This window comes from Tsukamurella tyrosinosolvens (assembly GCF_900104775.1).
GTDB lineage: Bacteria > Actinomycetota > Actinomycetes > Mycobacteriales > Mycobacteriaceae > Tsukamurella > Tsukamurella tyrosinosolvens.
This window is the reverse complement of the sequence record NZ_FNSA01000001.1, coordinates 53,481-280,208: the sequence shown is the minus strand read 5'-3', so window position 1 is coordinate 280,208 and position 226,728 is coordinate 53,481. Positions and strand designations below refer to the sequence as shown.

The window sequence follows — 226,728 nt, the reverse complement described above, 5'->3', positions numbered from 1 at the left end:
CTGTGATCGAGGAGCAGCGGCCGAGCGCCGGGAGCAGGCTGCGGGCGATGCCTCGGCGGGCATTGATCTCTCTGGTGCAGGTGTACCGGACGTGGATCTCCCCCGTGCGGCCGCCCACCTGCCGATTCACCCCCACCTGCAGCGAGTATGCGGTCGAAGCACTTTCGGCGCACGGCGCGGTGAAGGGTGTGTACCTCAGTACCATTCGGCTGCTCAAGTGCGGTCCGTGGCACCGCGGCGGCTGGGACCCCGTTCCCGAATAGCCGCAGCCGCCAGCGGCTTCCACCACCCGATGCGCGAATGACCGCGCCCACGAACCTGTTCGAAATAGATCGGCAAGGAGCACCGCCCCGTGTCAAGTTTCAATCCGATGTCCTTGGACTACGTGTACTACCCGGTGTCGGGCATCATGTGGGTCTGGCACAAGGTCTTCTCCTTCGTGCCCGGCCTCGGCCCCGACAGTGGGATCACGTGGGCCCTCTCCGTGATCTTCCTGGTGCTCACCCTGCGCGCCATCCTGTACAAGCCGTTTGTCCGCCAGATCAGGACGACCAGGCAGATGCAGGAGTTCCAGCCGCAGATGCAGGCGCTGCGGAAGAAGTACGGCAAGGACCGGCAGAAGCTGGCCCTGGAGATGCAGAAGCTGCAGAAGGAGCACGGCTTCAACCCGCTCCTCGGCTGCCTCCCCGCGCTGCTGCAGGTGCCGGTGTTCATCGGCCTGTTCCACGTGCTGCGCTCGTTCAACCGGATGAGCGGCGGGACCGCGCAGATGTTCGGCTCGCCGGACATGAACGCCTACGAGACCCGGCACACCGCGAACTACTTCTTCTCCGCCACCGACGTGCAGAGCTTCCTCGACGCGCGCCTCTTCGGCGTGCCGCTCTCGTCGTACGTCCAGGAGCCCGTCGCGCAGTTCCAGGCCTTCATGCCGGTGAGCCCGCCGGACGCGAACGGCGTGATCGCCTACATCGAGCCGAACTTCGAGAAGTGGTGGATCATCGCCCTCTCGGTGCCGCTGATGATCGTCGCGGCGCTGGCCACGCACTTCAACTCGCGCGCCTCCATCGCCCGCCAGCCCGTCGCCTCGCTGGACAACCCGCAGACGGCCATCATGAACCGCCTCATGCTGTGGGTCTTCCCCATCGGCGTGCTGGTCGGTGGCTTCTTCCTGCCGGTCGCCATCCTGATCTACTGGGTCACCCAGAACATCTGGACGTACTGCCAGCAGCACATCGTCTTCGGCAAGCTCGACAAGGAGGACGAGGAGAAGAAGCGGCTGGCGCAGGAGAAGCGCGCCGAGAACGCTCCCAAGCCCGGCGCGAAGCCCAAGAAGGGCGGCGCGGCGACGTCCCTGACGAAGGCCGCGGAGACGGTGGCTGACGACGCCGAGGGTACGGCTGCTGAGGCTGCGGATGCGGCACCGTCGAAGCCGACTCCCGGTGCCAAGCCGAAGCCTCAGCACCCCTCCGCGAACGCCCGGCAGCAGCAGCGCAATCAGCAGCAGCGCAACCGGAACAAGAAGCGCAAGCGCTGAGCGCCGCGCCCACGAACCCCTGATGATCGAATTCCCAAGGAGTACCCATGCCTGACGACGTGACCGTCGAGGAGGAGCAGACCGTGACCGAGGCTCCCGCCGAGGCCCCGGCCGAGAGCCCCGCGGACGAGGACGACGAGCTGGTCGAGGAGGGCGAGATCGCCGCCGACTACCTCGAGCAGCTGCTCGACATCCTCGACTTCGACGGCGACATCGACCTCGACGTGGAGGGCGGCCGCGCCATCGTCGCGATCGACGGCGGCGAGGATCTCGCGAAGCTGGTCGGCCAGCGGGGCGAGGTCCTGGATGCGCTGCAGGAGCTGACCCGCCTCGCGGTGCAGCAGTCCACCGGAGATCGCAGCCGCCTCATGCTCGACGTCGCCGGCTGGCGCGCGAGCCGGCGCACCCGCCTCTCGGGCCTCGGTGCCGAGGTCGCGCAGCGGGTCGCGGAGTCCGGTGAGAAGGAGTCGCTCAAGCCGATGACGCCGTTCGAGCGGAAGATCGTCCACGACGCCGTCGCCAAGGTCGACGGTGTGCGCTCGGAGAGCGAGGGCGCGGAGCCGAACCGTCGCGTCGTGGTGCTCCCCAACGCCTAGACTGGACGTAGGTGAACGATGGGTCCCGGGCCGTGCGCCTGGGGCCCATCGTCGTTTTCGGGCAGGGTCTGCCCGCGAGTGATGTGTGTGATTGTGACAGGAGAGGTTTCACGTGGAACGGCGCGACGAGGTGGCGGAGAACCCCGCCGACGGCGAGGCGGCTGCGGACGCGCTGCCCCCCACTCCCCCGATCGCGCGGGAGGTCTTCGGCGAGCGGATCGGGCTCGCGGAGGAGTACGCCCGGGTGCTGGCGACCGATGGTGTCGTCCGCGGGCTGATCGGCCCGCGCGAGGTGCCGCGGCTCTGGGAGCGGCACGTGCTCAACTGCGCCGTGCTCGGAGAACTCCTCGAATCCGGTGAGACCCTCGTCGACATCGGCAGCGGCGCCGGTCTCCCCGGCGTGCCGGTCGCGATCGCTCGGCCCGACGTCGACGTGATCCTCGTCGAGCCCCTGCTGCGCCGCGCCGTCTTCCTCGAGGAGTTCTGCGGTCCGCGCCTGCCCAACGTCCGCGTCGTCCGCGGGCGCGCCGAGGAGCGCGCGGTCGTGGACGCGGTCGGCGGCGCCGACGCCGTCACGTCGCGCGCGGTCTCCGGATTCCCGAAGCTCGCGCCGTGGTCCGCTCCCCTGCTGCGCGACGGCGGTCGGTTGCTCGCGTTGAAGGGTTCGCGCGCCGCGGAGGAGATCGAGGAGCACGGCGCCATCCTCACCAAGGCCGGCCTGCGCGACCCGGAGGTCGTTCTCTGCGGCGTCGGGATCGTCGATCCGGCGACCACAGTCGTGCGCGCGGTCCGTCGGGCGCCGGCGAAGAGGAAACGCGCGAAGGCCCGCCGCTAGTCCAGAATCGGACATTTACGGCTCGGATTCGGTGCACCTGACTACCCACGGATCGTTTCGACACGTGACACTATTGCAGTCGCGGCGTCGCTGGAACTGCGTGGAGATGGCGATATTTGGTACGCCCGTCTGATAAATCGGGACGTCGGACGGTCCCGATGACACCGCCTGGCGCGCCCCCCGCCCCGGCGGCGGACGCCCCCGCTGCCGATATCGGAGCGAGGCGCGCTCGGCAGACGTGCGCGCCGCCCCCGGCCTCTGCGCTCGCGGGTGTCGGCGGATCCGGTATTCGCGGATCGAGGCGTCGGGGCGCTGCAACTCTGCGCGGAGGTGCGGCAGGTCGGTCTCGTCGGCGGGGCGAGGTGACGCCTCCGACTGCCCGGTCCGGGCTCTGCTCGGGTCCGCCGCCGTGCCGGACGATGAACCTGTCGAGCATCCGACGGCGGCACGTGGTCGGTGGCGTTCGGTGGCGTCCCGGGATCCGGCTCGCCCACGGGCGCGGCGGGCGGAGCAGACTCACGCCGTCGTGGGCCCGGTGCACCCGGGTCTCGGCCGGCTCCCCGAGAGCGACGGCCGCGCAGGGGCGCGGCCCGGTGGGCGCCGCGGTGGGCCGCAGACTGGGGCCTCTGAGGGGTGCGCGCCGGCAGGATCGTCGCGCTCGGTGGTTGTGCCGCCGACTCCGCCCCTCGCGACGGGCCCGCCGGGAGCGCCGGGCTTCGCGGCCTGAGGCGACCCGATCCACGTTCCGGGGACACCGAGGAGAGCGACGCGGAGGTCCGACGGCGGCCGCGCCCGGCGTCGCGAGGCGATCGCCGGGGATCGACTTCGGCGCGTGAGAGACGGGCGCCGACGCCATCAGCCGGTGGCTCCCCATGCGGGCGGGCGGCCGTGGCCGCGTGGGTGGAGCGCGCACGACGGCGGGGTGATGAGCGGTGTCGGCCCGTCGCTGGAGCGGGCCGACGAGCGGAAGCGGCGATGCGCGACGCGGGCGCCGGGCACGGAGCCGCGCAGTCGGCGAGGCGGAGGGCACCGCGAGTCTCCCCTATCGGAAGGTCGGGCCGCGGGGTATCGACGCCCGGAGTCGGGGCACCCGTGGCCGCGCGCAGCGGCGACGGAGACGGCGTTTCACGTGGAACCTCCGGGTACTTCGCTCCGTGCTCCCCCCCGCCGTCGTGCCTCACGCCGTCACGGTGTCCCCGGCCCGGAACGAATCCGTGGTGCCAGCGGCGGTGACTCCGTCGTCGGCAGGCGAAGGGACTCCGGACGCAGGTGCCGCCGCGACGCACGTGACAGCGCGCGGCGATCGACGGCACCGCGCGACTCCAGTGGATGCGAGCGGACCAACGGCTCGATGACACCCGCGTGGCGGTGTCAGTGCATGGTGCCGGGCGTCGCGCGGCTGCGCGACGGGGCGAGGTCACCCGTCACCTGACCTGTGGGGCGGTCATGGCGTCGAGCGGAAACACGGCGTGCGTGGGGACGTGCCGATCGCGACGCGGGGCGGGGATCGAGTGGGGTCGGTGCCCGGGCACCGGACGGCGCTCGTGGCAGAGGTGAGCTGCGCCCGCCGCCGCCCCTCCCCCGCGGTCGATGCGCATGGCGGGCGGCGGGTGCCCTGCGATCGTGGGCGACACGGGAGGGGACGACGGCGACGCGGTGTCGTCGCCGTGCCGCGGTCCCGGGGTAAGTGCCCGGACGGGTGCATGGCAACTGCGGTGAGGTGCGCGCGACGAAGGGCGTCGGGCCCGCGATGGCGACGACGTCGGGGGCGGCGGATGCACTGGGCCGGGGCGCGTCGTTTCACGTGGAACCCGGCGCGGATGCGGCGGCGACAGAGATGCGCTGCCGGGTTTGCGTGACGTCCGACGGCCGCGCGGGGCAATCGTCGGGAAGCGATCCGTTCGTCGCGCAGACAGGTGCGCCGTGCCGAGGAACGCTGATCCGGCTGTCGTCGTCGAGGTGCCGACGAGAAGGTGGAAGTCGTGAATGCGACGGATCCATCGCACGCCGCGGGCCCGGCCGGCGTCGCGCGCCGAACGGCACCGCGATGCCAGGCCCATGAGGATGCCGCTGCGGGCGGTGACAGGTCGGGCGGTGACAGGTCGGTCGGCCGACGCGGGCCAGTGGTGGCGGAGCGGCTCGCGTCCGAGCGGACTCGGTCGGACCGGTGACGCCGGAGGAGAACGGTGCGCGCCGCGAGGGGTAGGAGCGCGGCGAACGGCGCCGTTTCACGTGGAACACCGCCGGCGAGGATCGCGCGCAAGGGGCCGGCGGCGACTCAGCTGTGGCGGACTCGTCGGACTCACCCGCGCGGGGGCGAGGCGCGGGACCGCGTCCGCGGAAGGAGACGAGCGCCGTCCCAGCCCGACCGCTCCCCCGCGACCGCTGTCGCCGCTGTCGCTGTCGCCGTCAGTGTCGTTCTCGGTGTCGGAGGCTCGCTGGAGCGACGGACCCGGGCGCCGACACCCGGACGGCGACCTCGCACGGGACAGGGAAAGCCGTGGCGTACCGCCGGACGTCACTCCACCCGAATCGTGACGGGCCCGCGCAGCACTGCGGGACGTCGCCCCGCTCCCGAGCGACAGGACGCCGACTCCCCACGACGCGACAGGACACCGGCTCCCCACGACGCGACAGGACGCCGCCCCCCCAACGACGCGACGGGATGCCTGCCCGCGATGACGCGACGGGATGCCGGCCCGCGACGGCACAACGGATCGCCGGCCCGGGACTGCCGCCGGGAAGTTCCTCGCGGGGACGCGGAGCGACCCGGCTCGACGGTGTGCTTCGGTGCGCCGCCGGAACCCGCGGTCGCTGCACGCTGTGCACGCGACGCGCCCGGTCCTGATGGGACGCGGACCCGACGACAGGACAGTGACGGTCCGGGCCCAGCGGGCGACGACCGCGGACACGACGGTCTGGCCCGCCGGGGCATGCGGCCGCCGCTCCGCCGTGGGCGACGCGTGAGCGTGCGCCACCCGCGGCGTCGCGGCGACGCAGGGGAGGCGCCGCCACGGCACCGGTGGGATTACGGGTGCAGGATGCCGGGCGACGTCACGGCGGCCGGTCCGAGCTCCGCGCGTGACGGCATGGCGTCGCCCGACGCGCCCGGCCGCCGAACGAGCGTCGGTGCCCGCTCCCCGCCCTCCGGAGGCACCCGGGCCGGAGCGGTCGGGCACCGGCGGCCGACGGACGTGCACGGACGAACCGCGATGTTTCACGGGAAACCCCGCGCGACGACGGGGGCATCGGGAACGGGTCCGGGTGTCGCGGAGGCCGGGCTGACGCACCCCGACGGAGAAACTAGGATGGGGGCAACAGCTGAGGAGAGCGCGTGACTGATCACGAATCCGGCTTCGACGTTTCACGTGGAACCACTGAAGACGACACCCCCATCGCCGCGGCCGCCCGCCGCGCCAGCCAGGTCCTGACCCCCGGAGCGGCGGGCACTCTGCCCAAGCCCCTGGAGCGTCGCGTCCTGACGATCGCCAACCAGAAGGGCGGCGTCGGCAAGACCACCACCGCCGTGAACCTCGCCGCCGCGCTCGCTCTGCAGGGCCTGCGGGTGCTCGTCGTCGACCTCGACCCGCAGGGCAACGCCAGCACGGCGCTCGGCGTCGACCACCGCTCGGGCGTCCCGTCGACCTACGAGCTCCTCCTGGGCGAGACGACGCTGGAGGAGGCGATGGCCCAGAGCCCGCACTCCCCCAACCTCTACTGCGTGCCCGCGACGATCGACCTCGCCGGCGCCGAGATCGAACTCGTCAGCATGGTGGCCCGCGAGACTCGGCTAAAGAACGCGCTCAGCGCCGCGGCCGCGAACGACATCGACTACATCTTCATCGACTGCCCGCCGTCGCTCGGCCTGCTCACGGTGAACGCGCTCGTCGCCGCGAAAGAGGTCCTCATCCCCATCCAGTGCGAGTACTACGCGCTCGAGGGCGTGGGCCAGCTGCTCCGCAACATCGAGCTCGTGCAGTCGCACCTCAACAAGGATCTCCACGTCTCCACCGTGCTCCTCACGATGTACGACGCGCGGACCAAGCTCGCCGACCAGGTGGCCGCCGAGGTGCGCAACCACTTCGGCGATCGCGTCCTCGGTGCGACGATCCCCCGCAGCGTCAAGGTCTCCGAGGCGCCGGGCTACGGCACCACGGTCCTCGATTACGACCCGGGGTCCCGCGGCGCGATGAGTTATCTCGACGCGGGTCGCGAGCTCGCCTTCCGCGGCGCCGGGCAGGCGGTGTAGCCATGGCCGGGCAGAAGAAGGGCGGCCTCGGCCGCGGTCTCGCCGCACTCATCCCGACCGGACCCGAGGAGGGCCCGCGCCTCGGCAACGCCGCCGCCGACGTCATCATCGGCGCCCGGCCCGCCGCCCCGGCGGCCCCGGCCGTCGACCGCCCGCGGGAGCGCCCGGCTCGGCCCGCCCCGTCGGCCCAGGAACCCGAGGAGGCGGCACCGTCGGACCTCGCGGAGTCCGGCGCGGTGTACCGGGAGATCGCCCCGGCGGCGATCCAGCCGAACCCCCAGCAGCCGCGCAGCGTCTTCGACGAGGAGGGGCTCGCCGAGCTCGTCCACTCGATCCGCGAGTTCGGGCTCATGCAGCCGATCGTCGTGCGCCCGCTCCCCCGGCCCCAGGGCGAGGTGCGCTACCAGCTCGTCATGGGCGAGCGGCGCTGGCGTGCCAGCCAGGAGGCCGGCCTCACCGCCATCCCGGCGATCGTGCGCGAGACCGCCGACGGCGACATGCTCCGGGACGCGCTCCTCGAGAACATCCACCGCGTGCAGCTCAACCCGCTCGAAGAGGCCGCGGCCTACGCGCAGCTGCTCGAGGAGTTCGGCGTCACCCACGACGAACTCGCCGCGCGCCTCGGCCGCTCCCGTCCCGTGGTCACCAACACCATCCGCCTGCTGCGGCTCCCCGTCGCCGTGCAGCGCCGCGTCGCGGCCGGGGTCCTCTCCGCCGGGCACGCCCGCGCGCTCCTCGCGCTGGAGGCCGGCGCCGAGGCGCAGGACGCGCTCGCGGCCAGGATCGTCGCGGAGGGACTGTCGGTGCGCGCCACCGAGGAGGCCGTGACTCTCGCGAACCGGGGCGACGGGACCGTCGTGCCCACTGCGCCCAAGCGCCGGCAGCCCGCCGACCCGGGCCTGCGTGAGGTGGCGGACCGGATCGCGGACCGCCTCGACACCAAGGTCACCGTCTCGATGGGCAAGCGCAAGGGCAAGATCGTCGTGGAGGTCGGCTCGGCCGACGACCTCGAGCGCATCGTCGCCCTGCTCGCCGAGAAGTGACCCGCCATGGCCCTGACGATCGTCCCGCTCACCCTGGGCGGCTTCGACGACCTCCCGCGGCACATCCGCCGGTGCGTGTACTGGGAGGTCGCGCCCGACGGTGAGACCCTCACCGACACCGAGTTCGACAAAGAGGCGTGGCTCTCGATGCTCATGCTGGAGTGGGGCTCCTGCGGGCAGGTCGCGATCGACCACGCCGTCGATGGCACCGAACGCGTTGTGGGCGTGGCGTTCTACGCGCCGCCCCGGAGCGTGCCCCGGGTCGGCGACTTCCCCACCGCCCCCGTCAGCCCCGACGCGGTGCTGCTGACGTGGGTCGGCTCCGAGCCGGGCCTGGATGTGCGGGTCAAGGAGGAGCTGGTGACGGCCGTGTGCACCGATCTGGTGCGCCGCGGCGTCCGCGCCGTGGAGGCCTTCGCGCTGCTCACCCCCGTCGGCATGCTGACGGAAGATGTTGTGGCACAGATTGATTGCGGTCCCTGCGGGTGCAAGACCCCGCCCCTGACCGATGCCGACTTCCTCGAGCAGATGGGCTTCGAGACCGTCGCGCCGCACCACCGTTTCCCGCGGCTGCGTCTCGAGCTCTCGGAGGGGCTGGGCTGGAAGGCGGGCGTCGAGCACGCCCTGGAGCAGCTGCTCGCGGCCGGCGCCGCCGAAGCGGCCCTCAGGACCGCGCTGGAGGGCACGGGGGACGCCGCCGCACCCGTCGGGAGGGCCGGGCAGGACTGACGCCGCACGGGGCCGCTCAGGCCCCGGCGGTGCGCTCCCCCGCACCGGGCGCAGGGGTGCCGCGGACCGTCAGGCCCGGTTGTCGGCGCTCTCCTCGAGCTCCAGGAGCTCGGCGAAGGTGTAGGTGCCGGTCGGGCGGTCGTTCTCGCCCAGGAGGTACAGCCGCTTCACCGCAACCAGGATGGCCTCGGCGATGGTGTCGCGCATCTGCGGCGACGCGAGCACCGCCGCGTCGTGCGGGTTGGTCGTGTAGCCGATGTCGATCTGCACGGTGGGCATCCGCGTCAGGCGCACGATGTCCCAGGTGCGGCCGTGGTAGTGGCAGTCCGTGAGCGGCGTCCGCGCGACGATCTCGCGCTGGATGAAGCCGGCCAGGTTGCGGCCGATGTTCGAGCTGGCGCCGTGCGTGTTCCCGAAGTGGAACGAGGCCACGCCGTGGGCGCGGTCGTTGCGGTAGTGCGCGGTGCGCAGCGCGATCATCATGTCGGCGTCGAACGTGTTCGCCGTGTACGCGCGGGTGCTGTCGTCGGCGTCCATACCGCGCGGGCGCGACAGGTACGTCTCCATGCCCGCGGCGGCCATCCGGCCCTCGAGCCGGGAGCCCAGGTCCCAGAGGATCTCCTCCTCGGTGATGGGCCGGCCGTCGGGTCCGCGCACGGCGACGCCGCGGTCGGGGCCGCCCAGGCCCGGGTCGATGACGATGCGCTTACCGGACAGGCGCGGGCCGGAGCTGCGGACGTGCTCCTCCTCGCGGATGGCGTGCGGCGAACCGCCCGTCACGCGGGAGCCGAGGAACGTGAGTGAGCGCAGCGTCGCCGGGCCGCAGATGCCGTCGGCGACGAGGCCGAACTCGCGCTGGTAGGCCGAGAGCCCCAGGTGGGTCTGCGGGCCGAAGAGACCGTCGATCATGCCGGCGTAGAAGCCGAGGTTCTGCAGCCGTGCCTGCAGGGCCGCGACGTCGTCGCCCGACGGGGGCGCCGAGGCGATGTAGCTCAGCGTGCGCGCGCCCAGCTGATAGGTGGACTCGCGGAGCGCGCGGTACGTGGCGGGCCCGACGACACCGTCGACCAGGAGGCCGCGCTGCTGCTGGAACGCGCGGGTCGCGCGGTCCAGGCGGCGGTCGAAGACGGCCTCGGGGACGGTCCAGCCGCCGACCACCAGCTCGGTGGGGGCCACGTAGTCCCGGAGGAAACCCTGGTCGGCGAGGATGCCGCGGATCTCCGCCACGGCGCCACCGTGATCACCGAGGCTGATGCGTGGCATGGAGGACCCTTCGGTAGCTTCCTGCGAGCCGGCGGGCCCGTAGGACGGGAAATCGAGTACACGATACGGCCTCGGGGCCCTCCGTCCCAACGCGACGGCGCGTCACACCAGGCCGTCGAGCTCCTTGAGGATGGCCGACTTGCTCTTCGCGCCCACCAGCTTGGTGGTCGGCTTCCCGTTCTGGAACAGCATGAGGGTGGGGATGCTGAGCACCTGGTAGTCGCGCGGCGCGGTGGGGTTCTGGTCGACCTCGATCTTGGCGAAGGTGACCTTGTCGCCGTGCTCGGCGGCCAGCTGCTCGAGCACCGGCGCGACCACCTTGCACGGGCCGCACCAGGTGGCCCAGAAGTCCACGAGCACGGGCTTGTCGGACTGCAGGACCTGCTCGACGAAGGTGTCGTCGGTGAGGGTGACGATCTCGGCCATGGCGGTACTCCTCGGTGCGGTTTCTAGCGGGGGTGGGGACTACTGGGCGACGGCGGCTTCGCGGTGGTGCGCGAGCCAGCGCTCCGCGTCGATCGCGGCGGAACAGCCGCTGCCGGCCGCCGTGATCGCCTGCCGGTAGGTGTGGTCGACGAGGTCGCCCGCGGCGAAGACGCCGGGCACGCCGGTGGCCGTGCTGCGGCCCTCGACCTGCACGTAGCCGTCCTCGTCGACGGTGACCTGGCCTGCGACCAGGCCCGACCGGGGGTCGTGGCCGATCGCCACGAACAGGCCGGTGACCTCGAGCGTGGAGACGGCTCCGGTCACGGTGTTCTCGACGAGGAGCGACTCGACCGACTTCTCGCCCTGCACCGCGGTGACCTTCGCGTCGGTGAGGAAGCGGATCTTCTCGTTGTCGCGGGCGCGGTCGAGCATGATCTTCGAGGCGCGGAAGTTCTCGCTGCGGTGGATCAGCGTCACGGACTTGGCGAACTTCGTGAGGAAGATCGCCTCCTCCATCGCCGAATCGCCGCCGCCGACCACGGCGATGTCCTGGTCGCGGAAGAAGAAGCCGTCGCACGTGGCGCAGGCGCTGACGCCGCGGCCGAGCAGGGCCTCCTCGCCGGGGATGCCGAGGTAGCGGGCGGCGGCGCCCATCGCGAGGATCACGGCGCGGGCGCGGTAGCTGCCCTCGGCCGTCACGACCTCCTTGATCTCGCCGTCGAGCTGCACGGACTCGACGTCCTCCATGCGCAGGTCGGCTCCGAAGCGGATGGCCTGCTCACGCATCTCGTCCATGAGCTGCGGGCCCATGATGCCCTCGCGGAAGCCGGGGTAGTTCTCGACCTCGGTGGTGGTCATCAGGGCACCGCCGAAGCTGGTCCCCTCGAACAGGATGGTGCTCAGCTCGGCACGGCCGGCGTAGACGCCCGCTGTGTACCCGGCAGGACCCGATCCGATGATGATCACGTCCGCGATATCGGTGCCCGCTGCAGTCATTACCCACCCAACCTGTTGAAGAACCGCCCGGTGCTCCCGGGCCGACATGTGTGCCAACGGCGCCGGGCCCGACAATGTTCCCGCGCCGCCGCCTTCCAGGTTACGGCGTGGCCGCGCGGGCGCCCGCGCCGCCGGTGAGGACGCGGTCGACCAGCACCGACGAGCTCTCCCCCTGGGCGCACGACGGGGTCACCGCGAGCAGCCGCACGTCGCCGAGGCGGCCCCCGGGCAGCAGCAGCACCGTCGCGTGATCGCCCCGCAACCGCAGCGGTCCGGCGCCGAGCAGCGTGCGCTGCCGGGCGGGGATCGACGCCGCGTCCAGGCAGCGGGAGAGCGCCGTGCCATCGGCGAACGGCCCCCGGTCGCCGCCCGGTGTCGCGGCCGCGAGCAGCACCCCGGCATCGGGCACCGCGGGAGGCGCCTCCCGGACGGTGCTCAGCGCGACGGTGACCGCGAGGACGCCGACCGCGGCCGCTGCGGCCGCGAGGGAGTACCGCAGCCGGCGGCGCGGCAGCACGGGCGGCGGCGCGGCGCGGATCGCGGCCGCGATGCGGCGGTCGCCGAGCGGGGAGTGCGCGGTGAACCCGTCCGGCGCGGACCAGTGCGCGAACGTGTGGTCTCGGTATTCGGCCAGCGCAGCGTCGAGCCGCGCCTCCTGGCCGCGGTTCAGCGGCCGCTCCTCGTCCGCGCCGCCCGCCGGCGGCACTGCCTTCCCCATCGGAAACCTCCTCTCTTCAATTGGACGCACCAGCACGCCGATCGGTTCCCACTGTTCTCAATATTCGTTGTGCGGCTCGCGAACGACCCGTCGGCCGGCCGGGGCCGGATCAGCGCAGGAGGCGTTCGAGCCGGACCCGGGCCCGCGCCCGCCGGCTCTTGACGGTGCCCGGCGCGATGCCGAGCTGCTCCGCCGCCTGCGTCACCGACAGGCCGTACATGTCGACGGCGATCACCGCCGCCCGCTGGTCCTCCGGCAGCATCCGGAGCGCCGCCTCCACCGAGAGCCGGCGGTCCAGCTCCTCCGCGCCGCGGCCCTCGTCGGAGGCGAGGCCGCTCAGGTCGTCGGGCATGGGCAGCGACGTGCGGACCTGGTTGCGGCGCGCCCGGTCCAGGCAGGCGTTGACCACGATGCGGTGCAGCCAGCTCCCCACCTTGCAGTCCCCGCGGAAGGTCGGCGAGAGCTGGTAGGCGCGCAGCATCGCGTCCTGGAGACAGTCCTCGGCGTCCGTGTAGTCGCGGATGGTGCGTAGTGCCGTCGCGCGCAGCTGCCGGGCGTGCCGCTCGAAGAGTTCGGCGAACGCGTCGCCGTCGCCCCGCGCGGCATCGGCGAGGAGCCGTTCGTCCGAGACCGGGGCGCGCCCGCGGCTCGGCGGGGGCGCGGAGACGGTGTCGTCCTGCGCATCGGTCACCGGATCCCCCGACCCGGCCGACCGCGAGATGGTGTTCCCCCACTCGGTCATGCACGGGATCGTAGAGGTGCCCGATACCGTTTCGAGACCAATTCTTTGCTATTCAATCTCCGACACGGAATCGCCCGCTGAATTTGCGATAGCGCACGGGCTCGCGGATTCCCTGTGAGCGGTATTACACTCGGATCCAGGCCAGGTGGCGCACCCGTCGCTGTGGAATCTCCAATTCACCGCGCGAGCTACTCAGGAGGCCTTTCATGGTCGATTCGTCACGTCCGTCCGCTCCCCTGCCGTCCTCCGGCCCCCGTCCCGGTCCCGACGGTGCCGGTCCCCTCGGCCCCCTGCCCGACGGTGCCACTGCCGTCGCGCCCGACGACGCCCGCGTCGCCGATGCGGCGGTCGCCCGCGCGCAGCGCTGGCTGCGCACGAGCCGCGGACCCCGTCCGGCCGAGGTCGGCCGCCGCGAGGCGGCCGCCACCTCCAGTCTTGCGGCGCTGCTGCACGATCCGAGCGGCGTCGCCTTCACCATGGGCTTCGTCGACGAGGTCGCCCGCCCCGAGGACGACCGCGTCGCGGCGAAGGCGCTGCGCCGCCTCGTCTCCCCCGCCGGCGGGGGCGCCCCCGGGCGGGCCTTCATGAGCCCCGTCGACGCGGCGCTGCTCCGCGCGGGCACCGTCGCCGCGGGGATCGCACCGTCGATCGCCATGCCCGTCGCACGACTGCGGCTGCGGCAGCTGGTGGGCCACTTGGTCTTCGACGCCGACGGAGACCACCTGCAGCGCCGCCTGAAGCGCGCCCGCGAGGTGGGCGTGCGGCTCAACCTCAACCTGCTCGGCGAGGCAGTTCTCGGGCAGGGCGAGGCCGACAACCGCCTCGCCCGCACCCACGAGCTGCTCGCGAACCCGTCCGTGGACTACGTCTCCATCAAGGTCTCCTCCGTGGTGGCCCAGCTCGTCCCGTGGGACCTCGAGGGCAACCGCGACCGCATCGTCGAGCGGCTCCGCCCGCTGTACCGGACCGCGCGCGACGGCGGGAAGTTCGTCAACCTCGACATGGAGGAGTACAAGGACCTCGATCTCACGCTCGACGTCTTCACGGCCCTGCTCGACGAGCCCGAGTTCCGTTCCCTCACCGCGGGAATCGTGCTGCAGGCGTACCTGCCCGACTCGATGGGCGCGTTGGCCCGGCTCACCGACTTCGCCCGGCGGCGCGTCGCCGCCGGCGGCGCCCCGATCAAGGTGCGGCTGGTCAAGGGTGCGAATCTCGCGATGGAGCGGGTCGACGCCGAGGTGCACGACTGGCCGCTCGCCACCTACGGCAGCAAGGCCGACGTCGACGCGAACCACCTGCGCATGGTGGACACCGCGCTGCGGCCGGAGAACGCCGACGCCCTCCGGATCGGTGTCGCCTCCCAGAATCTCTTCTCCGTCGCCTACGCCGTGGAGCTCGCGGAGCAGCGGGACGTGCAGCGCCAGTTGGACATCGAGATGCTGCAGGGCATGGCGCCGATGGAGGCCGCCGCGGTCCGCGCCGACGTCGGCTCGCTCATCCTCTACACCCCCGTCGTGCACTCCGGCGACTTCGACGTGGCCGTCAGCTACCTCGTGCGCCGGCTCGAGGAGAACGCCTCCAGCGACAACTTCCTGTACTCCATGTTCAGCCCCGATCCCGACGCGATCGCGGTGGAGGAGAACCGGTTCCGTACCGCCTTCGCCCGGCGCGCCGTCGTGCAGGACGGCCCGAACCGCGTGCAGGACCGCGCCGCCGCCCCCGCGCCCGCTCACACCGGTGCCTTCACCGGCGAGGCCGACACCGACCCCTCCACGCCCGCGAACCGCGCCTGGGCGCGTGCGGTACTCGCCGCCCCCGACACCGTCGAACCGCCTGCGCGGGTGACGGACCCGGCGTCCGTCGACGAGGCCGTCGCCGCCGCGCTGACCGCGCAGCGGGCGTGGGCGGCGCTCCCCGCGGACGAGCGCGCGGAGCTGCTGCGCCGCGTCGCGGACGAGCTGGCCCGCCGCCGCGGTGAGCTGCTCACCGTCATGTCCTACGAGGCCGGGAAGACCGTCGCCGAGGCGGATCCCGAGATCTCCGAGGCCATCGACTTCGCCCGCTACTACGCGCAGAGCGCCCTCGACCTGCACGACGACGAGGCGACGTTCGCCCCGCACCGCCTCGTCGTGGTGACCCCGCCGTGGAACTTCCCCGTCGCGATCCCCCTCGGTGGCGTGCTCGCCGCCCTCGCGGCCGGCGCCGCGGTGATCATCAAGCCGGCGCCGCAGGTGATCCGGTGCGGTACCGCGGCGATCGACGCCCTGCACGCCGCCGGAGTCCCCGCCGGCCTGGTGCAGCTGATCAACGCCGACGAGGCCGATGCCGGGCGCCGCCTGGTGACGCATCCCGACGCCGACGCGGTGGTCCTCACCGGCGCCAGCGAGACCGCGGCGCTGTTCCGCGGCTGGCGTCCCGACCTCGACCTGCTCGCGGAGACCTCCGGCAAGAACGCCATGGTCGTGACGCCCGCCGCCGACCCGGATCTCGCGGTGAACGACCTGGTGCGCAGCGCGTTCGGCCACGCCGGCCAGAAGTGCTCCGCCGCGTCGCTGGCGATCCTCGTCGGCAGCGTCGGATCGTCGCAGCGGTTCCTGGGCCAGCTGCAGGACGCCGTCCGCACCCTCGTCGTGGGCGAGGGGCACGATCTGGGGACCACCGTGGGCCCGCTCATCGAGCCCGCCGCCGGCAAGCTGCTGCGCGGCCTCACCGAGCCCGCCGCGGGCGAGCGGTGGCTCGTGGAACCGCGGCGCCTCGACGAGGCCGGGCGGTTCTGGTCGCCCGGCGTGCTCGACGGCGTCGTCGAGGGCAGCTGGTTCCACACCACCGAGCTGTTCGGGCCGGTGCTCGGCATCATGCGCGCCGCCACGCTCGACGAGGCGCTGCGCCTGCAGAACTCGACCGGCTACGGCCTCACCGCCGGCCTGCACAGCCTCGACCCCGACGAGATCGACCACTGGCGCGAGAAGGTGGAGGCCGGCAACCTCTACATCAACCGGCACATGACCGGCGCCATCGTGCAGCGGCAGTCCTTCGGCGGCTGGAAGCGCTCCTCGATCGGCCCCGGCGCCAAGGCCGGCGGACCGAACTACGTCGCCCAGTTCGGCCGCTGGGCCGACACCGACGTGCCCACCGCGCCGGAGGTCGCGCCCACCGTCTTCAGCGAGCGGATCATCACCGCCGCCGGGGATCTCGGCGCCGAGGACACGCGGTGGCTGCATGCCGCCGCCGCGTCCGACGAGCGCGCGTGGAACACGGAGTTCGGCGTCGAGCACGACCCCACGGGCCTGGCCAGCGAGACCAACGTCTTCCGGTACCGGCCGCTCCCCCGCCTGGAGGTGCGCGTCGGCGCCGGCGCCCGGCCGCGCGACCTGGTGCGATTGCAGCTCGCCGCCGCCCGCACCGGCACCCGGCTCGACGTCACCGTGAGCCCCGACGCGCCGTCGATGCCCTTCCACGCGCCGGTGCACACCGCCCAGGACTACGCCGCCGGCCTCGCCGGTCGCGCCGAGCCCGCGCGGATCCGCGTGCTCGGCGCCCCGGAGCCGGAGGTCGCGGCCGCCGCGGCCCGGGCGGGCCACAGCATCCTTCGCGGGCCGGTGCTGCTCTCCGGCCGCCGGGAGCTGCTCAGCGTGGTGCGCGAGCAGGCGGTCAGCACCACGCGGCACCGGTACGGTCACCTCGCCGGCGGGGCCGGCCACTAGGGCCCGGCCCGCGGGTCGGGGGTCACTCCGCCCACACCCCCGAGCTGCCCCGGCGGTGGCTGTCCACGAGGTGATCGTCGACGATGCCGACGGCCTGCATCAGGGCGTACATGGTGGTGGGCCCCACGAACCGGAAGCCCCGGCGGCGCAGCTCCTTCGAGAGCGCCACCGATTCCGGTGACGTGGCGGCCACCTCCGCCATCGTGCGCGGCGCGGGGGTGCGCTCCGGCCGGAAGGACCACACCAGGTCGACGAGACCGCCGTCCGCCCGCAGGTCCTGGACGGCGCGGGCGTTGCCGATCGTGGCCTCGATCTTCTGCCGGTTGCGGATGATGCCCGCGTCGGCCATGAGGCGCTCGACGTCCCCCTCGTCGAACGCCGCCACGGCATCGGGATCGAAGTCCGCGAAGCCGGCGCGGAACGCCGGGCGCTTGCGCAGCACCGTCGCCCAGGACAGGCCCGCCTGGAAGCCCTCGAGCGCGATCCGCTCGAACAGGCCCCGCTCGTCGCGGATCGGCATGCCCCACTCGGTGTCGTAGTACTCGCGCAGCAATCCGTCGGCCGCCCAGGCCGGGCGGGCCAGGCCGTCCTCGCCGATCACCACGCCGTCGTTCGGCTCCGTCATCTCGTTCCCCCTCGATCGAGAGCGCCCGGCGGGCGCCGTCTCCGCACCGTAGAGCACGGCACCGACAAGTCCGCCACAAGCGCGCGTTCAGCGCCGCGCGGGAGGATCCGGGCATGTCCGACCGTGCCGCGCCGCTCCGGCTCATCCGCGCCCGCTGGTGCCTGCTGGCCGCGGCGCAGCCCGTGCTCGCCGCCGCCGGCGCCCCGCTGCCCTTCCGGGTCACGGTGGACGGTGGCGAGCGGGGCGTGGCCCGGTACGACGCGTCGTCGACGGCGGGCGCCACCCTGGTCTGGTTCGGTCCCGAGCGGGCCGTCCTCTCGTGCGGCGACCTCGGCTGGCGCGTGCCCGGCGCGGCGGGTCCGGCCGACTGGGTCGACGGCGGACCGTCGTGGCTGGAGCACGTCGCGATGCTCGATCATCGCGTCAGTGCGGGGCGGTACGCGTGGACCGGGATCTGGGACGACGGTGCCTTCGCCGCGCCCGCGGACCCGCTGCCGGGCGCGCCGCTCCCGCCCGTCGGGGACTCCGGGGAGGTCGCGGCCGCCCTCGCGGGGCGGCTCAAGGACGGGACGGGCGTGCATCACCTGGTGCGGATGTGCGAGTACGAATGGCTCGACGCGCCGACCTGGTGGGCCGCTTTCGGTGGGCTCGCGCCCGAGCGCATCATGGACGAATCCTGGTTGCAGCTCAAGGAATCCGGGTTGACGCAGTGGACGGGCGAGGGCCCGAGGTACGACGGGGTCCCCGGCCGCACCCCCGAGGAGGCGCGGGCCGCCGCTGCGGACCACGCGCGCGCTCGGGGGCTGCAGATCCCGGAGGACGTGCGGGTGGAAGCGGCGCTGCGCACGGGAACCGGGTGGCTCGTGCGGTTCCTCGACTATCGCGACGTGGGAACGGCCCGGCCCCTGGTGATCTCGGTACCGGACCAAGGACCGGCGAGGGTCGATGCCGCGACGGCCGATGCGGCGTACGTCAGGAGCCCTGGAACGACACCTGGTTGATGGTGGTGTACCAGTCGTTGCCCGACTGCTTCGTCAGCCCGGTGATCCACACCAGGACGTAGCGGGCGCGGGGCGCGACGGTGCTCACGTGGAAGTCGTTGGTGCCGGGGCGCAGCGAGCCGGACCACACCAGCGAGGTGTCGTCCAGCGTCTTGACGGAGTCCTTCGTGGACGTGCGCACCTCGATGGTGCTGCCGGCGCTCGGCGAGGTGATGGTGCCGCGGGTCAGCGAGACGGCCTTCTCCAGCGTCACCAGGAAGCCGACGCCCTTCTTAAGATTGCCGAAGGCGGGGCCCGCCTTGTACGTGTCGGTCTTCCACGCCGGGTTCTTGCCCGTGAGGACGTTCGAGAGGTTCGTCGCCGAGTCCTTGGAGGAGGAGAAATCCACCAGCGCCACGTCGGTCGACTTCACCGGCACGCCGACGCCGGGGGCCGGCGCGGGCGCCGCGCTCTGGTCCGCCGTCGAGCTGGAGGTGTACAGCGAGCCGACGCCCGACTGGGTGTCCTTGCCGCCGGTGAGGCTACTGATCAGGAGCGTGAGCCCGATGATCACCAGTAGGGCCACGGCGCAGGCCGCGATCACCAGCAGCGGCACGTTCTTCTTGCCGCCCGAGATGCGCTGCAGCAGGGTCTGCTTCGACTGGATGCGCTTGGCCGGCGTGGGCTGCTGGTCCAGCGGCACCGCCGGCTGGGCGGGACGCGCGGCGGCTGCGGCGGGGCCCTGGCGCGGCGCTTCGCGCGGCGCCTCCTCGCGGACGGGCGCGAGCAGGTCCGTCTTCACGTCCACCACCGACGCCTGGTCCAGCAACTGCTGCACGGTGGCCGCGGTGCGGATGCCCTGGCCGCCCTCCAGCGTGCGGGTCGCGACCGCGGAGATCTCGAACGGGATGTCGCGCTTGGCGTCCCGCGGCTCCACGGGGTTGCCGTTCGCATCGGCGTCCGCCTGCCGGATCCCGGCGACGGTGCCCGTGCCGGTGGTCACGATGCGGCCCGTCGCGTCGTCGAGCGGCCACCGCTCGAGGAGGAGCGCGTAGAGCACGGCGCCGAGGCCCCGTACGTCCGACTCCTTCGTGGCGTCCGCGAGGGTGCCGGGGAAGGCGAGGAAGGCGTGACCGTCCTGCGAGATCCGCACCCGGTCCGGGTGATCGATCGACAGGGCCGCGCCCGCGCGGTGCGCGCCCTCGGCGGCGCCGGCCAGCGCGCGCACGGCCTTCGCCGCGCCGATCGCCGACGGGTGCGTGCCGGCCACGTCGGCGAGCGAGCTGCTGGGGATCCACTCGGCCACCACGATGCCGCCCGAGCTGCCGCGCACGACATCGAGCACCCGGGCCAGGCCGTTCGAGTGCACGCGGCCCAGGCGCAGGGTGCGGGAGAGGATGGACTGCGGGCCCTCACCGCGCAGGCTGATCTGCGCGCCGCGCTCGGGGACGGGCGCTGTCTGCTCCGAGTCGACGAAGGTCAGGGCCACGTCGCGGTCGAGGTTGATGTCGCGGGCCTGCCAGAACTGGAGGCCGCGGATGCCGCCGTAGTGCTCGATGAGCCGGTAGCGGCCGCCCGCGACGACGGCACCCGGGATGAGCTCGGGACCGCGCGGGGCGTCGTCGTCCCATGCCGCTGCGTCGCCCGAATCGGGTGCCGCGGGGAGGCCGGCCTGCTGTGCCGGCGGCGGGGACGGCAGTCGCATCTGGCCGGTGCTGGGTGCCTCGTTGCCGGACATGCGTGCGGAGTCGTCCTCGGTCACTGCGAATGCTCCTCTTCTGCGGTATCGAAGGCCCGTGGTCGGTTGTTCTGCGCTCGCCCGCGGACGCCGGGGAACATGGCTTTGACCAGCATACGGGAGGCCGATGTCGTCGGCGATCCGCGGCAGCTGGGCGGTGATCTCCTCGCGGCGGAGGCTCGCGTACGCCTCCAGCTCGTCGAGCCGCAGCTCCCGGGTGTCCGGGGCGCCGGAGGCCGCGCGCTCCGGTTCCGACGGTGCGCTCGGCCGCAGGGCCGGGACGAACCGGGCCGCGATGCGCCGGAGGGGTGCCAGGATCGCCAGCACGTCCGGTACCCGCCACAGGGCGAGCAGCGCGTAGATCAACGTCATGGACAGTACGCCTGCGATTGCAAGGAAGACCAGGGCGCCCAAGGAGCCGCTCTTGTCCATCCGCTGCAGGCCGTCGATCTGCATGATCAGGTAGACGGTCACCGTCACCAGGACGGAGACGGTCGTCGTCTGGACCAACGTGCGGGCGACGTTCGTCAGGTGCAGCGGTCCGAGGGTGCGGCGCAGGAGGAACCAGCCCATGATCGCGCCTGCGGTGTACGCGAGTCCGCGGGCCGTGCCGACGAACTCGACGATCCGGTGATCGTCGTCCACGAAGACCGGCACGAGGTACGACAGCGCGATCTGGACGGCGACGATCGCGATGACGATCCCGGTCGGGATCCAGGCCCGCTCCTGGGCGTAGAAGACGCGGAGGTGGATGAGCACCATCGCGTACGGGACCAGGACGAACGCGGAGAACGAGATCGCGGTGCCCAGGAAGTTCGCGTCGTCCTGGGAGAACTGCCCGAAGTTGAACAGGGCCCGCCCGATGGACGGACCGAAGACGGTCATGAAGGCCACGATCGGGATGAGGGCGACCATCGTCAGGCGGGTGGCGACGGAGAGGTCGTCGAGCACCGCGTTCCGATTGCCCTCGGCGGCGTTGCGGGACAGTCGCGGCATGACTGCGGTGAGGAGCGCTACGCCGATGACGCCGTAGGGCAGCTGGAGCACCATCCACGCGTACTGGTAGATCGCGGGGCCGCCGTCGGAGGCGTGCGAGAGGATCGGCGTGACGGCGTACCAACCGGCCTGCGAGATGAAGACGTAGGTGACGATCGCGACGCCCATGGTGCCGAAGTGCTTGAGCCGACTGTCGACGCCCCAGCGCAGGCGCAGCTTGATCCCGGAGCGGCGCATGGCGGGGATCTGGATGAGCGCCTGCAGCACCACGCCGAGGGTGCTGCCGATGCCCAGGACCAGGAGCTTCGGCTGCCCCATCGCGGTCGGGTTCAGGGTCAGCTCACCGGGCATGAGGTAGAAGGTCACCAGGGTGGCGATCTGCACCGTGTTGCAGGCGACGGGCGCCCACGCGCCGGGTTTGAACTCGTCGCGCGTGTTGAGCATCGCCGTGAACAGCGCGGAGAGCCCGTAGAACATCAACTGCGGCAGGAACATGATGACGAGCGCCTGCGTCAGGCCCTCGTCGACCTTGGAGCCGCCGACGAGCAGCCCCACCAGCACCGGGGACAGTGCCAGTGAGACGACCAGGGCGACACCCAGGATGGTCAGCGACAGGGTGAAGAGGCGCTCGAAGAACGCCTGTCCGCGGTCCTTGTCCTCCATCTCGGCCCGGACCAGCACGGGGATCACCAGTGCGGTGAGGACCTGACCGAGGACGAGCTCGGAGACCTGCTGCGGCATCTGATTGGCGATGCTGAACGCGGAGGCGACGGCCGGGCCGAGGATCGCCGCGAGTAGGACGGTGCGCAGGAAGCCGGTGACGCGCGAGGTGAGCGTGGCGACCGCGACGGAGCCGGTGGAGCGCAGGAGGCTGGCGGTGCCGCCGCCGTCCTTCCCGCCGGCGGCGGGACTGCTGCTCGGCGGGATGTGCCGGGGCTCGGCGCGGCTCATGTGTCCTTCGGTTCCGGATTCTCGTGCGGTGCGGTCGGTCGATGTGCAGCGTAACTGTTCGCGATCCGCTTCTCGTGCTCGTCCGCGGGCGGACGGTCCGCATCCGCGGGGTCGGGGCGGCCGCGGAACCGGCGCCACAGGCGCCGCCCCGCGAGCAGGACCAGCAGGATCCCGACGCCGCAGGTGATCCAGAACAGCGATTTGCCGTACGCATTGGAGTGCACGGAGACGGAGATCGGATCGCCCAGGGGCATGTTGCTGCTCGACCGCAGCGTGAGCTGCACCGAGATCTGTCGCGAGTAATCGACGGTGGTCGGCAGCTCGATCTGCCGCGTGCCGCGGGCGGGCAGCTCCTGCACCTCGGAGGCGTCGATCGTCACGCCCTGTGGGGCGGACCAGTCGATCACGGTGCGGATCGGCAGCGGCAGGTCGTTGCGCGCGACGATGAGGAGCGGCGATTTGTCCGAAGCCAGGGTGTACGCGCCGCCGGGGCTGACGAAGCGCACAGAGTCGAGCTGCGCCGTCATCGACGTCCGCGCCGCGGTGAGCCGGATGGAGGCGTCACCGTCGACCGCCTGCCGCGACGGCGACCAGCGCAGCGCGCGCACCGCGTCCTCCCGCAGCGGCGAGGTGTACATGCGGGGCGTGAGCGGCGTCTTCGGCAACGGAAGCAGGGAGGCGCCGAGCTGGTCGACCTGCCGCACGTGCGCCACCGCGGCCGTGACGATCCGGTCCGGCACCCGCGAGCCCGTCGTCTCCGCCGGCTGCCGCAGCGTCCACGGCGCCGCGTTGCGGGCGGGGTCGCGCCCCGTCGACTGGGCCGAGGCCACGACGTCGCGGAACGTGCGCGGGCCGGCGATACCGGCCCCGAACTGGGCCGTTATTGCGTCGAGGACGGCGCGGGCGTCCTGCGGGCCCGCGGCCCACACCTGCGGCGGCACGATCAGCGTGGAGCGCCCCGTGACCTGCGCGACGGGGTCGACGGCGGTGCTCGCCGCCCATCCGTCGGCCGGCGCGTACCGCTGGGTCGGGTCGAGCGCGGAGGCGGTGACCGCGCCGACGGCCGCCTGCCGGCGCATGGCGGCGGACTCCTCGGACATCGTGAAGGTCGACGAGGCGGGAACGCTGCCGGTCGGGCCCGGAGCGACGCCGCGCTCGGCACCGTCCGCGACGCCGCCCATCGCGGCGAGCGCCGCGGACACGCTCGGGTCGAAGACGGCCGCGCCGATGCCCTGGCCCACCGGGACGATGCCCGACGGGCTGCCGGTACCGCGTTCGGGCGCCCGTACCGCGGTGGCGGCCACGACCGTGGCGGAGACGTCGGAGGCCCGGAGCTGGCGGGCACCGTCGGACAGGAGCACCCCGGAGGCCGGGATCGCGACGCCTCGCACCGACTGCACGCCGAGGATCGAGTCGATGACGTCGGACGGCGTGTCGAGCGCGGCGCGCTGCAGCGAGGGCTCCGCAGAGCGGCCGAGGGCCTCGAGGTCGACCTGGCCGAAGGGCAGCGCCACGACGCAGGAGTCGGCGGCCACGCGCTTGAGCTTGTCGAGCCACGCGCTCGCCTCGTCGCTGCCGGTGCCGGCGGTGCTGGGGCCGCGCGGGTCGGCGGGGTTGCGGGCGACCCGGTACGGCGCGGTCATCGCCTGCACCGTGACCAGCAGGTCGGGGTCGATCGCGAGACAGGCGGCCGTCCGCAGCGCGGCGCGCCGCGGGTCGGCGCCGCGGGTCGCGTCCTCGTAGGCCGACAGCAGGCCGTCGAGCCGGCCGCCCTCGCCGAGGGACCCGGCGAGCGCGTCGTCGACCAGCCGGACCGGGGTGTCGCCGCCGCCGGGGACGCCGCCCGCGAGCTTCGGATTGTCGGCCAGCGGCCACAGCAGCGTCACCTGCGCGGGCGAGGTGGTGACCGCCTTGTCGACGGCGCCGGGCGTGTCGGCGCTCCCGTCGGGCAGGCCGAGCACGGGGAGGAGCGTGCGGGAATCGTCGAGCCGCGCCGCGCCGCCGTACGCGGGCTTGCCGTTGAGGTTGAGCAGAAGGGGGTAGACGCCGGGGCGGTCGATGCCGAGGGTGGCGCCGCGCGTCGCGGGCGAGGGCCGCACCGGGATGGAGACGTCGAAGGACGTCCGCTCGCCCGGCTTGAGGACCTTGGACACGGGCTCGAAGCGGCCCAGCGTGTCGTAGACGTTGTTGTCGGCGACCAGGTCGGAGCGCACCTGCGCGGACGTCGACACCGCCGGCGCGCGCTGGATCCGCAGGTCGAGGTCGCTCACGTCGCGGTCGCCGAAGTTCTCGACGGTGCCGCGCACCACCACCTCGTTCGGGGAGGTGTCGGTGATCCGCGAGGTGACCTCGTCGACGTTGATCCGTACGAACTGCGCGTCCGGAAGACCGGCCCCGCTGGGCGCGGGCAGGCCGGTGATCGCGATCAGGAGCGTCAGCACGCACAGCAGGCGGGCCGACCGGGTCACGTCTGACCGCTCCCGCCACCGCCGCCGCCCCCGCGGCGACCGCGCGAGCGCCGACCGCCCCGCCGACGGCGCGGCTTGGGCGGATCGTTGCGCACGGCGTTGCGCTCGGCCGCGGCGCGCTCGTACGCCGAGGGCTCGCTGCGCGGTGCCGCGGCCTCGCGGGCGGCCAGTTCGGCCGGGTCGGCGGTGAGGTCGTCGATGACGGTGCGCGCCGTCGCGACGAGTTTGCGCTCGTCGGAGTAGGTGAGGCGGGTCGGGAGCTCGGCCAGCGGCACCCACGCCACCTCGGAGACCTCGTAGTCCTCCGTCGAGAGGTCGCCGCTCTGCCAGGACAGCAGGAAGTGGTGCACCGTCTTGTGCACGCGGCGGCCCTCGACGGCGAACCAGTAGTCGATCTTGCCGATCGGCGCGAGCACGGTGCCCGTGAGGCCCGTCTCCTCCGCGACCTCGCGGATCGCGGTGAGCTCCGCGGTCTCGCCCGCCTCGATGTGCCCCTTCGGCAGGGACCAGAGGGTACGGCCGCGGCGGTCGACGCGCCCGATGAGCGCTGCCCGCAGCTCGTCGGCACCGTCGAGCCCCGCGACGACGAGGCCGCCGGCGGAGGTCTCGCGCACCGTCCGGATGCGTGGATCGGGGCGGGCCCGGCCGGGCACGGGGCGCTTCGCCTTCGACGTGGGGGTGCCCTGCTTGCGTGCGGGCTTCGCCGCCGGGGCGGGTTCCGACGGTGCGCCGTCGGTCTCCGGTTTCGCCTGCTGTTCGGTGACGGCCGAGAGCTGGCCGCGCCCGCGTCCGCGGCCCCCGCGCCGGCGGCGTCGACGCGGTCGGGAGGGCGTTCCGCCCGCGGAGTCGCCGACGGGACCCGGGCGCTGCGGGCTGCCCGAGGAGTCGGCGGATTCGGCGGAGGTCACCCCCCGATGCTACTGGCCGGTTGCGCTCCCATACGCCACCGTCGCGTTTTCCCCCCGGCAGTAGACTGGTCGGTCGTGACCGAAAGCTCTCCCGCCGGCCCGGCGGACGCGCGCGCCGAACGCCGGACCCGCCTCCTGGCGGCGGCGCACATCTCGCTGCGCGGATTGTCCGACGTCCTGGCCCCACTGGGCGCTCGGTTCGCCGACGCGGGTCACGAGCTGTACCTCGTGGGCGGCTCCGTCCGCGACGCCCTGCTCGGCCGGCTGACGAGCGATCTGGACTTCACCACGGACGCCCACCCCGAGCAGGTGCAGGCGCTGCTGCGCGGCTGGGCCGACGCGATGTGGGACACCGGCATCGAGTTCGGCACCGTGAGCGCCGCGTTCGCCGACCAGCTGATCGAGATCACCACCTTCCGCGCCGAGGCCTACGACCGCGTCACCCGGAACCCCGTGGTGAAGTTCGGCGAGAATCTGCGCGACGACCTGGTGCGCCGCGACTTCACCATCAACGCGATGGCCGTGCGCATCGGCCGCGAGGGCGCCGAGGACTTCCAGGACCCGCTGAACGGGCTCGACGCGCTGCTCGCCGGCGAGATCGACACGCCCGCGACGCCGGAGGAGTCCTTCTCCGACGATCCACTGCGCATGCTCCGCGCCGCCCGGTTCGTCTCCCAGCTGGGCTTCGCCGTCGCGCCGCGCGTGTCCGCCGCGATGACCGACATGGCGCCCGAGATCGACCGGATCACCGCCGAGCGGGTCCGGGCCGAGCTGGACAAGCTCATCCTGGGCGCGCACCCCGTCGACGGGATCGTGCTGCTCGTCGACACCGGGCTGGCCGAGCGGGTGATCCCGGAGATCCCCGGCATGAAGCTGGCGATCGACGAGCACCACCAGCACAAGGACGTCTTCTGGCACTCGATGACCGTGCTGCAGCAGGCCATCGACCTCGAGGAGTCCGACCCCGACCTGATCCTGCGCTGGGCGGCGCTGCTGCACGACATCGGCAAGCCCGACACCCGCCGGCACGAGCCGAACGGCGGCGTCTCCTTCCACCACCACGAGGTGGTGGGCGCGAAGATGGTGCGGAAGCGGATGCGGGAGCTCGCCTACCCGAAGGCCGTGACCGAGGACGTCGCGCAGCTGGTGTTCCTGCACCTGCGCTTCCACGGCTACGGCGACGGTCAGTGGACCGACTCCGCGGTCCGCCGCTACGTCACCGACGCCGGGCCGCTGCTCCCCCGGCTGCACAAGCTGGTCCGCGCGGACTGCACCACCCGGAACAAGCGCCGCGCCGCGCGGCTGCAGGCCACCTACGACGGGCTCGAGCGCCGCATCGACGCCATCGCCGCCAAGGAGGACCTCGCGCGGGTCCGCCCGGACCTCGACGGCAACGCGATCATGGAGCTGCTCGGGCTGGAGCCCGGCCCCGAGGTCGGCGCGGCGTGGAAGTTCCTCAAGGAGCTGCGCCTGGACCGCGGGCCCCTCGATCGCGACGAGGCCGAGGCCGAGCTGACGAAGTGGTGGGCCGAGCGCCAGGGCTCCTAGCGGGGCGCGGAGTTCTCAGCGGGGTGCGGTGTACGGGGTGCGCGGGCCGGGAATCGCGGCGATCCGCTTGTCGAGCTCGCTCGGGAGCTTCGACAGGGCTGACCACCCGCGCGGCTCCGGATTGTCGACGGTGGCCTTGAGCAGCGCGCCGTCCGTGGTGCGCACGGTGGCGGAGACGATCCAGCCGTCGAAGATCTGCGCCTTCCGGTCGTAGTTCGGCGGGTTGCGGAGAACGCGTTCCGTCATCGCACGGAGGTCCGCGACGTCGGTGGGCTTGCCGCGGAGCTCGACGAGCCGCGACCCGGGAGCGACGGCCTTCGTGACGATGCGCCCGTCGGCGTAGACCGTGGTCCGCGGCGGCGCCTCGCTGGTGAGGAAGACGTGGGTGCGCACGTCGACCACCACGGTGTTCGCGGGCTTCGGCGCGGGCGCTGCGTTCGCGGCCCCCGCCGCGGCCGTCAGCGACGTGGCGAGGAGGGTGGCCGCCGCGGCGGCTCGGATCGTCTTCCGCATGCCGGTCAGCGTATCCGCAGGGCTCAGGAAGCGAAAGACATGATTCCTACTGCTGCAGATCGGTCGCGCCGTCGGCGGTCCCGTCGCCGTCGGTGTCGAAGACCAGGACGTCGGGCGCACCGTCGGCGTCCGTGTCCGCGACGGCCTGCCGGGCCGGTTGGCCGGGTTCCGCGGGCACCGGCGTGACCTGCACCGGCCTCGCCGGCTCGGGGTCGCGTGCGCCGGTGACCCCGGGGATCGGGCAGGCCGACGGTGCCGCCCGCGCCGGTGTGCCCGTGGTGCCGGGCGTCCCGTCGGCCCCGCCCGGACCCGTCGACGCCGATCCGGGGCCCGCGCCGGGCGCCGCCGTGGGCTCCGCCCAGCGGCCGGAACCGTCGTCGCGGAAGGCGGCCTCGCGAGCCCCGTCGTCGTCGAGATCGAGCGCGGCCGCGTCCGCGCGGCCGTCGCCGTCCAGGTCGACCATCGCGTCGTCGATCCGCCCGTCCCCGTCGAAGTCGAGTAGGACCGCGCCCTGCGTCCCGGGCGAGGTCCAGCGGGTGACCCGACTCGCGCCGTCGCCGAACCAGTACTCGATCAGTTCGTCCCCCATATCAATTGGACGCGCCAGCGGCCTCCGGGGTTCCCGTGCGGCGGTACAGGAGAACGACGACCCCGACCGCGACCGCGTAGAGCAGCGCGCCGAAGCCGGCGAGGGGGCGGCAGACACCGTCGAACGGGACGACCGCGGCGGCGAACGCGACCGCGCCCACGAAGGTCACGTTGAACAGGGCGTCCTGGAACGCGAAGACCTGGCCGCGACGCTCATCGGGCACGTCGAGCTGCATGGCGGCGTCGCCCGAGAGCTTGACCACCTGGCCGGCGAGGCCGAGGATCGCGGCGGCCGCGACCAGGACGGCGAAGTTCAGGGTGAGCACGCTCAGCTGCGTCAGGCACGCCGCGGCGAGCGCGCCGACCACGGTGTTCCGTCGGCCCCATCGGGCCACCGCGAAGGGCGTGAACACGGCGGCGACGAACATGCCCAGCGCCGTCGCGCCGGCGACGGAGCCGAAGCCGGCGAGCCCCAGCGTGCCGTCGGTGAAGTGGTGCCGGGTGAGCAGGAGCAGCATCAGCGTGTTGAAGCCGAAGCCGGTGCGGTGCGCGCCCATGCCGGTCAGAGCTGCGGTGACCGACGGTGCGCGCCAGGCCGCGAGGGCGCCGTGCGCGAGGCCCGCCGCGACGTCGCTGAGCGCGGTCGCGGGCTTCTCGTGCTTACCGGAGACGTCGTGGTCGGGGCCGAGCACGCCCGCGGGAAACCGCGTGGAGAGCACCGCGCCGAGGATCGCGATGAGCACGGCGACGGCGAGCACGCCGGCGCCGCCCGCGTCGTCGGAGCCGAAGATCGCCCGCAGCCCGACGGCCGTGCTGGCGCCGACTGCGGTCGCGCCGGCACCCAGAGTCGTGGTGAGCGAATTGATCGCGACGAGCTGCGGCCGGTCGACGACGTGCGGCAGTGCGGCGGAGAGGCCGGAGGCCACGAAGCGGCCGGCGCCGCCCACCGCCAGCGCCACGATGAAGATCGCGCTCTCCCCCGCACCCGACGCGAGCACCCCCGCGCAGGCGGCGATGAGCAGCGCGCGAACGAGATTGGCGACGATGAACACGCGGCGCCGGTCCCAGCGGTCCAGCAGCGCGCCGGCGAAGGGCCCGATCACCGAGTAGGGCAACAGCAGCACGGCCAGGCCGGTGGCGATCGCGGCCGGCGTCGCGTTGCGCTCGGGATTGAAGACGATGGCGGTGCCGAGCCCGGCCTGGAACAGGCCCTCCGCGTACTGGCTCAGCAGCCGGACGCCGAGCAGACGCAGCAGGTCGGGCAGGTCGCGGAAGGTCCGCCACGCGGGTTTCGCAGCGGCGGCGGGAGCGTCCGTTCCGCTGGTCGTCACGTGCTACAGCGTATCGGCGGGAGGGCTTCCGCGTCGGCGGACCCCGATGGTGGTCCACGTGCCATGATGGGGGTGTGGGTCCCGATCGTTCGAATGAGCCGACGCAGGGCGGCGCGTCCTCAGGCGAGCCCGCCGATGCGGGCTTCGAGGTGTCCTCGGGCACGCTGCTGGTCGCCTCCCCGGAGCTGATCGAGCCGACCTTCTCGCGCACCGTCGTGTACCTGATCGAGCACAACGAGTCGGGCAGCCTGGGCGTGGTCCTCAACCGTCCGAGCGAGTCCGCGGTGCACGGCGTGCTCCCCCGCTGGCACGACCTCGCCGCCAAGCCGAAGGCCGTGTTCGTCGGCGGCCCGGTGAACCAGTCCGCGGCGCTGTGCCTGGGCGTGGTGAAGGCCGGCGTGGATGCGAGCGGCATCCGCGGGCTGCAGCCCGTCGCCGGCCGGGTGGTGCTGGTGGACCTCGACTCCGACGTGGAGATGATGGACGAGCTGCTCGACGGCGTGCGCGTCTTCGCCGGGTACAGCGGCTGGGGCATGGGCCAGCTGGACGACGAGCTCGAGCGCGACGACTGGATCCCGTGCGGCTCCCTGCACACGGACGTCCTCGTGCCCGCGCGGGTGGACCTGTGGGGCAAGGTGCTGCGCCGTCAGGGCCTGCCGACCGCGCTGCTGGCGACCCATCCGGTGGACGTCTCCGTCAACTGACCTCCCGGTCGCGCGGTGCTCGCTGCGACTCGATGATCCGCCACAGCGCCGAGCGGCACACCTCGACATCGGCGCCCAGCAGGCGTCCCCACTCCTCGTCCAGTGCGATGGACCGGCCGAGCATCGCCTCGGTGAGCTCCTCCCCCGCGGGCGTCAGGGTGAGGATGCGCGCCCGCCGGTCGTTCTCGTCGACCGCGCGGGCGACGAAACCCCAGGAGACGAGCTCGTCGACGGTGGGCGCCACCGTCTGCTTGGTCGTTCCGAGCTGGGCCGCGACATCGACGATCCGCACGGGTGACGATTCGATGAGCGCGAGCACCCGCATGTGTCCGGTGCGCAGCCGGGGGTCGTACTGGTGGACCTCGTCGAGGAGCAGGTCCGCGACGAGCACGCCCACCCGGCGCGCGAGGAGGTGGATACGCGCGTCGGGCCCCGGATCGACGATCGCGAGCGAATCGGTCGCGGTGGACTGTCCCCTGGCCATGATGGTCAGGGTAACCGGACGATTGTTGAACTCGTCACTCCGACGTGTGTGACAACAGGTGTTGTCGTACATTAGTCAGGCAACACTGACTAAAAGGAGCGACGAGATGACCGTCGTCACGCGCGTGCTCAGCGGACACCCCCGGAGCCGGTTCCTCCTCGGCGCCCTCCTGGCGGTGACGGCGTTCGTGCACCTGGCCAGGATCGCGACCGCGCCCTGCGCCGCGGACGGCGCGGCGTGTGCCGGCCTCGGCATCGTCTACGCCGTTCTGGTCCTCATGGTGCTGCTCGGCGAGCGCTGGGGATACCTCGCGGCGGCCGTCTTCCCGCTGATCGGGCAGTTGCTCGGCGACTACCAGTCGTTCCGCTACTACAGCAACCCGATCGAGGCCATGGATCCGCTGATCGACCTCCTCGTCGTCCCGGTCGCCGTGTACGTGATCCGGGCGACCGCTCGGAGGGGATCTACGCCGACTGGAATCGACCGCATGAGGGCCCGATCCGCTCGCCGAGCCGGACAGCACCCGTTGTCGTAACATTCCGATCCGGGGGCGGCAGAAGGGATGCGATGGATGGCGATCGTCGCTCGACCAGGTCTTTTCCGCAGCGCACGGACCACTCTCGGCGCGCTGCTCGTGGTGGTGGCGCTCGCGCATCTGGCCCAGGCCGCGCTGTCCTCCTCGACGGACGTCGTCGCGGGCTCCGTGGGTGCCGCGTTCGCCTACGGCGTGGTCTCCGCGAACGTCTTCCTGGATCAGCAGTGGGCGTACACGGCTGCGGTCGGCCTCCCCTTCCTCGCCTTCTTCTACAGCGATCACCGCATCACGGGTGTGCCGACGCACCCGGTCGAGATCCTGTACCTGTGCCTGTACTCCGTGGTGATCGTCCTGGGGGTGTACCTCAGGTTCGGCGCACCCGTCGCGAACCACACGAATTAGGCTAGTCTTACCTTCCTATCGATCAGGAGGGTTCATGAGGCGGTTCACCACGGCGTTCGTCGCCGCTCTGTCGGCGGTCGGACTGGTCACGTCGGCATGCGGCGGCGCAGGATCCGACGGTGCCGCCCCCGCGGCGAGCACCGTGACGATCACGCAGGTCAACGGTGTCACCGAGTTCCCCGTCGGCCCGACCCGCATCGTCGCCACCGGCTACTCGATCGACAACCTGCTGGCGCTGGGCATCAAGCCCGTCGCCGTCGTCGAGGGCGGGCTTCCGCTGCCCGCGCCGTGGCACGGCAAACAGCTCGACGGCATCCCGATCATCACCTCCCCGGACAAGAAGTCGATGCCGGTCGAGGAGATCGCGAAGTACCGCCCCGAGCTCTTCGCCGGCGACAACTACGTGGTCGATCGGCCCACCTTCGAGCGGCTGTCCGCGGTCACCAAGGTCCTGGGCGGTATCGAGGAGAACGGCTCCAGCGCGGCGTGGGACGTGCAGCTCAAGGCCCTCGGCCGGATCCTGGACAAGGAGGACGCGGTGAGCCGGGTCCTGGCGGAGGACGAGGCGCGGTTCGCGGCGGTCCGCGAGCGACACCCGGGGCTGCGGGGCAAGTCGGCCGTCCTGGCGCAGTACCTCGCCGCGGCGAGCTCGTTCAACTTCGTGTCCTCCGCCGCCGACCCGACCAACACGATGTTCGCCGAGCTGGGGATGACCCTCCCCATGGCGATCAAGGACAACCCGCGGTTCGCCACCGGGTCCGGCCAACAGGGCGGACGGACGCCTGTGTCCCTGGAGCTGCTCCCCCAGATCGCCTCGAACCTCATGGTCATCTACCCGAACGGCGCCACCGCGGCGGACCTGCAGCGCCTGCCCGGCTACGCGGGCCTGCCGCAGGTGACGTCGGGTGCCACGAAGGTGGTCGACTTGCAGACCGTCATCGCGCTGAACCAGCCCACCCCGCTGAGCCGGGAGTGGATCCTGCCCCAGCTCGAGCCGCTCTTCGTGAACGCCGCGCAGCAGCAGGCGGTGGCGTGATGCGCCGCCTCGCGGCGGCCGTCGCGGCCCTCGCTCTGCTCGCGGGCTGCGGATCGGGCACGACGGACCCGGCGGCACCGTCGGCCTCGACCGTGTCGATCGCACAGGCCAACGGCACCATCGACTACCCCGTGGGCGCGAAGCGGATCGTGGCACAGGGGTACGCGATCGACAACGTGCTCGCACTGGGGATCAAGCCCGTCGCGATCGTGCAGCTGACGCAGCCGCTGCCCGCCGCGTGGCAGCGCGAGCTCCTCAAGGACGTGCCCGTGATCAAGGCCCCCGGTGCCACGAGCCTGCCGGCCGAGGAGATCGCCACGTACCAGCCGGACCTGTTCGTCGGCGACCACCGGGTGGTCAAGGGAGAGAACTTCGCCGCGGTGAGCGGCGTGACCAAGGTGCTCGGCGGGATCGCCGCCACGGGACCCGATTCCGGCTGGAACGCGCAGCTCCTGGCCCTCGGGAGGATCCTCGGCAAGGAGGCCGAGGCGAAGCGGGTGATCGCGGCCGATCACGACCGGGTGACGGGCTTCGCGCAGCGGTACCCGGGGCTGAAGGGCAAGACGGGGTTCGTGGCGCAGTACGCGGCCGCGGCGTCCAGCTTCAACGTGATCGCGAGCCCGCAGGATCCGACGAACCTGTTCCTCGCGGAGCTGGGGCTGACGGTGCCGAAGGCGATCCGCGACGAGCCGCGATTCGTCAGCCCCGCGACCCGCGGCATGGTCTCGCTGGAGCTCCTCCCCCGCGTGGGCGCGAACTTCATGGCGATCTACCCCAACGGCGCGACGGGCGAGGACCTGCTGCAGCTGCCCGGCTACTCCGCGCTGCCGCAGGTGCAACGGGGCACCGCAGTGGTCGCGGACCTGGACCTCACCTACTCGGTGTACCAACCCACCTCGCTGAGCCGCGCCTGGTTCCTGCAGACGATGGAGCCGACCCTGGCGAAGGTCGCGGAGCAGCCGCTCGTGGAGTGACGCGCCTCAGGCCGGGGCGGGCTCGGGCTCCAGCTCGCGCCCGTACTTCGCGGCCAGCCACGCGCACATCATGAGCTGGATCTGGTGGAAGATCATCAGCGGCAGCACCAGCAGGCCGACGGGTTGCCCGGCGAACAGGACGGCCGCCATCGGCAGGCCGGTGGCCATGGACTTCTTGGTGCCGCAGAACTGGACGGCGATCATGTCGGCCCGGTCGAAGCCGAGCTTCTCCGCGGTGGTCCGCGTGAGCCACAGCATCACCACCACGAGCACGACGGACAGCACGATGAGCTGCACCACGCCCACCCAGGAGACCTGGCTCCAGATGTGCTCGCGCATCCCGGCGGAGAAGGCGGCGTAGACCACGAGCACGATCGAGCCGCGGTCCACGTACTTCAGTGCCGCCGCGTGCTTCGCCACGAACTCCCCCACCCAGGGCCGCAACAGCTGGCCGAGGAGGAAGGGCAGCAGGAGCTGCAGGCACAGATCGATGATCGAGCTGCTGTGGAACTGCACCTCGCCGGTGGTCGCCATGAGCGCGAGGACCAGCAGCGGCGTGATGAAGACCCCGAGCAGGTTGGAGACCGAGGCGCTGACGATCGCGCCCGGCACGTTGCCGCCCGCGATCGAGGTGAAGGCGATCGACGACTGCACGGTGGACGGCAGCAGCGTCAGGAACAGGACGCCCGCGTACAGCTCGGGCCGCAGCAGCACCTCGGGCGCGAACCGCAGCAGGACGCCGATGATCGGGAAGACGACGAAGGTGAAGCCCAGGATCACCACGTGCAGGCGCCAGTGCTTGAGGCCGGCCAGGGCCTCCATGGGGTGGATCCGCGCCCCGTACAGGAAGAAGAGGATCGCGATGGCGACGGTGACGGCACCGTCGACCACGGGCACCGCGCGGCCCTCCGCCGGGAACAGGGCGGCGACGCCGACGGCGGCGAAGATCGCGAGGATGAACCCGTCGATCGAGAGCTTGCTGAGGAGGGTCCGCATCGGCTAGGCGGGGCGCGCTTCGTGGTCGCACATGCCCTTGAGGGCACACGCGCCACAGCCGCCGGTCACGCCGCAGTCCGCCGCCGGGTCGTCCGACGGTGCCTCGTCGGCGCTGCAGCACGTCGCCTCGGGCATCTGCAGGCGCGCCTGGATCGACGCCGCGCGAGCGCCCTGCAGCGCGCCGAAACCGGCGAGGAACAGGCCCGCGACCACGGCGACGACGACCGCGACGTAGGACCACGGCGCGTCCATCGCGAGGCCGATGAGGGCGCCGCCGCCGAAGATGACACCCGCGGCCACCAGGCCGGGACCCGCGACGCGGTTCGCGGTGCGCCAGAGCAGCGGATCGGAGAGGGTCTGTTCGGTGCGGACCCCCACGACACCGTTCTCGGGGAGGCGGCCGGCGAGCCCGGCGCCGCCCACGACGACGGCCGCCACGGCGGCCAGGGCGAGGATCACAACCAGCACGAACACGATCTCCAGTTTAGAGACCTGTGCAAATCGCTCTCATGCAGGTGTTTGCGGGGCCGACCAGGACCGTCACTAAGCTGGTGGGGTGACGCAGAACGTTGAACAGTCCACCTCGACCGGCCCCGCTCACCGGTACACGGCCGAGCTCGCGGGCACCATCGAGCAGCGGTGGCGCGATCACTGGCGCGACAGCGGCGTCTTCAACGCCCCGAACCCCGTCGGCCCGCTCCAGGGCGACGGTGCCCTCCCCGCGGAGAAGTTGTTCATCCTCGACATGTTCCCGTACCCCTCGGGCGCGGGCCTGCACGTCGGCCACCCGCTGGGCTTCATCGCGACGGACGTCTTCGGCCGCTACCACCGGATGAACGGCGCCAACGTCCTGCACACGATGGGCTTCGACGCCTTCGGCCTGCCCGCAGAGCAGTACGCGGTGCAGACCGGCACGCACCCGCGCGTGACCACCGAGAAGAACATCGAGCGGTACCTGGAGCAGATCGGCTCGCTGGGTCTGGCCCACGACGAGCGCCGCCGCGTCTCCACCACGGATCCCGAGTTCTACCACTGGACGCAGTGGATCTTCCTGCAGATCTACAACGCCTGGTACGACGCCGCCCAGGACCGCGCGCGGCCCATCGCGGAGCTGGAGGCCGAGTTCGCCTCCGGGTCCCGGGCTCTGGACGACGGCCGGGAATGGTCGGGCCTGACGGTGGCCGAGCGCGCCGCCGTGCTCGACGACCACCGCCTGGTCTACGAGAGCAATTCGCTGGTGAACTGGTGCCCGGGCCTGGGCACCGTGCTCGCCAACGAGGAGGTCACCGCCGACGGCCGCAGCGAGCGCGGCAACTTCCCCGTCTATCGCAAGCAGCTGCGGCAGTGGATGATGCGGATCACCGCCTACTCGGACCGCCTGATCGACGACCTGGACGTGCTGGACTGGCCCGAGAAGGTCAAGTCCATGCAGCGCAACTGGATCGGCCGCAGCCGCGGCGCGCGCGTGGCCTTCACCGCCGCCGGCGAGCGGATCGAGGTCTTCACCACCCGCCCGGACACCCTGTTCGGCGCCACCTACATGGTGCTCTCCCCCGAACACCCGCTGGTCGACCAGCTGACCGCCACCGTGTGGCCGGCGGGCGTCGACGAGCGGTGGACCGGCGGCGCCGGCTCCCCCGCCGAGGCCGTCGCCGCGTACCGCGCGTCGATCGCCGCCAAGTCCGACCTGGAGCGCCAGGAGGGCAAGGAGAAGACGGGTGTCTTCCTGGGCACCTTCGCGGTGAACCCGCTGAGCGGCACCGAGATCCCCGTCTTCATCGGCGACTACGTGCTCATGGGCTACGGCACCGGCGCCATCATGGCCGTCCCCGGCCACGATGTGCGCGACCACGAGTTCGCGACCAAGTTCGGCCTGCCGATCGTCGAGGTCGTGGGTAGTGAGGCCGGCGTCGCGGACGAGGCCTACATCGGCGAGGGCCCCGCGGTGAACTCGGCGAACGCCGACCTGGACATCAACGGCCTCGGCGTCGCGGAGGCGAAGGCCGCCGTCATCGCGTACCTGGAGAAGACCGGCGCCGGCCGGGGCACCGTGCAGTACAAGCTGCGCGACTGGCTGTTCGCGCGCCAGCGGTACTGGGGCGAGCCCTTCCCCATCGTCTTCGACGCCGACGGTGCGCCGCACGCCCTGCCGGAATCCGAACTGGCCGTGCTGCTCCCCGAGGTCGAGGACTACGCGCCCGTGGCCTTCGATCCGGAGGATTCGGACTCGCAGCCCTCTCCCCCGCTGGCGAAGGCCACCGACTGGCTGCACGTCGAGTTGGATCTCGGCGATGGCCTGCAGGACTACACCCGCGACGCGAACGTCATGCCGCAGTGGGCCGGTAGCTCCTGGTACCAGCTGCGGTACGTTGACCCCACGAACGCGGAGGCGTTCTGCGCCAAGGAGAACGAGGCCTACTGGATGGGTCCGCGCCCGGAGGCCAACGGTGCGAGTGATCCCGGCGGCGTCGACCTGTACGTCGGCGGTGTGGAGCACGCCGTGCTGCACCTGCTGTACGCGCGCTTCTGGCACAAGGTGCTCTTCGATCTGGGCTACGTGACCTCGCGCGAGCCCTACCGGAAGCTGTTCAACCAGGGCATGATCCAGGCCTTCGCCTATACCGATTCGCGCGGCGTCTACGTGCCGGCGGAGGGCGTGGTGGAGCGCGACGGGAAGTTCTTCCTGGGCGAGCAGGAGGTGAACCGCGAGTACGGCAAGATGGGCAAGTCCCTGAAGAACTCCGTCGCCCCGGACGACATCGCCCGCGACTACGGCGCCGACACCCTGCGCGTCTACGAGATGTCGATGGGTCCGCTGGATCAGGACCGTGCGTGGGCGACCAAGGACGTGGTCGGTGCGCAGCGCTTCCTGCAGCGCGCGTGGCGTGCGGTGATCGACGAGGAGACCGGCGCCGTCCGCGTCACCGACGAGACCCCGTCCGACGCGTCGATGCGCGTGCTGCACAAGACGATCGCCGGAGTCCGCGAGGACTACGCGGAGATGCGCGACAACACCGCCATCGCCAAGCTGATCGAGCTGACCAACCACCTCACCAAGGAGTACCCCGGCGGCGCGCCGCGGGCCCTCGCGGAGCCGTTGGCGCTGATGCTGGCGCCCGTCGCTCCGCACATCGCGGAGGAGCTGTGGAGCCGGCTGGGCCACGCCGAATCGCTCGCGCACGGGCCCTTCCCGGTCGCCGAGGGACAGTGGCTGGTGCAGGACACCGTCGAGATCCCCGTGCAGGTGAAGGGCAAGGTGCGTGCGCGGATCACCGTCGGCGCCGACGCCTCCGACGAGGCCCTCGAAGCCGCGGCGTTGGCGGACCCGAAGATCGCCGAGCTTCTCGACGGCACGCCTCGCAAGGTGATCGTGGTGTCCGGCAAGCTCGTCAACATCGTTCCGTAACAGGGGAGTTGCCGCTCCCGGAGGAGGTGCGACCGTGATCGGATCCGTGGCCGACCTGGCGACCGAGGAGCGGCGCAGCCTGCTGGAACTGGTGGAGGGCTTCACCGAGGAGCAGTGGCGCGCGCCGACCCTGTGCGCGGGGTGGAGCGTGCGCGACGTGGTGTTGCACCACATCGGGTACGACCTGCTGACGGGGCGGGAGTTGGTGCAACGCATGGCGACCGGTCGCGCCAACCCGGGCGGCGCCGCGAATGCCGCGCGGCTGGAGGAACTCTCGGACCTGTCGACGGACGCGATCGTGGACGCGCTCCGGGCCCACCTGCGGCCCACGGGCCTGACGTCCGGCTTCGGCTGCCGTATCTCGCTGTTGGACGGCATGATCCATCAGCAGGACATCCGTAGACCACTGAGCCTGCCGAGGGCGATCCCTGCTGATCGCCTCCGTCCGGCACTCAACTTCGCCGTGTGGGCGCCGCCGGTCCGCGGTGCCGTGCGGGGCAGGGGAGTGCGCCTCGTCGCCGACGACCTGGACTGGTCCTTCGGCCGCGGGCCCGATGTCCACGGCACGGCTGAGGCGCTGCTGCTCGCCATGGGCGGCCGCACCGTCGTGCTGGACGAGCTGTCCGGGCCGGGCCGGGATCGCCTCGCACGCAACCTCGGCGCGCTGATTCGATAGCCGGTCGTCGTCGGAACCCTTCGGGGCCGGGGCATTCCGACGAGAGACGGAGCACGGAGAGGTCGCCGCGTCACGCTATGGCGTGCAGCCGATCCAGCGTCTGGTGCGCGGGCCACGGCGGATCCTCGCGCCAATGGTTGTCGGCGTCGTGTTCGGAGAGCAGGTCCTCCAGCAGCGGCGGGCCGTGCGGCCCGTCCAGCATCGCGGCGATGTCGTCGTGGATGGTGCCCACGAAGTCCCGGTAGAGGGCGCGTTCGTCCTGCGCGCGCCACGCGTCGGCGTACTGCTGGTGCCGTTGCCGGTGGTGCTCCTGCGCCAGCCGGTAGAGCTCCTGCGCGTGGTGCGTGTGATTCGGGTGGTACTCACCGGCGGGATCTCCGGTGCGGCGCCACCCGGTACGGCCGGCGTACTCGTCGCCCTCGGGCAGGGTGATCGTCTCGAAGCCGCGGCGTACCTCGTCGCCGCTGGGCACGGCCTTGCCGTGGTGGGCGTCGCACGCGAGCGTGAGCACGCTGATGTCGGTCCGCCCGCCGTCCCGCCACTCGGTGACGTGATGGACCTGGCAGCGCGTGGCCGGTGCGTCGCAGCGCGGAGCACTGCAGCCCTTCTCCGATCCGTACAGCGCGATCCGCTGATCCGCGGACGCGAGGCGCTTCTCCCGGCCCAAGTACAGCGGACGGGACGCGAGGTCGAGCAGCAGAACATATTTGGGGTTGGCGCCCATCATCCGGAGCGCGTCCTCGACGGGCAGCCGGCCGCCGGTGGCGGTGGTGGCGATGCCGGTCTCGGACTCGAGCTGATCGATCCCCAGGGTGATGATCGGGACGCACGGCATCCCGCGGTGCTGCCCGAGCGCACCCGAACCGATCACGATCCGGAGTGCCGCGACGAACGCGTCGTGGTTGCGCTGGACGGCGCTCCGACGGTCCCGCTTCGCCGCTTCGGCGACGGCCTCGGTGTCGTCGATGTCGACAGGGTGCTCAGCGTCCTCCGGGTTGTTCACACCGGGCCGGGCGAGCTTCTCCAGCACCGTGTCCAGCAGCGCGCGGGCCTCCGGCGACAGCACTCCGCCGAGCGCGGACAGGAGGTCGTCACCCTGTTTGCCGACGGTCAACTCGCGCTTGCGGGCGATGTCCTCCGCGGAGGGCTCGGCACCGTCGGGATCGAGGAGCTCGTACGCGCGCCGGCCGAGGAGTACGACGTCCTCCGGGGTGCACCCGCCGACGGCAGCGGTGACCAGCATGTCCTCCAGATCGTGCAGGTCGGGATGGGACAGCTTGGGGGAGCAGGTGTCGAAGGCCTTCTCGATCGCCAGGGCGTGCCGGTCGGACAGCGTGCCCGCGCGCTGGGCGTCGGCGACGAGCGGCAGGCGCGGCTCGGGGGAGTACCCGCGTTCCTGCCGCGGCGCGCGCGACCGGGCACCGCGGATCCGGTCCCGGGCCTCGGCGCCCGCCAGGCACAACTGATCGACCAGGAGTTCCTTCGCGCCCGTGTAGCCGAGCTGGGCCGGCAGGTCCTGCTCGATGGCCACCTCGGTGAGCCAGTGCTGGCTGCTGGGGACCGTGCGAGCGGCGCGCTCGAGGCGCCGGAGGCTGCCGAGGACCTCCTGCGAGGACAGCATGACGGGGTTCATCGAGGTCAAGCGATCCGCGGCCTGTTCGAAGGAGGCGAGCGCGGCGAGATATTCAGCCGCAGTGCTGGAATCGATCACGAGACGCCCCCTTCGCTACTGCAAGTCTACCCTGATGTGCGAGAGAGAGCAAGAGGCTCGAACAGGGTTCCGACGGGGCGACGATGCCTTAGCCTGGAGTCCTCGGATGAGGGGAGCGCCGGATGCGCCTGATCGACGATGCGGAGCGCCGCGCGCGCATGGCCCGCCGCCACGCCCTCGCGCCGCAGCATCGCACCGAATCCGTGCTGGACGCGGTGCGCGCCGTCGGCGTCCTGCACGCCACGGAGCCGGCGACGCCGTACCTGTCGGTGCACGCGCGGATGCACGACTTCGCCCGTGACGAGTACGAGCGCGAACTCTGGGTGGAGCGCTCCCTCGTCAAGCAACTCGCCATGCGCCGCACCATGTTCGTCTTCCCGCGGGAGCTGTACGGCCCGGCGCTGAGCGGACCGTCGGATCGCGTGGCGGCCCAGGAGCACGCGAAGATCGCCAAGGACGCGGTCCGCGGCGGCATCGCCGACGACGGCGAGGCCTGGCTCGCGCAGGCGCGCGCCGCGGTCCTCGACGCCCTCCGCGGCTGCGAGCTCAGCGCCGTGCGGCTCCGCGAGCGGCTGCCCGAGCTCGACGGCAAGGTGATGATGTCCGAGGGCAAGAAGTACGGCGGCGAGATGCATCTGGCGCCCAGGGTTCTCACGTGGCTCGGCGCATCGGGCGAGCTGGTGCGCGCCCACAATGAGAGCCACTGGCGGGTGAACCGGAACCAGTGGTCCCGCGCCGACGAGTGGCTCGGCGAGCCGGCCGAGCGCGTCGATCCGGGGGAGGCCTACGCGATTCTGGTACGCGAGTACCTGCGTGCCTTCGGCCCGGCCACGGAGACCGACGTGGTGTGGTGGTTCGGCGCTACCAAGACCGCGATCCGCGCCGCACTCGCCGAGATCGGCGCGGTCCAGGTGCGATTGGAGCGCGACGGAACCGGCTGGGTGCTGCCCAACGACGTGGACCCGGAGGACCCCGTGGAGCCCTGGGCGGCACTCCTCCCCGCGCTCGATCCCACGCCGATGGGCTGGAAGGAGCGCACCTTCTATCTCGATCCCGGCTTCGCCACCGCGATCTACGACAGCGCCGGCAACGCCGGGACCACGGCGTGGTGGAACGGCCGCGTCATCGGGGCCTACGTCCAGGACGACGAGGGCGCCGTCGGCCTGGTTCTCGCCCCCGGCACGCCCCGCGAGGCGCGCAAGGCGCTCGACGCGGAGGCCGCGCGGCTACAGGAGTGGCTGGCGGGGGAGCGCGTGAACTCGCTCTACAAGTCCCCGATCACCCTGCCCTCGTACGGGGCCTGATCAGCGGACGACGGCGATGGCCAGGCCGTCCCAGCCCTTGATCCCGACGGTCTGCAGCGCCGTGGAGTCCAGCCGAGGGTCGGAGCCCAGGCGCTCGAGGGCGCCGCGGATGCCGTCGGCGTCGGGGCCCTCGTCGTGCAGGCGGCGCACCACGTTGTCGAGCACGATGACGGTGCCCGGAACGCTCAGCCGCAGAGCCCAATCCAGGTAGGCGCGGTTGTTCGCCTTGTCGGCGTCGATGAAGACGAGGTCGAACGGGCCCTCGAGGAAGGGCAGCGTGTCGAGCGCGGCCCCGACCTTGATGTCCACCCGGTCACCGATCCCCGCTGCGTCGAGGCTGGCCCGCGCGACCGCGGCGTGCTCGGGCGCGAACTCCAGGGTGACCACCGATCCCGACGGCCCGACGGCGCGCGCGAGCCACGCGGTGCTGTAGCCGCCGAGGGTGCCGATCTCGAGGACCCGGTCGGCGCGCGCGATGGACGCGAGCAGGTAGAGGAATTTGCCCTGGGTGGCGGAGACGGCGATGTCCGGCAGGCCGCCCTCGGCCTGCGCGGCGCGGATCGGCTCGAACGCCGCCGCGTCGACGGCCACCGTCCGCTCGAGGTAGTCGTCGACGCCGGCCCACAACTCGCTGCTCACACGTTCGACTCTATGCCGACCGTCCCGGCATGGACAACCCCGGATCGTTGCGCTTCCGGGGCCGCGGTTCTAACGTCAGCCGTGCGGACAGCGCGGTCGCACTGAAGCCACGGGTGGGGGACCGATCCGATCACGCACCCGAGGAGTTCTCATGCAGCACACCAGTATCCGCTCGATCGTGCGGGGCACGGCGGCGGTCGCCGTCGTCGCCGTGACTGTCGCGGCCGGCGCGGGTGTCGCCGGGGCGGCGCCCGGCCCGGGACCCGCGCCCGACAACCTCTGCCGGGTTCCCGGCCTCATCTCCACGATCACCGCCGACGGCCCGGGCCGGGTCGGCGTCACGGGGAGGGCGGACTTCGGGCCGCTCTGGGCGGGCATCACCTTCAAGGCGACGGGCACTCTGGACTGGCGCAACCTGCGCACGGGCGCGACGGGGCACGTCGCGGGCGAGGGCGTCAACGCCGCGTTCTTCCGGGCGGCCACGGGACCGGGGGACGTCGAGTTCCGCGTGCTGGTGCACGTCGCCGACGGCCCCGGGCCGGTGCCGTGGCACGACAACTGGACCCGTGTGTGCACGGGGCGGTACCTGGTCCGCTGATCAGCGGGGCCGGAGAACGATCTCCGTGGGGTGCGCGTCTCCGGGAGTGGTGACCGCCTGGACGACCGCGCGCGCGACCGTCTCCGGGCGGAGCAGGCCGTCGGTGGCGTACTCGCGGCCCTCGGCGGCGAAGATCCCCTGCTGCATCTCGGTGTCGATCCGGCCGGGGAAGACGCTCGTCACCCGCAGCGCGGGCTCCTCCGCCCGCAGAGCCTCGGCGAACGCGGTGAGCCCGAACTTGCTGGCGGCGTATGCCGACCACCCGGGGTTCGCGCGCTTGCCGGCGCCGGAATTGAGCAGCACCACGTGGCCGCCGGCGGTCCGCAGCGCGGGCAGGAGCGCACGGGTGAGCTCGACGACCGCGAGCAGGTTGACCTCGAACATCTCCCGCCAGTCCGCCGCGGGCGTGTCCTCGATGGAGCCGATCCGGCCGATGCCGGCGTTGTGCACGAGCACGTCGAGCCGGTCGATGGGTGCGGTGAGCTCCCGGACCGTGGCGTGATCGGTGAGATCCGCCGGAAAGGCGGCGGCACCGTCGAACTCGGCGACGAGCGCGTCGAGGGCGGGGGAGGGGCGACCGCCCAGCAGCAGGCGGTGCGAGGCGCCGAGCCCGCGCGCGATGTGCGTGCCGAGCCCGCGGGAGGCGCCGGTCACGAGGGCGAGAGGCGTGTCGGTCATGGCGCCACGGTACCGAACAGCTTCGCCCGAACGCGAGAACCCCGGCCGAATCCTGGGGATTCGCCGGGGTTTTCGTGGATGGTTCCGCTGCTCAGAACTCCGCGTCGCCGACGAGGGCGGCCTCGGCGGGCACCTCGCGGGAGTCGGCGCCCCGGCCGCGCACCTGGGTCAGGATGACGGCGGCGACGACGCAGGCGATCGCGCCGATGTAGAACGGGGCGGCGGGGCTGCCGAACCAGTTCGCGAAGTGCGCGACGAACGTAGCGGCGAGGGCGCCGCCCGCCCAGCGCAGGAAGTTGTAGCCGGCGCTCGCGACGGGGCGCGGCGCGTCCGCGATCGACATCGCGGTGCCGGTGAACAGTGTGTTCAGCACGCCCGACGGGATGCCCGAGAGTACGACGACGGTGACCACGACCGCGACGTTCTCGTGCCCGATGGCGGCGACCACCAGCAGGGCGCCGTAGACCAGCACGGCGGCGATGGAGCCGGCCCGCTCGCCGAGGGCGGCGGCGACCTTCGGCGCCAGCCACACGCCGCTCACGGCGACCAGCAGGCCCCAGCCGACGAAGACCGCACCCACGAAGTAGGCGCTGCGGTGCAGCACGAACGGCGACCACGCGAGGATGGTGAAGAAGGCCGCGGTGTAGAACGCGGAGCCGAGTCCGGTGAGGAACAGGCCGCGCTGGCGCAGGGCGCGCAGGGGAGCGAGAGGGGAGACGGTGCCCTCGCGCTGTCGCTTCTCCCTCGCCTCGGCCGCATCGGGCTTGAGCATGGTGGCGCAGAGGACGGCGCCGATGAGCATGAGGATCGCGGTCCCGGCGAACGGCCCGCGCCAGGAGACGCCGCCGAGCACGGCGCCCAGCAGCGGGCCCACGGCCAGGCCGAGGCCCAGGGCCGCCTCGTAGAGCAGGATCGCACCCTGCTGGCCGCCGGTGGCGGCGGAGACGATCACCGCGAGGGCGGTGGCGATGAACAGCGCGTTACCGAGGCCCCACACCGCGCGCCAGGCCACCAGCACGCCGATCGAGTTCGCGAGGGCGCAGGCCGCGGCGGCGATGACGATGAGCAGCAGGCCGGCGATGACGGTGCGCTTGGCGCCGAACATCGAGGTGAACCAGCCGATGAAGAGCATCGCCACGACCTGCACACCCAGGTAGGACGAGAACAGCAGCGTGGTCTGGCTGGGCGTCGCGTGTAGCGACTCCGCGATCGACACCAGGATGGGGTCGACGAGGCCGATCCCCATGAACGCGATGACCGCGGCGAAGGCCGTGACCCACACCGCCTTGGGCTGATGGGAGAGGGTCTCGCGCAGGCTGGGGTGCGCGTGCTCTGTCTGGTCGTGGTCGGCGGTGGTCGTCATCGCAGCTCCTTTCAATACTACGAAATCCTAACTAATTCGCCGTGCGAAAGGCAAGCGCGTGTGACTGATTCCTCAGAGGTCGTCCCGGTACCGGTCCATGAGCTTGTGCAGCGCGGGGATCGCGCGATCCAGGTTCGCGCGGTCCTCGTCGGACAGCTCGCCCAGGTGTCCGGCCAGCATCGCGTTGCGCGCCGCCACCAGCTCGGAGGTCAGCTGCTGCCCGTGCTCGGAGAGCTTGACGACCACGGCCCGGCCGTCGTCGGGGTCGGGGCTGCGCTCCGCGAGGCCGAGCCGCTCGAGGCCGTCCACGGCGCTCGTGGCAGAGGGCAGGCGGATCCGCAAGTAGCGTGCGAGCTCGCCCATCCGCACCGGACCCAGGAGCAGCAGGCTCTGCAGGGCGGCCTGCTGCGCGGGGGTGAGGTCGGGGCCGGGGGTGTTGCGCCGCACCAGGAAGTGCAGCTGCAGCAGCGGGGAGCGCAGGCGGGAGGCGAGGTCGTCGATCGCGGCATCGGCCGCCGGGGCCGACGGTGCGCCGGGTGCTTCGGACGCGGGGGTCATGACCTCGATACTAAGGGTTGGAACGATGGTGCCGGGCCCGCCCGCAGGCGAGCCCGGCACCGTCGGACCGGAGGAACGGGGGATTACGACCCGATGTTCCCCGACTTCTTCCATACCGCGACCACCGACGGGCGGGGCTGGCTGGAGCCGCCGTCGGGCCAGTGCGAGGTGGGCTTGTCGGCCGTCGCGTCGTCGGTCTCGCCCGGGTGCTGCACCGCGACGAGCACGCGGTTGTCGCGCACGACGGGGCCGCAGGTCTCGGCGCCGAAGGGCACCGTGAGGAACTGCTTGGTCAGGCCACGGTCCTTGCCCTCCAGGACGACGCCGAACAGGCCGTCGTTGCTGTCGAAGGTGGCGTTGGTGCCGTCGGTCGAGATCCACAGGTTGCCGTGCGAATCGAAGGTGACGTTGTCGGGGCAGCTGATCCGCGAGACCTTGGTCTTGTCGAAGCCGCCGTAGTACGTGTCGGCGGCGGCGGGGTCGCCGCACACCAGCAGCAGGTCCCAGGAGAAGTCGGTGCCGGTGTGGTTGTCGGTGATCTCGAGCAGCTGCCCGCTCTTGTTCTTCACGCGCGGGTTCGGCGTGTCGATGCCGGCCTTGCCCTCGGTGCCGCGGTCGCTGTTGTTGGTCAGCGCGCAGTAGATCTTGCCGGTCTTGGGGTTCGGCTCGATGTCCTCGGGGCGGTCCATCTTGGTCGCGCCCACCTTGTCGCCCGCGACGCGGGTCCACAGCGCGACGTTCTCGGCCGGCATGCCCTCGACGTGCGACTCGGCGCTGCCGTCGGCCTTGGTGGTGAGCAGGGGGATCCACTTCCCGGTGCCCTTGTAGCCGCCCTCGGGGACCGTGCCGTTCTCGACCTTCTGGCCCTCGAACTTGGCGACGTACAGCGTGCCCTCGTCGAGGATCCGCATGTTCGACTCCATGGCCGCGGCGCCCTTGCCCGGCTGGATCTTCCGCGAGCTGACGAACTTGTAGATGTACTCGAACTTCGAGTCGTCGCCGCAGTAGGTCACGACCTCACCCGTGGGCGTGACGTAGATGTTGCCGCCCTCGCGCTTCATGCGGCCCAGGGCCGAGTGCTTGATCGGGGTGGACTTCGGGTCGTGCGGGTTGACCTCGACGAGGTAGCCGAACCGGTTGATCTCGTTGGGCTCCTTGGACAGATCGAACCGGTCCTCGAACTTCATCCAGTGGTGGGCGTCCTCGTCCTTGCCCACGCCGTACCGCTTCCAGCCCTCCTTGAGGCCGTCCAGCGGCGGCTTGTCGGTGCCCGAGAAGTAGTTGGTGTAATTCTCCTCGCCGGAGATCATGGTGCCCCACGGCGTGATGCCGCCCGAGCAGTTGGCGATGGTGCCCAGGACGCGGGTGCCGGTGGGGTCCGCGGTGGTCTTCGTGAAGAAGGTGCCGGCGGCGGGGCCGCGCAGCTCGAACTCCGTCGACGCGGTGATGCGCCGGTTGTACTCCCCCAGAACGGGAGTCAGCTTGCCCGAGCCGGGCTCGCCCTTGACCTCGACCACGGTGATGCCGTGGGCGGCCATCTCGACCCGCACCTGGTTCTCGGTGGGGTCGCCCTCCTTGTAGCCCTTGAACATCGCGGTGCCGGTCGTGTACTCCTGGTTGCACACCATGAGGAAGGTGTCCGGCTTGCCGTCCACGGGGATGAGATCCGTGAAGTCGTTGTTGAAGCCGAACTGCTGCGCCTGCGCCTCGGGGGTCTGCTTGTCGAAGTCGAACTGCGGTGCGCCCGGGACGACCGGGTCGCCCCAGCGGATCACGACGGCCTGCTCATAGCCCTCGGGCACGGTCACCGCGTCGGCCTTGTTCGGGGTGATGGCGTTGAAGTTCAGGCCGGGGGCGTTCACGTTCTCCGACGGTGCGCCGTTGCCCGCCGCCGCGCTCGAGGAGGCGCCCGCGCCGCTGGAACCGTTGTCGCCGCACGCCGCGAGGACGGTGACCGCACCCGCGCCCAGCGCCGCCACGCCGGCGCCGCGGAGCACGGTGCGTCGCGTGATGTCGCCGAAGTACTCGTTGTCCGACTGGTTGTCGTGCTCGCGGAAGCACTGGTTGCCGCACTTGTACTTGCAGGTCGTGTGCGAGCGGGCCGACTTACCGTCGTGATCGGTGAGCAGGCGCAGGTTGGGCAGGCGCATGGGGTCTCCCTGAGGCTGAGCTGGGCTGATCGTGCTGGCTGGCGTGAATCCACGCCAATGTAGGAGTGCAACGTGATCAGTAGGGAAAGCGCGGGTAAACGGCGATCCGACGTGTGAAGCCGCCCGCGCGCCCCGGCCTGGTGGACCGGAAGCCGGTGCGGTCTCAGCGCAGGTGGCGCTCCGCGAAGGCGTCGAGGGCGGCCTCGGTGCCCTCGTAGGGCTCGCCGGTGCGCGGCCAGTGCAGGATCACGTCGGTGAAGCCGAGCTCAGCGGCGCGGCCCACCGCGTCGTCGGCGGCGCCGGGGGAGCTCAGGGAGTAGGTGCCGCCCGAGTCGATCGACAGGTAGCGGTCGACGGTGCCGCGGTCGCGGCCGGCGGCGTCCAGGGCGTCGTCGAGCCGCTGGGCGAGCGCGGCGACGCGCGACCACCAGGCGTCGCCGCCGTCACCGTCGGGCCCGGTGGTGACCCAGCCCTGCCCCTGCTCCGCCACGAGCCGCAGCCCCTTCGGACCGTTGGCCGCCATCACGAAGGGCATGCGCGGCGCCTGCGCGGGCTCCCCGACCATGCGGGCGTCGACGGCGCGGTACAGCGGACCGTCGAACGAGATGGGGCCCTCCTGCTCGAACCGGAGCAGCACGTCGAGGTCCCGCGTGAACTCGACGTACCGGTCGTGCCGCTCCCGCGGGGTGAGCTCGGGCTGCCCGAGGACGAAGGCGTCGAACCCGGTGCCGCCGGAGCCGATCCCCAGGATCAGGCGGCCGCCGGAGATCTCGTCGACGCCGGCCAGGTCCTTCGCGAACGGGACGGGATGCCGGAAGTTCGGGGAGGTGACGAAGGTGCCCAGCCGGATCCGCTCCGTCGCGGTGGCCGCGGCGGTGAGCAGCGGGATCGTCGCGCCCCACGGCTGATCGGCGAGCGTGCGCCACGACAGATGGTCGTAGGTCCACACGTGGTCGAAGCCCAGGTCCTCCGCCTTGCGCCAGCGGCGACGCGCCTCGGGCCAGGGGTACTGGGGCAGGATCACCACTCCGAATCGCACCCGTCCAGCCTACGACTCGTGACCGTCACGCACGACGACTCGTGACCGTTACACATGACCTCGCGCGTTCGAGTCGTGTGATCGCGCACTTGGACCTAGTGTTTTCACGTTCGGCCTCACCGGCCACGTCCTTGAGAAGGGATACATCCATGTCCACACCGGCACCCGCCGCGCCGAAATCCGGCGTACGCGAGTTCACCACCCGCGCCGTCATCCTCGGCGGCATCATCACGCTCGTCTTCACCGCGGCCAACGCGTATCTCGGCCTGAAAGTCGGCCTGACCTTCGCGACCTCGATCCCGGCGGCCGTGATCTCGATGGCGCTGCTGCGCTACTTCGCGAACCACTCCATCATCGAGAACAACATCGTCCAGACGATCGCCTCGGCCGCGGGCACCCTCTCGGCCATCGTCTTCATCCTGCCCGGTCTCGTGATGGTCGGCTGGTGGGCGAACTTCCCCTATTGGACCACCACCCTGGTCTGCCTGGTGGGCGGCGTGCTCGGCGTCATGTACTCGATCCCCCTGCGGCGGGCCCTGGTCACGGGGTCCGACCTCCCCTTCCCCGAAGGCGTCGCCGCGGCCGAGGTGCTCAAGGTCGGCGACACCGCCGAGGGCGCGAGCGAGAACAAGCGCGGCCTGCGCCTGATCGTCCTCGGCTCGCTGGCCTCCGCGGGCTACGCGCTGCTGGCCAAGATGAAGATCGTGGCCGAGGGCCTGTCGACCACGCTGCGGATCGGCAACGGCGGCACCCTGTTCGTGCCGGGCCTGTCCTTCGCGCTCATCGGCGTCGGCCACCTCGTCGGCGTCACCGTCGGTTTCGCGATGATCGTGGGCCTCGTCATCTCCTACTTCGTGCTGCTGCCGATGTGGACCGCGGGCGACCTGCCGGAGACCGGCAGCATCACCAAGGTCATCTCGACCGCGTTCAGCACCGAGGTCCGCCTCATCGGTGCCGGCGCGATCGCCGTGGCCGCCGTGTGGACGCTCATCAAGATCCTCGGCCCGGTCCTGCGCGGCATCGCCGACTCGATCGCCTCCTCCCGCAAGCGCCGCGAGGGCGAGCTGGTGGACATCACCGAGCGCGACATGCCCTTCCCGTACGTCGCCGGCATCGTCGTCGCGTCGCTCGTGCCGATCGGCGTACTCCTGTGGACCTTCACCAACGGCACCGCGCTCGAGGGCCAGGCCGGCGGCATCATCACGCTGAGCATCGTCTACATCCTCGTGCTCGGCCTCGTCGTCGCCTCCGTCTGCGGCTACATGGCGGGCCTCATCGGCGCGTCCAACAGCCCCGTCTCCGGCGTCGGCATCCTCGTCGTGCTGTCCGCCGCGCTCCTGATCCGCGCGGTCTGGGGACCGTCGGAGGGCGATACCGCCACCGCGCTGGTGGCGTACACGCTCTTCACCGCGGCGATCATCTTCAGCATCGCCACCATATCCAACGACAACCTGCAGGACCTCAAGACGGGTCAGCTCGTCGGCGCGACGCCGTGGAAGCAGCAGGTGGCGCTCGTGATCGGTGTGGCCTTCGGCTCCGCCATCATCCCGCCGGTGCTCGACCTCCTGCAGGAGGGCTTCGGCTTCGTCGGGGCGCCCGGCGCGGGCGACAGCGCCCTCGCCGCGCCCCAGGCCTCGCTGCTCGCGAGCCTGTCGAAGGGCGTCTTCGGTGGTGACCTCGACTGGGGCCTCATCGGCCTCGGCGTGATCATCGGCGCCGTCGTCATCCTCATCGACGAGGTGCTCTCCCGCACCTCGAAGTTCCGGTTGCCGCCGCTGGCCGTGGGCATGGGCATGTACCTGCCGATGAGCGTGACCCTCATGATCCCCGTCGGCGCCGTGCTCGGCTTCTTCTACAACCGCTGGGCGGACGGCTCCGCCACCGGCGAGGTCGCCGAGGGACGCAAGCGCCTCGGCACACTGCTGGCGACCGGCCTCATCGTCGGTGAGTCGCTGTTCGGCGTGATCTACGCCGGCATCGTCGTCGCCACCGACAAGGACGAGCCGCTGGCGCTGCCGTTCATCGGCGAGGGCTGGCTGCACTGGGGCGAGGCGCTGGGCGTCGTCGTGTTCGCCGCGGTCTGTGCCGCGCTGTACCTGCGCACGAAGAAGGTCGCCGCGGAACCCGCGTAGTCCTGGCGGTTCCGGCGTGTGTGGGATCGTGACCGCTCAGCGGGCACGATCCCACACACGTTCTCAGCCGAGGAAGGGCGCGAGCTGCGGGATCGCGTCGCGCGGGGTCTTCGCGTTGATGCACTCGCCGATCGCCTGCAGCTTCCACTCCCCGCCCTGGCGGGCGATGGTGCACATGACGATCCCGGTGTAGGGCATGCCGCCGGCGAGCGCGAAGCGGGCCAGCTCGACGCCCGTTGTCGAGTCGACGAGCCGGCAGTAGGCGTTGTCGACCTGGTCGAAGCGCTGGCCCTGGTACGAGCTCACGATGAACACCAGCGAGGTGACCTGCGGCGTCACCGACGGCAGGTTCACGTTCACCACCTCGTCGTCGCCGTCCCCCGCGCCGGTGAGGTTGTCGCCCAGGTGCTGGATCGAGCCGTCCTTCGACTGGAGCTGGCCGAAGTAGACGACGTCCACCGGCTGCTGGCCGGCGAAGAGCACCACCGAGGCGTCGAGGTCGATGTCCTTGGCCTTGGAGCCGAAGAGGCCCTGCTTGCGCACCGGATCCCAGCCCAGACCCATGGCGATCCGGGTGAGCTGGACGCCGCCGTCCTTGCGCAGCACCACCTTCTGGCCCTTGGTCAGGTCCACCCGCTTGTTCTTGGTGAGGCTGATCTCGCCGGATCCCGCGGGCGGCTGCTGCCCCGCGAGCTGCGCCGTGGGCGTGAAGGGCTGCTGCGCCGGCGGCGTCTGCTGGGCGGGCGGCGCCTGCGGGGCCGGGTTCTGCTGCGGCGCCGGGGTGTTGAAGTAGTCGATCGGCGCGCTGCCGGCCGGGGCCGACGGTGCCGTCCCGCTCGCGAAGTAGTCGATCGGCTGCCCGGACGCCGCGGCCGGGGGGTTCTGCGCGGCCGTCGGCGGGACCGGGTTCGACGGTGCCGCGGGCGGGGCTTGCGGCGGTGCCGGCGGGGCGGCCGGGGCGTCGTCGACGCTGACGCCGTGGTCGCGGACCAGGTCGGCGAAACCGCCCGCGTAGCCCTGGCCCACGGCGCGCACCTTCCAGTCGGCACCGCGCCGGTAGATCTCCACCGCGATCACTACGGACTCGCTGCTCAGACCGTCGATCGGGTACTCGTACAGCGGGGAGCCGGCGCCGTCGGCGACGCGGGCGACGGGCGCGCCGAACCGCCCGAAGGACGCCGACGCGTCGTCGAGCGTGATCGCGACGCGCACCTGCGCGATGTCCGCGGGCAGGCCCGCGCCGTCGATCCGGAGGGCGCCGTTCGCCAGGCTCACGCCGGGACCGGTGGGCTGGTTGAAGAACACGAAATCGGCGTCGGAGCGCACCTTCCCGGACTCGGTCACGAGCAGGGCCGAGACGTCGGCAGGGGCCGGCAGCTCGACGGTGACGGTCACCGGCCCGGCGGGCAGCGGTCCGTTCTGGCCCTTGGACAGTGCGGTCATCGGATCTCCTTGATCGGATCGGGGACGGGGACAGCGGTGGCCGCGCGGTCGGCGAGCCACGCGACGATCTCGGCACCGGCGTCGATGCCGCGGCTGGCGGTGAGCGTGAGATGCGGGAGCGCGAAACCGAGCTCCTCCAGCTCGCCGTGCCGCGGCCGGATCGCGGCGTCGGCCGCCTCCAGCAGGTCGGCGTCGAGGGCGCCGTCGCCGGCGGCGAGCCAGGGAGCGCCGGGCGCGAGGGCGCCGGCCTCCTCGAACCGCCGCCGGACCTCCAGGGCGGCACGGGACTTCGTCACGGGCTCGGGAATGGTGTAGAGCTTGCGGCCCTGCTGCGAGATGCTCCAGCCCAGCGGGGCGCAGTGCGCGCGCCATTCGTCGACCACGTCGCCGGGGACTCGGACGTCGGAGACGACGTACGCGAACAGGCCCGGCACGAGGCGTAGCCGCGCGCCCCACTCCGGGGCGAGCCGGGACTCCAGCTGGGCGGCGATGGTGTCGAGGCCTGCGGGGAGCGCCGCGAGCAGGCCGCGGATGTGGGCCTGCCACTGCGGGTCCGGCGCACCGTCGACGAGGATCTCGCCGCCGTTGGAGCAGATCGCGTACGGGAAGGGTGCGCCCGGCAGCCGCACCCGCAGGTACTGCTCGGGGGTGCGGGTCGTCGTGGGCACCACGGGCGTCGCGGCGGCGAGCGCCGCGAGGCCGGCGTGCGAGGCCGCCGACATGTGGGACAGCGGGGCGTCGCGGTAGATCTCCACGCACACCGGATCGGCGGAGGCGAAGGCCGGGCCCGCGGCGGCCTGCGAGTAGATGAGCGTGCGGTCGAGATCGCTGGTGACGAAGGCGGTCACGAGTCCTCCTTGATGAGGCCGATGCACGCGTAGGCCAGGCCGGGCACGATCTCCACCGGCACGTCGCGCTCCGCCGCGAGGCGGCGGATGTGCAGGTGATCGGGATCGTCGGGGTCGCGCAGCAACACCCGCCAGGGCACGCGGCGCAGCAGCACCCGGGTGGTCTCGCCGATGCCCGGCTTCACCAGGTTCGCCGTCGAGACCCCGTACTCGGCGCACACCCGCTCCACCGTGGCCCAGCCGGACCAGTCCGGTTCGCGCGCGGCGGGATCGGCGGCGAGCCGTGCGGACTCGGCGCGCGCGGCCGGGGCGGCGCCGCCGAAGGCGCCGGTCACGGTGTCGAGCAGCACGCCCGAGACGTCGTGCGGCGCGAGCTCGGCGTAGAACTTGGCGCCGTGGAAGTCCGCCGGTCCGATCAGGTCGGCGTTGAGCACCGTCCGCGAGACCAGGCCGGAGACCGTGGAATTGAGGCACGCGGAGGCGATGAGGAAATCGTCGCGGGTACCGAAGGTGCGCACGCAGTGGCCGGGGTCGGCGAGGACCGCGAGGTCCGGGTTCAGCCGGACGCCGGTGGCGACGGCGTACTCGTCGAGCGCCTCCGCGAGCTCGCGGGTGATGGCGCCCTTGCCGGTCCAGCCGTCGACGAAGACGATCGACGCCGGATCATGATGCGCCACCAGATGATCGAGCGCGACGTGGTCGATGCCGCGGCCCCGCACGATGGAGACGGCGTAGTGCGGCAGGTTCAGCGCGTGGAAGCGCTGCGCCCAGCGCCGCATGAGGATGCCGATCGGCGTGCCCGCCCGAGCCAATGAGACCAGGACGAGGTCGCGGCCGCGCTCGGCGAGCAGCAGCTCCGTCACCGTGCCCACGGCCTCGGCCAGCCGCGGCGCCGAGGTGGCGAGCGCCGTGTCGAAGAGGGCGCGGTACTCGGCGCTCGGCTGGTACTCGACGGGCAGCGACTCGGCGTAGTGCGCCTCGCCCGACTGGATCCGCCGCTCCCGCTCGGCGATGTCGGCCTCCAGCGCGACGTGCGAGAGGTCCTTGAGCAGCCAGGTCACCTCGTCGGGCGCGTACGAGCCGAAGCCGGGCCCGCGCAGCGGCGGCGTCGCGGCGGTCATCGGGCGGCCGCCCAGGTGCGGGCCGCGGCGAGGGCGGCCTGGTCCGACGCCGGCACGATCACCGCGAGCACGTCGTGCCCCGCCCCGGTGAGCACGTCGAGCAGCCCGCCGGGGGCCCGCAGCCGGTCGGTGTCGGCGGGGGAATCGGCGACGAGCACGATCCGCGCATCCTCGCCCGGCCATGCTGCGTTGTAGAGGTGCCGGCGCGGCGCCTCCTCATCGGGCTCGGGGGAGAGGAACTCGAAGCCGCGCCGCAACGGGTAGCCCTCTTCGTCGCGGACCAGGGCGGGGGAACGCGTGGTGGTCTGGAAGCGCACCCGGAAGCCGCTGCGCCCCAGCGCCTCCGCCGCGCACAGCGGGAGGTACATCAGCTCCTCGTGGCCGACTACGATGACGGGGCGCTCGTCGAGGGCGGGCGCGATCGTCGCCGCCACCGCGGCGGCGGCCTCGGTCAGCCGTGGCTGATCGGCGGCGAGGACGCCGTGCCGGCCCCCGTCGGGCACGTCCGGCGGCCAGGACACGTGCAGCTCGCGCACCGTGCCGGGCCGCGGCGCGCGGGGGTTCGACGGTGTCGCCGGCAGGTCCGCCACCCGGGCGGGCAGGCCGTCGGGCAGGTCGACGGTGCCCTGCGCCAAGGCCACGAACGCGACGTCGAGCCCGGCCGCGGCGGCGGCGCGCGCGTTGTCCGCGACGTGCTCGGGCGAGCGCAGGTCGACGAGCGAGGCGACCACGTAGCGCCGATGGGGGGCGAGGCCGTGCAGTGCGCGGATGGAGTCGAGTGCGGTGGCGCCCGTGGAGATCTCGTCGTCGACGAGTACCAGCGTGTCGGCCGCGGACAGCAGGTCGGGCGAGGTGGGTTGCACCAGGTGCGAGGTGGCGTGCGAGTGGCCCTCGGTGAACTCGCCGTGGACGACCGTGCCGGGCCGACGCGTGGACTGCAGGTACACCGCGGCGTCGAGCCGTGCGGCGACGCAGTGCCCGAGCCCCGTGGCGGTCTCGGCGAAGCCGAAGACGACGCACGGGCCGGCGAGGCGCTCCGCCACCAGGTCCGCGAGGCGGTCGGCTGCGGCCCGCACCGCGGTCGGATCGGCGGGGATGTGCTTGCCGAGCACCGTCGAGACCAGGAGATGCGCGCGCCGCGGGTTGCGCCGCAATCCCGGCACGATGAGCTCCGCGAGCTCGGCGTCGCCGCGCACGTGCATGCCCAGCTCCGCGCAGAGGGTGCGCGCCATCATCGTCCTTCCACCAGCGCGGTGAGCAGGTCGACGAAGCCGACCTCGGCCCGGGTCACCCCGAACACGTCCGCGCGGATCAGCGTCTGCCGCGCCCAATTGCGGTGCGGCTTCATCTCGTTCATCTTGTTCCGGTAGCTGGAGGCTTCCACCCCGCCGGCGTCGCCGTCCATGATGGCGAGGGCGTCCTCGTACTCCTCGTGCGTCACGGCCGAGAGCGCGTGCACGGCCGCCACGTGGGACGGGTGGATCACGGTCTTGCCGTGCAGCCCGTTCGCCCGGTCCAGCGCCGTCTCCCGCAGCAGGCCGTCGAGGTCGCGCCCCACGAGCTGCTCGCGGAAGCGGGCGGCGTGGTTGCGCTCGAAGGGCGTGGCGCGCAGCAGCGGCCGGAACATGCGCTCGTGGTCGGCGAAGTACTCCCACACGGGCCCGGTGACGACGAAGCCGGTGCCGTCCGACCGGGCGAGACGGTTGACGATCGCCGAGATGGTCTCCGCGACGACGTGCACGTCGTAGATCGTGAGGTCGCGGTCGCGGCGGATGCCGAACAGCGCCGACATGTCCGTCGCGCCGATGCGCACCGCGAGGACCCGCTCCCGGTGCGCGCGGAGGACTTCGGAGATGCCCGCCAGCTGCTCGTCGCGCGACTCGCGGTAGACGATCTCGGGGGTCTCGAGCACGGGCATCGCGTACAGGCGGTGCGAGGACGCGAGCTCCGCGACGGCGGCGAGCGCGGCGGCCCCGTCGGCGGCGGCGAACTTCGGCAGGACGACCCCCGTGAGCGCGCGGGCACCGTCGCCGAGGTGGTCGAGGAGGGCGGCGGTGTCCGCTGTGGTGCGCGGCCGGATGAACAGCAGCGGCACCGGATCCGTGTCGTCCGCGAGCTCCGCCAGCGCCGCGGTGGCGGCGTCCACGGCGTGGCGGACGGCATCGTCGGCGACGGCGTCCTCGAGGTCGATGACCATCGAGAGCACCCCGTCGTCGCGGCGCCGGCGAACGGTCGCCGCGAGATCCGCCCGGGTCGCCGGGACGTACAGGGTGGCGCCGAGGGCGTACGCGAGGGTCGCGCGGGGTGTGTCCCGGTCGAAGGGCTGCGGCGGGCGATGGAACAGGCGGGCCCGCACGTCGTCCGGAAGCTGGCCGAAGTGGTGCAGGGCGCCGCTCACGCGCGGCCCCGCATCCGGTCCACGGCGTCGGCGATCATGCGGTCGACGTCGGCGAGGGTCTGCAGGTACTGCCAGTAGTCGGGGTGCACCCGGTCGAGGTCGGCGATGGCCCGCTCGATGCGGGCGTGCTGCGCGTCGAGCACGGTGCCCCAGCGATGCACCTGCTGCTTCTGCACGGCCAGGTGCTGGGCGTCGCGGAGCGCGAACCGGGTGCGCGCGGCGACGGCGGCCGGGTCCGCCTTCGCGGCGCGCAGCGTGCGGAGCCGCTCGCCGACGGCGTTCACCGCGGCGTCGGCGGTGTCGAGGTGGTCGCGGGCCACGCCGACCTGCTCGAGGGCCAGGTCCGGGGTGCTCTCGCGGAGGCGGAGAGCCGCGGTCGACAGCGCCTCTTCGGCGGCGGCCGACTCGCGGGCGGCCACCTTGTCGTTGTCGACGAGATCGGTCGAGCAGGCCGCGCTGAACTCGCGGAGCAGCGCGGACCGGGTGTCCGCGAGGTCGCTCGCGCGGTTGCGGACGGCCTGCAGGCGCGTTCCGGCCGCGGCGAGCGAGCGCTGGGCGTCGTCGCCGATCCGCGGGGCGGCCTCGACGGCGGCGGTCAGCTCCGCGGCCTTCTCCTGCACGGCTCGCGCGGCCGAGTCGCGCGCGACGAGGTCCGGCGCGGTGTCCAGGTGCCGCACCGCCTCGACGAGCGCATCGGTCGCCCGGACGACGGGGCGCAGCGTCAGGTACGGCGCCGTCGACGGGGCAGCGAGCAGGTCGGTGGCGCGCTCGGCGGCCACGCGGGCCGCCTGCTCCTGCGCCGCCGAGCTGGCCCGGGCGCCGCGGGCGTTGGTGAGCGCACGCTGGTGGTCGCTGTGGAACCTGTCCAGCACCGCGACCAGGTCGGCCAGTTCCCGCGCGGTGGCCTCCCGGTCCTGCGGCGTGGGCGGGCGGGTGCCGGACTGGCTGCCGCTGGCCCACAGGTACCGCTCCGTGGCGCCGCCGAAGCGGTCCCGGATGGTCGGCCACTGCTGCACCGCGGTCGCGTTCGGGTTCTGCGCCGACAGTGTCCGCACATCCTCGTCGAGCGAGCTGAAGCGGCGGTCCGCATCGAGGAAGGCGCTGGTCAGGCTGGTATCGGCGCCGCCCCCAGGCTGATGCGGCGGGGAACCGGCCGGTTCCCCGCCGAACAGCCTGCGGAACGGATTCGCTGCCACGGTCTCGAGACCGCTCAGGACTCGATCGTCTGCGAAGTGGACACCGTCGGGCCGTCGGCGATGAGCGGCCCGTCGCCCTCGCCGCCGCCCTCGCGGCGGTTGCGGACGATGCTCGAGAACAGCGCCGCGAGGATGAGCACCACGCCGACGAGGCCGGTGACCAGCTCGGGGACCGGGGTGTAGATCGAGAACAGCAGGATGCCGGCCAGGGCGCCGATCGCCCAGTGCGCGCCGTGCTCGAGGTACACGTACTCGGCGAGCGTGCCCTTCTCCACGAGGTACACGGTGAGCGAGCGGACGAACATCGCGCCGATGAAGCCGAGGCCCAGGGCGATGATGATCGGGTCGGCGGTGATGGCGAACGCGCCGATCACGCCGTCGAACGAGAACGACGCGTCGAGCACCTCGAGGTAGAGGAACAGGAAGAAGCCGGCCTTACCGGTGGCCTTCGCCAGCTCCGACGGGCCGGACCGGGCGATCTCCGCCTCCTCCTCGAGCTCCTCCACGTGGAAGAACTCGCCGAGACCGTTGACCACGATGTAGGTCACGAGGCCGAGCAGGCCCGCGATGAACACCGTCTTCGACTCGTCGACGGTGTGCGCCGCCCAGATGCCGGTGGCCAGCAGCGCGGCGAGGGCCACGATGATCGGGAACCGATCGAGCTGGCCGATGCGCTGCAGCGGCTTCTCGATCCAGCTGAGCCAGGTGATCTCGCGCTCCGGATCGAAGATGAAGTCGAGGAAGAGCATGAGCAGGAACATGCCGCCGAAGGCGGCGATCTGCGGGTGCGCGGCCTCGATCAGCGTCTGGTAGCTGGCGCTGCCGTCCGGGAAGTAGTGGGCGCCGTCGGCCGGCGGGTTGAGCGCCAGATCGAGGGCCTGCACCGGGTTCAGGCCGGCGGTGATCCACACGATCGCGAGCGGGAACACCAGGCGCATGCCGAAGACCGCGATCAGGATGCCCACCGTGAGGAACATGCGCACCCAGAACTGGCTCATGCGCTGCAGCACGGTCGCGTTGATGACGGCGTTGTCGAACGAGAGGCTGACCTCGAGGATGCCGAGGATCAGCGTGAGGACCAGGGCCTCGGGGCCGCCGTAGAAGAACGCGGCCACGAGGGCGGCGATCGTGACGAAGAAGGACAGTCCGAAGATGCGGAACACATCGGCCTTTCGAAGGAAGGGGGTGCGGAGCGCGAGGACCCGGCGTGCGGGGGTCCGCTCGCCGGGTCTACGCGCTCTGCTCGAGAGGTACGGGTACTAGACGTTGACGCCGTAGTCGCGAGCGATCCCCGCGAGGCCCGAGGCGTAGCCCTGGCCGACGGCCCGGAACTTCCACTCCGCGCCGTTGCGGTACAGCTCGCCGAACACCATGGCCGTCTCGGTCGAGGCGTCCTCCGACAGGTCGTAGCGGGCGATCTCCTGACCGTTGGCCTGGTTCACGACGCGGATGAACGCGTTGCGGACCTGGCCGAAGGACTGGCCGCGGTTGTCGGCGTCGTAGATCGAGACCGGGAAGACCACGCCCTCGACGTTCGGCGGGATCGCGGCGAGGTTCACCTTGATGACCTCGTCGTCCCCGTCGCCCTCACCCGTGAGGTTGTCGCCGAGGTGCTCGATCGAGCCGTCCGGCGTGCGCAGGTTGTTGAAGAAGACGAAGTGCTGCGGCGAGGCGACCTGCTTGTTCGCGTCGATGCCGATGGCGCTCGCGTCCAGATCGAAGTCCGTGCCGGTGGTGGTGCGGAGGTCCCAGCCGAGACCGACGGACACCGCGGTGAGGCCGGGGGCCTCCTTGGTGAGCGAGACGTTGCCGCCCTTGACGAGACTGACACCCATACCTGGTTCCTCCTGGTAGAACGACGACGCCGACCGCCCCCGCGTGTGATTCGAACTATACCGACGTTTCGGATACCGGATCCGGACGAAGTTCCCGAAAGGTCAGATGTTCACGCCGAAGTCGCGGGCGATTCCCGCGAGGCCCGAGGCGTAGCCCTGGCCGATGGCGCGGAACTTCCACTCGGTGCCGTGCCGGTACAGCTCGCCGAAGACCATGGCGGTCTCGGTGGAGGCGTCCTCGGACAGGTCGTAGCGGGCGATCTCCTGGCCGTTGGCCTGGTTCACGACGCGGATGTAGGCGTTGCGGACCTGGCCGAAGGACTGGCCGCGGTTGTCGGCCTCGTGGATCGAGACGGGGAAGACCACGGCGTCGATCTGCGGCGGCACGCCGGCGAGGTTGACGTTGATGACCTCGTCGTCGCCGTCGCCCTCACCCGTGAGGTTGTCGCCGGTGTGCTCGATCGAGCCGTCGGGCGAGCGGAGGTTGTTGTAGAAGACGAAGTGCTGATCGTCGAGCACTCGCTTGGCGGTGTCCACGGCGAGCGCGCTGGCGTCCAGGTCGAAGTCGACGCCGGTCGTGCTGCGGGCGTCCCAGCCGAGGCCGACGGCGACCGCCGTCAGGCCGGGGGCCTCCTTCGTGAGCGAGACGTTTCCACCCTTGCTGAGGCTGACTCCCATGTGATTCCTCCCGAGAAATGGGCGACGGCGCGCCGCCGCCCGCTGACGTGGTCGCGAAATTCACAGTACGCGATCTCGGGCGCGCGGCGCCGGGTTCGGCGGGCCCGCCCCGGTGGTGAACGACGTGTCACTCGGGTTTCGCGACCTTCCGCGCCGATTCGCCGGATTCTTGCAACAATCGACAGCGTGACGTCACTCGCGCGCGGTCAGAACGCGGCCCTGTCCCAGACCTCCCTCACGGTCTCCATCACCGGCGTGGCACCGGGATCGGTCGACCTGTTCGCCCTCCAGGTGACCGACGACGGCCGGGTCCGCAGCGACGCCGACCTGGTCTTCTTCAACAGCCCCACCTCGCCCGAGGGCGCCGTGCGGCTCACCGGACCCGACACCCTCGCCCTCGACCTCACCGCGGTGCCGGCGGCGATCAGCACCGTCCGGCTCGCCGTCGCGCTCGACGACAAGGTCCCCGGCTCCCTCGCCTCGATCCCCGGGCTCAGCGCCCGGATCGGCGCCGACGACTGCCCCGCCACCGGCCTGACCACCGAGCGGGCCGCGGTGCTCGCCGAGGTGTACCGGCGCAACGGGGCGTGGAAGGTGCGCAACGTCAGCGCCGGCTGGGACCGGGGGCTCGTCGCCCTGCTCACCGAGCACGGCGTCACCGTCGACGGTCCGCCGCCCGCCGCCGCCCCAGCGCCCCCGGCGGCCCCGGCCGCGCCCACGGCACCGTCCTACCCGCCGGCGCAGCCCGCCTACCAGCCGCCGCCTGCCCCGCCGAGCTACCAGCAGCCGCCCGCGCAGCAGCCCCCGGCGTATCAGCCGCCGCCGGCACCGTCGTACCCGCCGGCCCAGCCCGCCTACCAGCCGCCGCCCGCCCCGGCGCCGGCCGCGCCGCGGGTGAACCTCTCCAAGATCACGCTGACCAAGTCGGCGCCCACGGTCTCGCTGGCGAAGTCCTCGGAGCGGCCGACCGGCACCATGCGCGTGAACCTGAACTGGACGCAGGGGAAGAAGGGCCTGTTCGGCGGCGGCAACGCCGTCGACCTCGACCTGGCCTGCTTCTACGAGCTCCGCAACGGCGACCGGGGCGGCGTGCAGGCCCTGGGCAACGCCTTCGGCAGCATCGACCGGCCGCCGTTCATCCAGCTCGACGCCGACGACCGCTCCGGCCGCTCGCAGGGCGGCGAGAACCTGCACATCAACCTGGCCCACCTCGACGACTTCGTGCGGATCCTGATCTTCGCCTACATCTACGAGGGCACCCCGAACTGGGCGTCCGCGAACGGCGTCGTCACGCTGTTCCCGCCCGGCGGGCCCGAGGTGGAGGTCCACCTCGACAACCCCGACCGGCGCGCCATCTCCTGCGCCATCGCGCAGCTGCACGTGGTGAACGGCGAGCTCACCGTGACCCGCGAGGTGCAGTACATCCACGGCTCGCAGCGCGCCGTCGCCGAGGCCTACCACTGGGGACTGAACTTCACGCCGGGGAGGAAATGACGCCCTAGAGTGGCGTACGACGAGGGGGAGGGGAGCCCATGCAGCTCGTGTCGAAGACCAAACGTGTCGTCGAGGCGCACCTGAACAACAGCTCGATCCGCGCCGTGAGCGGCTCGATGATCGCCTACGAGGGACAGGTCAGCTTCAAATCCGCCGGGTTCGGCGGGGGCGACGGCGTCGTGGCCGGTCTCAAGCGCCGCGCCACCGGCGAGGGCCTGTCGCTCATGGAGTGCGCCGGCACGGGGGTGGTGTACCTGGCGCAGGACGCGGCCACCGTCACCGTCGTCGACCTCAACGGCGAGACGCTGCAGGTCGAGTCCGAGCAGCTGCTCGCGCTCACGCCGCAGCTGTCGACCAACGTGACCTTCGCCGGCGTGCGCGGCGGGGCGTCCGGGCAGGGCCTGTTCACCACGACGGTGACGGGGCACGGCCAGGTCGCGCTGCTCTCGCTCGGCGGGCCCCTGATCCACCTCGAGGTCTCGCCGCAGTACCCGCTGGTCGTGGACCCCGACGCCTTCGTGTGCGCGCGGGGGCAGCTGTCCCAGTCGTTCGTGACCGACGTGTCCTGGCGGTCCGTCATGGGCCAGGGCGGCGGCGAGGCCTTCTCCCTGCGCTGGGACGGCTCCGGCGTGGTCTCCATCCAGCCGGCGGAGAGGTAGGCGCGGTGTTCACCAAGGTCAACGGCAAGGTCGTGTCCATCGACCTCACGCGCTCCGGCCCCGTCATCGCCCGGCGCGGCGCGATGCTCTTCTACACCGGGAACGTCTTCTTCCAGCCGCACCAGATCCCGGGCATGGGCGGCGGCATGGGCGGCGCGCTCGGCGGACTCGCCGGGATGGCCGGCCGGATGATGCAGGGCGAGCACGAGGCGACGATGGTCGCGCAGGGGCACGGCACCGTGCACTACGGCTTCCGCGGCCTCGAGGTCGAAGTCGTCGAGATGCCGCAGGGCGGCGAGCTCCGCGTCGAGGCCTCCCGGCTCCTCGCGTACACGCAGGGCCTGCAGGCCTCGATCGTCTCCACCGCGGCGTCGGGCGGAGGCGGAGGGGGCGGCTTCATGGGCGCGCTGCGCTCCGCGGCGGGCGGCATGGCGACGGGGCAGGGCATGTTCACCACCCAGCTCAGCGGTGTGGGCGCCGCCGTCATCCTCGGGCACGGCGGCTTCATCACCCTGCAGGTCGCCCCGAACCGTCCGGTCACCGTCGACCCGCAGGCCTTCGCCGCGGCGCTCGGCCCGGTCCAGACCAACCTGCGCTCCACCGTGAGCCTGCGGAACATGGGCCGCACCGGCGGCGAGGCCTTCCAGCTCGACTGCACCGGCCAGGGTGTGGTCTACGTCCAAGCATCGGAGCACCGGCTGTGAGCGAACTCGACACGGTGTGGAACCCGCACACCCTCCCGGCCGGCGGCGACAACGTTCCCGGGAACCAGTACTCGTACTGCATCGACCTGATCAAGCCCTGGTTCCTGTCCAAGGGCGCGATGATCGCCCACTACGGGCAGATGACCTTCACCTCGCTGCAGCACGGACTGCAGGGGCAGCTGCTGCAGATGGTCGCGCAGCAGTTCTCCGCGCCGCTCTACCTCGGTGACTACGTCGTGGCCGAGGGGCACGGCAAGCTCATCATCGGCGACCGCGGCAACGACATCAACGCCTACGACCTCGAGGACAACGGCAACCTGACGATCCGCGCCGCGAACCTCCTGGCCTTCGAGCCGAACCTGTCGCTGCAGCAGTCCATCGTGCCGGGCTTCGTCACGCTGATCGGCACCGGCCGGTTCCTCGCCTCGTCGAACGGGCAGGTCATGTTCGTCGAGCCGCCCGTGCGGGTCGACCCGGAGGCGCTCGTCGGCTGGGCCGACTGCCCGTCGCCGAGCCACCACTACGACCAGGCGTGGGTGAGCAGCTTCGTCGCGGCCGCCGGGCGGGCGTTCGGGGTCAGTTCGGGCGAGGAGCGGCAGTTCGACTTCACCGGCTCCGGCACGGTGCTCGTGCAGTCCAGTGAGAAGGTCCTCGACGACCGGCACGTGGTCCGCAACATCACGGGGCAGCTGCCCGGCCTCTCCGCCGGGGGCCTGCGCGAGATCAACGCGTCCGTCCAGCAGCAGCTGGGCCAGCAGCAGTAGCGCGCGTCAGAAGCCGCCGAAGTCGCCGCCGCCGAAATCCCCGCCGCCGAAGTCGCCGAACCCGCCGCCGTCGAACCCGCCGCCGTCGAACCCGCCGTCGGAGCCGACGTCCCCGCCCGCGTCGGCGGCACCGTCGACCCCTGGATCGGCGAGGACGGCCGGGCCGACCCCGGCCATGCCCGCGAACATCGAGCTGAACAGCAGGTAGCTGCCCACGCCCCAGGCGCCGGCGACGAGCGCGGGCTTCCACCACGGCTCGCTGTACCAGCCCGCGGGCACCGGCCGGCCGGCCACCGTGCCGCCCGGGTAGTAGTTCGGGGTGCGGTCCGACGGCGACGGCGAGGCCGTGAGCGCGCGACCGTCGACGTCGACCGTCCGGTCCTCGGTGACGGCGCCGGCGGTGCGCTGGCCGTCGAGCTCGGGGATGGGCGGGCCGGGGTCGAGGTCCATCGCGACCCGGGCGGCGCGCGCGTAGTACAAACCCTCGAGCGCGGTCTGCTTGGCGAGCCGGGCCTGCGCGGGCGTGTTCGCACCGCCGACCTGGGCGCCGGCCGCCGTGTACCGCTCGCCGGCGTCGGCGAGGGCCTGCCGGGCGGCGTCGTTCGAGCCGACCAGGTTGTTCACCTGTCCGGCCAGGCGGTCGATCGCGGCGCGGGCGTCGGCCTGCGCGTCGGCGAGCGCGGTGGTGCGGTTCCGGTTCCCGCGGATCACGAGCACCACGATCAGCGCGATGACGGCGACGGCGATGAGGATCAGCACGGGGTCCATGACCCGACGGTACCGAGGTCGACCGCCGCGCGGCTGACGAGAAGCTGAGCGATTCGGACTTTTCGCCCAGGGCGAAGGAGCGGGGCCGCGGGCACGACGAGGGCCCGCCACCCCACGGGTGACGGGCCCTACGACGGTGGCCGGACGCGCCGGCCGGGGCGGGGACTAGTCCGCGCCGATGATGAACTCCTCGAGCTGCTTGCGCGCGACGTCGTCGGCGATCTGCTCGGGCGGGGACTTCATCAGGTACGCCGAGGCGGGGATCACGGGGCCGCCGATGCCGCGGTCCTTGGCGATCTTCGCGGCGCGCACGGCGTCGATGATGATGCCGGCCGAGTTGGGCGAGTCCCAGACCTCGAGCTTGTACTCCAGGTTCAGCGGCACGTCGCCGAAGGCGCGGCCCTCGAGGCGCACGTACGCCCACTTGCGGTCGTCGAGCCACTCGACGTAGTCCGACGGGCCGATGTGCACGTTCTTGTCGTGCACCTTGCCGGCGAGCGGGCCGTTGAGGTTCGACGTGACGGCCTGCGTCTTGGAGACCTTCTTCGACTCGAGGCGATCGCGCTCGAGCATGTTCTTGAAGTCCATGTTGCCGCCGACGTTGAGCTGGTACGTGCGGTCCAGCGTGACGCCGCGGTCCTCGAACAGCTTCGCCATCACGCGGTGGGTGATGGTGGCGCCGACCTGGCTCTTGATGTCGTCGCCGACGATCGGGACGCCCGCGTCGCGGAACTTCGCGGCCCACTCGGGGTCGGAGGCGATGAAGACGGGCAGCGCGTTGACGAAGGCGACGCCCGCGTCGATGGCGCACTGCGCGTAGAACTTGTCGGCCTCCTCGGAGCCCACGGGCAGGTAGGAGACGAGGACGTCGACCTCGTTGTCCTTGAGCGCCTGCACGACGTCGACACCCTCGCCCGGGGCCTCCTCAATGGTGAGGCGGTAGTATTTGCCCAGGCCGTCGAGGGTGTGGCCGCGCTGCACGGTGACGCCGGTGGGCGGCACGTCGGCGATCTTGATGGTGTTGTTCTCGGAGGCGTTGATCGCGTCGGAGAGGTCGAAGCCGACCTTCTTGCCGTCCACGTCGAACGCGGCGACGAACTCGACGTCGCGCACGTGGTACGGGCCGAACTTCACGTGCATGAGGCCCGGCACGGTGGCGTCGTCGGCCACGTCCTTGTAGTAGTGCACGCCCTGCACGAGCGACGAGGCGCAGTTGCCCACGCCGACGATCGCGACGCGCACCTTGGTGGAGTTGTCAGTCACCGTTGTTCCCTTCAGTCGGTGTCGGTCTTCGCGTCGGAGCGGGACTCGGCGGCGATCAGCTCGTTGAGCCACCGCACCTCGCGCTCCGTCGTTTCCAGTCCCAGCTCGTGCAACTGCCGCGTGTACGTCTCGCTGGTACCGCCGGCCGCGAGGGCCCGACGGAGCTCTTCGCGCCGCTCCTCGACCTGCCGGCGGCGACCCTCGAGGATGCGCAGCCGGGCCTGGGCGGGGGTGGCGGTGAAGAAGGCGAGATGCACGCCGAACCCGTCGTCCGTGTAGTTCTGCGGGCCGGTGTCGGCGACCAGGGCGGAGAACCGCTCCTTGCCGGCCGAGGTCAGACCGTAGACACGGCGCGCGCGGCGCTTCGACGGGCCCGGTCCGTCCTCCTCGGCGATGTACCCGGCGTCCTGCGCGCGGCGCAGGGCGGGGTACAGCGATCCGTAGGAGAACGCGCGGAACGGGCCCAGCAGTTCCGTCAGCCGCTTGCGGATCTCGTAGCCGTGCATGGGGGAGTCGTGCAGCAATCCCAGAACTGCGAGTTCGAGCACTGCCGCCTCCTTCCGGGGCACGGCGCCGAGCCGGGCGGCCGACGCGAGTGGATCTATCTCATCAATCGATCGGCAGTTGTATCGCGCCGATATATAGGACGATACCTCAGCGGTGAACCGGCGGTGAACGCCAGGCGGCGGCGAGAGGTGCCGGAGGCGCGCGACCGGGGAGGACCGTCCCGGGCGGTATGCCCTTGTCGCGGCGTTGCCGGGCCCGGCCACGTACATTGGATCCGTGCGGACGCAGAGGCAAACGGTGGACTACGCGCTGCAGCGGCGATCGCTGCTCGCGTCGGTCAACGCCGGGCGCACGGCCGTGAAGGCGGTGTGCGACGCCGACCCGTACCTGCTGCGGGCGGCCAAGTTCCACGGCCGGCCGTCCGAGGTGCTCTGCCCGATCTGCCGCAAGGAGCAGCTGACACTGGTGTCCTGGGTGTTCGGTGAGTCCCTCGGCGACGCCTCGGGTTCGGCCCGGACGGACGCCGAGCTCAGCGAGATGGAATCCACACGGGTGGAGTTCTCCGTGCATGTCGTGGAAGTGTGCAGGTCGTGCAACTGGAATCATCTGGTGCAGTCGTACGTGGCGGGCCTCCCGCCGCGACCACGGCGCAAGCGCCGCGCGGCCCCAGGCTGAACGAGCGGCGGCCGGACCGGCACGGAACGTACGAGACGACGAAGAGACGAGCGGAGAACCAGCGGTGACGAACCCGGGTGGCAAGGACGAGCGGAACGGGGCGGCCGGAGGGCCGCCGCGGCCCGGAGGCCCCACCCCGCCGGTTCCGCCGCGACCCGCGACGCCGCAGGCGGCGCCCACCACGCAGTTCCCGGTGGTCCCGCCGAGCGGCGCGAACCCCTCGGCGCCCACTCCGCCGCCTGCCCCCGGCGCCGGCCGCGCACCGTCGAGCCAGGCACCGTCGGCTCCGGCACCGTCGGACCCGGGTGCGCCGCGCACGGCCTACCAGCCCCTCTCGGGCCGCCCCGTCGACGGTGCCGAGCTCGAGGCCGAGGCGGATCGCGGCAGCGCTCCCCGCCCGGCAGCACCGGCAGAGCCGGCCGAGCAGCCCGTCGTGATCCGCAAGGCGGCCGCCGCCGCACCCGCCCCCGGCGGTGACGGTCCCGGTGGGGACGGACCGGGCGGCGACGGTCCCGGTGGCGACGGACCGGGCGGCGGCGACGGTGACGGCCCCGACGAGCCGGACGACGGCGACCATGATTCCGAGAAGAAGGGCCTGCGAGCGCTCGTGAGCGGTTCACTGTTCCGACGTGTCGTGACCGGCGGCGTGGCCGCGGTCGCGCTGATCATGGTGATCGCGCTGCTCGCCTTCCTCGTCGGCTACTGGCGCACCGACGTGCCGCAGCCGGGCGAGATCCAGACGAACCAGGTCGCGACCATCGTCATGAAGGACGGCAACACGCCCATCGCGCGCGTCGTGCCGCCCGAGGGCAACCGCGAGATCCTGCCCGCGCAGGACATCCCCGACGTCATGAAGAACGCCATCATGGCCGCCGAGGACCGGGAGTTCGCCACGAACCCGGGCTTCTCGCTCAAGGGCTTCGCGCGCGCCGTGTGGAAGCGCATCCCCGGCGTCGCCGGCGACGGCGAGGACGCCGGTGGCGGCTCGACGATCACGCAGCAGTACGTGAAGAACGCGCTGGTCGGCGACGAATCGTCGCTGACGCGCAAGTGGAAAGAGCTCATCATCTCCACCAAGATGTCCAACTCCTGGTCCAAGGACGACATCATGGCGGCGTACCTGAACACCATCTACTTCGGCCGCGGGGCGTACGGCCTCCAGGCCGCGTCGAAGGCGTACTTCAACGTCAACGCGAAGGACCTCAAGGTGGAGCAGGCCGCGCTCCTCGCCGGCCTGGTCCGCGGACCGTCGCTGTACGAGCCCACGACGCACCTCGCCGACGCCACGGGCCGGTGGAACTACGTGCTCGACGGCATGGTCGACATGAAGACGCTCGACCCCGCGCAGCGCGCCAAGCTGGTGTTCCCGAAGACCGTCGCGCCGGGCCGCGGCGCCAGCGACGACCTGTCGGCGGGCCCCAACGGCCTGATCAAGACGCAGGTGCTGCGCGAGCTCAAGGACGCCGGCATCGACGAGTCGACGCTGAGCACGCAGGGCCTGAAGATCACCACCACGATCGACCAGCAGGCGCAGTCCGCGGCCGTGAAGGCCGCCGCGAACATGGCCGAGAACCAGCCGAAGGACCTGCGCACGGCGATCGTCTCCGTCGATCCCAAGACCGGCGGTGTGCTCGCGTACTACGGCGGCAGCGACGGCAACGGCTACGACCGCGTCCAGGCCGGCCTGCAGACCGGCTCGTCGTTCAAGGTCTTCGCGCTGGTCGCCGGCCTCGAGCAGGGCATCGGCCTCTCCCGCGTCTACTCCTCCTCGCCGTTCAAGGCGCAGGGCGTCACGGTCAACAACTCCGACGGTGAGTCCTGCGGCAGCTGCAACCTGGCGACGGCGATGAAGATGTCGCTGAACACCGTCTACTACCGCCTCATGATGGACCTGAACAACCAGGCCCAGGATGTCGCCGACGCGGCGCACAAGGCGGGCGTCGCCGAGAGCTTCGGCGACATCAAGAAGACCCTGGCGCAGTCAGACGGCAGCGGCGTCGAAGGCGGCGTCGTCCTCGGCCAGTACCAGAGCCGGCCCATCGACATGGCCTCCGCGTACGCCACCCTGGCCGCCGAGGGCATCTACCGGGCGCCGCACCTGATCAGCAAGGTCACCACCGCCGACGGCCGCACGCTGCTCGACCGCCAGAACGACCCGGGCGAGCGCCGCTTCAGCAAGGACGTCGCCAACAACGTGACCGCCGCGCTGCAGCCCATCGCGTCGTACTCCAACGGCAACGGTCTCGCGGGCGGCCGCGCCTCGGCCGCCAAGACCGGCACCGCGCAGTACCAGGACACCGGCCAGAACAAGGACGCCTGGATGGTGGGCTACACCCCGTCGATCTCCACCGCGGTGTGGGTCGGCAACGACAAGGGCGGCCCGATCACCAACGGCTGGGGCGGTCCCATCTACGGCTCCGGCGTCCCGTCGACCGTCTGGAAGCAGACGATGGACGGCGCGCTCGCGGACACCGACTACGAGTCCTTCCCGACCCCCGGCATGATCGGCGGCCAGGCGGGCGTCCCGGTCGAGACGCGCACCCGGACCTCGTCGACGGGCACCGGCTCGGCGTCGGCCTCCGCGGGCGAGAGCGGCTCCGCGACCCGCACGGTGCCGGGCCTGCCCGGCGTGCCGATGCCGACGTTCCCGTGGGACCCGACCACGACGCAGCCGGGCGGCCAGACCTACCCGGGGCAGCCCACCACGCGGCCCCGGCCGGGCGGCAACGGGACGGTCCCCGGTAACGGCGGCCGCACGGTCGCGCCGCGGGTGACGAACCCGGTGCCGTGACGGAACCCCGCGCCGCGGCCCCGGAGGCGGAGGACGACGATCGCCTCCACGTCAGCCCCGGACGGTTCGACCCCGCGACGGTCATCGAGCCGGACCGGGACGTGCCGAGCCGGACGGATGCGGTGGCGCGGGACTTCTCGACGGCGCTCGGCGGTCCGGTGGGCGCGCACGCGCTCGTCGGCTTCCAGCGCTTCTTCACGCCGCTGCGCCTGATCCTGCTGGTCACGGTGCTGTTCCTGGCGCTGGGCTGGACGACGAAGGCCGGCTGCCTGCAGCAGAAGTCCGAGGGCGGGCAGCTGGTGCTGGACTGGTCGGGCAATCGGCCGTACGCCGCGATGTGCTACTCGGACACGGTGCCGCTGTACGGCGCGGAGCGCCTGAACGAGGGCCTCATGCCCTACGTGACCCAGTTCTTCGACACCGACCCGACGGGTGCGCGCCAGGAGCGCTACATGGAGTACCCGGTGCTCACCGGGATGTATCAGTACGCCGCCATGAAGGTCGCCAAGGTGTGGGTCGCCCTGCACGAGAAGTGGGGCGTGCCGGCGGCGATCGAGGTGGTGCTGTTCTTCACCGTCGCCGCGGTCGGGCTGGCGCTGTTCTGGCTCATCGCGGTGTGGGCGACGACGCGGTTGGCCGGCGGCGCGGCGTCCCCGTCGCGCCCGGCCGCGCGCCGACCGTGGGACGTCATGCTCATGGCCGCGTCGCCGCTGGTCATCGTGCACGCCTTCACCAATTTCGATGCGATCGCCGTCGCGGCGATGGCGGTGGGGATGTTGCTCTGGTCGCGGGAGCGGCACGTGTGGGCCGGCGTGCTCCTCGGGCTGGGCACCGCCGCGAAGCTGTACCCCGCGTTCCTGCTGATCGTGCTGTTCTTCCTGTGCCTGCGCGCGGGCCGCCTGCGGCCCTGGTTCACGGCGACGGCGGTCGCGCTGGCGACGTGGGTAGCGGTCAACCTGCCGATCCTCGTCGCGGCCCCGCGCGGCTGGTGGGAGTTCTTCCACCGGAACTCGATCCGCGCGGTCGACATGGACTCGATCTACGCCGTGATCAGCTCGTTCACCGGCGGCTGGGTGTTCGGCGGCGAGGGCCCGCGCGGCGGTGCCTCGTCGCTGGCGAACGGCATCACGCTGGTGCTCTTCCTCGCCGTGATCGCCGGCGTCGGCTACCTCGCGCTGAAGGCGCCCCGGCGGCCACGCGTCGCGCAGCTCGCCTTCCTCCTGGTGGCCGGGTTCCTGCTGGTGAACAAGGTGTGGAGCCCGCAGTACTCGCTGTGGCTCGTGCCGCTGGCGGTGCTCGCGATCCCGCACACGCGGCTCCTGCTCGCGTGGATGACGATCGACGCCCTGGTCTGGGTGCCGCGGATGATGTACTTCCTCGGCATGCAGAACAAGGGGCTGCCGGAGCAGGCCTTCACGGCCACGGTCCTCCTGCGCGACCTCGCGGTGATCGGCCTGTGCGTGCTGGTGGTCCGGCAGATCTACCGGCCCGACGAGGACCTGGTCCGGTCGACGTACCCGGGGCCGTACTCGCCTCCGCTGGACGATCCCGCAGGCGGCGTGCTCGACGGTGCGCCCGACTCCTCCTGGCTGCGCAGCCGCAGCGCGCAGCGCGGCAGGTACCAGACGAAGACCACGAGCAGCGCGGCGCGGCCCCAGACGCCGATCCACACGCCCCACTGAACCCACCAGGTGATCGGCAGGTTCGCCGCGTGCTCGGAGAAGTAGTTCCACACCGTGAGCTCGAGGCTCAGGTCGAACACGAGGTACGCCGCGATGAGCCGCCAGTCGACCTTGAGCAGGATGAAGAAGGGCAGCAGCCACAGCACGTACTGCGGTGAGTGCACCTTGTGGAAGAGCATGAACGCGGCCAGGATCGCGCCGCTCACGCCGAGCCACGGGTACACGCCGGTGCGCCGGTAGTGCATCCAGCCGTACACCAGCAGCGCCGCGATCGAGATCACGATGAGCAGCGGTGAGACGGACGAGACGAAGGCGTCGTAGTCCTTCGGGTCGTCGAACGCCTTGAGCACGCCCCAGTACCAGATCGAGTTGGTCGACAGGTCGGCCGTGCGCAGCTCCTGGAACTTCAGCGAGGCCCGCCAGCCCTCGAAGCCGAAGACCATGAAGGGCACGTTGATCGCGACGGCCACCACCACGGCCGTCGCCGCGGTCGCCGCCGCGCCCACCCAGTCGAGCAGGCGCCAGTCGACGCGGGCGCGCCGCCCGGGACCGTCGGGCAGCGCGACGGTGCCGGTCCTGCCGTGGGTGAGCACGTACAGCACCAGCGGCGCGACGAACAGGCCCGGATAGATCTTGAGGTCGAAGCCCACGGCGAGCACCGCTGCGGTGGCTATCGCGGGGATGCGGATCGACCCGCCGGTCCGGTCGGCCCACGCCATGATCCCGAAACCGACGGTCGCCGCGGCGACCACCGGTAGCTCCATGTTGTGGAAGGCGTACAGCGCCAGCGGCGGCGCCACCGCCCACAGCGCGGCGGTGCGGCCCGAGATCTTGGCCAGCACCCAGCCGGTGAGCATCCCGAACGGAGCGAGCAGCAGCGCCATGTGCAGCAGGAACTCGGCGTCGTTGTGCGCGCCGATCGCGCCCACCCAGAACAGCAGGCCGCTGAGCACGGGGTACTCGATCGCGCCGCCCTGCAGCTTGCCGTCGCCGTCGATCCAGCCGGTGAGGTAGGGGAAGACGTGGTTGTTGACCTCGCGACCCGTCCACAGGAACTGGATGTCGGAGTAGCAGATCCGGCCGGGCGTCGACGCGAAGCCCTCGGACCGGCCGAACTCGTCGAACGGGGCGCCCGTGCACTGCGCCTTGATCTGGTAGCCGATGACGAGCGCGAGAACGGTGAGACCGAGCACGGTCCACGCCACCCGATCGGGGCGGAAGCTGGGCCGGGACATGCGCACCACCCTATCGGCCCCGGTCGTGGGGGCAGGTCGACGGTGCCGTCACGCTCCGGCGAGGAACTGCAGCGGGTTCGCTTTCCACACGCCGTGGATCACCAGCAGCGGCCACATCACCCGGTACCGCAGCCACAGGAAGCCGAGGAACAGCCCGCTCACGCCCTGGTTCGCGAGCACGTTCATCGCGTCCGGCAGGGGTGCACCCGAGCCCTGGATCGCGACGTGCCAGGACGCCCAGACCACCGCCGAGAGCGCGACCGCCGCCCACGGCCCGAGCACGGCGTGCCAGCGGGTGAGCAGCCAGCGCCGGTAGAAGACCTCCTCGAGCAGCGCGTTCATCGCGAAGCCGACGAGCAGCAGGAGCACCGCGTCGAGGAGCTGCACCCCGGCGAGGAAGCTCTCGCTCCGGTCGCTGAGCGCCAGGTACACCACCAGATAGGCGAGGACGGCGGGCACGGGCCTCCACCCGGGGCGGGAGGTCGGGTCGGGCCACCGGCGGCCCCACCGGCGGTCGAGGGCGAACACCGCCGCGGGTACCGCGAGCAGCAGCGCGAGCTTGAGCACGGTGTACGTCGGCTCCTCCGGGCCGAGCACGATGAGGCCCGCGGCGAAGGCGACGCCGCAGGCCAGCAGGATCCAGGCCTGGGGCCGCGGGTCGGGCGGTGCCTCCGCCCGGTCCGCCCCGTCCGCCGCGTTCCGGGCGGGCACGGCGAGTGCGACGAGCAGCCCCGCGACCACCGGCGCCCACGGCTGCCACCACGGGATCGTGTCCATCGAGTCCGCGGTGTACCGCAGTCCCCGGCCCGAGAGCGCCGCCACGAGCGACGAGGCGCCGATCGCGCCGATCCCGAGCGCCGCGACCGTCCACCCCGCCCACGTCCTCACGCCCCCACCGTACGGCGGTGTCCGTTCCGAAACCGGCCTCCAGCGCCGCGACGCCGCGAATACTTCGCCGCGGCCTCGCTCGAGCGCTGTTTCGGAATGGAGATCAGCGGCCGTAGAGGTGCTTGAGCATCATCCGGACGGACTTCATGTCGCGCTCCTTGCGTGTGAACGAGAGCAGGTCCATCGGCAGCGCGAACTTCTGCGCGGCCACGGACTGGGGGCGGCTGAACTCGCGGAGCCCGTCGGCGCCGTGGATCCGGCCGAAGCCGGAATCGCCGAGGCCGCCGAACGGGAGCGCGGGCACCGAGGCGAACGACAGGAACGAGTTCACGGCCACGGCGCCCGTGCGCAGCCGGCGGGCCAGCTCGCGGCCGCGGTCGATGTTCTTCGTCATGATCGCGGCGGAGAGCCCGTAGGTGCTGTCGTTGGCCTTGTCGATGGCCTCGTCGACGTCCTCGACGCGGGTGACCACGACCGTCGGGCCGAAGGTCTCCTCGGTGACCGCGGTCGAATCGTCCGGAACGTCCACGAGGAGCACGGGCTGGACGGTGCGCTCGCCGACCGACTCCCGGCCGCCGACGAGGGCGCGGCCGCCCCGGCTCAGCGCGTCGTCGATGTGCGAGGCGATGATCTGCAGCTGCGCCGGCATGGTCGCGGGGCCGTAGTCGACGCCGTCGGTCTCGCCGCCGTGGATCTCCCGGGATGCGGCGGCCAGCTTGTCGACGAACTCGTCGTACCGGTCCGCGACGACGTACACGCGCTCGACCCCCGCGCAGGTCTGCCCTCCGTTGCCGTAGGCGCCGAACGCCGCGGCCTTCACGGCGGCGTCGACGTCCGCGTCGGCGTCCACGATCATCGCGTCCTTGCCGCCGCCCTCGATCGTGACGGGCGTGAGCGTCTCGGCGCACGCGGCCATGACGGTGCGCGCGGTGCGGGCCGAGCCGGTGAACGCCAGTTTGTCGACGCCCGACCGGCACAGCGCGGCGCCGGTGTCGCCCCGGCCATGCACCACCTGGAGCACGGGCTGCGCGGGGCATGCGGCGGCCCAGGTGTCGGCGAGGAACTGGCCGACGGCCGGCGTCAGCTCGCTGGGCTTGAAGACGATCGCGTTGCCCGCGGCGAGGGCGTACGAGATGGAGCCCATCGGGGTGTAGACGGGGTAGTTCCACGGCCCGATCACGCCGATCACGCCGAACGGCCGGTGCTCGACGGTGGCGGTCAGATTGGCGCCCATCATCCCGGTGCCGACCTTGCGGCGCCCGAGCACCTTCTCCGCGTTCTTCGCGGCCCAGTCCAGGTGGACGATCGCGAGCATGACCTCGAGCAGCGCGTCGTCGTGCGGCTTGCCGGTCTCGGCGGTGATCACGCCGGCCAGGTCCTCGGACCGGCGCGCCAGCTCGGAGCGGAAGCGCAGCAGCCAGCTCCGGCGGGCCTTGGGCTCGAGGTCGCCCCACCACTGGGCGGCCTCGCGGGCCCGGTCCACGGCGTCGACCACGGAGGCCGCGTCGGCGATGGGGAAGCGTGCGACCTCCGCGCCGGTGCGCGGGTCGGTCGAGATCAGGTCACCGGTCGTGGTCTTCGACGGTGCGGTCATGACGGTCCTCCAGGATCGGAACAGGTATCTGCTCGATATGTTAGAGACTGTTCTCTCATCTGTGCTAGCTTTCGCAGCATGTTCTCCACGCGATTCACCGAGCAGTTCGGCGTCCGGTACCCGATCGTCCAGGGCGGCATGATGTGGGTCGGCCGGGCCCGCCTCGCCGCCGCCGTCTCCGAGGCCGGCGGCCTCGGCATCCTCACGGCGCTGACCCAGCCGTCGCCGCAGGACCTGCGCGAGGAGATCGCGCGCACGCGCGAGCTCACGGCGAACCCGTTCGGCGTGAATCTCACCGTGCTGCCGACGATCGACCCGCCGCCCTACGACGAGTACCTGCGCGCCGCGGTCGAATCGGGCATCACGATCATCGAGACGGCCGGCTCGAACCCGGCGAAATTCCTGCCGTACCTCAAGGACAACGGCGTCAAGGTGATCCACAAGTGCACCAGCGTCCGGCACGCGCTCAAGGCGCAGGCCATCGGCGTCGACGCGGTCTCGATCGACGGCTTCGAGTGCGCGGGTCACCCCGGCGAGGACGACATCCCCGGCCTGGTCCTGATCCCCGCCGCCGCCGACGCCCTGGAGATCCCGATCCTCGCGTCCGGCGGCATCGCCGACGCCCGCGGCCTCGTCGCCGCGATCGCGCTGGGCGCCGACGGCATCAACATGGGCAGCCGCTTCCTGTGCACCGTCGAGTCGCCGATCGCGCCGGAGGTGAAGGCGCAGATCGTCGCGAACTCCGAGCTGGACACGAAGCTCATCTTCCGCACGCTGGGCAACACCGCTCGCGTCGCCAAGAACTCGGTGTCGGTCGAGGTGGTGGAGACCGAGGCGCAGGGCTGCGAGTTCGAGGACATCCGGCATCTCGTCGCGGGCGCGCGCGGCCGGAAGGTCTTCGAGGACGGCGACGTCGAGGCCGGCATCTGGAGCGTCGGCCTGTGTCAGGGGCTCATCCGCGACGTCCCCACGTGCGCGCAGCTCATCGAGCGGATGATCGCCGAGGGCGGCTCCATCATCGAGCGGCGCCTCGCGCCGCTCGCGAAGGTCGCGGAGGGCGTGGCGTGAGCGAGGACTTCCGGCGCACCGTCGAGGGCGGCGTCCTGACGGTGACGATCGACCGCCCGCAGCGCATGAACGCCTTCGGTATTCGCGCCGCATGGGAGCTGGCGCGCATCATTGAGGAGGCCGACGCCGATGCGGCGATCCGCGTCGTCGTGGTGACCGGCGAGGGCCGCGCGTTCAGTACCGGTGCCGACCTGGCCGGTGAGGCCGCGGAGCCGCAGGAGGCCCTCGAGGCCGTCAACGCCTACATCCGGGCGATCGTCGGCGCGTCGATCCCGGTGATCGCCAAGGTGAACGGGCCGTGCGCGGGCATGGCCGTGGGCCTCGCGCTCTCCGCCGACCTCACGTTCGTCGCCGACACCGCGTACTTCCTGCTGCCCTTCGTGGGCATCGGGCTGCTGCCCGACGCCGGTACCACCGCGCTCGTTCCCGCCGCCATCGGCCGCACCCGCGCGATGGGGATGGCGTTGCTGGGCAACCGGATCTACGGGCCGGAGGCGCTGGCCGCCGGGATGGTCACGGCCGTCCACCCGGCCGAGGAGCTCGACGGTGCCGTCGCCGCGGCCGCCGCGAAGCTCGCCGCCGGGCCTCGGGAGGCGATCGCCGCCACCAAGCGCGCCGTCAACGCCTCCACGCTCGCCGGCCTCGACGACGCGCTGCGCCGCGAGACCGAGTCGCAGGTCATTCTGCTCAAGACCGACGATCACCGCGAGGGCGTCGACGCCATGCTGGGCAAGCGCCCCGCCCGCTTCACCGATTGAGCACATTTGCTCAACCAAGGGTGATGTAAAGCATATTGCACGTTCGTCTTATGGCACTCTAAGTTTTTCCCCGACGGTCGAACATCGGCCGACTGACCAGGGGGAATTTGATGACGGACTATTATCAGCACCAGTACCAGGCACCGGTCGCCGGGACGCAGAGTCCCGACGATCTGACATTGCCGCTCTACGGCGCGACCTTCGGGCAGGCGCTTCGCCGATTCTTCGCGAGCTACCTCACGTCCGCGGGCCGTGCGTCGCGAAGTGAGTTCTGGTGGGTGGCGCTCGTGGCGGCGGCCGTGTCCGCCGTCGGGGTCGCGCTCATCGGCATCGGCAACGCACTCACGGGGGAAGAGGCGAGCGGTGCCGGCATGATCCCCACGATCATCGGCGTGGTTGTCCTCCTGGTGAGTGGCTTCATCTTCGGCATCGGCAGCATCTGCCTGACCATTCGGCGATTGCACGACATCAACGCCTCCGGCTGGTGGTACCTGCCGATCTTCCTGCTGGGACCGATTCCGCTCGTCGGCTTCCTCGTCTACATCGCGATCATCGTGATCGGAGTGCTGCCGAGCAACCCCTCCGGAATCCGCTTCGATGCCCGCTCGTAGCCGGCACCATCTTTCGAAGCGTTCTGCGACCGATCCAGCCCATTCGACCGCAGAACGCTTCGAAAGATGTTCGGCCACGGGCATACCAGTGAGGTTGCCGCTGTGACGAGACGAAAGGGCCCGGCACCGTCGAATAGACGGTGCCGGGCCCTTCGCGCTACGGCCTAGCGGTGAGTCCTACTCGTAGGTCTCGCCGGCCTCGGCCTTGGCGACCAGCGAGGCGGGCGGGGTGAACTGCTCGCCGTACTTGGTCAGCTCCTGCGCGCGGGCGACGAAGGCCTTGGGGCCGACGGTGCCGTCCGGCGCGGTGTAGCCGTTGATGAACTGCAGCACGCCGCCGGTCCACGCGGGGAAGCCGATGCCGAAGATCGAGCCGATGTTGGCGTCGGCGACGGAGTCCATGACGCCCTCGTCGAAGCAGCGCACCGTCTCCAGGGACTCGGCGAACAGCATCCGGTCGATCATGTCCTGCAGCGGGATGTCCTGGCCCGCGGGCAGGAGATCCTTCAGGCCCGGCCACAGGCCGGTGCGCTTGCCGTCGACGTAGTCGTAGAAGCCCGCGCCGTCCTTGCGGCCGGTGCGGCCCGCGTCCACCATCGCGTCGACCACGGCGTCGCTGCCGTGCGCGGGCAGCGGCTTGCCGGCGGCCTCGGCGGCGGCGCGGGTCTCCTTGCGGATCTTCTGCGGCAGCGTCAGCGTCAGTTCGTCCATGAGCTGCAGCGGTGCGGCCGGGTAGCCGGCCTGCTGACCGGCCTGCTCGATGAGCACCGGGTTCACGCCCTCGCCGACGGCGGCGATGGCCTCGTTGACGAAGGTGCCGATCACGCGGGAGGTGAAGAAGCCGCGCGAGTCGTTGACCACGATCGGCGTCTTCTTGATCTGCAGCGTGTAGTCGATGACCTTGGCCAGCACCGCGTCCGAGGTCTTGGCGCCGCGGATGATCTCCACCAGCGGCATCTTGTCCACGGGGGAGAAGAAGTGGATGCCGATGAAGTCCTCGGAGCGCTTGACGCCCTCGGCGAGGATGGTGATGGGCAGCGTGGAGGTGTTGGACCCGAGGATGGCGTCGGGCTCGACGACGTCCTCGATCTCCTGGAACACCTTGTGCTTCACCTCGACCGACTCGAACGCGGCCTCGATCACGAGATCCACGCCGGCGAAATCGGCGGCGTCGACGGTCGGCGTGATGCGGGCGAGCAGCTCGGCCGACTTCTCGGCGGTGGTGCGGCCCTTGGCGAGCGCCTTCTCCTCGAGCTTCTCGGAGTACGCCTTGCCCTTCTGCGCCGCCTCGAGCGAGACGTCCTTGAGGACGACCTCGATGCCGGCCTTGGCCGAGACGTACGCGATGGCCGCGCCCATCATGCCGGCGCCGATGACGCCGACCTTCTTCGCGGTGTACTTGTCGTAGCCCTCGGGGCGCGAGCCGCCGCCGCTGATGTGCTGCAGGTCGAAGAAGAACGCCTTGATCATGTTCTTCGAGATCTGGCCGGTGGCGAGCGAGACGAAGTACCGGCCCTCGATCACGCTGGCGGTGTCGAAATCGACCATCGCGCCCTCGACCGCGGCGGCCATGATGGCGCGCGGCGCGGGCATCGGGGCGCCCTTGAGCTGCTTGCGCAGGTTCGCGGGGAACGCGGGCAGGTTCGCGGCGATCGCGGGCGAGCTCGGCGAGCCGCCGGGGATCTTGTAGCCCTTGACGTCCCACGGCTGCACGCCGCCCTCGGGGTTGGCCTTGATCCACGCCTTCGCGGCCGGGATCAGCTCCTCGACGGTGCCGACGACCTCGTGGACCAGGCCCACCTCCTTGGCCTTCGCGGGCTTCATCCGCGGACCCTGCAGTAGGACGCCCATGAGCGCGCCCTGCAGGCCCAGCAGCCGCACGGTGCGGGTCACGCCGCCGCCGCCGGGGAGCAGGCCCAGGGTGACCTCGGGGAGGCCGATCTGCGAGCCGCGCGCGTCGGCGGCGATGCGGTGGTGCGTGGCCAGCGCGATCTCGAGGCCGCCGCCCAGGGCGGCGCCGTTGATCGCGGCGACGACGGGCTTGCCGAGGGTCTCGAGGCGGCGCAGCGCGGCCTTCATCGACTCGACGTTGTCGCGCAGCGTCGCGGCGTCCTCGGGACGCGCCTGGCGGATGAGGCCCAGGTTGCCGCCGGCGAAGAAGGTCTTCTTCGCCGAGGTGAGCACGACGCCCGTGATGGAGTCCTTCTCGGCCTCCAGGCGGTCGATGGTGGCGCCCATCGACTCGCGGTACAGGTCGTTCATGGTGTTCGCGGAGCTGGTGGGGTCGTCCATCGTCAGGGTGACGATGCCGTCGGCGTCCTGCTCCCAGCGGATCATGTTCTCAGCCATGTCTATTGTTGTCTCCGTAGTCTTTCCGGCCGGTCAGAGGCGCTCGATGATGGTGGCGATGCCCATGCCGCCGCCGACGCACAGGGTCATCAGGCCGTAGCGGCCGCCGGTGCGCTCGAGGTTGTCGAGCACCGTCGAGACCAGCATCGCGCCGGTCGCGCCGAGGGGGTGGCCGAGCGCGATGGCGCCGCCCAGCGGGTTCACCTGCTCGCGCTCGAGCTTCATGTCCTTCATCCACCGCAGCACGACGGACGCGAAGGCCTCGTTGAGCTCCCAGTGGTCGATCTGCTCCTTCGACAGGCCCGCCTTGGCGAGGACCTTCTCGGTGGCCGGCGTCGGGCCGGTGAGCATGATGGTCGGCTCCGAGCCCGTGACCGCGGTGGCGACGATGCGGCCGCGCGGGGTCAGGCCGGCCTTCTGCCCGCCGGCCTCGTTGCCGATCAGCAGCAGGGCGGCACCGTCGACGATGCCCGAGCTGTTGCCGCCCGTGTGGACGTGGTTGATCTTCGGCACGGTGTAGTACTTCTGCAGCGCGACGGCGTCGAAGCCGCCCATCTCGCCGATGCCGTCGAAGGCCGGGCGCAGCTTGCCGAGGCCCTCGAGGGTGGTGCCGGGGCGGCGGTGCTCGTCGTTGTCGAGCACCGTCAGGCCGTTGATGTCCTTGACGGGCACGACGGACTTGGCGAACCAGCCGTTCTCCCACGCGGCCGCGGCGTTGGCCTGCGACTGCACGGCGTACTGGTCGACGTCCTCGCGGGTGTAGCCGTCGATCGACGCGATCAGGTCGGCGCCGATGCCCTGCGGCACGAAGTAGGTGTCGTAGTTGGTGGTGACGTCCTGGTGCATGGCGCCGCCGTCGGAGCCGAGCGGCACGCGCGACATGGACTCCACGCCGCCGGCGAGCACGAGGTCGTCGCCCAGGCCCGCGGCGACCTTCTGGGCCGCCATGTTGGTGGCCTCGAGGCCCGAGGCGCAGAAGCGGTTGATCTGCACGCCGGCGACGGTCTCGGGCAGGCCCGCGACGGTCGCGGCGGTGCGGGCGATGTCGCCGCCCTGCTCGCCGACGGGCGAGACCACGCCGAGCACGATGTCGTCGATCGCGGACGGGTCCATGGTGGGGTAGCGGTTCTTGAGCTCGTCGATCAGGCCGACCACCAGGTCCAGGGGCTTGGTGGCGTGCAGGGCGCCGCCGCGCTGCTTGCCGCGCGGCGTGCGGATCGCCTCGTAGATGAATGCTTCGGGCACGGTGTTCCTTCCATGGGTGCTGTCTCGGGGAATGTCACAAGTGAATCACTATTCTTTAACTTTGCGCGATTCGGCTCCCGTCGAACATGTTCTAGAACACAATCCCATACATGACGTCTCTTGAGAACATCGCCTGGTTCCCGCGCACGGAGGAACCGCGCAGCTCGCAGCGCAACACCTGGAACAACAGCGTCCGCAACCACGCCGTCATGCGCGGCGATCAGGCGGCGCTGCGCTACCTCGACAAGGAGGTCACCTGGGCGGGCCTCGCCGAGCGGGTCGGGGCCTTCGCCGGCGCGCTGCGCGAGCGCGGCATCACCGCCGGCGATCGGGTGCTGATCCTGGGCCTGAACCGGATCGAGTACGTCGAGGCGGCCCTCGGCGTCACCGCGCTCGGCGCGATCGCCGTCCCGGTCAACTTCCGGATGGCGCCGCCCGAGGTGGCCTTCCTGGTCCAGGACACGATGTGCAGCGCCGTCGTCTACGAGGCGCCCTTCGACCCGCTGATCGCGGGCGTCGCGGGCGCGGGCGCCGACTTCGGCCTGCGCATCCGGTTCGACGGTGCCGACGAGGCCGCCGGCGCGCTGGGCTTCGAGGACCTCGTCGCCGAGGGGCGTCCCGACCCGCACGTCGACGTCCCGGAGGACTCACCGGCGCTGATCATGTACACCTCGGGCACGACCGGCCGCCCCAAGGGCGCGGTGCTCACCCACGTCAACATGACCGCACAGGGCTGGACGAACCTCGTCGCGCCGGGCGCCGTCGACCCGGACGCCGTGGGCGCGGTCGCCGTCCCCCTGTTCCACATCGCCGGCTTCGGCGTGCTCGCGACCGCCTTCCTGCAGGGCCTGACCTCGGTGATCTTCCCGCTCGGCGCCTTCGACCCGGGCCAGACGCTGGACGCGCTGGAGCGCGAGGGCATCACCAGCATGTTCATGGTGCCGATGCAATGGCAGCTCGCGGTGAACGAGCAGAAGCAGCGGCCGCGCGACCTCAAGCTCAAGTTCGTGTGGTGGGGCGCCGCGCCGGCCAGCGAGACGCTGCTCCGCGAGCTCGCCGCCACGTTCCCCGACGCCGAGATCTGCGCCGTCTTCGGCCAGACCGAGATGTCGCCCGTCACCTGCGCGCTCTCGGGCGCCGACGCGCTGCGCAAGTTCGGCTCCGTCGGCAAGGTCGTGCGCACCGTCGCGGCCCGGGTCATCGACTCCGAGGGCAACGACGTGCCCCGCGGCGAGGTGGGCGAGATCGTCTACCGCGGGCCCAACATGATGTCCGGCTACTGGAACAACCTCGAGGCCACGAAGGAGGCGTTCCACGGCGGCTGGTTCCACTCGGGCGACCTCGTCCGCATGGACGAGGAGGGCTTCGTCTACGTCGTCGACCGCGCCAAGGACATGGTCATCTCGGGCGGCGAGAACATCTACTCGGTCGAGGTGGAGAACGCCGTCGCGGCGCACCCCGACGTCACCGAGGTCGCCGTGATCGGCAAGCCCGACGAGCGCTTCGGCGAGGCCGTGGTGGCCGTCGTTCAGCTGCGCGACGGCGCCGAGCTCACCGTCGAATCGCTCTCGGAGTTCCTCAACGACCACATCGCCCGCTACAAGCACCCCCGCCACGTGGTCGTGATCGACGCTCTGCCGCGCAACCCCACGGGCAAGGTCACCAAGCCCGTCCTGCGCCAGCAGTTCGGCTGACGGTCCCCCTCCGCCCGACGGTGCCGCCCGGCCCCGTCGGGCGAGGGCCCGGACGCACGAGCCGGGGCCCTCCGAACGAGAACCCCGGCTCCGTCGTGCACCGCCGACTCAGACCAGCCGACGACCGAACTTCGCGCGGAGGCGGAGGTCGGCGAGGAGCAGGTGGTACGGCAGGCGCCGGAGCGCGAGCGGGGTGAAGCGGTTGCTGAACGCGACCAGCCGCCAGAACGCGTCGAACCGGCGCTGATCGCGGGCGGTCCACTCGATCTCCATGGCCTCCCGGAACTTCGGCGCGAGGAAGCCCGCGTTCTGGAACCGGTTGAAGGCCTTGATCGGCTCGGGGAGGTTGCCGACGAAGGTGAAGTCGACGAGCTGCCGCAGGTAGGTGCGGGCCGTTTCGTCGGGGTTGATCCGCGTGGCGCACAGCTCGACCCACTTCGCGTCGAACTCCTCCGGCGTCGCGGGCCACAGGTCGGCGGGCACCTGCAGCGTGGTGCCCAGCGGCGCGGCGTCGCGGTAGAACAGCGCGCGCTGCTCGCGGTTCATGCGGCCGCGGAGCAGCTGGTGCGTGTCCTCGTAGCCGATGTACAGGCACATCGCGACCCACAGCTGCAGCCCGCGGTCCATCGCGTTGTACTTGACCGGACTCGACGCGGTGCTGCGGACCTGCCGGTGCGCGGTGTTGACCGCCTCGCGGTAGCGGGCCTTGTCCTCGGGGGTGCCGAGCACCGCGACGGCGAGGTAACTGATCGTGGTGCGGGTGCGCTTGACCGGGTGCTTGTACAGGGAGCCGGAGTCGACGGGCGACTCCATCACGCCGTAGGCGACGGGCTTGTTGACCAGCTGCATGACCACGTTCGCGGCGCCGGCCGCGAGCGAAGTGACGTCCATCGCGTCGGTCAGGGTGGTGAGGACGTGGGCGGGCCGCGCGGGCGCCGTGATCGTGATGCGGTAGCCCTCCGCGACCGGGTCGACGGGGTGGGCCGGGGGCGCGGGCGGTGCGGTGTCCGTCGCCGCGGCGGGCGTGGCGTGGGGCTCGGCGCTCAGAGTCATGCGCGGTCCTTCGGGTTCTTCCACCGAATCGGTGTGTGAATGTTCACTTACTTATAGTGTTGACGGTACACCGCGGACGGGCTCCTGACAGTGAGTACTCTCGAAGCGGACGGTGAAGAGGAGTAGACGTGACCCAGGCGCGGCGGAAGCGGCCCAAGGACCGGCGCGAGCAGATCGCGCGGGTCGCCGCTGAGGATTTCTCCCGGCGCGGCTATCACGGCGTCGGGATCGAGGAGATCGCCGCGTCGCTCGACATCAGCGGGCCGGCGGTCTACCGGCACTTCCCCAACAAGTACGCGCTGCTCGAGCACGCGATCACCTCGGCCTCCGACGCGTTGTGCAACGCCGTCGACGAGGCGGCCGAGGCCACGGCGGGGCAGGAGCCGGCGGCGCGGGTCGACGCGATCATCGAGGCCGCGCTGCGGATCTCCTTCGAGCGCCGGAACACGGGCGGCCTGTTCCGCTGGGAGCAGCGCCTGCTCGAGGGCGAGGACAGGTCGCGGATCCGCGAGCAGCTGACCGCGATGATCGGCACGGTCGCCGACGCCGCGGCGCCGGCGCTCCCCGGCGTCGACCGGGCCGAGATCGAGCTGCGCAGCGTGGCGCTGATCAGCGTGACCGGTAGCGTCACCGCGCACCGGACCGTCCTCGCGCAGAAGCGCGCCGAGGCCGTGCTCGGCGCCGCGGCGCGGCAGGTGCTGGCGCTGCCCACCCCGCCGGTGCCGTTCACCGTCGGGCCGCCGCCGGAGCCCAATCCCGACGCGGGCCGGCAGGAGCAGGTGCTGGTCGAGGCGATCGAGCAGATCTTCCAGCACGGCTTCCACAACGTGAGCATGGGCCAGATCGGGCGCGCGGCCGGGATCGTCCCGTCCGGCATGTATCGCTACTTCCCCAGCAAGGCAGGCATTCTGGTCAGCGCTCTCGACCACGCCGGCAAGGGGGTGGGCGACGCGATCGCCGAGGTCACCACGACGGTGCCGGATCCCACGGCCCGACTCGCGGCCCTCGCGCAGGCCTACGTGCAGTTGTCGTTCCTGCGGTCGAAGCTGATGACCGTGTACTTCCGCGAGATCGGCAACGTGCCCGACGCGGACCGCAGCCGCCTCGCCGGGATCCAGCGCGCCAACATCGCCGCGTTCGCCGACGCCGTGGTCGCGGTCCGGCCCGAGCTCAGCGCCGCCGAGGCCACCTTCCTCGTCCATGCCGCGTTCGCCGTCGTCTTCGACGTGGGCCGCACCCGCCGCTTCGACACCGACCCGGCGTTCCAGGCCGAGGTCTACGCCCTGGTCTGCGCGGTGCTGTTCGGAGGCTGAGCGGGCACCGCGCCGGCGGGCGTCCGCGTTCAGATGAGAGGCCTGCCCGCGCCCATCCGCAGCCGCAGGTCCACCATGAGCGATCGCGTCGGCCCGAACCGCAGGAACCGCGGGATGAAGCGGTTGACGAAGCCCACGAACGCGAAGAGGTTCTCGAACCGGCGCTGATCCGCGGCCGTCCAGGCCACGTGCATCTGCTCCCGGAAGTACGGCGCGAGGAAGCCGGCGGTGAGGAACGTCAGCAGCCCGCCGAAGACGAGATGCAGCGGCCAGGTGATCATCCGCAGGTGCAGCAGGTCGTCGAGGTAGGCGGCGACGGGCTCGTCGAGCCGGATCTCTCCGCACGCGCGGACCCAGTAGTCGTCGAAGTCGGCGCGCGTGGCCGGCCACATGTCGCGCGGCACCTGCAGGGTGGTGCCGAGCGTCGCGCAGGACTGGTAGAAGCTCTCGGCCTGGTTCTCGGGCAGCCGCCCGTTGAGCATCTGGTACGTGTCCTCGAAGCCGACGAAGAGGCAGGCCGCCACCCAGAGCTGCAGGTCCCGGTCGAAGGCGTTGTACTTCACCGCCGCCCCGGGCTGCGATTTCACCTGCCGGTGCGCCCCGTTGACGGCCTCGCGGTAGGCCTCCTTCTCGGCGTCGCTGCCGAGGATCGCGACCGCGAGGTACTGGGTGGTGGTGCGCGCGCGCTTCCACGGGCGCTTCATCAGCGCGCCGCTCTCCACCGTCGACTCCACCACGCCGTGCCCGACGCCCGGGCTCATCATCTGCATCGCGACGTTCGCGGCCGCGCCGGCGAAGCCCCAGAAGTCGAGGGCGTCGGTCACCGCGAGCTCGCGGGTCGTGTACCGCCGGTGGGTGCCCGGGATCGAGATCCTGGTGCGCTCCAGGGTGAGTGGGGCATCGTCGGGCGCGCCGAGGTCCCCGGCAGGAGTGGACGAGCGTGACATGGAGGCTCCTATCGCGTCGGCGGGAGGGTGGCGAGGTAGTCGTCGAGGAGGACCAGCCCGGCGCCGACGAGCACGACACCCGCGACCGCCGCGGCGAGGAGCAGGAGCCAGGCCGCGATCCGCACCACTGCGGGCACCCGCTGCCGGCCGCCGAGGATCTTCACGTACTGGACCACCACGTCGATGATCCACACCAGGGCCATCACCGCATCGTCACGTTCGCGAAGAGCAGCACCGGCCAGCAGACGACGGCACCGAGGAAGGAGACGATCCGGTCGATCCCGCTGAGGTCGCCGAGGTGGTCCATGTGGGTCAGCGACCAGACGACGCCGATGATCCCGTACGGGATGCCCACGAGGACGAGGAGGCCGATGAACTCCGAGACCTTCATCTCGTAATCGAGGAAGCGCTGCACCATCGTCGGGTCCTCCGGGCGTCAGTTGGGGGTGCCCGACGGTGCGGGCAGGGCGGGCATGGTCGGGGTGGCGGGCTGCTGCGGGTTCGACGGCGCGGACGGGTTCGCCGACGGGGCCGTCCCCGTTCCGCCGCCGAGACCGCTGAGCACGGCGTTCGGGTTGGCCGGGTCGCCGGCCTCGGTGATGATCCAGTCCCGGTTGCGGTCGAGGCTCACCGAGTAGGTGCTGGTGCTGAGAGTGCCCTGCGGGGCCTGGATGTTCTGCGTCGAGACGTCGACGGCCACCTTCACCTGGTAGATGCCGTTCACCTCGGAGGTGGTCTTCGCGAACGATGCCTTGCCCGTGGCGGTGATCCGCAGCGGGGTCACGATCTCGCGCATGACGTCGAGGATGGAGTCGAACTTCTTCGCCAGTTCCGGTGTGGCTCCGGCCTTCAGCCCGTTGATCCACGGCGTGAGGTCGCGGTAGTCGATGGTCGCGGCCTTGACGGCGTAGTCGGAGGCGATCTGCTCGGCGCGGGCCCGGTCGGACGCCTCCTGCCGCTCCGCGTCGAGGGCGCGGGTCTGCAGGTAGAGCAGGACGGAGACGGCGACGAGCGCGACGACGACGACCGTCGCGAGGACGGTGCGCAGTGTGCCCGACGGTGCCCGCCGGGCGGGCTCCTCGTCGGGGGCCTTCCCGAGCGACTTCTTCCGCGCGGCGGCGGATCCGGAAGGGGGCGTGGCGGATCGGGCGGGCCCCGGCTTCCGCGGCTTCTCGGTCGAGACCGGCGGCGCGGCCTCGTCAGCGGCGTCTTCGGCCGCCTGATCGGCAGCGTCGTCCTCGGCGGAGTTCTCGTCGTCGGGGGCCGACGCGTCGGCGGCGACCTCGTCGGGGTCGTCGTGCTCCTGCGGCATGGATTCCTCTCTGGTGGTCAGGGGCGGGGGAGGGTCAGGGTGACGCGCGCGGCACCGTCGGTCCCGGCGACCTGCAGCGCGTTCGACAGCAGCGTGCTGAGATCGATCTGCGGCACCGTGCGGTTGACCGCCGAGAAGATGGAGATGAACGGGCCGCCGGTGGTGGCGACCGCGGGGAGCAGCTCGTCGAGGTAGGGCTTGAGCCGCTTGAGGAACGGGTCGATGGTGTTCACGAACGGGTCCGGCGCGTCGAGGGTCATCACCATGCGTTGCACGGCCTGCACGGCGCTGAGCACCACGTCGGCCGTGTTCTCGAACTCGGTGCCGAGTCGGCGCACGGCGTTCGCGGTCCACCCCAGGTCCGCGGAGTAGACCTGGGTGTTGGCGAACATGCTGCGGATCGCGGGCATCCGGCTGAGCACGGTGGAGCTGAGCAGCTGCCCGGCGCGGCTGAGGGTGGTCAGGTCGTCGTCGCGGCCGGAGGTCGCCTGCCACGCCGTCTTCACGATTCCCCCGAGCGCACCCGAGTCCGCGGTGCGGTTGAGCGCTGCGAGCGCCTCGAAGACGTCGCTGACGGAGCGGGACTGGGTGACGGCCGTCGCGGGGATCTCGGCGCCCGAGGCGAAGACGGCGCCGTCGGAGGAGCGGGGCGCGAACTCGACGTAGGGCTCGCTGAGCGCGCTGAGCTGCTCGACGGAGAGGGCCGAGTCCACCGGGATCCGGTACTCCGACGGGTAGCGCAGGGCGACCCGGACGCCCTCGGTCGAGGGCTCGACGGCGGTGACGTCGCCGATCCGCACGCCGCGCAGGAGGATCGGCGACCCGATCGACAGCTGACCGGTGTGGGCCAACTTGAGCGAGAGCGTCGTGTAGGTCACGCCGGGACGCAGCCCCATGTAGCCGACCAGGAGGATGAGCAGGCCGACCACGAGCACCACGGTGAACGTGATCGCGTTCGCCACCAGTTCCTTCTTCATCGCACCGCCCCGATCATGCGCATCGCGCGGAGCGCCTGCTCCGCCTTCTCCTCGGTGGGCACGGCGGGACCGTCGGAGACCTTGACCACGTTCACCTTCGGGCCGTGCTCGACCCACGGGATGATCGTGTCCCGGAACAGGTTCCGCAGGTTGATCAGATTGTCAGGGCGGACGGCGCCCACCGGTCGGTCGAGGAGGAGCAGGGGGCTGACCACCTGCGTGAACAGCGCCGCGAGGTCGCGGACACCCGGGGTCAGCGGCGCGGTGTTCTTGATCAGCGGTGCCAGCGAGGCGAACACCTCGGTCACCCGGGCGGTCTCGGAGATGACGCCCCAGCGGCGGAGCCCGTCGGGGGAGAGGTAGTCGCTGAGCATCCGGTGCTCGGCCGCGACGGTGCCGGTGACCCCGACGACGGAGCGCAGCGCCGCGTCGAGTGAGGCGGTGTCGTCGGCCCACGCCATGACGGTGGACGCCAGGTTGTCGGTGATCGTGCGGGTGCGCGTCGGATCATCGGGGAAGGCACCGTCGATCCGCTGGACCGTGTTGCCGAGTTGCGCGACGCCGCCGCTGCCGAGGAAGCCCGACAGGCTGGTCATGAGGTCCTCCACGTGATCCGGCGGGCGGCTCTGCGCGAGCGGGATCAGCCCGCCCGCGCGGAGCGGTTGCGCGGTCGAGGTGGGCGCCGAGACCAGCGCGATGTAGACGTCGCCGAGGAGCGTGTCCTGGCGCAGCTCGGCGGTGGTGTCGGCGGGGATGCTCGCGGGCTCCGAGATGGTCAGGGTCGCGACGGCCCGATCGCCGTCGAGCCGCACCGAATCCATGGTGCCGACGGAGCGGCCGTTGAACCGGACCTGCGCCTGGTCGGGCAGGTTCAGGGCGTTGGAGAATTCCACGCGCAGAGGCCATCCCGACGACCAGCCGGTGGGACTCGGCAGGGTCGACGGGCTCGCGCGGAGCACGCCGAGAACGCCGAGCGCGAGGACGACGAGGAGGAGCAGGCCGCGGGTGATCCGGCTGCGGACGGTGGGGCGGTTCATCGGGCGGCCCCCGTTCCGCGGAGCACGGCGGAGATCAGGTCGACGTCGATGTGGCCGGGGTCGACGACCTTGCACTGGCCCGGTGCGATGCGGTTGACGTTGGCGCAGGTCAACTCGGGGTTGCGGGCGACCATCTTCGTCGACGGCGGGGTGAAGACGATCTTCAGTCCGAGGGTCCGCTGGTCGAAGGAGACGTTGAAGGCGTCGATCAGGGGCGGGAGGAAGCCGAGGAGATCGCCCCAGTTCCGCACGCCGGCGCTGACCAGCCGCGATGCGGGGATCACGGTGTCGAGGATCGGCCACAGGTTGTGGCCGTAGTGGGAGATCAGGTCCCGCAGCAGTTTTCCGAGGGGGATCAGTGCCTCTGCGAGGGTCTCCGTGGTCCTCGCCGTCGGGACGATGATCTCGGCGAGGCCGTCGGGGGTGGTCGTCAGGAGCTGTTTGAGTGGGCTCCAGTTCGAGGTCATGCCGCCGGTGAGGGACGAGACCGCGTCGAGGCTGCGGCCCACGTCGCCGATGCCGGGGCCGGGGTCGTCGAGCAGTGCGGCGAGGCTGCCGATGACGCCGTTGACGTCGGGCCCGGTGCCGTCGACAGCGGCCGCGAGAGAGGTGAGTGAGTCCTGAACCTGCTTGGCCTGTTCCGGCCCGCCGCCCGTCGTGAGCTTCGCCGCGGCGTCGCCGATCGAGCTGAGGCTCCGGCTCAGGGACTGCGGGGTCTTGGTGTCGGTCAGGCACTTCCCGGCCTGCAGCGCGGGGCCCTGGGCGGCGCCGTCGACGAGGGCCAGCTGCCGGGAGGCGATGAGCGAGGCGGCGACGGTCACCGCACCGGTGCCGGCCCTGATCGCCTGGTCGGCGTCCACGTCGAACTCCACACGCGCCGCGGCGTTCTCGGGGCGGACGGCGGTGACCCTCCCGATCGGCACGCCGAGCCGGGTCACGGGGTTGCCGACGTACAGGCCGATCGCGTCGGGCATCATCGCGCAGTACCTGGCCTGAGCCTTCTCGGGCGTGCGGGCGACGTACAGGGCGGCGGCGATGATCGACCCGACCACCGTGATCGCGATCGCGGTGATCAGCCATTTCGAGCCCAGGATCTTGGAGACCATCAGCACGGTGCCCCTTCCAGCGGGATGCAGTACTGGGACGAGAGGGTGGGGACGGAACCGTCGAAGACGATGGTGCCGTCCGGCTTGACCGAGGACTGGATCCGCCGCAACAGGGCCATCGCGTCGTCGATCATCTTCTGGTACTTGGTGAGCAGCCCGCCGATCTGGCCGGACATGAGGTTCACCTGCGCCTCCATCGACGCGAGGTTCTCCTGGTAGAAGTTGGCCGGCGGGATGATCCGGGTGAGCACCATGTCCAAGGCGCTCATGAACCGCTTGTACCCGGCCACGTTGAGCCGCGCGGTGGAGAAGTAGATGTTCATGTCGCGCATCACCTGGGTGAGGACGTCTCCGTTGCGATCGATCGCGGCGGAGTACTCCGCCAGGGTCTGGACGAAGCCGCCGACCTCGTCCTTCTGCGTCGACAGGCTCTGCACCACGCCCTGGAGGGTGGACAGCACCTCCTTCAGCTGGCCGGAGTTGCCACTCGTCGCGCGCTGGATCTGCGCGAGCGATTCGCGCAGCGGCGTCGGGTCGATCGCGCGGACCTTCGGATCGGCCTGCTGGAAGGTCTCGACCAGGCTGTACGGGATCCGCACCCGCGCCGGCGGGATCGGCGTCGCCCCCAGGGATCCCGTGCCGATCGAGTCGATGTCGACGAAGTAGCCACCGACGCCGGTCAGCATTTTCACGGCGACGCGGGACTGGTCGCCGATGTGCACCTTCTTCTTGATCCGCAGCCCCACGTCGACGTGGCCGCCGTCGAGCGCGACCCGCTGCACGGAACCCACGGAGACGCCGGCCACCCGCACGTCGTCGCCCGTGCGGACCATCCCCGCCTCGGGGAAGTGCGCGGTGTAGGTGGTGGTTCCGAGGGGCCGGACGGCGAGCACCGAGCTGGCGATCATCACGATCAGCGCCAGCGCGACGCCGAGCACGCCGAAGAGCAGCTGCCGGTTCTTCGAGCTCGGTAGGGCCCAGGCCTCCTCGACGCCGGAGGCGAACTTCAGTGCCAGCCGGTAGCCGTCGCGCAGCAGGGTCGTGGGCAGGTTCAGCGCTTGCACAGCGTCACCTTCGATCCTCGGAGGAAGACCAGGACGCCGGCGGGCAGTTGGGCCTCGCCGCGGCTGCAGCCGGTGTCGCCGCCCGCGGAGGGGACCTGCTGCTGCGTGAGGTTCGCGAACAGCCCGGGCAGGAGGGCGGCGAGGTCGACGAGGCTCTGCAGCCGGGGCAGTTCGGGTCGGGCGAGTTCGAGCAGCGAGCTGCCGGCGGGCTGCAGGCCCGCGCCGCGGAGCAGGGCGTCGGCCGCGGTCATGAGCTCGGCGCCCTGGTCGGAGAGGACCTTCGTCGACGGCGCGGCGTTGCGCATGACCTCGCCGATGCCCTGGAGGTAGCCGATCACGGTCGGCAGGCTCCCCGACTTGCCGCCGAGGCTGTCGTTGATCGCCTTGAGGTTGCGGACCAGTGTCTGCAGCAGTGCCGAGCGGTCGTTGCTGAACCGGCTCAGCGTCTGGAGGGCGTCGAGCAGGGGACCGAGCCCGGAACCGTCGCCCTCGACGACGGCCGCGATGGACTGCGCGAGGTGGTTGATCTGATCGGGCTGCATCGAGGCGAGCACGGGCTGCAGGCCGTTGAAGATCGTCGTGACGTCGAAGGACGGCACCGTCCGGGTCGTGCCGATCGTGGAGTCCGGGGCGATCGCCTCGGCCCGGGCGTCGCTCGGGGAGAGCTCGAGATAGCGGAGGCCGGTGAGGTTCTGGAACCGGATGGACAGCGTGGTGGCGGTGGTGAGCCGCTGGTCGCGGTCGACGGTGAACGCGACCCGGGCGAGCGAGCCGCGCGCGGTGTCGTCCTGGTCGAGCGTGACGTCGCGGACCTTGCCCACCTGGACGCCGAGCAGCCGCACATCGTCGCCGGAGCGGAGCCCGGAGGCGTTGGTGAACTCGGCGGTGTACGACGCTTGCGCGGCCTCGGCGGGGCGGGTGAGCGCGCGCACGGTGAAGGCCGCGCCGACCGCGATCAGGACGACGAAGATCAGCAGCAGGGTTCCGGGATTGCGGGCTGTGCGCACGTCAGCGGCCCCTCGTCGTGGTCGGCGCGGCGGTGGAGGTCGACGGTGCGCCCGTGGGCTTCGGCGCGGACGGGGCGGTGGACGTCGCGGCCGCCCCCGGTCCGGGCTTGCCGGGTGCGGGCTTGCCGGGTGGAGTCACGGAGAACTGCGGCACCGGCGGCAGCAGGGAGGCGATCGCGGGGAACTGCTGGAACGTGACGTCGAGGTTGAGGACGGGGCCGGATCCGTTGTCCGGCATGGATCGCCGGATCCGCTCGATGAGTTCCTCGAGCTGACGGCCGTTGCGGGCGGCGTCGGGGAAGCTCGAGACCGCCCGGGTGGAGAGCTCGCGGACCGGCACCAGCACCTCGGTGAGCGCCGCGACGTTGGGCGCGCTCAGCAGGGCGGCGAGCGCGGGCGAGAAGTCGTAGGCGAACGCGTCGATGGTCCCCTTCTGCCGCTCGGGGTAGCCCGGAGTGTCGGGGCCGGTCCAGGACCACAGCGCGCGGAGCCCGGGGAGCATCCGCTTGACCGACGTGTCGAGGGCGCCGAGTGTGGTCGCGATCGTCGGCAGAGTCTCGCCGGTGGGGATCCGCTGGGTGTCGGCGTTGGCCTCCGCGATGGCGCCGACGGCGCCGAGGAAGGGCAGGAACTGGCGGGTGGTGGTGTCCATCTGGGCGATGAGCTGCGCCATGTGGGGCCGGAAGCTCTCCCGCTCCATGGTGCTGAGCGAGCGGAGCAGGGAGGCCATCGTCGCGTCGTCGGGCGTCGAGATCGGTTCCCAGGAGGAGCCCTCGGCGAGGGTCCGGCCGCCCCGGCCGGGGGTCAGCGAGACCACCGTGATGCCGAAGGTGTTGCCGGGCGCGAAGGCGACCCGCACGGCGTCGGTCACGAGGTCGTCGGCGGCGCCGTTGAGCCGCATCGCCACGCCGAGTCGGCCGGCGCCGCGGTCGACGATGTCGCTGACCTCGCCGATCCGCAGGCCGTCCATCTCGACGGCGGTGCCGGGCGCGACACCGGGCGCGACGCTGCGCACCACGAGGGTCAGGGTCTTCGGCGGGACGGTGACGATCGCGCGGACCGCCCAGAACGCGGCCGCGGCGAGGAGCACCACCAGGATCGTGGCGAGGCCGCGGCGCAGCAGTACCGGGCCGGGCGTCATCATGCCCGTCACGGGCGCGGGCCAGCGCGTCGTCATCGTCGCCTCACCCCCGGAAGACCAGTTCGCTGCTGGCGCCCCAGATGCCGATCGTCATCAGCATGTCGAGCACGACGATGGCGACCATCGACGCGCGAACGGCGCGGCCGGACGCGACGCCCACGCCCTCGGGCCCACCCGCGGCGAAGAAGCCCTGGTAGCAGTGGATGAGGATGACGGCGCAGATGAAGACGACCACCTTCGCGATGGACGCGATGAGGTCGGCCGGGGAGAGGAACTGCTGGAAGTAGTGCTCGTAGGTGCCGGCCGCGTCGCCCTGCGCCAGCGTGACGATGGTGCTGGAGGCGAAGAAGCTGACGATGATCGCGATGAGGAAGATCGGCACGATCGCGACGACGCCGGCGATCATCCGGGTGCTCACGACGAAGGAGATCGACCGCAGGCCCAGCGCTTCGAGGGCGTCGATCTCCTCGGTGATGCGCATGGCGCCGATCTCGGCGGTCATCCGGCATCCGGCCTGGACGGCGAAGCCGGCGGCGGCGAGGATCGGCGCGAACTCGCGGGTGTTCGCGAGCGCGGCGATGACGCCGGTCAGCGGGCCCATGCCGAGGAGGTCGAGGGAGGCGAAGGCCTGGATCGCGACGGTGCCGCCGACGGCGAGGCCGAGCACCACCATCATGAGGGACGTGCCGCCGCCGACGATCACGGCGCCGCGGCCCCACGTGAGGTCCGTGATGGTCCGCACCGTCTGCTTGGGGTAGTTCCGGAGCGCGTGCGGGATCAGCGCGACCGACGCGACGACGAACGACACCATCTGGCCGAGGCGCGCGAGGGTGCCGCGGAACGAGTCCGTCAGCCGTCCGACGGTGCGGAGCCCTCTGGGGCGGTAGGGGGCGATGGTCATGCGGTCAGCCCACCCTCATGGGGAAGTAGGTCGTGTAGATCTGGGTGAGCGCGAAGTTGAGCACGATGATGCCGACGGTGGAGACCACCACCGTCGTGTTCACCGCGTCAGCGACGCCGCGGGCGCCGCCCTTTGCCTCCAGGCCGTGCTGGCAGCCGAGGACGGCGATCATGACGCCGAAGATCGCAGCTTTGACCAGCGAGAATCCGAAGTCGCGGGTGGTGGCGTAGGCGCCGAAGCTGAGCCAGTAGCTGCCCGGGGTGACGTCCTGCCCGGCGACGGCGAGGTAGTACGCGGCGCCGATGCCGACGACCGTGATGAAGACGCACAGCAGCGGCGCGACGAAGGCGGCGGCGAGGATCCGCGGGACGACGAGCCGACGCACGGGGTCGATGCCCATGACCCGCATGGCGTCGACCTCCTCGCGAATGGTGCGGGAGCCGAGGTCGGCCGCGATCGCGGAGGCGCCGGCACCGCCGAGGAGCAGGCCCGCGGCCATGGGCGCGGCCTGCTGGATCACGGTGAGTCCGCTCGCGGCGCCCATCAGGGAGCCGGCCCCGATCTGGTTGACGATGCTGCCGATCTGGATGGTGACGATGACACCGAACGGGATGGCCATCAGGAAGGCGGGGACGGCGGTGACGCTGACCAGGAACCACGCCTGGACGACGATCTCGCGGACCGGGATGCGGGCCCGGAGGAGGTCCGCCACCATGGACACCAGCGAGTGGAGGACGAGTTCGACGGTCCGCCCGAGCGTGCGGACGGGGCCGAGCGCGTTGTCGTCGAGGTTGCGGCGCAGGACGTCGACCGCGCCGGGCCGGTCCGCGGGTGCTTCCTGAGACGATTGCGATGCCATAGCTCACCTCCTTCCTGGCACATGTTAGGGAATGTTCTCTATCTCGGCGGGGTTTTCCGGTGAATTTTCAGATCCGCTCGTCAGTCGACTGATTTCGCTGGTGGCGAGGGGTTGGGGTACCCTGGTCCGGTTGCCTTTCGGGCAACGCTCCTGCCGTGGAGAGTCCACGGCCGCATAGTCCATAGGAGGAGGCGAAAAGCCCATGCGTAATTACGAACTGATGGTGATCCTGGATCCGAGCCTGGATGAGCGCACCGTCGCGCCCTCGCTGGAGACCTTCCTGAACGTGGTCCGCAAGGACGGCGGATCGGTCGGGAACGTCGACATCTGGGGCAAGCGCCGTCTTGCTTACGAGATCTCCAAGAACGCCGAAGGCATCTACGCGGTGATCGATCTGACCGCCGAGCCGGCGACCGTCAACGAGCTGGATCGTCAGCTCAAGCTGAACGAGTCGGTGCTTCGCACTAAGGTGCTGCGGCAGAACTAGCCGTACCGACACAAGAGGGAGAACACCATGGCAGGCGACACGGTCATCACGGTCATCGGCAATCTGACGGCGGATCCGGAGCTGCGCTTCACCCCGTCGGGTGCGGCGGTGGCCAACTTCACCGTCGCCTCCACGCCCCGGACCTTCGACCGGAACACCAACGAGTGGAAGGACGGCGAGGCGCTGTTCCTGCGGTGCAACATCTGGCGTGAGGCGGCCGAGAACGTCGCCGAATCGCTCACCAAGGGCACGCGCGTCATCGTCTCCGGTCGGCTCAAGCAGCGGTCGTACGACGATCGCGAGGGCCAGCGGCGCACAGTGGTGGAACTCGAGGTCGACGAGATCGGCCCCTCCCTTCGGTACGCGACGGCGAAGCCGACGCGCACGCAGCGCGGCGGTGGCGGCGGCGGTTTCGGTGGCGGCGGCCAGGGCGGCGGTGGCGGTTACAGCCAGCAGCCGGCCCAGCAGGCTCCGCGCCAGAACCAGCCCGCAGACGATCCGTGGGGCAGCGCCCCCGCGGCCGGGAGCAGCTTCGGCGGCGGCAACGACGATCCGCCGTTCTGATCCCCGGGATCGAACACTGTGAAGGCGTCCCGGTTCGCCGGGCGCCGAAGTAGACCTCATCAAGGAGTACCAACACCATGGCCGGTAAGGGCAATGGCCGGAAGGTGCGCGTCGAGAAGGCCGTCAAGGCCAAGGCGTGCACGTTCTGCAAGGAGAAGAACACCAAGATCGACTACAAGGACACCACGCTGCTGCGTCGGTTCCTGTCGGAGCGGGGCAAGATCCGCAGCCGTCGCGTGACGGGCAACTGCGTCCAGCACCAGCGCGACATCGCGATCGCCGTCAAGAACGCGCGTGAGGTGGCTCTGCTGCCGTTCACGTCGACGACCCGCTAAGGAGGGGTGAAGAAGTGAAGCTCATCCTCACCGCCGACGTCGACAACCTGGGCGCCCCCGGCGACACCGTCGAGGTCAAGGACGGCTACGGCCGCAACTACCTGCTGCCCCGCGGCCTGGCCATCGTCGCCACCCGTGGCGCCGAGAAGCAGGTCGAGGGCATCCGCCGCAGCCAGGAGGCCAAGCGTGTGCGCGGCCTCGATCACGCCAACGAGCTGAAGCAGGCCATCGAGGGCCTGGAGTCCGTCTCGCTGACCGTGAAGACCGCCGAGTCGGGCAAGCTCTTCGGCTCGGTCACCGCGGCCGATGTCGCCGCCGCGCTCAAGACCGCCGGCGGCCCCGCCGTCGACAAGCGCAGCATCGAGCTGCCGCAGGGTCACATCAAGTCCACGGGCTCGTTCCCCGTGGTCGTGGTGCTGCACCCCGACGTGCGCGCGAAGTTCGCGCTCACCGTCGCCGCGCAGTAAGCAGGCACGAACGGAAGAACCCCCATCGCCCTCGGGCGGTGGGGGTTCTCTCGTGTCCGGGGTCGGTCAGACGGTGATCGTGCCGACGCACGGCGTGCTGGTCTGGGTACCGATCCACTCGCTGCCCGCGCCCGCCTTGATGACCAGGTTGAAGGTCACGGCGCCCTTGCCGGTGGTGATGGGCGTCTTGTTCAGGACGGGCAGGGGGCCGACGCCGTTGAGCTTGGCGCTGCCGAACTTGCCGGACGTGGTGTTGTTCCACGACAGCGTCGCCGACGAGGCGAACTGGCTCAGGACGAGGTCGCGGGCGCCCGCGTTGCCGGTCGCGGAGACCAGGATCTGGCCCTTGCCACCGACGGTGGCGGTCACCTTCCAGGTGAGCATCTGGCCGCCGACGACGAACATGGGGTTCGCGCTCGTGCAGGTGGCCGTGGCCGAGGCCGGCTTCGGCTTGGGGGCGGGGTTCGGGGCCGCCCCCGCGGAACCGATGGCGCACGTGGCGACGGCCGCGAGCGCGACCGCGACGCCGGCTGAGCGCGCCGTGATCGTGGAGGTGTTCATCGGGTGGTCCTTCCGCAGTCGATGATGCACCGATCAGAATACGCGGCGACGTGGGCGGGAAGAAGGTGCACCGTCGTCCAGTGACGCGTTCGCGCTGGTAGGGGGCTCAGCAGGTGACCGGCGGGTAACAACTGAGGGTGGTTTTCCTCGCGCGACGGTGGCCGATTCACTCACGACACGCCCGAATGTCAGGTCGGTGCGACACGCGGAGGAATCTCGATCCACAACGGTACCCACCCTCATTACCTGGTCCCAACTGGGATGATGGAGAACGCCCTCCGAAGTTTCCACAGGTTTTCCCCATCGGTCCACACAGTCGTCCCCACCCTGACCGCGCGCCCTCCACAGGCTTCCCACAGATCCATCCACAGCTCCGCTTTGCGGTCCCGAGCGGAGCGCCTAGCGTTCACGTGCGTCCATCGCGCGGCCGCAGGGATTTGCTATTCGAAAACCTGTCGGACCCGCGCGGTAGACAGATCGAGAACGGGTGAGTCCTCGCCGCCGCACGGCGGCCGGGACGCGAGAGAGGTGGGTGCGCGGTGTCTGTCACGGACGAGCAGGAGTTCACTCCGAGGCCCGCCGGACGTCCGGAACCCACTCCCGACGGTCCGCCCGCCGAGGACTTCGGACGGCAGCCCCCGCAGGACATCGCGGCCGAGCAGTCCGTGCTGGGCGCCATGATGCTCTCGAAGGACGCCATCGCGGACGTGCTCGAGGTGGTCAGCCCCGGCGACTTCTACCGGCCCGCGCACCAGTCGGTGTACGACGCGATCCTCGACCTCTACGGCGCCGGTGAGCCCGCGGACGCCGTCACCGTCTCGGCGACCCTGGACCGCAAGGGCGAGCTCAAGCGCGTCGGCGGCGCGCCGTACCTGCACACGCTGATCTCCACCGTGCCCACCGCCGCGAACGCCGGCTACTACGCGGAGATCGTCGCCGAGAAGGCGATCCTGCGCAGGCTCGTCGAGGCCGGGACCCGCATCGTCCAGTACGGCTACTCGGGGTCCGACGGTGCCGATGTCGCCGAGGTCGTGGATCGGGCCCAGGCCGCCGTCTACGACGTCACCGAGCGCAAGGCCTCCGAGGACTACGTGATCCTCGAGGAGCTGCTGCAGCCCACGATGGACGAGATCGACGCGATCGCCTCGCGCGGCGGCGTCAGCATGGGCGTCCCCACCGGCTTCACGGACTTCGACGCCCTCACCAACGGCCTACACGCCGGCCAGATGATCATCGTCGCCGGGCGTCCCGGTGCCGGTAAGTCGACGATGGCGCTCGACGTGCTGCGCTCCTGCGCCATCGAGCACCAGATGCCCGGCGTCCTGTTCAGCCTCGAGATGAGCAAGACCGAGGTGGTCATGCGCCTGCTCTCCGCGGAGGCGCGGATCAAGCTCGCCGACATGCGCTCGGGCAAGATGTCCGACGACGACTGGACCCGCCTCGCGCGCCGCATGTCGGAGATCTCCGAGGCGCCGCTGTTCGTCGACGATTCGCCCAACCTCACCATGATGGAGATCCGCGCGAAGGCCCGCCGGCTCAAGCAGCGGCACGACCTCAAGCTCATCGTCATCGACTACCTGCAGCTGATGACCTCGGGCAAGAAGGTCGAATCGCGTCAGCAGGAGGTCTCGGAGTTCTCCCGGCAGCTCAAGCTGCTCGCGAAGGAGCTCGAGGTCCCGCTCATCGCCGTCGCGCAGCTCAACCGTGGTCCCGAGCAGCGCACCGACAAGAAGCCCCAGGTCGCCGACCTCCGCGAGTCCGGCTCCCTCGAGCAGGACGCCGACATGGTCGTCCTGGTCCACCGCCCCGACGCCTACGAGCGTGACGACCCCCGCGCGGGCGAGGCCGACTTCATCCTCGGCAAGCACCGCGCCGGCCCCACCGCGACCGTCACCGTCGCGCACCAGCTGCACTACTCCCGCTTCGTGGACATGGCCAAGGGCTGACGCCCCCTCTGTTGTGTAGGGTCCCAGATTCCGTGGCGGAATCCCAAGCTACGTGGCGGACAGTTGGCGGATCCGCCAACTGTTTGGGACACGCCGGGGCACGTCCCCGCATCTGAGGGCGGAAGTGGCACCGTCAAGACCATGTCGCCCGGCAGCTCCGCGGGGACCGCGGTGGAAGTATCGTTCCGCCGCGGTGAGGACCTCTGTGAGCGGACCGTGGAGTGGAAGTCGGCCGCAATGGAGGACCTTCGCGAGGCAGCGCCGTGGCGCACATTTCGCTGGTATCGAGGGCAGAAACACTACTCGGGGTGGTACTGGTCGAGCACTACCCGCGATCTGGTGATCTATGAGTCCCGCCTGGAGCTCGCTAACCTGATGCTCGCAGACTTCGACGATCGGGTTCGGGGCATCGTGGCCCAGCCTTTCCTTCTCGCGACTGAGGTCGATGGTGTCCTGCGGAGGCACGTTCCGGACTTCCTACTCGATACTGATTCCGGCCCGGTCGTCGTTGACGTAAAGCCTGCTCGAAGGCTTGATAATGATGATGTTGCAAGGGTTTTGAACTTGACTCGGGATGTCGTCGAGGCCAAGGGGTGGCGATACGAGGTCGCCACCGAGCCGCCGCCGCGGAGGGCCGCGAATGTCAGATTCCTCGCTGGCTATCGGCGCGAGAGTGCAATCGTGCCTGACCATTGCGAGGCGGTTCAGGCGGTCGCTCAGGTGGGATTGACGATTGGTGCTCTCATCGATCGGATGCCAGATCGTCCTGACGCGAGCGTGCGAGCGGCGGTGCTGCACTTGATATGGCGGCGTCGGCTGCACGTCGACATTGACGCCGCAATCACTAGTCGCACTCAGATTTCGAGGGTCTTGTGAGTGGCGTTGAGCGGGTTGAGGTTGGCGGACGGTACATGTACGACGGCGAGGCGTTCGAGATCGTGGAGCTCGCCACGGCTAAGGGCGTCGTCGATGTGCTGGGGAAAAGCGCTGCAGGGCAGTACATGCGAGTTGGCCTCGCGGAGTTGCTGTCTTCGGTCCGGGGTCGGGTCCTCCCGACCGGCCCTGGCGTTTCGAGCACTGATGCAACCGAGCCTGCAGGCGTCATCTTCGGTGAGTTGTCCGCGGCAGAGCTTCAGAAGGTGACGGAACGCGCGGGGCACGTACGCGAGATTCTTACCGGGTACAGATCTGGCAGCGCGGAGACTGCGAGCAAGGGGGAGCCCAGGCCGGAGTTTTCCGGCGACCGCCCGCTCACTGACCGCTACGCAGCGAAGGCGCGCGAACTGGGCGTCGGCTTGCGATCTGTGGAGCGGTGGGTGTCCAAGTTCCGCACTGAAGGGCCCGCAGGCCTGGTAGACGCGCGACGTACGAGAGAGGCGGAGCCCTTCCCGTCTGTCGATCGGCGGTGGTTAGACACAGCTGTCGAAGTCATGGTTGAGCACGCCACCGAGTCGAAACCGTCCCGCACGATGGTGATGGCACGCGCGGAGGCACGGGTCTTGGCGCGATTCGGAGAAGGGGTCGTCGCCATCCCGTCTCGGACAAATGCTTTCCGCGTTCTCGAGTATCTGGAACAGCGCTATCCCACATTTCGACTGTCTGCCAAGCGAAATCGCGACATCGCTGAGCGGCCAGAAGGCGTGTACGGCAAGCTCCGTCCAACTCGGCCTGGCGAGTACATGCTGATGGACACAACCAGGCTCGATGTCTTCGGGCTCGATCCTCTGACGCTGCGATGGGTGCAGGTCGAACTGACCGTCGCGATGGACTGGTACACCCGCTGCATCACCGGGTTGCGATTGACCCCGGTTTCCACGAAATCGGTTGATGTAGCGACCGTGATGTACGAGGTTTTCAGCCCACGTCCGGCCGGCGCGGACTGGCCGGAATACGCGGTGTGGCCAGCTCACGGAGTACCGCGGTCGGTACTTGTAGATGTCACCGCGGAGCGGCCAGCGGATGCGGCCGCTGGACCAGCTATTGTCCCTGAGACACTGGTCGTGGACCATGGCAAGGTCTACCTCTCGAACCACGTGATGAGTGTGTGCCAGCGCTTCGGGATTTCGGTGCAGCCAGCTCGGCTCCGAACCGGCCGCGACAAAGGGCCAGTTGAGCGGTTCTTTCGTACTATTCGTGAAGATCTCCTCCAGGCCTTGCCGGGGTACAAGGGACCTGATGTCCACTCGCGCGGCGAGGATCCTGAGGGCGGAGCGTTCTTCTACATCGACGAGCTCGAAAGCATCATCCGCGAGTGGGTTGCGCAGGTCTACCACCACCGCCTGGCTATGTCAAGTTGATCTGGCCCCGGTAGGGCGGTTTCATTCGGCCCCACCTGAGTGGGGCCCTGAGCCGCTAGAGTCCGGGGTGTGGATGGGCGGCCGCGGGTGCGCAGTGTGGTTGCGCCGACTGGTTGGGATCGCGAGTCGGTGCGTGCGTATGCCGAGTTCGTGATCGCGCGTGATGATCAGCTCGGTGATCAGGTATCGGTCCGGGTGAAGATTAAAGACGGGGAGCCACTGCCGAACCTGACGACCCGGTGGACCGTGGTTTATGTCACTCACCAGAACCGGGCCTTGCGCCGGCATCTGTCGGTAGTCAAGGACGAACGCCGCGCTTAGCCCGCGGTAGCTGCTGCTTCGGTGTGAGCCAGGCGGTAGCTGTGAGTGCCGGTTTCGATGATGGTGCCGCGGTAGGTGAGCCGGTCGACGATCGCGGCGCAGAGTCGTGGGTCGGTGAAGGTGTCTGTCCAGCCGGAGAAGGACTGGTTGGAAGCGATCGCGACGCTGTTCTTCTCTTCGCGTTCGGTGAGGACTTGGAAGAGCAGTTCGGCGCCGCGGCGATCGAGTTCCATGTAGCCGAGCTCGTCGATGATGAGCAGGTCAACGCGGCCGTAGCGGTTGATGGTCTTCGCGAGCTGCTTCTCGTCAGCGGCCTCGACCAGCTCGTTCACTAGTTTGGTGGCGAGGGTGTAGCGGACTCTAAAGCCTTGCTCGGCGGCAGCGGTTCCCAATCCGATCAGCAGATGGGATTTGCCGGTTCCGGAGTCGCCGATGAGGCAGAGCGGCAGTCCGTGGCGGATCCAGTCGCCGGTGGCGAGCTGGTGGATGGTGGCGGGTTCGATGTCGGGGTTGGCGTCGAAGTCGAAGTCCGCCAGCCACTTCTCCCGCGGGAACCCCGCGGCTTTGACGCGGCGAACAGTGGAGCGGCGGTCCCGGTCGTCGACTTCGGCGAGCAGGAGTTCGGCGAGGAACCCCTGGTAGGACAATTGCTGCTTGGCGGCGGCGGTGAGGTGCTGGTCGATCATCGACCGCACTGTCGGCAGGCGTAGGCGCCGGCAGGCCTGGTCAACGGCGGCGAGGGCGGCTTCTTCGGTGAGGCCGCCCCGGCGGCGCAACGACGGGGCCAGCGCATTCGTCTGGTTCTTATTGGCGGTTGCGGTCATAGCCGGGTGGGCCTTTCAATCGGTGGTGGGTCCAGCGACTCAATCGGTGGTGGGTCCAGCGACGCAGGTAGCGCGTCGGAGGCAGTGCGTCGCCGGTGCTGCGGGAGCAGGCGGTCGTAGGCCGTAACGCTGGGCAGCGGTCGCCGGTCGGGTGGCAGGCCGGCGATCACCGCCGCGGGGTCTGCGAGCCGTCGTTGGGTGAGGCTGACAACTCGTTGCTCGCGTCGTTCGGCATGGCGATCGAGATGACGGCCAGCGTTGGCCCCACCTGTCTGGTCGGCAGCGACCGAGGCGTGCGCGAGCAGGCGGGCTTCGGCGCGGCGAGCCTCAACGGCGACGACCTCGGCGCTCACCGCCCCGACCCGCAATGCAGCATCGATGCCGGCGATCACCGCCGCGGCGGGCAGGCTGCGGTGCAGCAGCAGGACGTCGATCAGCTCGCTGGTGCCGTCGGTGTCGCCGTTGACTCGTCGGGCGGCGGCCCAGAACGCATCATGGCTGGCGGTGAACACCCCGGCAGCGCGGGCCTGCGCCAACGCCGTTGATCCCGGCAGGGCACCGGGTTTGAACTTGAGCACCTCGAGGTAGTGGTCGAGGTCGATCTTCGCGGTGCCGCGGCCGGCGACCCGTGGATGCCGCGCGACCAGGGTCCGGCCGTCGTAGACCAGCAGCTGGGAGGCTTGTAGTGAGACGCGGACTCGGCGGCCGATCAGGTGCGCCGGCACCGAATACTTCACCATCCGAACGGTGATCATCGCCGACCGATCGACCCGTGGTGTGAGGATCAGGCCCGGGTCGAAATCCTCCACCGGCAGCGGCGCGAGCGCTGCTCGGTCGTGCTCGTAGTCCTGGCCGATGGTGCGCAGTCGTCCGTCGATCCGGCGGCCCTCGTCGCGGTCCTCCCAGGCTTTGATCTGCTCGTTGAGCTCATCGAGGGACTCGACCTGCGGCATTGGGGTCAGCCGGTTGCGGCGGAACCATCCGACCTCGCCTTCAACGCCGCCCTTCTCGTGCGCCCCGGCGATGCCGGGCTGGCAGTAGAACGGATCGAATCCGTAGTGCGAGTGAAACAACGTCCACCGCGGGTTCTCCTGTCGCCGCCGGTCTCCGCCCTGCAGGACCGCGACCACCGCCGAGGTGAGATTGTCGTAGCGGATATGCCGGGTCGGGACCCCGCCGAGCTCGCGGAACGCCTCGACGTGCCCTTCGAGGAACGCTTCCTGCCCGCCGGTCGGATAGACCCGGTGAATGGCCTTGCCCGAGTGCGAGAGCCGGTAGACGAACATGTGGCACTTGGTCTTCACCCCGCCCAGGATCACCCAGACCTCGCCGAAGTCGACCTCCGCCTCCGCGCCCGGGGCGTGGTCCTGGGCGATGAACACCTCCGTCCGGCGGCCGGCCTCCACCTCGATCTGCGCCCGCCGGACCCGCACGTAGTCCCGCACCGTCGAATACGACAACTCGACCGCATCGTGCTCGATCGCCAGGCGTTCCCGGATCCGCGTCGCGGTGTGCCGCTGCTTACGCGGAGCATCCAGATCCGACCGCAACATCTCATCAATCGCCGCCTTGAACCGGTCCAACCGCGGCGACGACCGCTCCGGCGTCTTCCGCGGCGGCGGCTCCGCCGATGACAACGCCTGCCGCACCGTCCTCCGGTGCACGCCATGCTTGCGAGCCAACGCCCGGATACTCATGCCCTCGACCCGGGCGTCCCGCCGGATCTGCGCGAACAGCTCCACCTTCGATCCCATCATTGGCCACCACCTGCTTCGGCTCGGAAACGATGTTCACGAGCAACCATCAGGTGGGGCCAGATCAAACCGTCGCAACACCACCGGCGAGTCGCAAACGGGGCCAGGTCTAGCCGTCGAGCCGGGGCCTCTTCAAGCTGTCATAGCCAACCGCCAGCATTCGAGCCTGCTCGACCCGCGAGTTCCGGGCTTACGTATGTCGCCCGCCGCGATGTTCGAGCACGGTGTTTCTCGCGCCGGATACATTGAGGCGCCTCGCGATCCGGACCTGGCATTCGAGTTCCTCAAGCCGGTATGGCGGAAAATTCTTCACTACGGTGTCGAGATCGGAGGCCGCCGCTACAACGGAGACGGGCTCAACGGCTACCGTAACCTCGCGAGCCGGTTCACCGGCGAGGCCAAGGGACGATGGCCGATCCACTGCGATCCCGACGACATCACCAAGGTGTACTTCCGGCGCCCAGATGAGCGGACCTGGCACACATTGGTGTGGGAGCACGCACCGTCGATCGATATGCCGTTCAGCGAGGATGCACTGCTCTACGCAAGGAAGCTAGCAGCATCGAAGTACCGATTCCCCAACGACCGCCTTGCGGTAGCTGACTTGTTGGAGCGGTGGAACATCGGCCTGGGCTCGACCCGAGTGGAACGGCGCATTGCATTGAGAATGTCACGCGAGACCGAACTGTCGCAGCGACCGCAGGGCGAAGCGCGTGTGGATCGACTGCCGTCGGTCGCCCGCGTGCTCGCTCCCGACCAGGACGAAAGCGATGTGCAAGCAGAGGACACCGCGATTGATCGCGGTCTCGACTACGCCGGCGAGGAAGGTGACGACGATCGATTCGACCAGGAAAACATCGATGACTTCTACTCCGACGCGCTGGAGGACGTATGACCGAAACCGCCGCGACACTCGACAATCTGACCCTCGCCCGAAAGGAAGGGTGGCAGAAGTTCGTCAACACCCCCGCACGTGTTCCACCGGAGGCGTTGAACCGCGATGAACTCGACAGACTGACCGACAAGGAGCGCACCGACTACGACCGTGAGCGCCGCGAGTGGCACGCGAACCTCGGGCCCCTCAAGACCAGACAGCTGGTCGAGGTGCACGAAAACCTCTGGGATGTCATCGACTCCAACGCCCAGGACGGAGACAAACCGAAAGGCGCCGTTGCGATCGACGCAGTACCCGGACTAGGGAAGACCACCGCGGTATTGAGCTTCGCCCGCGCGTTCCACCGCCGCGAAGTAGCCGAGAACGGCACTACGACCGAGGAAGGTCATGAACGGTGGCCGGTGTGCCGGGTGGGACTGACCGGCAACACTGGCCTACGCGAGTTCAACCGGGCGATGCTCGCGTTCTACGCCCACCCAGGCGGCCGCCGCGGCAACGCCGCCGACTTCGCCCACCGAGCCCTGGACTGCGTGCTGGCATGCGAAACGAAGATCCTCATCGTCGATGATCTGCACTTCCTGCGGCTGCAGTCCACCTCCGGTGTCGAGGTCAGCAACCACTTCAAGTACATCGCCAACGAGTTCCCGTTGACGGTGATCTTCGCTGGCGTCGGTTTGGAGGCGCGGGGACTGTTCTCCGAGGGCAGTAGTGACCGAGATGCTCTTCTCGCGCAGACCGGCCGGCGTACAACGCGGCTGACAATGGATCCTTTCGGTGTCACCAATGATGCTGGGCGCCGGGCATGGCGTCAGACGCTCAAGGCGATCGAGCAGCGGGTGGTTCTGGCCGAAAAGTATCCGGGCATGATCGCCGACGATCTCTCTGACTACCTGTATGCCCGGTGTACCGGCCAGATCGGCTCACTGATGACCCTGATCAACCGGGGATGTCAGCGCGCGGTCCGGACTGGGTATGAGCGCCTCGACGAGGAACTGCTCGATCGGGTCAAGATCGACGAGGCATCGGAGAAGGCTCGCGAAGAACTGCGCCTGGCATTCGACAACGGCTGCCTGAGAACTCGCATCGGCAGGGCCGGATGACAGTGCCACGTTCGCTTCCCTTCAGGGTGGACCCGGTGCCGGGCGAAGCGATCGATTCCTGGCTCGAAGCGATCGCCTTCCGCGCCGACTCAGCGTGGGGAGACCTTCTCGACGCAGTCGACATACCTGCGCCTGCAGGTCTTGGGTACCCGCCCTGGACGATCGCACTCAGCGAGGCCGAAGTAGCCAGCCTGTGTGCCGCCACGGGCAGCGACGTCGAATTTTCGATGATGACCCTCACCCGGTTCGACGGGACCGCGGTGCGCATCGACTCGCAGTCGCGGAGTTTGCGCCGCGAAGTGGCATGGACCCGCCGCACCGGATCCCGCTTCTGCCCGCACTGCCTCCGAAGCAACGGCGGCCGATGGAAGCTCGAATGGCGACTCGGCTGGGCGTTTGCCTGCACCGACCATCGTTGTTTGCTGTCCGACGAATGCCCTCGCTGCCATAGAATTCCACGCCGCCGCCCGCTCCCGGGCCACTGCACCCCGATCCCCGGCCGATGTGCATCGCCGGCGCAGGAAGGAGGCATTGGACGGGAGGCCCGACGGTGCGGCGCCGATCTCACGGCTGCCGAGGTCCTCGACCTTCCTGGTGCGCACCCCGCTCTTCGGGCACAGGCCCTCATCGATCGAATCATCGACGACGGAGTCGTGCGGTTCGGGGTCTACGCGCGCCTTCCACAGCCTGCGGCTTCTGTGCTTGCCGACATTCGCGCCATCGGCGGCCGAGTACTGTCCTACGCCACCGACGAAGAGCTCTTAGCGCGAGTGGGACCCGAACTGGCGGTTGAGTACCGGGCAGTCGATGAACAAGGTGGTGCACGATCCGGACAAGTCCGACAGAGCCGCACGAAGCCGGCCCTCGAAGCGCCAGCGAGAGCCGTCACAGCTGCGATTGGCGTCAGTGCCGCGATCGACGTTCTGCACTGCTCGGACCTCGCAGCCGCAGCTGATCGCCTGCGATGGTTAGTGACCTCGGCCCGGGAGACAGGCCTCAGTGTTCAACCGACGAACATCGGCTGGGGGACGCGAATCTCACCAATCCTGACCGGTGTCCAGCTCGCCGCGCTATCCCCGATGCTCGACCCGTCCGACCAACTTCGCTACCGCACTCACTCCGACCTTCCCACCTTGGTGACCAGTGGGCGCGCAGAGCTACTAGCGCGTCACACGCCGACGCAATTTTGGGCCGGAATCAGTTTGCCCTTCACGGTCCCGGCGGCGAGGCGCACAATGATGCGCCTGGCATTGTCTGCGGCCTTACAGTTGGTGGGCACTCGGTTGAATCTGACGGCCGCTGGTCAGCAGGTCGGAGGTCACCTGGCTGGCCATGCCCTATCCCGATTCCTACAGATTCTGGAGTCCGATCAACACTGGAGCGATGTGTGCGCGGGTCTGACACGCGTTGCCGATTACGTTGTCGAGCGCGGCGTACCGATCGACTATCAGCGCCGACGGGCACTCGATTGCACCGGTTTGCTTCCGGACGATGAGTGGAGGCAGATCTGCCACCGCACCGGAACGCCGTCACAGGGCGGCTCCGCCCGGGCGGCTGTTGTTCGGGCGTTTCTTCGCGAGGAGCTCACAGGCGTCCCCACGGTTGACGGGTCCGCAGACTTGCTCGCTAAGATCGCCGCGTTTCCCCGCGATCTGACACCCGGCCTTCGGGACGAGCTGATCAACCACGCACGGGTGTTCTTGGACGCCGCGGGCATCGATGAGGAACCAATTGCCTGGGAGCCGCCAATTGAGCTCCTCGCTGGTCTCGACCTCCCTGGCCCGCGACCAGGACTGATCGACCGTGATCGCCTTCGAAAGCTCATCCGAGAACGCGACCTTCCCATCGGCGCCGCCGCCCGCGACCTCGGCACCACTGGCGAGGCGGTTCGCCTTGAGCTGATCGTCAATCCCCTCCCAGTCGATACCGGCCGCCGGAAGTACGCCAGCGCTCGAACGCAGCTCCCCCCGGAGGCTTTGACCCAGCTCTATCATCACGATCGCCTCACCTTGCGACAGATCGCTAACCGTATTGGAGTCAGTCGTCAGGTGATCCGTCGACTCCTCACCGAATACGAGATCCCGACGATCCCCGCTACCGAGCGCGCGAAGATCATCATCGACCGCGACTGGCTCTACCAGCAATATGTCACCAACAGCAGGGCCCTCCCTGACATAGCCCGAGAACTGGGCATGAGCACGGCGAACCTGGCTCGGTGGGCGAACAAACACGAGATTCCGATGAGACCCCGCGGCGGACCCAGTCACACCGCGGCCCTCGACGCCGCGGCCGCCGCGAAAACGGTGCCGCCGATCTTGCGCACAGCTGTTGCGGCCCAGGGCGGGCGCGACCGACTGGAACGGGCGAAAGCAGCATCGCGATTCCCCACGCTGACCGAGGCTGCACACGCGTTAGGAACCAGCCAGGCAACCCTCACGAACCAGTTTCTCCGGCTCGAACGCGAGACCGGCGGAGCTCTGTTCGACCGTGCCGAGCGCAATCGCCCTATGACCCTGACCGCCCACGGACGGAGGGTGATCGACGCCATTCGAAAGCTGGACGGAACTGCTAGCGAGTCTCCCGGTGGGTAAAACGGTGCACCAAGTTCCTGAACCTGGCCTCTCAGGTGGTGAAGACGTGGTTCGGAATGCCCTAGCCTCCACGCACGTCGTCGCGTCGGTAGGGTCAGGAGCGAACCGCGATTCCACGTCCCGGAACCTGTCATGGTGAGGCTCTAGAATAGAGACAGCTAAGCCCGGCTCGTTTGCCGACGAACCGGGCTCAGCTGAACAACCGAATCACCACTCCGAGGGTTCGCCCCTCGATACCGTGACCGTTGCGAATGTCTTTGGATGACGCCTCCGATGGTAGACGGTGTGCGCGGGTTCGCCAAACACCGGAACGCTGGTGTGGGCGAGCGATGCGGACCTTGGCGTGGTGGCTCATCCACACTGCCTTGAGGAGGCACCGTTGACCAACGACAGTCGCGACTCTGATCGCACAACCGATACCACCAGCACTGAACGGGCTGGAGGTGCCCGGCCCATCCAGGTCGGGCAGCACCGGCTCGAGGGCATGTCGACGGACCTGTTCGTTCAGGTCCCGACGACCTTGATCGACCCGACTCGCGCGCTGATCGCGTCGGAAGGTGTCGGCGCGGTCTACTCCGTGCCGTGGCAGTCCCGGACCCACCGCTCCGCGGTGGCGAGGACCGCGGCGGATCAGACCCGCAAGAAGTGCCCCGAAGCAGCGTTGCTGCTCGACGCGAACCTCTACAGCGGCCGGCAGCGGAAGGTGGCGACGGCGGAGCCGACCCGCGACTGGATCACCGTGCAACGTAGCGCGGGCCTGACGTGGGCATTGACCGATTCCGGCTATGTGGCCAAGGGCGACACCGCTGGGCTGCGGACCACCCTGAAGACGGCGGCCCGCTTCGGTGGACAGGTGATTGCGGCGCTGCCGATCGCGAGCTGGTGGCTTTCGCACGCCGCCGATTCGCTCCGGTCTGAGATCAACGCGCACGGCATCCCCGTGGCGTTGATGGTCGAAGACACCGACGACCCGTTCGACCGGACCAACGTCGTGACCGGGCTGGTGCACGTCCTCACCGCAGATGTCCCGGTGCTGCTCCTGCGCAGTGACACGGCGGGGTTGGGGGCGCTGGCGTACGGCGCCGCAGGCGCGGCGATGGGGTCATCGACCACCTACCGGCACATCTACCCCGACATCGGCGGGGGCGGCACCAGCGGGTCGGTGTCGTTCATCCTCCCGGAGCTTCTCGCGTACACGTCGCTGACCGCGTTCGAGCGGCATTACCTCAAGGACAAGTCCCACGCCGCGTGGTGCTGCGACTGCGCACTCTGCGGTGGACGGGACCTGACCTGGATCCGCACGGCTGACATCCCGAAGGCAGCAGCGTTCTCGCATTCGGTCTCCGCGGTCGCGATGCTCGGTCGCGGTTTGGCCACCGCTATCGCCGCCCACAACGGCCCGCAGGCGTGGACGGCGATGTGCGAGGCCGCCCACGAGAGCAACATCGAGATCGAGAAGCTCACCGGCGGGGACTGGAAGCGCAAACGCGCCCTGTCCGCCTGGATCGGCGCTACGCCGGAGCCGGCTGCGGCGTGATCGGCACCCCTGTCGCGAGGGCGTGAGCGAATAGCCGCTCCTCCCAGTACCGCACCGCGACGATCCGCGGAGGATCGGCAACCTTCGATCCCCGCACCAGTAGTTCCTCGCCGGCGTGAGAGGTATGCACCACGCTCACGTCGGCGAGGTCCGCCGCCGTCAAGCTCAGCGCCGTGGGCCGCCGCTCGGTCAGCACCACGGTCTCGCCGAACCCGCGAAGCTCACTGGCGACATACAGGGCCCTCTTCCACTGCCCGGTGGCGACGAACCCGACGATGCTCAACGGCGCCGCCGGCGGCGCCCCCGCGCCCTCCGCCGGGCACATCTCCCACAGCTCGAGGACCTGCGCGTCGAGCATCGGTCCCGCCCCGGACGACATCCGTTCGGCGACGGTCGACGACCATCGGACCACCGGATACCCGCGAAGCCCCGACAGTTCGGTCCGCGGCAACACCGACACCGAGCTATCGAGGACGAGCTCCGCAGCCGCGACCACGGCCGCGTCGACCAGATCCGCCGGCGCGACGGCAGGGACGTCGAACAGGGGGAGCTGACCCGCCTCTGCGTGGATTGACCGGGTACGTCGCCGCGCCGTCACTGGTCTTCCTCTCCCACGGGCGCGGGCTCCGGCGCGATGACCCGCGACGCGGCGAACAGATGAATGCGGTCCTCCAGGGCCAGGAACGCCACGACGCTCCCAATGTCCAGACCGACCGAGTCGAGGACCGCCGCCGGCAGCGCGATCTGTCGCGACGTCCGCAGCCGCCGCGGACGATCCGGGTTACCTCGTACGGACGGCTTCGTCCCGCGCGGGCCGCGAGTGGGAATGATCTCGACGATCCTCTGGTCGGCGACGACACCGATCCGGACCCACGAAGGCTGCCGCACTCCGGACGCCTTCGCCACCTTCGCTGGGATGGTGATCCGGCGGAAGCTGTCGATCGTCCGGGGACCCGTGGGAAGCATACTGCTGATTTTAGCAGTCAAGGACCGAACAGTCACTGGTACTGCGGATTACAGCGCATGTTCCTCGTGCCGACCGCTGTCCCGCTAAGGCACGGAAGCGCCGTCGTCGAGGGCTTCGAGGACGGCGCGGAGGAACTCAGCCGCAGTGAGGGGGATGCCGCGTTCGCGGAGCTGTTGCTCTAGCTGCTGCTCGATGTGGTCCACGCGTGTCGATCCTGCCGCAGGCGATCGTGCTGGTGCTGTGCCGGGGAGCCTCGCGACGGTGTCGTGCAGCCACTACCTGCGCGCGAGAGGCGCGTTCGCGCTAGCAGCACGTGGCCAGGACGGCCCGGAGCGCTTCAAGGGAGTCAGGTTCGGCCCGGTAGAAGACGTTGATCCCGCGCCGCTCGGAGCTGACGAGGCCGGCCTTCTTGAGCTGGCTCAGGTGGTGACTGACGGTCGCCGACGACAGGCCCACCGTGTCGGCGAGGTCGCCGGTGCTGATTTCGCCTGGACGTGCGGCCATGAGGATCGAGATCAGCTGGATCCGGGCCGGGTCGGCGAGGGCCTTGAGGCGCAGGGCGAGCTCGAGTGCCGCGGCCTCGTCCATCACGCCGGCGGCCAGCGGAGCACAGCAGATCGGGGCGCTGATGTCGACGACGGGGAGCGTCTTGGGCATACGCTTCAATCTACCTACTCGTTGACATATGTCAAAGCGTGGTCTAGAACTGAACGAGCAACAGTTAGATGTATGTCGAAGCCTCGGAGGTTCTCATGTCCCGCGTCCAGCTCGCCCTCAATGTCGATGACCTCGATCAGTCGATCGCGTTCTACACCAAGCTGTTCGGCACGGGCCCGGCGAAGGTCAAGCCCGGTTACGCCAACTTCGCCGTCGCCGACCCGGCGCTCAAGCTGGTCCTGCTGGAGAACCCCGGCCAGGGCGGCAGCATCAACCATCTCGGCGTCGAGGTGGACTCCAGCGACAAGGTGCACGCTGAGATCGCCCGCCTCACCGAGGAGCAGCTGTTCACCGAGGAGGAGATCGGCGCCACCTGTTGCTTCGCCACCCAGGACAAGGTCTGGGTCACCGCCCCCGACGCCGAGCGTTGGGAGGTCTACACCGTCCTCGCTGACGCCGAGACCTTCGACGGCGGACACACTCCGGCGACGACAGCCGAGGACTCCGAAGCGACGCCGGCCGCGTGCTGCACCCCTGCGGCGGCGAACTGCTGCTAGTCCGCCCTCGATCGATGGCCGTCACCGCTTCGGGTGGCGGCCATCGACGCGGTTACCAGAGAGCGCTGGCGCGAAACGCAGTAGCGGGCCGCACTGCGCTGTACCGGCTGGTTCTCGCGGTCGGCGTCCCCCTGGGCGGAGGCTGCGCTGGAGGAGAGGCATCTGCGGTTAGGCGCAGTCGCGTGGGTGGAATCCCTCGATGCGGTCGATCGGGGTAAAGACAGGGCAACCGACTTGGTCGTTTCGGTTGAGGATCACGTTCGATGCCGCCATCACTTCGCAGGCTGCGAGCCCGCGGCTAGCGGCGAGCAGCATGGAAAGCCCGTAGAACGTTGCTGCCGCCGGCGGGGTGAGCGCGAAGAACGCGAAGAAGACCAGCGTGTTAGTGGCCATGGCCCACGCGCCTGTGACCCGCAGTGGTGCCGAATCACGACCCCGAAGTACAACCGCGAGGGTGATCGCGGCAGGGACCAGTGCGACCGCGATGATGAGGTCGATTGTGGAAGGTCCGATGATGATCCCGGCTCCCACGAAAGCGGCACCGATCACTGTCCGGGCGGCGGTGCCCCATCGGCCGATCTCTCTTGTCCTGCGTGCGAGGGGCGATTTCACTGTGTTGGTCATTGGGCGGTTCCTTCGTGCTGATCCGGCGAGCAGCATCCGGCCTGTCGGGCTGTGTCCGGGCTGATGAGCGCTTGTTCAGCGAGAGCTTTCCCGAGGGCGTGCGCGTGGGTGATGTCGAGGAGTTGGTTGCCGGGATTTTCGCGCGTCCACGTTTGGGCATCGTGTGGGGAGGCGAAGAAGTGCACTTGGTTGCAGAACGACGTTCGAAGCGAGCTGAGGTCATCGGGGTCGACGAGCGATAGCACTGCGGTGTCGGGTTCGATGCTGGTCACGGTGTCTGCCGTGACAGAGATTCTGATCGTTTGACCGCTCGCGGGTGAGGTCGACTCGATGGTGGCTGACTGGTTTAGGAGTGTGGGGAAGATCAGGGTGTCGAGTGCGCACCACGTGAACAGTTCGTGACCTGCGACGGTGAACCGATGCGGGGTCGGACGGAGGGTCAGTCCTTGCCCGACTATTTGGTCGCGATCGTCGTATTCGGTGTCGGAAACGGATTGGAGTCGTTCCCGTACATCGGGTTCCGACAGTCCGGCCGCAGCTGCTAAGTCCTCTACGCTGACGGGGTTTCCCTTGGAGAGGAGCCTGAGTAGGGGAACCAGGACTGCCGGATCGAGGCCGGACCCCTCGGGGGTGATGAGTCGATCGAGTGGATTGGTCATTGTCTGGGACTTCGCTTGCGGATCGGTGGAATCAGGAATTAGGAAGCGCAGCAGGAGAGCTGGGCGATGTCGGTGCTGAAGGATTGTGCGGCGATTTTGATGCCCTCGGCCATGGTCAGGTAGGGCGCCCATGTCCGGGCGACCTGCTCGACGGTCATCCTTGCTTCGAGGATGTAGACCCCAGCGGCGGCGATCTCGCCGGCACTATTCGCGACCGCCGAAATTCCGAGGACTCGATGACTATCGGAGTCTGCGATGAGCTTGATGAAGCCTCGGGTATCTCGGTCAACTTGGGCCCGGGGTACGTGAGTGAGCGGAAGAAGCGAGCTCGTGTACCGGATTCCGCTTGCGAGGGCCTGCGTCTCGGTCATACCGACGCTCCCGATTGCCGGACTGGTGAACATCACGCGCGGCAGGTGCGTGTAGTCCAACGACCGCGGGGTCTGTCCGAACATGTTGTCGGCGACCGTTGTGCCTTGCGCGGCTGCGACATAGACGAACTCGGGATGGCCGGTCACATCGCCCGCTGCCCACACACGCGGGTTTGATGTTCTGAGCTGATTCGACACGAGGATCGCGCCGCTGGTGCTCGTGTCGACTCCAACCGTCTCCAGATTCAAACCTCTAGTATTCGGGGTTCTGCCCGTCGCGACGAGCAGCTTCGCCGCACGGAAGTCGCCTTGTCCACCAGGGCTGGAGGCGGTCACGACGACCTCACCCGCCTCGGTGTCGACCGAGGTCGCGGTCGCGAGCTGCACTACCTCGATGTGCTCGTCAGCGAGCGCTTCCAGGAGAGCATCTGCGACGTCAGCATCTTCGGCCGAAGCGATCCTGGACCGCACCAAAACGGTTACCTTCGCCCCCAGTCGCGCGAAGAGTTGCGCCTGCTCGAGCGCGATGAACCCGCCGCCGATCACTAGGAGTGATTCCGGGACTGCGGTCAACTCCATCGCGGTCGTCGACGTCAGGTAGTCGACCAGATTGAGTCCGGGAATCGACGGAATCGACGGTTGGGCCCCTGTTGCCACCAAGTACCGTCGAGCAATTATCGTCTCGGTAGTCCCATCGGGAGCTGTGACCACCAGCGATGGCGCTGCCCGCGTTCCCGCGAACGCGGCCGCACCCTGGACGCGGCGCCAGCCGTACGAGTCCGCAACGGCAACGTACTTCTCTGACCGCATCGACTCTGCCAAGCGCCGTGTCCCCGCCGCCAGGGCGGCCATATCTACCGGCACGGCGGTCGCACCGACCCCCGGGAACCGGCCAGCATCAGAGACCGTGTGCTGTGCCTGCGCCGCGGCGATCAACGCCTTCGACGGCACGCAACCGGTATTCACACAGGTGCCGCCGAAAGTGCCTCGCTCGATCATCACCACGGACTTGCCCATGGCTGTTGCGCGGATCGCCGCCGCCATCGCTGCAGCACCCGAACCAACGATCGCAAGATCAAACTCTTCACTCATGTCACCATCATCAACCCTCCAGTACCCTTGAAGGTCAAGCCCAGAATCCGGACAGGGAGGACCCGATGCGGATCGGAGAACTCGCCCGCAAATCTGGCGCCACGCCATCGACGCTGCGGTACTACGAGGAAGCGGGGCTCCTCCCTGAACCGGGACGTACCGCCGGTGGATACCGCAACTACACCCCCGACGCCATCGGCATCGTGCAATTCATCAAGAGGGGGCAGGCGGCGGCACTCACTCTCGCGCAAGTCAAAAGAATCATCGACATACGCGGCACCGGCCAAGCCCCATGTGATCACGTACGCGACCAGCTAGACAGGTCGATCCACCACCTCGATCAACAGATCGCGGAACTGATCGCACTGCGCGACAACATCACCCACCTACGCCAAGCTGCCGAACACACCGATCCGAAGTCGTGCGCTAGCGAAGATATCTGTCGCTACCTATAACCCAGACACGCTTGTGTCCAACATCGATATCTGTCAATATTGATGTGTGTCGAATTCGATTCCGTTGACCGATGTGACCGTGCGGTGCTCACCGCTGGTCCGTGAGCCTCTGTCGGAGGGGCAGTCCGTCGACCTCGCGGCGGTGTTCAAGGCCCTGGCCGACCCGGTCCGGCTGCGCCTGTTCAGCCTGATCGCCAGCCACGAGGGAGGCGAGGCTTGCGTGTGTGACATCTCGCCGGCGGTGGACGTCTCGCAACCGACGATCTCGCACCACCTCAAGGTCCTCAAGACCGCAGGCCTGCTCGAGTCCGAGCGCCGCGCCTCGTGGGTGTACTACCGCGTCATCCCCGAAGTCCTGTCCTCGCTCGCCGGGATCCTGCAGTCCGGTGACCCCGCCATCTCGTTGGAGGTTCTTTCGTGACCAGCCCCGCCCCGACGACTGAGCATCAGCCGGTCGTCGGCAAGCTCTCCACCCTCGACCGGTTCCTGCCGGTGTGGATCGGTGTCGCCATGGTCGCCGGCCTGCTGCTCGGCCGGATGATCCCCGGGCTGAACACCGCGCTGGAGAAGATCCAGGTCGACGGTGTCTCGCTGCCGATCGCCCTGGGCCTGTTGATCATGATGTACCCGGTGCTGGCGAAGGTCCGCTACGACCGCCTCGACACCGTCACCGGCGACCGCAAGCTCCTGCTCGGCTCCCTCTTCCTGAACTGGATCCTGGGCCCGGCGCTGATGTTCGCACTCGCCTGGATCTTCCTGCCCGACCTGCCCGAGTACCGCACCGGCCTAATCATCGTCGGCCTCGCCCGGTGCATCGCCATGGTGATCATCTGGAACGACCTCGCCTGCGGCGACCGCGAAGCCGCAGCCGTCCTCGTGGCGCTGAACTCGGTGTTCCAGGTGATCATGTTCGCCGTCCTCGGCTGGTTCTACCTCTCGATCCTGCCCGGCTGGCTCGGCCTCGAACAGACCACCATCAGCACCTCGCCCTGGCAGATCGCCAAATCCGTGCTGATCTTCCTCGGCATCCCGCTCCTCGCCGGCTACCTCTCCCGCCGAATCGGAGAGAAGACCAAGGGCCGCGACTGGTACGAAACGAAGTTCCTCCCCCGGATCGGACCATGTGCCCTCTACGGGCTGCTGTTCACCATCGTCATCCTGTTCGCCCTGCAGGGCGAGCAGATCACCTCCCGCCCGTGGGACGTCGCCCGTATCGCCCTGCCGCTGCTGGTGTACTTCGCCGTGATGTGGGGCGGCGGGTACCTGCTCGGCGCCGTCATGGGACTCGGCTACGAGCGCACCACCACGCTCGCGTTTACCGCCGCCGGCAACAACTTCGAGCTCGCCATCGCCGTCGCGATCGCCACCTACGGCGCCACCTCCGGCCAAGCCCTCGCGGGCGTCGTCGGGCCGCTCATCGAGGTCCCCGTCCTGGTCGGCCTGGTCTATGTCTCGCTGGCCCTGCGCAAGCGCTTCCCGCTGACCCCGTCCTCCACCGCCGCGACCGCGGATCCGTCCAGGAGTGTGAACTGATGTCCGACAATACGATCACCGCCGACACCGAATCGGCCACGCCGAGCGTGTTGTTCGTGTGCGTGAAGAACGGCGGCAAGTCCCAGATGGCCGCCGGCCTGATGCGCAAGACCGTCGGCGATGCCGTCGAGGTGCACTCGGCCGGCACCAAGCCCGGCTCCGTGGTCAACAGCCTGTCCGCCGAGTCGCTGGCTGAGGTCGGTGTCGACATCACCGGCGAGACCCCGAAACCGATCGACCCGGCGCTGCTCGCCCGGGTGGACCTGGTGGTCACTCTCGGCCGGGAAGCCGTCGTCGACACCCCGGACGGTGTCGCGTTGGTCAACTGGGATACCGACGAGCCGTCGGAGCGGGGCATCGACGGGATCGAGCGGATGCGCCTCGTGCGCGACGACATCGCCGCCCGCGTCACCGCGCTGGCAGCCGAACTCACCACCCGGTAGCGACCGAGCAGGCCGGGAAGCCCGAGAAGCGGGAGAAAGTCGGATGAACGCCAACGCCACGACCGAGTCGGCCGGAACACCGGAACTGCTGATGCCCCAGGCCCTGCTGGCGCGGACCGCGGAGCGGCTCGCCGCCCAGTACCGCGGGATCGTCTCCGAGCAGACCGTCGAACGGGTCGTCTTCGAGTCCTACACCGCGCTGCGGCGCACCGCCCGCATCCACACTCACCTGGTGACTCTCGCCGGCCGGTTCGCCGCCGAGCGTCTCGCCGCCCTGGCGCAGTCGACCGGTGCGAGCACCAAGACCGTGCCCGAGGTGCTGTTCATCTGCGTCCACAACGCGGGCCGCTCGCAGATGGCTGCCGCGCTCCTGACACACCACGCGGCCGGGGCGGTGCACGTACGCTCCGCCGGGTCGCTGCCTGCTGCGGTGATCAACCCGATCGTCGAGCAGGCCATGACCGAGGTCGGGCTCGACCTGGCCGCTGAGTTTCCCAAGCCTCTCACCGACGACGTGGTCGCGGCCGCGGACGTGGTGATCTCCATGGGCTGCGGCGACGCCTGCCCGGTCTACCCGGGCAAGCGGTACCTGGACTGGCAGGTCGCCGACCCCGACAACCACCCCATCGAGACCGTCCGCCTGATCCGTGACGACCTCGACCGCCGCGTCAAAGACCTCCTCGCCGAGCTCCATCCCACGATCACCTGACCCACCCCTTTGATCGACGTGCTCGACGGCCCCGCTCACCGCCGTCAGTGCCGCTGTGCCTGCTCACACCTCATTTGCCTGTTCTTGGAAGGGAACCGACACCCCATGTCTGCACGCAAGATCATCGCCATCGGCGGATCGGACGCCGGGATCTCCGCCGCCCTGCGGGCCCGCGAACTCGACCCCACCAGCGAGGTCACCGTGGTCGTCGCCGACGCCTACCCGAACTTCTCCATCTGCGGCATCCCGTACTACGTCTCCGGCGAGGTCACCCACTGGAGCAACCTCGCCCACCGCACCGCCGCCGACCTCGCCGCCACCGGCATGACCGTGCACACCGACACCAGAGCTACCGCGATCGATCCGGCCGGACACCGCCTGACCGTCACCGGCCCGGACGGCGCCGCCCGGGACCTCGACTACGACGTCCTCGTCATCGGCACCGGCGCTGTGTCCGTGCGGCCGCCGATCACCGGCCTCGACCACCTCGGCCCCGCTGACGGCGTGCACCTGCTGCACTCGATGGGCGACACCTTCGCCGTGATGAACACCCTCACCACGAAGGACCCGAAGACCGCGATCATCATCGGCGCCGGCTACATCGGCCTGGAAATGGCCGAAGGTCTCACTGCCCGCGGCATCACCGTCACCCAGATCGAAGCCCTCCCTGAGGTGCTCCCCACTGTCGAACCCGAACTCGGCGCCCTCGTCCACGATGAACTGGTCCGCAACCGGGTCGACGTCCGCACCCACACCCTGGTCACCGCGGTCGACCGCACCGACACCGGCGCCCTGACCGTCACCACCAGCAGTGACGGCCAGAGCGATCACCTCACCGCCGATCTCGTGCTCGTCGTCGTGGGCGTGCGCCCCGACACCGACCTCGCTGCCGCAGCGGGCGCGCAGCTCGGCATCAAGAACACGATCGCCGTCGACGAGCAGATGCGCACCAATCTGTCCGACGTCTTCGCCGCCGGCGACGCCGTGCACACCCACCACCGCCAGCTCGGCATCACCTGGCTCCCGCTCGGCACCACCGCGCACAAGCAGGGCCGCGTCGCCGGCGAGAACGCCCTCGGCGGCACCGCCCGCTACACCGGCTCCCTCGGCACCCAGGTCGTGAAGATCTTCGACCTCGTCGCCGCCCGCACCGGCCTCAAAGAGACCGAAGCCCTTGCCGCCGACCGCGGCTGGGTGCCGGTGTCGACGACCTCCACACCGGACGATCACAAGGCCTACTACCCGGGTGCCACCCCCATCAGCATCCGGATCACCGGCGACCAGAACACCGGCGCACTACTCGGTGCCCAGCTCATCGGGCACCGCACGGCCGAGATCTCCAAGCGCGTCGACACCTACGCCACCGCCCTGCACCACGGCATGAGCGTCGACGCCCTCTCCGAGCTCGACCTGTCCTACACCCCGCCCCTCGGGTCCCCGTGGGACGCCGTGCAGGTCGCCGCCCAGAACTGGGTCCGCGAGCACCAGCTGCACCATCAGCGCAGCGTCCTTAGCCTGAACAGGTGACCACCAGCCCCCACGACTCAACCGGGTCCGCCGCACGAGCGGCGGACCCGGCGATCGTTGCGATGCGGCCCGAGCATGGGCCACAGGTCCTCGCGATTTACCAAGCCGGCATGGACACCGGCAACGCCACCTTCGAAACCGCCGCACCCGGCTGGACGGACTTCGACCAACGACACCTACCTGAGCACCGCGTCGTCGCCCTCGCCCCAGGTGGGCAGGTCGCCGGGTGGGTTGCAGCGGCGCCCGTCTCGGGGCGCTGCGTCTACGCCGGCGTCATCGAGCACAGCGTCTACGTCGACTCCGGCCACGCCGGGCAGGGCATCGGAGCCGCGCTGTTGCAGGCCCTCATCCAGTCCGCCGACGCTGCCGGGGTGTGGACCATCCAGACCGGGATCTTCCCCGAGAACCACGCCAGCCTCGCCCTGCACCGGCGCGCCGGATTCCGCACCGTCGGCACCCGCGAACGCATCGGCCAACGCGACGGCCGCTGGCGCGACGTCGTCCTCATCGAACGACGCAGCTGACTGCCGCCTACACCTACCGGACTCAGCCGGCGTCACCGACTTCAGAACCGTCTGGTTCTTCATCCGCCAGCTCTGGGGCGCGGGTGATCGACACGATCGCCGACGAGCGGCGGAACTGCTCGGTGTCGAAGGGGCTCGCGGGATCGTCGAACCAGACCAGTGACTGGTCACCGACACGCGGCCAGCGGGTGACCCTTGTGATCCGGTGCGCGATGCCGTCGTAGTCGAACGCCCCAGACGGGCTGGCGGGGCCGGGACGACGCGTGTACGTCAACGCATCCAGGTCCCACAGGTGCGTTGATCCCTGCGAGGCCACCACCCACCGGCCGCGCATACCGTCCGTGAGCTCATCCACCGTCTCCGACGGTGGATCGTTGCCGTCGGGCGGCTGCTGGACATCCGGTTCATCCGTCATGGGACTCCTCGTATAGGGGTATAGGGTCAGGCTCACTGTCCCGAACGCTAGGCGGAGTTGATTTGGGGCGCCGCTGCCGGGTGCGCCCATGATTTTGGGCCTGGGGTTCGCGTGCCGTCCTTGGCGGATCTACTCGGCGGGCTCGAGGACGCGAGGATGGATCAGTTCGATCCGCGGGACGTGGATCTCGGCTCCACCGAGAACCCGCACACGGGGCCACTCGCCGTCGACCATCGTCAGGCCGGCCTGGGCGGGAGTGAGGCCGTCCTCGGTGGGGATCAAGCACGCCTCGCCAGGCCCGGCCTTGCACCCCGGACAACCGGTCTTGGTCTCGATGGCGATACGCGACTTCTCCAGCTCGAGCTTCTCGTCGTCGGTGGCATGGCGCCAGCAACCGAACCCGTCCTGGTGGCCCACTCCGGCCTGATACAGCGGCCGCATCTGACACGGTTTCCCGTTCGTCTTCGGCCGCAGGCACTTCCTCTTGAGGCTGCGGTCGAGGTCGTCCTTCTTGGCCTTGATCCGCTCGACGTTGAGAGCCATCTGCGTCAGGTAGTCAGCGGTGTTGTCGCCGGCCGCCTCGTACAGCGCGAACACCTGCCGCGGAGACCGGGCGCCGGTCCAGCGCCGGCCGTCCGACCCATACACCGCCACGGGAAGCTTACGTGCGACGATGCCGATCGCGACCTCGATGTAGTGTGCCAGGCCAGTGGTCTCGGGAGTGTTGACGACCCGCTCGGGACAGATGGCGATGCCGTACTCGCTCTCGATCCGCGCGGCCTCGCGGTTGAACCCGGCGACGGCGATCTCCACCTGCCGCAATGCCGTCATCAGCGGTGTGTGATCCAGCGGTGCGGGCGCGGGCTTCGGGCGAGGGGTGCGGTTGCGATCTGATCTCCGGGACATTGGTACAAGCGTGCCAGTAACCAATTCGGAGGTTGCTCGACGGTGGCCCGCCGCTTGGTAGGAGCGGTGTGCGAAATGCGCGCGCGAAATACCAGGGACATCCCTCGAACCCAAACGAACGGACCGAGCCGCGCATGTTTCGGTGACGGCGAGCAGAGCACCGAGCACAAGCGACTGTCCTTCCTCGGTGTCCCCTGAAATCCCGAAGGACACCGAGCAGCTCACCCGCCCGGACCTGAGTCCGCGAACGCAAGCCGCACCGCCCGCAGACCGCACTGATCCCGCCCCAGTACCCGCGCGGAGGCCCGTGGCGTGGCGCTACACCGCTTGCTGAATCGTCGGCCGCCGGCTCGTTGCTGGGGGAGCCGGCGGGAGCGCGGTGACGCGGCCGGCGCGGACGCCGTTGGCGATGACGACGATCTCGGCGAGTTCGTGGACGGCGACGACGGCGGCGAGGCCGAGGACGCCGAACAGTGCGAGCGGGATGAGGATCGCGATCAGCCCGAGGGACAGGGCCACGTTCTGCAGCATGATGTTCCGGGCCCGGCGGGCGTGATCGAGGGCCTGCGGCAGGGTCCGTAGGTCCTCACCCATGAGCGCGATGTCGGCAGTTTCGATCGCGACGTCCGAGCCCATGGCGCCCATGGCGATGCCGAGGTCCGCGGTGGCGAGGGCGGGGGCGTCGTTGACGCCGTCGCCGACCATCGCGGTGAACCGGTCTTTGCGGAGCTCGCCGATGATCCGGGCCTTGTCCTCGGGCCGCAGGTCGGCGTGTACGTCGTCGATCCCGGCGATCTTCGCCAGGGCGGTGGCGGTGGCGGTGTTGTCGCCGGTGAGCATCGCGACGGTGGCGCCGCCGCGGTGCAGGTGATCGATGACCTCGCGGGCTTCAGGACGCAGCTCGTCGCGGACGGCGACCGCCCCGATGACCTGCCCGTCGTCTTCGACGAGGACCGCGGTGGCGCCGCCGGCTTGCATGGCCGCGACCCGCGCTGCAAGTGGGCCCGGGTCGATCCAGCCGGGCCGGCCGAGCCGGGCGGGCCGCCCGTCGACGAGCCCGGTCAGCCCGGCCCCGGGGACGGCCTGCACATCGACCGCCGCCGGTATGCGGTCGCCATTGGCGGTGAGGATCGCCCGGGCGAGGGGATGTTCACTGTGGGCTTCGAGCGCCGCGGCGACGGCGAGCACCCGGTCCTGTTCCGGCGACCGGACGCCCGAGCCGAGGTCGCTCGCCTCGACGGAGGGGCCGGCCGGGTCGGTGGCCGGGTCGGTGATGGTGGCGATGTCGACGACGGCGGGGCGGTTCGCGGTCAGGGTGCCGGTCTTGTCGAGGGCGACCGTCCGCACCCGGCCGAGGGCCTCGAGGGCGGCGCCGCCCTTGACCAGGACGCCGATCTTGCTGGCGGCGCCGATCGCGGCGACGACGGTGACGGGGACGGAGATCGCCAGTGCGCAGGGGGAGGCGGCGACCAGCACGACCAGGGCCCGTTCGATCCACGTTGCGGGGTCACCGAGCAGGGACCCGAGGATCGCGATCGCGGCGGCGAAGATCATGATCGCCGGGACCAGGGGCTTGGCGATGGTGTCGGCGAGGCGTTGTGCGTCGCCCTTGCGGGACTGTTCGGCCTCGACGATCTGCACGATCTTGGCCAGCGAGTTGTTCTCCGCGGTGGTGGTGACTTCGACCGTGAGGGCGCCGGTGCCGTTGATCGTCCCGGCGAACACCTCGTCGCCGGGTCCGGCCTCGACGGGCACGGATTCGCCGGTGATCGCCGAGACGTCCAGGGCGGTGCGGCCGTCGCGGATCACGCCGTCGGTGGCGATCCGCTCGCCGGGCTTGACCAGCATCCGGTCTCCGACCGCCAGCTCGGCCGGGGAGATGGTGGCCGGGGTGCCGTCGCGCAGGACGGTCGCGGTGTCGGGGACGAGGTTGAGCAGCGCCCGCAGGCCGCGGCGGGTCCGTGAGACGGCGTACTCCTCGAGGCCCTCGCTGATGGCGAACAGCACGGCGAGCATCGCCGCCTCGCCGACCTCGCCGAGGATCACCGCGCCGACGGCGGCGATCGTCATCAGTATCCCGACGCCGATCTTGCCCTGGGCCAGGCGCCGCAGCGTGGACGGCACGAAAGTCCACGCCCCGATCAGCAGCGCGATCCACTCCAGCACCAGTGACAGGCGCTGCGGGCCGCCGGCCCACCCGACGATGTATGCGGCGAGTAGGAACACCGCCGCGGCCGCGGCGGCCTGCAATTCCCGCACCTGCCACCACTGCCCGGGAGCCTGCTCGTCCTCGCCGGCGGGCTCGTCGTGCCCGCAGCCGCACGCGTCACTCATCGCCGCACCACCTTCGCCGCCGAAGCCTCCTCGGTCGTCACAGCGTCCGGGCTGCAGCAGGTGGCGCTGTCGGTGCCGTAGTTCGGGCACAACGCGACCGCGTTGCCGGTCGCCGCGAGCAGCGTCTCCGCCGCCGCGAGCAGGTCCATCAGCTCCGGGCGGGCGAGGCTGTAGAACACCTGCCGCCCCTGCGGGCGGCCCTGCACCAGACCGCAGTCCCGCAGGCACGCCACGTGCGCCGACACCGTCGACTGCGCCAGGCCCAGCTCGGCCATCAGGTCCGCCACCCGGGCCTCGCCACCGTGGGCAAGCCGCGTCGCGATCGCCAGCCGGGTCCCGTCGGAGAGGCTGTGGAACAACGCGACCGCGGGATCGAGCTGCGCGCCCGTCGCCACCGAACACTCATTCATCGTCATACGACGATGATAGCGGTATTCTGTGGTGTAATCGAGTTCTCGCGAGGAACAGGCCGCCGATCGGTGGCCGTGAGCGGTGTTGGGAGCTGCTGGGTATGCCATCGATGTCGACGATCGAGTCCCTGTTCTGCCGCAGCACGCCGTGGGAGGCAGCGACACGGCGGTGGGTGTTGCCGTGGGCCTTGCAGGGCGTGCGCCCTACGGGGAGGGTGCTGGAGATCGGCGGCGGCGGCGGCGCGATGGCCGCGCAGCTGCTGGCGGCGAGCGCCCCTGCGGATCAGGTGCAGCTCACCGTCACCGACTTCGACCCGGTGATGGTCGCCGCCGCGCAGGATCGGTTGCAGCGCTTCGGTGACCGAGCGCAGGCGAGGGTGGCCGACGCCGCCGCGTTGCCCTTCGGCGACGACGAGTTCGACACCGTCGTCTCGTTCATCATGTTGCACCACGTCGTCGACTGGGAGCAGGCCCTCCGCGAAGCCGTCCGGGTGCTGCGCCCCGGCGGAACCCTGGTCGGCTACGACCTGCTCGGCACCGCGCCGGCGCGGATCCTGCACCGGCTCGAAGGCGCACCGCACCGGTTCATCGACCGCGGCCAGCTGCGCCCGCACCTGGCAGGCCTGCCGCTGCGGGAGGTCACCGTCCGGGAGAACGCGGCACTGACCCGCTTCCGCGCGACCCGCACCGCAGGCCGATGACCACGCCAGGGCCCGAACACCGGCTCGGCCGCGGCCATCACCACGGTGCGCGGCCCGAGCTGGACGGCCTCGAACAGGTGGAGGTCGCCGTGGCATTCGTCGACCTCGCCGGCTACAGCGTGCTCACCGAGATGTGCGGCGACCACGAAGCCGCCGAGCTTGCGCTCCGGTTGGCTGAGCACGCCCGTCGAGCCCTGCACCCGCAGGCCCGGCTGGTCAAGACCATCGGCGATGCGGTGATGCTCACCGCCGACACCACCGATGCGATGCTGGCCACGATCACCGCGCTCGCCGGGCACGCCGCCGACGAGGACGGATTCCTCGCCCTCCGCGCCGGAATCCACCACGGCACCGCCCTCCGACGCGACGGCGACCTGTACGGGCACGCGGTCAACATCGCCGCCCGCATCACCGCCCTCGCCGGCGCCGGCCACGCCGTCCTCACCGACCCGCTCCTGCCCGCCGCCACCCGCGCCGGTGTGCCCACCACCGCCCTCGGCCCGCGAAACCTGCGCAACATCAGCACCCCAATCGAACTGCACAGCATCACCTTCACCGACACCCGGCACCCGCACGACCCGATCTGCGGCGCCCGCATCGACCCGGCGACCGCCCCCGCACACCGGCACACCGACACCGGCCGATGGTGGTTCTGCTCAGCCGACTGCGCCCGCCGATTCGACCGCGCGACCGCCCCGGCCACCACCACTGCCGCTGCGACGACCTCCGTCACGTCACCCGCCGGGTCAGCGCTCACATCACGGGCAGGTGGCCGGTGATGATCTCGACCGTGCTGCAAGCCGTGGGCCTGTTCGTGGCCACCAACATCGACGACATCATCGTGATCTCCCTGTTCTTCGCCCGCGGCGCGGGCCAGCGGCACCTGACGGCCAAGATCACCGCCGGGCAGTACCTCGGATTCGCCGGCATCCTCGCTGCCGCAGTGCTGATCGCCCTCGGCGCCGGCGCCTTCCTCCCCGTCGCGGCGATCCCGTACTTCGGGCTCGTCCCCCTGATCCTGGGGCTGCGGGCAGCGTGGTCGAGCTGGCGCGAATACCGCGGCAGCGGCAGCGGCGATGGTGACTGCGCGACGGGGAAGGGGGCGGGCAACGCGGTCGGCGTCCTGGGCGTGGCGGGCGTGACCTTCGCCAACGGCGGCGACAACATCGGCGTGTACGTGCCCGTCTTCGCCAGCATCAACCACACCGCGATCGCCGCCTACTGCGTGGTCTTCGTGATCTTGGTGGGGGCACTGGTGTCCATTGCCCGGTACGTCGCCACCCGCCGCCGCATCGCCGAGATCCTCGAACGAGGGGAAAGCGTGCTGTTTCCCCTGGTGCTGATCACCCTCGGGGTCATCATCCTCGTCTCGGGCGGCGCATTCGGCCTGTAGGCAGGGTGGTCGGGGTCGCAGTGCGTCGGCACGGATCCATCGCTTCCCCGGGGTTGTGGGTAGTTCCCCGGCGGTGATTGCGCACCGAACCGGTGGAGTCGGGGGTGGTGCCGGGCCTGTCACTCCGCGGTGCAGGCGTCCTGGCAGGCTGGCCTGCATGGCCGACGAAGTGAGTGAGGATGATCTGGCGGGGATCCGTGCCCGGTTCCTTCCGGGGTGGTACGGGTCCCTGGATGTGGGGCCTGGCTGGTACCGGTTGATCGTCGATCTCGACCGGGAGCTGGCGGCGATCGACCCCGGCTACCAGCTGATTCAGATCAAGGAGAAGTTCGGCGGCCTGCGGTACTACGTCGAGTTCGAACCGGACCGGCCCCGGCCGGGTTTCGACGAGTTGATCCGGGCGGCGGAACGGCGGTCCGAGCGTATGTGCGAGCAGTGCGGCGGTGACGGTGGCCTCACGCGCCGCGGGAGCTGGGTCCGGACCCTGTGCGCCGCGGACGCCGAGGCGAGCGGATTCACCCTCGACGAGTCCGCACCGGACTAGAAGGGTCGGTGTGGGTCCGGGTGCACGGTGATCAGTCGTCGGTGTCTGGCAGGCGATGTCCGGCGAACCGGATCCACGGCACCGTCACGTCGTGATCGCCGAATGTGAGCGTGATGCTGACCTCGCGGACGCCCGCGGCGGTGAGGTGACGCTGGAGTGCGGTGAGGACCGCGGCGGTCGCGCGGGCGCCGACCTCTGCGGCTGTCGTGGCACCGCGTCGTCGAGCAGCTGGGCGGCCGTGCGGTACCGCTGATCGATCAGGTCCATCTCGGCGGTGATGGCGTCCACCCGGGCCCGCCGCTGCGGGTCGGCGAGAATCCGCGCCAGTCGCTCATCGCCGGAGATGAACCGCACTTCGTCGCCGCTTTCCGTCATGGTCGTCAGTATCCACTTCTGGGCCAGCTCTGGGTGCGGGTCATTTCGGGTGGACAAGTGCACCGGCCGCGCGGATCATCACCTTGCGTGGACGAGACGAGCGCCGGCGCCGCTGCGGCAGCGATACTCGACGAGCTCGTCGGTCCCTTCTACGACGCCGATGGTGTCACCGGGTACCTCGGTCTAGATGGCGATGACCTGGCGCGGATGGTCGCCGCGGAGCAGGTGATCTGGGTGCCGCTGGCCGGCGGCACACCGGTGTTCCCTGCGTGGCAGTTCCCCGACGGTCGCTGGGTGGATGAGCGGCTGCTGACCGTCTGGCAGGCCCTGCGGCGCGCCGCCGAGCCGTGGACGGCGGCGTGCTGGATGTGCGCGCCGTCGGCGGACCTCGATGACCAGACGGCGATCACCTACCTCACCCGCGGCCCGCGTGATCCCCGCCGCCTGGACACCGTCCTGGCACGTGCATCCGAGGACGGCGCCCGCTGGCTGCAGTAGGGGCGTGGCACCGGAGCGGTTACCTGGTACCGGTTTCGGCGGACCCTTCCTCGAGGACCTTCGCGGTGAGACCGCGGGCGTGTGCTGCGCTCCAGGCGGCGGCGAGGTTGTCGGCGCGGCTCTGCCAGGTCATCTCGCCGAGGTACTCGGCGTGCTGCTTCGTCGCATCGGTCCACCGCAGTTCCGCGTATAGGCGCCGGTATTGGCACCGGAGGACCACCCGCCCGAGAGCGTGGGGCGCGGTGCGGATGACGCGGTTGTGGCGGCCGCCTGCGGCGTCGTCCTGCTCTTTGGCCTGCACTGCCTTGTTCGAACCTTGGGGGACTCGCCAGTGGTGGTCTTCGCGGCTAGCGCGCCGTCGAGGAGCCGTACAGCCGCGCGGTATTGACGGTCGAGCAAGGCCATCTCTGTGGTGATGGCGTCTACGCGCGTCCGGCGCTCCGGATCGGACAGGATCTGGGCCAGCCGGCATTGCCTGAAACGAACTGCGCAGCCTCGTCGCTTGTCGCCATAGCGTCAGTATCCACCCACCGGACGGTGGTGAGCGGGGCGGCCAGCTTGTACGGATCAGGATTGGTTGCCTGCCATAGACGAGGCGGCCGCGATGGGACGGCGCAGGTGCTGGAATTTCGTCGCCTGGGCGTTACGCGGCTTGTGTGCATGTACACTGGCACTCGGTCAGGGTCCCGTCGGCGGCCGCAGCGTGACGCCATGCCTGATCGGGTGGGACCGCGCCGCCTTCCTCCGCGGGGGCCGGTACCTGCGTGCCAGCGGGCAGGGCACCGCGCCGCCAGAGCAGCGGCGCGGCGATCGCACCGGCGGCGGCGATCAGCGCGAGTACACCCCACGCGGGTACGAGACCGAATCGTGTGGCCCCCCAACCCGCGATCGGGTAGGCAATGAGCCAAGCGAGGTGCGAGAGCGAGAACTGCGCCGCGAACACGGAAGCAACGTTTGCCGGCGCCACAGCAGACCGCAGCACCTTTCCGGTCGGGGTGATAGCCAGCGCTGAGCCGGCACCGCTCGCCAGCCAGATCGCCGCGGTCACCGCCCAGCTCGGCCGGTCCACCGCAGCCATGGCAACCGCCGCAGTAGCCGCGGCGGTGAGCAGGCCCGCTCCGGTGAGCATCACGGCGCGGGCGGTCACCCGGTCGAGCAAGCGTGGTACCGCTAGTGCCACAGCTAGGGTCCCACCGCCGGACGCCGCCATCATCCACGCGACGTCGGACTCGGACCCGCTCAGTCGGTCACGGACGTAGTTGACGGTGTTCACCACCACGATCGAACCGGCCGCGGCGACAGCGAAATTGACCGCGATGACTCCTCGCAGGCTGGCGGTACCTGTGAAAATCCGCAGACCGGCGAAGATCCGGTCCGTTGGCCGCGTGGCGCCCGACGGTTTCGCGTTGGGTACCTTGGCTTGCAGCACCAGCACCGCGGACAGGACGAACCCGATCGCGGTACCGACGAAGAGCACATTGAACTCGATCACCAGCAACGCCAGCGCCGCCACGACCGGGCTGACCAGACTCTCCATCGTGTAGGCAACTTGCGAGGCCGACAACGCAGTGGTGTACTCGCGCTCATCGGTGATGATGTCGGGGATCACGGCTTGGAACGTAGGCGTGAACGCGGCCGACGCCGCCTGCAGTGATCCGATGAGCACGTAGATCTGCCAGACCTCAGTGACGAACGGCAACGCCAGCACGATCGCCGCACGGAACAGGTCCAGCGCAATCAGGAACGCGCGTCGCGGCAGCCGGTCGACGTACGCCGCCGCCACCGGTGCGATAACGACATAGAGAACCATCTTGATCGTCAGCGCCGTTCCCAGGACGACCGCTGCGGACGAGCCAGCGATGTCGTAGGCGAGCAGCCCGAGGGCGACCGTCGCTAGCCCGGTGCCGAGCAGCGCAACGATCTGCGCACTGAACAACAGGCGGAAATCGCGATGAGAAAAAGGCCCCACGATGGCTCCCAACTAGTTGGCGACGACGTCGATCGAACAGGGCCCGCAGCGCACGCCACCCCGGGCTCCGGAAAACCTAGTACTGCCTGAATCAGCGCTACTGATGGTGGTGCGCGCTCGCACCGCCAGTGACTGCACCGGTGGTGCCTCCGGTGGCAACGAGGGTGAAGTCCGCGGTCCGGACGGTGTCCTGATGTCGGAAATCCAGGAACAGCCGGTAGGTTCCCACGGAGGGAGCGACCGCGTGGAACCGGATCCGGGGACCTGCAGGCGTCTGCGGGTCCGACGGGCTCCCCTCGGGATGGATATGCAGGTAAGCGAGGTCACCGGCCCGCAACGCCACCAGGTGGCCGTACGCAGCAAGATAGGGCTGCAGATCGGTCACCGGGACGCCATTCCAGGTGACGACGGCCTGCAGCTCCCCGGCTTGGGCGGCAACGAGATCGCCCTCGAGCGTGACGGTGTAGTCGCCGCCGGTCCAGGCCCTTCTCAACTCAGGCAAGGGCCGAGGATGGAACCCGCCCGGCACGAACAGGTCGGCACCGAGCGTGAGCCCGTCCGGCGCGCCCTGCGGCACGAAATCGGCCAAGACCCGCCACACTCCCGGCGTGAGCGCCAGCTGCACAGTCCAGGACCCGGCACTGTCCATCGACGGATGGACGTGGTGAAAGACGCTGGTGTCGCGGCTCACAACGATCAAGTGCAACTGCTTGTCGTGACGTTCCTCGAAGGTGACTAGCGGCTCGCCGTCGGGCCCGAGGATCACAAAGCGAAGTTCCACGGTCCCGGCGTCGACGATCTGGATCGCCGGTTCGAAGCGATAGCCTCGAGCGGCGACCTGCAGCCCCTGTGGCACTTCGGGCCCAACGCCGTGACCGGCGTGTCCTGTGTGATCGGTATGCGAACCGTGCTCCATAACGTGCTCCTTCGCGGAAACGACAGCCACCGGGACGACACCCCGGGTGGACTCATGATCGGACGAGACGGGTGATCGCGGCAGTCGCTTCGTTCAGCTTGGTGTCGAGTTCCTGCTGGTCTGAGCGGGCGGCCTGGACGACGCAGTGCCGCATGTGGTCATCCAGCAACGCCAAGGCGAGCCCTTGCAGGGCGCTCGTCGCGGCACTGATCTGGGTCAGGATGTCGATGCAATACTGGTCCTCATCGATCATCCGCTCAATGCCACGCACCTGTCCCTCGATCCGCTTCGCCCGCATCAGATAGCGCGACTTATCGGTCAAATACCCGTGCTGCGCCGCACAGCACTCGGCCCGCTCGACCGCAACCGCGGGGATATCGGTGCTCACGCCGAGGCCGCCGTAACGTACTTGTGTGGGTCGGCGTCGAACCGAGGCCCGCACCCGGCGCAGCACAGGTAGTACCGCGTGCCCTCGAAGTCGCGGTAGAGGCCCTTGCTGACAGCGGCAGACTTGTCCACCACCGTGCCGGTCATGACGGGGCACTCCGCCGTGTCGGTACCGCCTGTGCCCGCCTGCCGGGCGCTGCGGGTCAGCTCGAGCGACTGCTCGCCGGGGCCGGTGTGCCCACAGCAAGACTGTCGGTGTGCATTGTCGGTCATCGTCGAACTCCTTCATCTCAGGCCCCCCGACCGTCTCACATTCACCTGAACGGGTACCCCAGCCGGGTACCCCGAATATATACCCCGGCGGGGTATTGACCGCAAGGGTTGCTCGGGATCGGCCGCGCGACCACCGCTCCGGCGCACTCGCCGCGACAGGAGGGCCTAGACATACCCGCCTGGGGTATGTTAAGCATGATTTGGAGATACCCACAGGGGGTATCTGAACTGGGTAGGAGAAGGCGATGACGACCAGCGAATACCAGGTGACAGGCATGACCTGCGGCCACTGCGAAATGTCCATCCGTGAGGAGGTCAGCCTTATCCCCGGTGTCGAGTCCATCGAGGTCAGCGCGCAGACGGGTCGGCTGCGTGTCACGGGAGCGCAGCAGGTGACCGACGAGCGGGTTCTCGCCGCGGTGGAAGAGGCTGGCTACTCGGCAGTGCGCAATCCATGAGTGCCATGCGCAGGCTGATCGTCTACGTGGTTGCGGTGACCGGTGTCTTCGCCAGCGCGTATGTGATCGGTGGGGTGGCAGTACCCGACTCGGCGGTCGCGCGGTGGGAGCACCGTGCCCCCGGTGGATCGCCCGCCGTGCCGGCGAGTGAACCGGGCGCCCCGCACGGTGGCGGCCACCAGCAGTGACGCAATGAAGCAGCGCGGGCCACAGGCCTGGCGATAGACCGCAAGTACGGATCGAGGAAAATGATGAGTGTGTCAGCGCCGTCGGGCGGCCGTAGTGTCGAGCTGGACATCGGCGGGATGACGTGCGCCTCGTGCGCGAACCGGATCGAGCGCAAACTCAACGGGCTCGATGGGGTCGAGGCCACGGTGAACTACGCCACGGAGAAGGCGAAGGTGCACGTCCCCGAGGGTTTCGATGCGCAGGCGCTGATCGACGAGGTGGCAAAGACCGGCTACTCGGCGACTCTCCCGCGGTCCTCGACGCCGGGGGCTGGAGGACCTGGTGCTGGGGTTGCCGGCGAGGACATGGACCCGGAGCTGACGTCCCTGAGGCAGCGGCTGATCGGCTCGGCTGTGCTGGCGGTGCCGGTAGTCGCGATGGCGATGGCACCGGCCCTACAGTTCACCTATTGGCAGTGGGCATCGCTCACGCTCGCTGCGCCAGTGATCGTCTGGGGTGCCTATCCGTTCCATCGGGCGGCGTGGATGAACCTCAAACACGGAACCGCCACCATGGACACCCTCATCTCGATGGGCACCCTAACAGCGTTCCTGTGGTCGCTGTACGCGTTGTTCCTCGGCACCGCCGGCACGCCCGGGATGACACACGGGTTCGAGTTCTCGATCGCTCCGTCGGACGGAGCAGGCAACATCTACCTCGAGGTCGGCGCAGGGGTCACGGTGTTCGTGCTCGCCGGCCGCTACTTCGAGAAGAGGTCCAAGCGGCAGGCCGGAGCAGCATTGCGCGCGCTCCTCGAGCTCGGCGTCAAGGACGTGGCAGTGCTGCGTGACGGCGCGGAGGTTCGGATCCCGGTCGCCGAGCTGGCCGTCGGCGACACCTTCGTGGTCCGACCGGGGGAGAAGGTCGCCACCGACGGGGTGGTCACGTCCGGATCCTCGGCCATCGATGCGTCGATGCTGACCGGCGAGTCCGTCCCGGTCGAGGTCTCCGTTGGGGACACGGTGACCGGAGCGACGGTCAATTCCGGAGGACGGCTTGAGGTGCGCGCCACCCGGGTCGGAGCGGATACGCAGCTCGCGCAGATGGCCAAGCTCGTCGAGGACGCGCAGACGGGGAAGGCCGAGGTGCAACGGCTCGCGGACCGGATCTCGGGTGTGTTCGTGCCGATCGTCATCGCGATCGCGTTCGCCACCCTCGGCGCGTGGCTCGGTGCTGGCTTCCCCGTCGCGGCCGCGTTCACTGCCGCGGTCGCCGTGCTCGTGATCGCCTGCCCGTGTGCACTTGGACTGGCCACGCCGACAGCGCTTCTCGTGGGAACGGGTCGTGGAGCCCAGATGGGTGTACTGATCAAGGGCCCGGAAGTGCTCGAGTCCACCCGCAAAGTCGACACCATCGTGCTCGACAAGACCGGAACGGTCACGACCGGCAAGATGACGCTGGCCGAGGTGATTGCAGAGGACGGCACCGACTCTGACGAACTGCTACGGCTAGCCGGTGCATTGGAGAACGCCTCCGAGCATCCGATCGCCCAGGCCATTGCCGCCGCGGCTCGCGACAGTGGCGGAGAACTGCCCACACCGGAAGGTTTCGCCAACGTCGAAGGACAAGGGGTGCAGGGCGTGGTCGACGGGCATGCCGTGATCGTGGGCCGCGAGAGTTTCCTGGCTGACTGGGCACTCGAACTGTCCCCTCGGACGGCGGCCGCGAAACGGGACGCCGAATCGGACGGTAAGACCGTCGTGGCGGTTGGCTGGGACGGTCAGGCGAAGGGCATCCTCGTTGTCGCCGACGCGGTCAAGCCGACCAGCGCCCAGGCCATCAGCGAACTGCGGGCCCTGGGCCTGAAGCCGGTGCTGCTCACCGGTGACAACGCCGCCGTCGCACAACGAATCGCGGCTGAAGTCGGCATCGACGAGGTCATCTCCGAGGTGATGCCGCAGGACAAGGTGTCGGTGGTCAAGCGCCTGCAGGATCAGGGCAAGGTCGTCGCCATGGTCGGCGACGGCGTCAACGACGCACCTGCGCTGGCCCAGGCCGACCTGGGCCTGGCAATGGGAACCGGCACCGACGTCGCGATCGAAGCCTCTGACATCACGCTGGTGCGCGGCGACCTGCGCAGCGCCGTTGACGCGATCAGGCTCTCTCGCAAAACGCTGAGCACGATCAAGACGAACCTGTTCTGGGCATTCGCCTACAACACCGCTGCGATACCGGTCGCTGCGGCGGGCATGCTCAACCCGATGCTGGCCGGGGCCGCGATGGCCTTCTCCAGCGTCTTCGTCGTCGGCAACAGCCTGCGGCTGCGTGGCTTCACCAGCGTCGCCAACTAACGTCGCCCCGGCCCCGGCCCCGGCCCTCCACCGCGGAGGGACCGGGGCCCTGCGTATCGGAACACCGCAGCACAGACTCCTGACAGCAGGTCACCGACGATGCATTCCCGCCGCAGCGGCCACGTCCGCTTCGCGGGCCGCGGGATCGGGCACACTCAGTGCGCCGGCTCGATGGAGCGCCCGCAACGCGAGTGCCGCGCCGGAACCGACGATGATGAGCACCAGCCAGATCAGCGCCGGGAACCCGAGCCGGTCCCCCAATGACATGAGCGCCCCGGTGCCGAGGTTGCCGGCCAGGATCCCCACGCCGACCACCGTGTTGTAGAGCCCGTAGTGGGTAGCGACGAGTCGATTGCCGGAGAGGCTGACGACCGTGTCCATCTCGAATGGGAAGACGGTCGCCGTGGCTATCGCCAGGCCCGCTGCCGCCAGCAACAGCGCCGCGATGGCGGCGACCTGCCCGGTCAGCGTTGCGGTCGGCACTGCTAGTAGCGGCACGAACGCCACCGTCATGAGCGCCATCCCGAGGCTGAGGCTGCGGGTGGGCCCGAACCGGCTCCGGAACCAAGCGGTGATCCGCAGCTGCCCGGCCACGGCGATCACACCGGTTACCACGAATACGGCCGCCACAAGGTAGGTCGACGCTTGCTCGCTGCTGGTGATCGACGCCGCGTGCAGTGGCAGCGCTAGATAGACCTGGAAAGAGAGCACGTAGGAGCCGATCATCGCGCACGAGAACAGCACGAACCGCCGGTTGCTGGCCACGGTCCGCCAGTCGGCAAGCACCGACGGCCGCGGCTCGGCTGTGGCTCTGCGGTCGCGCCGATCGCGTGGCAGAGCCAGGATCTGCGCGACGGTCAGCACGCCGAAGACCCCAGCGGCGACCGCCGATGTCACCTGGAAGTCGAAGGCCATCAACGCTACCCCGACCAGCGGGCCGATCAGGATGCCGCCCTGGTAGAAGATGTTGAAGATCGCGAAGGCTTCGATGCGCCGGTCTCCGGCGTCAGCGGCCAGGTACGCGCGCACCGCGGGGTTGAACAGTGCCCCGGCGAATCCGGTAGCTACGGATGCGATTAGCAGTGCAGGCAGCGATTCGACCGTCGCCAGCAGTACGAACCCGATGGTCCGCAGTAGGCACCCGGCGACGATGAGCGGCTTGAAGCCGAGTCGGTCGGCGAGGGTGCCGCCGATGAGGAACATCCCTTGCTGGGAGAAGTTCCGAATTCCCAGCACCAACCCGATCGCCCAGCCGGCGAGCCCGACGGGGCCAGCGAGGTATCCGGCTAGGTAGGGCATGAGCATGTAGAAGCCCAGGTTGATGGTGAATTGGTTGACCATCAACACCTGGCTGGGCCGGTCGAAGGTCCGGAACGTGGCGATGGGCCCCCTCATACGACGGTCAGCGGGTTGCGGACGTTGGTGGTGCGGGACCAGCGGGTGACCACGGTCCTGGCTGGGTCGGCGATGGTGATCGGCGCCAACGGTGGTGCGAGCGTCGGGTCGATGTTGTTGGCGTGGCAGTAGGCGTCGCTGTAGACGGTTCCGTAGTAGCGCTGGGGGCCGTCGGGGAAGATCGCAGCAACGACCGTGTCCGGCGAGCGGGTGCCGGCGATCCACCCGGCGACCTGGGCTACCGCACCGACGCTCCAGCCGCCGGTCGCGTAGTGCGTCGATGCCAAGGTCCGGCACGCCCACACCGACTCCTCGGGCGCGACCCAGTGCACTTCCGAGAACGCCGAGTAGTCGACGTTCTCCGGATAGATGCTCGAGCCAAGGCCACGCATGAGTCGCTTGTGCGCGGGCTGGCCGAAGATCGTCGATCCGATGGTGTCGACTCCGACGAGTTGCAGGTCCGGCAGGAACTGCCGCAGGGTGCGGCTGACCCCGGCCGAGTGTCCGCCGGTGCCGACCGAGCAGACGAGCACATCGATGTGCCCGAGCTGGGTCAGCAGCTCGAGGGCCAGCGGCTGATAGGCGCTGACGTTGTCCGGGTTGGTGTACTGGTCCGGGCACCACGCGGTCGGGTCCGCAGCCAGGTGCTCACAGACCCGGTCGCGTCGGGCTTGCTGCCATCCGCCCGCCGGATGAGGTTCCGTCACCAGGTCGACCTCGGCGCCGTAGGCGGCGAGCATCTGCGTCAGGATCGGCTCCAGCCCCGGGTCGGTCACCAGCGTCACCGGATGATCGTGCACGATGCCCGCGAGCGCCAGGCCGAGCCCGAGCGTGCCGCTGGTCGACTCCACGATCCGTGCGCCCGTCGTGAGATCCCCCCGTGCCTTGGCCCGTTCGATCATGTGCAGGGCAGGGCGGTCCTTCATGCCGCCGGGATTGAACCCCTCGAGTTTGGCCCAGAACCCGTGCCCGGCCGGCGCGAACGGTTCGGCGATCCGCATCACCGGAGTGTTGCCGACCAGGGCCGCCGGGCGCTCCGAGACAGGTCCGATGTCGAGGAGCGACCGGGCGGGCAACGGCGGGTGCAGCAATGACAGTGGGGGGCGAGAATCAGGAACCGTGGTCACTTCGGTGCTCACGTGCTGGGGTCCTTTCGGAAGCGGAAAAGGGCGGCACAGGTGTGTGGCACGCCACCCGGCGCGACGGTCTTGCAGGACCAGGACGGTCAGCGTGAGTCGGCAGATGGCGTGCCCGTGGCCCGCCGGGTGAAGACGTGCCACCGGTGATCAGTCCGGTGAGGGGTATCTGATCGCCCTCGACTGTGCGTGCCCTAACCAGGCCGTTACGTGTGCTCAAGATCAAGATTTGCTCAAGAACCGCGCCTCGGGTCGATCCTGGGCATACGGTCAGGCCACGATGGAGGCATGGATGCGATTGTTGCCGAGCCCAAGCCGACGGCGGTGACCGAACCGCGGCCGAAGCTGGGCCTGCGCGCGATGGTTGTCGAGGACGAGCCGGACCTCGCCGAGGTCATCGCCGACTACCTTCAGCGCAGTGGTTTCGATGTCGAGATCACCGGCGATGGAGCGGCCGCAGTCGCCGCCGCGCACCGAACTCCACCGGATGTCGTCGTCCTCGACCTCGGGCTGCCCTCGCTCGACGGTGTCGAAGTGTGCCGGCAACTGCGCACCTTCTCGGACGCCTACGTTGTCATGGTCACCGCCCGCGCCGACGAAGTCGACACTCTGGTCGGCCTGTCCGTCGGGGCGGACGACTATCTGACCAAACCGTTCAGCCCGCGGGAGCTGATCGCCCGAATCGAAGCAATGCTGCGCCGCCCCCGCGCCGGAACCGTCAACGGGCCCGCCATGCCCCAGGGCGCGGAGCGCCGCATCGGGGATCTGCTAATCGACCCGAACGGTCGGGAGGTGAGCGTCGCCGGTAGACCCGCGGCTCTCACCCGCACCGAGTTCGACCTTCTCGACGTCCTCTCCCGCCGCCCGGGCATGGTGTTCAGCCGCGACCAACTGCTCGCCGAACTCTGGGGACCGACCTGGGTCGGCGATGCACACGTCGTCGACGTCCACATCGCCAGCCTGCGTCGCAAGCTCGGCGACACCACCACCGAGCGGCGTTACATCCGCACCATCCGCGGCATCGGTTACCGAATGGGTGACGGCCGGTCGAAGCAATGAGCGCGCCCCGATCCGACGCACGGCGCACCCGTCGCCCACGTTCGGGGTTCACCACCAGGCTGTTCATCGCCCAGACCATCGTCATCGCCGCTGGCGCTGGGGCCTCCGCGCTGGTGGCGTGGACTGTCGCACCGCACCTGTTCCACACCCACATGGCCCACGCCGGCCTGCCGACCACCTCACCCCAAGCCAAACACGTCGAGGAGGCGTTCGCCTCCTCACTGGTGGTATCCGTCTCGGTCGCCCTGTTGAGCTCCGTGGTCCTCGCACTGGTCGTCAGCTGGCTGATCACCCGCCGCGTCCGACGCTCCATCGGCGCCGTGGTGACCTCGACGGCGAACATCGCCGCCGGCAACCACGCCATTCGCGTCCCGCCCAGCCGCCTGGGCCGCGAATTCAGCGACCTGACCCGCAGCGTCAACCGACTCGCCGAGCAAATCGATACCACCGAAGAGATCCGCCAGCAGATGCTCTCCGACCTCGCCCATGAACTCCGGACGCCGATCACCACCATCACCGCCCAAATCGAAGCCGCCGAGGACGGCATCCGCACGCCGGGCGCGCAAATGTACGGCGTCATCCGCAGCGCCACCGGCCGCCTCAAGCGACTCGCTGACGACATCGACGCCGTCTCCCGCGCCGGCGAACGACAACTACGCGTCGAAGCAGAGCCGACCGCGGTCAACGACATCACCACCGCCGCGGTCCGAGAAGCGCAACCCGGCTACGACGCCGTAGGTATCCACCTCGGCCTCGGACCCACCACCACCGACCTCGTCGACGCCGACCGTGCCCGCATCGGCCAGACCCTCGCGAACCTGCTCAGCAACGCACGCCGACACACCCCACCGGGAGGCAGCGTCACGGTCAGCAGCCGCCGCCGCGACCACAACCTCATCGACATCATCGTCGAGGACACAGGCGAAGGCATCGCCAGCGAACACCTCCCACACATCTTCGACCGCTTCTACCGCACCGACACCTCTCGCAGCCGCGACGCCGGCGGCAGCGGTATCGGCCTGACTATCGCCCGCGCGCTCGCCGAGGCCCACGACGGATCCCTCACCGCCACCAGCCGCGGCCCCGGACAAGGCGCCCAGTTCACCCTGACCCTGCCGGTCTACAAACGCCGCAACACCAAGCGAGAACACCCACCACCGGAACCCGGTACAGCCTCGAGCCCACTACCCCGACCGCCCCTTCAACGAACCCCACAGAGAATCCCTGCCAGAAAGACGAACCGATGAACCCGAAACGACTGATCACCACCGCCGCCGTCACCGCCACTATTGCCCTCGCCGTCACCGCCTGCGGCGACGACATGTCCACGATGAACATGAACGACGACACCAGCACTACCCCCACCTCAACCCAACCGTCGATGCCCGCAGGCCACTCGATGAGCAGCTCCCCGACTTCATCGCCGACACCTCACACAAGCATGCCGGGTATGTCGGGTATGCCAGGGATGGGCGACGGCAGCCCGACAGTCAGCCCCGCTGCCCCCTAAGCAGGGCCGCCCCCGACTTCCTCGACGTCAAACCAAGGAACCAATTCATGACACCGGTGACCAGACGAACAGCCCTCTTCGGCGGTCTCGCCGCGCTCAGCGTCGGCGCGCTCGCCGCATGTGGCGACAAGACCGCCAGCACGCCGAGTGGTGCCTCTCGTGCGCTGCAAGGACCGCCACTACAGGCCACACCCCAGGCCGGACAGAAGGTCGTTGAGACGACCCTCACCGCGCGCGAGACCACCGTAGACCTCGGCGGTATCACCGCCCGTACCTGGGCCTACGACGACGCCCTCCCCGGCAAGGTCCTGCGCGCCAACGCCGGAGACTTCCTCCGCGTCACCCTCGACAACAAGCTTCCCGCCGACACCACCATCCACTGGCATGGCATCCGCCTGCGTAACGAAGCTGACGGCGTTCCCGGCGTCACCCAGGATGCTGTGCGCCCCGGGGGGCGATTCGTCTACGAGTTCACCGCCCCGGACGCCGGCACCCACTACTTCCATCCCCACGTCGGTGCCCAACTCGACCGTGCCCTCTACGCTCCGATCATCATCGACGACCCCAATGAACCAGGCGCCTTCGACGCCGAGTGGATCGTCGTCCTCGACGACTGGACCGACGGCATCGGCAAGAACCCTGACCAGATCCTTGCCGACTTCCAAGCCAAGACCGGACCTTTGCAGACCGGAATGGGCGGGATGGGTGGCATGGACCACTCCTCGATGCCTGGCATGGGAAGCTCTCCGCTGGGCGATGCTGGCGACGTGGTCTACCCGCACTACCTCATCAACGGCCGAATCCCTACGGCGCCGACCGAGTTCCGCGCCAAGCCCGGACAACGCATCCGCCTGCGGATCATCAACGCCGGCTCCGACACCGTCTTCCGGGTCGCCCTTGGCGGTCACACGATGACCGTCACCCACACCGACGGACACAGGGTCAACGACATGCAGGCCCGCGCGCTCTTCGTCGCTATGGGGGAACGCTACGACGTGACCGTCACCGCAGGCGACGGCGCGTTTCCGCTAGTCGCCGCCGCCGAAGGTAAGAAGGGCCAGGCTCTGGCAGTCCTGCGCACAGGCTCCGGCGCCGCACCCGCCGCCGACATTCGCCCCGCGGAACTGGACGGCCCGGTCCTGCTCGGCGCCACCGAACTCACCGCCGCCGACTCCGCGCGCCTTCCTGACGCCCAGCCCGACTCCACGATCAAGGTCACTCTCAACGGCCAGATGGACCCGTACGCCTGGGGCATCAACGGCAAGAAGCACGGCGAAGACACGCCTCTGCGCGTCAGCAAGGGCCAGCGACTGCGGATGCAGATCACCAACGAAACGATGATGCTCCACCCCATGCATATCCACGGCCACACCTGGGGCCTCCCCGGCAGTGGCGGACTGCGCAAGGACACGGTGCTCATCAAGCCCATGGGCTCGGTCGAGGTCGACCTCGACGCGGACAACCCCGGAACCTGGGCCCTGCACTGCCACAACATCTATCACATGGAGATGGGCATGATGACCACCCTCAAGTACACCTGACGCGACCGACGTCTCCGCGGCTGCCCCCGATGGCGAGTGCGACCGACCAGCCACCAACTACTATGCTACTTAGTAGTTGGTGGCTGGTTCGTTAGCCGCCGAGAAGGGGTGAGGATGCGACGACAGTCCACACGGGCATCGCTGGGCGATGATGACCGTCCCCCGAGCGGCAGCTCGAGTCTGCGCCGGTGCGCCGGTGTGATCGCGGTGCTTGTGGTCGCGATGCTGCTCGGCGGGTGCGTTCAGCTCAGCGACCGGGCACGCGATGGCGGGATCATCGCTCCGGATGGCAAGGCCAGGCACTTCTACCCGCCCGAGCGGCGCAGCGTCGTCGGTGAGCTGTCCGGACGTAGTGTCACTGATCCCGGGGCCACGCTGCGACTGTCGGACTACGCCGGAAAGGTCGTGGTGATCAACGTCTGGGGCTCCTGGTGCGCCCCCTGTCGTCTCGAGGCTCCTGCTCTGGAAAAGGTGTACACGGCGCGCAAGTCCAAGGGTGTGCAGTTTCTCGGTATCGACGTTCGTGAAACCGCCGGCGACGATGCGGCGCGGGACTTCATCCGCTCCCACGGGCTGACCTATCCGTCGATCTACGATCCCCCTGGCAAGACGCTGCTCGCGCTCGGTGAGCAGTACCCGACCACAGTAGTGCCGATGACCTTCGTCCTTGATCGGCAGCATCGCGTGGCCGCGGCATACCTGACGACGATCGACGAGAAGACCCTCACCGATGCCGTGGACCGCGTCGCCGGGGAGGGCTGATGGGACAAGCCTTTGCCGACGCCGCCGTGTCAGGTCCGCTGATCCTGGCGATCGGGGCATGCCTGCTCGCCGGGTTGGTGTCCTTCGCCTCGCCGTGCATCGTGCCCCTTGTTCCCGGCTACTTGTCGTACCTCGCGGGGCTGGTCGGCGCCGAGGCTCCAGCGACGTCGATCGCAGAGCTCGGCGGCAGCGGAAAGGCGGTAGACCGGTCCGGTCGGTGGAGAGTGCTCGGCGCAGCCGCGTTGTTCGTCGGCGGGTTCACAGCGGCCTTCCTCTTGATGACGATGTCGGTGTTTGGTCTGGCGGCGACGATTCGGCTCAATGCAGAGACGCTGATGCGGATAGGTGGGGGAATCACCATCATCATGGGCTTGGCGTTCATCGGATTGGTCCCGGCACTTGCCCGCGAGGTGCGTTTTGCGCCACGACCCTGGACCACGCTTGCCGGTGCCCCGCTGCTGGGCGGGGTGTTCGCGCTCGGCTGGACTCCCTGTATCGGTCCCACCCTGGCGGGGATCATGTCGATCATTGTGGGCACCAACGCAGCGCCGGCACGCGGTGCCGCGCTGGTGGTGGCCTACTGCGTAGGCCTGGGCCTGCCGTTCATCGCACTCGCCGTCGGATCGACCGCCGCGGTGCGGGCCGTCGGATGGCTTCGCCGCAACAGCCGACGCATCCAGGTCGCCGGCGGCGTGCTCATGATCGCCGTCGGACTCGCCCTGGTCACCGGCTACTGGTCCGACTTCGTCGACATGGTCCGGCGGCTCTTCGTCTCCAACATCGTCATGCCGATCTGACAGGAATCGCCGTCGACACGCACCAACCAGTACGCCCGCGATCGCCCAGACGACTCGCGACGAGCAGCACCACCACGGTCCAGAATTGAGGAGATCTCACTCGTGACCACGCAGACAGCACGAAGGCTCCCATCCGCGACATCCACTCGGTGGGGGCCGGCTCATTGGCCGTGGACGCACACAGCGGTCAGGCTACTTCTGGCTGCCGCCGGCGGCGGAGCGATGTTCATCTCGTTCCCACCCACCGCGCTGTGGGGAGCGGCGCCGGTCGGTGTCGCGCTCGTGGTCGCCGCCGTGTGGGGCTGCGGAATCGGCCAAGCCCTGCTGTACGGCTACGCCGCGGGGCTGGCGTTCTTCCTGCCCTTGCTTCCGTGGGTAGGCATCTACGTTGGGGCTGGGCCGTGGATCGCGCTCGCCGCGGTCGAAGCCGTCGCGGTAGCGGTGTTCGGCGCCTTGGTCAGCCGGATGGTGGTTCTCCCCGGCTACCCGCTGTGGTGCGCCTGCGCGTGGACAGCGACGGAGGCACTGCGCAGCCGCCTGCCATTCGGCGGGTTCCCTTGGGGAAAGTTGGCGTTCGGGCAGACCGATGGGCCTCTCGTACAGTTGGCCGCGATCGCCAGCGCACCGGCCGTCTCGTTCGCGGTCGCCCTCATCGGGTGCTCCGGTTTCGCCGTGGTCCGCGCGGCACTGCGGAGGTCACCGCGCGCTGCTGTCCGTGCGTCGCTTGGTGGCATCCTCCCGTTCGCCGGCGCAGCACTCCTAATCGCGCTACCAGCGTACGAACCGCGAGCGAGCGTGACCGTTGCGGTGATCCAAGGCAACGTTCCCCGCCTAGGACTGGACTTCAATGCTCAGCGTGCCGCAGTGCTCGAGAATCACCTACGACGCACCGAGGACCTCGCCAGTGCCATCGAATCTGGCCAGATGCCCCGGCCCGCCATGATCGTCTGGCCCGAGAACGCCTCGGATATCGACCCGCTGCGCGATCGGCAGGTGCGCGCGCGGATCGATGAGACGGTCAACAGGCTCGGCGTACCTGTCCTCGTCGGTGCAGTGCTCTCCGCCGACGACGGCACATCACGCAACGTCTCCATCGTCTGGAACCCCGGCTCCGGTCCTGGACAGCAACACATCAAGCGGCGACTGGTGCCCTTCGGGGAGTACCTACCGATGCGGCCGCTCGCGACCCGCCTGTCCGCATACGCCGACAAGGCCGGCCGGTTCGTGCCTGGCGATGGTGACGGCATTGTCACCCTCGCTGGCATACCGACCGCGGCTGCCATCTGCTACGAAGTGGCCTTCGACGACCTCGTCCGTGAATCTGTACGCGGTGGAGCCCAGCTGATCACCGTGCCCACTAACAACGCGACCTTCGGCCGCACGGCCATGTCGTACCAACAACTGGCGATGTCCCGACTGCGGGCCATCGAGCACCGCCGCACCGTCCTGATCGCCGCGACGAGTGGCGTCAGCGCTGTCGTGACCCCGGACGGGACGGTCACCGACCAGTCCGCACTGTTCAGCGCGGATACTCTGATCGCGACTGTTCCCCTCGACGACCGGCTCACACTCGCCACCCGCTGGGGCGCGTTGCCCGAAGCGGTCACGTCCGCCCTGGCCGCTGCGGCCCTGATCGCCGCAACGGTGATCAAACGGCGCGCACGTCGCACCACCGGTCTCAAACAGTCGGTCCCCGCCGATACGACGCCCGTGCCCATCGACGAGCAGAAGACACCATGAGCGTCGCCCTTCCCCCCGGACCCGACGAGTGCGCCTCAACCCCGCCGTGGCATCGCCGGCACCGGTACGCACTGGCCCTTATTGCGATCGCTGCCGCGCTGCTGCTCATCGCCGTCTCGACCGCGCATTCGCTCACGGAAAAACCAGGAGACCACGATACCGCCTCCACCGGCACCCGCACTGGAACCGAGGCCCCACTCCAGGCCAGCTCAGCCCGCGGTGTACCTAAACCGCAGTGCGGCGGAACGAAATCGGTATCAGCCCGATCCGTTGGGCCCCTGGCAGATCTGTCCGAGCCCTGCCTCACTACCCCCGATGTGATCAACCTCGGACAACTCACCGCAGGCAGAACCACTTTGCTCAACTTCTGGGCGTCCTGGTGCGGGACGTGTCGCGAAGAAATGCCGATCCTCTCGCGCTATGCCCAACGCCCCGAAGCAGTCCAGGTACTCGGGATCAACGTCCGCGACGTCGAGAGTTACGCTCGTACCTTCGCCACCGATCTCGCCCTCGCGTACCCGAGCATCATCGACGCGGACGGCGCGGTCGCGAGGACACTGCAGATCCCGCCCCTGCTGCCGCTGTCCTTTCTCGTCCGCCCCGACGGCTCCGTGCAGCGGATCGTGGACCCGCTGGTCTTCCGATCAGTACAGGACATCGAGGACGCTGTTGCTAGGGCGCAACCCTCGCTTCCGGGCAAGTGAGCGCTTCAGTCGATGGAACGGTCAGAACACCCACCCGCACCTGCTCGACGACTCGCCGCGCCTGGTACCTGTACCGGCGGAGCGGGTGAGAGTACCTCGCCTGCGGACCTGGCGGGCTCGACCACTCACCATAAAGTACTATGCAAATTAGTAGTTGCGTGATGAGGCGGGTCGAGGGAGGCTGAATGGTTCTGCAACGGCGAACTCTGCTGGCGCGGACGGCAACCGGAATCGGAGCCGTCGCGATCACGTCCGCCTGCGGTGCCGAGCGGGGCGCGGTGCCGCTGAGCGGATCCTCGTCCTCACCGAAACCGTCGGGCGCCGTGCCACTGATCGAGCTGGCGCCGGCCGACGGCGCCGCGGAGGTCACACCCCGCACACCGGTCACTGTGCGTGTCGTGGGCACCGGCGCCCTCGCCGAAGTCACGCTCACCAACGAGGCGGGACGCGCCGTTGCCGGCACGTTGGACGCACCGCGCAAATCCTGGTCGGCCGGTGAGCCCCTTGGATTCGGCCGCACCTACCGCTTGCGAGCGGTCGCGGTCGATGAGGCAGGACGCCGGACCGAACGGCAGAGCACGTTCACCACTCTCGCGCCACAGGCGCAGGCGACGATGGAGCTGGCAACGACGGCGGGCACCCCGGTCGGCGAAGGGCGGACCTACGGTGTGGGGCTGGTGCTGGTGGCGAAGTTCGACACCGACATCGCAGACCGCGCCGAGGCAGAACGTCGTATGAAAGTCACCTGTACACCCGCGGTCGAGGGAGCGTGGTGCTGGGTCTCGAATACCGAAGCGCATTGGCGACCTGAGAAATACCACACGCCGGGCACTCAGATCACCGTGGACGCCGCGCTATACGGTGTCCGCCTGGGCGAGCGCCTCTACGGCGCCGAGGACGTGCGTGCCAGTGCGACCATCGGCGCCTCGCATGTCTCGATCGCCGACGACGCGACCAAGACGGTCACCGTCTACGACGGCGGTAATCTCGTCCGTACGATGCCCACCTCCATGGGCATGGGCGGCAGCGAGATCATCAACGGCAACACCATCAGCTTCTGGACCCAACGGGGCATCTACACCGTGATGGACAAGGCGAACCCGGTGGTGATGGACTCGTCCACCTACGGGCTACCGATCAACTCGCGCTTGGGGTACAAACAGACGATCAACTACGCGACACGGATCAGCACAGACGGTATCTACCTGCACCAACTCGACAGTTCTGTGTGGGCGCAGGGCAACACGAACACTTCCCACGGGTGCCTCAACCTCAACGGTGACAACGCTCGATGGTTCTTCGACTTCTCGGTCCCCGGCGACATCGTCGAAATCCGCAACACTGGCGGCGCACCTCTCGAGCAATGGCAGAACGGTGACTGGAGTGTGCCCTGGCAGCAGTGGACCAAAGCCAGCGCCCTGGCGTCGTCGGAAGGCCGCTGACCAGGACGGAGAATGGGCGAGGCAGTCCGGATCTGTCTGAGCACATCCCGGTAGCCCCGCCGACTCGTCACAACGTCATCACCCATATCGCCACCGCGATCGCGGCCGTAGCACCTGCTGCGACTGCGGTACGCCCCCACCGAGTGTGCGGGTCGGAGCGCAGCGGAAACAGCACCTGCCGGACCAGCGCGTAGGCAGCGAGTCCGATCACGAAGATCGCTCCCGAGTGCCGGACGCCCAGGAACAGGAATTCGGCCCCTATCGCCAGCGTCCCGCACGCCGCAGCTTCAAACAGCTGCACCGGATAGCGTGAAGCGGCCACCCTCCGATCCGATGACCACAGTGACCACCGCGACACGGTGACCTTTCCAGCGCAACAGCCGGTCAGCCAACACCCCGGCCTCCCGACGGCCATCCCTGCGAGCAGTGCCGGGGCAGCAGAATCGAGCACCGCGCCCCATGACAGTCCGATCGCCGGCGCCCCCATCACCAAGACCACCGCGGCAGCGGCGTTGAACCCCTGAATGCAGGCTCCGGAGGACAGCAGCTTCCGTAGCGGCATCCGATGGATTGCCAAGAACCACAACCGCGCGCCGAGAAACCCCACAGCACAGGCCACACCGCTGATCCCCACCGCCGCGAATGCAGAGCCGCCAGCGAGGGAGACGTTCACTGCCATGAGCGCGACCGCGACGACAGCGCCGAGCCCCACCAGCAGCGGCCAACACCACGCTGCCACCGCGGGCCCGTGTGCCAGAGGCGCGAACACCGTCCGGACCCGCATCTGCTGGTCCGGAAGCTTCATCTCGCCCGCCAGCTCGCCCGCCTGCGTCGCAGCCGGTGTCCACGCTGCTCGCACCCGAATATCCCACTCGCCTGCCGGGATCCCCGATAGCCGCTCGGTCACAGCGACCGGCCGCCCGCGGGCCGCCGCGAGACTGACATCGCGCTGGCAGGTGAATCGCCCTTGCGTATCGTCGGCCTCGGCGCCGATCCGTAGGCCCTCGTACTGCATCCGGAGCGCACCGGGAGCGCTGACCGCGTCTAGCACGTACGTAGCGGACAGTCCTTGTGGCTCCGCTTCGTTCACTGGGTCGCAACCGCCCACCGGACCGGTGATCGTCGAGATCCTCTCCGACGCCTGCACCGCGTCATGCCGCACCGGCGCGCCGACGGATTCGGTCACCGTTGGAAGGCCCACGTCTGGATCCGGCACGCTAGAGAGATGTTTCATCGATCAGGCCTCTCCCGAGATTGAGCTACTAACACGCTTAGTAGGTAACTACTATGTTGAATAGTAGATGAGGGGCGGGCAGGCCCGCCACCAAGAACTACTATGTGATCTAGTAGTTATGCTGAGTTCGAGGAAAGACAAGCGCGAGGTGAGGAGGGTGCACTGTGAGTGGTATGAACCGCAGGGCGGTCATTGGACGGGTGCGGTGGTGGCACGCAGCGGCTGGCGGTGCGCTGATCGCACTGGTGATCGCGATCCCCTCCCGAGTGCTTCCCAATCCTGTCTTCACCCGGATGACGCCGGTGCGCTGGTGGGACTACCTCGTCCTCGTGGTGGTGACCGTTCTCGCGGCCGCCTGGCTGGCAGCTCCGGTGGTGGCCGGGTGGAATCGTGGTGCTGTGCGAGGCACTTCCGGTGTGGTCCTGTCGACGCTCGCGGTGGGGTGCCCGTTGTGTAACAAGGTCGTCGTCGCGATGTTGGGCGCGTCGGGAGCGTTGACGCTGTGGGCGCCGCTGCAGCCCCTGGTTGCTGTCGTCTCGGCCCTCGCCATGGGTGCCGCGGTCGCCACCCGCTGGGGGATACGGTGGTCGTGGCGGGGCGGCGAGCCTGAGCATCCGCTACAGGTGAGCGAATGCCCCGCCGGGGTGTGCGACCCCTCGGCGAAGATGCCTGTGGCTGTGGACACGACCGCCGGGCATCGGCATTCGTGACTCGTCGAATAGCGGCACCGGAGCGTAGTGGCTCAAGGACGTAGGCGCTCGGGACTCGGTGTACGGTCGCTGAAATGCGACTCGTGGGTCGCACTCGCTAGTCACGATGAAGCGTCGCAGCGGATGTTGCTGCGCAGTTGGCCCCCCGGGGAACAGGCAAATCTCTCTGTCACGCTGCGCCACGGGCGCAGCGGGCTAGAGCGCTGGGCAGGAAATAGCGGACACGACGAGGGCTGCAAGCGCCACCGTAGCGGCTGATCCCAGGGCGGTGGCCGCGGCGACCGCGCCGCAGTGGCGCACGCGAGCACTGCGGCTCGCTGCGGGGAGCTGTAGGCGGCGGGCCCGCGCCGAGGTCGCGGTGGTCGCCATCGCCAGAGTAGGGCCCCGCCCGGCTGTCCCTGATCGCTGCCGCACCGATTGTGCGGAGGCCATCTGCAGCAGGGCCCGGTGTACCGTGGCCGCCCCGCAACGGCGTGCTGCTGCTCCGTCAGCGATCGCCTCGACCAATTCCCGCACGGCGCTCGGGGCGTTCCGGCACAGCGGGATCGGGCGCAGGACCTGCCCGATGACCTCAGTGATGGCAACGATCAGGTGGTGGCGACCGCGGAGGTGTGCGTGCTCGTGTGCCAGCACTGCCGCCAGCTCGGAGGGTGCCAACAAGGTCTGTAGGCCGCGGGAGATCACCACCATCCCGCCCCTGGGTGCGGCGATGGCGAATGCCAAGGGGGCGTCGTGCTCGAGGCACCACACTCGGCCGTCCCCGGCGGCTGGACTGGCCACCAGCCTTATTCGGTCGCAATGCAACGTCGCGACCGCCCGCCGGCGCGCGAGGACGAAGACGCAGCGCACGCCGGAGATCACGACGGAGCCCGCAATGAGCGCGGCTAGTGCGGCGCCGGTCGCCCGGCGTCCCTGCGGCACGGTGCCATGGACCGCCAGGGACCAGCAGTCTCCGAACGCAGTGGTTACCGAGTAGTCTGCGTGCAGCGGCAGCAACAGTGCCACGATCGCTAACGCCGTCAGCAGTCCAAGCATTGCCAGCGCTCCCACCCAGCCGATGAGCAGGGCAACTGGATCGAGCCGCGTACGCCCCGCGCGGGTGAGCAGCACAGGTCCGGCAGCCGCGATCGCAGCCGCCGCGACGACCAATGCCGCGAACACCGTCATCGTGTACTCATTCCCTCCATCCGGGTCCGGATTCGGATCTCGCGCACCGGGCTTAGTCTATTGCTGCCGTGACCGACGGCGTAGTGCCCGCCGGATGACCTTTGATTCCTCGTCCGACGCGGACTCGGTGAAGTGCAGCAGCACTGCCTCAGGATCGCCGGATGCATCCAGCACGTCACGCAGCGCCTGGGTCGCAGCCTCCGCGCGGCTGAGTGTCGGCTCGTAGAAGTAGGCCTTGCCGACCTTCTCGCGTTGGACCCACTGCTTGCGGTGCAGGTTGTCTAGAACCGTCATCACCGTGGTGTAGGCCAGTGCCCGCCCGGTGTCGAGGGCATCGACCACCTCCTGCACCTTCAAGGCGTGCTCACTGTCCCAGAGCACTTGCATGACCGCGGATTCCAACTCACCAGGCAAGGGTCGCACTCCTCCTTAGTACTATCGTGGATAGTAGCAGGATCTTGATTGAATCTTGAATACCGCAGGCCAACCCCATTGTAGGTGGCAGTTAAGGCTCTGCATCTGCTCGATCACCGCTTCCCTCTGTGGCGTCTGTGACGTACGGTTCGGATGGTACTCAAGGGGTGCCGGTGCGGCGCGTCAAACTTTGCGTAAAAAGATTGCGCACCAACAATATTCCGCTTCTGATCCCCTCGCGTGGGCGCAACCTCCCCGCGGGGGGTGGTCGGCTCGTTGAAGGAGATGTTCCGTGGTGAATCAGCATCGATGGGCGTCTGGAATGCAGCGGGCGGCGGCGGTGACGATCGTGGCTGCGATCGTGGTCGGCGGAGCGGATCCTGCGTGGGCGCGGCACGTGGGAGACGACCCTCGAGCAGGTCACTCGGTCGCGGTGGTTCCTTCGTTGATCGTGCGCCTTGCGGACTTTGATCAGCAGATCGCGGCTTTGCAGAACGACGTTGACATTCGGCGGCAGTCGGTGAACAAGGCGGTGATCGACGTGGCGTTGGCCGCCGACGCTGCGCGGGCCGCGACGAATGCAGTAGTAGTTGCGGATCGGGAGGCCGTGGCTTCCGACCAGGCAGTGGATGCTGCTCAGCGCAGGCTCGATGAGATGCTCCGCGCCGCCTACATGCAGGGGAACACCTCGGGCGGGGTCGCGGATGCTCTGACCGCCCCGGATGGGCAGACGGCGGTAGACCGCACTGCGGTTCTTCGGCGCGTTGCTGCCGCCCAGGCAGGTACTGTCACCGGCCTCAATGACGCCCGGCGGCGGGCGCGATCGAGCCGCGATGCTGCGCGGATCGCGAAGATCTCCGCGGATGCAGCGGCTGGCGCGGCTGCCGACCGCCGCACCCGAGCGCAGGGGTCGGTGGCCCAGACCCTGGAGGCGCTGCGTTCGGCGACCGATCAACGCCGACGGTTGGATTTGCGTCGGCAGACGGCCGCAAGGGCGCTCGCCGAGGCGAAGGCGAAGTCCGGGGATGCCGCAGGTCAGCAGCGGATCTATGACCAATACGTCGTCAGCGAACAGCAGACAGTGACGGTGCCTTCCTCGCAGCCGGCTCCTGCACCGGCGGCACCCCCGAACGCAAGCACACCCGTAGCGGCTCCTTCTGCGGCACCGGCAGTGTCGGCGCCCGGGGGGCCACCGTCGGCCGCGACCGCAGCGTCGTCGTTGCTCGGGCAACTGAGCAACCTGTTCGGGTTCACGCCGCAACCGCAGACCGCATCCCAGGTCCCGGCTCAAGCGGCAGCCCAGGTGCCTGCAATCCAGGCACCAGTAGCGCCTGTGTCAGTCGCGTCGATGTCGGGCAAGCAAATGATTGACACGGTCATTGCCCGGGGCCTGTCGGTGGTCGGCACCAGATATTCCTGGGGGGGTGGTGATATCAACGGCCCCACCGTCGGGGTCCGCGACGGCGGCGTTGCCGATACCTTCCGTGACTTCGAGAACCCGGGATTTGATTGCTCGGGCCTGACGCTGTTCGCATTTGCTGCCGTCGGCATCAAGCTCCCGCACTACAGCGGCTACCAGTACAACATCGGCAAGAAGGTTCCGCTCGCTGAGATCAAGCGGGGTGACCTGATCTTCTTCGGCCCGAATGCGAGCCAGCACGAAGCGCTCTATCTGGGTGACAACCAGATGCTTGAGGCACCCGAGTCCGGATCGACGGTCAAAGTATCGCCGCTGCGCACCGACGGCGCGATGCCCTACGTGGTCCGGCTGATCAATTCGTAGACCCAGTTCTAGTTACGACCTGTCGAAGGCTGTGGGAACGGTACTGCTGCTGGAGTGGGAGTCCGGCGACGGCCTGAATGCTGTGGTGGAAATGCCATGTTGCTGGGACTGGCGAGATGCCAACTCCGTGGGACTGCGTGATGCAGTGCAGGTGAGAAGGCTGACAGTCGCCAGGTAGGTCGGGACCCTACATGTTGCCCGGGATCAGCCGACGGGGTGGCGGGGTCCGGGCCATCGCCGCGATCACCGCACGGGCATAACGGAGCGGATCGCCGGGCTGCGCGCCGTCAGGAATCGTCTCCTCGACGGGTTCGCTCGCGACACCGGCGTAGGCGCTCGTCCGGAACGCCCCGGCACGATCATCAGGGCCGAGATGCCCTGTGCGGCAACCGCGTTTCGCAGCGCATCGGTGATGAACCCGAACCCCTGGACGGCGTTGAACCGCTTGGCGGTAGACATCTCGCTCGACGGCCAGGCCCGGCGAGCGCCGCCGGCGAGCGAGAAATGCGCGGGCGATCCCATCCGGATGGCCGACGGTGACGAATACATGGTGTCCGGATAGTCAGGCGGATCGACGAGGGAGTTCTCATGACCAGTAGGAATGTTCGTACGGGATCGGCCGCGATCGCAGCGGCGGGCCTCATCGTCGGCCTCGTCGCCGGCTGCGGGAACGGCAGCGGCAACGACGCGGCCACCGGTTCTGCGACCATGACGATGCCCATGTCGGGCACGTCGGCGAGCCCGACGATGAGCACGAGCGCTTCGGGTGCGTCGTCGTTGTTCGGAGCCGGTTGCGCCGACTACGCCGCGCAGAACCCCTCCGGCCCCGGCTCGGTCGCGGGGATGGGTGCCGAGCCCGTAGCCACTGCGGCGTCGCACAATCCGCTTCTGACCACGCTCACCGCCGCCCTCTCCGGCAAGCTCAACCCCGAGGTGAACCTGGTCGACACCCTCAACAGCGGCCAGTTCACGGTGTTCGCACCCACCGACGCGGCCTTCGCGAAGATCCCTTCCGAGACCGTCGAGAAGCTCAAGACCGATGACGCACTGCTGACGAAGATCCTGACCTACCACGTCGTTCCGGGGCAGCTGGCCCCCAGTCAGGTGGCGGGCGCGCACAAGACCGTCGAGGGCAGTGAGGTGGACGTGACGGGCACCCCCGAATCGACGGTCAAGGTCGACGACGCCTCTGTGGTGTGCGGCGGGGTCAAGACCGCCAACGCGACCGTCTACCTGATCGACACCGTGCTGATGCCGCAATAGATCGGTTCCCCTACGACGGGCGGCCCTGGGGCGGATTTAGGAGGCTCGACAATGAGTTCGTTCGATACGGCACTGGACCGGTCGATCGTGTTCGGATACACGAACATCGGCTACGCGCTGCGCAGTTCTCGGTGGGACGGCGGCGATCCGCGCCCCGGATCGCTGGCCGGGCGCACCGTCGTCGTCACGGGAGCGACATCGGGCATCGGAGCCGCGATCGCGGAGCAGGTCGCGGGCCTGGGCGCGAAGGTCGTGATCATGGGACGCAACAGCGTGCGCGCCGAGGAGGTTCGCGACCACATCGCCCGTCGCCGCCCCGGCGCGACGGTCACCGTCGAGCTCGGTGACGTCTCCGATCTCGACGCGTTACCCGATGTGGCTGAGCGGCTCGCGATGCACGGCGTCGATGTGATCGTGCACAACGCGGGCGTGATGCCGCCGGCGTGGACGGCCGCGAGCAACGGTCACGAGCTCTCTCTCGCGACGCACGTGCTGGGGCCGATCCTCCTGACGGACCTGCTGGAACCGCAGCTGGCGGCCGCCGAGGACGCCCGCGTGATCTTCATGTCGTCCGGAGGCATGTACACAGCCGAGCTCCCGATGGACGATCTCGACTACCGCACCGGTGAGTACAAGGGAGCCGTCGCGTACGCGCGGAGCAAACGCGTCCAGGTGGCGATGGTGCCGATCCTGGCGCAGCGGTGGGAGTCGGCAGAGGTGACCGTGGCGGGGATGCACCCCGGCTGGGTGGCCACCCCCGGCGTCGCCGATTCGCTCCCCGGCTTCAACAAGGTGGCGGGCCCGCTGCTGCGGAACGCGGAGCAGGGCTCCGATACGGCGGTGTGGCTGGCGGCGACGGCTCCGAAGCCGGCCAACGGCAGATTCTGGCACGATCGTGCAGAACGTCCCGAGCATTACCTGCGGCGCACCGAGTTCAGTGAGAGCGATCGCCGCGCCGTCTGGAGCGATGTGTGCTCCTTCGCAGGGATGGCTCCCTGACCGGCGCAGCCGCCCGCCGATCCAAGCTCGCACACCGATGGAAGGACACAGCGTGATCACCAAGCAGCACACCGTGCACACCTCGGCGCCCGTGGGCGTCGTGTTCACCTACCTCGCCGACTTCACCAACGCTCAGGAGTGGGACCCCAACGCCGTGAAAGTCGCACGCCTCCTGGGGAACGGTGGCGTGGGGTCGACCTACCGGGTCACGAGCAGGTTCGCCGGCGCGAAGACCGACCTCGACTATGAACTCACCGATCTCGAGCCCACGTCGCTGATCCGGCTGAGGGGGCACAAGAGCTCGCTGACCGCGGTCGACACGATCACCATCGCGCCCGAGGGAGCGGGCAGCGCCGTGACCTATGCAGTGGAGTTCACCTTTCACGGCCTCCTCCGCTTCCTGGAGCCCGTGCTCACCCTCGCCGTGGACAAGCTGTTCGTCGACGGGGCCGAGGGGCTGTCGGCGAACCTCGACGGGCTCGCCTGATTCCAGACGCTCGCGGAGAGGCCTGCCGCGCGCCTACGATGCGAAACATGGTCCGGTACGTCGACGAGGATCTGCGCGGGGCGGAGTTCCGCGAGTGCGACCTGTCCGGAGCGCGCTTCGTCGGCGCGGTGATGCAGGACGTCGTGATCGACGGTCTCGTCTCCGGACTGGTGGTGAACGGCGTCGACGTCAGCGGGTACGTGGAGGCCGAGCTCGACCGGAGGTACCCGGTGCGCGCGCTGCTCCGGTCCGAGGACCCCTCCGATCTGCGCCGCGCGGCGGCGACGCTCCACGCCGACTGGGACGCCACCGTCGCCCGCGTCCGCCGCGCCCCGGGCATCGAGAGCCGCACCGTGAACGGCGAGTGGTCGGCGGCGCAGACCCTGCGGCACCTGGTCTTCGTGCACGATTCGTGGTTCCGGCGCTGCTGCCTGGGCGCGGTGGAGACGTTCACGCCGATGGGCCTCGGGCCGGACGTCGCGCCCTACCGGGGCGCGCACGGGTTGGATCTCGCCGCCGATCCGCCCCTCGACGAGGTCGTGGCGGTGCGCACCGCCCAGGCCACGGAACTCGAGGCCTGGCTCGACGGCATCACCCCGGAACGGCTCGCGGTCGCCGCGCCGGTCCCCGGCGACGACGTCTGGCCGCCCTACGCCCGCGGCCGCTCCGTGGGGCAGTGCCTGCGCACGGTGCTCACCGAGACCTTCGAGCACCACCGCTACTGCGTCCGCGACCTCGACCTGATCGAATCCGGAGCCGGCTGACCCCAGCCGGCCGCACCCAGCGACGCGTACGACTCCTTGACGAACCGCAGGTGCGACCACGTCTCCACGCCGGCGACGGCGGACAGCGACCGCACCGCGTCGACGGTCTCCGCCAGCCCTACGGCCGACGGTGCGCGGACCGTCGCGAGCAGGTCGAAGGATCCGACGGTGCGGGCGAGGAAGCCGACCCCGTCGACGGCGTCCACCTCGCGCGCGGCCTCCCGCGCGGCGCCGCGGACGTGGATGCCCACGCCCATCGCGTGCTCCGAGCCGCGGCTGACGATGGGCCCGATCCGCACCACGGACCCCTCGACCAGGCGGAGCACCCGCCGCCGGGCGGCGGCCGCCGACAGCCCGGCCTCGGCGGCGAGCTCCACGTACGAGGCGCGGCCGTCCCGCTCGAGGGCCTGCAGGAGCGCGATGTCGGTCGCGTCGAGCTGCGCCGTCGCCTCGCCCACCGGGCCGACGGCGTCCCGGATCACCTCGCGGTACGCGAGGGTCTCGGCCCGCACCACGCCGGGGAGGCCGCGGAGTCGGGCCAGAACGGCGTCGGCGGCGTCGCCGGATCCTGTGCGGATCTCGGCCGCCACGGCGAACCGGCCGGTGGTGATCGACACGTAGACCACCTCCGGGAGGTCGGCGACCGCATCCGCGACGGGGGCGGCGGCACCGTCGACCTCGATCCGGGCGTAGCAGACCGATCCCCGGCCGAGCACCGCCGGATGGACGACCCCCTGCACGGTGAACGCCCCGCTGTCGAGGAGGCGGCGCAGCCGTACCGCCACCGTCGCGCGGGTGACGCCCGCGGCCTTGGCGAGCTCCCTGTGGCTCAGCCGGCCGTCGTCGCCGAGCAGCGCCACCAGGGTCCGGTCGATCTCGTCCATGGCTCCTCCCGGCGTTTCGCCCATCGCGGTTTCGGATTGAGCCGCCGTACCGATGATGCACCAATGCCCGACTGCACGCAGTGAATGGCGATCTTCTGTCGCCTCCATCGAGCAGATGCTGCGCCACGGTGTTCCCGAGCGAAGTGAACTGCTTGCGGAGCCCTGTGATCGGCCTTACAGTTGGCCGATCCGAAGCGGAGAACCGCAGGTCAGGAGACTGGAAATGCAGCACACGATCCCCGAGGGCGAGGTGCTCGCGGCAGCCGATCGCATCATCGAGGCCTTCGCCGCGACGAACACCGAGGGCTACTTCGCCGGCTTCCATCCGGCGGCGACCTTCGTCTTCCACACCGAGCCGCGGACGCTGGCCGACCGCGCGGAGTACGAGCGGCTGTGGGCCGGCTGGGTCGACTCCGGTTGGCGCGTGGTCTCCTGCGAGAGCAGCCAGCGCCTCGTGACGGCAGTGGGAGCCACCGCCGTCTTCAGCCACGCCGTGCACACCGTGACGCAGGACGGCGACGGGACGCGCACCGCGACGCGGGAGCGCGAGTCGATCGTCTTCACCACGGCGCCCGACGGTGCGCTCGTCGCCGTCCACGAGCACCTCTCGGCCGCCTGATGCTGCGCTACTACCGCCGCCTCGACGCGCACCTGCACGCCGGCGCCGACGACGGCACGCCCGTGCGCGGCGACCTCAGCGGCCGCCGGATCTTCGCCATCTGGCTCGCCGCCAACCTCGTGGTGACCACCATGCTGACCGGCACGCTGTTCGTGCCGTCGGTCTCGCTCAGCAGCGCCCTGGTGCTGATCCTCGCCGGCACGGTCGTCGGCGCGCTGGTGCTCGTGGCGGTCGGCAACGTCGGCACCCGCACCGGCCTGCCGACGATGGCGCTCACCCGCGCCTCGTTCGGCGTGCGGGGCAGCCGGATCCCCGTGGCCGCCAACATCGCCGTGCTCATGGGGTGGAGCTGGGTGCAGGCGATGCTCGCCGGCGTCACCGTGAACTACGTGATCGAGCAGCAGACCGGGTATTCGAACCCCGCGCTGTTCTCCGTGCTGTGCGAGGTGATCGTGGTGTCGCTGGCGATCTTCGGCCACGCCGGCATCGCCAAGGTGGAACCGATTCTGGCCGTGGTGATCCTGGCGATCATGGCCTACCTCTTCATCGACATGTTCGGCGACGGCTTCGCCCGCCTGAACGCGCTGCCCCGCGACCCCGAGGGCCTCAGCGGGCTGGGCATCTTCGACATCGTGGTCGCCACCGCGATCTCGTGGACGGTGCTCTCGGCCGACATCAACCGGTTCGCGCGGAGCGAGCGGGGCGGGGCGATCGGCTCCGGGCTCGGCTACGTCGCCTCGACGGTGGCCGCGATGGCCCTGGGCGCCACCGCGATCGCGTGGTTGCTCGCGAACGGCAAGGACGCACCGCCCTTCGACCCGACGGTGATCGTGGCCGAGTTCGGCGTCCCACTCGCCGGCGTGGTCTTCTTCTCCGTCATGGCGACCAACTCGATGGCCGTCTACGGCATGGTCACCTCGCTGGTGAACGCCGAGCCGGGTCGCATCCGATTCCTGCCCGCCGCACTGGGACTCGGCGTCGTCTCCATCGCGGGATCGGCGTGGCTGGCGCTGCTCGACAAGTTCACCTCGTTCCTCACCGCCATCGGCATCGTCTTCATCCCCGTCTTCGCGATCATCGTCGTGGACTTCTACGTGCTGCGCCGCGGGCGGTACGCGGCGTCGCTCGCCGAGGCCGGCTCGCGCGACTACTGGTACCGCGGCGGCTGGAACCCGGTGGCGGTGGTGGTGTGGATCGTGGGCGTCGCCTTCTCGTCCGCGGTCACCTACCTGTGGGTGAGCCCCGTCGGCGCCACCGTCCCGACGTTCCTGGTGAGCGCGGGCCTGTACTGGGCGGCGAGCGTCGCGGCCCGCCGCCGGTCCACGACGGAGGACCTCGTCGCGGGCTAGTGTCGGTGCATGGCACGGGCACGGGGGTTCAGCGCGATCGTCGCAGTCGGGGCGGTGGTCCTGGCGGGCTGCGGGAGTGGACCGGACGCAGACGGGCCGCCGAGTTCCGCCGCGGCATCGTCCGGCGCGGGCGCGCCGGCATCGGCGCGCCAGCTCGTGCTGACCGCGGCCGAGCTGCCGCCGGGTATGTCGATGGCGGACTTCGCGATGGACGCCGACGTCGTCCGCGCCGTCCTCGACCCGTTGACGGGACAGCGGCCCACGGGAACCACGTACTCGCCGTCCGCGTGCGCGCCCGTGTCGATGTTCGGCGGAGTCGACCAACCCGCCCCCTCGCTCGCCGGGGTCGCCGCGGGCGAGGGAGGCGGACGGTCGGCCTTCACGGAGGCCGTCGTCGCCCGCCGTCCCGACATCGCCGCGGTCGCGGCCTACTTCCAGCGGTGCCGGATCGTGGTGCAGAACGACGGGGGAACCCCGCTGACCACCACGTACGCGATCCGCGACGGGGAACGGGGCCGGGCGGACCAGCTGCTCGTCGTCGAGGAGACCCCGGACGATCCGAACTCGAAGCAGCGCGCTCTCGTGGCCTACGCGCGGGTCGGCGAGCACGCCGTGTGGGTGCGGCTGCGCGCCTTCCAGGGCGAGCCCGTCGACCGCGCGCAGTTCGACCGGCTCGTCGCCGCGGCGGTCGACAAGGTCGCCCGGTCCGCCTGAGTCCCCGGCGCCCGGAACCCCTACGCCCGGTCCCGCTGCCGGAGCGTGGGTTTGTCGATCTTCCCGACGGGGTTCTTCGGGACCTCGTCGAGCAGGATCAGGTCCACGGGGACCTTCACCTTCGCCAGCTCGCCGCGCAGGCCGTCGAGGAGCCCGGCAGCGGTCACCGTCGCGCCCGCGCGGAGCGACACGTACGCGACGGGCACCTCGCCGAGCACGTCGTGCGGCCGGCCGATCACCGCGGCCTCGAAGACCTGAGGATTCCGGTACAGCTGTGCCTCGATCTCCTTGGGGTAGATGTTCTCGCCGCCGCGGATCACCATGTCCTTCACCCGATCCACCAGCCGCAGGTAGCCGTCCTCGTCGAGCAGGCCGACGTCGCCGGTGCGCAGCCACCCGTCCACGATCGTCTCGGCGGTGGCGTCGGGCCGGTTCAGGTACCCGGCCATCACCACCTTCCCGGCGATGAGTACCTCGCCCGTCTCGCCGCGGGGGACGTCGCGGAGGGCACCGTCGACGATGCGGATCCGCTGGCCCGGCAGCGCGGGCCCGACGGTGCCGGGCTTGCGCGGACCGTCGAGCGGGTTGATGGCCGATGCGGTGGTCGTCTCGGACAGCCCGTAGCCCTCGACGATCGGTACGCCGAACCGGGACTCGAACCGCTCGATGAGGTCGACGGGCATCGGTGCGGCGCCGCAGATCCCGAACCGCAGCGACGACGAATCCGGACGCACCTCCTCCGGCAGCGCCGTGAGCATCGCGTAGATCGCCGGCACCGCGGAGAAGTAGGTGGGCCGGTGCCGCTCCACCGCCGGGAAGAAATCATCCGGCCGGAACCGGCCGACGATCGTCGTGCGCCCGCCCGCCCGGAGCGGCGTGAGCGTGCCGAGGACGACGCCGTTGGCGTGGAAGAGCGGCAGGACCAGGAGGCTGTGGTCGCGCTCGGTGAACGCGAAGTGCTCGATGAACGACGCCGTCATGGCCGCGATGTTCCCGTGGGTGATCATCACGCCCTTGGGCTTGCCGGTGGTGCCGGCGGTGTAGATGAGCAGTGCGAGGTCACCGGTCGACACCGGTTCGGGCGCCGCCGCCTCGTCGTCGGACTCCGCGAGGAGCTCGTGGCACGCGATCGCGGCGACGCCGTCCGGGGTCTGCGCCCCGGACTCGGTCACCAGCACCCGGGCGCCCGCATCGGCTGCCTGATAGGCGATCTCGGGCGGCGCGAGCGCGGGATTGATCGGCGTGACCGCCGCGCCCAGACGCCAGGCCGCGAACACCGCGACCACCAGCTCCACCCGATTGGGCAGCAGCAGTCCCACGACGTCGCCGCGCTCGACGCCGAACTCCGCGAGCCGGGTCGCGGCGGTGCGGACGGCCGCGGCGAACTCGGCGTTCGACAGGTCCAGCCGGTCGTCGGCGACGGCCGGGTCCTGCGGTGCCCGCGCCGCCCGGGTCTCCGGGAGGGCGGGCACCTCGGGCAGGTCGCGCACCGTCATCGGTGCACCGTGACGATCGGCTCGGAGATGAGGCCGAAAGTCCGCAGCACGCCCTCGAGTTCGCGGTGCCCGAAGGCCTGGCAGCCCGACGCCAGGCCGACGCGCCGCGGCGGCTGCTGCAGCAGCGAGTACGCGGCGTAGGCCTGCAGCAGGCCCGTCTGCTTGTAGTTGCTGTTGCCGTGGATCACCACGTGCGAGCGGCCCAGCGGGCCCGAGGCGTGGACCGAGTCGAGCGACTTGTTCACACGCGGGTTCTCGCGCGGCGGCATCGAATTCATCACCTGCGCGGCGACGGCGTCGAGCGCGTCGGCGCGGTCCTCGGGCGACATGTCCTTCGTGGCCTCCAGCGCGTCGGCCACGATCACCGGCACGTTGTTCATCAGCGCGGCGTTGAAGACGCCGCCCTGCGCCTTGCAGTTCGCCACGCGGGGATCGCGCTTGAACCACACGGGATGCGAGGTGCCGCCCCACGGCAGCGACTGCGCCAGCTCGTGCTGCCCGGGCACCACGAGCGGGACCAGCCCCTGCATCGGGTCGAACGACGTGTACTCGTTCTGCTCCAGGTAGAAGGCGTCGCCGCCCGCGGCGTTCACGAGGATCGTGCGGGTGGACGCGATGGTGGGGCTGCCGCCCCAGAAGACCGCGATGTCGAGGGTGTCGAGACCCGGTGTCTCCAGAGCGATCTGGGCCGCGATCTCGCCCGTGGTGTACATGTGCGCGATACCGGGCGCCAGCAGCAGGCCTGCGTCCGCGTACTGCTGATGGAACGTGTCGTCGCAGTGGATCATCCAGTCCTGCTCACCGTTGGTGTCGCTGTAGTGCGCACCGGCGTTCAAGCTGGCCTGGACCACCGTGTCGCCGAACTTGATGAACGGCCCCACCGTGTTCAGCACGACGGAGCTGCCGCGGAAGAGCTCGGTGAGGGAGTCGACGTCGTGATCGACCTGCACGACCTCGTAGTCGGCGGTCTCGATGCCCGCGACGTTCTTCTCCATCGACGCGGTCAGCTTGCCCTCGTCGCGGCCCGCCGCGGTGAAGGGCACGTTGTACTCGCGCAGGTACTCGCAGATGAGGCGTCCCGTGTACCCCGAGGCCCCGTACACCACTACCGGCTTGTTGCTCATGATTCTCCTTGTCCTGTGGATGTTTCCGTCACATGCCCATGCCGCCGTCGACGGGCAGCCCGGCCCCGTTGACGAAGCGGGAGGCGTCGGAGGCGAGGAAGACGACGGCGTCCGCCATGTCCTGGACCTCGCCGAGCCGGCCGCTGGGCGTGAGTCCCACGACCGCCTCGACCGCCTCCTCGGGGGAGCCGAACAGCCCGATGTTCGCCATGTCGACCGCGAGGCCCGTGCCCATCTCGGTGGGCACGAGGCCCGGGTAGATGCAGTTGACGCGCACGCCGTAGCCGAGCTTCCCGGCCTCCATCGCCGCCACGCGGGTCATCCGGTCGATGGCCGACTTGGTGGCGGAGTAGATCGCGATGCCGGGGAAGGCGATGGTCGCCGCCACGGAGGCGACGTTGATGATGGCGCCGCCGCCACCGGCCGCCCCGCCCGGACGCAGGGCCCGCAGCCCGTGCTTGAGGCCGAGGGCCGTGCCGAGCACGTTCACGTCGAGCTGGCGCCGCACGTCGTCGACGGAGATCTCGGTGAGCAGCCCCGTGATCTCGACGCCGGCGTTGTTGACCACCACGTCGAGCCCACCGAGCTGCGCGACGGTGGCGTCGATCGCGGCGGCCCAGCTCTCCTCGGAGGTGACGTCGAGGTGGACCGAGCCGTTGCCGGCTCCCAGCTCGGACGCGACGGTGGCGGCGCGGTCCGCCTGCAGGTCGCCCAGCATCACCCGGGCGCCGGCTGCGGTCAGCGCACGGGCCATGCCCTCACCGAGCCCCTGTGCCCCGCCGGTGACCAGGACCCGCCGGCCGGTCAGATCGAATGCGCTCACGACTACTCCCTTGATCGAGGTGGATCGGACTTCGTGGGTACCGCCTGTGGCGGCCGTCACATTCCAGAATCTAGACGACTGTCAAGAAAAATGTTGGACATTCGTCAAGACTTTTCGCTCGGGGCGCCGCCCCGGGGCGCGGCACAGGGGCTATCCTGGGACGATGCCGACGCGCCGTCGGCCGGAGGAAGGGAGTGCGGGGTGACCGAGGTGATCGCGTCGGCGACCGCGCCCGCTGCGGTGGGCGCTACCAAGCACGCCACGAAGGTCGCGGCCAAGCGCGACGAGCTGGCCCGTGCGGCGCTCAAGACCCTCTCGGAGCTCGGCTACGCCCGCACCAGCCTCCGCGAGATCGCCGCGAACTCGGAGTACAGCCACGGCGTGCTGCACTACTACTTCGCCGACCGGCTCGAGCTGATCGCGCACTGCGTGCACCTCTACAAGGCCGAGTGCATCGCCTCCTACGACGACGTGCTCCGTCCCGACGACGACGCGGCCGCGCTGCGCCTGCGGTTCGCGGAGCGGCTGGCCGCCACCATGGAGCACGACCTCCCGACCCACAAGCTCTGGTACGACCTGCGCTCGCAGGCCATGTTCGAGGCGGCGCTCACCGACGACGTGCGCGAGATCGACGGCTCGCTCGAGGCGATGATCTGGCGGGTCGTGAGCCGCTACGCGGAGCTCGCGGGCGGCACGCCGCTCCTCGACGCCGCGGGCACGTACGCCGCGCTCGACGGGCCCTTCGAGCGCGCCGTCCGTCGCCGCGTCCTCGGTGACGAGAGCGCCGGCGCCGTCCTCACCGCGCAGGTCTTCGATCTGCTCGACGCCCTCGTGGTCCGCGCGAGCCGCTGACGCCCGCCCGCAGGCGGCCGCGCCTCCTCGTCCCGGCCCCGCGTTCAGTCGGCCTCGGGCGGCCCGCCGAGCGCGCCGTCGGTGAAGGTGCGGAAGGCGAAGGCGAGCGTGTCGAGCGATTGCAGCGTGCCGCTCTCGTAGCCCACCAGCAGGTACAGCGCGGTGGTCGCGTACTTCTCCGCGAGCTCGCGGTCGCCGATCACCTCGGCGTAGGTCTCCGCGATCACATCGCGCCGCTCGAGGTCGACCTCCGCCTGATGGCGGGCCACCTCCGGATCGTGCGCCGCCCACACCCGGATCGCGGCCTCGGTCGCGTGCGGCAGCGTCAGGCCGACGTGAGTGAGCGACATCAGCCGGTCGTAGGCGTCGGGCACCTGGCGCGCCGCCTCGATCAGCCGGTCGCTCTTGGTCTGCCGCCAGTACGCGATGAGCGCCGACGTGAACTCCGGCCAGCTCGGATAGGCGTGGTAGAAGCTCCCGGTCGACGATCCGGCCTGCTCGCACACCGCTGCCAGCTTGAGCGACGCGTGCCCCCGCTCGGCCAACACCGCCAGACCCGCCTCCAGGAACCGCAGCTGGACGTAGCGCGACGGGCTGGAGCGGGCGGGGGGCATGCGGCGATGGTATCCGCCGCGGAGCCGGCGCCGTGGAAAGCTGACCGCATGCGACGGTCGGTCCTGGTCCCCCTGCTCGAGACGGTGCTCACCCTGTTGGGCCTGGCCTGGCTGGCCGCGGTCCTGGTGTTCGGCAGTTCCGCGGTGCCGCTGCTCGTCGTGTGGAACCTGGCCGCCGTCGCCTACGTGATCGCCGGCTGGTTCCTGTTGCGCCGCCGCATCCCCGCGGGCGAGGACGATGCGGACCTGATGGCCGCGCCGCGCTGGCAGACCACGCTGTTCGCGGTCGTGGTCAGTGGCTCCGGCCTGGTAGGCGGTCTGCTCATGATCGCCACCCGCGGCGACGAGCCGGATCCCGCGCTCCAGCCCGTCGCCGCGGCCACGGTCCTCCTCTCGTGGCTGCTCCTGCACACCGCGTTCGCGCAGATCTACGCCCGCGACTACTTCACCGCCGGCGGCCTGCAGTTCCCGGACTGCGAGCGCCCACAGCTCACGGAGTTCGTCTACTTCTCCATCACCATCGGCACGTCCTTCGCGGTCTCGGACGTGACCGTCACGCGGCGTTCCACCCGCCGCCTGGTGATCGTGCACAGCGTGCTCAGCTTCTTCTTCAACGCGGCCGTCGTGGCGATCGCGCTGGACTGGATCAAGAGCGGAGGCTGAGCACGCCGTGCGCGGGCGTCAGGACGCCGCGACGGGGCTCTCGAGCCCGGACAGGCACGCCGGCAGCGGCGCGCGGTGCAGCACGCCGAGCCGCTGCGTCGCGCGGGTGAGCGCCACGTAGAGTTCCGCCGCGCCGCGCTCGCCGTCCGCGAGGATCGCCTCGGGGTCCACCACCAGCACCGCGTCGAACTCGAGCCCCTTCGTCTGCGCCGGCGGCACCGCGCCCGGCGTACCGTCGGGCCCGATGACGACGGACGTACCCTCCCGGCCCGCCTCGTCCCGGACGAAGGCGTCGATCGCGCCGGCCACCCCGTCGTCGGTCACGGGCCGGGCCCACGGCCGGATCCCGGAGGCGCGCACCGACTCCGGCGGTACGGCGCCGGGCGCGAACTCCGCCAGCACGTCCGCGGCCACCGCCATGATCTCCGACGGGGTGCGGTAGTTCACCGTGAGCGCGGTGTACGCCCACCGGCCCGCGACGTACGGGTCCAGCATCTCGCCCCACGAGCGGGCGCCCGCGGGTGCGCTGCGCTGCGTCAGGTCGCCGACCACCGTGAACGACCGGGACGGGCACCGCCGCATCAGGACCCGCCAGTCCATCGCCGACAACTCCTGCGCCTCGTCCACCACCACGTGCCGGTACGCCCAGGTCCGGTCCGCCGCGGCCCGCTCCACCAGGTCGCGGGTGTCCCGCTCCTCGAACCGCCCGGCCAGGTCGTCGGCGTACAGCAGGTCGGTCGCGAAGAGGTGGTCCTCGTCGTCCATCGAATCCGACCGGGACACCAGCGAATCCAGCACGCCCTCCGCGAACTCCGCCTGCTCCTTCCGGGCCGCGGCGGCGGCCGCGTCGTCCTGCGCCTCGTGCGGGCCGAGCAGCTCCGCGAGCTCGTCCAGCAGGGGCACGTCGGACACGGTCCAGGCGGCACCGTCGGACCGCAGCAGCGACGGGTCCGCCCCCGCCGCGGCGAGCCGCTCGGGCGAGCTCAGCAGGTCCGCGAGCAGGACCTCGGGGGACAGCACGGGCCACAGCGCGTCGACGGTGCGCCGGAACGTCCCGTCCACCGCGAGGTCCGCGAGCATGCTGCCGCGCATCTCCTCCCAGGCCCGCGTGTCCTCGCGGCGCAGCCACTGCTTCCCGATCCGGCCCAGCGCCCGCTCGGTGATCGCCCAGGTCAGCACGTCGAGGAAGACGGTGCGCGCCTGGTTGTGCGGCTGCCCGCTGTCTCGCGCCTCGTCGCGGGCCCAGCCGACCACGTCGGCCTCGATCCGCACGGTCGCGTCGCCGAGCCCGATGGAGACGGGAGTCTCCGGCAGGGTGCGGCGGTCCGCGACCGCGGCGGCGAGCACGTCGGCCATCGCGGCCGCGCCCTTGATCCGCGCCATCGAGGGCACGTCCTCGGCGCGCGCCGCGATGCCGGGGTACAGCGTCGCCGGGGTCGCGAAGACCACGTCGGACTCGCCGAGCGAGGGCAGCACCCGCCCGATGTGCTGCAGGAAGGACGTGTTCGGCCCCACCACCAGCACGCCGTGCCGCTCGAACCGCGCCCGCTGCGTGTACAGCAGGTACGCCACCCGGTGCAGCGCCACTACCGTCTTGCCGGTGCCGGGCCCGCCCTCGATGACCGTGACGCCCGGGTTGTCGGACCGGATGATCCGGTCCTGATCGGCCTGGATGGTCGCGACGATGTCGCGCATCCCCTCGCCGCGCGGGGCGTTCACCGCGGCCAGCAGGGCGGCGTCGCCGCGCGCGTCCGCACCCGGGCGGCCGAGCATCTCGTCGGTGAACGCGGTCAGCTCCCGTCCCTCGCTGAGGAACTGCCGCCGCCGGTGCACGCCCTCGGGGTGCGCGCCCGTCGCCGTGTAGAACGGTCGCGACGCCGGTGCCCGCCAATCCAACAGCAGCTCGTCGTCCCCGTCCTCGTCGTCGAAGAGGCCCAGGCGCCCCACGTACCGCGTCCCGACGGTGCCGTTCGGCTCTCCGTCGAGCCGGCCGAAGGCCAGCCCCTCCTCGGCGACGCTCAGCCGCCGCACCTCCCGCGCGGAGGTCATCACATCGCCCTCCCGGTCCACCGCCCGGCCCTCGTGGTCGCGCAGGGCGTCCGCGTACCTGCGACGCGCCCGGTCGCGCTCGGCGTCCAACCGGGCGTACAAACCCGCCACGTACGCGCGCTCCGATGCCAGCTCGTTCTCGTATTCAGACATGCACCCACCTCGACAGAAATCGGATCCGGCCAGCGAGTATGCGCCCCCGACGGGGCCTTGCGGCAAGGCCCGGGGTGCGTTATACATTGAAGTGGGAGAGAGGTTCCGCGTTCTGGCGCGCCTCGCTCCGGGTGATCACCTGCCCCGGATTCCGCCCACTCTGACGCGAACCGCGCGCGAAACCCGCATCGTCTGTAGGTTCGGACGAGTGGACCTCCGAAGATTCCTCGACGGTCGTGGGGGTCAGCTCGGCTTCCTCACCTATCAACACGCCTCGTTGGTGATCCAGTGCGTGGTGATCGGGGTGGTGATCGCGCTGGCGATCGCCGCCCTGGTGTACCGCTCGCGCGCGGGTGCCGCGTTCGCCACCGCCGTCGCGTCCGTCGGTATGACGGTGCCGTCCCTCGCGCTCCTCGCGCTGCTGCTCATCGTCTTCGGGCTGGGCGTCACCCCGTCGGTCACGATGCTCGCCTTCTACGCGACGCTGCCGATCCTGACCAGCGCGATCGTCGGGCTGCAGGCGGTGCCGCCGGCGCTGGTCGAGGCCGCCCGGGGGCTGGGGATGCCGCGGTGGCGGGTGCTGGCCACCGTCGAGCTGCCGAACGCCTGGCCCGTGATCCTCACCGGTATCCGGGTGAGTACGCAGCTCGTGGTCGGCGTCGCGACGGTCGTCGCCTACGTGCTGGGCCCGGGGCTCGGCTCCCTGATCTTCTCCGGCCTCGCCCGCCTCGGCGGCGCCGGTGCACTCGAATCCGCGCTGGTGGGCACCGTTCTCGTGGTGGCCGTCGCGCTCGTACTCGACGGTCTGCTCGTGCTCCTGGGCCGCCTCACCGTCTCGAAGGGACTGCGATGACTCGGACGACAGGCGTTGCCATCGAGCTGGAGAAGGTGATCAAGCGCTACCGCGGGCAGGAGAGGCCGGCGGTCAAGGAGCTGACGATCGCCATCGAGGCGGGCGAGACGGTGGCCATCGTCGGGCCCTCGGGCTGCGGCAAGACCACCACGCTGAAGATGATCAACCGGCTGATCGAGCCCACCTCCGGGCGGGTGCTCATCGGCGGGACCGACGTGACCAAGGCCGACGCCGACGACCTCCGCCAGGGCATCGGCTACGTCGTCCAGGCGGGCGGCCTGTTCCCGCACTGGACGGTGGAGAAGAACATCGGCGCGGTGCCGGGCCTCCTCGGCTGGGACAAGGCCCGCACCCGCGCCCGGGTCACCGAGCTGCTGGAACTCGTCGGGCTGGACCCGGACACCTTCCGGAGCCGGTTCCCCAAGGAGATGTCCGGCGGCCAGCAGCAGCGCGTCGGCGTCGCCCGCGCGCTGGCGGCCGACCCGCCCGTCCTGCTCATGGACGAGCCCTTCGGCGCGGTGGACCCCATCACCCGCGTGCGGCTGCAGGACCAGCTCCTCGCGATCCAGGAGGAGCTGCACAAGACCATCGTCATCGTCACGCACGACGTCGACGAGGCGATCAAGCTCGGCGACCGCGTGCTGATCCTCTCCGAGGGCGGCCAGATCGAGCAGTTCGGCACACCCGAGGAGATCCTCACGTCGCCGGCCAACGCCTTCGTCGAGGAGTTCGTCGGATCGGGTGCAACCCTCAAGCACCTGTCGCTCAGCTCCGTCGGCGAGATTCCCAGCGCCCCCGTCGTCCTGGCCCGCCCGGGCGACCCGTCGGAGGAGGTCGCCGCGCGGGCCAAGGAGGCGAAGCTCAGCTGGGTCGTGGTCGTCGACGAGAACGACCGGCCGCGGGCCTGGCCGTCCGTGTCCGAGGTGCTGAGCAAGCCCGTCGTCTCGACCTACGTCGACCAGCGGCTGCCGGTCGCGGAACGCACCGCGACCCTCGCCGATGCGCTCGACGTGATGCTGGCCTCCAGTCAGGGCGGCGTGCTGGTCACCCAGCGCGGCAAGGTCATCGGCGCGCTCACCATCGAGCAGGTCGCGCAGCGCATCCGGGAGCGGCAGGCCATCGCGAACCCGGAACAGGCCGCCGACACCTACCGGGCGGCCCCGTCGTGACCGCCGCCGCCAAGGCGCCGAAGACGGCGCGCGTCGGGCCCACGCCCCGGTTCGCCGGCGGCGTGCCGATCGATCTGATCCTCGAACCGCTGCTCGTGGTCGTCGGCTTCGCCGGGTACCTGATCTGGCACGCCACCCAGACCTTCTCCGAGACGGAGGCCGTGCAGCTGCAGTGGTCGGCGCTCGGCGAATCGGTGTGGGAACACATCCAGCTGACCGTGGTCTCCGCCGTGTTGGTCGTGCTCATCGCGATCCCACTGGGGATCCTGGTGACGCGCAAGCGGTTCGCCCGCGTCGCGCCGATCATCGTGGCCCTCGCCAACGTCGGTCAGGCCGCGCCCGTGCTCGGCATGGTCGTGCTGTTCGCCATGTGGTTCGGCACCGGATTCCGCACCGCCGTCGCGGCGCTCGTCGTCTACGCTGTGCTGCCGATCCTGCAGAACACCGTCACCGGCCTGCGCCAGGTGGACGACCGCGTCATCGAAGCCGCCCGCGGCCAGGGCTTCTCGGCCTTCCAGACCCTGCTCCGGGTGGAGCTGCCGCTGTCGGTGCCGGTGATCCTGCACGGCGTGCGCACCGCGCTCGTCATCCTCGTCGGCACCGCGACGCTCGGCACCTTCATCGGTGCCGGCGGGTTGGGTGTGCTCATCACCACCGGCGTCACGCTGTACCTGCCGCCGCTGCTGTTCTCCGGCGCGCTCCTGGTCGCGCTGCTCGCCCTCGCCATCGACTGGCTGGCCAGGCTCGCCGAGTACCTGCTGGCGCCGCGCGGCCTGCGCGGGGTGACCGCATGACGGCGGCGCGCGGGACCGCCCGGGCGCGGGTGCGGCGCGCGGTGCTGCCCGTGGTGGCGGCTCTGTCGCTGGTGCTCGCCGGCTGTGGGCTGGAGAGCTCGTCGGGCCACTTCGTGCACGCCGAACCCGCGGACGGACAGACCCCGCTGGCGGGCGCGAAGATCTCGGTGACCTCGAAGTCCTTCTCCGAGGGCATCCTGCTCGGCAAGATCAGCACCACGATCCTGCAGGCCGCGGGCGCCGAGATCACCGACCTCACCAACGCGCCGGGCTCGATGTCGTCGCGGCAGGCGATGACGAGCGGCGCCGCCGACGTCTCCTGGGAGTACACGGGCACCATCTGGGTCAGCTACTTGGGGCAGACCGAGACCATCAGCGATTCGACGGCGCTGTGGACCCGCGTCCGCGACGCCGAGCGGGCCAACGGCATCGAGGTGCTCACCCCGGCCCCGTTCAACAACACGTACGCCTTCGCGGTGACGCCGGCGCAGAAGGCGCAGCTGAACGTGAACACCCTCAGCGAGTTGTTCCGGCTTCCGCCGGCGCAGCGCTCGCTGTGCGTGGACCCGGAGTTCCAATCGCGCCCCGACGGTCTCGGCCGGCTGTTGGAGAAGTACGAGGTGCCGCTCGGCAGCGGGACCCCGGCGAACACCGTCACCACGATGGACGCGGGCGTCATCTACTCCGCGATCTCCGGCAACACCTGCCTCGCCGGCGATGTCTACGCCACCGACGGGCGGATCCGGAAGCTCGGCCTGCAGCTGCTCGAGGACGACCGGAAGTTCTTCCTGCCCTACGACGGTGTGCCCGAGGTGCGCACGGATGCGCTGGCGAAGTACCCCGCGATCAAGGACGTACTGGCGAAGGTCAGCCGCCTGCTCACCAACGAGACCATGCAGGAGCTCAACGGGCAGATCGACATCGAGGGCCGCGATCCCGCGGACGTGGCGGCGACCTGGCTCAAGAAGGTGGGGCTCGTCCGCTGAGCCCCGGCTCGACCGGGCGCGTGCGCTTTCCGTCGCGGTGAGCGGAAGGGTTCACCCGCCGCTCCCACCGTCCGACACTGAACCGCATGACCGAGAACGCACCGGACCTGCTGGCGCTCACCGCGACCGAGGCCGCCAAGGTGTGTGCCGGCGACTACGACCGCGTGATCCCCACCGATTGGCCGGTGGGGGAGCGGTGGTCGACCCGCCTGTGGGGCGACGACGACGTGGACGTCTGGCTCATCAGCTGGGTGCCCGAGCGCTCGACCGAGCTGCACGACCACGCCGGCTCGCTGGGCGCGCTCACCGTCGTCTCGGGCGCGCTGGCGGAGCGCAGCTGGGACGGGGAGGCCCTGCGGGAGCGGCGGATCGACGCGGGCGGACAGGCGTCCTTCGACCGCGGCTGGGTGCACGACGTGACCAGGCACGCCGACGCCCACGACGCCGCGACCGGGGAGGCCGCCACGCCCACCCTCTCGGTGCACGCCTACTCCCCGCCGCTCACCGCGATGTCCTACTACGAGGTGACGCCCGGCGGTAGGCTCCGTCGCGTGCGCAGCGAACTGACCGACGAACCCGAGGGCCCCACCGGCGGGCGCGGCATCGACGAGCTCCTGGCGGGTGCGCGGGACCGCATCGACCGGGTCGAGGCGGAGGATCTGCGCGCCGAGCTCGACGCCGGCGCGATCCTCGTCGACACCCGGCCCGCGGCGCAGCGCGCCGCCGAGGGCGAGGTCGACGGCGCTCTGATCATCGAGCGGAACGTGCTGGAGTGGCGACTCGACCCGTCGTCCGACGCCCGCATCGCCGAGGCCACCGGCTGGGACGTGCGGTGGATCGTGATGTGCCAGGAGGGCTACTCGAGCTCCCTGGCCGCGGCCGCGCTGCGCGACATCGGGCTGCACCGCGCCGCCGACCTCGCGGGCGGGTACAAGGCGCTCACGCTCGTCGCGCCCACCGCCGGCTAGGACCGCCGCGGGACGGACCACCGCACGACGGTGCCGGGCCGCTCGGCACCCGGGTCCGCGGGCAGCAGTTCGACGGCGCCGCCCCGCAGCTCCGCGCGGGTAGCCAGGTTCCGGAGTCCGCTGCGCCGGCCACCGTCGGGAATACCCTTTCCGTCGTCGGCCACCTCGACCGTCACGGCCTCGCCGCTCGCGATGACGGTGACGGTGACGCGGGTGCCGCCCGCGTGGCGCACCGCGTTGGAGACGCTCTCCGTGACCACGGCCTCCAGATCGCGGGCGAGCCCGTCGTCGGCGACCGCGCTCTCGACCGGCCCCGAGAATCCGACGTCGACGGACGTCCCGCCCCCGTGCGCGACCGCGCGGACCGCCCGCACCAGGCGGCTCCGGAGCCCGCTCCCGTCCGTGGACAGCTCGAAGATGGTCGAGCGGATGTCGGCGATGGTGCGGTCGAGCTCCCCGATCGCGGCGTCGAGCCGCTCGCGGACGGGCTCGTCGGCCGCGGCGGAGCGCGCCACCTGCAGGCCGAGGCCCGCGGCGAAGATCCGCTGGATCACGTGGTCGTGCAGGTCGCGCCCGATGCGTTCGCGCTCCTCGATCACCTGCAGCTCGCCGAGCCTCTGCTGCTGACGCAGCGTCTCCGCGTGCATCTGGGCGTTGTCGATCGCGACGGCCGTGGCGGCGGCGAAGATCTCGATCGCCTTCGCGTCGCCGGCCGTGAACGCGACACCGTCGGCCTTCTCCGCCAGGTAGATGCACCCGAACAGGTTCCCGCCGACCATGATCGGCGCGCCCAGGAAGCTGTGCATCGGAGGATGGTTCGGCGGGAAGCCGACCGAGGACGGGTGCTCGGAGAGCTCCGCGATCCGGACCGGTTGCTGCACCTGCAGGAGGTACCCCAGGAGGCCGCGGCCGCACGGGGGATCGCCGATGCGCGCCGCCGTCTCAGCGTCCACGCCGACGTAGATGAACTCCTGGAGCGAGCCGTCGTCGTTGCTCACGCCCACGGCGCCGTACCGGGCGTCCACCAGCGCCATCGCGGAGGTGACGATGCGGCGCACCGTCGCGGGCAGGTCCAGCCCCTGAGCCACGACCATCACCGCGCTCAGGATGTCCTGCAGGTCGGCGTCCGGCCGCTCCGCGCCGGTGTCGTGCTCCGCGGTCACCGGATCGCCCTCCTCGGACAGGGGAGCACCGTCGGGACGGACGTCCCTGGCGCGGAGCTCCTCTCGGCGCCACGCTGGGTGGTGTGAACGGAATCGACATCGACCCGCTGGACCGGTCCGACGTGCGCACTCTCGTCGTGGACCTCGCCGAGGCGGCCTACGAGGGCCGGCTCTCCCGCTGGAACGAGGTGCGCACGACCGCGGCCCTCGACGACCTCGACTGGGAGTACCTGGTGTGCAGGCTCCTGGGCCGACTGCTCGCCGAACGCGCGGTGCAGCGCGGCACCCCCGCCGTCGACGCGTGGCGGCAGGCCCGCGCGGCGCTGGCCTGAGCCGCTCATCGTCGTGCCCCGCCCGCGTCGCGCCACTGTGCGGCGCGCAGGGCCGCCTGCACCCGGTTCTCCACGCCCAGCTTGGCCAGGATGCCGGTGACGTGGTTGCGGACGGTCTTCTCCGCCAGGAACATCCGCTCCGCGATCTGCTTGTTGGTCAGTCCCTCGGCGAGCAGCTCGAGCACCGCCTCCTCCTGTCCGGTCAGGCCCGTCGGGGCGGGCGGCGCCTCCTGGCCGCGGCGGATGCGCTGCAGGACCCGGGCGGTGCTCGCGGAATCGAGCAGCGAACCGCCGGCCGCGACGGTCCGGATCGCCGACACCAGTTCGGTCCCCCGGATCTGCTTGAGCACGTAGCCCTGTGCGCCCGCGGTGATCGCGTCGAGCAGGGCCTCGTCGTCGGAGTACGACGTGAGCACGAGGCAGGGCAGGTCGGGCAGCTGGTCGCGGAGCGCGCGGACGAGGTCGATGCCCGACCCGTCGGGCAGGCGAACGTCGACCACCGCGACGTCCGGGCGCACGGCGGGGATGCGGGCGAGGGCCTCGCGGACCGTCGACGCCTCGCCCACCACGGCGTGGCTGCCGTCGGAGGCGAGGAGGTCGGCCAGGCCGCGCCGGACGATCTCGTGGTCGTCGACGAGGAATACCGAGGACATGCTCCCAGCGTAGGCCCGTCCGGGGCGGGGTTCGTCCTCGGCGGACCGTCGGCGGACGAGGACGGGACATACGTCCCGGGCGCACCGGTACGCACGTCCTCACCAGGGGTGACGCAGTACCGGGCCCGGATGCGGGACGCCGTCGGGGACCATCGCCACTGCCCGTTCCGGCGGCGGCGGACCAGGCTGGGAACCATGAGTGATCTGACCGACCTGGAACTGCTGTACGAGCTCTCGGAGACCGCCGAGCGGGAGGTCGACCGGCACCTGCGGCAGGCGGTCGACTGGCACCCGCACGACTACGTGCCGTGGAGCCGCGGCCGCGACTTCGCGGCGCTCGGCGGCGAGGACTTCCAGGAGAACGACTCCGCGCTGTCGCCGGTCGCGCGGGCCGCGCTGGTGATGAACCTGCTCACCGAGGACAACCTGCCGAGCTACCACCGCGAGATCGCCGAGAACTTCACGCTCGACGGGGCCTGGGGCTACTGGGTGCACCGGTGGACCGCCGAGGAGGCACGGCACTCGATCGTGCTGCGCGACTACCTCACCGTGACCCGTGGGGTGGATCCCGTCGAACTCGAGGACCTGCGGATGACGCAGATGCAGCACGGCTTCGCGCCCGGGATGAACTCGATGCTGCTGTCGGTGAGCTACGTGACGTTCCAGGAGCTCGCGACCAGGATCAGCCACCGCAACACCGCCGCGGTCTGCGACGACCCCGTCGCCGACCGGATGCTGGCCCGCGTCGCCGCCGACGAGAACCTGCACATGCTCTTCTATCGCAACATCCTCGGCGCCGCGATCGAGGTCGCGCCGGCGCAGGCCCTGGCCGCGATCCATGCCGTGCTCACCAACTTCCAGATGCCCGGCGCGGCGCTGCCGCACTTCCGGCGCGACGCCGTCCTCATGGCCAAGAGCGGCATCTACGACCTGCGCCAGCACCGCGACGCAGTGGTGGTGCCGGTGCTGCGCCACTGGGGGTTGCTCGAGCGCACCGACCTGTCGGGCGAGGCCGCGCGGATGCGCGACCTGATCGGCGACTTCGTCGACGAGTTGGACGTCCGGGCGGCGAAGTTCGAGGCCGCCCGGGACCGCGCCCTCGAGCGCGACGCCCGCCGCCGGGAGCGTGTCGCCGGGTGACCGGATTCGGCTAGATTGGCGGCATGCAGGTACAGCTCCGTCACAACCCGTCGTTCACCATGGCCCGGTGCCAGCTGGCGCCGAACGAGCCGATGACCGTGGAATCGGGCGCCATGGTGGCGCACTCCGCCGGGATGAACCTGCAGTCGCAGGCGCAGGGCGGCATCATGCAGGGCCTCAAGCGCAGCCTGCTCTCGGGCGAGTCCTTCTTCGTCTCCACCTTCACCGCGCCGCAGCAGGGCGGCTGGGTGGACATCGCGGGCACGCTGCCCGGCGACGTCGCCGTGCTGCAGATCCAGCCGGACCGGCCCTACTACGTGACGCGCGGCGGCTGGCTCGCCAGCTCCCACGGCGTGCAGACCACCACGCAGTTCGGCGGCGCGAAGACCTTCTTCGGCGGCGAGGGCGCCTTCGGCCTGCAGGCCGCGGGCCAGGGCGAGGTGCTCGTCGCCTGCTACGGGGCCATCGACGTCATCGACCTCCACCCGGGCGAGCAGGTGGTGATCGACACCGGCCACGTGGTGGCCTACGACCTGAACATGCAGTTCTCCATGCGCCGCGCCGTGCAGGGGAAGTGGATCCAGTCGATGAAGTCCGGCGAGGGCATGGTCTTCGAATTCACCGGCCCCGGCCGGGTGCTGCTGCAGACCCGCAACCCGCGGGGCCTCGAGAGCTGGATCCGGTCGGTGGCGCCGTCTGCCTGACCGGACGGATTCCTGCAGCGCACGAACCTGCAGGTCGGGCAGTCTAGTTCGGCGCGATCGGGCCCGGGGGACTTCCCCGGAGATTTGACCAGTGCCATGACCACTGTGATCTAGTGGGATCATGGCTACTGTAACTAATAAGACAGGAGACCATCGCCGGACGACCGACTGGGTCGTTTTCGGTGTGACGGCCGCCGTGGTCCTGGCGTTCGTCCTCTGGGGTTTCCTGGATTCGGACGGGTTGAAGCAGACGACCTCCGATGTCCTCAATTGGATCATCACCGATTTGGGTTGGCTGTTCCTCATCTCAGCCAGCTTCTTCGTCCTTTTCGCAGCTTTTCTGGCCTTCTCCCGCTTCGGTCGCATCCCCCTGGGGCGCGACGGGGAACGGCCCGAGTTCAAGACCGTGTCGTGGATCGCGATGATGTTCAGCGCGGGCATGGGCATCGGCCTGATGTTCTTCGGCGCCGCCGAGCCGATCGCCCACTACGTGGGCGCGCCTCCCGGCATGAACGGCCACGACGTGGCCGTCGCGATGGCGACCACCATGTTCCACTGGGGCTTCCACCCGTGGGCCATCTACGCGGTGGTCGGCCTCGCGATCGCCTACAGCACCTACCGGTGCGGGCGCAGCCAGCTGATCAGCTCGGTGTTCGCGCCGATCTTCAACCGCACCGGCGGGCACGGCGTGGGCGGCCGGGTGATCGACATCCTCGCCATCTTCGCCACGCTCTTCGGCACCACGGCCTCGCTGGGACTGGGTGCCGCGCAGGTCGGTGCCGGCCTCGAGCGGCTCGGCTGGGCGGACGACGGCTCCAGCAAGCTGCTGCTCGTCGCGATCATCGCCGTCCTGACGCTGGCCTTCGTGGCCTCCGCGGTCTCGGGCGTCGCCAAGGGCATCCAGTGGCTCTCGAACACCAACATGGTGCTCGCCCTCGTGCTCGCGCTCTTCGTCTTCGTGGTCGGCCCCACCGTGTTCATCCTGAACCTGCTGCCCACGTCGATGGGCGCGTACGCGGCCGACTTCATGGACATGTCCGCCCGGTCCGCGGCCAACGAGCCCGAGGCCGGCGAGTGGCTCGCCACCTGGAGCATCTTCTACTGGGCCTGGTGGGTCAGCTGGACCCCGTTCGTGGGCCTGTTCCTCGCGAAGATCTCCCGCGGCCGCACCATCCGCGAGTTCGTGATCGGCGTCATGGCCGTGCCCACCCTGGTCTCGCTGGTGTGGTTCGCCGTCTTCGGCGGCACCGCGATCCACCAGGAGCAGGCGGGCCTCGAAGTGAGCAAGGCGGCGAACGAGGAGGTCCTGCTCTTCGACGTCCTCGGCAACCTGCCCTGGCCCACGATCACCGCCTTCCTCGTGGTGCTGCTGGTCGGCATCTTCTTCGTCTCCGGCGCGGACTCTGCGTCCATCGTGATGGGCACCCTGTCGCAGCGCGGCGCCGAGGAACCGAACCGGCTCATCACCATCTTCTGGGGCGTGCTCACCGGTAGCGTTGCGGCACTGCTGCTCTGGGTGAGCGGTGACGACGCGCTGACCGGTATCAAACAGATGGCGATCATCGCCGCCGCGCCGTTCCTCGTGGTGATGATCGGCATGTGTGTGGGCCTGATGATGGACCTCTGGCACGATCCGCTGATCGTGGCCGAGCGGGCGCACCGCGACGAGCTCGGCGAGCGCATGCGCTGGCACGCCAATACGCTCGCGGTGACCGACGACAGTACGGACGTGCTCCCGTCGGCCGACCTGCCGGTCTACTCCGACGGCGAGGTCCCGGAGGACCTCTACCACCCGCCGCACACCGGCGAGCTGGTCACGATCGAGGTCTACGACGCCGATCACTCCGGGCCGATCGAAATCGATCCGAAGGACGACGCCTCCCGGTAGACAGGGAGGCATGACCTCCTCCGTCACCGCCGAGACCCGTTCCGGCCGCGTCCGCGGCACCGTCGAGCAGGGTGTGGCCCGCTTCCTGGGCCTGCCCTACGCCGCCCCGCTCGACGGTGCCGGCTGGCTCCTGCCGGCCGCGTCGCCGGCGCCGTGGGCGGGCGAGCGCGACGCCTCCGCCTTCGGCCCGACGGTGCCCAAGCCGGGCTACCAGGGGCCGGTCGCGGAGATCCTCACCGCCGAGCCCGACTTCCCCGGGCCGGAGTGCCTCAACCTCAACGTGTGGGCGCCCGAGGGCGCCGACGCGCTGCCCGTGTTCGTGTGGATCCACGGCGGCGCCTTCCGCAACGGCAGCGGCCGCAGCGGCTACTACGACGGCGCGGCCTTCGCCCGCGACGGCGTCGTGTGCGTGACGATCAACTACCGCCTCGGCGCGCTCGGCTTCCTCGACACCGGGGACGAGCACACCAACCTCGGCCTGCGCGACCAGATCATGGCGCTGGAATGGGTGCGCGACAACATCGCCGCCTTCGGCGGCGACCCGGCGCGGGTCACCGTCGCCGGGGAGTCCGCGGGCGGCATGAGCGTCGGCTCGCTGCTCGGATCCCCTCGGGCGCAGGGTCTGTTCGCGCAGGCCGTGCTGCAGAGCGGCGCGGGTCACCACGCCATCACCCGGGAGACCGCACAGCAGGTCACCCGCGCCCTCGCCGAGCGCCTCGGCGTCGAACCCACCCGCGCGGGCTTCGCGGCGGTCGACCCCGCCGCGCTCGTCGACGCCACGACGGCGCTCGACGCGGAGATCCAGGCGAATCCGGACCCCACTGCCTGGGGCGAGCTCTCGCGGAACGTGATGATCTTCGAGCCCGTGATCGACGGCGACGTCCTGCCGCAGCTGCCGATCGACGCGATCCGCGCCGGCTCGGGCGCCGGGGTACGGGTCCTGGTGGGCGCCAACGCCGACGAGGCCCGCTTCTTCATCGTGCCCGGCGGGCTCATCGATCTGCTGCCCGAGGCGGCGCTGGCCCCCACCGCGGCGAAGTACGGCCTGCCCGACCCGGCGGCCGCGGTCGCCGCCTACCGTGCGGCCGAGCCCGCCGCCTCGCCCGGGGACCTGTTCTGCCGCATCATGGCCGACTGGTTCTTCGGCATCCCCGCGGTGCGGATCGCCGAGGCGCGCGCGGAGGCGCCCGCCGCCACCTTCTTCTACCGCTTCGACGAGCCGTCCACCGCGCTCGGCGGCCGCCTCGGCGCGTGCCACGCCGTCGAGCTGGCCTTCGCCTTCGACAACCTCCACGCCGAGGGCGTCACCAACCTGACGGGGCCCGCCCCCGCGCAGGCCGTCGCCGACGAGACCCACGGCGCCTGGGTGCGTTTCACCCGCGGTGAGGACCCCGGCTGGGCGCCCTACCTTCCCGCCCGCACCGTGCGGGTGTTCGGCGGCGAGGGCGGCACCGTCGTCGACCCGGCGCCCGAGCTGCGGGCGCTCTGGGACGGGGTGCGCTGAGCGCGGTCTACCGCGCGGGCCGCAGCATCGGGATGAGCTCGGGGCCGCGGGGCAGGCGGATCGGGGCCAGCGGCTCGAACCCGAACCGCTGGTACAGGGGCACGTTGCGGGGGTTGCTCGACTCGAGGTAGGCCGTGCCGGTGACCCGCTCGAGGCCGTACCGCAGTAACGCCGAGCCGAAGCCGCGGCCCGGAACGGCCGATCCGATCGTGGCGAGGTACCAGTGCGGCTCCGTCGGCCGGCGGTCCTCGAGCGCGGCCACCAGGGCGGCGCCCCGCCCGAACCCGGTGCTGATCCCCGCGGCCAGCAGCGGCAGCGACGCGACCTGCCGCAGCGGGTGCGGCGCGTGGCCCGGCGGGTCCCAGGACGCCGCGGCGACGGGCTCGGCACCGTCGAACAGCAGGTGGCTCGCCCCCGGGGCCCCGTGCGAGGCCACGTGGATGCCCGCGAAGGTGACGCGGTCGAGCCGCGGGGAGGGCTGGACCCACCGGATCACGGGATCGTCGGCGAAGGCGCGGGCGAGCACCCCGAACGACGCCCACAGCGTGCGCGGCGTGACGTCCTCGATGCGGTGCCGGGTGACCGGTTCCATGCTTCGACGGTACGCCCGCGGCGGGCGCGGCGGGCGGTGCCGCCGGGCCCGCCGGGGATCAGTACGGCGCGGAGCGCATCGGCCCCGGCGTGTACCAGCCCGAGCGGGTGGCGGTGCCGAGCTCCAGCTGCGCGGGCTCCGCCGCCGTCCACGGCGTGAACTTCGTCAGCGTGCCCCAGTCCATCGCCCACTTGCCCTTGAGGTACGTGGGCACGATCTGCTCGTGGTACAACGCATCGGTCACGCCGAGCGGGCCGCCGGTCTTCCACCCCTGCCACGTGTTCGAGGTGAGCACCGTCGCCATGTAATCGGGCGAGATCCGGTACTCGGGCCGCTCGAACAGGCCGTTGACCGCGCGCACCTGGTGCTGGCACGGGAAGGCGAAGGCGACCATGAAGTCCAACGCCACGACGGTGTCACGGCCCAGGAACTCCTGCAGCGTCTTCATGGGCGTCATCCGCGGCGGGGTCACGACGATGGCGTCGGCGGCGGGCACCTTGTCGTCGATCACCACGCGCACGGTGTTCGTGCCGCGCGGCAGGTCGGCCGTCGGGAAACGCAGGTTGCGCCAGTTGTTGTTCGTCCACGCGTCCAGCGGGGCCAGGCGGCCCAGCGGCTGCACCGCGCCGTTCTCGGACCGGTGCCCGGCCTCGAGGAACAGCGTCCGGCCGTCGCGCGCAACGCCGTTGATGCCCGTCGCGGCGACGGGCCCTGCTACGGACAGCGTGACGAGCGGGGTCGACTCGTCGATCGCGCCGAGCGTGTACCAGTCCGTGGTGAGGTTCGCCAGGCCCGTCGCGCCCGAGGAGCCCAGCACCGGCGTGGTCGCCGGGTTGAGGCCGAAGGGCAGCGGCACCCCGTCGGTCTTCGGGTCGGGGTTCCGCTTGCCGCCCACCGTCTCCGGCACGTCGGAGTTGGTCACGTCGGTGTTGTGGCCCGGGTTCGACTTCACGGGCGACAGCCACCCGGGGATCCCGGTGGGGGAGAAGCCCGTCGACTTACCGGCGAGGGCCTGAGTCGCGCTCGGCACGGAACCGTCGGGCCGCGGGGCGGGCTTGAGCTGCCCGGCGTTGGGGTCGGTCTCCATCAGGACGTAGTCCGCCATCGAGCACGTGTCGCCCTGCAGCGCACGGACGTTCGACGCGGTCCAGGAGAAGCTGCCGCGCTGCGCGTAGGCGCCCTTCGCCATGGTGCCCACGTCGAACAGGACCATGAGCATGGTGAGGATCGCCAGCGTCGGGAGGGTCCGGCCGCGGGTCTTGGTCGGCTCCGGGGCGTAGTCGCGCCGGTAGTGCAGCCACAGGCCGTAGAGGGCCGTGAGGACGGAGGCGAAGAACAGCATCCAGGAGATCTCGAGCCCGAAGAGCTGCGGCGGCATGGTGTTCCACGGGATGCCGTAGGTGCCCACCCAGTAGTAGCCGACGCGGGCGGCGAAGGAGATCGCGGCGATGAACAGCGCCGCGGCGGCGAAGAAGACGCGGTTGCGCTTGGACCGCATCATCGGCGCCATGGTCAGCGTCGCGGCCACGGCGGCGATGCCCGCGGCGTAGCCGGCGAACAGGCCCAGGTGGTGCGTCCACTTGGTCGGGGTGAAGGCCAGCAGCACCACGGTGGCGAAGAAGACCGCCATGAGGCGCCACACGGGGCCCGAGGAGATGCCGGCCGGGCGCTTGCGGCGCAGCATGAAGGTCAGCACCGTCAGCAGGCAGAGGAAGGCGGTGAGCACGCCGATCCGGCGCACGGCGGAGCCGTCCTCCGTCTCGAGCATGAGGTAGTAGTAGCGGACGCCCTCCTCGTACCAGTCCAGGGTGGGCCCGGTGACGCCCTTGACCGTGATGGCCTCGCGCAGCGCCGCCGCGGTGGGTGTGAAGAAGGCGTAGAACAGGTACGCCATGCCCGAGGCGAGGATCGGCGCGATCAGCGGCAGCAGCCCGTCGCGCCCCCGGCGCTTGACGATGCGCGTGATGATCTGGCGCGACGCGGCGAGCAGCGCGGCGACGGCGATGAGGCCGCCGGGCGCGGCGCCCACGCAGAGCGCCGCGCACGGGACGGCGATCGCCACGGGCAGCATGCGGCCGGTCGCGATGGCGCGCTCCACCGAGACCCAGGTCAGCAGGGAGAAGAAGACCACCGCGGGCTCGGGACGCAGGCCGTTGTTGAGCGGCAGCCAGATCAGCAGGAAGCCGCCCGCGCCGGCCCACAGGGCGGCGGGGTTGTTGCGCACGGCGCGGCCGAGTCGCGGGATCATCTCGCGCGAGATCACGAGCCAGGTCAGCAGACCGAAGATCAGCCCGGGCACCCGCATCGCGGGCGCCGCGGTCGTGACGTGCGAGATCGCGGTGAACAGGTAGTCGTTCCAGCCGACGGGGTTCTCCGGCACGCCGAAGCTGCGGAAGTAGTTGATCATGTAGCCGCTGAACTTCGTCTGCGTGGCCATCGTGATCTGGTAGCCGTCGTCGGACGTGTTCGGCCCGATCAGCCACCAGATCCCGAGCACGCCGATCACGGTGAAGTCCACGGGCCGCGGGCGCAGCCAGCCCTGCGGCATGAAGCGGATGTGGCCGCGGCCGTCGCGCATGTCCACGAAGCCCAGCGCGATCAGCGCGAGGATCGTGGAGGCGATGCCCACGACGATGGCGATCAGCTTGATGGTCGACGGGGTGGTGACGAACCGGGTGTCCACCTGCGTCGAGACGTCGATCCCGGCGACGGGCGTCGAGGCGGGGAGATCGGTGTAGAAGCCGGCGATCTGCGGCCGCAGGTTGGGATCGGCGACGGTGTTCGACAGCTGGTTCGAGGTCTGCGCGCCCTGCGGCATCCCGGTGAACTCCGCCGTCGTCGCCTCGGGGGTGGAGACGAAGCGGATGGCGCAGCCTGCGCCCGCGCGTGCCACGTCGGCGCGGCTCGCGGTCGCCAGCGCGACGTCGCGGTCGGCGATGATGACGTTCTTGGCGTCGGCGCGGATCACCAGGCCCTGCAGGCCCGGGCGCGGCCCGTCCTCGGGGAGCGTGCGCAGCAGGGTGCCGCCCGCGGCGGGCAGCTCGTCGACCACCGAGCACGGCAGCGAGACGTCGAGCCGGATCGGGGTGTACGAGACGAGCGGCGCCTCGACGTTCGAGACCTTGCCGTTCTGCGGCCAGTGCAGCGCGGTGGTGGTCTCCTTGACCGGCAGGAAGGGCGTGAGGATCGCCAGGACGAAGCCGAGCAGGCCCGCCACGGCGGCGACGATCCGCCACTTCCCGTAGCGCTGCTCCGGCGGCACCGTCGCGGCTGCGGTCGAGTTATCGCTGGTCATCATCGATTCCTAGTTCTTCACCGTCTGGTTGGTCAGCGCGCGGATGGGGCCCTGGCGCCACCATCCCGACCGCGTCTGGACACCGACCGTCAGGTTCGCCGCGGGGGCGTCGTCGGCGAGGGGCGCGTACTGCTGCAGTTCGCCCCAGTCCCGGGTGAGGTCCCCGGTCATGTACGTGGGCAGCGTCGTCGTCTTGAGCAGCGTGTCCGGCACCGTCAGCGGGCCGCCGGCCTCGCGGGCCTGCCATGTCGAGGACGTGGAGAGCGCGTCCTTGCGCGTGGGCAGGATGCGCCACTTGGGTACCTCGTAGGTGCCGTTGCGGATCGCCAGCGGGCGCTGGCACGGGAACTGCTGGCCCACGAGCAGGTCGAGCAGCACGGGGTCCGTCTCGCCCACCACGTCCTGCAGGGTGCGCAGGCGCGGCACGCGGGGCGGCGTCACGGCCACCCACTGCTGCGCGCCGAGGTTCGGGTCGCGCACGTGGATGCGGACGACGTTCGCCGCGGGCGGGATCGCCTCCATCGGCACGCGCAGGTTGCGCCACGGCTTGTTCGGGCCCGGGTCGATCGGGTCGACGACGCCGCGGGCGCCGATCGAGCCGTCGGCGCGGCGCTCGGCCCATTCCAGCGTCACGGGCTGGCCGTACTCCTTCTTGCCGGTCGGGCCGACCGAGGAGATGGCGCCGGAGGCCGCGAAGGCCACCAGCGGGCGGTCCGCCGACCGCGCGGGCAGGCCGTACCAGTCGCTGAACAGCTCCGCGGGCACGGTGTTCTGGCCGTACGAGCCGACGACGGGGGTGCGCGCCGGGTCGAGTCCGAAGGGCAGGGCGGCGGTGCTGCCGTTGATCGTGCGGGGCCCGGTGCCGCCGCCGGTGCCCGCAGTCGCCGCGGTGGACGTGAACGGCGAGGTGATGGGGGAGGCCATGTTGATCTGGCCGGGCGCCGAGCTGATCGCCAGCGGCTTGAGCTCGTTCGGGATGCCGTCGGGCGTGAAGCCCGTCGAGCCGGGGCCGACGAGCGCCTGCGCGGCCGAGCGGCCCTCGGCCGAGGTCAGCATGTCGGCGTTGGGGTCGGTCTCCACCAGCACCGAGCGCGCCATCCCGCAGCTCTTGCCGCGGAGCGCGTCCAGGTTGCCCTTGGCGACCGTGTACGTGGCCGGGTTCGAGACGTAGGCCTTCGCGAAGATCGCGCCCTCGCCCAGCACGAGCATGCCGAGGACCACGACCAGCGGCAGCGAGGCCAGCTGCAGCCGGCGCCGGCTGCGTAGGGCCTGGTCCCGGTCGGCCCGGGTGTGGGTCGCGAGCTCGGTGTCCTCCAGGGCGGTGTCGTCGACGGTGCCCTCCTCGACCAGGCCGCCCTCGCCCCGGCCGCGGAAGTCGATCCGGAAGTGCTGCCACGCGGCGAGCGCTCCGGCCAGGCCGGCCAGGATCAGGAACGCCTTGCTGAAGGTGATGCCGGCGACCTCGGGCGCCCGATCGAACCAGGGCACGCCCCACAGGTAGGGCCAGGACCACAGGTTGAAGCCCGCGAACGCCGCGGCGAGCGCGAAGAGCATCCCGCAGAGGAAGAACGTGAAGTTCCGGACGGACGTGCGGGCCGCCTCGACCACCGCCACCGTCGTCACCGCGGCGAGGGCGGCGGCGAGCCCGGCGTACACCCCGAAGTGCACGGTCCACTTGGTGGGCGTGAGCGAGAGCAGGGCCGCGGCGATGAAGACCGCGCCCACGAGCCGCCACACGGGGCCGGGTGCGATCCGCGCGATGCGGCGGCCGCGGAGCATGACGAACAGCGCCACGAACAGGCACATCACGAAAAGGTAGACGGGCACGCGGCGGACCAGCGAACCGTCGGTGGTCTCGACCGTGAGGAAGAAGAAGCGCAGGTACTCCTGCGTCCAGGGCGCGGCCGGCCCCACCTCGAGGCGGATGCGGATGGCCTCGGCGACCGACGCCAGCGACTGATCGCGGAAGGCGATCGGCACGATCACGGCGGCCGCGGCCAGCACGGGCAGCACGAGCGCGGCCAGTCCGGCCTCCCGCCGGCGCGCGACGAGCACGCGGAGCACCGCGGCCGACGAGGCCAGCAGCAGCGCCGCGGCGATGACGCCCTGCGGCGCGAGGCCCAGCGTCAGGCCCGCGGCCATCGCGGCGATCGCCGCGGGCAGCGCGCGGTGCGTCGCGACGGAGCGCTCGACGGCGGCCCAGGTGACGATGGTGCCGAGCACGATGATCGGCTCCGAGCGCAGGCCCGAGGCGAGCGGGAACCAGAAGGCCAGCAGCATCGCGCCGGCGGCCCACACGGCCAGCGGGTACCGGCGGATACCGGGCCCGAGGCGGGGCAGTAGCACGCGGCTGAGCAGCAGCCACACCACGACGCCCGCGGCCAGCATGGGCAGGCGCATCCAGATCGCGTTCGCGCTGACCGAGCCCCAGTGCGAGAGGAAGGTGTAGTACCAGTCGAACGGGGCCTCCGGGGCGCCGAAGAAGCGGTAGTAGTTCGCCGTGTAGCCGGCCTCGGGCGCGACCTTGCCCATCGACAGGATGTAGCCGTCGTCCGAGCTGCCCGCGCCGAGCACGGTCCACAGGGCGAGGCCGCCGAGCACGGCCACGTCGACCGGGCGGGGGCGCAGGAGCTGCCCGAGGCTCCGGTGCGGCGCCCGGCGATGGTGGCCGAAGGTCCGGTCCAGCAGCCACAGCGCGACCAGCGAGGCGAGCACACTGAGGAGGCCGACGCCGATCGCGGCCGCCTTGAGCGGCGACGGGGAGAGCTCGAACCGGGTGTCGAGGTCCGCGTGCAGGCGCAGGCCCGGGCCCGCGGCCGCGACGTCGGCGGCCGTCAGCGAGGTGAAGACGCCGCCCATGACGGGCCGGTTCTCCGTCGGGATCGAGCCCGCCACGTCGATGCCCTCGAACCGCGCGCCGACCTCGGCGGCGTTGGACCACAGCTGCAGCTGCGAGCAGCCCCGCAGCCGGTCCACCGGCGCCGCGGCGATGACGGTGTTGCGGGAGGAGACGGTGACCGCCTGGCCCGGTCCGGGCGGCCCGACGGTGACGTTCAGGCCCAGCTCCCGGGCCGCGCCGGACCCCACGGGCAGCGTCGAGAGGACCGTGCCGCCGGAGCCGGCGGCACGGGCGATCGCCGAGCACGGCACCGTCGCCGTGAGGTCGGCGGGCGACTGCGTGACGAGGGAGGCCGTGACCTCCGCGCTCTCGGCCCCCGGCCGCAGTTGCGGCCAGTCGAGCGAGGCGGTGGCCTGCTGCACCGGCAGCAGGGGGGTCAGCAGGCAGAGCAGGAGGCCGACGGCACCGGCGACGACCGCGGCGAGGCGGGCGATGCCGGCGGCTCGCGACGGAGCTGCGGCAGCGGCTCGACGCTGGGGGCCGGGCTCCGACTCGGAGCGGGACGTAGGCACGGACACGGATGCTCATGGTATGCGAGTCAGCTGCGAGAACCGATTCGCCGTCCGGGGAAGGCCGGATCGCTTAAGGGATTCTCAGTCCGTGCGATGCCGCAGGTCAGGAAACCCCGTCAGGAATCGGTCCGGTCCTTGCGGATCGGCGCCTCGACGTGCGTCCCCCAGACGGTGCGCGTGCCGAGTGTGAGATCCGCCGCACGTGCCTGGGAGTACGGCACGAGCCGCATCACGTCGCCGAAGTCCTGCCCGAGATCACCCTGGAGGTAGCCGGGGATCTTCTCCTGCTGGAGCAGCATCTGCGTCCAGCCGAGCGGTCCGCCGCCGAGGGTGCCCTCCCACTCCGTCGTGACGGGGGAGAGGTTCTGGTCGGGCGTGATCCGCCACTGCGGGACCTCCGCGACGCCGTTGCTGTGGCTGAACGGCCGCTGGCACGGGAAGGCCAGCCCGGACGTCCAGTCGAGCAGCACCGGCTCGGTGGAGCCGATCAGCTCCTGCGCCGTGACCAGCTTCGACACCCGCGGCGGGGTGACGGCCAGCCAGTGGTCGATCGCCAGGTCGTCGTCGACCGCGACCACGCGGATCGCCGTCGCGTCGGCGGGGAGGTCGGTGCGCGGCAGGCGCAGGTTCCGCCAGGCGGGCTTCGGCCCGATGTCGATGAAGGACTTCTTCCCGGCGACCTTCGGCTCCGCGCCGGCGGCGGGGGCGTCGGTGGAGTACTCGAGGTAGAGCTCGTCGTCGGTGAACTTGCCGGCGGCGGAGAGCGTGATGAGCGAGCGGTCCGCGGCCCGCGCGGGCAGCGGGTACCACTTCGAGACGACCTGCGCCTTGAGCTGCGCCTCCTGCGAGTACGAGCCGAGCACGGGGGTGCGCGCCGGATCCAGGCCGTAGGGCAGGCGCATGTGCGAGCCGTTGATGCCTGCCGTCGACGTGCGGCCCGACGTCGTGTCCTGCGGCAGCCGCGCCATCGCGTCGAGCGACGTGCTCGAATCGTCCGTGTTCGAGCTGGTGGTGGCGTTGATGATGGTCGGCACCCCGTCGGGCGAGACACCGGTGGTGCCCGGCCCTGCGAGGCCGTCGCGGATGTTCCCGTCGAGCGGCAGCAGGAGGCCCGACGTGGGGTCCGGCTCGGTGAGCACGTAGTCGGCGAGGTTGCAGCCGTGGCCGCCGAGCGCGCGCAGGTTCGCCTTGCCGTTGGAGAAGGAGGAGAACTGGGTGATGCCCGTCGTCGCGAGCATCGAGCCGATGCACAGCACGACCACGGCCCACGCCGCCCACGTGATCGACGACTGCCGGCCGACGACGTCGACGACGCGCTTCGCCCGCGGGTGGACCGGCGCCGGATCGGGCTCGTGGAAGTGCAGCCACCCCGCGACCAGCAGCGCGATGCCGGCCCCGGCGAAGAAGACCGTGCCCAGCGCCAGCACCGACGACTCGCCCCACGGGACGCCGTAGTTGCTGGCGTACCACCAGCCGTTGGGGCCGCTGAAGGACAGCCCGAGCACCAGCAGGACCACCGCGGCGCTCAGCGCGCGGTTGCGGGCGCTGCGCAGCGCGGCGGGCGCGAGGGCAATCGCGGCGAGCGCGGCCAGGGCGCCGGCCAGGCCCGCGAAGGCGCCGAACTGGTGCGTCCACTTGGTGGGGGTGAACATGAGCAGCAGGAGGCCGCCGAGGACGACCGCGACGAGGCGGCGGCTGGGGCCGAGGCTCGCGCCGGGGATCCGGCCCTTGCGCAGCAGCACGGCGCCCGCGAACAGCAGGCAGGCGATCGTGACGATGACCGCGAACCGTCGGGCGACGCCGCCGTCGGCCGTGAACGTGAAGAGGGCCGAGTAACGGTCGATCTCGTTGTACCACTTCTTGGTGTCGACGACCGTGCCCACGTCGGACTGCATGAGCGTCTTCTGGACGAACGCGGACGCGGTGAGCTTGGAGAAGATGATCGGCACCAGCAGCACCCCGGCGGCCAGCACCGGGGCGACGTAGGCGGCCACCGTCAGCCGGAACCCGGCCGGGCTCGTGCGGGCGCGGGCGAGGATCCGTTTGCCCACCGGCCGCACCCCCGCGAGCAGCGCGGCCACGGTCATGATGCCCGTCGGCCCGGCCGCCACCGTCCACCCCGCGAAGACCGCCGCGGCCGCGAACGGCAGGACCCGGCCCGTCGCGATCGCCCGCTCCACCGAGCACCAGGTCAGCAGGGCGCCCAGCGCGATCACGGGCTCGGGCCGCAGGCCGTTGTTGAAGGCGAACCAGTAGACCAGGAAGACACCGGCCGCGGCCCAGAGCGCGTACCGGGAGCGCGCGGCGCGGCCCAGCCGGGGCACCACCTCGCGGCTGATGATGAGCCAGGTCGCGATGCCGCAGATCAGGGCGGGCAGGCGGACCCAGGGGCTCGCCGTCGAGAGGTGCGAGAGCCACGCGAAGGCCTGGTAGTACCAGCCGAACGGGGTCTCGGGCGCGCCGTACCAGCGGTAGTAGTTCGCGGTGTAGCCCGCGGCCTCGGCGGTGCGCGCCATGGTGAGGATGTAGCCGTCGTCGGAGGTGTTCGCGCCGATGACGTGCCAGGTCACCAGCAGGGCGATGACGGTGCTGTCGAGCTTGGTCGGGCGCCACCAGCCCTCGGGCAGGATCCGACGGTGCCGCCGGCCGTCGGCCGCGGCGTCGAGCCGGTGCAGTGCGACGAGGCTCGCGAGGATCAGCGCGATCGCGAGGACGATGACGACCCAGCGCGCCGCGGCCGGAACCGTCGAGTAGCGCGTGTCGATATCTGCACGGAACTGAATCCTCGTGCTGTCCGTGACTGTGCCATGAAGTTCTGTGAACACCCCGACGACCTGCGGTCGGTAGTCGAAGCCGTTGTCCTTACCGCCGGCGATGGGCTTGCCGTCCGGGCCGGTGATGCCCCTGACCTCGGCCTTCACCGTCTTCGAATCTCCCGAGAAGACGATCGCCCCACAGCCCGGGGCGGCCAGCGCCGCGACGTCGACGGAGAGCAGGGGCGTGTTGCGGACGACGACTTCCAGCATGCGGCGCTGGTCGGGGAGTGTGGTGACCCCGATCGTCATGCCCCGTCGGACCGTGTCCGGCGAGTCGACGGGCCCCGTCGCGACCAGGGTCCCGGAACCCCCGGGGAGTCCGCTGACAGCGGAACAGGGGACTGTGACGTCGACCCTATCGGGCACGTAGGACAGCAGCGGCGCCGTGACGGCCTCGAGCGAGCCGCGCTGCGGCCAGTCCAGCGCCGCGGTCGACTGCTGGACCGGCATGAAGGGCGTGAGCAGCGCGAACAGTACCCCGAGCACGCCGGTCAGAGCGGCGGTCCGGGCCGTGGTGCGGACGGTGCGGGCAGCGTCGGACGGTTCGGGCACCCCGCGAGTCTAGACGCCGCGACCTGGCGGAATCCGGGCGAACCGGTTCGATGCGCGGCTTGGTGTACAACGAGCCGACGAACCGACGTATCGTTTCGGGCATGAGGGGATCCGACCGGCCGACACGCGCAGTGCGCGCGGTCGTGCGTGCGGTCACCCCGCGGGCCGGATCGGGTCCCGGCACCGTCGCCGAAGTGGTCGCCGCGTACGCCGATCATCTGGGCCGGCGCATCGAGGTGCGGCGCATGACGCTGCCGGTCGGCGTCTTCGGCATGTGGCTGCACTCCGACGAGCGGGACCTCCTCGTGGTCTCCAGCGGTGTCGCCACGTTCGAGCAGACCCTCGCGCACGAACTGGGCCACCTGGTCCTCGGCCACGAGCAGGGGTGCTCCTCCGATCCCGACAGCGGCAGGGCGGCGCGGTGCGAGGAGGAGGCGGAGTCCTTCGCCACGCTGCTCGTGCGCCGCGTCAAGGCCGGCCACACGATCACGCGCGTCGACTCGGTGGTCGACGAACTGCTCGGATGATCGCGTCGCTCGTCGCACCGATCCTCTGGCTCGGTGCGCTGGAGAGGTTCAGCCGGTGGCAGACCAATAGGAACCCCCCGGCCGGCGGTGCCCTCCTCACCGCGGTCGCGCTGGCGCTGATGGTGACGATCGATACCCCGGTGTCCATCGAGGCGCTGGGGCGACTGGGCCTGTCGGAGTACGAGGTCGTGACCGTCGAGCGGGTCCTGCTGCTCGTGGCCTGCTACGGGGCCCTCGTGTTCGCCTTCGCGCTCGACGGGCGGCTCAGCCGGGCCAGGCTCATGGTGTGGTCTCCGCCGCTCGTCCTGGTCGGCGTGGTCATCGTGACGGGGGCCGTCCTCGGCCGCACCGGCGACCCGACGGGATTCGGCTTCGGCGGCGACTTCGGGCTGGCGGTGGAGACGGCGCTGGTCTACACGTGCCTCGGGGCCACCGCCCTCGTCGTGGCGGTGTCGACGTGGCGGGTGTCCAAGCGCAGCCGCGTGCACCGGGCGCAGCTGCGACTCCTGGCGCTGGGCGGGGTCCTGCTCGCGATCGTCGCGGTCGCGAACGTCATCGCGGGCGGCGTCCTGCTGCAGCAGTTGCAAGTGGGTGTGTGGGTGCTGCGGTTGAACCGGTTCATGCTGGATGCCGCGTTCGCCAGCTGGACGCTCGTGCTGATGGCGTCGTGGGCCACGTCGATCCTGATCTCCTCGCGGGAGTGGCTCCACTTCCGGCCCGCGTACGAGCAGGTCAAGGATCTCTTCCCCGACCTCGAGGCCGTCGTCCGGCAGGGCGGCGGCTGGGTGGAGACGGCGGAGGCGCGCGCCGTCGTCGTGCTCGACGGCTGGGCGATGCTCGCCAGTCCGGGCGACGGGAGACTCGCCGACGCCTCGCCGACGGACCGCGCGGAGGCGGTGGCCCGGTGGCTCGACCGCGACGCGCCCTACGGTTCGGTGCACGCCGTCGACCTGGAGCCCCCGTCGGGCTGGCGGACCTCGCGCTGGACGGCCGCAGTCACGAAAAGGGCCCAGCACACCCCGTCGCCCCTGTTGGAGCGGGTGCGCTGAGCCCCGGTGGGCCGCTGCCGGCCCTGCGGGCCAGAGGCCCGGAGAGGAACACGGCCTAGGCCGTGCCCTCCTTGCCGTCCTCCGCCTCGAGCTCGGCGAGGAGACCGGCGAGCGCTGCCCGACGGTCCGCCGACAGCTTCGTCGAGCGGCGAGCCATCTCGAGCATGCCCGACTCGCGCAGCTCGCGCGTCAGCTCGAGGTCGCCCAGGACCTCACGCTCGTACAGCGGGTCCGAGAAGTACTCGGCGCGGACGCCGAAGGTCTGAGCGATGGAAGCCACCATGTCGTACGCGGGGCGCGAGCTCCGGCCCGACCGCAGCTGCGACAGATAGGGAACGGACAGCTTGCCGCCGCTCTCCTCGACCATCCTGCAGAACTCCGACGAGGTGTAGGGCCCCCGGTCTGCGGGGTGCACGACCTCGAAAAGTCGGTTCAGCTTGGCCGCGAACGTAGTCATTGAGGCCCTCCCTTCCAGATTGCGAATACTGGGAGATTACATGATCGCCGAGGCGGATGCGCACGGCGTGGGACAAGTATCCCAATTCCGTGGTTCCGGGGACGGCTATTGTGACCGTATGGGAGCCCGCATTCTGGTGCTGAACGGACCGAATCTGAACATGCTGGGCGTGCGGCAACCGCAGGTCTACGGGGAGAATTCGTACGCCGACGTCGTCGACGTTTGCCGTCGCGCGGCCGCTGCGCGGGACGCCGAGGTGGACGTCCGGCAGACCAATGACGAGGCCGAGCTGCTGGGGTGGATCCACGATGTCGCACGCGCGCGTAATTTCTCCGCGATCGTGATCAATCCGGCAGCGTGGACGCATACTTCAGTGGCTCTCGCCGATGCACTCGTCATTCCGGAGGTGCCGATCATCGAGGTGCACATCTCCAACGTGCACGCGCGCGAGGCGTTCCGGCACCACTCCTACGTCTCCCCGATCGCGTCCGGCGTGATCGCCGGTTTCGGGATCGCCGGGTACGGCTACGCCGTGGATCGGGCCGTCGAGCTGTCCTGACCGAAGCCCTCCCTGTTCGACGGTCCGCGGCCGGCCCTCAGGCCGGGGCGGCGGCGGTGCGCGCCCGTAGGCCGTCGACGATGAGGTCGACGCCGCCGGCGAAGGCGCGGTCGGTGGCGGTCTGGTCGAGGTCGCCGGCGGCGGCGCCCGCACGGGCCATCGCCTCGCGGGTCTGCTCCTCGAAGGTGAAGCCCACGACGAAGTGCGTCAGCGTCAGCGCGACGGCGTTCGCGTCGGCGGGCCCGGCGCCCGCCGCGGCCGCGATCTCGGCGATCTGCGACTGCAGGTTGCTGGTGCCGAGTTGCGAGGCGAGGGACGCGGAGACCACCTCGGCCCCGTCGCGGTGCTTGCGCAGCACCGCGCGCAGGGCGTGCGCGTACCCGGTGAGCTGGCGGTCCCACCGCATCCGCGACTTCGACGCGGCCGCGGCGAGCGAGGGGTCGGCGAGGATCGTGTCGGCGATCGCGGCGAGCAGCGACTGCTTGTTGGGGATGTGCCAGTACAGGGCGCCCGGCGCGACACCCAGGTCGGCGGCGACGCGGCGCATCGTCAGGTCCGGCAGGCCCGACCGGTCGAGGACGCCGATCGCGGAGGTCAGCACGTCGGAGCGGTTGATGGCCACGGACTTGACTCTAGCCGAGCGCCCCGTTACTTCTTGAACCGTGTTCAACGCCGCCACGTATCGTGCCACGCCGCGCGATCTCGCCCTCGTCGCCGTCTTCACCGCCCTGACGGCGGTGCTGGCGATGCCCACCATCACGATCAGCGGCATCGCGCCCATCACCCTGCAGACCCTGGGGTTCATGCTCGCCGCGTCGCTGCTCGGTTACCCGTGGGGCGGGGCGTCGGTGGCGCTGTACGTGCTGCTCATCGTCGTGGGGCTGCCGATCGGCGCGGGCGGTCGCGGCGGCCTCGCGGTGCTCACCGGCCCGACGGGCGGCTTCCTCCTCGGCGGCATCGTCGGGGCCCTGGTGACCGGCTGGCTCGTCGACAAGTGGGGCCGCACGAACCCGTTCACCGTGGGCCTGGCCAACATCATCGGGCTCGTGCTCATCGTCTACGCCATCGGCCTGCCGTGGCTGGGCTGGCGCACCGGCTCGGGCCTGTTCGCCAAGCTCACGCTGGGTTTCCAGTTCGTCCCGGGCGACCTGATCAAGGTGGTCATCACGTCGCTCGTGGTGGTGATGGTGGCGCGGGCCTACCCGCCCATCGCGCGGCGGGGCTCCGCCGCCGCGGAGAAGGCCGTCTCCGAGAAGAGAGCATGATCCGCCTCGACGGTGTCACGCACGCCTACGACGACCGCCCCGTGCTGCGCGGCATCACGGCGGAGCTGTCGGAGCGGCGGATCGGCATCATCGGCGCCAACGGCTCCGGCAAGTCGACGCTCGCCCGCACGTTCAACGGCCTCGTCGTGCCGGACGGCGGCGCCGTCGAGACCTTGGGCCTCGACGTGCGGAAGAAGAGGTCCGAGGTGCGCCGGCGGGTGGGCTTCATGTTCGCCGACGCCTCCGCGCAGATCGTCATGCCGACACCCGCCGAGGACGTCGCGCTGTCGCTGCGCCCGCCGGGCCGCGGCCGGAAGCCCCCCGTCGATACGGAGCGGGTGTCGGCGGTGCTCGCCGAGTTCGGCCTGGCCGACCACGCCGACGCTCCGGCGCAGCTGCTGAGCTCCGGGCAGAAGCAGATGCTCGCGTTCGCGTCGGTCCTGGTCACGGACCCGGAGATCCTCGTCTGCGACGAGCCGACGACCCTGCTCGACCTGCGCAACGTGCTCAAGGTCCGCGACCGGCTCGCCGCGCTGGAGCAGCAGGTCGTCCTGCTCACCCACCACCTGGACATGCTCGACGACTTCGACCGCGTGCTGGTCATGGACGACGGTGCCCTCGTCCACGACGGCCCGCCCGCCGAGTCGATCGCCTTCTACCGCGAGCTGGCGGCCCGCTGATGCTGGGCCGCTACGTCCCGCGCGACTCCCCGCTGCACCGCGCGCCCGCCGCCGCGAAGCTGGTCGCGATGCTCGCGCTCGTCACGTTCCTGGCGATCCTCCCGCGGCCGGTGCCGCTCGCGGTCGCGGCGCTCGTCGTGGCCGCGCTCTTCCCGGTGGCCCGGCTGCGCCCGGTGCACCTGTGGCGGGCCCTGCGCCCCGCACTGCTCTTCGCGGTGGTCCTCACCGTGTTCTACCTGCTCAGCCAGGGAGTGTCCGACGGTGCGCGCGCGGCCGTCGGCCCCGTCGGGCAGCTCGTGGTGGGCGTGCTCGCCGGCAACCTGCTGGTCTTCACCACCCGTGCGACGGACCTCGCGGCGCTCGCCGGGCGGGTCCTCGGCTGGCGCGTGGAACTGCTCGTCGCGCTGACGATCCGTTCCATCCCGACGGTGATCGCCGTCGTCCGGGAGACCCGCGAGGCCGCGTGGGCGCGGGGGCAGCGCGCCTCCCTAGTCCGCGTCCTCCCGACGGTGCTGGTCCGCCTGATCCGCGACGCCGACCTCCTCGGCGAGGCCCTCGCCGCCCGCGGCCTCTAGCCCGCCGCGGCGCCCGCGTCAGCGCAGCGGGTGGGTGAGGAGCAGCTCGCAGTTGCGGTCGGCGGCGGCGCCGAGGAGGTCGTCGTCGCGGTGGATGTCGTTGTACGCGAGCTCGCGGTAGAGGCTGGCGAGGCCCTTCGCGCTGAGGTCCGACGGGTTCGCGGTCGCGGGGCTCGCTGCCTCGATGAGCGGCGTGAACAGGCTGATCGTGCCGTCGCGGTTGTCGGCGACCTCGATGATGCGGGCCAACTGCGGGAAGTCGACGTGGCTGGCGGTGTTGATCTCCCAGAAGCTCTGCTTCGGCGTGGGGCCGGTGTGGGGGATCATCTCGTTCTTGTGGGTGTGGCCGTTCACCCAGGCGATCACGTTCGGGTGGTCGGTGAGCGTCTTCACGACCACGCCGCCCTCGTACTGCTTCTCGCCGGGCTCCTCGGGGTCGGGGAGCTTGGCGGTCATCGACTTCGACGTGTGGTGACTGAAGACGATCACCAGCTGGTCCGGGTGGGCCTTCAGCTGCGCGACGAGCCAGGCGAGCTGCTTCTCGCCGATGGTGCCCTCGGCGATGCCGAGGTTGTTGGTGGTGTCGAGGGCGATGCCGAGCACGCCGGGGGCGATCTGGAACGTGTACCAGGTGGGGCCGTCCGGGCTGGAGAAGCCGTGCCCGACGGGGCCGGGCCCGGTGACGGCCGGGTCGAAGTGGCGGCGCACGAAGTCGCGGGGGCTGAACGGGGCGCGCTTGGCGTCGACGGTCACGGGGATCACCGGGCCGGAGAGCTTGAGCTTCGTGAGCATCGGCCCCACCTGCGACGGGTCCGTCGTGAGCGCGCGCGCGATGGCGAGCGCCGCGGGATCGGTGTGCGGGATGTCGAGCTTGACGGGCGAGAGGTAGAGCCAGTCGGCGATGCCGTTGGGCAGCGTGCCGAGCAGGCTGTCGTCGTGGTTGCCGACCACCGCGTACCAGGGCATCCGCAGGCCGGGGCTGGTGTGGGCGCCGATGGCGGCGCGGAGGAAGCCGGGGATCTGCTGGAAGCCCTTGTCCTTGTACATGTCCCAGTACGGGGATTCGGGCTGCCAGTACAGGGCTGCCCCGTGCGCCTGCAGGCCCTCGAAGCGGTCGGGGGCGCCGGTGTTGGGCACGACGGTGCCGCCCGAGAGCACCGTCTGGAACCAGTTGAGCTCGGCGAACTCGCGGTTGTCGGTGTTGTCGCCGGTGGTGATGACGCAGTCGAAGGCGCGTCCGGTGAACGGGCCTGCGGCGATCGCGTTGATCCGCTCGACGAGCGAGACCGCGCCCTGCGTGGTCAGCGTCTCCTGCGGGCGGAAGGCGGGCGCCTGGAACGGGTGGACGAACTCGAACCGCGCGGGGCTCTGCGCGTCGACGATGTGCATGTCGGTGAGCTGCACGAAGGAGGCGAGCGGCGCGCGGACGGCCTCGCGGGTGCCGCCGGCGGTCGCGAGCTCCTGCCGCACGTACAGGGGCCAGCCGGCACCGTCGACGAGCGGCCGGTAGCCGCCGGCGCGGGGCTGTCCCGGCACGCTGACCCGCTCGAGGGTGGTGCCGGCGATGGTCCCGGCGACGGTGTTCCCGGGCAGGGCGTGGGCGATGCGGCCGGTGGCGGCGGCGCTGGCGGTGGCGAGCGCGGCGACGGCGCCCGCGCGCAGGAATCCCCGGCGTGTGGTCATGAGTAGAGACCCTAACCACAAGTCCCATGAGACACATGAACAACACGCGTAACATCGTTGACCGACGGGTGACGCCCGGGTGGTGCCACCCGGGCGCCGCGTCGTGCGCTACTTCGCCAGGTACTCGCCCAGCTGCTTGACGATGAGGTTGGCGCCGGTCGGGCCGAGGCCCAGGTACCAGACGTCGTCATCCACGCGGAAGGCCTTGCCCTTCTGCACGCCGCTGAGCTGCGACCACGCGGGGTTCGCCAGCGCCGCGGTCTCACCGGTGTTCTCGGGCTTGCCGTAGCTGGAGTAGAAGATGTAGTCGCCGTCGGCCTGCGAGATGTTCTCCAGCGAGATCTCGGTGGCCAGCTCGTCGACCCCCTGGTTGCCGGCGCGGGGGAGGCCCGCGTCCTGCAGGATCACGCCGATGAGCGACTTGTTGCCGTAGAGGCGCAGCCGGTTCGGCATGAACCGCACGAGCGAGATGGCGGGCTTCTGGCCGGTGAACTTCGCGCTGAGCGCCTTCGCGTTGTCCGCATAGGAGTTGAGCGCGTCGACGGCCTTCGTCTCCTCGCCGAGGGCTGCGCCGATCAGGCGGAAGTTCTCCTTCCACGGGAAGCCGGGACGGATGGAGAAGACGGTCGGCGCGATCGCGGAGAGCTGGTCGTACTGCTTGTCGACGCGCAGCTGGCTGCCGAGGATGAGGTCCGGCTTGAGCTTGGCGATGGCCTCGAGGTTCAGGCTCGTGTTCTTGCCGACGGTCTCGACGCCCTGCACCTTGTCGGCGAGGTAGGTCGGGATCGGGCTGGCACCATCGGTGACCACCAGGCCGACGGGCGTGATGCCGAGGGTGAGGACGGAGTCGAGTTCGCCGCTGTCCAGCACGACGACGCGCTCGGGCTTCTTCGGGATCTCGGTCGCGCCGCGCGCGTGCTTGATCGTGCGGGGGAAGACGCCGGGCGCCGCGTCGGTGCCGAGCTTGGCGGTCTCGGCGTCGGCCGTGCCGAACCGCTCGCCGCCGGTGGCGACCTCGGTGTTGCCCGGGGTCTTGGCGTCGTCGTTCGAATTCGAGCAGGCGCTCAGGCCGACGGTGGCGGCCAGCAGGACGACCGCGGGCGCGAGCCGGCGGGCGAGGGATCGTTTCATCACGCGCCGAAGCGTACCCCGCACGTTAGGTGAGGCAAATCAAAGTTACGTCGGGTAAGGGGTGCGATCCCGACGGCCGCCCCGGCCGCCCCGGCTCAGGTCAGCGACGAGATCGTCCGGTCCGAGGTCGCGGGGGAGAGGAGATCGACGACGGGCAGCAGGGCACGCAGCGCCGCGGGCGAGACCTCCACGGGCTGGTGCGTGACCGCGCGGACGAGCCAGCGGCCCGCCTCGTCGGGCTCGAGCGCCGAGGCGCCGGAGTACTCGGCCGTGGGCGCGATCATCTCGGTGCGGACCAGCGGGAAGTAGACGTTCGTGGCGTGCACGCCCGGGTGCGGGCGCTCCGCGTTCAGGCTGCGCCCGAAGATCGCGAGCGCGCTCTTGGACGCCGCGTAGGCGGAGAACTTGGGGAAGGTGTTGGCGAGCAGGCCCCACGTGCAGACGTTGACGATCTGCCCGCGGCCGCGCTCGATCATCCCCGGCAGCACGCCGAGCGAGAGCTGGACGGCGGAGAAGTAGTTGAGATTCATCGTGCGCTGGTAGTCGTGGAAGCGCTCGGTGGAATCGGCGATCGTCCGCCGGATGGAGTGGCCGGCGTTGTTGATCAGCACGTCGACCTCGCCCAGGCTCGTGAGCAGCCCGTCGATCGAGTCGGTGTCGGTGAGGTCGCACACGCGGTACTCGCCGCCGGTGAGCGCGGTGAGTTCCTCGAGCTCCTCCTCGCGCCGGGCCACCGCGATCACGTGGGCGCCGCGAGCGGCCAGTTGGAGCGCCGCCTCGCGGCCGATGCCCGCCGACGCCCCGGTCACGACGATCCGCAGGCCGCGCACCGTCCGCCCCTTCCCGGCGAGCGCGGCGTCGATCGAGTCGGGGAGCAGGCTGCGGCGCTGCATGAGGTCGCGCACGGAACGGGACAGGGACATGGTCACTTCCTCACGATCACGACGAACGGGCCCGTCTCGGTGACGGCGAATCTCGGGTCCTCGAAGAGCTTCTCGGGGAAGACGACCGTGTACCGGCGCACGTTCGGGTCGTTGGGGTACACGTCCTCGGCGAGGCGCAGCGAGAGGCCGTCGGCGGACCGTCGGAAGACGAAGGCGTCCGGGGCGCGCCACGGCGTCTCGCCGAGCGCCTTCACCAGCTCGTCCGGCGTCTCCAGCTTCGCCCACGATTCGATCGCCGCGGACCGGGCGGTGAAGTGCGCCAGGGGGTTCGCGTAGTTCGACGTGAGGTTCTGGAAGCCCCAGTACGGGTAGATCGCGAGGAAGCCGTAGTCGGCCGTGAGCACGACGGTGTCGGTCCGCGGCCTGCCCGTCGCGGCGAGGATGGCCGCGTCGACGTCCTTGTACGACGATTCCGCGCCCGCGGGCCGGCGGTCGCCGCGCTCGCCGTGGCCGTCGGTGTCCGAGTAGGCGACGGCGATCTCCCCGGCCAGCTGCGCCGGGATCGTCTGCGCCACACCGATGGCGGCCAGCACGCCGAGCGCGACGCCGGCGTCGCGGTAGCGCGGATAGCCGTCGCCGAGCGCGCCGACCATGGTGACCGCGCCGAGCGCGCCCGCGGCGGCGAGCAGGATGTGCAGGACCGGCTCGGTGCGGAAGCCGAGGAGCGTGGTGCCGATCGGGGAGACGGTCATCGAGAGGAGGGCCCACAGGTACGCCCCGGCGATGCCCAGGCCGAGTGCCTGTGCGGGCCCGGTGGATCGGGCCTTCACCAGGATCCACACGACGCCGATCATGCCGAGCGCGCCGAGCAGCGTGAAGTGCAGCATCGGCAGGGACAACACGGAGCCCTGCTCGGGCAGGTAGTGGAAGGCGGAGCCCTTGGAGTCGGTGCCGTCGCGGTACGCCCGCCACAGGTACGGCCCGTACGCCGGCAGCCCGATCGCGATGGCGATCGCGCCCATCGCCACCACGCGCGCGGGGTAGCGCCACTCGAACCGGCGGTCGCGGATCCAGGTGGCGGCGAGCGCGACCACGCCCATCAGGACGATGGTGAACGCCGCGACGCCCAGGTACAGCGTGTAGAACCACACCGCGACGCCGAGGTAGACGCCGACGAGCGCGATCGCGCCGCGCCGCCCGCGGAGGATGGCGGACCATGCGACGACGAGGGCGGGCGGCAGCAGGATCGCGACCGCCGCGCCGTAGGGCTCGGCGGAGCCGTAGAGCAGCATCGCGACGGTCGTGGCGAGGGTGGCGGCGATCGCGCGCGCGGGCCCGACGACGGTGAGCCACAGGGCCAGCGCGATCGCGGCGGCGACGGCCAGGGAGATGATCGACCAGGGCTGGAAGGCGGCCCAGCCCTCGAGGCCGAAGAGTTTCGCGAAGCGCCCGCCGAGCCAGAACCAGCCGGGGGAGTACAGCGGCGGCATGTCGATGTAGGTCATGTCCGCCAGCCGCGGTGACGAGGTGAACCGGGTCAGGTACTCGGTGCGGAACTGCTGGTCGACGGAGATGCCGCCGAGGTAGAGCTTGGTGCCGCCGAGCGGCAGGGCCAGGGTGACCGTGACGAAACCCGCCACCGTGGCGAAGGAGAGCAACCGGGCGGCGCGGGCCTGCCAGGCCGGGACGGACCGCGACAGGAGCACGGCGCAGCCGGCGAGCACGACGATCGCGATCACCTGGAAGACGGTCGAGAACGCGCGGGTGACGTTGGAGCTGCTGTACGCGGGCCACTCGACGGAGCTGATGGCGAACCACCCGACGACGCCGACCGCCGCCGCGAGGATCGCGGCGGCGGCGAGGTCGAGGGCCAGGTCCCGCCCCCGGGCGGGGGCCTCGGGGGCGTCGACGGTGCGCGTGTCAGTCACGCGGGCCAGCGTAAACGGTGGTTCCGAGAATCGGACGCGCCCCCTAGATCGGGAGCTTCTTGAAGATCGGCTGCGGGATGTTCTTCAGGCCGAAACTGACGAAGCCCCACGGGGCGGGCGCGTACACCAGCGACTTGCCCTTGATCGCGGCGTCGACGGCGAGCGTGCCGATGACGTCCTTGTCGATCGTCAGCGGCGCCTCCTTGACGTGCGCGGAGAACTTCGTGCGCACCATGCCCGGGCGGACGACGAGGACGGAGCCGCCGAAGGGCTCCAGGGCCTGGCCCAGGTTGAGGTAGAAGCCGTCGAAACCGGCCTTGGAGGAGCCGTAGACGAAGTTGCTGCGGCGCGGGCGCAGGCCGGCGACCGAGCTCATCGCGATGATCTGGCCGTGGCCCTGTTCCTTGATCTTCTGGCCCAGGAGCACGCCGACGGACACGGCGCCCGTGTAGTTGACCTGCGCGAGGAGCACCGCCTTGCGCTGGTTCTGCCACAGCTCCTCGGCGTCGAAGTCGAGCGCGAAGGCCACGATCGCGACGTCGATGTCGCCGCCGGAGAAGGCGGCGTCGATGGTCTTGGCGTGACCGTCGAAGTCGGTCGCGTCGAAGTCGATGACCTCGACCGACGTGGCGCCGGCGGCCTCGACCTGGGCGACGGCCTGCTCGCGCAGCGGGTCGTTCGGCAGCGCGGCGAGCACGACGCGCTGTGTGCCCTTGGCGAGGTACTCCTCGACGATGGACAGGCCGATCTCGGAGGTGCCGCCGAGCAGCAGGATGGACTGGGGGACGCCTACGGCGTTCTTCATTTCTGTTCGTTCCTTGCTGTCGTGAGGCTCAGGCGAGTTCGAGGCGGCGGCCCAGGTCGGAGATGAAGACCCCGGTGGGATCGATGCGCCGGCGCGTGGCGATCCACTGATCGATCTGCGGGTACATGGCGTGGAACCGCTCCGCGGTGGTGCGGGAGTCCTTCGCCGTGTACAGGCGGCCGCCCATGGCCATGATGCGCTTGTCGAGCTCGTTGAGGAACTCGGCGAGGCCCCGCTTGACGGGGAAGTCGAGGCACACGTTCCAGCCCTTGAACGGGAAGCTGAGCGGGGCCTGGTTGCCGTCGCCGAACAGCTTGATCACGTTGAGGAAGCTGACGTGCCCGGAGGCCTGGATGTCCTCGATGAGCTTGATGAACTCGGGCTCGTTACCGGTGGGCACGATGAACTGGTACTGGCAGAAGCCGCCGGTGCGTCCGTACGCGTTGTTCCAGCCGCCGAACACGTCGAGCATGTGGTAGAAGCCGGCGAGGTTCTTCACCTTGCCCTGGCTGGGCGGCCCGGCGCGCCAGTAGGCCTCGCCGACGAGCGAGAAGTCGAACTTGTTCGCCAGCCCGTTGGGGAAGATGTTGGGGAAGCTGATCAGCGGCTTGTTGTTGAAGCTCAGCGGATCCTTGCGGTACTTCTCCGGCAGCTCGTCGAGCGTCGCGAGGTTGCCGCGGGAGAAGGTGCCGCGGCCCAGCTTCGGCGGCGCGCTGATCGCGTCGAACCAGCCGGACGCGTACTCGTAGCCGTCCTCGAAGCCGTCCTGCAGGTGCAGGTCGATGGTCTCCTGCAGCGAGTTGGTGCGCTCGGTATCGGCGATGAAGTAGGCGCTCTCGGTGCGCTTCATCTGGATCTTCGCGCGCAGGATGATGCCGGTCATGCCGACGCCGGCGACGGTCGCCCAGAACAGCTCGCCCTCGGGGTCGTCGGACGAGCCCTTCGGGGTCAGGGTGAGCACCTTGCCGTCGGCTGTGAGCAGCGACATCTCGGTGATGTGGTTGCCGAACGAGCCCTGGCTGTGGTGGTTCTTGCCGTGGATGTCGTGCGCGATGGCGCCGCCGATCGTCACCTGGCGGGTGCCGGGAAGGACGGGGACCCAGAGGCCGTACGGCAGGGCCGCCTGCATCAGGGTGTCGAGATCGACGCCGGCGTCCACGTCGACGATGCCGGACTCGGCGTCGATGTCGTGGATCGCACTGAGCGGCGTCATGTCGATGGTGAGGCCGCCGGTGTTCTGCGCCGACTCGTTGTACGAGCGGCCCAGGCCGCGCGCGATCACGCCGCGTCGCAGGTAGGCGGGCTTGTCGGCCTCGGCGTCCGCCACGACGGCGACGGCCTTGGCGATCTGGTCCACGTCGGGCGTGGACAGCACGTGGCCCTCGATCGGCGTGGTGCGCGACCAGCCCACCAGCTTGCGCGTCGAGATGGGCAGATAGGGAAGAGTTGTCTCGGACATCGCCCATCAGATTACCGCGCCCAACCTGAGTCGATGCTGAGGTTGAAGCTGCTGTGACCTCGTCTTGGTCACACGTCGGGGCCGTGCCGCCCCGCGGGCTCGGTGCTCACCGACAGTCGCGGTTTGTCGTCCGACGGTGCCCCCGGCTCGCGCAGGTGCTCCCACATCGCGTCGACGAGGGGCTGCAGGAACAGGGTGCCCATCTGCCGCACCATCATGGCGATCACCTGGTCGGACTCCGGCCGGTCGGTGGACGCGAGGTGTGCGGCGCGCAGGCGGACCACCTCGCTGCGCCCCAGTTCGGTGAGCCGGACGAGGAGCTGCGAGCCGGAGGGGTCGAGGAAGGACCGCCGGAGGTAGTCGACGACGGCGGGGTGCCGGGCGAGCATCGCGCGGACGGAGGCGTCCCGGGCCGCGGCGACGTCCGCGGGCGGCCCCTCATCGGGCACGCGGGCGATCGCCCGAGCGTGGTACTCGACGATCTGCTCCTCGACGGCGCCCTGGAGTCCGTCCTTGGTCGTGAAGTGGTGCTGCACGAGGCCGACGGTCACCCCGGCCTTCGCGGCGACGGCGCGCAGCGAGACGGCGCTCGCGCCGTGCGCGGCGAAGAGCTCGAGCGCCGCGTTGCGGATCCGGGCCTTCGCGGTGAGGTCGTCGTTCGTCGCGGGGAGGCCGGTCTCGGGGGTCCCTTCCACCTGGGTGATCCTAGCGGGCGCGCCCTTGCGCTGTACACACGCATCGTGGACTATACGACTGTATTGCCCGCTCCGCGCTGACGAGAAGAGACCGCCCATGACCGCACTGTTCCCCGACTACCGCCCCGCCTGGGAGACCCCCGAGCACACGGAACTCCGCAAGCACGCCGCCGAGTTCTTCCGCCGCGAGGCCACCCCGAACCAGGAGCGGTGGGCCGAGCAGCACCAGGTGGACCGCGAGTTCTGGAACAAGGCGGGCGCGGCGGGGCTGCTCTGCACCGAGCTCCCCGAGGCCCTCGGCGGCGCCGGCGGCGACTTCGGGCACGACACCGTCGTGCTCGAGGAGCTCGTCTTCTCCGGCGACGGTGCCTTCGGTTACGGCGTGCACTCCACCATCTGCGCGCACTACATCGACGACTGCGGCACCGAGGAGCAGAAGGCGCGCTGGCTGCCGAAGGCCGCGTCGGGCGAGGCCGTGCTGGCCGTCGCCATGACGGAGCCGGGCACGGGCTCCGACCTGCAGGCCGTGCGCACCACCGCCGTCCGCGAGGGCGACGAGTACGTGATCAACGGCAGCAAGACCTTCATCTCCAACGGCAGCCACTGCGATCTGCTCATCATCGTGGCGAAGACCGACCCGAGCCAGGGCGCCAAGGGCATCTCCCTCATCGTCGCGGAGACGAAGGACCTGCCCGGCTTCGAGCGCGGGCGCGTGCTCAAGAAGATCGGCCAGCACGGGCAGGACACGCGCGAGCTCGCCTTCACCGATATGCGGGTCCCCGCGGCGAACCTGCTCGGTGGGGTCGAGGGCCAGGGCTTCTACCAGCTGATGCGGCAGCTGCCGCGGGAGCGGCTGAGCATCGCGATCGGCGGCGTCGACGCGGCCGAGAAGGCGGTGGTCGAGGCCATCGCGTACACCAAGGAGCGCAAGGCCTTCGGCCGGCCCATCGCGGATTTCCAGAACACCAAGTTCGTGCTCGCCGAGGCCAAGACCGAGGTCTTCGCGGGCCGCACGCTGATCGATCACTGCATCGGCCGCGCCATCGACGGCACGCTCGATGCGGCGACCGCGTCCATGGCGAAGCTGTGGGCCACCGATATGCAGTGCCGCGTCGTCGATAACGTGCTGCAGCTCTTCGGCGGCTACGGCTACATGATGGAGTACCCGATCGCCCAGCTCTACGCGGGCGCGCGGGTGCAGAAGATCTACGGCGGCACCAACGAGATCATGAAGGAGCTGATCGCGCGGAGCCTTTGACGGCGCTATCCGGCTTCCGCGCCGGAACGCGCGAGGCCGCAGCGGATCCGCTCCAGCGCGCGGTGCTGCCGCAGTTGCACCGCCTGGGGCGTGATCCGCAGCAGCGCGGCCGTCTCGTCGACGGTGCGCCCCTGGACGACGCGCAGCTGCAGCACGCGGTAGAGCTCGGGCGGCAACGCCGCGCGCAGCCGCGCGTCGGTCGTCCCTGTCCTTCGCCCCATGGGGATTCACGGTAGGCAGCTGTGACCCCGCGCACATCCGCCGTTCGGGTGATGTCCGCTCGCCTTTCGTCGGATCGCGGTACGTTGAAAGGGACCGAAACGGACACCCATCCGAGGAGGTCCGATGATCGATTCTTGGGCCGAGACCGTTGCCCGGGCCACCGAACTCCGACGCGAACTTCATCGCCGCCCCGAGCTCGCCTGGGCGGAGCACGCCACCGCCGCGGCCGTGCGCGCCGAACTCGACGCGATCGGCCTCGCGTGGCGGCCCTGCGCGGACACGGGCACCGTCGTCCGCCTCGCCCCGCACGCGCCCGGGCGGCACGTGGCGCTGCGCGCCGACCTCGACGCCATGCCGATCCGCGAGGCCACGGGCCTGCCGTACGCCTCCGCGACCGACGGGGTCATGCACGCGTGCGGGCACGACGGCCACACCGCCGCCCTGCTCGCCGCCGCCCGGTGGCTCCGCGCCCACGAATCGAGCCTCCCCGGTCCCGTCACCCTGCTGTTCCAGCCCGCCGAGGAGGGCGGGCACGGCGCGCGCGGCATGATCGCCGACGGTGCGCTCGACGGTGTGGAGGCGGTCTTCGGCTGGCACAACTGGCCGGGCCAGCCGTTCGGCCGAGCCCTCTGCCCCGACGGCCCCGTGATGTCCGCCAACGGCACGTTCGAGGTCGAGCTCGTCGGCCGCGGCGGCCACGCTTCCCAGCCCGAGGCCACCCGTGACCCGGTGCTCGCCGCGGCCGCGGTCGTGGTCGCGCTGCAGCAGATCGTCGCGCGCCGCACGTCGCCGCAGCAGGCCGCCGTCGTGGCCGTCACCTCGCTGCGCGCCGAGAGCGCCGCCACCGTCACCCCGGACACGGCGCTGATCGCGGGGAGCGTGCGCGCCGCCGACGACGACGCCCGAGCGCGGGTCTTCGCTCTCATCGACGAGATCGCCGGCGGCACCGCCGCCGCCCACGGCGTGCGCGCCGACGTCCGGACCACCGTGCGCTACGGGGCCACCGTCAACCACCCCGGCCCGGCGGCCGAACTGCGGGACCGCCTGTCGACGGTGCTCGGCGCGGACTGGGCCGTGCCCGCCGCGACACCCGTTCTCGCCTCGGAGGACTTCAGCTACTACCTGCACCGGATCCCGGGGGCCTTCGCGCTCCTCGGCTCCGGCACCACGGCGCCGCTGCACAGCGCCGAATACGACTTCGACGATGCCCTGCTCGATCCCGCCGCGCGCCTGCTGGTGGGTCTCGCAGGGGCGCCGGAGCCGCCCTGACCGAAGAGAGCCGCACGGAACGAAAGGAATTCGCATGGACACTGCTGCGTTCGAGAACTGGGAATCGGAAGTCCGTGGGTACTGCAGGAACTTCCCCACCGTCTTCGCCTCCGCGTCCAACGCACGGCAGGTGGACGAGGCCGGGAAGAGCTACATCGACTTCTTCGCGGGCGCGGGTGTGCTCAACTTCGGGCACAACAACCCGAACATGAAGCGCGCCATGATCGATTTCCTCGAGGCCGACGGCGTGGCCCACAGCCTCGACACCTACACCACCACCAAGCGCGACTTCCTCACCCGCTTCCACGACGTGATCCTCGCGCCGCGCGGCATGGACCATCGCATGCAGTTCACCGGCCCGACCGGCACGAACGCGGTGGAGGCCGCCCTCAAGCTGGCCCGCCTCGCCACCGGCCGTCGCGAGGTCGTGGCCTTCAGCCACGGCTTCCACGGCATGACGCTCGGGGCGCTCGCCGCCACCGCCAACCACGCCTTCCGGCAGTGGGCGGGCGTGCCCCTGCGCGACGTGGTGCGCCTGCCCTTCGAGACCGCTCCCGGCGGGAAGACCGCGCTCTCGGATTACGCCGCCGCCCTGGCGGACCCGTCCAGCGGCCACACCCCGCCCGCCGCCTTCCTCGTGGAGGCCGTGCAGGCCGAGGGCGGCGTCAACGTCGCGAGCGCCGACTGGCTGCACGCGGTGCAGGATCTCGCCCGGGAGACCGGGGCGTTGTTCATCATCGACGACATCCAGGCCGGCTGCGGGCGCACCGGAAGCTACTTCAGCTTCGACGGCTACGACCTCGACCCCGATGTCATCACCCTCGCCAAGGGCCTCGGCGGCTACGGCACGCCGATCGCCATGAACCTCAACAAGCCCGCCGTCGACGCGCACTGGTCGCCCGGCGCGCACACCGGCACCTTCCGCGGCCAGGGCCTGTCGATGGTGGCCGGCACCGTCGCCCTGGACTACTTCGCCGACGACGAGTTGATGACGGCCGTCGCCGCGAAGGGCGAGGCCATGCGCGAGCGGCTCGCCGCGCTCGCCGCGGCGCACCCCGACCGCGACTGGGAGGTGCGCGGCAAGGGCATGATGCAGGCCCTGGACACCGGCGACGGTGCCTTCGCCAAGGCCGTGCAGACCGCGTGTTTCGACGCCGGTCTCCTCATCGGGCCCTGCGGCAGCGGCGGCCGCGTGCTGAAACTCATCCCGCCGCTGACGATCCCCGACGAGGACCTCGTCGCGGGCCTGGACATCCTCGAGCGGGCCGTGACGGAGGTGGCGCGATGAAGCGGCGCGACGACATGACCTTCCCGCCGGAGGAGTACGAGCGGCGGCTCACGGAGCTCCGGGAGCGGATGGACAAGCGCGGGCTCGACGCCGTGGTGATCACCGATCCCGAGAACCTGATGTACCTCACCGATTACCAGACCACCGGCTACTCCTTCTTCCAGGCGCTGGTGGTGCCGCTCGACGACGAGCCGGTGATGATCACCCGCGCGATGGAGGAGTCCAACGTGATCGCGCGGACCTGGGTGGAACGCACTCGGCCCTACCCCGACACCGGCGACGCCATCCAGGAACTGGTGCTCACCCTCAAGGAGGGCGGCCTCGGGACGAAACGCGTCGGCTACGAGCGCAACAGCTACTTCTTCCCCGCCTACCAGCAGGACCGCGTGCACACCTCGTTCCAGCAGGGCGTGCTCATGGACTGCTTCGGGATCGTCGAGGCCGGCCGCGCCACCAAGTCCGACGCCGAGATCGCTGTGATGCGCAAGGCCGCCCGCGCCGCGGAGGCGGGCATGGCGGCGGGCCTCGAGGCGGCGGTCCCCGGCAACACGGAGAACGACGTGGCGGCCGCGATCAGTTCCGCGATGTTCCGCGCCGGGGGCGAGTTCCCCTCCGTCATGCCGTACGTCGCCTCGGGACCGCGGTCGATGATCGGCCACGCGACGTGGGAGGGCCGCACCATCGAGCCGGGCGAGCACGTCTTCCTGGAGGTGGGCGGCTGCTACCGCCGGTACCACGCGGCCCTCATGCGCACCGCTGTCAACGGCGAGCTCTCGCCCACGATGTACGAGGCGCAGGAGCGCATGAAGCTGGCCCTCTCCGAGCTGAAATCGCTGATGCGGCCGGGGATGACGGTCTCGGACGCCGACTCCCTGGTGCGGCGGATCATCTCCGACAACACCGTGGGCGCGCGCCTGGTCACCCGGTCGGGCTACTCGATCGGGATCGCCTTCCCGCCGTCGTGGGACGAGGGCTACATCCTCAGCCTCAACCCCGGCGACTTCACCGCGCTGGAGCCGGGCATGACCTTCCACGTGATCCCGTGGATGTGGGGCGTCGACGGCGACAAGACCGTCGGTATCTCGGACACGATCCGGATCACCGACGACGGCTGCGAGTCCTTCTTCACGCTCGACGAGGACTTCACGGTGCACGACGGGGCCGGCGCCCCGGCCGCCCCCGCGGTGAACGGCATCGCGGCCGGCGACGGGCCACAGCAGGAGACGAATGAGGCGGAGGTGCTGCCATGACCACGATGCTGACCGCGATCGACCCGTCGACCGGGCAACCCGTGCGGGAGGTGCCCGCCGCGGGCCCCGTCGAGATCGAGACGACGCTCGAGCGCGCCGAGACGGCGTACCACGACTGGCGGCGGGCGGGCTTCGCCGAGCGGGCGCAGCTGCTGCGCGCGGTGGGGGCCGAACTGCGCCGCGGCGTCGAGGATTACGCCTACGTGATGACCGAGGAGATGGGCAAGCCCATCACCGAGGCGCGGGGCGAGGTGATCAAGGCGGCGTGGGCAGCCGAACACTACGCCGACCACGGCGAGCAGTACCTGGCCGCGGAGACCGTCGAATCCGACGCCACCTCCAGTTACGTGCAGTACCTGCCGATCGGCCCGGTGCTCGGCGTGCTGCCGTGGAACGCGCCCTTCTGGTTGGCCTTCCGGTTCTGCGCGCCCGCGCTCATGGCGGGCAACACCGCGGTCATGAAGCACGATCCGCACGTCCCGGGGTGCGCCGCCGCGATCGCCGGCGCCTTCCGCGCCGTCGGGGCGCCCGACGGGGTCTTCGCCTCGCTCCCGGCGGCGACGCCCGACGTGGCGGGAGTGATCCGCGACCGCCGGATCCGCGCCGTCTCCTTCACCGGCTCCGACCGCGCGGGCGCCGCGGTCGCGTCCGTGGCGGCGTCGGAGATCAAACCAGCTGTGCTCGAACTGGGCGGCTCGGACCCGTCGATCGTGTTGGCGGACGCCGACATCGAGGCCGCCGCGGAGGTGCTCGCCCTGTCCCGGATCATCAACGCCGGGCAGTCCTGCATCGCGGCGAAGCGCATCATCGTCGAGCGGTCCGTGCACGACGAGCTCGTCGAGGCCCTGCGTGCCCGGCTCGCCGCCCTGCGGATGGGCGATCCCCGGCAGGACGACACCCAGGTCGGCCCGATCGCACGGGAAGACCTGCGGGACAACCTGCATCGCCAGGTCACGGAGACCGTCACCGCCGGCGCCACGTGCCTGTTGGGCGGGACGGTGCCGGACGGCCCGGGGTTCTTCTATCCGCCCACTCTGCTCACCGGGGTGCGCCCGGGGATGGCGGCGTGCGCGGAGGAGACCTTCGGCCCCGTCGCTGCGGTGATGACGGCCGTCGACGCCGACCACGCCGTCGACCTCGCGAACGCCACCCCGTACGGCCTAGCCGCGAGCGTCTGGACCGACGCGGCGCGCGGCGAGGCCATCGCGCGGGAGCTCGAGGCCGGGCAGGTCAGCGTCAACGGCATCGTCAAGACGGACCCGCGGCTGCCGAGCGGCGGCATCAAGCGGTCCGGCTACGGCCGCGAGCTGGGCCGCGCCGGCATCCACGAGTTCGTCAACGCCCAGCAGGTCTGGGTCGGGCCGAAGCGGGACTGACTACTCGACGGTGACCGACTTCGCCAGGTTGCGGGGCCGGTCGATGTTGAGGCCCAGGCTCAGCGCCGCGTAGTAGGCGAGGAGCTGGGTCGGGATCATCAGCAGGATCGGGTCCAGCTCGGGCTCGTTCTTCGGCACCGTGAGCGTCACCTTGGCCTCGGGCAGCTCGACGCCCGGATTGGTGATCGCCACGATGTCGCCGCCGCGGGCCGCGATCTCGTGCAGCGCACCGATGTTGCGGTCCAGCAGCTCGTCGTCGGGGACGATCGCCACGGTCGGCATCTCCGGGCTGATCAGCGCGAGCGGGCCGTGCTTGAGCTCGGAGGCCTGGTACGCCTCGGCGTGGCGGTAGCTGATCTCCTTGAACTTCTGCGCACCCTCGCGGGCGGTCGGGTAGCCCCGCACGCGGCCGATGTAGAACAGGCTGGGCGCCTCGGCCAGCAGCTTCGCCGCGTCCTCGACGTCGCCGGGGGACTCGATGATCTCGCCGATCTGGGCGGGCAGGGCCTTGAGACCCTTGACGATCCGCGTCCCGTCGGTGATCGAGAGGTCACGCACCCGGCCCAGCGCGAGCGCGAGCAGCGCGAAACCGACCGCCATGTGGGTGTTGGCCTTGGTGGAGGCCACGGAGACCTCGGGGCCGGCGTGCAGGTAGATGCCGCCCGAGACCTCGCGCGCGATGGTCGAGCCGACCACGTTGACCAGGCCGACGATGGTGCCGCCCTTGCGCTTGACCTCCTGCACGGCGAACGCGGTGTCGGCGGTCTCGCCCGACTGGCTCACCGCGACGTAGAGGGTGTCGGGCTCCACGATCGGGTTGCGGTAGCGGAACTCGCTGGCGGGCTCGGCGTCCGCGGGGATGCGGGCGAGCTCCTCGATGACGGAGGCGCCCAGCTGGCCCATGTAATAGGCGCTGCCGCAGCCGAGGATCTTGACGCGCTTGAACCGGCGCATGGCCTGCGCGTCCAGGTTCAGGCCGTCGAGGCGGGCGGTGGCGAACCGCTCGTCGAGCCGGCCGGAGAGCATGCGCTCGAGCGAGCTCGGCTGCTCCGCGATCTCCTTGAGCATGAAGTGGCTGTGGTTGCCCAGCTCCAGATCGTCGGGCGAGATGTCCACGGTGGTGGCGGACTTCGCGACGGCGCGATTGTCGTCGGCGCTGAACATGCGGAAGCCGGACGCGGTGACGGTGGCGCACTCGCCGTCGTCGAGGTGTACGACCTGGCTGGTGTGCCGCACCACGGCGGAGATGTCCGAGGCGACGAACATCTCCTTGTCCCCGACGCCGATGATGAGCGGGGAGCCGTTGCGGGCCACGACGATCCGGTCGGGGTGCTCGGTGTCGATGACGGCCAGGGCGTAGGTGCCGCTGAGCCGGTGCAGCGTCTGGCGCACGGCGTCCTCGAGGGTCTCGGCGCCGCTGCGGGCGATGAGGTGCGCCACGGCCTCGGTGTCGGTGTCGGAGGTGAGCTCCACCCCGTCGGCCTCGAGCTCGAGCCGCAGGTCCCGGGCGTTGTCGATGATGCCGTTGTGCACGATGAAGATCCGCTCGTGGCCCTCGGCGTCGGGGGCTGAGGTGTGCGGGTGCGCGTTGGCCTCGGACGGGGCGCCGTGCGTGGCCCAGCGCGTGTGGCCGATGCCCGTCTTGCCCGCGAGCCGCTTCGGCAGCGCGGCCTCCAGGTCGCGCACGCGGCCGACGCTGCGGACGCGCTTCGCGCCCGACGGGCCGAGGACGGCGATGCCCGCCGAGTCGTACCCGCGGTACTCGAGCTGGGTGAGCCCGTCGACGAGGATGTCCACGGCCGTCTGGCCACCGATGTATCCGACGATTCCGCACATGCTTCGGAAGGCTCCTAGCTGTAGATGAGGCGGCGCAGCTGCCGCTCGGTGAGATCGGGTGCGGCGACGAGCCGGCTGCTCAACTCGTCGGCGAGGGTCGCGAAGATCTCCGCGTTCTTGGCGCCGCGCCCCTGCAGGTCGCGGTGGCGGCGGCGGACGAACTCCTCGACCGGTTCCCGGTAGTAGGCCGTGACGTCGTCGATGACACGCACGGCCTCGGTGGCGGAGAGCCCCGTGGTCCGCGCGATGTGATCCACGAGCTCGCTGTCCGGCACGGCTTCGATCTTCCGGGCCCGACGATGCCGTGTCAATTATCTGCCCGCAATCGGGCAGAACTGAGACCGATTCCGCCCGAATCGAGCGATGGAGACCTCTGATGACAAGAATGCTTGACATCATATGTCAAGGATGCTTGACTCGAACCGTGGAGGACGACGAGAACCCGGTGCGGTCGCGGCGACGCGACCAGCGCATCACCCAGGCTGAACTGGCCGCCGCGGTCGGCGTGAGCCGGCAGACGGTGGTCTCGGTGGAGAAGGGTGACTACGCCCCCAGCGTGTACCTCGCGCTGAAGGTGGCGCGGGCTCTCGGCTCCACCGTCGAAGAACTGTTTCCCCTGAAGGAGGACGATCATGTCGGCTGAGAGTCGCATCGAGGACTTCATCCTCGCCCCGTCGGACCCCGCCTGGGGGGACGAGCGCAATCGCGAGGAGTACTACCGGGCCATGTCGGTGGGCTACTACTGGGCCGCGCCGGCGGCGCTCGTCGGCTCCCTGATCGCGGCGGCGGAGGGTGCGCGGATCACCTCGATGGCCGTGCTCCTGCTGCTGCTCGCGACGCAGCTCGCCACGTACCGCTACTGCAGCAGGCACGACGTGCCGCTGGCGTCCATCACCAGCGCCTTCCTGACGCCGAAGCGCAAGGCCGTGATGGCGGCGATCCTGATCCCGTACCTCGCGGTGTGGTGTGCGCTCCAACTCGACCGGGACCCGAGCACGCTCGCGGGTGCCGCCGTCGGCGGACTCCTGGGCGCCGGGATCGCCGCGGGCGCCGTGTTCCTGGCGGCCCGGACCGAGCGCCGCCGGGACGCCGCGGCCGCCGCCGACGACGACGTATTCGAATAACGAAGGATCCATCGGTACGCTGTGACCTCGTGACCGCCTCCGAAGCCGCTGATCGGGTACCCCTCGATCTCAAGACCCAGCTCGTGCGCTTCGTGCTGACCGGTGGCTTCTCGGCGGTCGTCGACTTCGGGATCACCCTCCTACTCGGCAAGTTCCTCGGCCTGGACGAGGCCCTGGCCAAGACCATCGGCTTCATCTGCGGCACCACCACCGCGTACCTGCTGAACCGGCGGTGGACGTTCCAGGCCGAGCCCTCGACCAAGCGGATGATCGCGGTGTGGGCGCTGTACATCGCCATGTACGGCGTGCAGCTGGGCATCTACATGGCCTTCTACACGCTGTTCCCGCCGCCCGAGGACGGGATCGGCAGCTACGTGAACCGCCTCGTCGCCTTCGTCGTCGCTCAGGGCACCGCGACGGTCGTCAACTTCATCGTCCAGCGCACGGTGATCTTCAAGCTGATGTGATGGCCCGGGCAATTCGGCCGCGGCGAACACTGCTCGTCCCCGGAGTCCTCGCGCTCCTCGGCATCCTGCTATCGCTGTGGCACGGCGGTCGTCCGTCCGTCTGGTTCGACGAGCTCGCCACCGCCTCCGCCCTCGACCGCTCGCCCGGCGAGCTCTGGCACCTGCTGACCAACATCGACGCGGTGCACGGCCTCTACTACTGGGGCGTGCGCACCTTCTCCCTCGTCTTCGGGCTCGACGAGGCCGCGCTGCGGGCCTTCTCGGCGCTCGGCGTCGGCGCGGCCACCGCGGCCTGCTACTGCCTCGCCCGCCGGCTCGGCGGGGAGACCTTCGCGCTGGTCGCCGGGGTGATCGCGCTGGTCCTCCCGCGGCTCACATGGTCGGGTGTCGAGGCGCGCTCCTACTCGTGGGTGATCGCCTCCGCGGCGCTCGTGCTGATCACCGCGCACCGGGCGGCATCGTCGGCCGGCAGGCCCCGCGCCGGGCGGGCCTGGCTCGCCTACGGCGCGGCGCTGCTGCTCGCGACGGTGCTCTTCCTCTACTCCGCGACCCTCGTGCTGGCCGTGGCGGCGGTGTTCGTCGCGGATGAGCGGACCCGCACCCGCGCCGTGCTGAAACCCGCGGCGATCGCCTCCGCGGCCGCGATCGCGTTGGCGAGCCCCGTCGTGTTCCTTGCGGCGACGCAGCGCGACCAGGTCTCCTGGCTGCGATGGCCGGGGTGGCGGATCTTCCAGAACGTGTTGGTCGACCAGTGGTTCGACCACTCGACGGCCTTCGCCGTGGCGGCCTGGCTCGTGATCGCCGTCGCCGCGCTGCTGTGGTGGCGGCGCGGCGTCAACGGATCCGCGCGGGCGAGGAAGGACGGACCGGCGGATGCGGCACCGTCGGGCACGTCACCCAGGGACCTCACGTGCGCGCTCCGCTACGGCCTGGCCGGCGCCCTGGTGCCGCTCGCGGCGATCCTGCTGGTGTCGCCGGTCGTCCCGTCCTACGTCGGGCGGTACGTGAGCTTCACGGTGCCCGGCGTGGTGCTCGTGCTCGCGGCGGCGGTCACGACGGTGGCGCGGGCCCTGCCCCGCCCGCGGGCCGTCGGCGCGGCGCTGCTCGCGGTGCTGACGGTGACCGCGATCCCCGGCTACCTCTGGCAGCACAGCCCGCTGTCGAAGCCGGGCGGCAGCGATTTCAGCTACGCCGCGCGGTACATCCGCGACCACGCGCGCCCCGGCGACTGCGTCTTCTTCCAGGTGCAACCCAGCTGGGCGTGGCCCTCGCTGCGGATCGCGCACGACGGCCTGCCCGGGGTGTTCGACGGCCTGCGGGACATGGGCAACGACGGCGACCGCCGCTCCGACGGGAGGCTCTGGGACAAGGAGAAGGGCGTCAACCAGTGGGCGTCGTGGGCGGCCGACGAGTGCACCGCCGCCTGGGTCCTCACCGATGCCGACCGCACCGAGGACGACTTCCGGCAGGAGAACGGGAACCTGTGGTGGACGTTCCGCCCGTTCCGGTTCATGGGCACCGACATGCAGGTCTCGCTCGACTACGGCGGCCTCGCGGTGGTGCACCAGGAGCAGTTCCACATCCTCCAGGTGGTGCACCTGGTGCAGCCCCCGCCCGCGGAGGGCCCGGACCCGCAGCCGCTGCCGCACACGCGGCACACCTATTGGTGACCACGCAGATATTCGTTAGGCGTATATACGACTTTGTCCGTCGTGTCCACCCTTGTCCGATGTGACATATCCGGGGTTGTCCGCGGCGCGGACCTTCGCGACGATCGTTACGCACAGGTAACGATCGAGGGGAGAGCGTCGTGGTGTCAGTCGGGATCGTCGGAGGGGGTGCCGCGGCCGTGAGCCTGCTGCGGCAGCTCCCCGTGAGCGACGATCTGTCCGTCTCCGTCTACGCCGACCGGGTCATCGGCCCGGGTCGGGCATACGCGGAGGAGTCCGATTCGGCCCTGCTGAACCGGCAGGCGTTCGCGATGTCCATCTCCGCGGAGGAACCCGACGAGTTCGTCGACTGGTGCCGGGCGAACGAGCCGGAGCTCCTCGTCGACGGCGGCCACAGCTTCGTCCCCCGCTGGGCGTACGGCCGCTACCTGCGGCAGTGCACCCAGGCCCGCGCGGTCGACTTCGGCGACTCGCTCACGCGGATCACCGGCCGCGTCACCGACGCGGCGCGCGAGGGCGATCTCTGGCGGCTCGTCGTGCACCGCCCCGGCTTCACGCCGGAGACCTACCGGCACGACGTCGTCGTGCTCGCGCTGGGTTCCAGCCCGCCCGCGGATCCGTACCGGCTCGAGGGGACCGAGAACTACACGCAGGACCCGTATCCCGTCGACGAGTGGCTGCCGACGGTCCTCGCCGGCGACTCCGCCGCCGTGATCGGCACCGGCCTCAGCGCCATCGACGTCGCGCTGGCCGTGGGCTCCCGCGGCTGGGGCGGCCACCTGCTCATGGCCTCGCGGCAGGGCATCCTTCCGGACGTGCGCAGCGACCTCGAGCCGCTCGACTTCGATCCCGATGTGGGCGCCCTCATTCGGCGCGTGCGCCAGCGGCACGGCGGCCTCGAGTGGGAGGACGTCGTGAACATCGTCGACTACCTCGCGGTGGGCGAGGGGCTGCGCCGATCCGAGGTGCGTGCCGCGTTCCGCGCGATCGCCGAGCCCGCCGGGCCCCGCCTCGCGGGTTTCGCCGGCCGCCCCGTCTCGATCGCGCCCGAGGTGCAGCGCCTGGTGATCTGCGTGGCCCAGTACTACGCCAACGACCTCTGGTCGGCGATGACCCGCTCGGCGCGATCGGCCATGGTCGCCACCGTGCACGCACCCTTCCAGGCGCTCGCCAACCCCCTGCCCGCACGGAGCGCGCAGGTCCTCGGGGACATGGTGGTCGACGGTGCACTGACCGTCCGGCACGGCGTCCGGGACGTGGCACCGTCGGCCTCGGGGCTGGTGGTGAGCAGCGCCGACGGTGACGAGGCCGTCCAGCACGTGGTCAACGCGACGCGGACCCCGGCGGGGGCGCCCTCGGGCGCAGCCGCGAGCCTGGTCTCCTCGCTCGTCTACGGCGGCACGGCCCGGCGCAATCCGTACGGCGGTCTGCGGGTGAACGTCGACGACAACGCGATCGTCGGCCGCGACGGCGCATCGGTGCCGGGGCTGTACGCGCTCGGCGAGATCGCTTCGGGCGACCTGTACTACATCAGCAGCATCGCCAAGATCCGCCGCCGGGCCCGCGCGGTGGCACGGTCCATCGCGGAGCGGGTGAATCCGGCGGTGGCGCAGCCGGAACCGGTGGCGGTGACCGGTGGCTGAGGCGAGTGCGGTCGCCGATCGGGAGGAGACCGTCGTGAGCGCGCCCGGCCGGTGGACCACGATCATGCTGCTGGTCGCGGTCACCGCGCCGCAGCTGGGGCTGAGCCTGCTCAATCCGTCGACGCCGCAGATGGCGATCGACCTGCACACGTCGGTCTCCGCCATCCAGCTCACCCTGTCCTGCTACATGGCGGGCTACGCGGTCTCGATGTTCGCCGCGGGCGTGCTCGCGGACCGGTTCGACGCCCGGGCGCTGCAGGCGCTGGGGCTCGTGCTGTTCGCGCTCGGCGGGGTGCTCGCCGCCGCCGCCCCGACAGTGGCGGTGCTCGGCGTCGCCCGATTCGTGCAGGCGGTGGGCGGAACCTCGGCGACGGTGCTGTGCCGCTTGGTGATCCAGCGCCGGTATCCGACGGACGCGCGGATGCACCTGCTCACGTCGCTGTCGATCGTGATCGCCGCGACGCCCGCGCTCACGCCCTTCTTCGGCTCGGCGCTCGTGCAGGTCGCCCCGTGGCGCGCGCTCTTCCTCGGGCTCGCCGCGGTCGGGCTGGTGCTGGCCCTCGCGTTCCTGCGCCTCGTGCCGACGGCCGCCCCGTCGTCGCCCGTCGCGCCGACGCCGCGCGCCATCGGCCGTGGCGTCGCGGAGGCATTCGCGCGCAAGGGCTTCCATCGGCACGCCGTGGTGATCTCGCTGGCCTGGATGGGCTACTTCCTGTTCATCGAGCAGTCCGCCTTCATCCTGCAGGGGCTGCACGGCGCGACCGAGATCCAGTACGGACTGCTACTCATCGTCCCTGCGCTCGGGTACATCGCAGGCAGCGTCGTGATCCGGCGGGCCGCCGTCGCGCGGACCGCCGTGCGGCTGTGCACGATCGGCTCGGCGCTCGGCGGCGCCGCCCTGGTCGCGCTGGCCGCGACCGGGGTCCCGACGGCCGCCGCCGTCGTGCTCCCGCTCGCCGTCGGCTTCCTCGGCGTGGGCGCGGCGATCCCCTTCGCGCAGGCGGGGCTGCTGGAACTGGACCTGAAGGCGCAGGGGGTCGGAGCCGGGCTGTTCTTCTTCCTCCAGATGGGGGCCGGCGCGGTGTACTCCGTGGTCGTCGAGGCGCTGCACCTGCGGTCGGCGGTGAGCACGTCGGTGGCGATCGGCCTGCCCCTGCTCGCCCTCGCCGCCGTCGTCTGGGGGACCACCCGCACGAGGTCGTGACGCGGAACACGACGGATCGGGAATCATCCGGACCGAGGTCCGGTTATAGTTCCCGTATCGCGGCGCACGGTGCGCCGCCTCGAACGAGGAGCTCCACCATGGACGTCGTTTTCCTGATCGGCCGCATCCTGCTCGCGGTCCTGTTCGTGATGTCGGCCGTCGGCCACTTCACCGCCGCCGAGGGGATGGCGCAGTACGCCGCCGCCAAGAAGGTGCCGGCGGCCAAGCTGGCGGTGGTCGGCAGCGGCGTGATCGCGCTGCTCGGCGGCCTGTCGCTGATCCTGGGCGTGTGGATCGACCTGGGCGCGCTGCTGCTCGTGCTGTTCCTGCTGCCCGTCACGGTGATGATGCACGACTTCTGGAAGGCCGTGGATCCGGAGGCCAAGCAGACCGAGATGATCTCGTTCAACAAGAACCTCGCCCTCATCGGCGGCGCGCTGATCCTGTTCTACTTCGTCAACGTCACCCAGTCCGTGCCGCTGGGCCTCACCGGCCCGCTGTTCCCGGCCTGGTGATTCAGCCCTGAACCGCTCGGCCCGGGCCATCGATGATGGCCCGGGCCGAGCCGTCTCCCGGATCCGCGGCTCGGGGCCCGGGCGGCCCTATCCGCGTCGGGTGACCGAGGGCGGGACCCCGTACCGGCGCCGGTACGCGGCGGCGAAGCGGCCGGTGTGGTGGAAGCCCCACCGCATCGCGACATCGGCCACGGTGTCCATCGGGGAGGCGTGGACGAGGTCGTGGTGGGCGCGTTCGAGGCGGACCCCGAGCAGGTACTCGCGCGGGCTCACGCCGACGTACAGCCGGAACCCCTCCTGCAACCTGCGCACACTCACCCCCGCTGCCTCCGCCATGTCGGACGCCGTCCATACCCGCGCGGGGTCGGCGTGGATCCGGTCGATCACCCGCTTGACGATCCGTGGCCGCGCCAGAGGTGCGCCGGGCTCCTCGTCCGGAACCGCCGCGACGATGAATGCGGTCGTCAACGTGCTCGCGAGCTGGTGGGCGACGCGTTCGTTCTGCAGCACCCAGGCGTTCCCTCGGAGCTGCGCCGCCAGCGACTGCACGAGAGACACCCAGCCGGCGCCGGATTCGGTCGCGATGTCGAGACTCGTCGGCAGGTGCGGCACCGGCCCCGGCAGCGTCCGGGTCAGTTCGTTGTGGAGGTAGTCCCGATCGAAGCGGATGCCGAGGATGGTGCACGACTGCGACCATCGAGTGATCCTGGTCGGGGTGTCCGGCCGGTAGATCGCGGCCGACAGGGGCGTGGCCCGGATGCTCTCACTGCCGGTGACCGATTCGAGGTAGCCGTCCAGCGGCACGTTGACCGCGTATCCGTCGGGGTGATCGGTCGAGACCGACACCTCGGCACCCCATCCGATGTGCGCGATCCGGACGGGCCCGAGTGTCACGCTGTCGACCGAGACGTTGTCGGTCGTCGCGCGCGTCAACGGAACGAGATCGTGCGGGAAGTACGCGTCCGAGACGACGTCGCGTGCCTCGTCCCAATCGGACGGGCCGGCGGCGCCCGTCTCCGGTGATCCGCGTTCCATCATTTCCACCTGTAGCTCCCGCGCGGCCGTTCGGCCGTCTGCACGCCTTCATTCAAGTGTGATGTCGGCCGTGGGAATGTCAAACAGAGACTCGGATCACAATCGACCGCGCTAACCGGATCGGCACCGCGCTCAGCGGATCGACCGCGCTCGCGCCCGCGCCTAGCTTCGAGTCACCTCAGCAACTCTCGACGAGAAAGGAGGTGTCCACCATGGAGCAACGCGAACTCCGCAACATCTTCGGGCAGTTCGCCAGCGGCGTCACGGTGATCACCTGCACGAACTCGGACGGCACCGCGCACGGCGCCACGGTGACGGCGTTCACGGCGGTCTCGATGGAGCCGCGGCTCTGCCAAGTGACGATGACGAAGAAGTCGAAGGCCTGCGCCTACCTCAGCGATGCTCCGTTCGCCGTCAACGTTCTGGCCGCGGATCAGGTCGATATCGCGATGAACTTCGCGGGTCGCCCGTGCGAGCCCGGACCGGTCTGGGCCGAGGGGCCGACCGCGCCGATCATCTGCGGTGCGGCGGCGACGTTCTCGTGCATCCCGTGGGCCCAGTACGACGGCGGCGATCACGTCATCTTCATCGGCGAGATCGTCGCCGCCGAATCGTCCGGCAAGCAGCCGCTGCTGTTCTACCGCAGCACCTTTCACGACCTCGGAGCGCCTTCCTCCGCGGCCGTCTGGAGCGGCTCCTGCGACGACCCGCTCAACGGCTGGTTCGACGCCGAGACCTCGTTCACACCCCTGCATCTCCTCCCCGCGACACCGATCGGAAGCAACTGACATGACCACGACGGAATCCGCTCCCCGCAACGGGATCGACACCAGCGCTACCAACCCCGCCGAGAACGCCCCCGCGAACAGCGTCCGGAACTTCGCCTCGCGCCCGATGACGGGCGACGAGTACATCGAATCGCTCAGGGACGATCGCGAGATCTGGCTGCACGGCGAGCGGGTGAAGGACGTCACGACGCACCCGGCGTTCCGCAACCCGGTCCGGATGACCGCCCGGCTCTACGACTCGATGCACACCGGCGAGCACGTCGACGCGGTGACCACGCCCACAGATACCGGCAACGGCGGCGTCACGATGCCGTTCTTCAAGGCGCCGACGTCCGCGGAGGACATGCTCAAGGAGCGCGACGCCATCGCCACCTGGGCGCGGATGACCTACGGCTGGATGGGCCGGTCTCCCGACTACAAGGCGAGCTTCCTGGGCACACTGCACGCGAACAAGGAGCTGTACTCGCCGTTCCAGGCGAACGCGGAGCGGTGGTACAAGGAGTCGCAGGAGAAGGTCCTGTACTGGAACCACGCGATCATCAATCCGCCCGTCGACCGGCAGCTCCCGCCCGACGAGGTCGGCGACGTGTTCATGAAGGTGGAGAAGGAGACCGATGCCGGGCTCATCGTCTCCGGCGCCAAGGTGGTGGCCACCGGATCGGCGATCACCAACTACAACTTCATCGCGCACTACGGCCTGCCGATCAAGAAGAAGGAGTTCGCGCTCATCTGCACGGTCCCGATGGACGCACCCGGGGTGAAGCTGATCTGCCGGTCGTCCTTCACCCAGAACGCGGCCGTCATGGGCAGCCCGTTCGACTACCCGCTGTCGAGCAGGATGGACGAGAACGACACCATCTTCGTCTTCGACAAGGTGCTGGTTCCCTGGGAGAACGTCTTCATGTACGGCGACGTGGAGAAGATCAACGCCTTCTTCCCGCAGTCGGGGTTCCTGCCGCGCTTCACCTTTCAGGGCTGCACCAGGCTCGCGGTCAAGCTGGACTTCATCGCGGGCCTGCTGATGAAGGCGCTCGACGCGACGGGCGCCGGCGGGTTCCGCGGGGTGCAGACGCGCGTCGGCGAGGTCATCGGGTGGCGGAACCTGTTCTGGTCCCTGACCGAATCGATGGCGCGCGACCCCGAGCCGTGGGTCGGGGACACCGTGCTCCCGAAGCTGGAGTACGGCCTCACGTACCGCATGTTCATGATCCAGGGGTACCCCCGGATCAAGGAGATCATCGAGCAGGACGTCGCGTCCGGGCTGATCTACCTGCCGTCCAGTTCCCTCGACTTCAAGAGCCCCGATGTGCGGCCGTACCTCGACAAGTACGTGCGCGGGTCGGACGGCATGCCCGCGGTCGAGCGGGTGAAGATCATGAAGGCCCTGTGGGATTCGATCGGATCCGAGTTCGGCGGCCGGCACGAGCTGTACGAGCGGAACTACTCGGGCAACCATGAGAACGTGAAGGCCGAGCTCCTGTTCGCCGCGCAGAACCGCGGCGGCGTCAGCTCCATGAAGGGGCTCGCCGAGCAGTGCCTCGCGGAGTACGACCTCGACGGCTGGACGGTGCCGGACCTCATCGGCAACGACGACGTCTCGTTCTTCGCGAAGAAGTAGGACGCCGGCTGTGCCCTGACACGAGACCGGCCCCGGATCCGCATGGTGCGGATCCGGGGCCGGACGCGTCGTGGGTCAGTCCTTGGGGAGCTCCCGGCGGACGATCTTGCCCGTGGGATTGCGGGGCAGCGTCTCGAGGAAGACGACGTCGCGCGGGACCTTGAATCGGGCCAGGTTGCCGCGGACGAACTCCTTGAGGTCCTTCACGAGCGCCTCCTCGTCGGAGGGCGCGCCGCCGTCGATCACGACGAAGGCGCGCAGGCGCTGGCCGAACTCGGGATCGGGCACGCCGATCACGGCCGCCTCCACCACGTCGTCGCGGGTGACCAGGAGGTTCTCCACCTCGAGCGGGTAGACGTTCTCGCCGCCGGAGACGATCATGTCGTCGTCGCGACCGTCGATGTGCAGCAGGCCGTGCTCGTCCCAGTGGCCCATGTCGCCCGACGAGAGGTGGCCGTCGATGATCTGCTTCGTGCGCCCGTCGCTGTAGCCCTCGAAGGGCGCGCCGGCCCGCACGAAGACGCGGCCCCGCTTGCCGACGCCCTCGACCAGCGCGTCGTTCTCGTCGTACAGACGGACCGTCGTGAGGACCGGGGGCTTGCCGACCGTGCCGGGCGCCGTGCGCAGGTCCTTCGGCTGCGCGACGGTCGCGACCGCGACCTCGGTCGAGCCGTAGACGTTGTAGAGCACGTCGCCGAAGACGTCCTGGAACTTCTCGGACAGCTCGGGGGAGACCGCCGATCCGGCGACGACGACCGACTTCAGGCAGCTGGTGTCGTACTTCGCGAGGGTCTCCGCGGGCAGGCTCAGCATGCGGGTGAGCATCGTGGGCACCGCGACCAGCATGTCGGCGCGGTTGTCCGCGATCAGCTTGAGGGTGTTCTCCGGATCGAACCGGCGCATCGTCACGGTGGTGCAGCCGACGGACATGCCCGCCGACCACATCGCGAAGCCGGTCGAGTGGAAGATCGGCGAGGCGATGACGACGGTGCCGCGGCGCTTGAACGGGATACGGTCGACGAGCATCGCGGTCGCGAGCGAGGGCACCTTGCTGCGGGTCGCGCCCTTCGGCAGGCCGGTGGTGCCCGAGGTCAGGATGATGAAGCCGCCCTGCTTCTCGGGCGGGGGGACGCGCTTGGCGTCGCGGCCCAGGATGAGCTGGTCGATGGTCTTCGCGCCCGTGGGCACCTCGTCGGCATCGTCGACCCAGGTCAGGTACTGCGGCATGTCGTCGGGCAGCGCGTCGAGCAGCGAGGTGAACTCGCTGTCGTGGAAGACGGCCTGCACCTTCTCGCGGGCGCAGACCTCGGCGAACTGGGGCTTGGCGAAGCCGGTGTTCATCATGGCCAGGCGCATGCCGGCGCGGGCGGCGGCGCTGATGATGAGCAGCAGGCCGCGGTGATCGCGGGCGAGCACGGCGATCACGTCGCCGGACTTCAGGCCCGACGCCCGCAGCCCACGGGCCAGGGCGTTCGACTGCGCCTCGTACTGCGCGTAGGTGAGCGTGCCGCGCTCATCGACGATCGCGATGCGGTCGGGGTTCTCGGCGGCGCCCTTGATCACCAGCGCGGCCTGCGGGCCGTACTGCCGGTTGTAGCCGAGCGCGCGCAGCGCGACGTCCGGGCGTGCCGGGTCGACGACCCGGCGCTGGAGCATGCGCAGCAGGGCGTGGCCCTGCGGAAGAAGATCGGAGACCAGGCTCGTTCCCATGACGACGATGATAGAGGCATACCGGGCGCTCTGTTGAGGCCCCTTCAATAAGAGGTGTGCGCCACCGGGTTCAGGGCCGGGTGAACCGCTCGTCGCGACCCAGTTTGCGCAGTCGCAGCCACTCGCGGAAGCCCGCCACGTCGCGCTGCTGCACCAGGAAGAACCAGCCGAACCGCGCCCACTCCTGCGGGATCAGCTTCCTCATCCCCGGCTGGGACTGCAGGTAGCCGCGGTTGCGGTAGGTGAAGAAGCGCTTGGTCTCGTTGTCCGGGTACTGGGTGTGCATGCGCCCACCGAGGATGGGTCGGAACTCGTCGGCGCCGTTCGGGTGCAGGTACGCGGTGGTCAGGCACGTGCCGAAGGGCAGCCCGGAGCGGACGAGGCGGCGGTGCACCTCCACCTCGTCGCCGCGGATGAACAGTCGCAGGTCGGGCACGCCGACCGCCGCGACCGTGTCCTTGCGGAACAGCGCGCCGTTGAACAGGGAGGCGATCCCCAGCAGCACGTCGTCCGACGGTGCCGCCGGGTCGACGAGCTCCGAGCGCTTGCGCCGCCAGACGAGGCCGCGACGCAGCGGGAACGCGAGGGTCTCGGGATCGTCGATGGTCGAGACCACGGGGGAGACCTCGGCGAGGCCGTGCCGCTCGGCGCACTCCAACAGAGTGCCGAGCACCTGCGGGCCCTCGGGCCGGCCGTCGTCGTCGGCGAGCCAGACCCAGTCCGCGCCGAGAGCCAGCGCGTGCAGCATGCCGAGGGCGAAACCACCGGCGCCGCCCAGGTTGAACTGCGAGGGAAGGTAGGTGGTGGCGACGGGCTGCGACGCGACCAGCGCACGCACCTCGTCCTGGGCCGCGTTGTCGACCACGATCAGGTGGTCGACGGGCCGCTCCTGCGAGCTGAGCACCTCGAGGGACTTCGCCAACAGGCCCGCCCGGTCGTGGGTCACGACGACGGCGACGACGGTGCCGGCACCGTCGGACACCCGGTCGGGACCCGCCTGCCCGGCCCCGTCAGTCATCCTCGGCCTCGAGCATGTCGAGCACCTTGCGCACCTGGGCGCCCGCGTCGAGGCCCTCGTAGGCGGTGACGACCTCCTCGATGCCGCCCTCCTGCCGGATCTCGCCGTGGTCGATCCACATGGCCCGGTCGCAGAGCTGGGCGAGGAACTCGTTGGAGTGCGAGGCGAAGACGAGGATGCCGGAGCGTTCCACCAGCGCGGAGAGCCGCTTGCGGGCCTTGCGCATGAACTCGGCGTCGACGGCGCCGATGCCCTCGTCGAGCAGCAGGATCTCGGGGTCGATCGACGTGACCACGCCGAGGGCGATGCGCACGCGCATGCCGGTGGAGTAGGTGCGCAGCGGCATCGACAGGTAGTCGCCGAGCTCGGTGAACTCGGCGATCTCGTCCGCCTTGCGCAGCATCGACTTGCGGGTCTGCCCCAGGAAGAGGCCGCGGATGATGATGTTCTCCATGCCGGAGATCTCGGGGTCCATGCCCACGCCGAGGTCGAAGACGGGGGCCACGCGCCCCTTGACCAGCGCGGAGCCGCGGGTGGGCTCGTAGATCCCGGCGAGCAGGCGCAGCAGCGTCGACTTGCCGGCGCCGTTGTGGCCCACCAGACCCACGCGATCGCCCTCGTTGAGGCTCATGGTGATGTTGCGCAGCGCCTCGACGACGACCACGTTGTCGTCGGCCATCACCTTGCCGCCGGCCGAGCCCATGACCGCGCGCTTGAGCGAGCGGGATTTCGCGTCGAACACCGGGAAGTCGACGCAGGCGTCCTGCGTCCGAATGGAAACGCTCATCTCACACCCAATACGCGACTCGGGAACGGAACTGCTTCATCAGCACGAGGGTCAGCGCCAGGCCGACGATCGTGCACCCGATCACCACGTACCAGTGCTGGGGATCGAAGGGCTTGCCGGTGAGCGGCCCGCGGACGAGC

General features: G+C 70.4%; 214 protein-coding genes and 2 pseudogenes (2 of these 216 running past the window's edge). 110 read left to right on the top strand and 106 right to left on the bottom strand.

The window, feature by feature from the left end; genetic code table 11:
- From rnpA to BLW32_RS01325, 8 genes are all read left to right on the top strand, one after another.
- Positions 1 to 6, top strand: partial view of a ribonuclease P protein component gene (rnpA, locus tag BLW32_RS01360; RefSeq protein WP_258794884.1) — the final stretch only. The gene continues 438 nt to the left of window position 1, outside the view; 6 of the gene's 444 nt are visible here — the last part of the coding sequence; its start codon lies beyond the left edge, outside the window; the stop codon is at positions 4 to 6.
- 41 nt (positions 7 to 47) lie between these two features.
- Positions 48 to 263, top strand: a complete 216-nt coding sequence (yidD, locus tag BLW32_RS01355; RefSeq protein ID WP_068526313.1) for a membrane protein insertion efficiency factor YidD — start codon at positions 48 to 50, stop codon at positions 261 to 263.
- Between the two features lie 107 nt (positions 264 to 370).
- A complete protein-coding gene (yidC, locus tag BLW32_RS01350; RefSeq protein WP_068526254.1) occupies positions 371 to 1,534 on the top strand; it encodes a membrane protein insertase YidC in 1,164 nt (387 codons plus the stop codon).
- Between the two features lie 47 nt (positions 1,535 to 1,581).
- Entirely contained in the window at positions 1,582 to 2,130 is a 549-nt protein-coding gene (locus tag BLW32_RS01345) for a Jag family protein (protein ID WP_068526253.1), read from the top strand.
- A gap of 172 nt (positions 2,131 to 2,302) precedes the next feature.
- A complete protein-coding gene (rsmG, locus tag BLW32_RS01340) occupies positions 2,303 to 2,965 on the top strand; it encodes a 16S rRNA (guanine(527)-N(7))-methyltransferase RsmG (protein ID WP_068740357.1) in 663 nt (220 codons plus the stop codon).
- Between the two features lie 3,334 nt (positions 2,966 to 6,299).
- Positions 6,300 to 7,214 (top strand): ParA family protein, encoded by a 915-nt coding sequence (locus BLW32_RS01335; protein WP_068526252.1) that lies wholly within the window; start codon positions 6,300 to 6,302, stop codon positions 7,212 to 7,214.
- A 2-nt stretch (positions 7,215 to 7,216) separates the two neighbouring features.
- Positions 7,217 to 8,257, top strand: coding sequence for a ParB/RepB/Spo0J family partition protein (locus BLW32_RS01330; protein WP_068740336.1), 1,041 nt, complete (start codon positions 7,217 to 7,219; stop codon positions 8,255 to 8,257).
- A gap of 6 nt (positions 8,258 to 8,263) precedes the next feature.
- Positions 8,264 to 8,986 (top strand): hypothetical protein, encoded by a 723-nt coding sequence (locus BLW32_RS01325; RefSeq protein WP_074850287.1) that lies wholly within the window; start codon positions 8,264 to 8,266, stop codon positions 8,984 to 8,986.
- A 69-nt stretch (positions 8,987 to 9,055) separates the two neighbouring features.
- Here the strand turns inward: BLW32_RS01325 and BLW32_RS01320 are convergent, their stop codons facing one another.
- The 5 genes from BLW32_RS01320 to sigM all read right to left on the bottom strand — a co-directional run bounded on the left by BLW32_RS01320 (position 9,056) and on the right by sigM (position 13,131).
- Positions 9,056 to 10,249, bottom strand: coding sequence for an N-acetylmuramoyl-L-alanine amidase (locus BLW32_RS01320; RefSeq protein WP_068526250.1), 1,194 nt, complete (start codon positions 10,247 to 10,249; stop codon positions 9,056 to 9,058).
- Between the two features lie 102 nt (positions 10,250 to 10,351).
- A complete protein-coding gene (gene trxA / locus BLW32_RS01315; protein ID WP_068526249.1) occupies positions 10,352 to 10,675 on the bottom strand; it encodes a thioredoxin in 324 nt (107 codons plus the stop codon).
- 39 nt (positions 10,676 to 10,714) lie between these two features.
- Positions 10,715 to 11,671, bottom strand: coding sequence for a thioredoxin-disulfide reductase (gene trxB / locus BLW32_RS01310; protein ID WP_068526248.1), 957 nt, complete (start codon positions 11,669 to 11,671; stop codon positions 10,715 to 10,717).
- Positions 11,672 to 11,771: 100 nt separating this feature from the next.
- Positions 11,772 to 12,389 (bottom strand): RsmA family anti-sigma factor, encoded by a 618-nt coding sequence (locus BLW32_RS01305; protein ID WP_068740334.1) that lies wholly within the window; start codon positions 12,387 to 12,389, stop codon positions 11,772 to 11,774.
- 109 nt (positions 12,390 to 12,498) lie between these two features.
- On the bottom strand, positions 12,499 to 13,131 hold the full coding sequence (gene sigM, locus BLW32_RS01300) for an RNA polymerase sigma factor SigM (protein ID WP_082791232.1): 633 nt from the start codon (positions 13,129 to 13,131) through the stop codon (positions 12,499 to 12,501).
- A gap of 206 nt (positions 13,132 to 13,337) precedes the next feature.
- Here sigM and BLW32_RS01295 point away from each other — a divergent pair, with 206 nt between their 5' ends.
- Positions 13,338 to 16,835, top strand: a complete 3,498-nt coding sequence (locus BLW32_RS01295; protein WP_139286006.1) for a proline dehydrogenase family protein — start codon at positions 13,338 to 13,340, stop codon at positions 16,833 to 16,835.
- A 22-nt stretch (positions 16,836 to 16,857) separates the two neighbouring features.
- Here the strand turns inward: BLW32_RS01295 and BLW32_RS01290 are convergent, their stop codons facing one another.
- Positions 16,858 to 17,460: a DNA-3-methyladenine glycosylase I gene (locus BLW32_RS01290; protein ID WP_068526246.1), complete on the bottom strand. Its 603-nt coding sequence runs from the start codon at positions 17,458 to 17,460 to the stop codon at positions 16,858 to 16,860.
- Between the two features lie 113 nt (positions 17,461 to 17,573).
- Between BLW32_RS01290 and BLW32_RS01285 the strand changes: the two genes are divergently transcribed.
- The gene (locus BLW32_RS01285) at positions 17,574 to 18,461 is read left to right on the top strand and encodes a hypothetical protein (RefSeq protein WP_068627262.1); all 888 of its coding nucleotides are present in this window, start codon (positions 17,574 to 17,576) and stop codon (positions 18,459 to 18,461) included.
- Here the strand turns inward: BLW32_RS01285 and murJ are convergent.
- The 3 genes from murJ to BLW32_RS01270 are packed head-to-tail and all read right to left on the bottom strand — an operon-like array spanning position 18,433 to position 25,501.
- Positions 18,433 to 22,125, bottom strand: a complete 3,693-nt coding sequence (murJ, locus tag BLW32_RS01280; protein WP_068526244.1) for a murein biosynthesis integral membrane protein MurJ — start codon at positions 22,123 to 22,125, stop codon at positions 18,433 to 18,435. The genes BLW32_RS01285 and murJ overlap by 29 nt on opposite strands.
- On the bottom strand, positions 22,122 to 24,593 hold the full coding sequence (locus BLW32_RS01275; protein WP_068526243.1) for a hypothetical protein: 2,472 nt from the start codon (positions 24,591 to 24,593) through the stop codon (positions 22,122 to 22,124). Before BLW32_RS01275 ends, murJ begins: the two co-directional genes overlap by 4 nt.
- Positions 24,590 to 25,501, bottom strand: coding sequence for an NUDIX hydrolase (locus BLW32_RS01270; protein WP_068526242.1), 912 nt, complete (start codon positions 25,499 to 25,501; stop codon positions 24,590 to 24,592). Before BLW32_RS01270 ends, BLW32_RS01275 begins: the two co-directional genes overlap by 4 nt.
- A 75-nt stretch (positions 25,502 to 25,576) precedes the next feature.
- On the opposite strand from BLW32_RS01270, the gene BLW32_RS01265 reads away from it, so the two are divergent.
- Positions 25,577 to 27,049, top strand: a complete 1,473-nt coding sequence (locus BLW32_RS01265) for a CCA tRNA nucleotidyltransferase (protein WP_068526241.1) — start codon at positions 25,577 to 25,579, stop codon at positions 27,047 to 27,049.
- Between the two features lie 15 nt (positions 27,050 to 27,064).
- Here the strand turns inward: BLW32_RS01265 and BLW32_RS01260 are convergent, their stop codons facing one another.
- Genes BLW32_RS01260 through BLW32_RS01250 form a run of 3 tightly spaced genes read right to left on the bottom strand, consistent with a single transcriptional unit; the run spans position 27,065 to position 29,481 of the window.
- A complete protein-coding gene (locus BLW32_RS01260; protein ID WP_068526240.1) occupies positions 27,065 to 27,562 on the bottom strand; it encodes a hypothetical protein in 498 nt (165 codons plus the stop codon).
- A 46-nt stretch (positions 27,563 to 27,608) separates the two neighbouring features.
- Positions 27,609 to 28,151 carry a hypothetical protein gene (locus BLW32_RS01255; protein ID WP_068740332.1) on the bottom strand — a complete coding sequence of 181 codons (543 nt, stop codon included), beginning with the start codon at positions 28,149 to 28,151 and terminating at the stop codon, positions 27,609 to 27,611.
- Between the two features lies 1 nt (position 28,152).
- Positions 28,153 to 29,481, bottom strand: a complete 1,329-nt coding sequence (locus tag BLW32_RS01250) for an MFS transporter (protein ID WP_068740331.1) — start codon at positions 29,479 to 29,481, stop codon at positions 28,153 to 28,155.
- Between the two features lie 74 nt (positions 29,482 to 29,555).
- Between BLW32_RS01250 and BLW32_RS01245 the strand changes: the two genes are divergently transcribed.
- Entirely contained in the window at positions 29,556 to 30,185 is a 630-nt protein-coding gene (locus tag BLW32_RS01245; protein WP_074850285.1) for a YqgE/AlgH family protein, read from the top strand.
- Here BLW32_RS01245 and BLW32_RS01240 read toward each other — a convergent pair.
- Positions 30,178 to 30,669 (bottom strand): MarR family winged helix-turn-helix transcriptional regulator, encoded by a 492-nt coding sequence (locus BLW32_RS01240; RefSeq protein ID WP_068526237.1) that lies wholly within the window; start codon positions 30,667 to 30,669, stop codon positions 30,178 to 30,180. The genes BLW32_RS01245 and BLW32_RS01240 overlap by 8 nt on opposite strands.
- A 106-nt stretch (positions 30,670 to 30,775) precedes the next feature.
- On the opposite strand from BLW32_RS01240, the gene BLW32_RS01235 reads away from it, so the two are divergent.
- The 4 genes from BLW32_RS01235 to BLW32_RS01220 are packed head-to-tail and all read left to right on the top strand — an operon-like array spanning position 30,776 to position 33,616.
- A complete protein-coding gene (locus tag BLW32_RS01235) occupies positions 30,776 to 31,204 on the top strand; it encodes a hypothetical protein (RefSeq protein WP_068740329.1) in 429 nt (142 codons plus the stop codon).
- A 36-nt stretch (positions 31,205 to 31,240) separates the two neighbouring features.
- Entirely contained in the window at positions 31,241 to 31,606 is a 366-nt protein-coding gene (locus tag BLW32_RS01230; RefSeq protein ID WP_068740327.1) for a hypothetical protein, read from the top strand.
- Between the two features lie 34 nt (positions 31,607 to 31,640).
- Positions 31,641 to 32,642 (top strand): ABC transporter substrate-binding protein, encoded by a 1,002-nt coding sequence (locus BLW32_RS01225; RefSeq protein WP_068740325.1) that lies wholly within the window; start codon positions 31,641 to 31,643, stop codon positions 32,640 to 32,642.
- Positions 32,642 to 33,616, top strand: a complete 975-nt coding sequence (locus tag BLW32_RS01220; RefSeq protein ID WP_068740323.1) for an ABC transporter substrate-binding protein — start codon at positions 32,642 to 32,644, stop codon at positions 33,614 to 33,616. Before BLW32_RS01225 ends, BLW32_RS01220 begins: the two co-directional genes overlap by 1 nt.
- 6 nt (positions 33,617 to 33,622) lie before the next feature.
- On the opposite strand, the gene BLW32_RS01215 is transcribed toward BLW32_RS01220, so the two are convergent.
- Together BLW32_RS01215 and BLW32_RS01210 are read right to left on the bottom strand one after the other, a co-directional pair.
- The gene (locus BLW32_RS01215) at positions 33,623 to 34,612 is read right to left on the bottom strand and encodes a bile acid:sodium symporter family protein (RefSeq protein WP_068526232.1); all 990 of its coding nucleotides are present in this window, start codon (positions 34,610 to 34,612) and stop codon (positions 33,623 to 33,625) included.
- A gap of 3 nt (positions 34,613 to 34,615) precedes the next feature.
- The gene (locus tag BLW32_RS01210; protein ID WP_068526231.1) at positions 34,616 to 35,086 is read right to left on the bottom strand and encodes an SdpI family protein; all 471 of its coding nucleotides are present in this window, start codon (positions 35,084 to 35,086) and stop codon (positions 34,616 to 34,618) included.
- A gap of 82 nt (positions 35,087 to 35,168) precedes the next feature.
- Here BLW32_RS01210 and leuS point away from each other — a divergent pair, with 82 nt between their 5' ends.
- Both leuS and BLW32_RS01200 read left to right on the top strand, forming a co-directional pair.
- Positions 35,169 to 38,018 carry a leucine--tRNA ligase gene (gene leuS / locus BLW32_RS01205; RefSeq protein WP_068740321.1) on the top strand — a complete coding sequence of 950 codons (2,850 nt, stop codon included), beginning with the start codon at positions 35,169 to 35,171 and terminating at the stop codon, positions 38,016 to 38,018.
- A gap of 37 nt (positions 38,019 to 38,055) precedes the next feature.
- On the top strand, positions 38,056 to 38,694 hold the full coding sequence (locus BLW32_RS01200) for a maleylpyruvate isomerase family mycothiol-dependent enzyme (protein WP_068526308.1): 639 nt from the start codon (positions 38,056 to 38,058) through the stop codon (positions 38,692 to 38,694).
- Positions 38,695 to 38,764: 70 nt separating this feature from the next.
- Here BLW32_RS01200 and BLW32_RS01195 read toward each other — a convergent pair whose 3' ends face one another.
- The gene (locus BLW32_RS01195; protein WP_068740319.1) at positions 38,765 to 40,405 is read right to left on the bottom strand and encodes an HNH endonuclease signature motif containing protein; all 1,641 of its coding nucleotides are present in this window, start codon (positions 40,403 to 40,405) and stop codon (positions 38,765 to 38,767) included.
- 122 nt (positions 40,406 to 40,527) lie between these two features.
- On the opposite strand from BLW32_RS01195, the gene BLW32_RS01190 reads away from it, so the two are divergent.
- Entirely contained in the window at positions 40,528 to 41,709 is a 1,182-nt protein-coding gene (locus BLW32_RS01190; RefSeq protein ID WP_068740317.1) for a winged helix DNA-binding domain-containing protein, read from the top strand.
- Here BLW32_RS01190 and BLW32_RS01185 read toward each other — a convergent pair whose 3' ends face one another.
- Positions 41,710 to 42,348, bottom strand: a complete 639-nt coding sequence (locus tag BLW32_RS01185; RefSeq protein WP_068740315.1) for an O-methyltransferase — start codon at positions 42,346 to 42,348, stop codon at positions 41,710 to 41,712.
- Between the two features lie 151 nt (positions 42,349 to 42,499).
- Between BLW32_RS01185 and BLW32_RS01180 the strand changes: the two genes are divergently transcribed.
- Entirely contained in the window at positions 42,500 to 42,946 is a 447-nt protein-coding gene (locus BLW32_RS01180) for a hypothetical protein (RefSeq protein WP_068740313.1), read from the top strand.
- Here BLW32_RS01180 and BLW32_RS01175 read toward each other — a convergent pair whose 3' ends face one another.
- The 5 genes from BLW32_RS01175 to BLW32_RS01155 form a co-directional block, all read right to left on the bottom strand.
- A complete protein-coding gene (locus BLW32_RS01175) occupies positions 42,947 to 43,624 on the bottom strand; it encodes an SDR family oxidoreductase (protein ID WP_068740311.1) in 678 nt (225 codons plus the stop codon). It abuts the gene before it with no gap.
- Between the two features lie 91 nt (positions 43,625 to 43,715).
- The gene (locus BLW32_RS01170) at positions 43,716 to 44,987 is read right to left on the bottom strand and encodes an MFS transporter (protein WP_068526223.1); all 1,272 of its coding nucleotides are present in this window, start codon (positions 44,985 to 44,987) and stop codon (positions 43,716 to 43,718) included.
- Positions 44,988 to 45,059: 72 nt separating this feature from the next.
- Positions 45,060 to 45,545, bottom strand: a complete 486-nt coding sequence (locus BLW32_RS01165; protein WP_068526222.1) for a MarR family winged helix-turn-helix transcriptional regulator — start codon at positions 45,543 to 45,545, stop codon at positions 45,060 to 45,062.
- Between the two features lie 83 nt (positions 45,546 to 45,628).
- On the bottom strand, positions 45,629 to 47,695 hold the full coding sequence (locus tag BLW32_RS01160) for a PhoX family protein (protein ID WP_068526221.1): 2,067 nt from the start codon (positions 47,693 to 47,695) through the stop codon (positions 45,629 to 45,631).
- 163 nt (positions 47,696 to 47,858) lie between these two features.
- Positions 47,859 to 48,734, bottom strand: a complete 876-nt coding sequence (locus BLW32_RS01155) for an LLM class flavin-dependent oxidoreductase (RefSeq protein WP_068740309.1) — start codon at positions 48,732 to 48,734, stop codon at positions 47,859 to 47,861.
- A 149-nt stretch (positions 48,735 to 48,883) separates the two neighbouring features.
- On the opposite strand from BLW32_RS01155, the gene BLW32_RS01150 reads away from it, so the two are divergent.
- Positions 48,884 to 50,866, top strand: a complete 1,983-nt coding sequence (locus BLW32_RS01150) for an OPT family oligopeptide transporter (protein WP_068526219.1) — start codon at positions 48,884 to 48,886, stop codon at positions 50,864 to 50,866.
- A 63-nt stretch (positions 50,867 to 50,929) separates the two neighbouring features.
- Here BLW32_RS01150 and BLW32_RS01145 read toward each other — a convergent pair whose 3' ends face one another.
- From BLW32_RS01145 to BLW32_RS01105, 9 genes are all read right to left on the bottom strand, one after another.
- On the bottom strand, positions 50,930 to 52,309 hold the full coding sequence (locus BLW32_RS01145) for a TerD family protein (protein ID WP_068740306.1): 1,380 nt from the start codon (positions 52,307 to 52,309) through the stop codon (positions 50,930 to 50,932).
- On the bottom strand, positions 52,306 to 53,157 hold the full coding sequence (locus tag BLW32_RS01140) for a hypothetical protein (protein WP_068740304.1): 852 nt from the start codon (positions 53,155 to 53,157) through the stop codon (positions 52,306 to 52,308). Before BLW32_RS01140 ends, BLW32_RS01145 begins: the two co-directional genes overlap by 4 nt.
- Positions 53,154 to 54,278: a cysteine protease StiP family protein gene (locus BLW32_RS01135; protein ID WP_068740302.1), complete on the bottom strand. Its 1,125-nt coding sequence runs from the start codon at positions 54,276 to 54,278 to the stop codon at positions 53,154 to 53,156. Before BLW32_RS01135 ends, BLW32_RS01140 begins: the two co-directional genes overlap by 4 nt.
- Complete coding sequence (locus tag BLW32_RS01130; protein WP_231857305.1) at positions 54,275 to 55,510, bottom strand: phosphoribosyltransferase family protein; 1,236 nt, start codon at positions 55,508 to 55,510, stop codon at positions 54,275 to 54,277. Before BLW32_RS01130 ends, BLW32_RS01135 begins: the two co-directional genes overlap by 4 nt.
- Complete coding sequence (locus BLW32_RS01125) at positions 55,510 to 56,664, bottom strand: HpcH/HpaI aldolase/citrate lyase family protein (protein WP_068740353.1); 1,155 nt, start codon at positions 56,662 to 56,664, stop codon at positions 55,510 to 55,512. The genes BLW32_RS01130 and BLW32_RS01125 overlap by 1 nt, the downstream gene beginning before the upstream one ends.
- An 8-nt stretch (positions 56,665 to 56,672) precedes the next feature.
- Entirely contained in the window at positions 56,673 to 57,872 is a 1,200-nt protein-coding gene (locus BLW32_RS01120) for a hypothetical protein (RefSeq protein WP_068740298.1), read from the bottom strand.
- A 14-nt stretch (positions 57,873 to 57,886) separates the two neighbouring features.
- Positions 57,887 to 59,035 (bottom strand): DUF475 domain-containing protein, encoded by a 1,149-nt coding sequence (locus BLW32_RS01115; protein ID WP_068740296.1) that lies wholly within the window; start codon positions 59,033 to 59,035, stop codon positions 57,887 to 57,889.
- A gap of 96 nt (positions 59,036 to 59,131) precedes the next feature.
- Positions 59,132 to 59,707: a TerD family protein gene (locus BLW32_RS01110; protein WP_068526212.1), complete on the bottom strand. Its 576-nt coding sequence runs from the start codon at positions 59,705 to 59,707 to the stop codon at positions 59,132 to 59,134.
- Positions 59,708 to 59,809: 102 nt separating this feature from the next.
- A complete protein-coding gene (locus BLW32_RS01105; protein WP_068526211.1) occupies positions 59,810 to 60,385 on the bottom strand; it encodes a TerD family protein in 576 nt (191 codons plus the stop codon).
- Positions 60,386 to 60,571: 186 nt separating this feature from the next.
- On the opposite strand from BLW32_RS01105, the gene BLW32_RS28410 reads away from it, so the two are divergent.
- The 4 genes from BLW32_RS28410 to BLW32_RS01085 are packed head-to-tail and all read left to right on the top strand — an operon-like array spanning position 60,572 to position 64,006.
- On the top strand, positions 60,572 to 61,879 hold the full coding sequence (locus tag BLW32_RS28410; RefSeq protein ID WP_068740293.1) for a TerD family protein: 1,308 nt from the start codon (positions 60,572 to 60,574) through the stop codon (positions 61,877 to 61,879).
- A 38-nt stretch (positions 61,880 to 61,917) separates the two neighbouring features.
- Positions 61,918 to 62,538: an AIM24 family protein gene (locus BLW32_RS01095; protein WP_068526209.1), complete on the top strand. Its 621-nt coding sequence runs from the start codon at positions 61,918 to 61,920 to the stop codon at positions 62,536 to 62,538.
- A gap of 5 nt (positions 62,539 to 62,543) precedes the next feature.
- Entirely contained in the window at positions 62,544 to 63,242 is a 699-nt protein-coding gene (locus BLW32_RS01090) for an AIM24 family protein (RefSeq protein WP_068740291.1), read from the top strand.
- The gene (locus tag BLW32_RS01085) at positions 63,239 to 64,006 is read left to right on the top strand and encodes an AIM24 family protein (protein ID WP_068526207.1); all 768 of its coding nucleotides are present in this window, start codon (positions 63,239 to 63,241) and stop codon (positions 64,004 to 64,006) included. The genes BLW32_RS01090 and BLW32_RS01085 overlap by 4 nt, the downstream gene beginning before the upstream one ends.
- 6 nt (positions 64,007 to 64,012) lie before the next feature.
- Here the strand turns inward: BLW32_RS01085 and BLW32_RS01080 are convergent, their stop codons facing one another.
- The 3 genes from BLW32_RS01080 to BLW32_RS01070 form a co-directional block, all read right to left on the bottom strand.
- Complete coding sequence (locus tag BLW32_RS01080) at positions 64,013 to 64,774, bottom strand: hypothetical protein (RefSeq protein WP_068740289.1); 762 nt, start codon at positions 64,772 to 64,774, stop codon at positions 64,013 to 64,015.
- Positions 64,775 to 64,939: 165 nt separating this feature from the next.
- The gene (locus BLW32_RS01075; protein ID WP_068526205.1) at positions 64,940 to 66,037 is read right to left on the bottom strand and encodes an inositol-3-phosphate synthase; all 1,098 of its coding nucleotides are present in this window, start codon (positions 66,035 to 66,037) and stop codon (positions 64,940 to 64,942) included.
- Positions 66,038 to 66,048: 11 nt separating this feature from the next.
- Positions 66,049 to 66,585, bottom strand: coding sequence for a PadR family transcriptional regulator (locus BLW32_RS01070; protein WP_068740287.1), 537 nt, complete (start codon positions 66,583 to 66,585; stop codon positions 66,049 to 66,051).
- A 235-nt stretch (positions 66,586 to 66,820) separates the two neighbouring features.
- Between BLW32_RS01070 and BLW32_RS01065 the strand changes: the two genes are divergently transcribed.
- The 3 genes from BLW32_RS01065 (at position 66,821) to BLW32_RS01055 (ending at position 71,692) form a co-directional block, all read left to right on the top strand.
- The gene (locus BLW32_RS01065) at positions 66,821 to 67,219 is read left to right on the top strand and encodes a DUF5318 family protein (RefSeq protein WP_068526203.1); all 399 of its coding nucleotides are present in this window, start codon (positions 66,821 to 66,823) and stop codon (positions 67,217 to 67,219) included.
- 64 nt (positions 67,220 to 67,283) lie between these two features.
- Entirely contained in the window at positions 67,284 to 70,010 is a 2,727-nt protein-coding gene (locus BLW32_RS01060; protein WP_068740284.1) for a transglycosylase domain-containing protein, read from the top strand.
- Positions 70,011 to 70,093: 83 nt separating this feature from the next.
- The gene (locus BLW32_RS01055) at positions 70,094 to 71,692 is read left to right on the top strand and encodes a glycosyltransferase family 87 protein (protein WP_225536091.1); all 1,599 of its coding nucleotides are present in this window, start codon (positions 70,094 to 70,096) and stop codon (positions 71,690 to 71,692) included.
- 149 nt (positions 71,693 to 71,841) lie between these two features.
- Here the strand turns inward: BLW32_RS01055 and BLW32_RS28405 are convergent.
- The 3 genes and pseudogenes from BLW32_RS28405 to BLW32_RS01045 form a co-directional block, all read right to left on the bottom strand.
- Positions 71,842 to 72,411 (bottom strand): annotated as a pseudogene (locus BLW32_RS28405) (hypothetical protein); the annotation flags it as partial.
- Positions 72,412 to 72,975: 564 nt separating this feature from the next.
- The gene (locus tag BLW32_RS01050) at positions 72,976 to 73,815 is read right to left on the bottom strand and encodes a CPBP family intramembrane glutamic endopeptidase (protein WP_068740275.1); all 840 of its coding nucleotides are present in this window, start codon (positions 73,813 to 73,815) and stop codon (positions 72,976 to 72,978) included.
- A gap of 103 nt (positions 73,816 to 73,918) precedes the next feature.
- The gene (locus tag BLW32_RS01045; RefSeq protein ID WP_068740272.1) at positions 73,919 to 75,409 is read right to left on the bottom strand and encodes an aldehyde dehydrogenase family protein; all 1,491 of its coding nucleotides are present in this window, start codon (positions 75,407 to 75,409) and stop codon (positions 73,919 to 73,921) included.
- 78 nt (positions 75,410 to 75,487) lie between these two features.
- Between BLW32_RS01045 and BLW32_RS01040 the strand changes: the two genes are divergently transcribed.
- The 3 genes from BLW32_RS01040 (at position 75,488) to BLW32_RS01030 (ending at position 77,846) form a co-directional block, all read left to right on the top strand.
- Positions 75,488 to 76,477 carry an NAD(P)H-dependent flavin oxidoreductase gene (locus BLW32_RS01040; RefSeq protein ID WP_068526198.1) on the top strand — a complete coding sequence of 330 codons (990 nt, stop codon included), beginning with the start codon at positions 75,488 to 75,490 and terminating at the stop codon, positions 76,475 to 76,477.
- Positions 76,474 to 77,235, top strand: coding sequence for an enoyl-CoA hydratase-related protein (locus tag BLW32_RS01035; RefSeq protein WP_068740271.1), 762 nt, complete (start codon positions 76,474 to 76,476; stop codon positions 77,233 to 77,235). Before BLW32_RS01040 ends, BLW32_RS01035 begins: the two co-directional genes overlap by 4 nt.
- A gap of 110 nt (positions 77,236 to 77,345) precedes the next feature.
- Positions 77,346 to 77,846, top strand: a complete 501-nt coding sequence (locus BLW32_RS01030; RefSeq protein WP_068740269.1) for a DUF805 domain-containing protein — start codon at positions 77,346 to 77,348, stop codon at positions 77,844 to 77,846.
- Positions 77,847 to 78,023: 177 nt separating this feature from the next.
- Here BLW32_RS01030 and BLW32_RS01025 read toward each other — a convergent pair whose 3' ends face one another.
- Both BLW32_RS01025 and BLW32_RS01020 read right to left on the bottom strand, forming a co-directional pair.
- Positions 78,024 to 80,195, bottom strand: coding sequence for a 3-hydroxyacyl-CoA dehydrogenase NAD-binding domain-containing protein (locus BLW32_RS01025; protein WP_068740267.1), 2,172 nt, complete (start codon positions 80,193 to 80,195; stop codon positions 78,024 to 78,026).
- A 33-nt stretch (positions 80,196 to 80,228) separates the two neighbouring features.
- Positions 80,229 to 81,440, bottom strand: coding sequence for an acetyl-CoA C-acetyltransferase (locus BLW32_RS01020; protein WP_068526194.1), 1,212 nt, complete (start codon positions 81,438 to 81,440; stop codon positions 80,229 to 80,231).
- Positions 81,441 to 81,550: 110 nt separating this feature from the next.
- On the opposite strand from BLW32_RS01020, the gene BLW32_RS01015 reads away from it, so the two are divergent.
- Positions 81,551 to 83,134 carry a long-chain-fatty-acid--CoA ligase gene (locus BLW32_RS01015; protein WP_068526193.1) on the top strand — a complete coding sequence of 528 codons (1,584 nt, stop codon included), beginning with the start codon at positions 81,551 to 81,553 and terminating at the stop codon, positions 83,132 to 83,134.
- Between the two features lie 108 nt (positions 83,135 to 83,242).
- On the opposite strand, the gene BLW32_RS01010 is transcribed toward BLW32_RS01015, so the two are convergent.
- Entirely contained in the window at positions 83,243 to 84,187 is a 945-nt protein-coding gene (locus BLW32_RS01010; RefSeq protein WP_068740265.1) for an oxygenase MpaB family protein, read from the bottom strand.
- Positions 84,188 to 84,315: 128 nt separating this feature from the next.
- Here BLW32_RS01010 and BLW32_RS01005 point away from each other — a divergent pair, with 128 nt between their 5' ends.
- Positions 84,316 to 85,500: a TetR/AcrR family transcriptional regulator gene (locus tag BLW32_RS01005; RefSeq protein WP_068740263.1), complete on the top strand. Its 1,185-nt coding sequence runs from the start codon at positions 84,316 to 84,318 to the stop codon at positions 85,498 to 85,500.
- A gap of 29 nt (positions 85,501 to 85,529) precedes the next feature.
- On the opposite strand, the gene BLW32_RS01000 is transcribed toward BLW32_RS01005, so the two are convergent.
- The 12 genes from BLW32_RS01000 to BLW32_RS00945 are packed head-to-tail and all read right to left on the bottom strand — an operon-like array spanning position 85,530 to position 95,851.
- Positions 85,530 to 86,447 (bottom strand): oxygenase MpaB family protein, encoded by a 918-nt coding sequence (locus BLW32_RS01000; protein ID WP_068740261.1) that lies wholly within the window; start codon positions 86,445 to 86,447, stop codon positions 85,530 to 85,532.
- Between the two features lie 8 nt (positions 86,448 to 86,455).
- Entirely contained in the window at positions 86,456 to 86,650 is a 195-nt protein-coding gene (locus BLW32_RS00995) for a hypothetical protein (protein WP_068627272.1), read from the bottom strand.
- Complete coding sequence (locus BLW32_RS00990; protein ID WP_068740259.1) at positions 86,650 to 86,865, bottom strand: hypothetical protein; 216 nt, start codon at positions 86,863 to 86,865, stop codon at positions 86,650 to 86,652. Before BLW32_RS00990 ends, BLW32_RS00995 begins: the two co-directional genes overlap by 1 nt.
- 18 nt (positions 86,866 to 86,883) lie before the next feature.
- A complete protein-coding gene (locus tag BLW32_RS00985) occupies positions 86,884 to 87,759 on the bottom strand; it encodes a hypothetical protein (protein WP_068740257.1) in 876 nt (291 codons plus the stop codon).
- 17 nt (positions 87,760 to 87,776) lie between these two features.
- Entirely contained in the window at positions 87,777 to 88,736 is a 960-nt protein-coding gene (locus BLW32_RS00980) for an MlaD family protein (protein WP_068740255.1), read from the bottom strand.
- The gene (locus tag BLW32_RS00975; RefSeq protein ID WP_068740253.1) at positions 88,733 to 89,773 is read right to left on the bottom strand and encodes an MlaD family protein; all 1,041 of its coding nucleotides are present in this window, start codon (positions 89,771 to 89,773) and stop codon (positions 88,733 to 88,735) included. The genes BLW32_RS00980 and BLW32_RS00975 overlap by 4 nt, the downstream gene beginning before the upstream one ends.
- A complete protein-coding gene (locus tag BLW32_RS00970; protein WP_074850295.1) occupies positions 89,770 to 90,879 on the bottom strand; it encodes an MlaD family protein in 1,110 nt (369 codons plus the stop codon). The genes BLW32_RS00975 and BLW32_RS00970 overlap by 4 nt, the downstream gene beginning before the upstream one ends.
- Positions 90,879 to 91,943, bottom strand: a complete 1,065-nt coding sequence (locus BLW32_RS00965) for an MlaD family protein (protein WP_068526183.1) — start codon at positions 91,941 to 91,943, stop codon at positions 90,879 to 90,881. The genes BLW32_RS00970 and BLW32_RS00965 overlap by 1 nt, the downstream gene beginning before the upstream one ends.
- The gene (locus tag BLW32_RS00960) at positions 91,931 to 92,950 is read right to left on the bottom strand and encodes an MlaD family protein (RefSeq protein WP_068740249.1); all 1,020 of its coding nucleotides are present in this window, start codon (positions 92,948 to 92,950) and stop codon (positions 91,931 to 91,933) included. The genes BLW32_RS00965 and BLW32_RS00960 overlap by 13 nt, the downstream gene beginning before the upstream one ends.
- 1 nt (position 92,951) lies before the next feature.
- Complete coding sequence (locus tag BLW32_RS00955; RefSeq protein ID WP_082791227.1) at positions 92,952 to 94,127, bottom strand: MlaD family protein; 1,176 nt, start codon at positions 94,125 to 94,127, stop codon at positions 92,952 to 92,954.
- A gap of 7 nt (positions 94,128 to 94,134) precedes the next feature.
- Complete coding sequence (locus tag BLW32_RS00950; protein WP_068740245.1) at positions 94,135 to 94,992, bottom strand: ABC transporter permease; 858 nt, start codon at positions 94,990 to 94,992, stop codon at positions 94,135 to 94,137.
- 4 nt (positions 94,993 to 94,996) lie between these two features.
- A complete protein-coding gene (locus BLW32_RS00945) occupies positions 94,997 to 95,851 on the bottom strand; it encodes an MlaE family ABC transporter permease (RefSeq protein ID WP_068740243.1) in 855 nt (284 codons plus the stop codon).
- Positions 95,852 to 96,053: 202 nt separating this feature from the next.
- Between BLW32_RS00945 and rpsF the strand changes: the two genes are divergently transcribed.
- The 4 genes from rpsF (at position 96,054) to rplI (ending at position 97,704) form a co-directional block, all read left to right on the top strand.
- Entirely contained in the window at positions 96,054 to 96,338 is a 285-nt protein-coding gene (gene rpsF / locus BLW32_RS00940; RefSeq protein ID WP_068526178.1) for a 30S ribosomal protein S6, read from the top strand.
- A gap of 27 nt (positions 96,339 to 96,365) precedes the next feature.
- Positions 96,366 to 96,902, top strand: coding sequence for a single-stranded DNA-binding protein (locus tag BLW32_RS00935; RefSeq protein WP_068526177.1), 537 nt, complete (start codon positions 96,366 to 96,368; stop codon positions 96,900 to 96,902).
- A 77-nt stretch (positions 96,903 to 96,979) separates the two neighbouring features.
- Complete coding sequence (rpsR, locus tag BLW32_RS00930) at positions 96,980 to 97,237, top strand: 30S ribosomal protein S18 (RefSeq protein WP_068526176.1); 258 nt, start codon at positions 96,980 to 96,982, stop codon at positions 97,235 to 97,237.
- Positions 97,238 to 97,251: 14 nt separating this feature from the next.
- The gene (gene rplI, locus BLW32_RS00925) at positions 97,252 to 97,704 is read left to right on the top strand and encodes a 50S ribosomal protein L9 (RefSeq protein WP_068526175.1); all 453 of its coding nucleotides are present in this window, start codon (positions 97,252 to 97,254) and stop codon (positions 97,702 to 97,704) included.
- 66 nt (positions 97,705 to 97,770) lie between these two features.
- Here rplI and BLW32_RS00920 read toward each other — a convergent pair whose 3' ends face one another.
- Complete coding sequence (locus BLW32_RS00920; protein ID WP_139286004.1) at positions 97,771 to 98,265, bottom strand: hypothetical protein; 495 nt, start codon at positions 98,263 to 98,265, stop codon at positions 97,771 to 97,773.
- A 539-nt stretch (positions 98,266 to 98,804) separates the two neighbouring features.
- Here BLW32_RS00920 and dnaB point away from each other — a divergent pair.
- The 4 genes from dnaB to BLW32_RS26890 all read left to right on the top strand — a co-directional run bounded on the left by dnaB (position 98,805) and on the right by BLW32_RS26890 (position 102,829).
- A complete protein-coding gene (gene dnaB / locus BLW32_RS00910) occupies positions 98,805 to 100,211 on the top strand; it encodes a replicative DNA helicase (protein WP_068526172.1) in 1,407 nt (468 codons plus the stop codon).
- Positions 100,212 to 100,352: 141 nt separating this feature from the next.
- Positions 100,353 to 101,087: a TnsA-like heteromeric transposase endonuclease subunit gene (locus BLW32_RS00905; protein ID WP_225536084.1), complete on the top strand. Its 735-nt coding sequence runs from the start codon at positions 100,353 to 100,355 to the stop codon at positions 101,085 to 101,087.
- Between the two features lie 35 nt (positions 101,088 to 101,122).
- Positions 101,123 to 102,508 (top strand): TnsB C-terminal domain-containing protein, encoded by a 1,386-nt coding sequence (locus tag BLW32_RS00900; RefSeq protein ID WP_074850281.1) that lies wholly within the window; start codon positions 101,123 to 101,125, stop codon positions 102,506 to 102,508.
- 69 nt (positions 102,509 to 102,577) lie between these two features.
- Positions 102,578 to 102,829, top strand: a complete 252-nt coding sequence (locus BLW32_RS26890; protein WP_133298647.1) for a hypothetical protein — start codon at positions 102,578 to 102,580, stop codon at positions 102,827 to 102,829.
- Here the strand turns inward: BLW32_RS26890 and istB are convergent.
- The gene (gene istB, locus BLW32_RS00895; protein WP_068526535.1) at positions 102,826 to 103,653 is read right to left on the bottom strand and encodes an IS21-like element helper ATPase IstB; all 828 of its coding nucleotides are present in this window, start codon (positions 103,651 to 103,653) and stop codon (positions 102,826 to 102,828) included. The two genes, BLW32_RS26890 and istB, sit on opposite strands and share 4 nt — an antisense overlap.
- Entirely contained in the window at positions 103,650 to 105,407 is a 1,758-nt protein-coding gene (gene istA, locus BLW32_RS00890; protein ID WP_231703188.1) for an IS21 family transposase, read from the bottom strand. Before istA ends, istB begins: the two co-directional genes overlap by 4 nt.
- Positions 105,408 to 105,603: 196 nt before the next feature.
- Here istA and BLW32_RS00885 point away from each other — a divergent pair, with 196 nt between their 5' ends.
- The 4 genes from BLW32_RS00885 to BLW32_RS00870 all read left to right on the top strand — a co-directional run bounded on the left by BLW32_RS00885 (position 105,604) and on the right by BLW32_RS00870 (position 111,530).
- The gene (locus tag BLW32_RS00885) at positions 105,604 to 106,302 is read left to right on the top strand and encodes a hypothetical protein (RefSeq protein ID WP_068740138.1); all 699 of its coding nucleotides are present in this window, start codon (positions 105,604 to 105,606) and stop codon (positions 106,300 to 106,302) included.
- Positions 106,299 to 107,402, top strand: a complete 1,104-nt coding sequence (locus BLW32_RS00880) for an AAA family ATPase (protein WP_019201592.1) — start codon at positions 106,299 to 106,301, stop codon at positions 107,400 to 107,402. Before BLW32_RS00885 ends, BLW32_RS00880 begins: the two co-directional genes overlap by 4 nt.
- Positions 107,399 to 109,993, top strand: coding sequence for a TniQ family protein (locus BLW32_RS00875; RefSeq protein ID WP_040765942.1), 2,595 nt, complete (start codon positions 107,399 to 107,401; stop codon positions 109,991 to 109,993). The genes BLW32_RS00880 and BLW32_RS00875 overlap by 4 nt, the downstream gene beginning before the upstream one ends.
- 379 nt (positions 109,994 to 110,372) lie before the next feature.
- The gene (locus BLW32_RS00870) at positions 110,373 to 111,530 is read left to right on the top strand and encodes a hypothetical protein (protein WP_126195752.1); all 1,158 of its coding nucleotides are present in this window, start codon (positions 110,373 to 110,375) and stop codon (positions 111,528 to 111,530) included.
- Here the strand turns inward: BLW32_RS00870 and BLW32_RS00865 are convergent.
- From BLW32_RS00865 to BLW32_RS00855, 3 genes are all read right to left on the bottom strand, one after another.
- On the bottom strand, positions 111,505 to 112,128 hold the full coding sequence (locus tag BLW32_RS00865; RefSeq protein ID WP_068526169.1) for a hypothetical protein: 624 nt from the start codon (positions 112,126 to 112,128) through the stop codon (positions 111,505 to 111,507). The two genes, BLW32_RS00870 and BLW32_RS00865, sit on opposite strands and share 26 nt — an antisense overlap.
- On the bottom strand, positions 112,125 to 112,436 hold the full coding sequence (locus BLW32_RS00860) for an AbrB/MazE/SpoVT family DNA-binding domain-containing protein (RefSeq protein WP_126195753.1): 312 nt from the start codon (positions 112,434 to 112,436) through the stop codon (positions 112,125 to 112,127). The genes BLW32_RS00865 and BLW32_RS00860 overlap by 4 nt, the downstream gene beginning before the upstream one ends.
- A 364-nt stretch (positions 112,437 to 112,800) precedes the next feature.
- Complete coding sequence (locus tag BLW32_RS00855) at positions 112,801 to 113,154, bottom strand: Rv2640c family ArsR-like transcriptional regulator (protein WP_068526167.1); 354 nt, start codon at positions 113,152 to 113,154, stop codon at positions 112,801 to 112,803.
- Positions 113,155 to 113,249: 95 nt separating this feature from the next.
- On the opposite strand from BLW32_RS00855, the gene BLW32_RS00850 reads away from it, so the two are divergent.
- Positions 113,250 to 113,711: an ArsI/CadI family heavy metal resistance metalloenzyme gene (locus BLW32_RS00850; RefSeq protein ID WP_068526166.1), complete on the top strand. Its 462-nt coding sequence runs from the start codon at positions 113,250 to 113,252 to the stop codon at positions 113,709 to 113,711.
- 168 nt (positions 113,712 to 113,879) lie between these two features.
- On the opposite strand, the gene BLW32_RS00845 is transcribed toward BLW32_RS00850, so the two are convergent.
- From BLW32_RS00845 to merA, 3 genes are read right to left on the bottom strand one after another with little or no spacing between them, the layout of a single operon-like run.
- On the bottom strand, positions 113,880 to 114,335 hold the full coding sequence (locus BLW32_RS00845) for a hypothetical protein (protein WP_126195754.1): 456 nt from the start codon (positions 114,333 to 114,335) through the stop codon (positions 113,880 to 113,882).
- Complete coding sequence (gene merB, locus BLW32_RS00840; protein WP_074850279.1) at positions 114,332 to 114,994, bottom strand: organomercurial lyase MerB; 663 nt, start codon at positions 114,992 to 114,994, stop codon at positions 114,332 to 114,334. The genes BLW32_RS00845 and merB overlap by 4 nt, the downstream gene beginning before the upstream one ends.
- 38 nt (positions 114,995 to 115,032) lie before the next feature.
- Complete coding sequence (gene merA / locus BLW32_RS00835) at positions 115,033 to 116,457, bottom strand: mercury(II) reductase (RefSeq protein ID WP_068526164.1); 1,425 nt, start codon at positions 116,455 to 116,457, stop codon at positions 115,033 to 115,035.
- Between the two features lie 65 nt (positions 116,458 to 116,522).
- Here merA and BLW32_RS00830 point away from each other — a divergent pair, with 65 nt between their 5' ends.
- The 7 genes from BLW32_RS00830 to BLW32_RS00800 all read left to right on the top strand — a co-directional run bounded on the left by BLW32_RS00830 (position 116,523) and on the right by BLW32_RS00800 (position 121,648).
- Positions 116,523 to 116,912: a heavy metal-responsive transcriptional regulator gene (locus BLW32_RS00830; protein ID WP_068526163.1), complete on the top strand. Its 390-nt coding sequence runs from the start codon at positions 116,523 to 116,525 to the stop codon at positions 116,910 to 116,912.
- 46 nt (positions 116,913 to 116,958) lie between these two features.
- Positions 116,959 to 117,333: an ArsR/SmtB family transcription factor gene (locus BLW32_RS00825; RefSeq protein ID WP_068526162.1), complete on the top strand. Its 375-nt coding sequence runs from the start codon at positions 116,959 to 116,961 to the stop codon at positions 117,331 to 117,333.
- On the top strand, positions 117,330 to 118,445 hold the full coding sequence (gene arsB / locus BLW32_RS00820; protein ID WP_068526161.1) for an ACR3 family arsenite efflux transporter: 1,116 nt from the start codon (positions 117,330 to 117,332) through the stop codon (positions 118,443 to 118,445). Before BLW32_RS00825 ends, arsB begins: the two co-directional genes overlap by 4 nt.
- Positions 118,445 to 118,888 carry an arsenate-mycothiol transferase ArsC gene (locus BLW32_RS00815; RefSeq protein ID WP_068740136.1) on the top strand — a complete coding sequence of 148 codons (444 nt, stop codon included), beginning with the start codon at positions 118,445 to 118,447 and terminating at the stop codon, positions 118,886 to 118,888. The genes arsB and BLW32_RS00815 overlap by 1 nt, the downstream gene beginning before the upstream one ends.
- A gap of 43 nt (positions 118,889 to 118,931) precedes the next feature.
- Entirely contained in the window at positions 118,932 to 119,597 is a 666-nt protein-coding gene (locus BLW32_RS00810) for an arsenate reductase/protein-tyrosine-phosphatase family protein (protein WP_068526159.1), read from the top strand.
- A gap of 105 nt (positions 119,598 to 119,702) precedes the next feature.
- A complete protein-coding gene (locus BLW32_RS00805; protein WP_068526158.1) occupies positions 119,703 to 121,124 on the top strand; it encodes an FAD-dependent oxidoreductase in 1,422 nt (473 codons plus the stop codon).
- A gap of 110 nt (positions 121,125 to 121,234) precedes the next feature.
- The gene (locus BLW32_RS00800; protein WP_225536086.1) at positions 121,235 to 121,648 is read left to right on the top strand and encodes a GNAT family N-acetyltransferase; all 414 of its coding nucleotides are present in this window, start codon (positions 121,235 to 121,237) and stop codon (positions 121,646 to 121,648) included.
- Between the two features lie 22 nt (positions 121,649 to 121,670).
- Here BLW32_RS00800 and BLW32_RS00795 read toward each other — a convergent pair whose 3' ends face one another.
- The 4 genes from BLW32_RS00795 to BLW32_RS00780 form a co-directional block, all read right to left on the bottom strand.
- Positions 121,671 to 122,063, bottom strand: a complete 393-nt coding sequence (locus tag BLW32_RS00795) for a hypothetical protein (protein WP_068537262.1) — start codon at positions 122,061 to 122,063, stop codon at positions 121,671 to 121,673.
- Between the two features lie 129 nt (positions 122,064 to 122,192).
- A complete protein-coding gene (locus BLW32_RS00790; RefSeq protein ID WP_068526157.1) occupies positions 122,193 to 122,876 on the bottom strand; it encodes a hypothetical protein in 684 nt (227 codons plus the stop codon).
- A 411-nt stretch (positions 122,877 to 123,287) separates the two neighbouring features.
- A complete protein-coding gene (locus BLW32_RS00785) occupies positions 123,288 to 125,303 on the bottom strand; it encodes a heavy metal translocating P-type ATPase (RefSeq protein ID WP_019201610.1) in 2,016 nt (671 codons plus the stop codon).
- Positions 125,300 to 125,719 carry an ArsR/SmtB family transcription factor gene (locus BLW32_RS00780; RefSeq protein WP_051158840.1) on the bottom strand — a complete coding sequence of 140 codons (420 nt, stop codon included), beginning with the start codon at positions 125,717 to 125,719 and terminating at the stop codon, positions 125,300 to 125,302. The genes BLW32_RS00785 and BLW32_RS00780 overlap by 4 nt, the downstream gene beginning before the upstream one ends.
- 95 nt (positions 125,720 to 125,814) lie before the next feature.
- On the opposite strand from BLW32_RS00780, the gene BLW32_RS00775 reads away from it, so the two are divergent.
- From BLW32_RS00775 to BLW32_RS00760, 4 genes are all read left to right on the top strand, one after another.
- Positions 125,815 to 126,414, top strand: coding sequence for a class I SAM-dependent methyltransferase (locus tag BLW32_RS00775; protein ID WP_040765948.1), 600 nt, complete (start codon positions 125,815 to 125,817; stop codon positions 126,412 to 126,414).
- Positions 126,411 to 127,193, top strand: coding sequence for an adenylate/guanylate cyclase domain-containing protein (locus BLW32_RS00770; RefSeq protein WP_068537260.1), 783 nt, complete (start codon positions 126,411 to 126,413; stop codon positions 127,191 to 127,193). The genes BLW32_RS00775 and BLW32_RS00770 overlap by 4 nt, the downstream gene beginning before the upstream one ends.
- The gene (locus BLW32_RS00765; protein WP_068526155.1) at positions 127,190 to 127,807 is read left to right on the top strand and encodes a cadmium resistance transporter; all 618 of its coding nucleotides are present in this window, start codon (positions 127,190 to 127,192) and stop codon (positions 127,805 to 127,807) included. The genes BLW32_RS00770 and BLW32_RS00765 overlap by 4 nt, the downstream gene beginning before the upstream one ends.
- 157 nt (positions 127,808 to 127,964) lie before the next feature.
- Entirely contained in the window at positions 127,965 to 128,351 is a 387-nt protein-coding gene (locus BLW32_RS00760; protein ID WP_126195756.1) for a hypothetical protein, read from the top strand.
- An 84-nt stretch (positions 128,352 to 128,435) separates the two neighbouring features.
- On the opposite strand, the gene BLW32_RS00755 is transcribed toward BLW32_RS00760, so the two are convergent.
- A complete protein-coding gene (locus tag BLW32_RS00755; RefSeq protein WP_126195757.1) occupies positions 128,436 to 128,726 on the bottom strand; it encodes a hypothetical protein in 291 nt (96 codons plus the stop codon).
- 87 nt (positions 128,727 to 128,813) lie between these two features.
- Between BLW32_RS00755 and BLW32_RS00750 the strand changes: the two genes are divergently transcribed.
- Complete coding sequence (locus BLW32_RS00750; RefSeq protein ID WP_019201617.1) at positions 128,814 to 129,224, top strand: hypothetical protein; 411 nt, start codon at positions 128,814 to 128,816, stop codon at positions 129,222 to 129,224.
- A gap of 19 nt (positions 129,225 to 129,243) precedes the next feature.
- Here BLW32_RS00750 and BLW32_RS00745 read toward each other — a convergent pair whose 3' ends face one another.
- From BLW32_RS00745 to BLW32_RS00725, 5 genes are all read right to left on the bottom strand, one after another.
- Positions 129,244 to 129,525 (bottom strand): hypothetical protein, encoded by a 282-nt coding sequence (locus tag BLW32_RS00745; RefSeq protein WP_019201618.1) that lies wholly within the window; start codon positions 129,523 to 129,525, stop codon positions 129,244 to 129,246.
- Positions 129,526 to 129,867: 342 nt separating this feature from the next.
- Positions 129,868 to 131,193 carry an MFS transporter gene (locus BLW32_RS00740; RefSeq protein ID WP_019201619.1) on the bottom strand — a complete coding sequence of 442 codons (1,326 nt, stop codon included), beginning with the start codon at positions 131,191 to 131,193 and terminating at the stop codon, positions 129,868 to 129,870.
- A 97-nt stretch (positions 131,194 to 131,290) separates the two neighbouring features.
- Complete coding sequence (locus tag BLW32_RS00735; protein ID WP_040765953.1) at positions 131,291 to 132,109, bottom strand: DUF8832 domain-containing protein; 819 nt, start codon at positions 132,107 to 132,109, stop codon at positions 131,291 to 131,293.
- 52 nt (positions 132,110 to 132,161) lie between these two features.
- Positions 132,162 to 132,497, bottom strand: coding sequence for a metal-sensitive transcriptional regulator (locus BLW32_RS00730; RefSeq protein ID WP_019201621.1), 336 nt, complete (start codon positions 132,495 to 132,497; stop codon positions 132,162 to 132,164).
- Entirely contained in the window at positions 132,494 to 132,769 is a 276-nt protein-coding gene (locus BLW32_RS00725) for a YHS domain-containing protein (RefSeq protein WP_019201622.1), read from the bottom strand. The genes BLW32_RS00730 and BLW32_RS00725 overlap by 4 nt, the downstream gene beginning before the upstream one ends.
- A 245-nt stretch (positions 132,770 to 133,014) precedes the next feature.
- On the opposite strand from BLW32_RS00725, the gene BLW32_RS00720 reads away from it, so the two are divergent.
- A complete protein-coding gene (locus tag BLW32_RS00720; protein WP_019201623.1) occupies positions 133,015 to 133,227 on the top strand; it encodes a heavy-metal-associated domain-containing protein in 213 nt (70 codons plus the stop codon).
- Between the two features lie 257 nt (positions 133,228 to 133,484).
- Entirely contained in the window at positions 133,485 to 135,746 is a 2,262-nt protein-coding gene (locus tag BLW32_RS00715; RefSeq protein WP_371190617.1) for a heavy metal translocating P-type ATPase, read from the top strand.
- 90 nt (positions 135,747 to 135,836) lie between these two features.
- Here the strand turns inward: BLW32_RS00715 and BLW32_RS00710 are convergent, their stop codons facing one another.
- Entirely contained in the window at positions 135,837 to 137,129 is a 1,293-nt protein-coding gene (locus BLW32_RS00710; protein WP_175546284.1) for an MFS transporter, read from the bottom strand.
- 8 nt (positions 137,130 to 137,137) lie between these two features.
- A complete protein-coding gene (locus BLW32_RS00705; protein ID WP_051158972.1) occupies positions 137,138 to 138,217 on the bottom strand; it encodes a PLP-dependent cysteine synthase family protein in 1,080 nt (359 codons plus the stop codon).
- A 348-nt stretch (positions 138,218 to 138,565) separates the two neighbouring features.
- On the opposite strand from BLW32_RS00705, the gene BLW32_RS00700 reads away from it, so the two are divergent.
- The 8 genes from BLW32_RS00700 to BLW32_RS00665 all read left to right on the top strand — a co-directional run bounded on the left by BLW32_RS00700 (position 138,566) and on the right by BLW32_RS00665 (position 147,832).
- The gene (locus tag BLW32_RS00700) at positions 138,566 to 139,336 is read left to right on the top strand and encodes a response regulator transcription factor (protein WP_051158842.1); all 771 of its coding nucleotides are present in this window, start codon (positions 138,566 to 138,568) and stop codon (positions 139,334 to 139,336) included.
- Entirely contained in the window at positions 139,333 to 140,583 is a 1,251-nt protein-coding gene (locus BLW32_RS00695; RefSeq protein ID WP_019201628.1) for a sensor histidine kinase, read from the top strand. Before BLW32_RS00700 ends, BLW32_RS00695 begins: the two co-directional genes overlap by 4 nt.
- 310 nt (positions 140,584 to 140,893) lie before the next feature.
- On the top strand, positions 140,894 to 142,387 hold the full coding sequence (locus BLW32_RS00690; protein ID WP_019201630.1) for a multicopper oxidase family protein: 1,494 nt from the start codon (positions 140,894 to 140,896) through the stop codon (positions 142,385 to 142,387).
- A gap of 198 nt (positions 142,388 to 142,585) precedes the next feature.
- Complete coding sequence (locus tag BLW32_RS00685; RefSeq protein WP_019201631.1) at positions 142,586 to 143,149, top strand: TlpA disulfide reductase family protein; 564 nt, start codon at positions 142,586 to 142,588, stop codon at positions 143,147 to 143,149.
- The gene (locus BLW32_RS00680; protein WP_019201632.1) at positions 143,149 to 143,946 is read left to right on the top strand and encodes a cytochrome c biogenesis CcdA family protein; all 798 of its coding nucleotides are present in this window, start codon (positions 143,149 to 143,151) and stop codon (positions 143,944 to 143,946) included. Before BLW32_RS00685 ends, BLW32_RS00680 begins: the two co-directional genes overlap by 1 nt.
- A gap of 222 nt (positions 143,947 to 144,168) precedes the next feature.
- Complete coding sequence (gene lnt, locus BLW32_RS00675; RefSeq protein WP_019201633.1) at positions 144,169 to 145,686, top strand: apolipoprotein N-acyltransferase; 1,518 nt, start codon at positions 144,169 to 144,171, stop codon at positions 145,684 to 145,686.
- On the top strand, positions 145,683 to 146,390 hold the full coding sequence (locus BLW32_RS00670) for a TlpA family protein disulfide reductase (RefSeq protein ID WP_081585946.1): 708 nt from the start codon (positions 145,683 to 145,685) through the stop codon (positions 146,388 to 146,390). Before lnt ends, BLW32_RS00670 begins: the two co-directional genes overlap by 4 nt.
- A 185-nt stretch (positions 146,391 to 146,575) precedes the next feature.
- The gene (locus tag BLW32_RS00665) at positions 146,576 to 147,832 is read left to right on the top strand and encodes a L,D-transpeptidase (RefSeq protein WP_019201635.1); all 1,257 of its coding nucleotides are present in this window, start codon (positions 146,576 to 146,578) and stop codon (positions 147,830 to 147,832) included.
- Positions 147,833 to 147,899: 67 nt separating this feature from the next.
- On the opposite strand, the gene BLW32_RS00660 is transcribed toward BLW32_RS00665, so the two are convergent.
- Positions 147,900 to 149,018, bottom strand: a complete 1,119-nt coding sequence (locus tag BLW32_RS00660; protein WP_158635062.1) for a prolipoprotein diacylglyceryl transferase family protein — start codon at positions 149,016 to 149,018, stop codon at positions 147,900 to 147,902.
- Between the two features lie 221 nt (positions 149,019 to 149,239).
- Between BLW32_RS00660 and BLW32_RS00655 the strand changes: the two genes are divergently transcribed.
- Positions 149,240 to 149,776, top strand: a complete 537-nt coding sequence (locus tag BLW32_RS00655; protein ID WP_019201637.1) for a hypothetical protein — start codon at positions 149,240 to 149,242, stop codon at positions 149,774 to 149,776.
- Between the two features lie 195 nt (positions 149,777 to 149,971).
- Here BLW32_RS00655 and BLW32_RS00650 read toward each other — a convergent pair whose 3' ends face one another.
- On the bottom strand, positions 149,972 to 150,943 hold the full coding sequence (locus BLW32_RS00650; RefSeq protein ID WP_019201638.1) for a M56 family metallopeptidase: 972 nt from the start codon (positions 150,941 to 150,943) through the stop codon (positions 149,972 to 149,974).
- A gap of 57 nt (positions 150,944 to 151,000) precedes the next feature.
- The gene (locus BLW32_RS00645) at positions 151,001 to 151,366 is read right to left on the bottom strand and encodes a BlaI/MecI/CopY family transcriptional regulator (RefSeq protein ID WP_040765956.1); all 366 of its coding nucleotides are present in this window, start codon (positions 151,364 to 151,366) and stop codon (positions 151,001 to 151,003) included.
- 283 nt (positions 151,367 to 151,649) lie between these two features.
- Between BLW32_RS00645 and BLW32_RS00640 the strand changes: the two genes are divergently transcribed.
- Positions 151,650 to 153,140 (top strand): NlpC/P60 family protein, encoded by a 1,491-nt coding sequence (locus BLW32_RS00640; protein ID WP_126195761.1) that lies wholly within the window; start codon positions 151,650 to 151,652, stop codon positions 153,138 to 153,140.
- Between the two features lie 243 nt (positions 153,141 to 153,383).
- Here the strand turns inward: BLW32_RS00640 and BLW32_RS28400 are convergent, their stop codons facing one another.
- Complete coding sequence (locus BLW32_RS28400; RefSeq protein ID WP_139286002.1) at positions 153,384 to 153,689, bottom strand: hypothetical protein; 306 nt, start codon at positions 153,687 to 153,689, stop codon at positions 153,384 to 153,386.
- Between the two features lie 39 nt (positions 153,690 to 153,728).
- On the opposite strand from BLW32_RS28400, the gene BLW32_RS00635 reads away from it, so the two are divergent.
- From BLW32_RS00635 to BLW32_RS00620, 4 genes are read left to right on the top strand one after another with little or no spacing between them, the layout of a single operon-like run.
- Positions 153,729 to 154,403, top strand: a complete 675-nt coding sequence (locus tag BLW32_RS00635) for a fasciclin domain-containing protein (protein ID WP_068740134.1) — start codon at positions 153,729 to 153,731, stop codon at positions 154,401 to 154,403.
- Between the two features lie 51 nt (positions 154,404 to 154,454).
- A complete protein-coding gene (locus BLW32_RS00630; protein ID WP_068740132.1) occupies positions 154,455 to 155,402 on the top strand; it encodes an SDR family NAD(P)-dependent oxidoreductase in 948 nt (315 codons plus the stop codon).
- 52 nt (positions 155,403 to 155,454) lie between these two features.
- Positions 155,455 to 155,889 carry an SRPBCC family protein gene (locus tag BLW32_RS00625; RefSeq protein WP_068526149.1) on the top strand — a complete coding sequence of 145 codons (435 nt, stop codon included), beginning with the start codon at positions 155,455 to 155,457 and terminating at the stop codon, positions 155,887 to 155,889.
- Between the two features lie 47 nt (positions 155,890 to 155,936).
- Positions 155,937 to 156,653: a DinB family protein gene (locus BLW32_RS00620; protein WP_068740130.1), complete on the top strand. Its 717-nt coding sequence runs from the start codon at positions 155,937 to 155,939 to the stop codon at positions 156,651 to 156,653.
- On the opposite strand, the gene BLW32_RS00615 is transcribed toward BLW32_RS00620, so the two are convergent.
- Positions 156,608 to 157,537 carry an Lrp/AsnC family transcriptional regulator gene (locus tag BLW32_RS00615; protein WP_068740128.1) on the bottom strand — a complete coding sequence of 310 codons (930 nt, stop codon included), beginning with the start codon at positions 157,535 to 157,537 and terminating at the stop codon, positions 156,608 to 156,610. The genes BLW32_RS00620 and BLW32_RS00615 overlap by 46 nt on opposite strands.
- Before the next feature lie 223 nt (positions 157,538 to 157,760).
- Between BLW32_RS00615 and BLW32_RS00610 the strand changes: the two genes are divergently transcribed.
- Genes BLW32_RS00610 through BLW32_RS00600 form a run of 3 tightly spaced genes read left to right on the top strand, consistent with a single transcriptional unit; the run spans position 157,761 to position 160,219 of the window.
- Positions 157,761 to 158,156: a YybH family protein gene (locus BLW32_RS00610; RefSeq protein ID WP_068740126.1), complete on the top strand. Its 396-nt coding sequence runs from the start codon at positions 157,761 to 157,763 to the stop codon at positions 158,154 to 158,156.
- On the top strand, positions 158,156 to 159,505 hold the full coding sequence (locus tag BLW32_RS00605; protein ID WP_068740123.1) for a purine-cytosine permease family protein: 1,350 nt from the start codon (positions 158,156 to 158,158) through the stop codon (positions 159,503 to 159,505). The genes BLW32_RS00610 and BLW32_RS00605 overlap by 1 nt, the downstream gene beginning before the upstream one ends.
- Before the next feature lie 9 nt (positions 159,506 to 159,514).
- Complete coding sequence (locus tag BLW32_RS00600; RefSeq protein ID WP_068740121.1) at positions 159,515 to 160,219, top strand: hypothetical protein; 705 nt, start codon at positions 159,515 to 159,517, stop codon at positions 160,217 to 160,219.
- A 20-nt stretch (positions 160,220 to 160,239) separates the two neighbouring features.
- On the opposite strand, the gene BLW32_RS00595 is transcribed toward BLW32_RS00600, so the two are convergent.
- Genes BLW32_RS00595 through BLW32_RS00585 form a run of 3 tightly spaced genes read right to left on the bottom strand, consistent with a single transcriptional unit; the run spans position 160,240 to position 163,662 of the window.
- On the bottom strand, positions 160,240 to 161,715 hold the full coding sequence (locus BLW32_RS00595) for a class I adenylate-forming enzyme family protein (protein WP_068740119.1): 1,476 nt from the start codon (positions 161,713 to 161,715) through the stop codon (positions 160,240 to 160,242).
- Complete coding sequence (locus tag BLW32_RS00590; protein ID WP_114514478.1) at positions 161,712 to 162,842, bottom strand: DUF5938 domain-containing protein; 1,131 nt, start codon at positions 162,840 to 162,842, stop codon at positions 161,712 to 161,714. Before BLW32_RS00590 ends, BLW32_RS00595 begins: the two co-directional genes overlap by 4 nt.
- A 25-nt stretch (positions 162,843 to 162,867) precedes the next feature.
- The gene (locus tag BLW32_RS00585) at positions 162,868 to 163,662 is read right to left on the bottom strand and encodes an SDR family NAD(P)-dependent oxidoreductase (RefSeq protein ID WP_068526141.1); all 795 of its coding nucleotides are present in this window, start codon (positions 163,660 to 163,662) and stop codon (positions 162,868 to 162,870) included.
- Between the two features lie 201 nt (positions 163,663 to 163,863).
- On the opposite strand from BLW32_RS00585, the gene BLW32_RS00580 reads away from it, so the two are divergent.
- Positions 163,864 to 164,514, top strand: coding sequence for a TetR/AcrR family transcriptional regulator (locus BLW32_RS00580; protein WP_225536117.1), 651 nt, complete (start codon positions 163,864 to 163,866; stop codon positions 164,512 to 164,514).
- 44 nt (positions 164,515 to 164,558) lie between these two features.
- On the opposite strand, the gene BLW32_RS00575 is transcribed toward BLW32_RS00580, so the two are convergent.
- Positions 164,559 to 165,128, bottom strand: a complete 570-nt coding sequence (locus tag BLW32_RS00575; protein WP_068526140.1) for a TetR/AcrR family transcriptional regulator — start codon at positions 165,126 to 165,128, stop codon at positions 164,559 to 164,561.
- Between the two features lie 48 nt (positions 165,129 to 165,176).
- On the opposite strand from BLW32_RS00575, the gene BLW32_RS00570 reads away from it, so the two are divergent.
- Positions 165,177 to 165,791 (top strand): DUF1345 domain-containing protein, encoded by a 615-nt coding sequence (locus tag BLW32_RS00570; RefSeq protein ID WP_068740117.1) that lies wholly within the window; start codon positions 165,177 to 165,179, stop codon positions 165,789 to 165,791.
- A gap of 18 nt (positions 165,792 to 165,809) precedes the next feature.
- Here the strand turns inward: BLW32_RS00570 and helR are convergent, their stop codons facing one another.
- Positions 165,810 to 167,993, bottom strand: coding sequence for an RNA polymerase recycling motor ATPase HelR (helR, locus tag BLW32_RS00565; protein ID WP_175546282.1), 2,184 nt, complete (start codon positions 167,991 to 167,993; stop codon positions 165,810 to 165,812).
- Between the two features lie 208 nt (positions 167,994 to 168,201).
- On the opposite strand from helR, the gene BLW32_RS00560 reads away from it, so the two are divergent.
- The 6 genes and pseudogenes from BLW32_RS00560 to BLW32_RS27975 all read left to right on the top strand — a co-directional run bounded on the left by BLW32_RS00560 (position 168,202) and on the right by BLW32_RS27975 (position 172,763).
- Positions 168,202 to 168,846: an ABC transporter permease gene (locus tag BLW32_RS00560; RefSeq protein ID WP_068526137.1), complete on the top strand. Its 645-nt coding sequence runs from the start codon at positions 168,202 to 168,204 to the stop codon at positions 168,844 to 168,846.
- Positions 168,843 to 170,015, top strand: coding sequence for an ATP-binding cassette domain-containing protein (locus BLW32_RS00555; protein WP_068740115.1), 1,173 nt, complete (start codon positions 168,843 to 168,845; stop codon positions 170,013 to 170,015). Before BLW32_RS00560 ends, BLW32_RS00555 begins: the two co-directional genes overlap by 4 nt.
- On the top strand, positions 170,012 to 170,809 hold the full coding sequence (locus BLW32_RS00550) for an ABC transporter permease (RefSeq protein WP_068526135.1): 798 nt from the start codon (positions 170,012 to 170,014) through the stop codon (positions 170,807 to 170,809). The genes BLW32_RS00555 and BLW32_RS00550 overlap by 4 nt, the downstream gene beginning before the upstream one ends.
- Positions 170,806 to 171,795, top strand: coding sequence for a glycine betaine ABC transporter substrate-binding protein (locus BLW32_RS00545; RefSeq protein ID WP_068526134.1), 990 nt, complete (start codon positions 170,806 to 170,808; stop codon positions 171,793 to 171,795). The genes BLW32_RS00550 and BLW32_RS00545 overlap by 4 nt, the downstream gene beginning before the upstream one ends.
- Positions 171,796 to 171,881: 86 nt before the next feature.
- Positions 171,882 to 172,379 (top strand): annotated as a pseudogene (locus tag BLW32_RS27980) (cupin domain-containing protein); the annotation flags it as partial.
- Positions 172,359 to 172,763, top strand: a complete 405-nt coding sequence (locus BLW32_RS27975; RefSeq protein ID WP_225536150.1) for a rhodanese-like domain-containing protein — start codon at positions 172,359 to 172,361, stop codon at positions 172,761 to 172,763. The pseudogene BLW32_RS27980 and the gene BLW32_RS27975, both read left to right, overlap by 21 nt.
- Here the strand turns inward: BLW32_RS27975 and BLW32_RS00535 are convergent.
- Positions 172,760 to 173,926 (bottom strand): GAF domain-containing sensor histidine kinase, encoded by a 1,167-nt coding sequence (locus BLW32_RS00535; RefSeq protein WP_068740113.1) that lies wholly within the window; start codon positions 173,924 to 173,926, stop codon positions 172,760 to 172,762. The genes BLW32_RS27975 and BLW32_RS00535 overlap by 4 nt on opposite strands.
- 83 nt (positions 173,927 to 174,009) lie before the next feature.
- Between BLW32_RS00535 and BLW32_RS00530 the strand changes: the two genes are divergently transcribed.
- Positions 174,010 to 174,258 carry a hypothetical protein gene (locus BLW32_RS00530; RefSeq protein WP_068740111.1) on the top strand — a complete coding sequence of 83 codons (249 nt, stop codon included), beginning with the start codon at positions 174,010 to 174,012 and terminating at the stop codon, positions 174,256 to 174,258.
- A gap of 5 nt (positions 174,259 to 174,263) precedes the next feature.
- On the opposite strand, the gene BLW32_RS00525 is transcribed toward BLW32_RS00530, so the two are convergent.
- The gene (locus BLW32_RS00525) at positions 174,264 to 174,911 is read right to left on the bottom strand and encodes a response regulator transcription factor (protein WP_068526131.1); all 648 of its coding nucleotides are present in this window, start codon (positions 174,909 to 174,911) and stop codon (positions 174,264 to 174,266) included.
- Between the two features lie 195 nt (positions 174,912 to 175,106).
- Between BLW32_RS00525 and BLW32_RS00520 the strand changes: the two genes are divergently transcribed.
- The 4 genes from BLW32_RS00520 to BLW32_RS00505 all read left to right on the top strand — a co-directional run bounded on the left by BLW32_RS00520 (position 175,107) and on the right by BLW32_RS00505 (position 180,147).
- The gene (locus BLW32_RS00520; RefSeq protein WP_068740109.1) at positions 175,107 to 176,051 is read left to right on the top strand and encodes an acyl-ACP desaturase; all 945 of its coding nucleotides are present in this window, start codon (positions 175,107 to 175,109) and stop codon (positions 176,049 to 176,051) included.
- Positions 176,052 to 176,074: 23 nt separating this feature from the next.
- Positions 176,075 to 176,755: a TIGR00266 family protein gene (locus BLW32_RS00515; protein WP_068526129.1), complete on the top strand. Its 681-nt coding sequence runs from the start codon at positions 176,075 to 176,077 to the stop codon at positions 176,753 to 176,755.
- Between the two features lie 121 nt (positions 176,756 to 176,876).
- Positions 176,877 to 178,643 carry a BCCT family transporter gene (locus BLW32_RS00510; protein ID WP_068740107.1) on the top strand — a complete coding sequence of 589 codons (1,767 nt, stop codon included), beginning with the start codon at positions 176,877 to 176,879 and terminating at the stop codon, positions 178,641 to 178,643.
- A 10-nt stretch (positions 178,644 to 178,653) separates the two neighbouring features.
- A complete protein-coding gene (locus tag BLW32_RS00505) occupies positions 178,654 to 180,147 on the top strand; it encodes a carboxylesterase/lipase family protein (RefSeq protein WP_068740105.1) in 1,494 nt (497 codons plus the stop codon).
- A 7-nt stretch (positions 180,148 to 180,154) separates the two neighbouring features.
- Here BLW32_RS00505 and BLW32_RS00500 read toward each other — a convergent pair whose 3' ends face one another.
- The 4 genes from BLW32_RS00500 to BLW32_RS00485 all read right to left on the bottom strand — a co-directional run bounded on the left by BLW32_RS00500 (position 180,155) and on the right by BLW32_RS00485 (position 190,813).
- Positions 180,155 to 180,739, bottom strand: a complete 585-nt coding sequence (locus BLW32_RS00500; RefSeq protein WP_068740103.1) for a GNAT family N-acetyltransferase — start codon at positions 180,737 to 180,739, stop codon at positions 180,155 to 180,157.
- Positions 180,740 to 180,797: 58 nt separating this feature from the next.
- A complete protein-coding gene (locus BLW32_RS00495; protein ID WP_068526125.1) occupies positions 180,798 to 184,034 on the bottom strand; it encodes an arabinosyltransferase domain-containing protein in 3,237 nt (1,078 codons plus the stop codon).
- A gap of 9 nt (positions 184,035 to 184,043) precedes the next feature.
- Entirely contained in the window at positions 184,044 to 187,451 is a 3,408-nt protein-coding gene (locus BLW32_RS00490) for an arabinosyltransferase domain-containing protein (protein ID WP_068740101.1), read from the bottom strand.
- Between the two features lie 110 nt (positions 187,452 to 187,561).
- Complete coding sequence (locus tag BLW32_RS00485; protein WP_068740099.1) at positions 187,562 to 190,813, bottom strand: arabinosyltransferase domain-containing protein; 3,252 nt, start codon at positions 190,811 to 190,813, stop codon at positions 187,562 to 187,564.
- Between the two features lie 101 nt (positions 190,814 to 190,914).
- Between BLW32_RS00485 and BLW32_RS00480 the strand changes: the two genes are divergently transcribed.
- Entirely contained in the window at positions 190,915 to 191,340 is a 426-nt protein-coding gene (locus BLW32_RS00480; protein WP_082791222.1) for an ImmA/IrrE family metallo-endopeptidase, read from the top strand.
- Entirely contained in the window at positions 191,337 to 192,389 is a 1,053-nt protein-coding gene (locus BLW32_RS00475) for a hypothetical protein (protein ID WP_068740097.1), read from the top strand. The genes BLW32_RS00480 and BLW32_RS00475 overlap by 4 nt, the downstream gene beginning before the upstream one ends.
- Positions 192,390 to 192,444: 55 nt before the next feature.
- Here the strand turns inward: BLW32_RS00475 and BLW32_RS00470 are convergent, their stop codons facing one another.
- Positions 192,445 to 192,846: a hypothetical protein gene (locus BLW32_RS00470; protein ID WP_068526120.1), complete on the bottom strand. Its 402-nt coding sequence runs from the start codon at positions 192,844 to 192,846 to the stop codon at positions 192,445 to 192,447.
- A gap of 118 nt (positions 192,847 to 192,964) precedes the next feature.
- Here BLW32_RS00470 and aroQ point away from each other — a divergent pair, with 118 nt between their 5' ends.
- Positions 192,965 to 193,405: a type II 3-dehydroquinate dehydratase gene (gene aroQ / locus BLW32_RS00465; protein WP_068526119.1), complete on the top strand. Its 441-nt coding sequence runs from the start codon at positions 192,965 to 192,967 to the stop codon at positions 193,403 to 193,405.
- 37 nt (positions 193,406 to 193,442) lie between these two features.
- Here the strand turns inward: aroQ and BLW32_RS00460 are convergent, their stop codons facing one another.
- Complete coding sequence (locus BLW32_RS00460; RefSeq protein WP_068740095.1) at positions 193,443 to 194,027, bottom strand: TetR/AcrR family transcriptional regulator C-terminal domain-containing protein; 585 nt, start codon at positions 194,025 to 194,027, stop codon at positions 193,443 to 193,445.
- Between the two features lie 40 nt (positions 194,028 to 194,067).
- Between BLW32_RS00460 and BLW32_RS00455 the strand changes: the two genes are divergently transcribed.
- The 3 genes from BLW32_RS00455 to BLW32_RS26880 are packed head-to-tail and all read left to right on the top strand — an operon-like array spanning position 194,068 to position 195,925.
- Entirely contained in the window at positions 194,068 to 194,670 is a 603-nt protein-coding gene (locus BLW32_RS00455; protein WP_068526117.1) for a biotin transporter BioY, read from the top strand.
- A complete protein-coding gene (locus tag BLW32_RS00450) occupies positions 194,667 to 195,350 on the top strand; it encodes an energy-coupling factor ABC transporter ATP-binding protein (RefSeq protein ID WP_068740093.1) in 684 nt (227 codons plus the stop codon). Before BLW32_RS00455 ends, BLW32_RS00450 begins: the two co-directional genes overlap by 4 nt.
- Positions 195,350 to 195,925 (top strand): energy-coupling factor transporter transmembrane component T family protein, encoded by a 576-nt coding sequence (locus BLW32_RS26880; RefSeq protein ID WP_068526115.1) that lies wholly within the window; start codon positions 195,350 to 195,352, stop codon positions 195,923 to 195,925. The genes BLW32_RS00450 and BLW32_RS26880 overlap by 1 nt, the downstream gene beginning before the upstream one ends.
- Before the next feature lie 18 nt (positions 195,926 to 195,943).
- On the opposite strand, the gene BLW32_RS00440 is transcribed toward BLW32_RS26880, so the two are convergent.
- From BLW32_RS00440 to BLW32_RS00410, 7 genes are all read right to left on the bottom strand, one after another.
- Positions 195,944 to 197,608 carry a TIGR03767 family metallophosphoesterase gene (locus tag BLW32_RS00440; RefSeq protein ID WP_068740091.1) on the bottom strand — a complete coding sequence of 555 codons (1,665 nt, stop codon included), beginning with the start codon at positions 197,606 to 197,608 and terminating at the stop codon, positions 195,944 to 195,946.
- 108 nt (positions 197,609 to 197,716) lie between these two features.
- The gene (locus BLW32_RS00435) at positions 197,717 to 198,739 is read right to left on the bottom strand and encodes an ABC transporter substrate-binding protein (RefSeq protein WP_068526113.1); all 1,023 of its coding nucleotides are present in this window, start codon (positions 198,737 to 198,739) and stop codon (positions 197,717 to 197,719) included.
- A gap of 95 nt (positions 198,740 to 198,834) precedes the next feature.
- Complete coding sequence (locus BLW32_RS00430) at positions 198,835 to 199,662, bottom strand: SDR family NAD(P)-dependent oxidoreductase (RefSeq protein ID WP_068740089.1); 828 nt, start codon at positions 199,660 to 199,662, stop codon at positions 198,835 to 198,837.
- 2 nt (positions 199,663 to 199,664) lie between these two features.
- Positions 199,665 to 201,551, bottom strand: coding sequence for an arabinofuranosyltransferase (locus BLW32_RS00425; protein WP_082791218.1), 1,887 nt, complete (start codon positions 201,549 to 201,551; stop codon positions 199,665 to 199,667).
- A gap of 43 nt (positions 201,552 to 201,594) precedes the next feature.
- Positions 201,595 to 202,356, bottom strand: a complete 762-nt coding sequence (gene dprE2, locus BLW32_RS00420) for a decaprenylphospho-beta-D-erythro-pentofuranosid-2-ulose 2-reductase (RefSeq protein ID WP_068740087.1) — start codon at positions 202,354 to 202,356, stop codon at positions 201,595 to 201,597.
- Between the two features lie 28 nt (positions 202,357 to 202,384).
- Complete coding sequence (gene dprE1 / locus BLW32_RS00415) at positions 202,385 to 203,815, bottom strand: decaprenylphosphoryl-beta-D-ribose oxidase (RefSeq protein WP_068526110.1); 1,431 nt, start codon at positions 203,813 to 203,815, stop codon at positions 202,385 to 202,387.
- Positions 203,816 to 203,883: 68 nt separating this feature from the next.
- On the bottom strand, positions 203,884 to 204,510 hold the full coding sequence (locus BLW32_RS00410) for a TetR/AcrR family transcriptional regulator (RefSeq protein WP_068526109.1): 627 nt from the start codon (positions 204,508 to 204,510) through the stop codon (positions 203,884 to 203,886).
- Positions 204,511 to 204,607: 97 nt separating this feature from the next.
- Here BLW32_RS00410 and BLW32_RS00405 point away from each other — a divergent pair, with 97 nt between their 5' ends.
- A complete protein-coding gene (locus BLW32_RS00405; RefSeq protein ID WP_068740085.1) occupies positions 204,608 to 205,768 on the top strand; it encodes an acyl-CoA dehydrogenase family protein in 1,161 nt (386 codons plus the stop codon).
- Between the two features lie 5 nt (positions 205,769 to 205,773).
- Here BLW32_RS00405 and BLW32_RS26600 read toward each other — a convergent pair whose 3' ends face one another.
- Positions 205,774 to 205,989, bottom strand: coding sequence for a sigma factor-like helix-turn-helix DNA-binding protein (locus BLW32_RS26600; protein WP_082791216.1), 216 nt, complete (start codon positions 205,987 to 205,989; stop codon positions 205,774 to 205,776).
- A 124-nt stretch (positions 205,990 to 206,113) separates the two neighbouring features.
- On the opposite strand from BLW32_RS26600, the gene doeB2 reads away from it, so the two are divergent.
- Genes doeB2 through BLW32_RS00380 form a run of 4 tightly spaced genes read left to right on the top strand, consistent with a single transcriptional unit; the run spans position 206,114 to position 211,173 of the window.
- On the top strand, positions 206,114 to 207,259 hold the full coding sequence (gene doeB2 / locus BLW32_RS00395; RefSeq protein WP_068526107.1) for a N(2)-acetyl-L-2,4-diaminobutanoate deacetylase DoeB2: 1,146 nt from the start codon (positions 206,114 to 206,116) through the stop codon (positions 207,257 to 207,259).
- A gap of 34 nt (positions 207,260 to 207,293) precedes the next feature.
- Positions 207,294 to 208,547, top strand: a complete 1,254-nt coding sequence (locus BLW32_RS00390) for an aspartate aminotransferase family protein (protein WP_068526106.1) — start codon at positions 207,294 to 207,296, stop codon at positions 208,545 to 208,547.
- Positions 208,544 to 209,797, top strand: coding sequence for an ectoine hydrolase (doeA, locus tag BLW32_RS00385; protein WP_068526105.1), 1,254 nt, complete (start codon positions 208,544 to 208,546; stop codon positions 209,795 to 209,797). Before BLW32_RS00390 ends, doeA begins: the two co-directional genes overlap by 4 nt.
- Positions 209,794 to 211,173 carry an NAD-dependent succinate-semialdehyde dehydrogenase gene (locus tag BLW32_RS00380; RefSeq protein WP_082791215.1) on the top strand — a complete coding sequence of 460 codons (1,380 nt, stop codon included), beginning with the start codon at positions 209,794 to 209,796 and terminating at the stop codon, positions 211,171 to 211,173. The genes doeA and BLW32_RS00380 overlap by 4 nt, the downstream gene beginning before the upstream one ends.
- Here BLW32_RS00380 and glmS read toward each other — a convergent pair whose 3' ends face one another.
- Entirely contained in the window at positions 211,174 to 213,009 is a 1,836-nt protein-coding gene (gene glmS / locus BLW32_RS00375; protein ID WP_068526104.1) for a glutamine--fructose-6-phosphate transaminase (isomerizing), read from the bottom strand.
- A gap of 14 nt (positions 213,010 to 213,023) precedes the next feature.
- Complete coding sequence (locus BLW32_RS00370; RefSeq protein WP_068526103.1) at positions 213,024 to 213,284, bottom strand: hypothetical protein; 261 nt, start codon at positions 213,282 to 213,284, stop codon at positions 213,024 to 213,026.
- Positions 213,285 to 213,433: 149 nt separating this feature from the next.
- On the opposite strand from BLW32_RS00370, the gene BLW32_RS00365 reads away from it, so the two are divergent.
- The 7 genes from BLW32_RS00365 (at position 213,434) to BLW32_RS00335 (ending at position 219,632) form a co-directional block, all read left to right on the top strand.
- On the top strand, positions 213,434 to 213,652 hold the full coding sequence (locus BLW32_RS00365) for a helix-turn-helix transcriptional regulator (protein WP_225536116.1): 219 nt from the start codon (positions 213,434 to 213,436) through the stop codon (positions 213,650 to 213,652).
- Positions 213,642 to 214,133 (top strand): hypothetical protein, encoded by a 492-nt coding sequence (locus BLW32_RS00360; RefSeq protein ID WP_068740083.1) that lies wholly within the window; start codon positions 213,642 to 213,644, stop codon positions 214,131 to 214,133. The genes BLW32_RS00365 and BLW32_RS00360 overlap by 11 nt, the downstream gene beginning before the upstream one ends.
- Before the next feature lie 29 nt (positions 214,134 to 214,162).
- Positions 214,163 to 214,600, top strand: coding sequence for a GtrA family protein (locus tag BLW32_RS00355; protein ID WP_068526100.1), 438 nt, complete (start codon positions 214,163 to 214,165; stop codon positions 214,598 to 214,600).
- Positions 214,600 to 216,270 (top strand): glycosyltransferase family 39 protein, encoded by a 1,671-nt coding sequence (locus BLW32_RS00350; protein WP_068740082.1) that lies wholly within the window; start codon positions 214,600 to 214,602, stop codon positions 216,268 to 216,270. Before BLW32_RS00355 ends, BLW32_RS00350 begins: the two co-directional genes overlap by 1 nt.
- A 140-nt stretch (positions 216,271 to 216,410) precedes the next feature.
- Positions 216,411 to 217,913 carry an FAD/NAD(P)-binding protein gene (locus BLW32_RS00345; RefSeq protein ID WP_068740080.1) on the top strand — a complete coding sequence of 501 codons (1,503 nt, stop codon included), beginning with the start codon at positions 216,411 to 216,413 and terminating at the stop codon, positions 217,911 to 217,913.
- Positions 217,914 to 217,947: 34 nt separating this feature from the next.
- Complete coding sequence (locus BLW32_RS00340; RefSeq protein ID WP_139285999.1) at positions 217,948 to 219,117, top strand: MFS transporter; 1,170 nt, start codon at positions 217,948 to 217,950, stop codon at positions 219,115 to 219,117.
- A 98-nt stretch (positions 219,118 to 219,215) separates the two neighbouring features.
- On the top strand, positions 219,216 to 219,632 hold the full coding sequence (locus BLW32_RS00335; RefSeq protein ID WP_068526096.1) for a DoxX family membrane protein: 417 nt from the start codon (positions 219,216 to 219,218) through the stop codon (positions 219,630 to 219,632).
- A gap of 87 nt (positions 219,633 to 219,719) precedes the next feature.
- Here the strand turns inward: BLW32_RS00335 and BLW32_RS00330 are convergent, their stop codons facing one another.
- On the bottom strand, positions 219,720 to 220,670 hold the full coding sequence (locus BLW32_RS00330; protein WP_411863235.1) for an AraC family transcriptional regulator: 951 nt from the start codon (positions 220,668 to 220,670) through the stop codon (positions 219,720 to 219,722).
- 209 nt (positions 220,671 to 220,879) lie between these two features.
- Here BLW32_RS00330 and BLW32_RS00325 point away from each other — a divergent pair, with 209 nt between their 5' ends.
- Positions 220,880 to 221,455, top strand: coding sequence for a flavin reductase family protein (locus BLW32_RS00325; RefSeq protein WP_068740076.1), 576 nt, complete (start codon positions 220,880 to 220,882; stop codon positions 221,453 to 221,455).
- 1 nt (position 221,456) lies between these two features.
- A complete protein-coding gene (locus BLW32_RS00320) occupies positions 221,457 to 223,073 on the top strand; it encodes a 4-hydroxyphenylacetate 3-hydroxylase family protein (protein ID WP_068526094.1) in 1,617 nt (538 codons plus the stop codon).
- 75 nt (positions 223,074 to 223,148) lie between these two features.
- Here the strand turns inward: BLW32_RS00320 and BLW32_RS00315 are convergent, their stop codons facing one another.
- The 4 genes from BLW32_RS00315 to wzm form a co-directional block, all read right to left on the bottom strand.
- Positions 223,149 to 224,783, bottom strand: coding sequence for an acyl-CoA synthetase (locus tag BLW32_RS00315; protein ID WP_068740075.1), 1,635 nt, complete (start codon positions 224,781 to 224,783; stop codon positions 223,149 to 223,151).
- Positions 224,784 to 224,853: 70 nt separating this feature from the next.
- Positions 224,854 to 225,801, bottom strand: coding sequence for a galactofuranosyltransferase GlfT1 (glfT1, locus tag BLW32_RS00310; RefSeq protein ID WP_082791213.1), 948 nt, complete (start codon positions 225,799 to 225,801; stop codon positions 224,854 to 224,856).
- Complete coding sequence (gene wzt, locus BLW32_RS00305; protein WP_068526091.1) at positions 225,794 to 226,588, bottom strand: galactan export ABC transporter ATP-binding subunit Wzt/RfbE; 795 nt, start codon at positions 226,586 to 226,588, stop codon at positions 225,794 to 225,796. Before wzt ends, glfT1 begins: the two co-directional genes overlap by 8 nt.
- A 1-nt stretch (position 226,589) precedes the next feature.
- Positions 226,590 to 226,728, bottom strand: partial view of a galactan export ABC transporter permease subunit Wzm/RfbD gene (wzm, locus tag BLW32_RS00300; protein WP_068526090.1) — the 3' portion only. The gene runs 719 nt beyond the window's last position; only the last 139 of its 858 coding nucleotides appear in the window; its start codon lies beyond the right edge, outside the window; it ends in the stop codon at positions 226,590 to 226,592.

Excerpts from the sequence above, each read along its gene's own strand:
- yidD (WP_068526313.1), top strand. The coding sequence starts at position 48 with ATGCCTCGGCGGGCATTGATCTCTCTGGTGCAGGTGTACCGGACGTGG.
- yidC (WP_068526254.1), top strand. The coding sequence starts at position 371 with ATGTCCTTGGACTACGTGTACTACCCGGTGTCGGGCATCATGTGGGTC.
- BLW32_RS01345 (WP_068526253.1), top strand. The coding sequence starts at position 1,582 with ATGCCTGACGACGTGACCGTCGAGGAGGAGCAGACCGTGACCGAGGCT.
- BLW32_RS01330 (WP_068740336.1), top strand. The coding sequence starts at position 7,217 with ATGGCCGGGCAGAAGAAGGGCGGCCTCGGCCGCGGTCTCGCCGCACTC.
- BLW32_RS01325 (WP_074850287.1), top strand. The coding sequence starts at position 8,264 with ATGGCCCTGACGATCGTCCCGCTCACCCTGGGCGGCTTCGACGACCTC.
- BLW32_RS01320 (WP_068526250.1), bottom strand. The coding sequence starts at position 10,249 with ATGCCACGCATCAGCCTCGGTGATCACGGTGGCGCCGTGGCGGAGATC.
- trxA (WP_068526249.1), bottom strand. The coding sequence starts at position 10,675 with ATGGCCGAGATCGTCACCCTCACCGACGACACCTTCGTCGAGCAGGTC.
- trxB (WP_068526248.1), bottom strand. The coding sequence starts at position 11,671 with ATGACTGCAGCGGGCACCGATATCGCGGACGTGATCATCATCGGATCG.
- BLW32_RS01305 (WP_068740334.1), bottom strand. The coding sequence starts at position 12,389 with ATGGGGAAGGCAGTGCCGCCGGCGGGCGGCGCGGACGAGGAGCGGCCG.
- sigM (WP_082791232.1), bottom strand. The coding sequence starts at position 13,131 with ATGACCGAGTGGGGGAACACCATCTCGCGGTCGGCCGGGTCGGGGGAT.
- BLW32_RS01295 (WP_139286006.1), top strand. The coding sequence starts at position 13,338 with ATGGTCGATTCGTCACGTCCGTCCGCTCCCCTGCCGTCCTCCGGCCCC.
- BLW32_RS01290 (WP_068526246.1), bottom strand. The coding sequence starts at position 17,460 with ATGACGGAGCCGAACGACGGCGTGGTGATCGGCGAGGACGGCCTGGCC.
- BLW32_RS01285 (WP_068627262.1), top strand. The coding sequence starts at position 17,574 with ATGTCCGACCGTGCCGCGCCGCTCCGGCTCATCCGCGCCCGCTGGTGC.
- murJ (WP_068526244.1), bottom strand. The coding sequence starts at position 22,125 with ATGAGCCGCGCCGAGCCCCGGCACATCCCGCCGAGCAGCAGTCCCGCC.
- BLW32_RS01260 (WP_068526240.1), bottom strand. The coding sequence starts at position 27,562 with ATGCGGAAGACGATCCGAGCCGCCGCGGCGGCCACCCTCCTCGCCACG.
- BLW32_RS01255 (WP_068740332.1), bottom strand. The coding sequence starts at position 28,151 with ATGGGGGACGAACTGATCGAGTACTGGTTCGGCGACGGCGCGAGTCGG.
- BLW32_RS01240 (WP_068526237.1), bottom strand. The coding sequence starts at position 30,669 with ATGGCCAGGGGACAGTCCACCGCGACCGATTCGCTCGCGATCGTCGAT.
- BLW32_RS01235 (WP_068740329.1), top strand. The coding sequence starts at position 30,776 with ATGACCGTCGTCACGCGCGTGCTCAGCGGACACCCCCGGAGCCGGTTC.
- BLW32_RS01230 (WP_068740327.1), top strand. The coding sequence starts at position 31,241 with ATGGCGATCGTCGCTCGACCAGGTCTTTTCCGCAGCGCACGGACCACT.
- BLW32_RS01225 (WP_068740325.1), top strand. The coding sequence starts at position 31,641 with ATGAGGCGGTTCACCACGGCGTTCGTCGCCGCTCTGTCGGCGGTCGGA.
- BLW32_RS01220 (WP_068740323.1), top strand. The coding sequence starts at position 32,642 with ATGCGCCGCCTCGCGGCGGCCGTCGCGGCCCTCGCTCTGCTCGCGGGC.
- BLW32_RS01215 (WP_068526232.1), bottom strand. The coding sequence starts at position 34,612 with ATGCGGACCCTCCTCAGCAAGCTCTCGATCGACGGGTTCATCCTCGCG.
- BLW32_RS01190 (WP_068740317.1), top strand. The coding sequence starts at position 40,528 with ATGCGCCTGATCGACGATGCGGAGCGCCGCGCGCGCATGGCCCGCCGC.
- BLW32_RS01180 (WP_068740313.1), top strand. The coding sequence starts at position 42,500 with ATGCAGCACACCAGTATCCGCTCGATCGTGCGGGGCACGGCGGCGGTC.
- BLW32_RS01175 (WP_068740311.1), bottom strand. The coding sequence starts at position 43,624 with ATGACCGACACGCCTCTCGCCCTCGTGACCGGCGCCTCCCGCGGGCTC.
- BLW32_RS01170 (WP_068526223.1), bottom strand. The coding sequence starts at position 44,987 with ATGACGACCACCGCCGACCACGACCAGACAGAGCACGCGCACCCCAGC.
- BLW32_RS01165 (WP_068526222.1), bottom strand. The coding sequence starts at position 45,545 with ATGACCCCCGCGTCCGAAGCACCCGGCGCACCGTCGGCCCCGGCGGCC.
- BLW32_RS01160 (WP_068526221.1), bottom strand. The coding sequence starts at position 47,695 with ATGCGCCTGCCCAACCTGCGCCTGCTCACCGATCACGACGGTAAGTCG.
- BLW32_RS01150 (WP_068526219.1), top strand. The coding sequence starts at position 48,884 with ATGTCCACACCGGCACCCGCCGCGCCGAAATCCGGCGTACGCGAGTTC.
- BLW32_RS01145 (WP_068740306.1), bottom strand. The coding sequence starts at position 52,309 with ATGACCGCACTGTCCAAGGGCCAGAACGGACCGCTGCCCGCCGGGCCG.
- BLW32_RS01135 (WP_068740302.1), bottom strand. The coding sequence starts at position 54,278 with ATGACCGCCGCGACGCCGCCGCTGCGCGGGCCCGGCTTCGGCTCGTAC.
- BLW32_RS01130 (WP_231857305.1), bottom strand. The coding sequence starts at position 55,510 with ATGGCGCGCACCCTCTGCGCGGAGCTGGGCATGCACGTGCGCGGCGAC.
- BLW32_RS01110 (WP_068526212.1), bottom strand. The coding sequence starts at position 59,707 with ATGGGTGTCAGTCTCGTCAAGGGCGGCAACGTCTCGCTCACCAAGGAG.
- BLW32_RS01105 (WP_068526211.1), bottom strand. The coding sequence starts at position 60,385 with ATGGGAGTCAGCCTCAGCAAGGGTGGAAACGTCTCGCTCACGAAGGAG.
- BLW32_RS01095 (WP_068526209.1), top strand. The coding sequence starts at position 61,918 with ATGCAGCTCGTGTCGAAGACCAAACGTGTCGTCGAGGCGCACCTGAAC.
- BLW32_RS01080 (WP_068740289.1), bottom strand. The coding sequence starts at position 64,774 with ATGGACCCCGTGCTGATCCTCATCGCCGTCGCCGTCATCGCGCTGATC.
- BLW32_RS01045 (WP_068740272.1), bottom strand. The coding sequence starts at position 75,409 with ATGACCGCACCGTCGAAGACCACGACCGGTGACCTGATCTCGACCGAC.
- BLW32_RS01040 (WP_068526198.1), top strand. The coding sequence starts at position 75,488 with ATGTTCTCCACGCGATTCACCGAGCAGTTCGGCGTCCGGTACCCGATC.
- BLW32_RS01030 (WP_068740269.1), top strand. The coding sequence starts at position 77,346 with ATGACGGACTATTATCAGCACCAGTACCAGGCACCGGTCGCCGGGACG.
- BLW32_RS01025 (WP_068740267.1), bottom strand. The coding sequence starts at position 80,195 with ATGGCTGAGAACATGATCCGCTGGGAGCAGGACGCCGACGGCATCGTC.
- BLW32_RS01015 (WP_068526193.1), top strand. The coding sequence starts at position 81,551 with ATGACGTCTCTTGAGAACATCGCCTGGTTCCCGCGCACGGAGGAACCG.
- BLW32_RS01010 (WP_068740265.1), bottom strand. The coding sequence starts at position 84,187 with ATGACTCTGAGCGCCGAGCCCCACGCCACGCCCGCCGCGGCGACGGAC.
- BLW32_RS01000 (WP_068740261.1), bottom strand. The coding sequence starts at position 86,447 with ATGTCACGCTCGTCCACTCCTGCCGGGGACCTCGGCGCGCCCGACGAT.
- BLW32_RS00995 (WP_068627272.1), bottom strand. The coding sequence starts at position 86,650 with ATGGCCCTGGTGTGGATCATCGACGTGGTGGTCCAGTACGTGAAGATC.
- BLW32_RS00990 (WP_068740259.1), bottom strand. The coding sequence starts at position 86,865 with ATGGTGCAGCGCTTCCTCGATTACGAGATGAAGGTCTCGGAGTTCATC.
- BLW32_RS00985 (WP_068740257.1), bottom strand. The coding sequence starts at position 87,759 with ATGCCGCAGGAGCACGACGACCCCGACGAGGTCGCCGCCGACGCGTCG.
- BLW32_RS00980 (WP_068740255.1), bottom strand. The coding sequence starts at position 88,736 with ATGAAGAAGGAACTGGTGGCGAACGCGATCACGTTCACCGTGGTGCTC.
- BLW32_RS00975 (WP_068740253.1), bottom strand. The coding sequence starts at position 89,773 with ATGAACCGCCCCACCGTCCGCAGCCGGATCACCCGCGGCCTGCTCCTC.
- BLW32_RS00970 (WP_074850295.1), bottom strand. The coding sequence starts at position 90,879 with ATGGTCTCCAAGATCCTGGGCTCGAAATGGCTGATCACCGCGATCGCG.
- BLW32_RS00955 (WP_082791227.1), bottom strand. The coding sequence starts at position 94,127 with ATGACGACGCGCTGGCCCGCGCCCGTGACGGGCATGATGACGCCCGGC.
- BLW32_RS00950 (WP_068740245.1), bottom strand. The coding sequence starts at position 94,992 with ATGACCATCGCCCCCTACCGCCCCAGAGGGCTCCGCACCGTCGGACGG.
- BLW32_RS00945 (WP_068740243.1), bottom strand. The coding sequence starts at position 95,851 with ATGGCATCGCAATCGTCTCAGGAAGCACCCGCGGACCGGCCCGGCGCG.
- rpsF (WP_068526178.1), top strand. The coding sequence starts at position 96,054 with ATGCGTAATTACGAACTGATGGTGATCCTGGATCCGAGCCTGGATGAG.
- BLW32_RS00935 (WP_068526177.1), top strand. The coding sequence starts at position 96,366 with ATGGCAGGCGACACGGTCATCACGGTCATCGGCAATCTGACGGCGGAT.
- rpsR (WP_068526176.1), top strand. The coding sequence starts at position 96,980 with ATGGCCGGTAAGGGCAATGGCCGGAAGGTGCGCGTCGAGAAGGCCGTC.
- BLW32_RS00920 (WP_139286004.1), bottom strand. The coding sequence starts at position 98,265 with ATGAACACCTCCACGATCACGGCGCGCTCAGCCGGCGTCGCGGTCGCG.
- BLW32_RS00905 (WP_225536084.1), top strand. The coding sequence starts at position 100,353 with ATGTCGCCCGGCAGCTCCGCGGGGACCGCGGTGGAAGTATCGTTCCGC.
- BLW32_RS00900 (WP_074850281.1), top strand. The coding sequence starts at position 101,123 with ATGTACGACGGCGAGGCGTTCGAGATCGTGGAGCTCGCCACGGCTAAG.
- istB (WP_068526535.1), bottom strand. The coding sequence starts at position 103,653 with ATGACCGCAACCGCCAATAAGAACCAGACGAATGCGCTGGCCCCGTCG.
- istA (WP_231703188.1), bottom strand. The coding sequence starts at position 105,407 with ATGGGATCGAAGGTGGAGCTGTTCGCGCAGATCCGGCGGGACGCCCGG.
- BLW32_RS00885 (WP_068740138.1), top strand. The coding sequence starts at position 105,604 with ATGTCGCCCGCCGCGATGTTCGAGCACGGTGTTTCTCGCGCCGGATAC.
- BLW32_RS00880 (WP_019201592.1), top strand. The coding sequence starts at position 106,299 with ATGACCGAAACCGCCGCGACACTCGACAATCTGACCCTCGCCCGAAAG.
- BLW32_RS00875 (WP_040765942.1), top strand. The coding sequence starts at position 107,399 with ATGACAGTGCCACGTTCGCTTCCCTTCAGGGTGGACCCGGTGCCGGGC.
- BLW32_RS00855 (WP_068526167.1), bottom strand. The coding sequence starts at position 113,154 with ATGCCCAAGACGCTCCCCGTCGTCGACATCAGCGCCCCGATCTGCTGT.
- BLW32_RS00850 (WP_068526166.1), top strand. The coding sequence starts at position 113,250 with ATGTCCCGCGTCCAGCTCGCCCTCAATGTCGATGACCTCGATCAGTCG.
- BLW32_RS00845 (WP_126195754.1), bottom strand. The coding sequence starts at position 114,335 with ATGACCAACACAGTGAAATCGCCCCTCGCACGCAGGACAAGAGAGATC.
- merB (WP_074850279.1), bottom strand. The coding sequence starts at position 114,994 with ATGACCAATCCACTCGATCGACTCATCACCCCCGAGGGGTCCGGCCTC.
- merA (WP_068526164.1), bottom strand. The coding sequence starts at position 116,457 with ATGAGTGAAGAGTTTGATCTTGCGATCGTTGGTTCGGGTGCTGCAGCG.
- BLW32_RS00830 (WP_068526163.1), top strand. The coding sequence starts at position 116,523 with ATGCGGATCGGAGAACTCGCCCGCAAATCTGGCGCCACGCCATCGACG.
- BLW32_RS00815 (WP_068740136.1), top strand. The coding sequence starts at position 118,445 with ATGTCCGACAATACGATCACCGCCGACACCGAATCGGCCACGCCGAGC.
- BLW32_RS00810 (WP_068526159.1), top strand. The coding sequence starts at position 118,932 with ATGAACGCCAACGCCACGACCGAGTCGGCCGGAACACCGGAACTGCTG.
- BLW32_RS00805 (WP_068526158.1), top strand. The coding sequence starts at position 119,703 with ATGTCTGCACGCAAGATCATCGCCATCGGCGGATCGGACGCCGGGATC.
- BLW32_RS00800 (WP_225536086.1), top strand. The coding sequence starts at position 121,235 with ATGGACACCGGCAACGCCACCTTCGAAACCGCCGCACCCGGCTGGACG.
- BLW32_RS00795 (WP_068537262.1), bottom strand. The coding sequence starts at position 122,063 with ATGACGGATGAACCGGATGTCCAGCAGCCGCCCGACGGCAACGATCCA.
- BLW32_RS00785 (WP_019201610.1), bottom strand. The coding sequence starts at position 125,303 with ATGAGTGACGCGTGCGGCTGCGGGCACGACGAGCCCGCCGGCGAGGAC.
- BLW32_RS00780 (WP_051158840.1), bottom strand. The coding sequence starts at position 125,719 with ATGACGATGAATGAGTGTTCGGTGGCGACGGGCGCGCAGCTCGATCCC.
- BLW32_RS00775 (WP_040765948.1), top strand. The coding sequence starts at position 125,815 with ATGCCATCGATGTCGACGATCGAGTCCCTGTTCTGCCGCAGCACGCCG.
- BLW32_RS00770 (WP_068537260.1), top strand. The coding sequence starts at position 126,411 with ATGACCACGCCAGGGCCCGAACACCGGCTCGGCCGCGGCCATCACCAC.
- BLW32_RS00760 (WP_126195756.1), top strand. The coding sequence starts at position 127,965 with ATGGCCGACGAAGTGAGTGAGGATGATCTGGCGGGGATCCGTGCCCGG.
- BLW32_RS00755 (WP_126195757.1), bottom strand. The coding sequence starts at position 128,726 with ATGACGGAAAGCGGCGACGAAGTGCGGTTCATCTCCGGCGATGAGCGA.
- BLW32_RS00735 (WP_040765953.1), bottom strand. The coding sequence starts at position 132,109 with ATGGAGCACGGTTCGCATACCGATCACACAGGACACGCCGGTCACGGC.
- BLW32_RS00725 (WP_019201622.1), bottom strand. The coding sequence starts at position 132,769 with ATGACCGACAATGCACACCGACAGTCTTGCTGTGGGCACACCGGCCCC.
- BLW32_RS00720 (WP_019201623.1), top strand. The coding sequence starts at position 133,015 with ATGACGACCAGCGAATACCAGGTGACAGGCATGACCTGCGGCCACTGC.
- BLW32_RS00700 (WP_051158842.1), top strand. The coding sequence starts at position 138,566 with ATGGATGCGATTGTTGCCGAGCCCAAGCCGACGGCGGTGACCGAACCG.
- BLW32_RS00695 (WP_019201628.1), top strand. The coding sequence starts at position 139,333 with ATGAGCGCGCCCCGATCCGACGCACGGCGCACCCGTCGCCCACGTTCG.
- BLW32_RS00690 (WP_019201630.1), top strand. The coding sequence starts at position 140,894 with ATGACACCGGTGACCAGACGAACAGCCCTCTTCGGCGGTCTCGCCGCG.
- BLW32_RS00680 (WP_019201632.1), top strand. The coding sequence starts at position 143,149 with ATGGGACAAGCCTTTGCCGACGCCGCCGTGTCAGGTCCGCTGATCCTG.
- lnt (WP_019201633.1), top strand. The coding sequence starts at position 144,169 with ATGTTCATCTCGTTCCCACCCACCGCGCTGTGGGGAGCGGCGCCGGTC.
- BLW32_RS00670 (WP_081585946.1), top strand. The coding sequence starts at position 145,683 with ATGAGCGTCGCCCTTCCCCCCGGACCCGACGAGTGCGCCTCAACCCCG.
- BLW32_RS00665 (WP_019201635.1), top strand. The coding sequence starts at position 146,576 with ATGGTTCTGCAACGGCGAACTCTGCTGGCGCGGACGGCAACCGGAATC.
- BLW32_RS00655 (WP_019201637.1), top strand. The coding sequence starts at position 149,240 with ATGAACCGCAGGGCGGTCATTGGACGGGTGCGGTGGTGGCACGCAGCG.
- BLW32_RS00650 (WP_019201638.1), bottom strand. The coding sequence starts at position 150,943 with ATGACGGTGTTCGCGGCATTGGTCGTCGCGGCGGCTGCGATCGCGGCT.
- BLW32_RS28400 (WP_139286002.1), bottom strand. The coding sequence starts at position 153,689 with ATGTATTCGTCACCGTCGGCCATCCGGATGGGATCGCCCGCGCATTTC.
- BLW32_RS00635 (WP_068740134.1), top strand. The coding sequence starts at position 153,729 with ATGACCAGTAGGAATGTTCGTACGGGATCGGCCGCGATCGCAGCGGCG.
- BLW32_RS00630 (WP_068740132.1), top strand. The coding sequence starts at position 154,455 with ATGAGTTCGTTCGATACGGCACTGGACCGGTCGATCGTGTTCGGATAC.
- BLW32_RS00620 (WP_068740130.1), top strand. The coding sequence starts at position 155,937 with ATGGTCCGGTACGTCGACGAGGATCTGCGCGGGGCGGAGTTCCGCGAG.
- BLW32_RS00615 (WP_068740128.1), bottom strand. The coding sequence starts at position 157,537 with ATGGACGAGATCGACCGGACCCTGGTGGCGCTGCTCGGCGACGACGGC.
- BLW32_RS00610 (WP_068740126.1), top strand. The coding sequence starts at position 157,761 with ATGCAGCACACGATCCCCGAGGGCGAGGTGCTCGCGGCAGCCGATCGC.
- BLW32_RS00605 (WP_068740123.1), top strand. The coding sequence starts at position 158,156 with ATGCTGCGCTACTACCGCCGCCTCGACGCGCACCTGCACGCCGGCGCC.
- BLW32_RS00600 (WP_068740121.1), top strand. The coding sequence starts at position 159,515 with ATGGCACGGGCACGGGGGTTCAGCGCGATCGTCGCAGTCGGGGCGGTG.
- BLW32_RS00595 (WP_068740119.1), bottom strand. The coding sequence starts at position 161,715 with ATGACGGTGCGCGACCTGCCCGAGGTGCCCGCCCTCCCGGAGACCCGG.
- BLW32_RS00575 (WP_068526140.1), bottom strand. The coding sequence starts at position 165,128 with ATGCCCCCCGCCCGCTCCAGCCCGTCGCGCTACGTCCAGCTGCGGTTC.
- BLW32_RS00570 (WP_068740117.1), top strand. The coding sequence starts at position 165,177 with ATGCGACGGTCGGTCCTGGTCCCCCTGCTCGAGACGGTGCTCACCCTG.
- helR (WP_175546282.1), bottom strand. The coding sequence starts at position 167,993 with ATGTCTGAATACGAGAACGAGCTGGCATCGGAGCGCGCGTACGTGGCG.
- BLW32_RS00555 (WP_068740115.1), top strand. The coding sequence starts at position 168,843 with ATGACTCGGACGACAGGCGTTGCCATCGAGCTGGAGAAGGTGATCAAG.
- BLW32_RS00545 (WP_068526134.1), top strand. The coding sequence starts at position 170,806 with ATGACGGCGGCGCGCGGGACCGCCCGGGCGCGGGTGCGGCGCGCGGTG.
- BLW32_RS00525 (WP_068526131.1), bottom strand. The coding sequence starts at position 174,911 with ATGTCCTCGGTATTCCTCGTCGACGACCACGAGATCGTCCGGCGCGGC.
- BLW32_RS00520 (WP_068740109.1), top strand. The coding sequence starts at position 175,107 with ATGAGTGATCTGACCGACCTGGAACTGCTGTACGAGCTCTCGGAGACC.
- BLW32_RS00515 (WP_068526129.1), top strand. The coding sequence starts at position 176,075 with ATGCAGGTACAGCTCCGTCACAACCCGTCGTTCACCATGGCCCGGTGC.
- BLW32_RS00510 (WP_068740107.1), top strand. The coding sequence starts at position 176,877 with ATGGCTACTGTAACTAATAAGACAGGAGACCATCGCCGGACGACCGAC.
- BLW32_RS00505 (WP_068740105.1), top strand. The coding sequence starts at position 178,654 with ATGACCTCCTCCGTCACCGCCGAGACCCGTTCCGGCCGCGTCCGCGGC.
- BLW32_RS00500 (WP_068740103.1), bottom strand. The coding sequence starts at position 180,739 with ATGGAACCGGTCACCCGGCACCGCATCGAGGACGTCACGCCGCGCACG.
- BLW32_RS00495 (WP_068526125.1), bottom strand. The coding sequence starts at position 184,034 with ATGACCAGCGATAACTCGACCGCAGCCGCGACGGTGCCGCCGGAGCAG.
- BLW32_RS00480 (WP_082791222.1), top strand. The coding sequence starts at position 190,915 with ATGAGGGGATCCGACCGGCCGACACGCGCAGTGCGCGCGGTCGTGCGT.
- BLW32_RS00475 (WP_068740097.1), top strand. The coding sequence starts at position 191,337 with ATGATCGCGTCGCTCGTCGCACCGATCCTCTGGCTCGGTGCGCTGGAG.
- BLW32_RS00470 (WP_068526120.1), bottom strand. The coding sequence starts at position 192,846 with ATGACTACGTTCGCGGCCAAGCTGAACCGACTTTTCGAGGTCGTGCAC.
- aroQ (WP_068526119.1), top strand. The coding sequence starts at position 192,965 with ATGGGAGCCCGCATTCTGGTGCTGAACGGACCGAATCTGAACATGCTG.
- BLW32_RS00450 (WP_068740093.1), top strand. The coding sequence starts at position 194,667 with ATGATCCGCCTCGACGGTGTCACGCACGCCTACGACGACCGCCCCGTG.
- BLW32_RS26880 (WP_068526115.1), top strand. The coding sequence starts at position 195,350 with ATGCTGGGCCGCTACGTCCCGCGCGACTCCCCGCTGCACCGCGCGCCC.
- BLW32_RS00440 (WP_068740091.1), bottom strand. The coding sequence starts at position 197,608 with ATGACCACACGCCGGGGATTCCTGCGCGCGGGCGCCGTCGCCGCGCTC.
- BLW32_RS00435 (WP_068526113.1), bottom strand. The coding sequence starts at position 198,739 with ATGAAACGATCCCTCGCCCGCCGGCTCGCGCCCGCGGTCGTCCTGCTG.
- BLW32_RS00430 (WP_068740089.1), bottom strand. The coding sequence starts at position 199,662 with ATGTCCCTGTCCCGTTCCGTGCGCGACCTCATGCAGCGCCGCAGCCTG.
- dprE2 (WP_068740087.1), bottom strand. The coding sequence starts at position 202,356 with ATGAAGAACGCCGTAGGCGTCCCCCAGTCCATCCTGCTGCTCGGCGGC.
- dprE1 (WP_068526110.1), bottom strand. The coding sequence starts at position 203,815 with ATGTCCGAGACAACTCTTCCCTATCTGCCCATCTCGACGCGCAAGCTG.
- BLW32_RS00405 (WP_068740085.1), top strand. The coding sequence starts at position 204,608 with ATGACCGCACTGTTCCCCGACTACCGCCCCGCCTGGGAGACCCCCGAG.
- BLW32_RS26600 (WP_082791216.1), bottom strand. The coding sequence starts at position 205,989 with ATGGGGCGAAGGACAGGGACGACCGACGCGCGGCTGCGCGCGGCGTTG.
- doeB2 (WP_068526107.1), top strand. The coding sequence starts at position 206,114 with ATGATCGATTCTTGGGCCGAGACCGTTGCCCGGGCCACCGAACTCCGA.
- BLW32_RS00390 (WP_068526106.1), top strand. The coding sequence starts at position 207,294 with ATGGACACTGCTGCGTTCGAGAACTGGGAATCGGAAGTCCGTGGGTAC.
- doeA (WP_068526105.1), top strand. The coding sequence starts at position 208,544 with ATGAAGCGGCGCGACGACATGACCTTCCCGCCGGAGGAGTACGAGCGG.
- BLW32_RS00380 (WP_082791215.1), top strand. The coding sequence starts at position 209,794 with ATGACCACGATGCTGACCGCGATCGACCCGTCGACCGGGCAACCCGTG.
- glmS (WP_068526104.1), bottom strand. The coding sequence starts at position 213,009 with ATGTGCGGAATCGTCGGATACATCGGTGGCCAGACGGCCGTGGACATC.
- BLW32_RS00360 (WP_068740083.1), top strand. The coding sequence starts at position 213,642 with ATGTCGGCTGAGAGTCGCATCGAGGACTTCATCCTCGCCCCGTCGGAC.
- BLW32_RS00350 (WP_068740082.1), top strand. The coding sequence starts at position 214,600 with ATGGCCCGGGCAATTCGGCCGCGGCGAACACTGCTCGTCCCCGGAGTC.
- BLW32_RS00335 (WP_068526096.1), top strand. The coding sequence starts at position 219,216 with ATGGACGTCGTTTTCCTGATCGGCCGCATCCTGCTCGCGGTCCTGTTC.
- BLW32_RS00330 (WP_411863235.1), bottom strand. The coding sequence starts at position 220,670 with ATGATGGAACGCGGATCACCGGAGACGGGCGCCGCCGGCCCGTCCGAT.
- BLW32_RS00325 (WP_068740076.1), top strand. The coding sequence starts at position 220,880 with ATGGAGCAACGCGAACTCCGCAACATCTTCGGGCAGTTCGCCAGCGGC.
- BLW32_RS00320 (WP_068526094.1), top strand. The coding sequence starts at position 221,457 with ATGACCACGACGGAATCCGCTCCCCGCAACGGGATCGACACCAGCGCT.
- BLW32_RS00315 (WP_068740075.1), bottom strand. The coding sequence starts at position 224,783 with ATGGGAACGAGCCTGGTCTCCGATCTTCTTCCGCAGGGCCACGCCCTG.
- glfT1 (WP_082791213.1), bottom strand. The coding sequence starts at position 225,801 with ATGACTGACGGGGCCGGGCAGGCGGGTCCCGACCGGGTGTCCGACGGT.
- wzt (WP_068526091.1), bottom strand. The coding sequence starts at position 226,588 with ATGAGCGTTTCCATTCGGACGCAGGACGCCTGCGTCGACTTCCCGGTG.